General features: G+C 69.2%; 177 protein-coding genes, 4 pseudogenes and 2 riboswitches. Of the genes and pseudogenes, 52 read left to right on the top strand and 129 right to left on the bottom strand.

Annotated elements, in window-relative coordinates:
• Nucleotides 1-113: 113 nt before the first annotated feature.
• Nucleotides 114-1,172, bottom strand: coding sequence for a FecCD family ABC transporter permease (locus tag QM638_RS02375; protein WP_415140331.1), 1,059 nt, complete (start codon nt 1,170-1,172; stop codon nt 114-116).
• Complete coding sequence (locus tag QM638_RS02380; protein ID WP_415140332.1) at nt 1,169-2,179, bottom strand: ABC transporter substrate-binding protein; 1,011 nt, start codon at nt 2,177-2,179, stop codon at nt 1,169-1,171. Before QM638_RS02380 ends, QM638_RS02375 begins: the two co-directional genes overlap by 4 nt.
• Before the next feature lie 20 nt (nt 2,180-2,199).
• Nucleotides 2,200-2,393, bottom strand: a riboswitch (cobalamin riboswitch).
• 155 nt (nt 2,394-2,548) lie between these two features.
• Between QM638_RS02380 and QM638_RS02385 the strand changes: the two genes are divergently transcribed.
• Complete coding sequence (locus tag QM638_RS02385; protein WP_415140333.1) at nt 2,549-3,373, top strand: siderophore-interacting protein; 825 nt, start codon at nt 2,549-2,551, stop codon at nt 3,371-3,373.
• Nucleotides 3,374-3,398: 25 nt separating this feature from the next.
• Here QM638_RS02385 and QM638_RS02390 read toward each other — a convergent pair whose 3' ends face one another.
• Genes QM638_RS02390 through cobN form a run of 5 tightly spaced genes read right to left on the bottom strand, consistent with a single transcriptional unit; the run spans nt 3,399 to nt 10,522 of the window.
• Nucleotides 3,399-3,929 (bottom strand): bifunctional adenosylcobinamide kinase/adenosylcobinamide-phosphate guanylyltransferase, encoded by a 531-nt coding sequence (locus QM638_RS02390; protein WP_415140334.1) that lies wholly within the window; start codon nt 3,927-3,929, stop codon nt 3,399-3,401.
• Nucleotides 3,926-4,669: a cobalt-precorrin-6A reductase gene (locus tag QM638_RS02395; RefSeq protein ID WP_415140335.1), complete on the bottom strand. Its 744-nt coding sequence runs from the start codon at nt 4,667-4,669 to the stop codon at nt 3,926-3,928. Before QM638_RS02395 ends, QM638_RS02390 begins: the two co-directional genes overlap by 4 nt.
• Complete coding sequence (locus QM638_RS02400) at nt 4,666-6,132, bottom strand: cobyric acid synthase (protein ID WP_415140336.1); 1,467 nt, start codon at nt 6,130-6,132, stop codon at nt 4,666-4,668. The genes QM638_RS02395 and QM638_RS02400 overlap by 4 nt, the downstream gene beginning before the upstream one ends.
• Entirely contained in the window at nt 6,132-6,860 is a 729-nt protein-coding gene (gene cobF / locus QM638_RS02405) for a precorrin-6A synthase (deacetylating) (protein ID WP_415140337.1), read from the bottom strand. Before cobF ends, QM638_RS02400 begins: the two co-directional genes overlap by 1 nt.
• On the bottom strand, nt 6,857-10,522 hold the full coding sequence (gene cobN / locus QM638_RS02410; protein WP_415140338.1) for a cobaltochelatase subunit CobN: 3,666 nt from the start codon (nt 10,520-10,522) through the stop codon (nt 6,857-6,859). Before cobN ends, cobF begins: the two co-directional genes overlap by 4 nt.
• A gap of 25 nt (nt 10,523-10,547) precedes the next feature.
• Nucleotides 10,548-10,689: riboswitch (cobalamin riboswitch) on the bottom strand.
• Between cobN and QM638_RS02415 the strand changes: the two genes are divergently transcribed.
• Entirely contained in the window at nt 10,688-11,413 is a 726-nt protein-coding gene (locus QM638_RS02415) for a class I SAM-dependent methyltransferase (RefSeq protein WP_415140339.1), read from the top strand. (Overlaps the previous riboswitch by 2 nt.)
• A 75-nt stretch (nt 11,414-11,488) precedes the next feature.
• Here QM638_RS02415 and QM638_RS02420 read toward each other — a convergent pair whose 3' ends face one another.
• Genes QM638_RS02420 through QM638_RS02435 form a run of 4 tightly spaced genes read right to left on the bottom strand, consistent with a single transcriptional unit; the run spans nt 11,489 to nt 15,600 of the window.
• Nucleotides 11,489-12,598, bottom strand: coding sequence for a prenyltransferase (locus QM638_RS02420; RefSeq protein ID WP_415140340.1), 1,110 nt, complete (start codon nt 12,596-12,598; stop codon nt 11,489-11,491).
• On the bottom strand, nt 12,595-13,323 hold the full coding sequence (locus QM638_RS02425; RefSeq protein ID WP_415140341.1) for a class I SAM-dependent methyltransferase: 729 nt from the start codon (nt 13,321-13,323) through the stop codon (nt 12,595-12,597). The genes QM638_RS02420 and QM638_RS02425 overlap by 4 nt, the downstream gene beginning before the upstream one ends.
• A complete protein-coding gene (locus QM638_RS02430; protein WP_415140342.1) occupies nt 13,317-14,564 on the bottom strand; it encodes a glycosyltransferase family 4 protein in 1,248 nt (415 codons plus the stop codon). Before QM638_RS02430 ends, QM638_RS02425 begins: the two co-directional genes overlap by 7 nt.
• A 52-nt stretch (nt 14,565-14,616) precedes the next feature.
• Nucleotides 14,617-15,600: an NAD(P)/FAD-dependent oxidoreductase gene (locus tag QM638_RS02435; protein ID WP_415140343.1), complete on the bottom strand. Its 984-nt coding sequence runs from the start codon at nt 15,598-15,600 to the stop codon at nt 14,617-14,619.
• A 114-nt stretch (nt 15,601-15,714) separates the two neighbouring features.
• Here QM638_RS02435 and QM638_RS02440 point away from each other — a divergent pair, with 114 nt between their 5' ends.
• On the top strand, nt 15,715-16,398 hold the full coding sequence (locus QM638_RS02440) for an ion channel (RefSeq protein ID WP_415140344.1): 684 nt from the start codon (nt 15,715-15,717) through the stop codon (nt 16,396-16,398).
• Nucleotides 16,399-16,425: 27 nt separating this feature from the next.
• On the opposite strand, the gene QM638_RS02445 is transcribed toward QM638_RS02440, so the two are convergent.
• Both QM638_RS02445 and uvrB read right to left on the bottom strand, forming a co-directional pair.
• Complete coding sequence (locus QM638_RS02445) at nt 16,426-17,730, bottom strand: MFS transporter (protein WP_415140345.1); 1,305 nt, start codon at nt 17,728-17,730, stop codon at nt 16,426-16,428.
• Between the two features lie 90 nt (nt 17,731-17,820).
• Nucleotides 17,821-19,968 (bottom strand): excinuclease ABC subunit UvrB, encoded by a 2,148-nt coding sequence (uvrB, locus tag QM638_RS02450; RefSeq protein WP_415140346.1) that lies wholly within the window; start codon nt 19,966-19,968, stop codon nt 17,821-17,823.
• A gap of 89 nt (nt 19,969-20,057) precedes the next feature.
• Between uvrB and QM638_RS02455 the strand changes: the two genes are divergently transcribed.
• Nucleotides 20,058-21,305 (top strand): phospholipase D-like domain-containing protein, encoded by a 1,248-nt coding sequence (locus QM638_RS02455; protein ID WP_415140502.1) that lies wholly within the window; start codon nt 20,058-20,060, stop codon nt 21,303-21,305.
• A gap of 137 nt (nt 21,306-21,442) precedes the next feature.
• Here the strand turns inward: QM638_RS02455 and QM638_RS02460 are convergent, their stop codons facing one another.
• Nucleotides 21,443-22,414, bottom strand: a complete 972-nt coding sequence (locus tag QM638_RS02460) for a DNA-3-methyladenine glycosylase family protein (RefSeq protein ID WP_415140347.1) — start codon at nt 22,412-22,414, stop codon at nt 21,443-21,445.
• Here QM638_RS02460 and QM638_RS02465 point away from each other — a divergent pair.
• Nucleotides 22,413-23,924, top strand: coding sequence for an ATP-dependent DNA ligase (locus QM638_RS02465; RefSeq protein ID WP_415140348.1), 1,512 nt, complete (start codon nt 22,413-22,415; stop codon nt 23,922-23,924). The genes QM638_RS02460 and QM638_RS02465 overlap by 2 nt on opposite strands.
• Nucleotides 23,925-24,103: 179 nt before the next feature.
• Nucleotides 24,104-24,496, top strand: coding sequence for a YciI family protein (locus QM638_RS02470; protein WP_415140349.1), 393 nt, complete (start codon nt 24,104-24,106; stop codon nt 24,494-24,496).
• Nucleotides 24,497-24,626: 130 nt separating this feature from the next.
• Here the strand turns inward: QM638_RS02470 and QM638_RS02475 are convergent, their stop codons facing one another.
• The gene (locus tag QM638_RS02475; protein ID WP_415140350.1) at nt 24,627-26,231 is read right to left on the bottom strand and encodes a hypothetical protein; all 1,605 of its coding nucleotides are present in this window, start codon (nt 26,229-26,231) and stop codon (nt 24,627-24,629) included.
• A gap of 220 nt (nt 26,232-26,451) precedes the next feature.
• Between QM638_RS02475 and QM638_RS02480 the strand changes: the two genes are divergently transcribed.
• The gene (locus tag QM638_RS02480) at nt 26,452-27,141 is read left to right on the top strand and encodes a TetR/AcrR family transcriptional regulator (protein ID WP_415140351.1); all 690 of its coding nucleotides are present in this window, start codon (nt 26,452-26,454) and stop codon (nt 27,139-27,141) included.
• A 12-nt stretch (nt 27,142-27,153) separates the two neighbouring features.
• Here QM638_RS02480 and QM638_RS02485 read toward each other — a convergent pair whose 3' ends face one another.
• Nucleotides 27,154-28,455, bottom strand: coding sequence for an acetyl-CoA C-acetyltransferase (locus tag QM638_RS02485; RefSeq protein ID WP_415140352.1), 1,302 nt, complete (start codon nt 28,453-28,455; stop codon nt 27,154-27,156).
• A 133-nt stretch (nt 28,456-28,588) separates the two neighbouring features.
• Here QM638_RS02485 and QM638_RS02490 point away from each other — a divergent pair, with 133 nt between their 5' ends.
• On the top strand, nt 28,589-29,935 hold the full coding sequence (locus QM638_RS02490; RefSeq protein ID WP_415140353.1) for a 3-oxoacyl-ACP reductase: 1,347 nt from the start codon (nt 28,589-28,591) through the stop codon (nt 29,933-29,935).
• Nucleotides 29,935-30,828, top strand: coding sequence for a MaoC/PaaZ C-terminal domain-containing protein (locus tag QM638_RS02495; protein ID WP_415140354.1), 894 nt, complete (start codon nt 29,935-29,937; stop codon nt 30,826-30,828). The genes QM638_RS02490 and QM638_RS02495 overlap by 1 nt, the downstream gene beginning before the upstream one ends.
• A 51-nt stretch (nt 30,829-30,879) precedes the next feature.
• Here the strand turns inward: QM638_RS02495 and QM638_RS02500 are convergent, their stop codons facing one another.
• Nucleotides 30,880-31,785 carry an acyl-CoA thioesterase gene (locus QM638_RS02500; protein ID WP_415140355.1) on the bottom strand — a complete coding sequence of 302 codons (906 nt, stop codon included), beginning with the start codon at nt 31,783-31,785 and terminating at the stop codon, nt 30,880-30,882.
• Nucleotides 31,782-32,714 (bottom strand): proteasome assembly chaperone family protein, encoded by a 933-nt coding sequence (locus tag QM638_RS02505; RefSeq protein ID WP_415140356.1) that lies wholly within the window; start codon nt 32,712-32,714, stop codon nt 31,782-31,784. The genes QM638_RS02500 and QM638_RS02505 overlap by 4 nt, the downstream gene beginning before the upstream one ends.
• A gap of 258 nt (nt 32,715-32,972) precedes the next feature.
• On the opposite strand from QM638_RS02505, the gene QM638_RS02510 reads away from it, so the two are divergent.
• The 3 genes from QM638_RS02510 to QM638_RS02520 all read left to right on the top strand — a co-directional run bounded on the left by QM638_RS02510 (nt 32,973) and on the right by QM638_RS02520 (nt 37,256).
• Nucleotides 32,973-34,187, top strand: a complete 1,215-nt coding sequence (locus QM638_RS02510; RefSeq protein ID WP_415140357.1) for a thiolase family protein — start codon at nt 32,973-32,975, stop codon at nt 34,185-34,187.
• A gap of 1 nt (nt 34,188) precedes the next feature.
• Nucleotides 34,189-36,294, top strand: a complete 2,106-nt coding sequence (locus QM638_RS02515) for a 3-hydroxyacyl-CoA dehydrogenase NAD-binding domain-containing protein (protein WP_415140358.1) — start codon at nt 34,189-34,191, stop codon at nt 36,292-36,294.
• Between the two features lie 113 nt (nt 36,295-36,407).
• Entirely contained in the window at nt 36,408-37,256 is an 849-nt protein-coding gene (locus tag QM638_RS02520; RefSeq protein ID WP_415140359.1) for an endo alpha-1,4 polygalactosaminidase, read from the top strand.
• Nucleotides 37,257-37,280: 24 nt separating this feature from the next.
• Here QM638_RS02520 and QM638_RS02525 read toward each other — a convergent pair whose 3' ends face one another.
• A complete protein-coding gene (locus tag QM638_RS02525) occupies nt 37,281-38,519 on the bottom strand; it encodes an MFS transporter (protein ID WP_415140360.1) in 1,239 nt (412 codons plus the stop codon).
• Nucleotides 38,520-38,594: 75 nt separating this feature from the next.
• On the opposite strand from QM638_RS02525, the gene QM638_RS02530 reads away from it, so the two are divergent.
• Together QM638_RS02530 and tpx are read left to right on the top strand one after the other, a co-directional pair.
• Nucleotides 38,595-39,503, top strand: a complete 909-nt coding sequence (locus QM638_RS02530) for a LysR family transcriptional regulator (protein ID WP_415140361.1) — start codon at nt 38,595-38,597, stop codon at nt 39,501-39,503.
• 24 nt (nt 39,504-39,527) lie between these two features.
• Entirely contained in the window at nt 39,528-40,019 is a 492-nt protein-coding gene (gene tpx, locus QM638_RS02535) for a thiol peroxidase (RefSeq protein WP_415140362.1), read from the top strand.
• Between the two features lie 21 nt (nt 40,020-40,040).
• Here the strand turns inward: tpx and dxs are convergent, their stop codons facing one another.
• Nucleotides 40,041-41,990 (bottom strand): 1-deoxy-D-xylulose-5-phosphate synthase, encoded by a 1,950-nt coding sequence (dxs, locus tag QM638_RS02540; RefSeq protein ID WP_415140363.1) that lies wholly within the window; start codon nt 41,988-41,990, stop codon nt 40,041-40,043.
• A gap of 62 nt (nt 41,991-42,052) precedes the next feature.
• On the opposite strand from dxs, the gene QM638_RS02545 reads away from it, so the two are divergent.
• Nucleotides 42,053-42,262 (top strand): hypothetical protein, encoded by a 210-nt coding sequence (locus QM638_RS02545; protein ID WP_415140364.1) that lies wholly within the window; start codon nt 42,053-42,055, stop codon nt 42,260-42,262.
• Nucleotides 42,263-42,337: 75 nt separating this feature from the next.
• On the opposite strand, the gene acnA is transcribed toward QM638_RS02545, so the two are convergent.
• The 3 genes from acnA to QM638_RS02560 all read right to left on the bottom strand — a co-directional run bounded on the left by acnA (nt 42,338) and on the right by QM638_RS02560 (nt 47,075).
• Complete coding sequence (gene acnA / locus QM638_RS02550) at nt 42,338-45,130, bottom strand: aconitate hydratase AcnA (RefSeq protein WP_415140365.1); 2,793 nt, start codon at nt 45,128-45,130, stop codon at nt 42,338-42,340.
• A gap of 192 nt (nt 45,131-45,322) precedes the next feature.
• Complete coding sequence (locus tag QM638_RS02555) at nt 45,323-46,006, bottom strand: hypothetical protein (protein ID WP_415140366.1); 684 nt, start codon at nt 46,004-46,006, stop codon at nt 45,323-45,325.
• A gap of 112 nt (nt 46,007-46,118) precedes the next feature.
• Nucleotides 46,119-47,075, bottom strand: coding sequence for a histone-like nucleoid-structuring protein Lsr2 (locus QM638_RS02560; protein ID WP_415140367.1), 957 nt, complete (start codon nt 47,073-47,075; stop codon nt 46,119-46,121).
• A 110-nt stretch (nt 47,076-47,185) separates the two neighbouring features.
• On the opposite strand from QM638_RS02560, the gene QM638_RS02565 reads away from it, so the two are divergent.
• Both QM638_RS02565 and QM638_RS02570 read left to right on the top strand, forming a co-directional pair.
• Nucleotides 47,186-47,575: a hypothetical protein gene (locus tag QM638_RS02565; protein WP_415140368.1), complete on the top strand. Its 390-nt coding sequence runs from the start codon at nt 47,186-47,188 to the stop codon at nt 47,573-47,575.
• A gap of 15 nt (nt 47,576-47,590) precedes the next feature.
• Nucleotides 47,591-47,767: a hypothetical protein gene (locus QM638_RS02570; protein ID WP_415140369.1), complete on the top strand. Its 177-nt coding sequence runs from the start codon at nt 47,591-47,593 to the stop codon at nt 47,765-47,767.
• Between the two features lie 27 nt (nt 47,768-47,794).
• On the opposite strand, the gene QM638_RS02575 is transcribed toward QM638_RS02570, so the two are convergent.
• The 25 genes from QM638_RS02575 to QM638_RS02695 form a co-directional block, all read right to left on the bottom strand.
• Nucleotides 47,795-48,445, bottom strand: coding sequence for a helix-turn-helix domain-containing protein (locus QM638_RS02575; RefSeq protein ID WP_415140370.1), 651 nt, complete (start codon nt 48,443-48,445; stop codon nt 47,795-47,797).
• 10 nt (nt 48,446-48,455) lie between these two features.
• Nucleotides 48,456-49,697 (bottom strand): allantoate amidohydrolase, encoded by a 1,242-nt coding sequence (locus tag QM638_RS02580; protein WP_415140371.1) that lies wholly within the window; start codon nt 49,695-49,697, stop codon nt 48,456-48,458.
• Complete coding sequence (locus QM638_RS02585) at nt 49,694-50,872, bottom strand: NAD(P)/FAD-dependent oxidoreductase (RefSeq protein WP_415140372.1); 1,179 nt, start codon at nt 50,870-50,872, stop codon at nt 49,694-49,696. The genes QM638_RS02580 and QM638_RS02585 overlap by 4 nt, the downstream gene beginning before the upstream one ends.
• Nucleotides 50,869-51,318, bottom strand: a complete 450-nt coding sequence (locus QM638_RS02590) for a HutD family protein (protein ID WP_415140373.1) — start codon at nt 51,316-51,318, stop codon at nt 50,869-50,871. Before QM638_RS02590 ends, QM638_RS02585 begins: the two co-directional genes overlap by 4 nt.
• Nucleotides 51,315-52,664: an FMN-binding glutamate synthase family protein gene (locus QM638_RS02595; protein ID WP_415140374.1), complete on the bottom strand. Its 1,350-nt coding sequence runs from the start codon at nt 52,662-52,664 to the stop codon at nt 51,315-51,317. The genes QM638_RS02590 and QM638_RS02595 overlap by 4 nt, the downstream gene beginning before the upstream one ends.
• A gap of 14 nt (nt 52,665-52,678) precedes the next feature.
• Complete coding sequence (locus QM638_RS02600) at nt 52,679-53,365, bottom strand: hypothetical protein (RefSeq protein WP_415140375.1); 687 nt, start codon at nt 53,363-53,365, stop codon at nt 52,679-52,681.
• Nucleotides 53,353-54,249, bottom strand: coding sequence for a hypothetical protein (locus QM638_RS02605; protein ID WP_415140376.1), 897 nt, complete (start codon nt 54,247-54,249; stop codon nt 53,353-53,355). Before QM638_RS02605 ends, QM638_RS02600 begins: the two co-directional genes overlap by 13 nt.
• Before the next feature lie 48 nt (nt 54,250-54,297).
• Nucleotides 54,298-55,596 carry a type III glutamate--ammonia ligase gene (gene glnT, locus QM638_RS02610; RefSeq protein WP_415140377.1) on the bottom strand — a complete coding sequence of 433 codons (1,299 nt, stop codon included), beginning with the start codon at nt 55,594-55,596 and terminating at the stop codon, nt 54,298-54,300.
• A gap of 123 nt (nt 55,597-55,719) precedes the next feature.
• Complete coding sequence (locus tag QM638_RS02615) at nt 55,720-57,174, bottom strand: NAD-dependent succinate-semialdehyde dehydrogenase (protein WP_415140378.1); 1,455 nt, start codon at nt 57,172-57,174, stop codon at nt 55,720-55,722.
• A 241-nt stretch (nt 57,175-57,415) separates the two neighbouring features.
• The gene (locus tag QM638_RS02620) at nt 57,416-58,132 is read right to left on the bottom strand and encodes a type 1 glutamine amidotransferase domain-containing protein (RefSeq protein ID WP_415140379.1); all 717 of its coding nucleotides are present in this window, start codon (nt 58,130-58,132) and stop codon (nt 57,416-57,418) included.
• Nucleotides 58,133-58,278: 146 nt separating this feature from the next.
• Entirely contained in the window at nt 58,279-59,250 is a 972-nt protein-coding gene (locus QM638_RS02625; RefSeq protein ID WP_415140380.1) for an AraC family transcriptional regulator, read from the bottom strand.
• A 57-nt stretch (nt 59,251-59,307) separates the two neighbouring features.
• On the bottom strand, nt 59,308-59,694 hold the full coding sequence (locus tag QM638_RS02630) for a nuclear transport factor 2 family protein (RefSeq protein WP_415140381.1): 387 nt from the start codon (nt 59,692-59,694) through the stop codon (nt 59,308-59,310).
• Nucleotides 59,695-59,724: 30 nt separating this feature from the next.
• Complete coding sequence (locus QM638_RS02635; RefSeq protein ID WP_415140382.1) at nt 59,725-60,471, bottom strand: iron-sulfur cluster assembly protein; 747 nt, start codon at nt 60,469-60,471, stop codon at nt 59,725-59,727.
• Entirely contained in the window at nt 60,468-61,769 is a 1,302-nt protein-coding gene (locus tag QM638_RS02640; RefSeq protein ID WP_415140383.1) for an NAD(P)/FAD-dependent oxidoreductase, read from the bottom strand. Before QM638_RS02640 ends, QM638_RS02635 begins: the two co-directional genes overlap by 4 nt.
• Entirely contained in the window at nt 61,769-62,110 is a 342-nt protein-coding gene (locus tag QM638_RS02645; protein WP_415140384.1) for a Rieske 2Fe-2S domain-containing protein, read from the bottom strand. Before QM638_RS02645 ends, QM638_RS02640 begins: the two co-directional genes overlap by 1 nt.
• A 15-nt stretch (nt 62,111-62,125) precedes the next feature.
• Complete coding sequence (locus QM638_RS02650; protein ID WP_415140385.1) at nt 62,126-63,154, bottom strand: hypothetical protein; 1,029 nt, start codon at nt 63,152-63,154, stop codon at nt 62,126-62,128.
• Nucleotides 63,154-63,480 (bottom strand): MmoB/DmpM family protein, encoded by a 327-nt coding sequence (locus tag QM638_RS02655; RefSeq protein ID WP_415140386.1) that lies wholly within the window; start codon nt 63,478-63,480, stop codon nt 63,154-63,156. Before QM638_RS02655 ends, QM638_RS02650 begins: the two co-directional genes overlap by 1 nt.
• Nucleotides 63,477-63,791 (bottom strand): toluene-4-monooxygenase system B family protein, encoded by a 315-nt coding sequence (locus tag QM638_RS02660; protein ID WP_415140387.1) that lies wholly within the window; start codon nt 63,789-63,791, stop codon nt 63,477-63,479. Before QM638_RS02660 ends, QM638_RS02655 begins: the two co-directional genes overlap by 4 nt.
• Nucleotides 63,788-65,311, bottom strand: a complete 1,524-nt coding sequence (locus QM638_RS02665; protein ID WP_415140388.1) for a toluene monooxygenase — start codon at nt 65,309-65,311, stop codon at nt 63,788-63,790. Before QM638_RS02665 ends, QM638_RS02660 begins: the two co-directional genes overlap by 4 nt.
• 37 nt (nt 65,312-65,348) lie before the next feature.
• Complete coding sequence (locus tag QM638_RS02670) at nt 65,349-65,852, bottom strand: nuclear transport factor 2 family protein (protein ID WP_415140389.1); 504 nt, start codon at nt 65,850-65,852, stop codon at nt 65,349-65,351.
• 11 nt (nt 65,853-65,863) lie between these two features.
• Nucleotides 65,864-66,292: a nuclear transport factor 2 family protein gene (locus QM638_RS02675; RefSeq protein ID WP_415140390.1), complete on the bottom strand. Its 429-nt coding sequence runs from the start codon at nt 66,290-66,292 to the stop codon at nt 65,864-65,866.
• Complete coding sequence (locus QM638_RS02680) at nt 66,289-67,308, bottom strand: type 1 glutamine amidotransferase domain-containing protein (protein ID WP_415140391.1); 1,020 nt, start codon at nt 67,306-67,308, stop codon at nt 66,289-66,291. Before QM638_RS02680 ends, QM638_RS02675 begins: the two co-directional genes overlap by 4 nt.
• A gap of 183 nt (nt 67,309-67,491) precedes the next feature.
• On the bottom strand, nt 67,492-67,890 hold the full coding sequence (locus QM638_RS02685) for an SRPBCC family protein (RefSeq protein ID WP_415140392.1): 399 nt from the start codon (nt 67,888-67,890) through the stop codon (nt 67,492-67,494).
• 32 nt (nt 67,891-67,922) lie between these two features.
• Nucleotides 67,923-68,963 carry a type 1 glutamine amidotransferase domain-containing protein gene (locus tag QM638_RS02690; protein ID WP_415140393.1) on the bottom strand — a complete coding sequence of 347 codons (1,041 nt, stop codon included), beginning with the start codon at nt 68,961-68,963 and terminating at the stop codon, nt 67,923-67,925.
• Between the two features lie 144 nt (nt 68,964-69,107).
• Entirely contained in the window at nt 69,108-69,800 is a 693-nt protein-coding gene (locus QM638_RS02695; RefSeq protein ID WP_415140394.1) for a hypothetical protein, read from the bottom strand.
• A 983-nt stretch (nt 69,801-70,783) separates the two neighbouring features.
• Here QM638_RS02695 and QM638_RS02700 point away from each other — a divergent pair.
• Nucleotides 70,784-71,374, top strand: a complete 591-nt coding sequence (locus tag QM638_RS02700; protein ID WP_415140395.1) for a LysR family transcriptional regulator — start codon at nt 70,784-70,786, stop codon at nt 71,372-71,374.
• A complete protein-coding gene (locus QM638_RS02705) occupies nt 71,374-71,712 on the top strand; it encodes a LysR substrate-binding domain-containing protein (RefSeq protein ID WP_415140503.1) in 339 nt (112 codons plus the stop codon). Before QM638_RS02700 ends, QM638_RS02705 begins: the two co-directional genes overlap by 1 nt.
• A 70-nt stretch (nt 71,713-71,782) precedes the next feature.
• On the opposite strand, the gene QM638_RS02710 is transcribed toward QM638_RS02705, so the two are convergent.
• On the bottom strand, nt 71,783-71,968 hold the full coding sequence (locus tag QM638_RS02710) for a hypothetical protein (RefSeq protein WP_415140396.1): 186 nt from the start codon (nt 71,966-71,968) through the stop codon (nt 71,783-71,785).
• 144 nt (nt 71,969-72,112) lie between these two features.
• Here QM638_RS02710 and QM638_RS02715 point away from each other — a divergent pair, with 144 nt between their 5' ends.
• From QM638_RS02715 to QM638_RS02725, 3 genes are all read left to right on the top strand, one after another.
• A complete protein-coding gene (locus QM638_RS02715; protein WP_415140397.1) occupies nt 72,113-72,850 on the top strand; it encodes a type 1 glutamine amidotransferase in 738 nt (245 codons plus the stop codon).
• A 99-nt stretch (nt 72,851-72,949) separates the two neighbouring features.
• Entirely contained in the window at nt 72,950-73,894 is a 945-nt protein-coding gene (locus QM638_RS02720) for a PDR/VanB family oxidoreductase (protein ID WP_415140398.1), read from the top strand.
• A 14-nt stretch (nt 73,895-73,908) separates the two neighbouring features.
• Entirely contained in the window at nt 73,909-74,937 is a 1,029-nt protein-coding gene (locus tag QM638_RS02725) for a Rieske 2Fe-2S domain-containing protein (RefSeq protein WP_415140399.1), read from the top strand.
• 131 nt (nt 74,938-75,068) lie between these two features.
• Here QM638_RS02725 and QM638_RS02730 read toward each other — a convergent pair whose 3' ends face one another.
• From QM638_RS02730 to QM638_RS02740, 3 genes are all read right to left on the bottom strand, one after another.
• A complete protein-coding gene (locus tag QM638_RS02730; RefSeq protein ID WP_415140400.1) occupies nt 75,069-76,349 on the bottom strand; it encodes a cytochrome P450 in 1,281 nt (426 codons plus the stop codon).
• Nucleotides 76,350-76,447: 98 nt separating this feature from the next.
• Entirely contained in the window at nt 76,448-77,554 is a 1,107-nt protein-coding gene (locus QM638_RS02735) for a glutamine synthetase family protein (RefSeq protein ID WP_415140401.1), read from the bottom strand.
• Nucleotides 77,527-77,799, bottom strand: a complete 273-nt coding sequence (locus tag QM638_RS02740) for a hypothetical protein (protein ID WP_415140402.1) — start codon at nt 77,797-77,799, stop codon at nt 77,527-77,529. The genes QM638_RS02735 and QM638_RS02740 overlap by 28 nt, the downstream gene beginning before the upstream one ends.
• 121 nt (nt 77,800-77,920) lie before the next feature.
• Between QM638_RS02740 and QM638_RS02745 the strand changes: the two genes are divergently transcribed.
• Together QM638_RS02745 and QM638_RS02750 are read left to right on the top strand one after the other, a co-directional pair.
• A complete protein-coding gene (locus QM638_RS02745; RefSeq protein ID WP_415140403.1) occupies nt 77,921-78,727 on the top strand; it encodes an acetoacetate decarboxylase family protein in 807 nt (268 codons plus the stop codon).
• Nucleotides 78,728-78,796: 69 nt separating this feature from the next.
• A complete protein-coding gene (locus QM638_RS02750; RefSeq protein WP_415140404.1) occupies nt 78,797-79,294 on the top strand; it encodes a MarR family winged helix-turn-helix transcriptional regulator in 498 nt (165 codons plus the stop codon).
• A gap of 3 nt (nt 79,295-79,297) precedes the next feature.
• Here the strand turns inward: QM638_RS02750 and QM638_RS02755 are convergent, their stop codons facing one another.
• The 5 genes from QM638_RS02755 to QM638_RS02775 are packed head-to-tail and all read right to left on the bottom strand — an operon-like array spanning nt 79,298 to nt 84,934.
• Nucleotides 79,298-80,053 carry a gamma-glutamyl-gamma-aminobutyrate hydrolase family protein gene (locus QM638_RS02755; RefSeq protein WP_415140405.1) on the bottom strand — a complete coding sequence of 252 codons (756 nt, stop codon included), beginning with the start codon at nt 80,051-80,053 and terminating at the stop codon, nt 79,298-79,300.
• The gene (locus QM638_RS02760) at nt 80,046-81,548 is read right to left on the bottom strand and encodes an aldehyde dehydrogenase family protein (protein WP_415140406.1); all 1,503 of its coding nucleotides are present in this window, start codon (nt 81,546-81,548) and stop codon (nt 80,046-80,048) included. The genes QM638_RS02755 and QM638_RS02760 overlap by 8 nt, the downstream gene beginning before the upstream one ends.
• Before the next feature lie 22 nt (nt 81,549-81,570).
• On the bottom strand, nt 81,571-82,431 hold the full coding sequence (locus QM638_RS02765) for a fumarylacetoacetate hydrolase family protein (protein ID WP_415140407.1): 861 nt from the start codon (nt 82,429-82,431) through the stop codon (nt 81,571-81,573).
• A gap of 52 nt (nt 82,432-82,483) precedes the next feature.
• Nucleotides 82,484-83,443: a catechol 1,2-dioxygenase gene (locus QM638_RS02770; RefSeq protein WP_415140408.1), complete on the bottom strand. Its 960-nt coding sequence runs from the start codon at nt 83,441-83,443 to the stop codon at nt 82,484-82,486.
• A 3-nt stretch (nt 83,444-83,446) separates the two neighbouring features.
• The gene (locus QM638_RS02775) at nt 83,447-84,934 is read right to left on the bottom strand and encodes an aldehyde dehydrogenase family protein (protein ID WP_415140409.1); all 1,488 of its coding nucleotides are present in this window, start codon (nt 84,932-84,934) and stop codon (nt 83,447-83,449) included.
• 225 nt (nt 84,935-85,159) lie between these two features.
• Here QM638_RS02775 and QM638_RS02780 point away from each other — a divergent pair, with 225 nt between their 5' ends.
• Nucleotides 85,160-86,698, top strand: a complete 1,539-nt coding sequence (locus tag QM638_RS02780; protein WP_415140410.1) for an APC family permease — start codon at nt 85,160-85,162, stop codon at nt 86,696-86,698.
• A 439-nt stretch (nt 86,699-87,137) separates the two neighbouring features.
• Here the strand turns inward: QM638_RS02780 and QM638_RS02785 are convergent, their stop codons facing one another.
• From QM638_RS02785 to QM638_RS02795, 3 genes are read right to left on the bottom strand one after another with little or no spacing between them, the layout of a single operon-like run.
• Nucleotides 87,138-88,538, bottom strand: coding sequence for an amidase family protein (locus QM638_RS02785; RefSeq protein ID WP_415140411.1), 1,401 nt, complete (start codon nt 88,536-88,538; stop codon nt 87,138-87,140).
• On the bottom strand, nt 88,535-89,464 hold the full coding sequence (locus tag QM638_RS02790) for an arginase family protein (protein ID WP_415140412.1): 930 nt from the start codon (nt 89,462-89,464) through the stop codon (nt 88,535-88,537). Before QM638_RS02790 ends, QM638_RS02785 begins: the two co-directional genes overlap by 4 nt.
• A 51-nt stretch (nt 89,465-89,515) precedes the next feature.
• A complete protein-coding gene (locus QM638_RS02795; RefSeq protein ID WP_415140413.1) occupies nt 89,516-91,015 on the bottom strand; it encodes an APC family permease in 1,500 nt (499 codons plus the stop codon).
• On the opposite strand from QM638_RS02795, the gene QM638_RS02800 reads away from it, so the two are divergent.
• The gene (locus QM638_RS02800; RefSeq protein ID WP_415140414.1) at nt 91,014-91,724 is read left to right on the top strand and encodes a TetR/AcrR family transcriptional regulator; all 711 of its coding nucleotides are present in this window, start codon (nt 91,014-91,016) and stop codon (nt 91,722-91,724) included. The genes QM638_RS02795 and QM638_RS02800 overlap by 2 nt on opposite strands.
• A gap of 67 nt (nt 91,725-91,791) precedes the next feature.
• On the opposite strand, the gene QM638_RS02805 is transcribed toward QM638_RS02800, so the two are convergent.
• Entirely contained in the window at nt 91,792-92,358 is a 567-nt protein-coding gene (locus QM638_RS02805) for a transposase (RefSeq protein WP_415140415.1), read from the bottom strand.
• A 172-nt stretch (nt 92,359-92,530) separates the two neighbouring features.
• Here QM638_RS02805 and QM638_RS02810 point away from each other — a divergent pair.
• Nucleotides 92,531-92,753, top strand: a pseudogene (locus QM638_RS02810) (integrase core domain-containing protein); the annotation flags it as partial.
• Between the two features lie 77 nt (nt 92,754-92,830).
• Here QM638_RS02810 and QM638_RS02815 read toward each other — a convergent pair.
• The 3 genes from QM638_RS02815 to QM638_RS02825 form a co-directional block, all read right to left on the bottom strand.
• On the bottom strand, nt 92,831-93,895 hold the full coding sequence (locus QM638_RS02815; RefSeq protein WP_415140416.1) for a nitrilase-related carbon-nitrogen hydrolase: 1,065 nt from the start codon (nt 93,893-93,895) through the stop codon (nt 92,831-92,833).
• A gap of 11 nt (nt 93,896-93,906) precedes the next feature.
• Nucleotides 93,907-94,308, bottom strand: a complete 402-nt coding sequence (locus QM638_RS02820; protein ID WP_415140417.1) for a RidA family protein — start codon at nt 94,306-94,308, stop codon at nt 93,907-93,909.
• 224 nt (nt 94,309-94,532) lie between these two features.
• Nucleotides 94,533-95,471 carry a helix-turn-helix domain-containing protein gene (locus QM638_RS02825; protein WP_415140418.1) on the bottom strand — a complete coding sequence of 313 codons (939 nt, stop codon included), beginning with the start codon at nt 95,469-95,471 and terminating at the stop codon, nt 94,533-94,535.
• 113 nt (nt 95,472-95,584) lie between these two features.
• Here QM638_RS02825 and QM638_RS02830 point away from each other — a divergent pair, with 113 nt between their 5' ends.
• Nucleotides 95,585-96,253 (top strand): IclR family transcriptional regulator, encoded by a 669-nt coding sequence (locus tag QM638_RS02830; RefSeq protein WP_415140419.1) that lies wholly within the window; start codon nt 95,585-95,587, stop codon nt 96,251-96,253.
• Nucleotides 96,254-96,260: 7 nt separating this feature from the next.
• Here the strand turns inward: QM638_RS02830 and QM638_RS02835 are convergent, their stop codons facing one another.
• The 3 genes from QM638_RS02835 to QM638_RS02845 form a co-directional block, all read right to left on the bottom strand.
• Nucleotides 96,261-98,582, bottom strand: a complete 2,322-nt coding sequence (locus QM638_RS02835) for a cytochrome P450/oxidoreductase (RefSeq protein WP_415140420.1) — start codon at nt 98,580-98,582, stop codon at nt 96,261-96,263.
• 156 nt (nt 98,583-98,738) lie between these two features.
• Nucleotides 98,739-100,052, bottom strand: a complete 1,314-nt coding sequence (locus QM638_RS02840) for an MFS transporter (RefSeq protein ID WP_415140421.1) — start codon at nt 100,050-100,052, stop codon at nt 98,739-98,741.
• Nucleotides 100,045-101,064: a carbon-nitrogen hydrolase family protein gene (locus tag QM638_RS02845; RefSeq protein ID WP_415140422.1), complete on the bottom strand. Its 1,020-nt coding sequence runs from the start codon at nt 101,062-101,064 to the stop codon at nt 100,045-100,047. Before QM638_RS02845 ends, QM638_RS02840 begins: the two co-directional genes overlap by 8 nt.
• Nucleotides 101,065-101,277: 213 nt before the next feature.
• Here QM638_RS02845 and QM638_RS02850 point away from each other — a divergent pair, with 213 nt between their 5' ends.
• A complete protein-coding gene (locus QM638_RS02850) occupies nt 101,278-102,228 on the top strand; it encodes a helix-turn-helix domain-containing protein (protein ID WP_415140423.1) in 951 nt (316 codons plus the stop codon).
• Nucleotides 102,229-102,367: 139 nt separating this feature from the next.
• Here the strand turns inward: QM638_RS02850 and QM638_RS02855 are convergent, their stop codons facing one another.
• Nucleotides 102,368-102,928: a TetR family transcriptional regulator gene (locus QM638_RS02855; RefSeq protein WP_415140424.1), complete on the bottom strand. Its 561-nt coding sequence runs from the start codon at nt 102,926-102,928 to the stop codon at nt 102,368-102,370.
• 343 nt (nt 102,929-103,271) lie between these two features.
• On the opposite strand from QM638_RS02855, the gene QM638_RS02860 reads away from it, so the two are divergent.
• The 8 genes from QM638_RS02860 to QM638_RS02895 all read left to right on the top strand — a co-directional run bounded on the left by QM638_RS02860 (nt 103,272) and on the right by QM638_RS02895 (nt 110,404).
• Nucleotides 103,272-104,747, top strand: a complete 1,476-nt coding sequence (locus QM638_RS02860) for an APC family permease (RefSeq protein ID WP_415140425.1) — start codon at nt 103,272-103,274, stop codon at nt 104,745-104,747.
• A 17-nt stretch (nt 104,748-104,764) separates the two neighbouring features.
• Entirely contained in the window at nt 104,765-105,658 is an 894-nt protein-coding gene (locus tag QM638_RS02865; protein WP_415140426.1) for a Rid family hydrolase, read from the top strand.
• Nucleotides 105,659-105,695: 37 nt separating this feature from the next.
• Nucleotides 105,696-105,884: a hypothetical protein gene (locus tag QM638_RS02870; protein ID WP_415140427.1), complete on the top strand. Its 189-nt coding sequence runs from the start codon at nt 105,696-105,698 to the stop codon at nt 105,882-105,884.
• An 11-nt stretch (nt 105,885-105,895) separates the two neighbouring features.
• Nucleotides 105,896-107,344 carry an amidase gene (locus QM638_RS02875; protein WP_415140428.1) on the top strand — a complete coding sequence of 483 codons (1,449 nt, stop codon included), beginning with the start codon at nt 105,896-105,898 and terminating at the stop codon, nt 107,342-107,344.
• An 82-nt stretch (nt 107,345-107,426) separates the two neighbouring features.
• Nucleotides 107,427-107,621 (top strand): hypothetical protein, encoded by a 195-nt coding sequence (locus QM638_RS02880; RefSeq protein WP_415140429.1) that lies wholly within the window; start codon nt 107,427-107,429, stop codon nt 107,619-107,621.
• Nucleotides 107,618-109,009 (top strand): amidase, encoded by a 1,392-nt coding sequence (locus tag QM638_RS02885; RefSeq protein ID WP_415140430.1) that lies wholly within the window; start codon nt 107,618-107,620, stop codon nt 109,007-109,009. Before QM638_RS02880 ends, QM638_RS02885 begins: the two co-directional genes overlap by 4 nt.
• A gap of 111 nt (nt 109,010-109,120) precedes the next feature.
• Nucleotides 109,121-109,654, top strand: a complete 534-nt coding sequence (locus QM638_RS02890) for an MFS transporter (RefSeq protein ID WP_415140431.1) — start codon at nt 109,121-109,123, stop codon at nt 109,652-109,654.
• Nucleotides 109,655-109,675: 21 nt separating this feature from the next.
• Nucleotides 109,676-110,404, top strand: coding sequence for a hypothetical protein (locus QM638_RS02895; protein ID WP_415140432.1), 729 nt, complete (start codon nt 109,676-109,678; stop codon nt 110,402-110,404).
• 160 nt (nt 110,405-110,564) lie between these two features.
• Here the strand turns inward: QM638_RS02895 and QM638_RS02900 are convergent.
• Nucleotides 110,565-110,867, bottom strand: a pseudogene (locus tag QM638_RS02900) (LysR substrate-binding domain-containing protein); the annotation flags it as partial.
• Between the two features lie 443 nt (nt 110,868-111,310).
• Between QM638_RS02900 and QM638_RS02905 the strand changes: the two are divergent.
• Nucleotides 111,311-111,709: a VOC family protein gene (locus QM638_RS02905; RefSeq protein ID WP_415140433.1), complete on the top strand. Its 399-nt coding sequence runs from the start codon at nt 111,311-111,313 to the stop codon at nt 111,707-111,709.
• Between the two features lie 27 nt (nt 111,710-111,736).
• On the opposite strand, the gene QM638_RS02910 is transcribed toward QM638_RS02905, so the two are convergent.
• The 3 genes from QM638_RS02910 to QM638_RS02920 form a co-directional block, all read right to left on the bottom strand.
• Nucleotides 111,737-112,633, bottom strand: a complete 897-nt coding sequence (locus tag QM638_RS02910) for an arginase family protein (protein WP_415140434.1) — start codon at nt 112,631-112,633, stop codon at nt 111,737-111,739.
• Entirely contained in the window at nt 112,630-114,099 is a 1,470-nt protein-coding gene (locus QM638_RS02915; RefSeq protein WP_415140435.1) for a purine-cytosine permease family protein, read from the bottom strand. The genes QM638_RS02910 and QM638_RS02915 overlap by 4 nt, the downstream gene beginning before the upstream one ends.
• 179 nt (nt 114,100-114,278) lie before the next feature.
• Entirely contained in the window at nt 114,279-115,232 is a 954-nt protein-coding gene (locus tag QM638_RS02920; RefSeq protein ID WP_415140436.1) for a helix-turn-helix domain-containing protein, read from the bottom strand.
• 146 nt (nt 115,233-115,378) lie between these two features.
• Between QM638_RS02920 and QM638_RS02925 the strand changes: the two genes are divergently transcribed.
• Complete coding sequence (locus tag QM638_RS02925) at nt 115,379-116,563, top strand: hypothetical protein (protein ID WP_415140437.1); 1,185 nt, start codon at nt 115,379-115,381, stop codon at nt 116,561-116,563.
• 22 nt (nt 116,564-116,585) lie between these two features.
• Here the strand turns inward: QM638_RS02925 and QM638_RS02930 are convergent, their stop codons facing one another.
• Entirely contained in the window at nt 116,586-117,335 is a 750-nt protein-coding gene (locus QM638_RS02930; RefSeq protein WP_415140438.1) for an SDR family NAD(P)-dependent oxidoreductase, read from the bottom strand.
• Between the two features lie 161 nt (nt 117,336-117,496).
• Between QM638_RS02930 and QM638_RS02935 the strand changes: the two genes are divergently transcribed.
• Nucleotides 117,497-117,850, top strand: coding sequence for a hypothetical protein (locus tag QM638_RS02935; RefSeq protein ID WP_415140439.1), 354 nt, complete (start codon nt 117,497-117,499; stop codon nt 117,848-117,850).
• Nucleotides 117,851-117,903: 53 nt separating this feature from the next.
• On the opposite strand, the gene QM638_RS02940 is transcribed toward QM638_RS02935, so the two are convergent.
• From QM638_RS02940 to QM638_RS02985, 10 genes are all read right to left on the bottom strand, one after another.
• A complete protein-coding gene (locus QM638_RS02940; RefSeq protein WP_415140440.1) occupies nt 117,904-118,650 on the bottom strand; it encodes an SDR family NAD(P)-dependent oxidoreductase in 747 nt (248 codons plus the stop codon).
• Nucleotides 118,643-119,461, bottom strand: a complete 819-nt coding sequence (locus QM638_RS02945; protein WP_415140441.1) for an SDR family NAD(P)-dependent oxidoreductase — start codon at nt 119,459-119,461, stop codon at nt 118,643-118,645. The genes QM638_RS02940 and QM638_RS02945 overlap by 8 nt, the downstream gene beginning before the upstream one ends.
• Entirely contained in the window at nt 119,461-120,111 is a 651-nt protein-coding gene (locus tag QM638_RS02950; protein ID WP_415140442.1) for an NAD(P)-dependent oxidoreductase, read from the bottom strand. Before QM638_RS02950 ends, QM638_RS02945 begins: the two co-directional genes overlap by 1 nt.
• A 110-nt stretch (nt 120,112-120,221) precedes the next feature.
• Nucleotides 120,222-121,493, bottom strand: a complete 1,272-nt coding sequence (locus QM638_RS02955; RefSeq protein ID WP_415140443.1) for an amidase — start codon at nt 121,491-121,493, stop codon at nt 120,222-120,224.
• 47 nt (nt 121,494-121,540) lie between these two features.
• The gene (locus QM638_RS02960; protein ID WP_415140444.1) at nt 121,541-121,732 is read right to left on the bottom strand and encodes a hypothetical protein; all 192 of its coding nucleotides are present in this window, start codon (nt 121,730-121,732) and stop codon (nt 121,541-121,543) included.
• Nucleotides 121,733-121,858: 126 nt separating this feature from the next.
• Nucleotides 121,859-122,833, bottom strand: a complete 975-nt coding sequence (locus QM638_RS02965; protein ID WP_415140504.1) for a helix-turn-helix domain-containing protein — start codon at nt 122,831-122,833, stop codon at nt 121,859-121,861.
• A 52-nt stretch (nt 122,834-122,885) separates the two neighbouring features.
• Nucleotides 122,886-123,437, bottom strand: a complete 552-nt coding sequence (locus QM638_RS02970; RefSeq protein WP_415140445.1) for a hypothetical protein — start codon at nt 123,435-123,437, stop codon at nt 122,886-122,888.
• Between the two features lie 109 nt (nt 123,438-123,546).
• Nucleotides 123,547-124,770 carry an MFS transporter gene (locus tag QM638_RS02975; RefSeq protein ID WP_415140446.1) on the bottom strand — a complete coding sequence of 408 codons (1,224 nt, stop codon included), beginning with the start codon at nt 124,768-124,770 and terminating at the stop codon, nt 123,547-123,549.
• 298 nt (nt 124,771-125,068) lie between these two features.
• Nucleotides 125,069-125,911 (bottom strand): mycofactocin-coupled SDR family oxidoreductase, encoded by an 843-nt coding sequence (locus tag QM638_RS02980; protein WP_415140447.1) that lies wholly within the window; start codon nt 125,909-125,911, stop codon nt 125,069-125,071.
• Nucleotides 125,912-125,942: 31 nt separating this feature from the next.
• Complete coding sequence (locus tag QM638_RS02985) at nt 125,943-126,770, bottom strand: mycofactocin-coupled SDR family oxidoreductase (protein ID WP_415140448.1); 828 nt, start codon at nt 126,768-126,770, stop codon at nt 125,943-125,945.
• A 187-nt stretch (nt 126,771-126,957) separates the two neighbouring features.
• On the opposite strand from QM638_RS02985, the gene QM638_RS02990 reads away from it, so the two are divergent.
• Nucleotides 126,958-127,293: an EthD domain-containing protein gene (locus tag QM638_RS02990; protein WP_415140449.1), complete on the top strand. Its 336-nt coding sequence runs from the start codon at nt 126,958-126,960 to the stop codon at nt 127,291-127,293.
• On the opposite strand, the gene QM638_RS02995 is transcribed toward QM638_RS02990, so the two are convergent.
• The 5 genes from QM638_RS02995 to QM638_RS03015 all read right to left on the bottom strand — a co-directional run bounded on the left by QM638_RS02995 (nt 127,276) and on the right by QM638_RS03015 (nt 132,073).
• Nucleotides 127,276-129,081: an acyclic terpene utilization AtuA family protein gene (locus tag QM638_RS02995; protein ID WP_415140450.1), complete on the bottom strand. Its 1,806-nt coding sequence runs from the start codon at nt 129,079-129,081 to the stop codon at nt 127,276-127,278. The genes QM638_RS02990 and QM638_RS02995 overlap by 18 nt on opposite strands.
• A 186-nt stretch (nt 129,082-129,267) precedes the next feature.
• Entirely contained in the window at nt 129,268-129,900 is a 633-nt protein-coding gene (locus QM638_RS03000) for a 3-oxoacid CoA-transferase subunit B (protein WP_415140451.1), read from the bottom strand.
• Complete coding sequence (locus QM638_RS03005; protein ID WP_415140452.1) at nt 129,884-130,096, bottom strand: hypothetical protein; 213 nt, start codon at nt 130,094-130,096, stop codon at nt 129,884-129,886. Before QM638_RS03005 ends, QM638_RS03000 begins: the two co-directional genes overlap by 17 nt.
• Nucleotides 130,093-130,860: a CoA transferase subunit A gene (locus QM638_RS03010; protein WP_415140453.1), complete on the bottom strand. Its 768-nt coding sequence runs from the start codon at nt 130,858-130,860 to the stop codon at nt 130,093-130,095. The genes QM638_RS03005 and QM638_RS03010 overlap by 4 nt, the downstream gene beginning before the upstream one ends.
• A 10-nt stretch (nt 130,861-130,870) precedes the next feature.
• On the bottom strand, nt 130,871-132,073 hold the full coding sequence (locus tag QM638_RS03015; protein ID WP_415140454.1) for a homogentisate 1,2-dioxygenase: 1,203 nt from the start codon (nt 132,071-132,073) through the stop codon (nt 130,871-130,873).
• A 198-nt stretch (nt 132,074-132,271) separates the two neighbouring features.
• Here QM638_RS03015 and QM638_RS03020 point away from each other — a divergent pair, with 198 nt between their 5' ends.
• The 3 genes from QM638_RS03020 to QM638_RS03030 all read left to right on the top strand — a co-directional run bounded on the left by QM638_RS03020 (nt 132,272) and on the right by QM638_RS03030 (nt 134,983).
• The gene (locus QM638_RS03020; RefSeq protein WP_415140455.1) at nt 132,272-133,009 is read left to right on the top strand and encodes a hypothetical protein; all 738 of its coding nucleotides are present in this window, start codon (nt 132,272-132,274) and stop codon (nt 133,007-133,009) included.
• Nucleotides 133,006-134,229, top strand: coding sequence for a fumarylacetoacetase (gene fahA, locus QM638_RS03025; protein ID WP_415140456.1), 1,224 nt, complete (start codon nt 133,006-133,008; stop codon nt 134,227-134,229). Before QM638_RS03020 ends, fahA begins: the two co-directional genes overlap by 4 nt.
• Nucleotides 134,230-134,290: 61 nt before the next feature.
• Nucleotides 134,291-134,983 (top strand): IclR family transcriptional regulator, encoded by a 693-nt coding sequence (locus tag QM638_RS03030; protein ID WP_415140457.1) that lies wholly within the window; start codon nt 134,291-134,293, stop codon nt 134,981-134,983.
• A gap of 100 nt (nt 134,984-135,083) precedes the next feature.
• Here QM638_RS03030 and QM638_RS03035 read toward each other — a convergent pair whose 3' ends face one another.
• Together QM638_RS03035 and QM638_RS03040 are read right to left on the bottom strand one after the other, a co-directional pair.
• Nucleotides 135,084-136,046, bottom strand: coding sequence for an MBL fold metallo-hydrolase (locus QM638_RS03035; RefSeq protein ID WP_415140458.1), 963 nt, complete (start codon nt 136,044-136,046; stop codon nt 135,084-135,086).
• Nucleotides 136,047-136,126: 80 nt separating this feature from the next.
• On the bottom strand, nt 136,127-137,761 hold the full coding sequence (locus QM638_RS03040; RefSeq protein WP_415140459.1) for an FAD-dependent monooxygenase: 1,635 nt from the start codon (nt 137,759-137,761) through the stop codon (nt 136,127-136,129).
• Between the two features lie 224 nt (nt 137,762-137,985).
• Here QM638_RS03040 and QM638_RS03045 point away from each other — a divergent pair, with 224 nt between their 5' ends.
• Entirely contained in the window at nt 137,986-138,552 is a 567-nt protein-coding gene (locus tag QM638_RS03045) for a MarR family winged helix-turn-helix transcriptional regulator (protein ID WP_415140460.1), read from the top strand.
• A 416-nt stretch (nt 138,553-138,968) separates the two neighbouring features.
• Here QM638_RS03045 and QM638_RS03050 read toward each other — a convergent pair whose 3' ends face one another.
• Nucleotides 138,969-140,231 carry a multidrug effflux MFS transporter gene (locus QM638_RS03050; RefSeq protein WP_415140505.1) on the bottom strand — a complete coding sequence of 421 codons (1,263 nt, stop codon included), beginning with the start codon at nt 140,229-140,231 and terminating at the stop codon, nt 138,969-138,971.
• Between the two features lie 384 nt (nt 140,232-140,615).
• Nucleotides 140,616-141,434: an IclR family transcriptional regulator gene (locus tag QM638_RS03055; protein WP_415140461.1), complete on the bottom strand. Its 819-nt coding sequence runs from the start codon at nt 141,432-141,434 to the stop codon at nt 140,616-140,618.
• 163 nt (nt 141,435-141,597) lie between these two features.
• On the opposite strand from QM638_RS03055, the gene QM638_RS03060 reads away from it, so the two are divergent.
• Nucleotides 141,598-142,650, top strand: coding sequence for an aldo/keto reductase (locus QM638_RS03060; RefSeq protein WP_415140462.1), 1,053 nt, complete (start codon nt 141,598-141,600; stop codon nt 142,648-142,650).
• Nucleotides 142,651-142,791: 141 nt separating this feature from the next.
• On the opposite strand, the gene QM638_RS03065 is transcribed toward QM638_RS03060, so the two are convergent.
• The 10 genes and pseudogenes from QM638_RS03065 to QM638_RS03110 form a co-directional block, all read right to left on the bottom strand.
• Nucleotides 142,792-143,814 (bottom strand): sugar ABC transporter substrate-binding protein, encoded by a 1,023-nt coding sequence (locus tag QM638_RS03065; protein ID WP_415140463.1) that lies wholly within the window; start codon nt 143,812-143,814, stop codon nt 142,792-142,794.
• Between the two features lie 249 nt (nt 143,815-144,063).
• Nucleotides 144,064-145,056, bottom strand: a complete 993-nt coding sequence (locus tag QM638_RS03070) for a phosphotriesterase (RefSeq protein WP_415140464.1) — start codon at nt 145,054-145,056, stop codon at nt 144,064-144,066.
• 15 nt (nt 145,057-145,071) lie between these two features.
• Nucleotides 145,072-145,863 carry an SDR family NAD(P)-dependent oxidoreductase gene (locus QM638_RS03075; RefSeq protein WP_415140465.1) on the bottom strand — a complete coding sequence of 264 codons (792 nt, stop codon included), beginning with the start codon at nt 145,861-145,863 and terminating at the stop codon, nt 145,072-145,074.
• Between the two features lie 49 nt (nt 145,864-145,912).
• Nucleotides 145,913-146,656: an SDR family NAD(P)-dependent oxidoreductase gene (locus QM638_RS03080; RefSeq protein ID WP_415140466.1), complete on the bottom strand. Its 744-nt coding sequence runs from the start codon at nt 146,654-146,656 to the stop codon at nt 145,913-145,915.
• Between the two features lie 45 nt (nt 146,657-146,701).
• Nucleotides 146,702-147,133, bottom strand: coding sequence for a nuclear transport factor 2 family protein (locus tag QM638_RS03085; RefSeq protein WP_415140467.1), 432 nt, complete (start codon nt 147,131-147,133; stop codon nt 146,702-146,704).
• Nucleotides 147,130-147,669, bottom strand: coding sequence for a nuclear transport factor 2 family protein (locus tag QM638_RS03090; protein ID WP_415140468.1), 540 nt, complete (start codon nt 147,667-147,669; stop codon nt 147,130-147,132). The genes QM638_RS03085 and QM638_RS03090 overlap by 4 nt, the downstream gene beginning before the upstream one ends.
• 10 nt (nt 147,670-147,679) lie before the next feature.
• Nucleotides 147,680-149,728, bottom strand: coding sequence for an iron-containing alcohol dehydrogenase (locus tag QM638_RS03095; RefSeq protein WP_415140469.1), 2,049 nt, complete (start codon nt 149,726-149,728; stop codon nt 147,680-147,682).
• Entirely contained in the window at nt 149,725-150,720 is a 996-nt protein-coding gene (locus QM638_RS03100) for an ABC transporter permease (RefSeq protein WP_415140470.1), read from the bottom strand. The genes QM638_RS03095 and QM638_RS03100 overlap by 4 nt, the downstream gene beginning before the upstream one ends.
• The gene (locus QM638_RS03105; RefSeq protein ID WP_415140506.1) at nt 150,717-151,553 is read right to left on the bottom strand and encodes an ATP-binding cassette domain-containing protein; all 837 of its coding nucleotides are present in this window, start codon (nt 151,551-151,553) and stop codon (nt 150,717-150,719) included. Before QM638_RS03105 ends, QM638_RS03100 begins: the two co-directional genes overlap by 4 nt.
• A 258-nt stretch (nt 151,554-151,811) precedes the next feature.
• Nucleotides 151,812-152,159: pseudogene (locus QM638_RS03110) on the bottom strand (ATP-binding cassette domain-containing protein); the annotation flags it as partial.
• Nucleotides 152,160-152,511: 352 nt separating this feature from the next.
• On the opposite strand from QM638_RS03110, the gene QM638_RS03115 reads away from it, so the two are divergent.
• Nucleotides 152,512-153,420 carry a helix-turn-helix domain-containing protein gene (locus QM638_RS03115; protein WP_415140471.1) on the top strand — a complete coding sequence of 303 codons (909 nt, stop codon included), beginning with the start codon at nt 152,512-152,514 and terminating at the stop codon, nt 153,418-153,420.
• Between the two features lie 67 nt (nt 153,421-153,487).
• Here the strand turns inward: QM638_RS03115 and QM638_RS03120 are convergent, their stop codons facing one another.
• The 11 genes from QM638_RS03120 to QM638_RS03170 form a co-directional block, all read right to left on the bottom strand.
• Nucleotides 153,488-153,916 carry a Rid family hydrolase gene (locus QM638_RS03120; RefSeq protein ID WP_415140472.1) on the bottom strand — a complete coding sequence of 143 codons (429 nt, stop codon included), beginning with the start codon at nt 153,914-153,916 and terminating at the stop codon, nt 153,488-153,490.
• Nucleotides 153,909-154,550, bottom strand: a complete 642-nt coding sequence (locus QM638_RS03125; protein WP_415140473.1) for a DUF1989 domain-containing protein — start codon at nt 154,548-154,550, stop codon at nt 153,909-153,911. The genes QM638_RS03120 and QM638_RS03125 overlap by 8 nt, the downstream gene beginning before the upstream one ends.
• Nucleotides 154,550-155,983 carry an APC family permease gene (locus QM638_RS03130; protein ID WP_415140474.1) on the bottom strand — a complete coding sequence of 478 codons (1,434 nt, stop codon included), beginning with the start codon at nt 155,981-155,983 and terminating at the stop codon, nt 154,550-154,552. The genes QM638_RS03125 and QM638_RS03130 overlap by 1 nt, the downstream gene beginning before the upstream one ends.
• A gap of 173 nt (nt 155,984-156,156) precedes the next feature.
• Nucleotides 156,157-156,489 carry a hypothetical protein gene (locus QM638_RS03135; RefSeq protein ID WP_415140475.1) on the bottom strand — a complete coding sequence of 111 codons (333 nt, stop codon included), beginning with the start codon at nt 156,487-156,489 and terminating at the stop codon, nt 156,157-156,159.
• A gap of 29 nt (nt 156,490-156,518) precedes the next feature.
• A complete protein-coding gene (locus QM638_RS03140) occupies nt 156,519-157,295 on the bottom strand; it encodes an aldolase/citrate lyase family protein (RefSeq protein WP_415140476.1) in 777 nt (258 codons plus the stop codon).
• Between the two features lie 8 nt (nt 157,296-157,303).
• On the bottom strand, nt 157,304-158,089 hold the full coding sequence (gene hpaH, locus QM638_RS03145) for a 2-oxo-hept-4-ene-1,7-dioate hydratase (RefSeq protein ID WP_415140477.1): 786 nt from the start codon (nt 158,087-158,089) through the stop codon (nt 157,304-157,306).
• Nucleotides 158,090-158,131: 42 nt separating this feature from the next.
• Nucleotides 158,132-158,836 (bottom strand): hypothetical protein, encoded by a 705-nt coding sequence (locus QM638_RS03150; protein WP_415140478.1) that lies wholly within the window; start codon nt 158,834-158,836, stop codon nt 158,132-158,134.
• Complete coding sequence (locus tag QM638_RS03155) at nt 158,833-160,722, bottom strand: FAD-dependent monooxygenase (RefSeq protein WP_415140479.1); 1,890 nt, start codon at nt 160,720-160,722, stop codon at nt 158,833-158,835. Before QM638_RS03155 ends, QM638_RS03150 begins: the two co-directional genes overlap by 4 nt.
• A gap of 10 nt (nt 160,723-160,732) precedes the next feature.
• Nucleotides 160,733-161,917 carry a DUF3500 domain-containing protein gene (locus QM638_RS03160; protein ID WP_415140480.1) on the bottom strand — a complete coding sequence of 395 codons (1,185 nt, stop codon included), beginning with the start codon at nt 161,915-161,917 and terminating at the stop codon, nt 160,733-160,735.
• Nucleotides 161,918-161,928: 11 nt separating this feature from the next.
• Nucleotides 161,929-163,401, bottom strand: a complete 1,473-nt coding sequence (locus tag QM638_RS03165) for an NAD-dependent succinate-semialdehyde dehydrogenase (protein WP_415140481.1) — start codon at nt 163,399-163,401, stop codon at nt 161,929-161,931.
• 25 nt (nt 163,402-163,426) lie between these two features.
• Nucleotides 163,427-163,828, bottom strand: a complete 402-nt coding sequence (locus QM638_RS03170) for a RidA family protein (RefSeq protein ID WP_415140482.1) — start codon at nt 163,826-163,828, stop codon at nt 163,427-163,429.
• 329 nt (nt 163,829-164,157) lie between these two features.
• Between QM638_RS03170 and QM638_RS03175 the strand changes: the two genes are divergently transcribed.
• Nucleotides 164,158-164,955 carry an IclR family transcriptional regulator gene (locus QM638_RS03175; RefSeq protein ID WP_415140483.1) on the top strand — a complete coding sequence of 266 codons (798 nt, stop codon included), beginning with the start codon at nt 164,158-164,160 and terminating at the stop codon, nt 164,953-164,955.
• A gap of 64 nt (nt 164,956-165,019) precedes the next feature.
• Here QM638_RS03175 and QM638_RS03180 read toward each other — a convergent pair whose 3' ends face one another.
• The 3 genes from QM638_RS03180 to QM638_RS03190 all read right to left on the bottom strand — a co-directional run bounded on the left by QM638_RS03180 (nt 165,020) and on the right by QM638_RS03190 (nt 169,084).
• On the bottom strand, nt 165,020-165,307 hold the full coding sequence (locus QM638_RS03180) for an amidase family protein (RefSeq protein ID WP_415140484.1): 288 nt from the start codon (nt 165,305-165,307) through the stop codon (nt 165,020-165,022).
• A gap of 556 nt (nt 165,308-165,863) precedes the next feature.
• The gene (locus tag QM638_RS03185) at nt 165,864-167,066 is read right to left on the bottom strand and encodes a class I SAM-dependent RNA methyltransferase (RefSeq protein WP_415140485.1); all 1,203 of its coding nucleotides are present in this window, start codon (nt 167,064-167,066) and stop codon (nt 165,864-165,866) included.
• Entirely contained in the window at nt 167,063-169,084 is a 2,022-nt protein-coding gene (locus QM638_RS03190) for an APC family permease (protein WP_415140486.1), read from the bottom strand. The genes QM638_RS03185 and QM638_RS03190 overlap by 4 nt, the downstream gene beginning before the upstream one ends.
• 55 nt (nt 169,085-169,139) lie before the next feature.
• Between QM638_RS03190 and QM638_RS03195 the strand changes: the two genes are divergently transcribed.
• Both QM638_RS03195 and QM638_RS03200 read left to right on the top strand, forming a co-directional pair.
• Entirely contained in the window at nt 169,140-169,802 is a 663-nt protein-coding gene (locus QM638_RS03195) for a potassium channel family protein (protein ID WP_415140487.1), read from the top strand.
• On the top strand, nt 169,802-170,473 hold the full coding sequence (locus tag QM638_RS03200; RefSeq protein ID WP_415140488.1) for a potassium channel family protein: 672 nt from the start codon (nt 169,802-169,804) through the stop codon (nt 170,471-170,473). Before QM638_RS03195 ends, QM638_RS03200 begins: the two co-directional genes overlap by 1 nt.
• Nucleotides 170,474-170,534: 61 nt before the next feature.
• On the opposite strand, the gene QM638_RS03205 is transcribed toward QM638_RS03200, so the two are convergent.
• The 4 genes from QM638_RS03205 to dut form a co-directional block, all read right to left on the bottom strand.
• Entirely contained in the window at nt 170,535-171,257 is a 723-nt protein-coding gene (locus QM638_RS03205) for a DUF3159 domain-containing protein (protein WP_415140489.1), read from the bottom strand.
• Nucleotides 171,250-171,621 (bottom strand): OB-fold nucleic acid binding domain-containing protein, encoded by a 372-nt coding sequence (locus tag QM638_RS03210; protein WP_415140490.1) that lies wholly within the window; start codon nt 171,619-171,621, stop codon nt 171,250-171,252. The genes QM638_RS03205 and QM638_RS03210 overlap by 8 nt, the downstream gene beginning before the upstream one ends.
• 7 nt (nt 171,622-171,628) lie before the next feature.
• The gene (locus QM638_RS03215; RefSeq protein WP_415140491.1) at nt 171,629-172,330 is read right to left on the bottom strand and encodes a DUF3710 domain-containing protein; all 702 of its coding nucleotides are present in this window, start codon (nt 172,328-172,330) and stop codon (nt 171,629-171,631) included.
• A 66-nt stretch (nt 172,331-172,396) separates the two neighbouring features.
• Nucleotides 172,397-172,900: a dUTP diphosphatase gene (dut, locus tag QM638_RS03220; RefSeq protein WP_415140492.1), complete on the bottom strand. Its 504-nt coding sequence runs from the start codon at nt 172,898-172,900 to the stop codon at nt 172,397-172,399.
• A 52-nt stretch (nt 172,901-172,952) separates the two neighbouring features.
• Here dut and QM638_RS03225 point away from each other — a divergent pair, with 52 nt between their 5' ends.
• Together QM638_RS03225 and QM638_RS03230 are read left to right on the top strand one after the other, a co-directional pair.
• Nucleotides 172,953-173,417, top strand: a complete 465-nt coding sequence (locus tag QM638_RS03225) for a DUF3093 domain-containing protein (RefSeq protein WP_415140493.1) — start codon at nt 172,953-172,955, stop codon at nt 173,415-173,417.
• Nucleotides 173,418-173,460: 43 nt separating this feature from the next.
• Entirely contained in the window at nt 173,461-173,826 is a 366-nt protein-coding gene (locus QM638_RS03230) for a DUF4235 domain-containing protein (RefSeq protein WP_415140494.1), read from the top strand.
• A gap of 56 nt (nt 173,827-173,882) precedes the next feature.
• Here the strand turns inward: QM638_RS03230 and QM638_RS03235 are convergent, their stop codons facing one another.
• From QM638_RS03235 to QM638_RS03275, 9 genes and pseudogenes are all read right to left on the bottom strand, one after another.
• On the bottom strand, nt 173,883-174,173 hold the full coding sequence (locus QM638_RS03235) for a DUF4193 domain-containing protein (protein ID WP_415140495.1): 291 nt from the start codon (nt 174,171-174,173) through the stop codon (nt 173,883-173,885).
• Nucleotides 174,174-174,440: 267 nt separating this feature from the next.
• Nucleotides 174,441-175,307, bottom strand: coding sequence for an inositol monophosphatase family protein (locus tag QM638_RS03240; RefSeq protein ID WP_415140496.1), 867 nt, complete (start codon nt 175,305-175,307; stop codon nt 174,441-174,443).
• Nucleotides 175,304-176,452: a ferrochelatase gene (locus tag QM638_RS03245; protein WP_415140497.1), complete on the bottom strand. Its 1,149-nt coding sequence runs from the start codon at nt 176,450-176,452 to the stop codon at nt 175,304-175,306. The genes QM638_RS03240 and QM638_RS03245 overlap by 4 nt, the downstream gene beginning before the upstream one ends.
• Before the next feature lie 75 nt (nt 176,453-176,527).
• Complete coding sequence (locus QM638_RS03250) at nt 176,528-179,344, bottom strand: DEAD/DEAH box helicase (RefSeq protein ID WP_415140498.1); 2,817 nt, start codon at nt 179,342-179,344, stop codon at nt 176,528-176,530.
• A gap of 60 nt (nt 179,345-179,404) precedes the next feature.
• The gene (locus QM638_RS03255) at nt 179,405-180,286 is read right to left on the bottom strand and encodes a diacylglycerol/lipid kinase family protein (RefSeq protein WP_415140499.1); all 882 of its coding nucleotides are present in this window, start codon (nt 180,284-180,286) and stop codon (nt 179,405-179,407) included.
• 80 nt (nt 180,287-180,366) lie between these two features.
• On the bottom strand, nt 180,367-180,768 hold the full coding sequence (locus QM638_RS03260; protein ID WP_415140500.1) for a hypothetical protein: 402 nt from the start codon (nt 180,766-180,768) through the stop codon (nt 180,367-180,369).
• Nucleotides 180,765-181,601, bottom strand: coding sequence for a twin-arginine translocase subunit TatC (gene tatC, locus QM638_RS03265; RefSeq protein WP_415140501.1), 837 nt, complete (start codon nt 181,599-181,601; stop codon nt 180,765-180,767). Before tatC ends, QM638_RS03260 begins: the two co-directional genes overlap by 4 nt.
• Before the next feature lie 17 nt (nt 181,602-181,618).
• Entirely contained in the window at nt 181,619-181,918 is a 300-nt protein-coding gene (tatA, locus tag QM638_RS03270; protein ID WP_415140507.1) for a twin-arginine translocase TatA/TatE family subunit, read from the bottom strand.
• A gap of 43 nt (nt 181,919-181,961) precedes the next feature.
• Nucleotides 181,962-182,293: pseudogene (locus tag QM638_RS03275) on the bottom strand (WYL domain-containing protein); the annotation flags it as partial.

Consider the following 182,293-nt stretch of genomic DNA (forward strand, 5'->3'; position numbering starts at 1 on the left):
CTCCACATCATCTGGCACTGCTGGCAAGACGACCTCGCCTACGACCCCGCCCGACACCGCGCCCTGCAACGCTTCCTCGCCAGCCAGACCGGGGCGGCTTGACATAGGGCTTCTCATCCGGCCACCCCCGCCTGGCCGTCCCCGGTCCGGCGCAGCAACCAGGCGAAGAACGGCGTGCCGATGACCGCGGTGATCACGCCGATCGGGATCTCCTCGCCGGAGACCAGGGTGCGAGCCAGGGTGTCCGACCAGAGCAACAGGATCGCCCCGACCAGCGCCGACATCGGCAGCAGCAGCCGGTGCCCCGGGCCGGTGATCGCGCGCACGATGTGTGGCACCACCAGCCCGACGAACCCGACCGCACCGACGTAGGCGACCAGCGCGGCGGTCAACAGCGCCGTGCCCACCATCAGCGTCCAGCGAAGGCGCTCGACGGCGACGCCCAGCGAGCGCGCCGAGGTCTCGCCGAACGCGAAGGCGTCGAGCTGGGTCGCCATCGAGCCGAAGACGACGAGCGCGAGGATCGTGACGATGCCCAAGAACAGGGTCGAGTTCCACCGCAGTCCGGCCACCGAGCCGAGCGTCCAGTTCAGCACCCGCCGAGCAGCGTCGGAATCGCCGCGCAGGATCGTGATCAGCGAGGTGTAGGCGGCACCGATCTGCGCGACGGCGACGCCGGCGAGCACCGTCCGCGTGGGCGAGAGCGCGCCTCGTCGTCCCACCGCCAGCACGAGTACGGCGACCAGCGCGGCCATCGCGCCGACGAAGCCCGCGGCCGTGACGGCGGCCGATCCGGCGAGGCCGGCGAACGAGACCCCGAGGACGATCACCGTCACCGCCCCGACCGCTGCCCCCGAGGAGATCCCGAGCAGGTACGGATCGGCGAGGTCGTTGCGAGTCAGGGTCTGCAGCACCGCGCCACAGCACGCCAGCCCGGCGCCGACCACCGCCGCCCCGACCACGCGCGGCCCGCGCAGCTGCCACACGATCTGGTCGTCGACCAGCCGGACGCCGAAGTCGCCGAAGCCCGCGCGGCGCAGCACGACGGCGACCACCCTGTCCACCGGGACGTGCACCGGCCCGATGCCGAGCGCGACCGCGACGCTGAGGAGCAGGACCAGTGCGGCAGCCGGGGGCGCGACGTACGACAGCCACCTCCGGCGCTCGGTCACCGACCGAGCGCCGTGATCTGCCTGGCCACCGCGGTGGCACCGTCCACCAGCCGGACGCCGGGGGTCGACTCCGAGAACGGGACGGTGACGAAGTGCCTCTTCTTCACCGCGGTGAGCTGGCTCAGCGCCGGGTCCTTGGTCAGGTAGGCGATCTTGTCCTTGGCCGTGTCCCAACTGGCGTCGGCCAGGACGATGACATCGGGGTCGGCGGCGACGATCTTCTCCCAGTTGCCGTCACCCCAGTTCCCGTCCATGCCGGCGAAGATGTTCGTCGCGCCGATGGCGTCGAGGATGAGCTGGGGACCACCGTGCCCGGCGCCGACGTACGGCGTCTTGGTGCCGGAGTCGTACCAGAGCACCGTCAGGCCCCGGCCGGCATCCTGGCTGCCGAGCCGGTCGAGGGTGGCGCGCTGCTGCGTGCGCAGCTTCGCTGCTCGCTCGGGCACGCCGAACGCATCGGCCACCGAGTCCACCTCGTCCCAGACCGCGTCGAAGCTGGCCGCCGGACGGGCGGACTCGTTCTCGCAGCCGAACGGCGAGAGGTAGGAGGCGATCCCCTCCTGGTCCAGCTCCTTCTGGGTGCCCGCGACCTTGGCGTCGAAGGCACTGCTGTAGGAGGCGTAGAGGAAGTCGGGCTGCGTGGCGAGCAGCTTCTCCCGCGTGGGGTACTCCTTGGAGAGCACCGGCACCGAGTCATAGGCGGCCCGCCACTTCTTCGGAATCGAGTCGTCCAGGTAGGCGGTGCCGGCCAACTGGTCCGCCACACCGAGGGCGAGTGCCACCTCGGTGGCGCCCTGGTTGAGCGTGACCGCATGCTCCGGCGGCGCGGTCAGGGTGCTGGTGTGGCCACAGCTGGTGATCGTGACCGGGTACGCCGAGTCCGAGCTCGCGTCGCCGGAGGTGCTCGTGTCGGCCTCCGGTGCTCCGGTGCAGGCGGTCAGGCCGAGCGCCAGGACGGTGGCGAGCGCCGCCGAGGACAGAGCGGCAGGCAGGGGTAGTGCGCGCATCGTGGTTCTCCAAACCCTCGTGGAACGGAATGCGCCGTGGCCGGTCTCCTGGCTTCCGTGTCAACGCGCGACGGCCGGCCTTCCCGGGCTCTCGCCCAGTGGCCCGGAGCTGCCTGAGCAACTCCGCAAGGACCGCCTCGCTCGACGGCTACAGTGGCGAGGGCCGCGCCGGCCTCACACCGGCTTCCCGTGCACCGCGGCCCCGCCACTCTAACCGACCGACACCGGGATCCCCGTCGGTCGGTTCGGGTGAGAAATCCCATCCGGCCGACATGCTGCGGCGCCTCGCGCGACCGGACGGTCCCGGTCGCGGACCGGAGGCCGCCGAGCCCGATGTTAGGCTTACCTAACAAACGCGGAAGGAAGGTCATGGCGCGGCAGAACATCACCAAGCTCGGCCGACGGCCCGCGGCGACCGATCTCATGGTCGCGCGAGTCGCCGGCGCCCGGCAGGTCTCCCCCAGTTTCGTCCGGGTGACGGTCGCCGGCCCGGATCTGCGTCGGCTCGAGTGGCAGGGTGCCGACCAGTGGGGTCGCCTGTTCATCCCGGTGGACGACGGCTCGGCGCTGGCGAAGGTCCCCGGCAAGCTCACCATGGGCTCGTACCTGAGGTTCCTCACCCTGGCCAAGACCGAGCGTCCGCTGATGCGGAGCTACTCCTTCTGCGGTCTTCGTGCGAGCGCGGGCGAGGCGGACCCCGAGCTGGATCTGGAGTTCGTGCTCCACCGCGGCCCGGACGGCGAGTACGGCCCGGCCGCCCGCTGGGCCACCGAGTGCTCGCCCGGAGACCCGATCGGGCTCATCGACGAGGGCATCGGGTTCGCCCCGCCGCCCTCGGCGCGCCACTTCTGCTTCGCCGCCGACGAGACCGCGCTGCCCGCGCTGTCCGCCATCCTGGCCGGGCTGCCGGAGGAGGCGACCGGCACGGCGGTCATCGAGATCCCCACCGACGCCGACCGACGCGACCTGACCGCGCCGGCCGGGGTCGAGGTCGCCTGGGCGTCGCGCGCCGGACGACCGGTGCCGCACGGTCAGCTCGCGATCGAGGCGGTACGGCGCATCGAGACCGCGCCCGAGTTCGGCTGGGCGGCCGGCGAGGCCGGGCTGGTCGCGGCCGCCCGACGACACTGGGTCGGCCTGGGTACGCCGAAGAGCGCGGTGGCCTTCTGCGGCTACTGGCGCTCGGGCCACTGACCCGGCGGCTTCGCCGAGCCGGCGCTCACAGCACCAGCACCCTCCCGGCCACGACCAGGTGGACCTCGTCGCAGGCGGCGCCGAGGCGCTGGTTGACGGTGCCGAGCAGGTCGCGGAAGATCCGGCCCGAGCGGTGCTCGGGCACGACGCCGAGGCCGACCTCGTTGGTCACCAGGATGCCTGGATCGACCCGCTCGCGCAGTGCACGCTCCGCCCGGGCGAGCTCGGCGTCGACCGCCCCGGTGATCGTGGCGGTCGGGGCGTCCCAGAGGTCGTGGTCGTCGAGCATGGCCGCGAGCCAGGTGCCCAGACAGTCCAGCAGCACCGGCCCGGGCGTGGCGAGGGCGGCGCCGAGGTCGTGGCTCTCCAGCGTCCGCCACCGCGCGGGCCGCCGGGCCCGGTGGGCCGCGATCCGCGCCGCCCAGTCGGCGTCGTCCTCGGCCGACGGCCCGGGAGCGACGTAGGTGACCGGTCCGACCGGCGCGGACCGGAGCATCAACGACTCCGCGTGCCGGGACTTGCCGGACCTGACTCCCCCGGTCACCAGCACCTTCATCGCGACTCCGGCAGCGCACGCAGCCAGGTGACCGCGTCCTCGACCCGATGCACCACCGGCACTCCGTCCGTCGCCGCCGGGCGCCGTACGACGATCACCGGGATGCCCAGCTCGGCGGCTGCGTCCAGCTTCGGCCGGGTGTAGTCGCCGCCGGAGTCCTTGGTGACCAGCACGTCGCTCCCGTGCTCACGCATCAGGGCCAGCTCGCCGGGCAGGCGGTAGGGACCGCGGCTGGTGACCAGCCGCCATCGCGGCGGCAGGTCGAGCTCGGGCACGTCGACCACCCGGGCCAGCACGCGGTGCCCGCCGAGCCTCGGTACGAACCGTGCCAGCTCCTGCCGACCGACGGTGAGGAAGGGCCGTTCGCCCAGGCGCGCCGCGGTCTCGGCGGCCTCCTCGTGGTCGTCCACCCAGCTCCATCGCGACTGGTCGGGCCACCGCGACCAGCCCGGACGCTCCAGCCGCAGCAGCGGCCGCCGCTCGGCCGCACAGGCGGCGACGGCGTGGGCGCTCATCCCGAGCGCGAACGGATGGGTCGCGTCGACCACCACCTGGTAGTCCGCCAGCGCGCGACGCAGTCCCTCGACCCCGCCGAACCCACCGATCCGCACCGGTCCGACCGGGAGCCGCGGCCGCGCCACCCGGCCGGCCAGCGAGGAGGTCACCTCGACCCCGTCCTCGACCAGCAGCGCGGCCAGCGCCCTGGCCTCCGAGGTGCCGCCGAGCAGCAGCACCCTCATCGCCGTACTCCCTGCTCGGCCAGCTCCAGCAACGCGTCGACGTCGAGGTGCTCCTCGACCAGGTCGGCGAGCAGGTCGAGCCGACCCTGCCGCGCCGCCGGGAAACCGGCGGTCGAGGTCACCCCGAGCGTGCGCGCAAGATAGTCCGCACGCACGGAGTCGTCCTCCAGCCGACCGTGGATCATGGTGCCGGTCACCGGTCCGGCGACGACCTGGCCGTCGACCACCGCGCCCTCGATCCGGCCATGGTGGATCTCGTAGCCGGCCGGCTCGTGCAGCGCCAGCCGCTTCGCCGCGGTGAAGGTGGTCACCAGGTCCAGCAGACCCAGACCGTCGACCACCGCGCCGGCGGCGCCCTCGACGCCGTCCGGGTCGCCGATGGTGGTGCCGAGCATCTGGCAGCCGCCGCAGATCCCGAGCACCGGCCGGCCGGCACCGGCGTGCTGCCGGATGACCGCGTCCAGGCCGCGGGCACGCAGCCAGCCGAGGTCGGCGATGGTGGCACGGGTGCCCGGCAGCACGATCAGGTCGGCATCGGCGAGCCGGCGCGGGTCGGAGGCGAAGACGACGTCGAGACCCGGTTCGAGTCCGAGCGCGTCGAGGTCGGTGAAGTTGCTGATCCGCGGCAGCCGCACCACCGCCACTCGCCGGACGGTGTCGTCAGGCGCACCGGTGGCGCCGGGTGCACCGGTGGCGCCGGGTGCACCGGCCACGCCCGCCCGCCGGCCGACCAGGTCGAGGGCGTCCTCGGAGTCCAGCCAGAGGTCCGGGTGCCACGGCAGCACGCCGTACGTCGGCCTCCCGGTCCGGCGTCGCAGCTCGTCCAGCCCGGGCTGCAACAGGGCGAGCTCGCCGCGGAACTTGTTGGCGATCCACCCGGCCACCAGTCGCTGGTCCGCCGGCTCGAGCAGCGCCCAGGTGCCGTAGCTCGCGGCGAACCACCCGCCCCGGTCGATGTCGCCGACCACGACGGTCGGCAGGTCCGCGTGCCGGGCGAGCCCCAGGTTGACGTAGTCGCCGGCCCGCAGGTTGATCTCGGCCGGGCTGCCCGCCCCCTCGGCCACGATCAGGTCATAGCGGGCGGCCAGGTCGTCGTAGGCCGCGTGGGCGGCCTCGCCCAGCGCGCGGCGCCCGTCGACCCAGTCGGCCGAGGAGACCTCGCCGGCCGGCCGGCCCATCAGCACCACGTGGCTGCGCCGGTCACTGCCCGGCTTGAGCAGGACCGGGTTCATCGCGGGCTCGGGAACCGCACCGGCCGCGAGCGCCTGGATCCACTGGGCACGCCCGATCTCGGCGGGCTCCCCGGTGGTCGGATCGAGGCAGACCGCCGAGTTGTTCGACATGTTCTGCGCCTTGTACGGCGCCACCCGGATCCCGCGTCGGGCGAACGCCCGGCACAGCCCGGTGACGACCACGCTCTTGCCCGCGTCCGAGGTGGTGCCGGCGATCAGCAGCCCGGCCATCACGGCCGCCTGAGCAGGTAGAGGTCCATCACCCAGCCGGCCGCGTCCCTGGCCCGCGCGCGGGCGGCGAGGATCTCGGGCAGGACGTCGCCGACCCGGCCGGCCACCAGCTCCTCGCCGGGCGCGCCGAGGTTGCCGCCCCACCAGATCGACCAGTCCTCCAGGCCGTCGAGCTCGAGACGACGGTTGAGCATCACCACCAGATTGTCGAGCCCCGCCTCGACGGCCGCACGGAGCCGTCGGCCGGTGGTGACGTGGACGGCGCCGCCGACGTCGTTGAGCACCAGCCGGTGCCGGGCGGCGAGGAGCTGGGGCGCGCTCACGCCGGGCCAGACGCGGTACTCCTCGATCGCTCCGCGCGCGGCCAGCGCCTCGGCGATCCGGATGCTGGAGTCGTAGAGCGAGGCGTCGCCCCACACCAGCATCCCGATCGTGCCCGGCCGCGCCGCGATCAGGTCGGCGTACGCCTCCACCCGGGCGTCGTGCCAGTCCCGCACCGCGCGCGGATAGGCGGCGCCGAGCGAGTCCGACCGGTCCCGTTCGGGGTCGGGGATCGCCACCAGCTCCACCCCGTGGGAGGCGCAGACGGTCCGGCGCAGCGCCAGCAGGGTGTCCTCGGCGCCCTTCCGCGCGGCGAGCACGTAGTCGCACGCGCGCAATGCCTCCGCGACCTCGACGGTGACGTGCTGGGGGCCCATCCCGACCCCGAGGATGTGTAGCCGGCTCACCGGTCCTCGAGCTCCCCCTCCACCTCCAGGTAGGCCTGCTGCAGCGCGGCCAGCGTCTCGGCGTCCGGCTCGGCCCACAGCCCACGCTCGGCCGCCTCGTGCAGCCGCTCCACGATGCCGTGCAGCGCCCACGGGTTGGACTCGCGCAAGAACGCGTTCCGCTCGGGGTCGAGCACGTACTCCTCGGCGAGCTTCTGGTACATCCAGTCGTGCACGACTCCGGCGGTGGCATCGAACCCGAAGAGATAGTCGACGGTCGCGGCGAGCTCGAAGGCCCCCTTGTAGCCGTGCCGCATCATCGCGCCGATCCAGCGCGGGTTGACCACCCGGGCACGGAAGACCCGGTTGGTCTCCTCGGCCAGGGTCCGGGTCCGGATCTGGTCGGGCGAGGTGGAGTCGCCGACGTAGGCCGCCGGCGCCTCGCCGGTGAGCGCACGGACGGTGGCGATCATGCCGCCGTGGTACTGGAAGTAGTCGTCGGAGTCGGCGATGTCGTGCTCGCGGGTGTCGACGTTCTTGGCCGCCACCTTGATCCGCCGGTAGTTGGCGCGCATCTCCTCGGCAGCCGGCTCGCCCGCCAGGTCGCGGCCGTAGGCGTAGCCGCCCCAGGCGGTGTACACCTCGGCGAGGTCGGCGTCGTCGCGCCAGTTGCCGGACTCGACCGCCTGCAGCAGACCGGCGCCGTAGGAGCCGGGCTTGGAGCCGAAGATCCTGGTGGTCGCCCGCCGTAGGTCGCCGTGCCGATCCAGGTCCGCCCGGGCGTGCGCACGGACATAGTTCTGCTCGACCGGCTCGTCCAGCTCGGCGACCAGCCGGACCGCGTCGTCGAGCATCGCCACCACGTGCGGGAAGGCGTCGCGGAAGAAGCCGGAGATCCGGACCGTGACGTCGATGCGGGGCCGGCCGAGCTCGTCGAGCGGTACGACGGTCAGGCTGCTCACCCGGCGCGAGGCCTCGTCCCACTCCGGCCGCACCCCCAACAGCGCCAGCACCTCGGCGATGTCGTCGCCGCTGGTCCGCATGGCGCTGGTCCCCCATACCGAGAGCCCGACCGAGGCGGGATACTCGCCGGTCTCCTCGAGGTAGCGCTGGATCACCGAGTCGGCCATCGCCTGACCGGTCTGCCAGGCGAGCCTCGAGGGGACCGCCCGCGGGTCCACGGTGTAGAAGTTGCGCCCGGTGGGAAGCACGTTGACCAGCCCGCGCAGCGGCGACCCGGAGGGTCCCGGCCGGACGAACCCGCCGGCCAGCGCGCACAGCACCGCGTCGAGCTCCTCGGTGGTCCGGTTCAGGCGCGGCACCACCTCGGTGGCGGCGAAGCGCAGCACACCGCGCACGTCCGGGTCGGCGTGCAGTGCGTCGGCGGCGGCCGGGTCCCACTCCGCCTTCTCCATCGCCTCGACCAGTGCCCGGGCCTCGGCCTCGATCGCGTCGGTCGCGGCGCGGGTCTCGACACGCTCGGCCGCACCATCGTCGGTCGAGTAGCCGGCGCGAGGGACGAGTGACGGCGTATCGAGACCCAGCGCGGTGCGCAGCCCGGGGACCGCATGGTCCTGGCCGCCCCAGACCTGAGCGGCGCGCAGGATGGCGAGCACCAGGTTGACCCGCGCCTCCCCGTCGGGCGCCTGACCGAGGACGTGCAGCCCGTCCCGGATCTGGGCGTCCTTGATCTCGCACAGCCAGCCGTCGACGTGCAGCAGGAAGTCGTCGAACTCCTCGTCCTCGGGGCGTTCGGTGAGACCGAGATCGCGATGCATCTCCGCGGTGCGCATCAGCTGCCAGATCTCGCCGCGGATGGCGGGAAGCTTGCCGGGGTCCATCGCGGCGATGTTGGCGTGCTCGTCCATCAGCTGTTCCAGCCGAGCGATGTCGCCGTACGTCTCCGCGCGCGCCATCGGCGGCACCAGGTGGTCGACGATGGTGGCGTGGGCGCGCCGCTTGGCCTGGGCACCCTCGCCCGGGTCGTTGACCAGGAACGGATAGACCAGCGGCAGGTCCGCGATCGCGGCGTCGGTGGCGCACGAGGCCGACAGCGCGGCGTTCTTGCCCGGCAGCCACTCCATCGAGCCGTGCTTGCCGAGGTGCACCACGGCGTGCGCGCCGAAGCCGCCCTCGGCACGGTCGGCACGCAGCCAGCGGTACGCCGCCAGGTAGTGATGGCTCGGCGCCAGGTCGGGATCGTGGTAGATCGCGACCGGGTTCTCCCCGAACCCGCGCGGCGGCTGGATCATGATGACCACGTTGCCGGCCTGCAGGGTGGCGAGCACCAGCTCCTGGTCGTCGTTGACGAAGAGCGAGCCCGGCGCCTCGCCCCAGGCCTGCACCACCTGCTCGCGCAGGTCCGCCGGCAGGTCGGCGGTCCAGGCGTCGTACTGTCCCCGACCGATCCGCACGTGCGCGTCGGTGAGCTGCGCGGTGGTGAGCCACTCCTCGTCCTGCCCGCCGGCGGCGATCAGGGCATGGATGAGGCGGTCGCCGGCGACGGTGTCGCCCCTGTCACCCCCCTCGATCTGATCGCTCAGGTCGAGGACGCCGAAGCCGTCCCCGACGTCGTACCCCTCGGCCCGCAGCCGACGCAGCAGCCGGACCGCCGAGGCCGGGGTGTCCAGGCCGACCGCGTTGCCGACCCGGGAGTGCTTGGTCGGGTACGCCGAGAGCATCAGCGCGATCCGCTTCTCGGCGTTCGGGAGGCGACGCAGACGAGCGTGGTTGACGGCGATCCTGGCCACCCGGTCGCAGCGCTCGGGATCGGCGACGTAGCGCGGCAGCCCCTGATCGTCGATCTCCTTGAAGGAGAACGGCACGGTGATGATGCGGCCGTCGAACTCCGGGATGGCGATCTGGCTGGCCGAGTCCAGCGGAGTGACTCCCTCGTCTGACGCCGCCCAGTCGGCACGGCTCGAGGTGAGGCAGAGGCCCTGCAGGACCGGGATGCCGAGCGCCGCGATCCGTTCGACGTCCCAGGCGCCGTCGTCCTCGCCGGCGCTCGCGCTGGCCGGGGTCGCGCCGCCGGCGGCGAGCACCGTGACGACCAGGGCGTCCAGGTCGGCGAGGGCGGTGAAGAGATCGTCGGGGGCCGAGCGCAGCGAGCCGGCGAAGATCGGGAGTCCGACCGCCTCGCCCGATCGGTCCACGGCGTCCGCGAGCGCGTGCGCGAACGCGCTGTTGCCGCTGGTCTCGTGGGCACGGTAGTAGAGGATCCCGACGCGGGCCGCACCGGTCGCCGACCCCGACCGCTCGGCGAATCCCCAGGTCGGGACGGCCTGCGGCGGCTCGAAGCCCTCGCCGGTGAGCAGCACGGTGTCGCAGAGGAAGGCGTGCAGCTGCGCGAGATTGGTCGGGCCGCCCTCGGCCAGGTAGTGGTGCGCCTGCGCGGCGATGCCGATCGGGACGGTGGAGTGCTCCATCAGCTCCGCGTTCGGCGACTGCTCTCCGCCGAGGACGACGATCGGCGTGCCCCGGTCGCGCAGGCCGGCCAGCCCGGTCCACAGCTCGTGCGGCGAGCCCAGCTGGCGGACGAGCACCAGGTCGGCGCCGGCGACGAGCGTCCGCAGATCGAGATCGGCGGCACGCGCGGGGTTGGCCCACCGATAGTCGGCACCGCTGGCTCGTGCGGAGAGCAGATCGGTGTCGGAGGTGGACAGCAGGGCGATGGTCGGCACGTCTCTCCTCGGGGTTCTCGCCCCTGGTCGGCGGAGGTCCCGCGGCCAGTGTCTGGCTGGGCCCGTGCTGCATCTCGTGCGGGCCTTCACAGTGGCGGAACCGCCCCGGAGTCGCACCGGGTTCCTCGTCCGCGAGACTTGTCCGAGCCAGCATAGGGTGTCCGGGTGGACCCGCTCGTCATGCCTGCCGAACTCGAACGCCGGGCGGTGGCCGCGACCGGCTTCATGCCGGCCGACGAGGGCCTGACCCTCTTCCGGTACGCCGTCGACCGGCTGCCGCACGGGCCGGCACTCGAGGTCGGCAGCTACTGCGGCAAGTCGGCGATCTATCTCGGTGCCGCGGCACGGGTCGTCGGCGGGGACGCCGTCGTCTTCTGTGTCGATCACCACCGCGGATCGGAGGAGAACCAGGAGGGGTGGGAGCACCACGACCCGAATCTGGTCGATCCGGACAGCGGCCGGATGGACACGCTGCCCCTGTTCCGGCGGACCATCGAAGACGCCGGCCTGGAGGAGACGGTCGTCGGCGTGGTCGGGCCCAGCGCGCGGGTGAGCAGGTGGTGGCGCACGCCGCTCAGCCTGCTCTTCATCGACGGTGGCCACGGTGTCGCGCCGGCCCGTGACGACTACCGCGGCTGGACGCCGCACGTCATGCCCGGCGGCCTGCTGGTCATCCACGACGTCTTCCCCGACCCGGCCGACGGTGGCCGGCCGCCGTACGAGGAGATCTACCTGCCCGCCCTGGCCAGCGGCGACTTCGAGGAGGTCGACGCGGTCGGCTCGATGCGGGTGCTGATGCGCCACTCGCGCTCGCCCCGCAACCGGCGCGACGGCCCCGCTGGCGCTCGCCACTCGACCAGCAATCGCTCCGCTCCCTCGTCGGTCGAGTAACGGAACGCCGGCTCGCTGACGCTCGCTGCTCCACCGGCAGAAAGGGCGCCGGTCAGGACGCAGCGACGGCCGCCGTCACTCGGCCACACCCGCCCGGGACGACGTCTGGGCGCATCCGCACTCCAGCGCCAGCTCCGCGAAAACCGCACCGAGCCCGCGTCCGCGCATGATCCCCGAGCCCGTGGTGGCCGCACCGTAGTGCGCACCCAACGCGTCGGCGGCGAGCAGCACCGCCGCCGCGGTGAACGTCGAGTGCTCGGCCGGCCACACCACGTCGGGGTTGTCGTTGGGGTGGGCCGGATCCGCGTAGACCCAACCGGTCCAGTAGCCGCCGTCCGGCGCGCGCAGATGCTGCATCTGCTCGAAGACCCCCAGCGCCCGCCGATGGTCGCCGAGGTTGTCCAGGGCCAGCACCAGCTCACACGTCTCGGCACCGGTCACCCAGGGGTTGGTGTCCACGCATCGCACGCCCAGCCCCGGCACCACGAAGTCGTCCCATCTGCCGGCGAGCAGCTCGGCACCGTCCTCGCCGGTGACCGCACCACCCAGCACCGGGTAGTACCAGTCCATCGCGAACGTCGACTTGTCGGCGAACAGGTCCCGGTGAGTCCGCAGCGCGTGCCCGAGCCGGCCGCCGACCAGCTCCCACTCCGGCTGCGGGTCGTCGACCAGATCGGCGAGCGCGACGCCGGCCCGCAGCGACTGATAGATCGAGGAGCCGCCGGCCAGCAGGGCGAAGTCGTCGTCGGGAGTCCAGGCGATCCCGCCGAACCTCTGCTGCAGCGCCACCACCCAGTCCAGCCCGGCCCGCACATGCGGCCAGAGCCGGTCGACGAAGGCGCGATCGCGTCGGATCAGCCAGTGGTGCCACAGCCCGACCGCGAGGTACGCCGACATGTTGGACTCGCCCCGGGGCTCGGTCACCACGCCCTGCTCGATCCGCATCGGCCAGGACCCGTCGGGGCGCTGCATGCTCGCCGCCCATCGGTACGCCGCCTCGGCCTGCTCGACCAGGCCGCCGACCAGCAGCCCCATCGCGGCCTCGACATGGTTCCAGATGTCGGTGTGCTGGCCGGCCACCCACGGGATCGCGCCGCTCGGCTCCTGCTGGCGGGCGATCGAGAGCGCGGTCGCGCGCAGCTCGCTGGGGTCGAGGACGCCCTCGACGTAGGACTGCTTCCTCACCCGTTCGCATCCTGATGCGGCTTGCGGAAGTAGAGCACCAGCGACTTGCCGATGAGCGGGTCGAGGACCGCACCGGCCCAGCGCAGCACCCGCGGCTGCTGGACGATCTCCCAGACCAGCAGCCGATGGTAGGCCCTCGGCAGCGGATGGGTGTCGTTGTGCACCCCGACCGCGCACTTGAGCCACCAGTACGGCGAGTGGAGTCCGTGGGCATGGTCCCTGCCGGTGAGCTCCAGACCGCGCTTGGTCACCTTGTCGATCAGCTCCTCGGCGGTGTAGATCCGGATGTGACCACCCTCGACGTTGTGGTAGGCGGCGGAGAGCTTCCAGTTGACGATCTCGGGGAACCAGCGCGGCACCGAGACCGCCAGCGTGCCGCCCGGGCGGAGCACCCGGGCCAGCTCCTCGATCGCCTGGATGTCCGCCGGGATGTGCTCGAGCACCTCCGCGGCCACGATCCGGTCGAACTCGCCGTCCGCGAACGGCAGCGCCAGCGCGTCGCCCTCCTTGGTGGCCGCCTCGGCGCCCTCGGGCACCTCGCCGGCCTCCTTCATCGCCCAGAACCACTCGTTGACCCGGGCCAGCTCGTCCGCGTCCCGGTCGAAGGCGACCACGTCGGCCCCGCGGCGGTACATCTCGAAGGCGTGCCGTCCGGCCCCGGCGCCCATGTCCAGCACCCGTTCGCCGGGGCGCAGACCCAGCCGGTCGAAGTCAACGGTCAGCATCTCTTCTCCTCGAACTCGGCGACGACCTCGTCGTACACGCCCACCACCTGCTCGGCCACGGCGCGCCAGCTGAACAGCTCCTCGACCCGCGCCCGGCCGGCCACGCCGTACCGCCGACGGCGCTCCGGGTCGTCCAGCAGCGCCGCCAGCGCCTGGGCGAGCTCGCCGACGTCCCCGGGGGCGACCAGATCGGCGCAGAGCCCGTCCGGCCCGACCACCTCCGGGATGGCGCCCGTGCGCGAGGCCACCAGCGGCGTGCCGCAGGCCATCAGCTCCGCGGTCGGCAGCGAGAAGCCCTCGTAGAGCGACGGCACGCAGGCGACCTCGGCCGAGCCCATCAGCTCGACCAGCTCGGCGTCGCGCAGACCGTGCACGAACCGGACCGACCCCTTGATCGAGAGCCGCTCGATCAGCTGCTCGGTCGGCCCACCCGGCGTGGGCCGGGAGACCAGCACCAGCTCGAGGTCCCGCTCGGTCCGCAGCTTGGCGAATGCCTCCAGCAGGATCCGCACGCCCTTCAGCGGCGCGTCCGCACTGGCCATCGCCAGGATCCGGCCCGGCACCCGTGCCCGGTCGGCGGGTGGCGGGACGAACGCCTCCGGTACGCCGAGCAGGATCGGCGTGATCCGCGCCGGCTCGACGCCGAACTCGCCGGCGATGTCCCTCTTGGAGCTCTCCGAGACGGTGATGATCCGGCCGAGCCGGCGGGCCACCCGCGCCTGCATCCGGACGAAGGAGTACCAGCGCCGTACGCCGAGCCGCTTGATCCGGGTGGTGGCGCTGGCCAGCTCGATCCGGCGGTCGAACGAGATCGGGTGGTGGATGGTGGTCACCAGCGGCAGCCCGAGCGCCTCGAGGCCGAGCAGCGGCGTGGCGACGGTCTGGTTGTCGTGCACGATGTCGAAGTCGGCGCGCCGCTGGGCCAGCACCCGGCGGACCCGGCGTGCGAAGGTCAGCGGCTCCGGGAACGCGCCGGTGCGCATCCGCAGCCACTCCTCGACGTCGACCAGGTCGCGCAGCTCGCCGAGACGCGGATTGCGGAACGGGTTCGGCTCGGCGTACAGGTCCAGGCTCGGCACCGCGGTGAGGCGCACACCCTCGTCCAGCTCCGGGTAGGGCTGCCCGGAGAACACCTCGACGTCGTGACCCAGGCGCACCAGCTCGCGACTGAGGTGCCGGACGTAGACGCCCTGTCCACCGACGTGAGGCTTGCTGCGGTAGGACAGCAGCGCGATCCGCATCCGGGGTCCTCTCGACGACTGGTGACTCACCGGTAACCCTAACCTGCCCGGCTCAGCTTCCTTCGCTCGAGTGGCCCGGGAAGACATGGGCGCCGGGCCGCAGCACCGGCACGAGATTGTTCACCGCCGTCGCCGCCTCGCCGAACCCCACGGCGATCAGCCGCACCTTGCCCGGATGCTCGACCACGTCGCCGGCGGCGAAGACGCGCGGCAGCGAGGTCGCCATCTGCTCGTCCACCACCACGTGCCGGTGGTCGGTGGCGATCCCCCACTCCTGGATCGGGCCCAGGTCCGCGATGAAGCCGAGCGCCGCGACCAGCCGTTGCGCCGCCAGCGTCTCCACCTCGCCGGCCCGGACCACGTCGACCTCCGCCAGCCAGCCACCGTCGGCGGCCGCACGCAGCTCGCTGACCTGGGCCTCGGTGATGATCCGGGCGCTGCTCGCCCGCAGCCGCGCGACGCTGCGCTCGTGTCCGCGGAAGGCGTCGCGGCGGTGCACCAGCGTCACCGAGCGGGCCACCGGCTCGAGGTGGACGGCCCAGTCCAGCGCCGAGTCACCGCCGCCCACCACCACGACGTCGCTGTCGGCGTACGCCGCGAGGCTCGGCACGAAGAAGTCGACCCCGCGCCCCACCCAGCCGTCGGCGGCCGGCAGCGGGCGCGGCGCGAAGGTGCCGATGCCGGCGGTGATCAGCAGTGCCCCGGCCTCGATCCGGCCGCCGTCGTCCAGGTCGAGGCCGATGCCCGTCTCGTCGACGCTCAGCCCGGTCGCGGTCCGGGAGAGCAGGTAGGCCGGTTCGGCGCTCGCCGCCTGCTCGACCAGTCCCGCGACCAGGTCACGGCCGCTGACCGAGGGGAAGCCGGCGACGTCCAGGATCTGCTTCTCCGGGTACATGGCGGTGATCTGGCCGCCGAGCTCGGGCAGCGAGTCGACCACCACGACCGAGAGCCCGCGGAAGCCCGCGTAGTACGTCGCGAACAGCCCGGTCGGGCCCGCCCCGACGATCGCGAGATCCGCTGTCGTGATCTGGGTCACGCTCCGATGCTAAGCCTGGATCCGCCCGAGTCCGCCGACGCCATGGCCCGCCGGCGCCATCTCTCGGCGCACAGGCGGGCCGACCGGGCGAGCGATCCGTTCTAGGGTGAGGTCGTGCCGCAGCCCTCACCAGCGCCCGCGCACCGGCTCCGACGCGCGGCGTACGCCGTCCGTACCCATCCCAACGCCAACCTGCTGGCCGCGCAGCTCGCGCTGGTGCTCGGCTACCCGTTCCTGGACGGGACCACCGCCGGTCGCGCCATCCTGGGCGTGGTGCAGACGGCGGTGATCGTGACGGCCGTGCTCTCGGTACGGATGACCCCGATCGTCACCTGGGTGGTGACGGTGCTGGCGCTGCCGTGCACGGTGCTCGCCATCTGGGAGTCGCTCGCGCCGGCCACCGCCTGGGTGGCGATCGCCTCGGCTGCGGTGCATGTGCCGTTCTACCTGCTGGTCTCCTACGGCCTGATCCGCTACCTCTTCCACGACGAGGTGGTGACCCGCGACGAGCTGTTCGCCACCGCGGCGGCGTTCACCGTGGTGGCGTGGGGGTTCGCCTACGCCTATTCCGGCATCCAGGCGATCTGGCCGGGGTCGTTCGGCACGCACCAGGCCTGGTTCGAGCTGCTGTTCATGTCGTTCACCTGCCTGACCAGCGTCGGGCTCGCCGACTTCTCCCCGGTGCTGGCCCATGCCCGCTCGGTGGTGATCCTGGAACAGGTCGCCGGGGTCTTCTACGTCGCGCTGGTGGTCTCCCGGCTGGTCGGGCTGACCCTCACCCGCGCCAACCGGAGCTGACCGGAGCTGACCGGCTCGGCGCCACGCTCAGCGGTAGTCGTCGATCATCGTCGAGCCGGCGTCCACGCCGGCCCGGCCGACCCGGTGACGCACGATCTGGCGGTAGCGCCAGATCTGCACCAGGCCGAGCGCCCAGGCCAGGTACTGCACGCTCATCGCCCAACGGAACGCCGAGGTGGTGTAGCCGTTGCCGCCGCCCGGCGTACGCCAGTCGAGCACCCAACCGACCGCGACCACCACCAGCAGGGCCGCCACGAAGCCGCCCTGGTTGATGATGCCGCTCGCGCTGGCGAGCCGGGTGGACGGGTTGCTGGTGCGGCCCACGTCGAAGCCGATCATCGAGGCCGGGCTGCCGCAGCCGACGACGAGCACCAGCAGCACGAGCACCGGCACCGGTGGCCGGCCCGGCCAGGCGAGCACCACCGTCCACATCAGCACGATCGCGCCGACCACGCTGAGCGCGACCGAGGAGCGGTGCCACGGATGGGCACCGGCGAGCCACCCCATCACCGGTCCGCCGGCGATGTTGGCGACCACCAGCAGGCTCACCAGGGTCCCGGCCAGGCCGGAGGAGAGGTGCTCGGCCTTGACGAAGAACGGGTAGCCCCACAGCAGCGAGAGCATCGTCGCGCTGAACGGGGTGCTGAAGTGCACCCAGAAGCCCAGCCGGGTGCCGGGCTGGCGCCAGGAGTCGCGCAGCGTGGTCAGCACCTGGCTGGGCGAGAGCGCGCTCCCGCGACGGTGACGATGCTCCGGATCGTCGGCCAGCAGCAGCCGGACCAGTACGACGAGCACCGGGCCGATCGCGGCCGCGGTCAGATAGGCCGCCGTCCACCCGAGGTGCCCCAGCGCCCAGGTCATCGGCACCGCGGCGGCCAGCGCGCCGAGCTGTCCGATGTTGCCGGTGAGCTGGGAGACCAGTGGCACCCGGCGCAGCGGGAACCACGAGCTCACCAGCCGCAGCACGCAGATGAACGTCATCGCGTCGCCCATCCCGACGAACGTGCGGGCGAGCAGCGCGAGCGGGTAGGAGTCTGCGAACGCGAACCCGGCCTGCGCCACCGAGAGCACCAGCGCGCCGATGGTCAGGACGGTCCGCGGACCGTACCGGTCGACCAGCAGCCCCACCGGGATCTGCATCCCGGCGTAGACCAGCAGCTGCAGCATGGTGAACGTCGCCAGTTGGCCGGCCGAGATGCCGAACCGGTCGGTGGCCACCAACCCCGCCACCGCCAACGAGCTGCGGTGGAAGACGGCGAGCACGTAGACCGAGAGTCCGATCCCCCAGACCTGCCAGGCGCGAGGGCCACCGCGCAGGTCATCGCTCACCACGCCTCGCATCCTAGGAGGTGACGTCCCTGTGACGGCCATCCCCCATCCGCCGCGAGACGGCCCGAGCCGGTGCCGCGGCGGCCGGCCGCGTCACTGGGTCGCGGCGAGCATCTGACGCAGCTCCTTCTTCAGCTCCGAGATCTCGTCGCGCAGCCGCGCCGCCACCTCGAACTGCAGCTCCGCGGCGGCGCCCCTCATCTGCTCGGTCAGATCCGAGATCAACTGGGCCAGGTCGCTGCTCGGCAGGCCGACCAGGCCGTGCTCGCGGGCCTGCGCGGCCGCGTCGCCGAGCATCGGCGTCGGCGCCTTCGCACCCCGACCGGCCTTCCCGGCGCGGCCCTTCGCCTCGGTCCCCGCCCAGGTCTCCAGCAGCTGCTGGGTGCTCTCGTCCTCCCGCGCCAGCATCTCGGTGATGTCGGCGATCTTCTTGCGCAGCGGTTGCGGGTCGATGCCGTGCTCGGTGTTGTAGGCGATCTGGATCGCGCGACGACGGTTGGTCTCCTCGATCGCCTGCTCCATCGACGGCGTGATCCGGTCGGCGTACATGTGCACCTGCCCGGAGACGTTGCGGGCCGCCCGGCCGATCGTCTGGATCAGTGACTTGTCCGAACGCAGGAAGCCCTCCTTGTCGGCATCCAGGATGCTGACCAGCGACACCTCGGGCAGGTCGAGTCCCTCGCGCAGCAGGTTGATCCCGACGAGCACGTCGAACTCGCCCAACCGCAGGTCGCGGAGGAGCTCGACCCGCTTGAGGGTGTCGACCTCGGAGTGCAGGTAGCGGGTGCGGATGCCGGCGTCGAGCAGATAGTCGGTGAGGTCCTCCGACATCTTCTTGGTCAGCGTGGTGACCAGGACCCGCTCGCTCTTGTCCACCCGGGCCCGGATCTCGCCGATCAGGTCGTCGATCTGCCCCTTGGTCGGCTTGACCACCACCTCGGGGTCGACCAGGCCGGTCGGTCGGATGATCTGCTGCACCACGTCCGCCCGGCCGTCGGCACCGGTGACCTTGTCGAGCTCATAGTCGCCCGGGGTGGCGGAGAGATAGATGGTCTGCCCGATCCGGTCCAGGAACTCCTCCCAGCGCAGTGGCCGGTTGTCCATCGCGCTCGGCAGCCGGAAGCCGTGGTCGACCAGGTTGCGCTTGCGGGACATGTCCCCCTCGTACATCCCGCCGATCTGCGGCACCGCGACATGGGACTCGTCGACGACCAGGACGAAGTCCTCGGGGAAGTAGTCGAGCAGGCAGTTCGGCGCCGAGCCGCGGGTGCGTCCGTCGATGTGCATCGAGTAGTTCTCGATCCCGGAGCAGGAGCCGACCTGGCGCATCATCTCCACGTCGTACGTCGTCCGCATCCGCAGCCGCTGCGCCTCCAGCAGCTTGCCCTGCCTCTCGAAGGTCTCCAATCGCTCGGCCAGCTCGGACTCGATGCCGGCGATGGCTCGCTCCATCCGCTCCGGGCCGGCGACGTAGTGGGTGGCCGGGAAGACGTAGAGTTCCTCGTCCTCGGTCAGCACCTCGCCGGTCACGGCGTGCAGCGTCATCAGCCGCTCGATCTCGTCGCCGAAGAACTCGATCCGGACGGCATGCTCCTCGTAGACCGGGAAGATCTCCAGGGTGTCGCCACGCACCCGGAAGGTGCCGCGGGTGAAGGAGAGGTCGTTGCGGGTGTACTGGATCTCGACCAGACGGCGCAGCACCGAGTCCCGGTCGTGCTCCTCGCCGACCTTGAGCCGGATCATCCGATCGACGTACTCCTGCGGGGTGCCGAGGCCGTAGATACAGGAGACGGTGGAGACCACGATGACGTCGCGCCGGGTGAGCAGCGAGTTGGTCGCCGAGTGCCGCAGCCGCTCCACCTCGTCGTTGATCGAGGAGTCCTTCTCGATGTAGGTGTCGGTCTGCGGGACGTACGCCTCGGGCTGGTAGTAGTCGTAGTAGGAGACGAAGTACTCCACCGCGTTGTTCGGGAACAGCTGGCGCAGCTCGTTGGCGAACTGCGCGGCGAGGGTCTTGTTCGGCTGCAGCACCAGCACCGGACGCTGCAGCTGCTCGGCCACCCACGCCACGGTGGCCGTCTTGCCGGTGCCGGTCGCACCGAGCAGCACCACGTCGTTGACGCCGTCCTCGATGCGCCGGGAGATCTCCGCGATCGCGGCCGGCTGGTCGCCCGAGGGCTGGTAGTCGGAGACGACCCGGAAGGGCGCCACCCGGCGCTCGAGATCGGTCACTGGTCGCATGATGAGAGCCTACGACGGGGCACCGACAGATTCCGCTCGGCGGCGAGCGCGGGCACGACGAGGCGATCGGCCGATAGATTGGCCCGGTGATGAGGGTACGGCCGGCCGGCCTGATGAGATGGCTGCGGCGGATCCTGCTGGTCGTCTTCGGGGTGCCGGTGCTGCTGGCGATCGGGATGAGCCTGGTCGACTCCTATCGGCGCCGGGGCAAGAAGGCCAAGCCGTTCCCGGTGACCCCGCCCCATCGCTCGGCCGTCGGAGACGGCACCCTGACGACGTACACCTTCGGCCAGGACCTGTACGACGACATGCTCGCCGCCATCGGGCGCGCCCAGCACCAGATCTTCTTCGAGACCTACATCTGGAAGGGCGACGAGATCGGTCAGCGGTTCAAGAACGCGCTCAGCGAGGCGGCCGACCGCGGTGTCGAGGTCTACTGCATCTACGACAGCTTCGCGAACCTGGTGGTGCCGCCGCAGTTCAAGCGGTTCCCGCGCGAGATGTTGGTGTTGCGCTACCCGGTCTACCCGGCCGGCTGGCGGTTCTTCGACCTGTCGCGCTACGGCCGGGACCATCGCAAGATCCTGGTGGTCGACGACGACGTCGCCTTCGTCGGCGGCTACAACATCGGCTCGGCCTATGCCACCGAGTGGCGCGACACCCATGTCCGGATCACCGGCCCGGCGGTCTGGGACCTGCGGCGCGCCTTCGCCGACTTCTGGAACCTCAACCGGCGGCGTCACCTGCGCGGTCAGCGGCCGTTGCTGATCGAGACGAGCTCGGTCTGGGAGCCCACCCTGCGGGTGCATCGCAACGTGCCGCGGCAGTGGATGTTTCCGATCCGGTCGGTCTACCTGGAGGCGATCAACCGGGCCTCGCGCAACATCTGGCTGACCACCGCCTACTTCCTGCCGGACGAGGACCTCGTCGACGCACTCAAGGCGGCCGCGGGCCGCGGCGTGGACGTGCGGCTGCTGCTCCCGTTGAAGTCCAACCACGTCGTCGCCGACTGGCTCTCCCGCGGCTACTTCACCCAGTTGCTGGAGGCGGGGGTGCGGATCCTGCGCTATCGCGACGCGATGGTGCACGCCAAGACGGCCACCGTGGACGGCACCTGGAGCACCATCGGTACGGCGAACATCGACCGCCTCAGCCTGACCGGCAACTACGAGATCAACCTGGAGATCATCGACGCCTCGGTGGCCGCGCAGATGGAGGAGATCTTCCGGCGTGACGAGTCCAACTGTCTGGAGCTGACCAGCGCCGAGTGGGAGGCCCGGGACGTGCACCGCAAGTTCACCGAGCTGGTGCTCTCGCCGCTGCGGCCGTTCCTGTGAGCCATCCTCGGTCGTCAACGTCGCCCCCGACCGTTCGTCAAGGTATGCAGCCGAGTGCGCACTTCCCACGTGGAGTTCCGCGAGGGAAGTGACCGTTCGGCTGCATACCTTGCCGAACGCGCGGGTCAGCGCGCGGGTCAGCCCGGCAGATGCGTCCGGGGTGCCAGCCGCGGGCCGCGCCGCGGTCGATGGCCGGCGACGGCGTAGAGCAGCATGACCACTCGCTGCCGGTGACCGCGGTAGGCCGCCAGGTAGTCCCGCAGACGATCGTCGTCCCACGGCCGGCCGGTGAGCGCCCAGCCGATGTCCTTCGCGACGTGGTAGTCGCCGAACGAGACCGCATCCGGGTCGCCGTGCGCACGCTGACGCACCTCGGCGGCCGTCCACTCGCCGATCCCGGGGATCGAGGTCAACCGGCGTTCGACCTCCTCGCCGGGCAGACCGAGGGTCTGCTCCAACCGCGGCGCCACCCGGGCGGCGAGCACCACCGCCTTGGAGCGGGCCGGGTCGACCGGCAGCCGCAACCAGTCCCAGCTGGGGATCGCCCGCAGCGTCTCGGCCGCCGGTGGCACCCACAGGCCCACATCCGCGCCCGGGCCCGGTGCCCGCTCACCGAAGCGCCGCACCAGGCGCCGGTATCCGGCGAACGCCTCCTGGCCGGTGACGCGCTGTTCGACGATGGCCGGCACGAGCGCCTCCAGCACCAGGCCGGTCGCCCCGAGCCGGGGAACGCCGCGCCGTCTGATCGCCTCCCGAAGGACCGGATCCCTCGGTGCGAAGCCGTCCGGGTCGTCCTCGGCACCGAGCAGTCGCGGCACCCCTGCCAGCGCCCAGTCCGCGCCCGGGCCCCAGGCGTTCGCCTCGATCGCCGTCCCCCGGACACGCAGGGCGAGGCTCGCCGGGCCGGCCGGCGTACGCATCCCGCGCCAGTGCCGGGCGCCGGTCCCCCGCCCCTCGATCCGGTACGTCGGGTCGCCGCTGCCGCGGCGCAACCCGGCCAGCACGCCCGCGAGGCGGACCGGGAAGCCCGGCTGCCAGATCCGGGTGCCGCCGACCATGTCCCGACCGTAGCCCACCGATGTCGGCGCGATGGGGTTGACTGCACTCATGTTGCTCGCCGACCTCGTCGCCACCTCCGCCGCGGTGGCCGCCACCCGCTCCCGCAAGGCCAAGGTGGCGGCGCTGGCCGACCGGCTGCGAGCCGCCGATCGGGCCGAGCTCGAGACGGTGGTGAGCTACCTGGGCGGTGCCCTGCGACAGCGCCGCACCGGACTGGGCTGGCGGTCCCTGACCGAACTGCCGGAGCCGGCGACGCAGCCGAGCCTGAGCGTGCGGCAGGTGGACGCCGCCTTCACCGCGATCGCCGCCGTCGGCGGCGCCGGCTCGCAGCAGGCGCGCGCCGAGCTGACCGCCGACCTGTTCGCCGCGGCGACGGCGGCGGAGCAGACCTGGCTGCGCGGTGTCATCACCGGCGAGGTCCGCCAGGGTGCCCTCGACTCGCTGGTCCAAGAAGCGCTCGGGGCCGCCGCGGAGGTGCCGCTGCCGGTGGTACGCCGCGCGGCGATGCTCGCCGGGTCGACCGTCGCGGTCGCCGGGCTCGCCTTCGACGGCGAGGCGGCGCTCGCCGAGGTCACCCTGGTGGTCGGCCGGCCGGTGCTGCCGATGCTCGCCTCGAGCGCCGGCTCGGTCGCCGAGGCGCTCACCAGGCTGGATGGCAGCGCGGTGGTCGACACCAAGCTCGACGGCATCCGGATCCAGGTGCATCGCCGCGGTGAGGAGGTGCGGATCGCGACCCGCACCCTCGACGACATCACCGCCCGGCTGCCCGAGGTGGTCGAACTCGTCCGGGGTCTGCCCGCCGCCTCGCTGGTGCTCGACGGCGAGGCGATGACGCTCGGCGAGGACGGCCGGCCGCGGCCGTTCCAGGAGACCGCCTCGCGGACGGCGACCCGCGGCGACCCCACGGCCGCGGTGGCGCCGTACTTCTTCGACCTGCTCCACCTCGATGGCCGGGACCTGTTCGACGAGCCGCTCGCCACCCGCCTCGCCGCCCTCGACCGGCTGGTGCCGGCGGCCCACCGCGTGTCGCGAGCCGCGGTGACCGACGCGGACGCCGGCGAGGCCTTCGCCGCGGCCGCCCTGGCGTCCGGTCACGAGGGGGTGGTGCTCAAGGACCCGGATCTCCCCTGGGAGGCCGGTCGTCGCGGCGCCGGCTGGATCAAGGTCAAGCCGGTGCACACCGTCGACCTGGTCGTGCTCGCCGTCGAATGGGGCTCGGGCCGACGCAGGGGATGGCTCTCCAACATCCACCTCGGCGCACGCGACCCGGCGACCGGTGGGTTCACCATGGTGGGCAAGACCTTCAAGGGCATGACCGACGACGTGTTGCGCTGGCAGACGGAGCACTTCCTCGGCATCGAGACTCACCGTGACGCGCACACGGTCCAGGTCGAGCCCGTGACGGTCGCGGAGATCGCCCTTGACGGCGTACAGCGCTCCTCCCGCTACTCGGGAGGGGTCGCGCTCAGGTTCGCTCGCCTGGTGCGCTACCGGGATGACAAGCGCCCCCAGGACACCGACACCATCGACGCGGTGCGGGCGCTCCTCCCCTCGTCCTGACTTGCTGGTGACACGGCTACCTCTCTCGACATCAGGCTCTCTCGGCATCAGGCCGACGACGACACGATCACGGTGCTCGACCGCCGGCCACCGGGCCGGAGGTGACGGCGCGCGCTGTCGAATCCCGTAGCGTTGACCCGTCATCGCGGGTGAGGCCACCTACGACCGAGGAGCCACCGATGAAGTTCGTCGTCCTGATCCACAGCGACCCGCAGCCCTGGGGCCACCCGACGTTCGCGTTCACCGAGGAGGGCCGGGCGCGCCCGCAGGAGGAGCGCGCCGCGATGGTCAAGGAGCACGACGCCCTGCTCGCCGAGCTGAGCGCCTCGCACGAGCTGGCCGGCGGGAGGGCGCTCAGCGCGCCCGGGGACGCGTCGGTCTACCGATGGGGCGACGGCGAGCCGGTGGTCACCCAGGGTCCGTACGCCGAGACGACCGAGCATCTGGCCGGGTTCTTCCTGCTCGACGTGACGAACCGCGAGCGCGCAGAGGAGATCGCCCGCCGATTCACCTCGGCCGGCGACACGGTCGAGCTGCGAGCGGTGGACCACACGGTGAGCGTCGGGTTCTGAGCGGCGAGGACGCCGACACCATCGACACCCTGGGTGACTTCCTCGCCCGAGTCCGACCCACCAGGGAGGGGCGATGCCTGGCGCCGCCCCTCCCCAGGATCCATCCGGGTGAGCCCGGGTGAGCCACTGGCTACCTCGTGACCTTGACCCTGATCACGGCCGTCGTGCTGGCGGCGACGTACGTGATGCCGTGGACGGTGCCCGCCTTCGCGGCGACCCTGATCCTGATCCTGTAGCTGCCCGCCTTGGTGCCCTTCGCGACCGTGATCTTGCCGGTCCTCGCTCCGATGGAGAGCCGCGTCGAGCCCGAGATCTTCCGATAGGTCAGGCTCGTCTTCGCGCCCTTGACCGAGACCTTGGACGTCACGCCCTTCCTGGTCTTCGCCGTTCTCACGGTCTTGGCGGCGGTGGAGACCGTCAGCTCCTGGGCCTGGTGGGCCGGCGCGGTCTCGATCTGGTTGTCGAAGCCCGTGAAGCTGAAGCCGGCGAAGCTGGCCCCGATGTCATCGGCGCTGCCGTGCAGGTTCAGGTAGAGCAGATAGGTCTGGTAGTCCATCAGGTCGGCGTTCGCTCCTGACTCCAGGACGCCGCGAGCCCGTTTGATCGCCGCCGCAAGAGCGGCATGCGCGGCGGGGGTCGTCCACTTGGCACCCGACCGGACGTCGAGGCCGGTCTTGCTGACCGCAGCCGCTGCGAGCTTCTTCTGCGCGACGCCGATGGCCTTGTAGAGGAAGTAGAAGGCGTTGCTCCCGCTGGTCAGTCCGACCGGCGCGCCGTAGACCCCATCGGCCGAGGTGGGCACCAGCCACAGGCTGACCGGATGGCTGGCGTCGTCCATCAGGCCAAAATACTTGTGTGCGTTGGTGTATTCGCCGTTCCGATTCGAGATGATGATGTTGTCTCGTGAGAACCGCATCGCATCGACATATCGAGTGTCGTCGATCTGGTAATACTCGTGATCGGCGCCGTCGACGAAGGTGCCCTTCTTCTGCACCGCGCGCTCGGCGTGCCAACCGTCCGGCCCCTCCCAGAACAGGGCGACGTCCCCCTCGCTGATCGAGGTGTCGAAGTTCGCGGCGGGGATCACCTCGCCGGAGGTCGAGCTGAAGTGGCTTCCGTCGTACACCTTCTCGTCGGAGTACGCCGAGGACAACTCGGAGCGGACGATCGAGTAGGTGTCGTCGTCGGCGTCGTGGGTGATCGTATCGGCGATCAGGCCCTCCTTGTAGTCCGCCGAGATCTTGTCGGCATACCCGTCGCCGTCGGTGTCGAGGATCCTGATCTCGAGGCCGGCCGGGATCGCGGTGGCGGTGTCGAAGGCGGCGTCCGCGTAGTCGCTCTCGGTCGTCTCACCGCCGTTGCCGCCGTGCCAGGTCCCGTCGTCGTCGTAGAGCCAGTCGGTGCCGTCGACGGTGTAGCCGTCGGGGAAGGTCGTCTCGAAGTCGGACTCACTCCCAGGGATCGCGATGTCGTTGATGTAGTAGTCTCCCGCCGCCAGGATGCTGGCGACCCCGTCGACAGCGTTGTCGGCGTCGAAATACTGGTCGTACGCCGAACTCGTCACCGTGACGTCCGATGACGTCACCACCGCCGCGAGCAACGTGCCCGACTCGGCGTCGTCGGCCGAGGCCGCCGTCTCCGTTCCGGTCGATGCCCCGGCGGCCAGCGCACTGGCCGGCACCATGGTGAGCAACAGCGCGCCCGAGGCAATCGACGCTGACAGTCCTCTTCGCACCACAAACCTCCCGTATGGTCTCCCGACCCGAGGGCGCATCGTGCGCAGCGAGGAGACGATCGAAGATGCGCGGATTCGCGCGTGACAGAGGCTTGCACCAATTCTCTCGACCGAACACCGTGAATGTTGCAAGCAAAGGTGCACCAGATGGTGCCTCGCCTCGGCGACGCAGGGGCCGAGGCGTTGAAACTTCGAGTTGCACGCGCCGTACACTGCGGCCATGGCACACCTGAAGGTCGTTCCCGATCGACCCGCGAAGCGCTCCACCGCGGCACAGCGTCGGCGCGAGCGGGAGGCCGAGATCGTCGGCGCCACTCGCCGGCTCTTCGACGCCCGCGGCATCAGCGACGCCCAGATCGAGGACATCGCCGGCGAGGTGGGCATCAACCGGGCGATCGTCTACCGGCACTTCGCCAGCAAGGACGAGATCTTCGCGCTCACCCTGGTCGGCTATCTCGACGAGCTTCGCGACCGTCTCGCCTCCGCGACGGAGTCCGGCGGCCCGACCGAGCGGCTCACCGCCGCGGTGGCCGCGTTCGTGGACTACGGCATCGCCCATCCGGCGTTCGTGGACTGCGCCGGCACGCTGATGCGGCGCAGCGGCCCGGAGATCTTCGACGAGATCGGCGAGGGCACGCTGTTCCGGCTGGGCCGGGCGATGACCGGTTGCCTGAGCCTGCTGACCGCCGTACTCGCCGACGGGACGACGACCGGCGACTTCGACGTGGCCGACCCGAACCTGCTGGCCAACACCCTCTACGCCTCCGGACTCGGGGCGCTCCAGCTCGCCAGGATCGGCATCCTGGTCACCGAGTCCGCGCCCGGGGTCCCGACGGTGGCCAGCGTGTCGGCGGAGCAGGTCCGCGACTACCTGGTGACCTCGGCGCTCGCCGTGGCCCGGGCCGGATAGCGAACCGCGCGGCTACCGCTCCAGGATCGCCGTCACGCCCTGCCCGCCCGCGGCACAGATCGAGATCAGTCCGCGCCCGCCGCCCTTCTCGGCGAGCAGCTTCGCCAGGGTGTGCACGATCCGGCCACCGGTCGCGGCGAACGGATGCCCGGCCGCGAGCGAGGAGCCGTTCACATTGAGCCTCTCCCGCGGGATCGTCCCCAGCGGCGCGTCCAGCCCGAGCCGCTCACGGCAGAAGATCGGGTCCTCCCAGGCCTTCAGCGTGGCCAGCACCTGCGAGGCGAACGCCTCGTGGATCTCGACGAAGTCGAAGTCGGCGAACCCCAGTCCGTGCCGGGCGAGCATCCGGGGCATCGCATAGGCCGGCGCCATCAGCAGCCCCTCGCCGCCGTGCAGGTAGTCCACGGCGGCGACCTCGGCGTCCACGAAGTAGGCGAGCACGTCGAGACCGTGCGCCGCCGCCCACTCCTCGCTGCCCAGCAGCACCGCCGAGGCGCCGTCGGTCAGCGGGGTGGAGTTGCCGGCGGTCATGGTGGCCGACTCGCCCCTGCCGAAGACCGGCGTGAGCGTGGCGAGCTTCTCCCTCGTCGAGTCGGGGCGCAGGTTGTTGTCGCGCTCCAACCCGCGGAAGGGCGTCAGCATGTCGTCGAGGAACCCCGCCTCGTACGCCGCCGCGAGGTGCTGGTGCGAGGCGGCCGCCAGCTCGTCCTGCTCCGCGCGCCCGATCTGCCACTCCACCGCGGTCAGCGCGGCGTGCTCCCCCATCGAGAGCCGGGTCCGCGGCTCCACGTTCGCCGGGATGCTCGGCAGCACGTCACCGGGCCGCAGCGAGGCGAGCACCTTGAGCCGGGCCGCGGTGGAGCGCGACCGGTTGAGCTCGAGCAGGATCTTGCGCAGCCGCTCGCCCACGGCGATCGGGGCGTCCGAGGTGGTGTCGGTGCCGCCACCGATGCCGGAGTCGATCTGGCCGAGCGCGATCTTGTTGGCGAGGTAGGTGATCGCCTGCAGCCCGGTGCCACAGGCCTGCTGCAGGTCCACCGCGGGGGTCTGCGGGGCGAGCCGCGAGCCGAGCACCGACTCCCGGGTCAGGTTGAAGTCTCGGGAGTGCTTGAGCACGGCGCCGGCGGCGACCTCGCCCAGCCGCTCGCCGACCAGGCCGTAGCGCTCGGCCAGGCCGTCGAGGGTCGCGGTCAGCATCTCCTGGTTCGAGGCGGTGGCATAGGCGGTGTTCGACCGGGCGAACGGGATGCGGTTCCCGCCGAGTACGGCGACCGGGCGGGTGGCCCGGCCAGTGGAGTGGGGACTGGAGCTCATGGACGTCATCCTTGTCTACGCACGCCTGCGGGTTGAAGGCTGTGGGAGCAGCATCACGAAAAGTGGACACTGAGTTACAACTCTAGTTACATGATGCTAGCCCGGCATCGACAGGCCTCGCGAGGGAGTGCAGATGAGCGACAGGTACCAGAGCTTCACCAAGACCCCGATCGGCCGGCTGGCGGTGAAGAACCTCGGCCTCCCCGACCCGGCCACACTGCGGCGCTATCGGGCCGGCGATCCGCTCGTCACCGGGACGGTACTCCTCGGCGGCCGCGGGCGCCTCGCGGAGTCGCTGCCCGGGCTCCTGGCCCCGCTCGGGATCGACACGGCGGCGGCCGGGGCCACGGAGGACGGCGCCCGGTTCCAGGGACTCGTCTTCGACGCCACCGGGCTGCGCTCCAGCGACGAGCTGGTCGAGCTGGAGCGGTTCTTCACCCCCCGGCTGCGCAGCCTCGATCCCTGTCCTCGGCTGATCGTGCTCGGGACGCCGCCCGAGCTGGTCGCCGGCCCCGAGCGGGTCACCCAGCGGGCGTTGGAGGGCTTCACCCGCAGCCTGGGCAAGGAGATCGGCCGCGGCGGCACCGTCCAACTGGTCTATGTCGCCGACGGCTTCGAATCGTCGGTGGCCTCCACCCTGGCCTTCCTGCTCAGCCCGAAGTCGGCGTACGTCTCCGGACAGGTCGTGCGGATCGGCACCGCCCACGCCACCGCCGCCCAGACGGCGGCCCTCCCCGGCGGCGGGGCTCCACTGGCCGGCAGGGTCGCCCTGGTCACCGGCGCCAGCCGCGGGATCGGCGAGCAGATCGCTCGCGTGCTGCACCGCGACGGCGCCCGCGTCGTCGGTCTCGACGTACCCCAGGCCGCCTCGGAGCTGCAGCGCGTCACCGACGAGCTGGACGGCGACTGGCTCACCCTCGACATCACCGCGCCGGACGCGCCCCAGCGCATCGCGCGGCATCTGACCGAGAAGCACGGCGGCGTCGACATCGTGGTGCACAACGCCGGCATCACTCGCGACCGGAAGCTCGCGAACATGGACGAGGACCGATTCGGCTCGGTGATCGCGGTCAACCTGACCGCCCCGGAGCGGATCACCGCCGAGCTGCTCGCCCAGGGCACGATCAGGCCCAACGGCCGGATCATCGGGGTCTCCTCGATCGCCGGGATCGCCGGCAACCTCGGCCAGACCAACTACGGCGCGTCCAAGGCGGGCGTGATCGGCCTGGTGGACAGCCTCGCCGACGAGCTCACCGACGGCATCACCATCAACGCGGTCGCGCCCGGCTTCATCATCACCCAGATGACCGCGGCCGTCCCGTTCGCCACCCGCGAGGTGGGCCAGCGGATGAACGCGATGGCCCAGGGCGGCCTGCCGGTGGACGTCGCCGAGACCATCGCCTGGTACGCCGACCCGGCCTCCACCGCCGTCAACGGCAACGTCGTCCGGGTCTGCGGCCAGATGCTGCTGGGGGCCTGATGGAGCACGTCACCGGCGACACCGACACGGCGGCGGAGCGGGAGCTCTCCGGGCGATCCGGTCCGGCCGCGCTGCTGCGCGCCGCGTTGCCCTCGATCCCGGTGCTCGGCTCGCTGCTGCGCCGGCCGGCGGCGGACCTCTCCGGCCTGGCCGCGGTACGCCGACCGACCACTCCGACCCGCGACCACGTCGACGCCTACGCGCAGATCTGCGGCTATCCACGGCGCGACACCCTCCCGCTCACCTATCCGCACCTGCTCGGCTTCGGCCTGCAGCTCGCGCTGATGAGCGACCCCGCTTTCCCGGCGCCGGCGATCGGTCTGGTGCACATCGAGAACTCGCTGGTCCGGCACCGGCAGATCCGGCTCGGCGAGGAGCTGAGCACCCGGGTCGCCGTCGGGCAGCCCCGCCGGCACCCGGCCGGGACCGCCTACGAGTTCACCACCCAGCTGCGAGCCGACGACGAGCCGGTCTGGGAGTCGGTCTCCACCTACCTGCGGCGCGGGCCGCGTGACCCGGAGGCGACCTGGCCGACCACCCTGGCCGACGCGCCGGCGAGCGGCACCGTGGTCCCCGCCCCGGCCGACCTCGGACGGCGCTACGCTCGGGTCTCCGGCGACTACAACCCGATCCACCTGAGCCCGCTGAGCGCGAAGGCACTCGGCTTCCGGCGCCAGATCGCGCACGGCATGTGGACGCTGGCCCGGAGCGTGGCCGCGCTGGAGAACCGGCTCCCCGATCGGGTTCGCGTCGATGCCGCCTTCCGCAGGCCGGCGTACCTGCCGACCATGCTCGCGTTCGGCTCCACCGCGACCGCCGACGGCTTCGACTTCTCCCTGCACTCCGCCGACGACGACACGCTGCACCTGCTCGGTCGCGCGACGGTGCTCTGAGTCACGACGGCGTGCGGGTTCGACACCGGTCCGTCCGGCATCCGCCGGCACTCACTTGCGGCGCGGCCGGATGATGCCCTCCTGGGCCGCCGTCGCGGCCAGCACGCCGTCGGCGGTGAAGACCCGGCCGATGCCCAGCCCGCGGCCGCCGGAGGCCGACGGCGACTCCTGGTCGTAGAGCCACCAGCGGTCCGCCCGCATCGGGCGGTGGTACCAGATCGTGTGGTCCAGCGACGCCGTCTGGGCCTCGGTGTGGTCCAGCGTGTGCGCCGCCAACGAGGAGCCGAGCAGCGAGAGGTCGGAGGCCCAGGTGAAGGCGGCGGTGTGCAGCACCGGGTCGTCCGGGAGGTCGCCCGCCACCCGCAGCCACACCCGCTGCTGCGCCGGGCGGTGCGGATCGGGCTCGAGACCGAGCAGCGAGTTGCCGACCGCACGCACCTCCAGCGCCGCCCACTCCCGAGCCAGTGAGCGGGTGTCGTCGTCGGTGGCACCGGCCATCACCGCGAGGAAGTCGACGCACTTCTCCGGCGGCGGCACGTCGGGCATCTGGTCCTGGTGCTCGAAGCCCTCCTCGTGTCGCTGGAAGTTGGCGGTCAGGTAGTAGATGTCACGGCCGTTCTGCCGGGCGGCGACCCGACGGGTCTCGAAGCTGCGGCCGTCCCGGATCCGCTGCGTCTCGTAGATGATCGGCTTGGCCGGATCGCCGGGCAGCAGGAAGTAGGAGTGCATCGAATGCACCGAGAACCCCTCGCTGGCCGATCGCATCGCGGCGATGAGCGCCTGGGCGGCGACCTGTCCGCCGAAGACCCGGCCGCGCAGGTTGTGGGCCGCCATCTCGCCGCGGAACAGGTCGGTGTCGAGCTCCTCGAGATCGAGCAGCCGGACCAGCTCGGCGGTGGCCTCGGCCCGCTCGGCGCTGGTGAACGGCTCGGCCGCGGCCATGGGCTCGGTGGTCATTCGCTCTTCTCCCCGCCGTCCTCGAGGCCGGCGAGGAACCGCTCGAACTCGCGGCCGAGCTCCTCCCCGGTGGGCAGCGGCTGGTCCGGCGCGAGCAGGCCCTTGCCCTCCGCCTCGGCCTGGTGGAACGCGTCGTACTGGCGCTCCAACGCGGCGACCACCTCGCCCACCTCGGCGTTCTCCTCGAGATAGGCGGCGATCTCGTCCTGTCGCTTGACCGCCTCGTCCTTGAGCTCGGCGAGGTCGATGGTCAACCGTCCGGCGCGCTCGACCTGCTCGAGCAGCGCCACCGTCGCGGCCGGATAGTCCAGCTGCGCCAGATAGTGCGGCACGTGGGCGACGAAGCCCTGGGCGGCGTGGTCCCACTCCCCCAACCGCACCTCCACCAGGGCCTGGGCCGAGGACGGCACCCGGATCTCACCGCGCCACGGGCTCTCCTCCGCCACCCGTTCCGGCTGGTTCGCATGGTGGGTCAGGGTCAGCGGCCGGCTGTGCGGCACCGCCATCGGCACCGAGCCGAGGCTGATCACGTCGGTGACACCGAGACGCTCCACCACCTCGCGCACGGCACGCGCGAAGGCCTCCCACCGGTTGTCCGGCTCCGGGCCGTGCAGCAGCAGGTACGGCGTCCCGCCCGCGTCGCGCAGCGCGCGCACCACCAGCCGGGGCGCGTCATAGGACTCGTAGTGGTCCCGTACGAACGAGATCGCCGGGCGGCGTGCGCGGTAGTCGTGGAAGGCATCGACGTCGAAGGTCGCCACCACCGACGCGCCACCCGTCGAGCCGTCCACCAACGCCTTGGCCGCACGGACCGCGGCGTTGCCGGCATCGAGGAATCCGTCGAGCACCTGGATCATCGGCAGCCGGCCGGCTCCGTCGGCGAGGTCGGGCAGCTCGTCGACGATGTGGACCAGTCGCGACTTCGGCACCGGCGCATCACTCCTCGGGGATCGGTGACGGCCCTGGGCCGCCTGTGGCCTGTGAGATCTCATCCGCTTCGGCCATCGCACGTGGCCGCAGCGGTCTCGGGCTCCACGATATTCCCTGCCCATCCGCTCCGCTCGGCCTCGGGGCGTCGACGTGGCGCGACGGCACGTGGCGCGTACCACAGCCGGGGCGGCCACCAGGCCTTGTTACTCGAAGGTAACGTTGGCTCCGTCCACCCCTCGATCGCCACAGGAGAACCGGTGCCCCGACAGCTGCGAGAAGTCGTCTTCGTGGACGGCGTACGCACTCCGTTCGGCAAGGCCAAGGGCCAGTACGCCGAGACCCGAGCCGACGACCTGGTCGTCAAGCTCATCCGTGAACTCGTACGACGCCATCCGGAGCTGCCGCCCGAGCGCATCGACGACGTCGCCATCGCCGCCACCACCCAGATCGGCGACCAGGGCCTGACCATCGGCCGCACCGCCGGCCTGCTGGCCGGACTTCCGCAGAGCGTGCCCGGCTACGCGATCGACCGGATGTGCGCCGGCGCGATGACGGCGGTGACCACCACGGCCGGCGGCATCGCCTTCGGCGCCTACGACGTCGCGATCGCCGGTGGGGTGGAGCACATGGGCCGCCACCCGATGGGCGAGGGGGTCGACCCCAACCCGCGGATCGTCGCCGAGCGCCTGGTCGACCCGTCCGCGCTGGTGATGGGCAACACCGCCGAGAACGTGCACGACCGCTACCCGGCGATCACCAAGGAGCGCACCGACGCCTACGCCGTGCGTTCCCAGGAGCTCGCCGCCAAGGCGTACGCCGACGGCCTCATCCAGCCGGACCTGGTCCCGGTCGCCACCCGCTCGGCCGAGCTGGGCTGGGGGCTGGCCACCACCGACGAGCCGATGCGTCCCGGCACCACGCCCGCCGACCTGGCCGGACTCAAGACCCCCTTCCGCCCGCACGGCCGGGTGACCGCGGGGAATGCCGCCGGCATCAACGACGGTGCCACCGCGGCCCTGCTGGCCTCCGCGGAGACCGCGGCCGAGCTCGGTCTGCCGGTCAAGATGCGGCTGGTCTCCTACGCGTTCGCCGGCGTCGCCCCCGAGGTGATGGCCGTCGGCCCGATCCCGTCGACCGAGAAGGCGTTGCGCAAGGCCGGCCTCGCCATCGGCGACATCGACGCCTTCGAGATCAACGAGGCGTTCGCCGTCCAGGTGCTCGCCTTCCTCGATCACTTCGGCATCGCCGAGGACGATCCCCGGGTCAACCCGTACGGGGGCGCCATCGCCTTCGGCCACCCGCTGGCCTCCTCCGGGGTGCGCCTGATGATCCAGCTGGCCCGTCAGTTCGAGGCCAGACCGGAGATCCGCTACGGCCTGACCACCATGTGCATCGGCCTCGGCATGGGCGGCACGGTGATCTGGGAGAACCCGCACTGGAGCGGCACCGCGACCGACGGAGAGGACGCCTGAGATGACCGACATCGACACCCTGCTGAGCGAGGTGACCCGGCTCTTCTCCGACGACGAGGTGGTGACCGAGGCACACCTGCGCAAGGTCACTCTGCCGTCGGGGCGCGTCCTCGGCCTGGTCACGCTCGACAACGGGCTCGACCACACCCGCCCGAACACCTTCGGCCCGAAGAGCCTGGTGGAGCTGAACCGGGCCTACGACGCCGCCCTGGCCGACGACGAGATCGTCGCCGTCGCGGTGACCGGCAAGCCGTTCATCCTCGGCGCCGGCGCCGACCTCGGCGCGCTGCAGGCCGCCGGCGCCCGGCATCCGGGCGGGATCCGCACCATCGCCGAGCTCGGCCATGCGGTCTTCCGCAAGCTGCGTGACGGGAACGCCACGCACCCGGCCAAGCCGTCCTTCGGACTCATCAACGGCCTGGCGCTGGGCGGCGGCCTCGAGGTGGCGCTGCACGCCGACTACCGCACGGTGATCGACTCGGTGCCAGCGGTCGGTCTGCCCGAGGTGATGCTGGGCCTGATCCCGGGCTGGGGCGGCTCCTACCTGTTGCCGCACCTCATCGGCCCCCAGCGCGCCGCGAAGGTCTTCGTCGAGAACCCGCTCAACCAGGGCAAGGTGCTGCGTGGCGCCGAGGTGCTCGAGCTCGGCATCGCCGACGTCGGCTTCGGCGGCGCCGACTATCTCGAGCAGTCGCTGGCCTGGGCGGATCGGGTGCTCGGTGGCGAGGTCGTGGTGGCGCGGCCCGAGATCGACCGCGGTGCGGGCTGGGACGAGGCGGTCAAGAACGCCGGCTTCCTCGCCTGGGCGAAGACCGGCGACGCCTCCCCGGCCGCGAAGAAGGCCGTCGAGCTGCTCGCCGGTGCCAGGACCGCCGTCCGCGACGCCGGCTTCGCCGCCGAGGACGATGCCCTCGAGGCGATGTCGCGCACGCCGGAGCTGGTGGCCTCGCTGTACTCCTTCGACCTGGTCCAGAAGCGCGCCAAGCGGCCCGCCGGCGCCCCGGACAAGGCACTCGCCCAGCCGGTCACCAAGGTCGGCATCATCGGCGCGGGGCTGATGGCCTCCCAGCTCGCGCTGCTGTTCGTCCAGCGGCTCAAGGCGCCGGTGGTGATGGTCGACCTCGATCGGGAGCGGGCCGAGCGGGGTGTCGGGTACGTCCACGCCGAGCTGGACAAGCGCCTGGCCAAGGGCCGCTCCTCCCAGGACGCCACCAACCGGCTCAAGGCGCTCGTCGGTGCGGAGGTGGACTATGCCGCGGCGTTCTCGGATGCCGACTTCGTCATCGAGGCGGTCTTCGAGGAGCTCGGGGTGAAGAAGGAGGTCTTCGCCGCGGCCGAGAAGGTGGCTCCGGCCACCGCCGTGTTCGCCACCAACACCTCCTCGCTGTCGATCACCGAGATGGCCGCCGACCTGGCCCATCCCGAGCGGGTGGTCGGCTTCCACTTCTTCAACCCGGTGGCGGTGATGCCGCTGCTCGAGATCATCCAGGGCGAGCGGACCTCGCCCGCCGCGCTGGCGACCGCCTTCGCCACCGGGAAGGCGCTGAAGAAGACGACCGTGCTGGTCCAGGACAGCCCCTCCTTCATCGTCAACCGGCTGCTCGGCCGGTTCATGGGCGAGGTCGCCCGGATCGCCGACCAGGGCACCCCGATCTCGGTGGTCGACGCCGCGTTCGCCGGGGTCACGCCGATGCCGCCGTACCAGCTGATCGCACTGGTCGGCCCGGCGATCGCGCTGCACAACAACGAGACCCTGCACGCCGCCTTCCCGGAGCGGTTCTACCTCTCGTCGAACCTGGCGCGGGTCGTGGCGGCCAAGAAGACCTCCTTCTACGGTCCCGACGGCCGCACGCTCGATCCCGAGGTCGAGGCGCTGCTGGAGGTCGGCAGCACCGAGTTGCCCGCCGAGCAGGTGCGCGCCCAGACCCTGGAGGCGCTGGCGGACGAGGCCCGCCGGATGCTCGACGAGGGCGTGGTCTCGGCGCCCGAGGACCTCGACCTGGCGATGATCACCGGAGCCGGGTTCCCGTTCTGGAACGGCGGCCTGACCCAGCTGCTGGACCGCGAGGGCATCGCGGAGAAGGTGACCGGCGCGAGGTTCCACTGAGCCCGGATGGCTGAGCCGCTCGGTCCGAGCCGGCCGCGCGGGTGCCACCCGAGCTGTGTTGTTGGGTGGCACCCGCGCGCGTCCAGCGGCAGGCCCGAGGTGAGGGGAACCAGATGCGCACCGCGACCCGAACGCCGACCCGCGCGCTGCTGTGCGCGTTGGTCCTCGCCCTCTCACCGGTGCTCGAGTCGGCGTGGCCGGTGACCTCGGCGGCCTCGGTGGCCTCGGCGCACGCGCCGGCCGAGCAGGCCCGGGTGGCGCGCGCGAAGGTCGTCCGGCCACCGGTGAACGCCGCCTGGGACTACCAGATCGGCGGCGCCTTCAAGCCCGCCAAGCGCGTCCGGGTGGTCACCCGGGACCGCACCGCGACGCCGGCCAGGGGTCGCTACAACGTCTGCTACGTCAACGCCTTCCAGACGCAGCCGGACGAGAGGGCGCTGTGGCGCCGGCACCCGGGCCTGATCCTGCGCAAGAACGGTACGCCGGTCGTCGACGGCGCCTGGGACGAGCGGCTGCTCGACACCGGCACCGCCCGCAAGCGGCACCGGCTGCTGCGCATCGAGCGTCGCTGGGTCAAGGGCTGCGCGAAGGCAGGGTTCGACGCCGTCGAGTTCGACAACCTCGACTCCTGGCAGCGCAGCAAGAGGCAGCTCACCAAGCGCGACAACGTCCGCTTCGCCCGCCTGCTGGTCCGCGCGGCTCACCGCCACGGCCTCGCCGCCGGCCAGAAGAACACCGTCGAGGTGGCCGGTGCCCGGCTCGGCTTCGACTTCGCCGTGGCCGAGGAGTGCGCCCGGTGGCACGAGTGCGCCGCCTACAGCCGGGAGTACCACCGGCGGGTGCTCGACGTCGAGTACACCCGGAAGGGCTTCCGCCGGGCCTGCCGGAACTGGGGGCCGAGGATCTCGGTGGTGCGCCGCGACCTGGCGGTCTCCGCCCGGGGCGTCGACCGGCGCTGCTGATCCGGACCGGCCGAGCTCGGTCGGCTATCGCGGCAGCTGTCGGGCCATCCGCCCCACTGCGAGCACGACGGTGAGCGCGACCACGCCGGCGAAGACACCGATGACCGTCGTCGCCGGCCACCAGATCAGCGCCACCCCCGAGGCGATCACCGGCACGGTGATGCCGCCGTAGGCGGCCAGGAACATCCCGGCGATCGCCTCGCCGCGGTGTCCGTCCCGGCCGAGCCTGGCCGCGGCCTCGATCGCCGAGGCGAACACCAGGCCGACGCCGGCGCCGGCCAGCACGCCGCCGACGACGTAGCCGGGCAGGCTCGGGACCTGGGCGGCCACGGCGATGCCGGCCAGCCCGGCCAGCATCAGCACCAGCCCGGCGTACACCTTGCTCCGTACGGCGAGCCCGGCCAGCGCCACCTGGGAGACCGCGCTCGCCGCCATCAGCCCGAACACCGTCGCACCGGCGATCACCGGGGAGTCGTTGCCGAGAGTGCCGCGCAGGAAGCTGGCCGTCAACGAGGTGTAGAAGCCCATCACCGCGAACGCCGCGGCGGCGGCCACCCCGGCCGCGGCGAACTCCGCACGATGATGCGGCTCGACCTGGATCTGCTGCGGCCGGTAGCGATAGGGCGCGGCTCGACGGCGCTCGGGGACCGTCTCCGGGATCGTCGCGATCACCAGCATCACCGCCACCAGCAGGACGAGGTAGAGCAGGTACGGCACCCGCAGCGGCGCGTGTCCCCAGGCCACCAGCAGTCCGCCGACCAGCGGACCGAAGGCGAGCCCGCCGAGGTTGACCGCACTGGCGAGGGTGGCCGCGACGGTGCGCGGCTCGGGCGGCACCGCGATCGCCCGCAGCTCGGTGAGCGCCGCGGTGGCGGTCGAGGTCAGCGCCCCGATCCCGAACCCGCACACGAAGCGCGCCACCAGCAGCGCGGGCACGCCCTCGCCGAGGATGAAGACCGTCACGCTGACCAGCTCGGCCGCGACCGCCGCGGCCAGCACCGGTCGTCGACCGAGGTGGTCGCTCAGGTGCCCGGCCAGGAAGAGACCGGCCATCACGCCGATGCCGTACGCCGCGAAGATCACCGTGATCAGCACCGTCGGGAACCCGTCCCGGGCCTGGTAGAGCGGATACATCGGGGTGGGCACCGTGGTGAACGACATCAGCACCGCGAACGCCACCGCGAGCATCCAGAAGCCCCGACGGTGGCGCCCGGCGGCGGGTGCGCTCGACTCGACGGTGCGCCGGACGGTCTGCGTGGTCACCTCTCCATGATCCGGCGCGACCCCGTGCGAAATCCAACGAAGAATCCTGATCCGATTGATCGATAGACTCGATCCATGGAGACCCGACACGCGGAGTTCTTCGTGGCCGCCGCCGAGGAGTTGAGCTTCACCCGGGCCGCGGCCCGGGTCAACGTGGTCCAGTCGACCATCTCGGCCGGCATCGCCACCCTGGAGCGACAGGTCGGGGCGCCGCTGTTCGTGCGCTCCACCCGGCGGGTGGAGCTGACCGCGCACGGACGCGAGCTGCTGCCGGTGGCGCGGGCGCTGATCGCCGCCGAGCAGACCATGCGCGAGATCGGACACGGCGCTCGCCCGGGGCTGCGCGGCCGGGTGCGGGTCGGGCTGTTGACCAACCTGGAGATCCTCGACGTGCCCGGTCGGCTCGGGCGGTTCCACGCCGAGCATCCCCAGGTCGAGCTCAGCCTGGTCACCCGGCCGCGCGGGTCCAGCGACATCCTGCGTGACGTCCGCACCGGTCGGCTCGAGCTGGGCTTCACCGGGCTGGTCCCCGAGGACACCCCCGGCCTCCGCCTTCGGGTGCTGCTGCGCCAGCCCTATCTGGTGGTGCTGCCGCCCGGACACCGGCTGAGCTCGCTGAGCGAGGTGCCGCTCGCCGATCTGGTCACCGAGCCCTTCGTCGACCTGCCCGCCGGCTTCGGCAACCGGGTCCAGTTCGACCGGCTGCTCCGCCGGCTCCGGCTGCGCCGCAGGGTCGCGATCGAGGTGCCCGACCTCGGCACGGTGCCGGACTACGTCGCAGCCGGACTCGGGGTCGCCGTGGTACCCCGGCAGGCGGTGGCCGAGCGGCACCGGGTCCTGGTCCGAGCGGTACGGCCGGAGCTCTCCTGGGAGCTCGCCATGGCCGAGCCCGCCGACGCCGCGCGGCGTACCCCCGCCGCCCGCGCGCTGGCCGACGCGCTCAGCTCCGACCTGCCCGAGGAGTGGGCGGTGACACGGCGTTGACCCGCCACCTGTTAGATGTGGAGCATGGCTACCACTGCACTCGGCGGCAACGCCGTCAACACCGTTGGTGATCTTCCCGCTGTCGGCGCCGCGGCGCCCGCGTTCGAACTGGTCGGCTCCGACTTCGCCGCCGTCACCCTGACCCCGGGCACCCGCACCGTGCTCAACATCTTCCCGAGCGTCGACACCGGCGTCTGCGCGGCGAGCGTCCGGAAGTTCAACGAGCTCGCCGCCGGCCTGGACAACACCCGGGTCGTCAACGTCTCGGTCGACCTGCCCTTCGCCCAGGCCCGGTTCTGCGGCGCCGAGGGCATCGACAACGCGGTGGCCGCCTCGGCGTTCAGGTCGAGCTTCGGCGACGACTACGGCGTCCGTCTGGTCGACGGCAGGTTCGCTGGCCTGCTGGCGCGCTCCGTGGTGGTGGTCGACGGCGACGGCACCGTGGTCTACACCCAACTGGTCCCCGAGATCGGCACCGAGCCCGACTACGACGCCGCGGTCGCCGCGCTGGGCTGATCTCTCGGTCCACGCGCGGGGTCAGGGGCGCGCGTCGTCGAGCGGCACCTCGAGCCCGCCCACGCCGTTGAGCGACCCGGGTGCGAGCGACCCCGACGCCAGCGACCCGGCCGAGCCCAGCTGCTGCAGGGTGTCGAGCGCCACCGCCTGCGGGGTCAGACCGATCCGCTCCAGGATCGCGTCCCGGGAGGCGTGGTCCAGGAACTCCTGCGGGATCCCGTGGAGCCGGACGGGTACGTCGATGCCGGCCTGCGTCAGGGTCTGCAGCAGCACGGCGCCGGCGCCGCCCACGAGGCCGTTGTCCTCGATGCTCACCACCAGCCGGTGCTCGGCGGCGAGCTCGAGCAGCGTCGGGTTGACCGGCTTGATCCAGCGCGGGTCGATCACGGTCGCGCCGACCCCCTGGGCGGCGAGCCGCTCGGCCACCTCCAGCGCCACCGAGGCCATCGGGCCGACGCCCACCAACAGCACGTCCGGCGCGCCGCCGCGGGCCAGCACGTCGAGGCCGTCGCGGGTCTCGAGGGCCTCGATGTCGGCCGGTGGCGTCCCCTTGGGCAGCCGCAGCACTGTCGGCGCGTCCTCGATCCGGACCGCCTCCCGGAGCAGCTCCGCCACCCGGGCGCCGTCACGCGGCGCCGCCAGTCGCAGCCCGGGGACCACCTGCAGGATCGAGGAATCCCACATGCCGTTGTGGGAGGCCCCGTCACTGCCGGTCACCCCGGCGCGGTCGAGGACGAACGTGACGCCGCAGCGGTGCAGTGCGACGTCCATCAGCACCTGGTCGAAGGCCCGGTTGAGGAAGGTGGAGTAGACCGCGAACACCGGGTGCATCCCACCCATGGCGAGCCCGGCGGCGGAGGTGACCGCATGCTGCTCGGCGATCCCGACGTCGAAGGTCCGTTCCGGGTAGGCCGCGGCGAACCGGTCGAGGCCGACCGGATACAGCATGGCGGCGGTGATGGCGACCAGGTCGGGCCGGTCGGCGCCGAGCTGGACCATCTCCTCGGCGAAGTAGTCGGTCCAGATCCGGCCCTTGGGCTGCGACTTGTGGGTCGCGATGTCGAACGGGTCGGTCTGGTGCAACTGGTCGATCTCGTTGTCCTCGGCAGGGTCGTAGCCGTGGCCCTTGCGGGTGATGGCGTGCACGATCACCGGGCCGCCGAAGCGCTTCGCCTGGGTCAGCGCCTGCTCCACCGCGATCCGGTCGTGACCGTCCACCGGGCCGACGTACTTCAGCCCGAGGTCCTCGAAGAGCCCCTGCGGCGCGATCGCGTCCTTGAGCCCCTTCTTCATCGCGTGCAGGACGTCGTACGCCGGCGCGCCGACCCCGGGAACCGCGTTGAGCCGCCGCTTGACCAGATCGAGCACCTGCTCGTAGCGCGGGTTGGTGCGCAGCGAGGTCAGGTGCTCGGCGAACCCGCCCACCGTCGGCTGGTAGGAGCGTCCGTTGTCGTTGACCACGACGACCAGTTGTCGGCCGGTGCCGGTGGCGATGTTGTTCAGCGCCTCCCAGGCCATCCCGCCGGTGAGCGCGCCGTCGCCGATGACCGCCACCACGTGCCGGTCCTCACCGCGGATCTGGTAGGCCTTGGCCAGCCCGTCGGCGTAGCTGAGCGCGGTCGAGGCGTGCGAGTTCTCCACCAGGTCGTGCTCGGACTCGGCCCGGTTGGGGTATCCCGAGAGCCCCCCTTCCTGGCGCAGCTCGCCGAACCGCGCGGCGCGTCCGGTGAGCATCTTGTGCACGTAGGACTGGTGCCCGGTGTCCCACACGATCCGGTCCCACGGCGAGTCGAAGACACGATGGATGGCGAGCGTCAGCTCGACCACACCCAGGTTCGGGCCGAGGTGACCGCCGGTACGGGCGCAGGTGGTCACCAGCAGCTCCCGGATCTCTGTGGCGAGGTCGATGAGCTCGGCCTCGCTCAGCTCGCTCAGCGCGTCGGGTGACTTGATCCGATCCAGAAGACCCATAGCCGCGAGTCTACGCATCGGGCGCGCTGGCCCGGTCTCGACGGCACTGGCACGATGGCGACATGGCGCTCTCCCACGTTCAGCGGACCCGCATCGTCGTCGCCGCCGTGATCGTCCAGGCGGTCGTCGCGGCCCTCACCCTGCGTGACCTCCAGCAGCGCAGCCCGGAGCAGGTCCGCGGGCCGAAGTGGCTGTGGCGGATGATCGGCTCGGCCAACACCGGCGGGTCCGTCGCCTACTGGGTGATCGGGCGCCGCCGGCACCCGGCGTAGACCCCGCGGATGGCGATGGCGCCCCGGCCGGGTGGCCGGGGCGCCATCGGACGCGTCGTGCTGAACCGGCCGGGCTCAGCCCTTGAGCAGGTTGCGCAGCACGTACTGCATGATCCCGCCGTTGCGGTAGTAGTTCGCCTCGCCCGGGGTGTCGATGCGGACCACCGCGTCGAACTCGACCGGTGACGCGCCGCCGGTGGCGGTCACGTGCACCGTCTTGGGCGTGGTGCCGTCGTTGAGCGCGGTGATCCCGGAGATCGCGAACGTCTCCTCCCCGCTCAGGCCCAGCGAGTCGGCGCTCTGGCCGGCCGGGAACTGCAGCGGGATGACGCCCATGCCGATCAGGTTCGAGCGGTGGATGCGCTCATAGGACTCCGCGATGACCGCCTTCACCCCGAGCAGCGAGGTGCCCTTGGCCGCCCAGTCGCGCGACGACCCCGAGCCGTACTCCTTGCCGGCCAGCACCACCAGCGGGATGCCGGCGGCCTGGTAGTTCACCGAGGCGTCGTACACCGTGCTGACCGGTGCGTCGGCCGCGTCCTCGGCCGCGGTGAAGTCGCGGGTGAAGCCGCCCTCGGTGCCGGGAGCGATCTGGTTGCGCAGCCGGATGTTGGCGAACGTGCCCCGGATCATCACCTCGTGGTTGCCTCGCCGCGAGCCGTAGGAGTTGAAGTCGCGCTGCTCCACGCCGTGCTCGGTGAGGTAGAGGCCGGCCGGGCTGTCCTTCTTGATGGCGCCGGCCGGGCTGATGTGGTCGGTGGTGACCGAGTCGCCGAGCTTGAGCAGCACCCGGGCACCGTCGATGTCGGTGACCGGTGCCGGGGTCAGCGGCATGCCGTCGAAGTACGGCGCCTTGCGCACGTAGGTGGAGGTGTCCTCCCAGGCGAAGGTGTCGCCGTCCGGCGTCGGCAGCGACTGCCAGCGCTCGTCGCCGGCGAAGACGTCGGCGTAGTCCTCGGTGAACATGTCGGTGGAGATCGCCTCGGTGATCGTCGCCTCGACCTCGGCCGGACTCGGCCAGATGTCCCGGAGGTAGACCGCCTCGCCCTCGGTGTCGGTGCCGAGCGGCTCGTTGAAGATGTCGACGTCCATCGACCCGGCCAGCGCGTAGGCAACCACCAGCGGCGGCGAGGCCAGGTAGTTCATCTTCACGTCCGGGTTGATCCGACCCTCGAAGTTGCGGTTGCCGGAGAGCACCGAGACCACCGCCAGGTCGTGCGACTGCACCGCCGCGGAGACCTCCGGGATGAGCGGACCGGAGTTGCCGATGCAGGTGGTGCAGCCGTACCCGACCAGGTTGAAGCCGAGCTTGTCCAGGTACGGCGTCAGCCCGGCCTTCTCGTAGTAGCCGGAGACCACCTGCGACCCGGGGGCGAGCGTCGTCTTGACCCACGGCTTGCGCTGCAGGCCCTTCTCCACCGCGTTCTTGGCCAGCAGCGCCGCCCCGATCATCACCGAGGGGTTGGAGGTGTTGGTGCACGAGGTGATCGCGGCGATCGCGACCGCACCATGGTCGAGGGTGAAGCTGGTGCCGTCCTCGAGGGTCACCTCGACCGGGTTGCTGGGACGGCCCGGCGTGGTCGCCGGAGCGTCGGAGGCCGGGAAGGACTCCTCGCCGGCCTCGTCCGCGCCGCCGTTGGTGACGTAGTCGCGCACCGAGCTGCGCCAGGCCGACTTGGCGTCGGTGACCTCGATGCGGTCCTGCGGGCGCTTCGGCCCGGCGATCGAGGGCACCACGGTGGCCAGGTCCAGCTCGAGCCGCTCGGAGTAGCGGGGCTCGGCGTCCGGGTCGTGCCACAGGCCCTGGGCTCTGGCGTAGGCCTCGACCAGCTTGAGCTGCTCCTCGCTGCGCCCGGTCAGGCGCAGGTAGTTGACCGTCTCCTCGTCGATCGGGAAGACCGCGATGGTGGAGCCGAACTCCGGGCTCATGTTGCCGATGGTGGCGCGGTTGGCCAGCGGCAGCGCGGAGACCCCGGCGCCGTAGAACTCGACGAACTTGCCGACCACGCCGTGCTTGCGCAGCATCTCGGTGACGGTGAGCACCAGGTCGGTGGCGGTGGAGCCCTCGGGCAGGTCGCCGTACAGCTTGAAGCCGACCACCCGCGGGATGAGCATGGAGACCGGCTGGTTCAGCAGCGCCGCCTCGGCCTCGATGCCGCCCACTCCCCAGCCCACCACGCCCAGACCGTTGACCATGGTGGTGTGCGAGTCGGTGCCGACCAGGGTGTCGGGGTAGGCCTGGAGGACGCTCGCTCCGGAGTCCGACACGGTCTCGCGGGTGAACACGGTGCGCGCCAGGTGCTCGATGTTGACCTGGTGCACGATGCCGGTGCCCGGCGGGACGACCTTGAAGTCGTCGAAGGCGCCCTGCCCCCAGCGCAGGAACTGGTAGCGCTCCCGGTTGCGCTCGTACTCGATCTCGACGTTGCGCTCGAACGCCTCGGGGGTGCCGAAGACGTCGGCGATGACCGAGTGGTCGATGACCAGTTCGGCCGGCGCCAGCGGGTTCACCTTGGTGGCGTCGCCGCCGAGCTCGGCCACCGCCTCGCGCATGGTGGCCAGGTCGACGATGCACGGCACACCGGTGAAGTCCTGCATCACCACCCGGGCCGGGGTGAACTGGATCTCCTTCTCCGGCTGGGCGGTCTCGTCCCATCCGGCCAGCGCCTTGATGTCGTCGGCAGTGATGTCCGCACCGTCCTCGGTGCGGAGCAGGTTCTCGAGCAGCACCTTCAGGCTGTAGGGCAGCGACGCGACGTCGAGCCCCTCGCCGGTGACCGCATCGAGGCGGTAGATCTCATAGGACGTGCCCTCCACGTCCAAGGTGCTCTTCGCACCGAAGCTGTCCTGACTGGCCAACGCGTTCATCTCCTTGCTCGCGCCCCGACGTGCGGTCTCGGAACCATCCTGCCGCCACCGGTGAGCCCCGGAAAACCAAGGTTCACCTAACTTGAACGGCAGGATGGCCCCGCAATGTCTCTCGATATCAAGATACATGATGTCGAGGGTCATTTCGACCTGGGCGCGCCCGAACGCGTCTCCCGGCTCCTCGCCACCGGGCTACTGCTGTGCCCTCACCCGCGGGGCGATCGGGCGGGAGCTGTACGGCGCGCTGCCGCTGGGGAACCACTCGACCACGACCTGGGCGTCGCTGTAGCCGGCGTACTCGGCCGAGGTGGTCGGTCCGTACTCGTACATGCTCAGGGTGTAGGTGTGGGTGCCGGCGGTGACCGGGATGACGCCGGTGATCGACTGGCTCTGGTCGTACCAGGTGTCCACGTCGCCGGGGTCCATCCAGCTGAACCGGACCTGGGTGCCGTCCTGGGTGAGCTTGGCGCCGATGTAGGTGCTGGCCTTGTGCGCGGCGAAGTCCAGCGAGGCGCTGACCTTGATCACCCCGTCCGCGGGCGCGGTGTAGGTGAGCGTGGGACCCGCCGCGTAGCTGCCGGTCAGGCTGCCGGTCTTGACCGGTCCCTCGGCGACCTGGGCGCGCAGCGACTTCAGTGCCTTGGCGGTCAGCTCCTTGGCCGACAGCGACCCGTTGACGACCTTGGCCCCGTTGACCGAGTTGGCGCCCAGGTCGACGAGCTTGACCTGGCCGTTCTTGATCTGCGGGGAGCCCACGGAGTTGTGCGCGACGGTGGCGGCGACGGCGGCGCCACCGCCGCCGACGGCCACCACCAGCGCGGTGGCGGCGGCGACGTTGGAGAAGTTGAGATGACGTTTGAATGAGCTGACGGGCATGGCTAGCGCCTTCCAATCGGGAATCCTTCAACGGTCGAGGACGCGCCTTTGCCCAGGCAGATACCGCCGGTTCGGCGAAGTTTGTGAGCTCGCTGTGAGATCTTCGCCGGGCTCAGACCTCTCCGCGGGCACGAGCCGCGAGGTACTTGTCCATGACCGACGCGGGAATCCGCCCACGGTCCGAGACGGCGATGTCGGCCCCCGCCGCCCAGCGCCGTACCTCGGCAGGCGTCGGTGGCGCCGCCTCGAGACCACGTACGGCGAGCTCGCCGATCAGCTCCTCGGACAACGCGACCCGGGCGGCCGCCAGGAATCGGAAGGTCCACTCCTGGGCGAGCTTGCGGGTCTCGCAGAACACGATCGGCACCGTCGGGAACCGCACCTGACACTCGGCGATCCCGTCGGCGACGACGCTCGGCCGGACCCGGTCGAGCTTGAAGATCTGCGAGTAGCGATCCTCGACGACCACCGCGGCGCGCGGGATCGTGGCGAGCTCGGTGAGCTGGAACTTCAGCTTGCCCGTCGTCAGCGAACCGACCAGATCGGCCAGCGACTTGCGCTCCACGCTCGCTTGCAGCGTCCCGTCGACGACAAGTCCGTAGTCACCGACCTTGAGCGGCGCGCGCCGCGTCGTCGCCTGCCGGTCGGCAAAGGTGAAGGGATAGCGCTCGCGGATGTCGACGGCGATCTCCAGATCGGCGACTCCGCTGGGGCGGGAGCCGGGCAGCGTCACCGCTGGACGTGCCTGCTTGGAGGTGCGGGCGGTCTGCCAGAAGATCATCTGTCGGCCACGCGCGTTCGTGATGACGAACTGGGATCGGTTCTCCCGACCACGGTTGAGGACGAGGTCGATCGCGGCTCCCCGCCGTACGCAGGATCTCACCGGCACGCGTTCGGTGACATCGACGTCGTCCGGCCACTCCTCAACGCGGTGGCAGTAGACCTTCCCGGTGCGCGGCCAGGCCTCCTTGGTCTTGAGGATGATCCCGTCGCCGAGGGGGATCCGCAGGAGATAGGGCAGCGTCGTTCCAGGTTCGGCGTTGTGGGCGATGACGAAGTCCTCCGGCATGGCTCAACTCTCCCCCACCGTGATCGTCACGCACCCGGCGACCGGGACCAGCAGTGCGACGCACTCCACGTGGTGCGTCAACAGGAAGACGTACATGACGCTGAGCGTAGATGCGAACATTTGCGGGGGCCTGCGCTCATCGGGCCAATAACCGTCTCGACCTGCGGGAATACCAGCCCGTGGCTCGGCAGGCGCTGGGAGGGCGCTACGGCCCTTGCGAAGCAAAGCGTGCCGAATCCGAGCCCTCTCGCACCGCCGTTCGGACGCCCGCAAACGATCACAGGCACTACTACCCCGACTACGACGGCGCCCTGGCCGTCGCCGTCGCCCTGCTGCGAACCGAGGCCCGCCGTAATCCGCACGACCCCGTGCTCACCGAGCTGATCGGCGAGCTGGCGACCCGCAGCGAGCCCTTCCGATCCCGGTGGGGCGCCCACGATGTCCGTGCCCACAAGGGCGGCGTCAAGACGTTCAACCACCCCGTGGTGCGGCAGCTCTAGCTCGCCTACGACTCCATGGAGTTCGTGGCCGCGCCCGGTCTGGTCCTCACGGCGTACACCGCCGAGCCGGCCAGCCCCTCGGCCGACGACCTCAAGCTCCTCGCGACCTGGGCCGCCACCGAGGCGGCCCAGCACGCCCCGACCCTCCAGACCAACCAGACCGACCACCCCGCCGCGCAGCCGCGGGCCTGATCGCCGTCGCCAGCGAGCGGTCGGTGCTCAGGTGCCGTCGGGGAAGGCGATGATCGACAGGAACCGCACCGGGAGCTGCACGAGCCGGGTGGGCCCGTGCGGACCCTCTCCGTCGAGCGTGAGCGAGTCGCCGGGTTCCATGCGATAGACCGAGCGTCCGTGGCCGTAGTCCATGACGCCCGCGAGCATGTGCAGGAACTCGGTTCCGGGGTGTTGGAAGAGCGGATAGACCTCGCTGTCCTCCTCCAGGGTGACCATCAGACACTCGAGTCGCTTGTGCTCGCCGCGCAGCGCACCGAGCAGCTCATAGGCGTGGCCCTGCTTGGTGCCGGTCCGAGTGATCTCGGCACCCTGGCCGGACTTCGTGTACGACGCCTCCCGCTCGCCGTCCGCGCCGCGGATCAGCGCCGCCACGGGCACGTCGAGCCCGGCCGCGAGTCGCGCCAGCATCCCCAGGCTGCAGGAGGTCTGGGCGTTCTCGATCTTCGAGAGCATCGCCTTGGAGATGCCGATCCGCTCGGCGAGCTCGGTGACCGAGAGGTCGTAGCGCTGGCGCAGCGCGCGCACGTTCGACCCGATCGCGTTCTCCAGCGCGAACTCCTCGGCCGCCGCCGCGGGGTCGCGATTGCGAGCGATGCCCGCGGTGTTTCGGATCAGGTCGTCGTGCTCGCCACTCACGAGGCACACCCTAAATCGCGGGCTCGCGGTGGGTGATCAGGTGCTGGAGCGTCGCCGCCAGGGCGTCGGCACCCTCCTCGGCGTCGGCGTCCTCGACAACCTCGTCCGGGGCGTGCGAGACCCCCGTCGGGTTGCGCACGAAGAGCATCGCGGTGGGCACGTGCTCCTTGAGCACGCCCGCGTCGTGGCCGGCGCCGGTGGCGAGCACGGGGGCGTCCGGCAAGACCCCGCAGAGCTCGTCGCGCAGCGCGGCGTCGAAGTCGACGGTCGCGCTGAAGGACTCCTCGCGCACCGTTGCCCGGCATCCCTGCTCGGCCGCGGCCCGGTCGGCGGCCATCCGGACCTCCTCGACCAGACCGAGGGTCGTCGCGTCGTCACGATGGCGTACGTCGAGCCACAGATCGATCCGCGAGGCGATCACGTTGGTGCCGCCCGGTGTCGGCACCAGGCGGCCCACGGTGGCGCGGGCGCCAGGCACGGCCCGGGCGATCGCCTGCACCGCCACGACGAGCGCGCCGGCCGCCACCATCGGGTCGTGCCGATCCTCCATCACGGTGGTGCCCGCATGGTTTCCGGCGCCGTCGATCGTGACCCGCCAGCGGCCGTGGCCCAGGATCGAGGAGCCGACCGCCACCGGTCGACCGAGGTCGATCAGGCCGCGGCCCTGCTCCACGTGCAGCTCCACGAACGCGCCCATCCGACCCAGGGCCCACGGGTCGGGGCCGATCTGCTCGGGCGCCGCACCGGACGCCGCGAGCACCCCGGCGAAGGTGCGCCCGTCGGGGTCGGTGAGGGCCAGGGCTCGGTCGGGGGCGATCGCGCCGGTCAGCAGCCGCGAGCCCAGGCACGCCACCCCGAACCGGGAGCCCTCCTCCTCGGGGAAGACCGCGATCGCCCGCGGCCGCCCGGCCACACCGGCGGCCGCCAGCTGGTCGAAGGCGACCAGCGCCGAGGCGACACCGAGCGGCCCGTCGTACGCGCCGCCTCCCGGGACGGAGTCGAGGTGGGAGCCGGTGACCACGGCGTCCTGGTAGGAACCGTCGGGTGCGTGCCAGGCCCAGATCACGCCGTTGCGGTCGGTCTCGACGTCAAGCCCTCGCTTGGTCGCGTGCGCGACGAACCACTCGCGCAGGCCGAGCTCGGCGTCGGAGAGCACCGGCCGGGACCAGCCCCCGCGCACCGGGTCGCGCCCGAGATCGTCGATCTCGGCGAGCAGGCCGGCGACGGTGTCCCCGCCGGACGGGCGCGTCACCGCATCTCCCCCGCGCCGACGTACGGGTGCGGGCTGCGCAGCAGATCCCCCTCCGCGAAGCGCTCGAAGCGGAAGTCACGCGCCGGCACGTCGGGATCGGTGCTGTCGCCCTCGAGCACTAGGTCCGCCACCAGGTCGCCCACCGCCGGGCTGATCTTGAAGCCGTGACCGGCGAAGCCCGCACACAGCACCAGCCCCTCGGGGCCGACCGGCGCGATCACCGGGTTCCAGTCCGGCGGCACGTCGTAGACACCTGCATAGGTGTGGGTGACCGAGGGGTCGGGGAAGCCCGGGAAGCGGTGCATCACCTTCTCGGCGTACTTCTCGATGCCCGCCTCGCTGGCGATGTTGGAGTAGTTGTCGGGGTCGACGTAGCGGTGCTCGTGATCGCCGTGGTCGCTGTTGCCGACCAGGAACTGGCCCGAGCCCTCGATCCGGCAGTACTGCAGGCTCACCAGGTCCGAGACCACCGGCAGGTCGGCCAGCGGGACACCGGCGTCGACGATGAGCAGCTCCGATCGGTAGCCCTCGATGGGGAAGTCGATGCCGAGGTCGGCGAGCAGCTTGGCCGACCACCAGCCCGCCGCCACGATCACGGTGTCGGCCTCGATGACCTCGCCGGAGTCCAGCCCGACGCCGGTGACCTTCTCGCCCTCGGTCACGATCCGTGCGACCGGGGTGTTCTGGCGGACCTTCGCCCCCTTCTCGCGGGCGACCTGGCCGAACTGCAGCGCGAGCTGGGAGGCGTCGGCGTACCCGCCGCGTCGCTCGATCGCGGCCGCGGTGACGTCCTCGAGGTTCATCATCGGCCACAGCGTGGCGAGTTCGTCGAGGTCGAGCATCTCAGCCTCGATACCCAGCGCCTGGTGGGCGGCGATGTTGGCGCGCAGCGGCGCGTCGTTCTCCTCGCCGACGATGACGGTGTAGCCGACCTGGCGGAAGCCGACCGCCTCGCCGAGCTTCTCGATCAGCGACAGGCTGCGCCACGCCATCGCGGCGATCGACGGCACGCCGTAGTGGGCGCGCACGATGCCGCTGGACTTGCCGGTGCCGCCGCTGGCGAGGCTGTGGCGCTCGAGCACGAGGACGTCGCTGACGCCCCGCTCGGTAAGGGCGCGAGCGATCGAAAGCCCGATCAGCCCGCCGCCGACGATGACGACTCGGTTGCCGCTCATGGCTGGTTCTCCTTGGTGCGTTCGTGGATGTGGACCGCGACGGTGGTGCCGTCGACGACCAGGGCGCCGCGGCACTGGTCGCGGCGGGTCATCAGGTTCAGCGCGGTGGTCGGTCGGTCCAGGGATCGCAGGACCACCGCGGCCTCGCCGGGGAAGGCGATCGGCTCGAGGGCGCGGGCCGGATGCTCCACGTCGTCGATGACAAGGGTGTAGCCGCCCTCGAGCGGGAGATGGATCCGGTCCTGGCCGGGGAAGAACGAGAAGGGCGCCTGAGCCACGAGGTCGGCAAGGCTCAGCCGCCAGCCGGGGCCGGTGGCGAGCTCGCGGGTGCTCCCGGCCCCGTTCTTCCACGGGGCCGGGGGCACGTCCGCGACGTCGATCGGGGTGGTGAGGTCTCGTAAGGGTCGCCGCGCGACCTCCTCGACCACCGGGGATGGCGAGGTCACGCCGGCGTCTGGCCGGGTATCCATGACGTGCCGGCGAGCGGGATCCGGGCCATGGCGGCCGCCTCGATGCTGATCGCGACGAGGTCCTCGGGCTCGAGGTGCTGCAGGTGCGCCTTGCCGCACGCACGGGCGATGGTCTGCGCCTCCATGGTCAGCACCCGCAGGAAGTTGGCGAGTCGACGCCCACCCTCGACCGGGTCGAAGCGCGCGGCCAGCTCCGGGTCCTGGGTGGTGATCCCGGCCGGGTCGCGCCCGTCCTGGAAGTCGTCGTAGAAGCCGGCTGCCGAGCCGATCGCCTCGTAGTCCGCGGCATACCTCGGGTCGTTGTCGCCCAGGGCGATGAGCGCCGCCGAGCCGATCGCGACCGCGTCGGTACCCAGCGCCATGGCCTTGGCCACATCGGCGCCGTTGCGGATGCCGCCGGAGACGATGAGCTGGACCTTGCGATGCAGATCCAGCTCCTGCAGCGCCTGCACGGCCTGCGGGATCGCGGCCAGGGTGGGGATCCCGACGTGCTCGATGAAGACCTCCTGCGTGGCCGCGGTCCCGCCCTGCATGCCGTCGACCACGACCACGTCGGCGCCGGAGTGGCAGGCCAACTTCACGTCGTAATAGGTGCGGGTGGCGCCCACCTTGACGTAGATCGGCTTCTCGCCGTCGGTGATCTCGCGCAGCTCGTTGATCTTGATGGCGAGGTCGTCGGGCCCGGTCCAGTCGGGGTGGCGCGAGGCCGAGCGCTGGTCGATGCCCTGCGGCAGGGTACGCATGCCGGCGACCCGCTCGGAGATCTTCTGTCCCAGCAGCATCCCGCCTCCGCCGGGCTTGGCGCCCTGGCCGAGTACGACCTCAATCGCGTCGGCCTTGCGCAGGTCGTCGGGGTTCATGCCGTAGCGGCTGGGCAGGTACTGGTAGACGAGGTGCTTGGACTGGCCGCGCTCCTCGGGGGTCATGCCGCCGTCGCCGGTCGTGGTCGACGTACCGACCTCGGACGCGCCGCGCCCCAGGGCCTCCTTGGCCCGTCCGCTCAACGCTCCGAAGGACATGCCCGCGATCGTCACCGGGGTCGCCAGGTGCAGCGGGAACTTGGCGAAGCGGTCGCCCAGGACGACGTCGGTGCCGCACTTCTCGCGGTAGCCCTCGAGCGGGTAGCGCGACATGGACGCACCCAGGAAGAGCAGGTCGTCGAAGTGCGGGAGCGGGCGCTTGGCACCCCAGCCGCGGATGTCGTAGATGCCGGTCTCGGCGGCACGCTGGATCGCCGCGATGGTGGTGCGGTCGAACGTTGCCGACTCGCGCAGGCCCCACTGGGTCGATGCGGTCTGGGTGGATTCCGTCTGGCTGGTCACGATGGTGCCTCCTGTCAGTACTTGTTGGCGGCGGTGAAGTGGTAGAGCGTGCGCGCGGATCCATAGCGCGTGTACGTCGCCGGGTCGTCGTCCTCGAAGCCGGCCACCTTGAGCAGCCCGGTCAGCTCCTCGAGGTGCTCCGCGCGCATCTCCTTGGCGACGCAGTCGGCGCCAAGGGAGGCGATCTGGCCGCGCACGTAGATCCGCGTCTCGTAGATAGAGTCGCCCAGGCCCTCGCCCGCGTCACCGCGGATGACGAGCCGGCCGGCCTGCGCCATGAATGCCGAGCTGTGGCCGACGTTGCCGCCCACCACGATGTCCACGCCCTTCATGGAGATGCCGCAGCGGGCCGCGGCGTCGCCCTCGATGACGAGCAGGCCGCCGTGGGCGGTGGCACCTGCGGACTGCGAGGCGTTGCCACGTACGACGACGGTGCCGCTCATCATGTTCTCGGCGACCCCGGTGCCAGCGTTGCCGTCGATGGTCACCTCGGCCTGCTGGTTCATGCCGGCCGCGTAGTAGCCGACGTGTCCGTTGATGCTCACCCGGACGGGGGCGTCCAGGCCGACGGCCACGCTGTGCGCGCCGGCGGGGTTGTCGATGGTGATCTCGCCGGCGAGGTCGGCGGCATGCAGCGCCGTGTTCACCTCGCGCAGCGGGATCGTCGCCAGGTCGTAGCGGCGGAGGTTCAGCGGGTCCATGCGTACACCACCTCGGGCTCGGGCTCCCAGATTCGGGCGTTCTCCACACCGGGCAGGCCGGCCAGCGCGCGGTACTCGCTGGCCATCGCCACCCAGTCGTCGGTCTCGGCGATGACCGCCGGTTTGCAGGCGATCGCGTCGCGCACCACCGCGAAGGAGTCGCGGTTGGAGACCAGCAGCGTGTAGAAGCCGTCGAAGGTCGCGCACAGCTCCTTGAGCGCCACCTCGACGTCCTTGCCGTCCGCGAGGGCCTTCGCCACGAAGCGGGCTCCCACCTCGGTGTCGTTCTCGCTGTCGAACTCGACACCTGCGGCGCGCAGCTTGCGCCGGATGGTGGCGTGGTTGGAGAAGGAGCCGTTGTGGACCAGGCACTGGTCGGGGCCCACCGCGTAGGGGTGAGCGCCGGACGGGTCGACCGCAGACTCCGTCGCCATCCGGGTGTGGCCCACGCCCTGCCAGCCCTGGGCGTGCGCGAGGCCCCACGACGCGGCAAGGTCGCGCGGGGCGCCGACGCCCTTGAGCACGGCGAGATCGGTGCCGAAGCCGGCTACGAGGGCGTCCGGGTACGTCGCCCGGGCCGCAGCGAGCAGCTCCTCGGCAGACACCGGCGCGGTGACGACCAGCGTCGCATCGAGCACTCGGGCCTCGACCGGGCTCCCCAGTGTCGTGGCGAGGCCGGCGGCGACGGTGTCAGCGGGCAGGTCCAGCTCGAGCAGCGAGACGGCACCGTGACCGGGCGGGGTCCAGGTCGGGTCGCCGTAGACGGCGACGCCGGCCGAGTCCGCGCCGCGGTCCTGCATCTCGCAGAGCATGGCGGTCAGCAGCTCCCCCAGTCGGGGGTGGAGCTCGGGGTTGCGCAGGTGCAACCCGACGATTCCACACATGATGGTCGGTTCCTCTCGGTCAGGTCGGCGGGTCAGGAGGGTCGAGGCTCAGAAGGCGGTGAGGTAGCGGTCGATCTCCCACGCGCTCACCGCGGCGTGGTACTCGCGGAACTCGGCGCGCTTGAGATCGGCGAAGTAGTCGGCGACGCCCGGGCCGACGGCGTCCAGGACGCCGCACACGACCGGGTCGGCGACCATCAGGTCGATCGCTTCGAGCAGCGTGTTCGGCAGCTCGCCCTCCGGGCCGCTGCCGAGCGGGCCGGGGTGGGCGCCGCGGGCGATCCCGTCGAGCCCGGCGCCGAGGGCGCCCGCGACCGCGAGGTAGGGATTGGCGGCCGCGTCCCCGCCACGCATCTCGATGCGCTGGTTGTCGGGGACCCGGATGTAGTGGGTGCGGTCGTTGCCGCCGTACGTTGGCGTCCGCGGCGCCCACGAGGCGCCGGAGGCGGTGGCGACCGCGCCGGTGCGCTTGTAGGAGTTCACCGTCGGCGCGATCAGGCCCTGCAGCGCCTGGGCGTGGTCGAGGATGCCGGCCACGAAGGAATAGGCGGTCTCGGAGAGTCCCAGGCCCGCCTCGTCCTCGCCCGGGAAGACCGCGTTGTCCTGCGAGGTAAGCGAGAGGTGCAGGTGCAGCCCGCTGCCGGTGCGGTCGGCGAACGGCTTGGGCATGAAGGTCGCTGTCATCCCCCGTTCCGCGGCCAGGACCGAGAGGAGGTAGCGCAGTGTGACCACGCGGTCGGCGGTGGTGAGCGCGTCGGCGTACGCGAAGTTCTGCTCGAACTGCCCGTTGCCGTCCTCGTGGTCGTTGGCGTAGTTGCCCCAGCCGAGCTGGTTCATCGCCGTTGAGATGGAGGTCAGGTGGTCGTACATCCGGAAGACGCCGCGGGCGTCGTAGCACGGCTGGGCCGCGTCGTCGTCGGGATCGGCGGTGTGGATCGAGCCGTCCTCGGCGCGCGTGACCAGGAAGTATTCGACCTCGGCGCCGACCCAGGGCTGGAACCCCATCTCGGCGGCGCGGGCGATGACCGACTTGAGGATGACGCGCGGGGCGAAGGGCCAGGGCTTGCCCTCGACGTACGGGTCGCAGTGGACCAGCGCGAGGCCCTCCTTGAGGAACGGGATCGGCGTGAACGAGGAGACGTCCGGGATCGCGATCAGGTCAGGGTCCTTGGGCTCCTGGCCGATCGCGCCAACGGCGTACCCGGCGAAGCCGACGCCGTCGTCGGCGAGCTCCTCAACCGCTTCGACCGGCACCAGCTTCGCGCAGGGCTTGCCGCGCAGGTCGACGAACAGCGCGAGGATGAAACGGGTGTCTGTCTGCTCGGCCAGCTCCTTCAGCGTCTCCATCTCGACTCCGTTCCGTCTGTTTCTCAGCATGAATCAATGTATATTAATAGTGAACTCAGTCGATGTTTCCGTCGCGTTACGCGCTGGGGAGATTCGGGTTACCTTCGCGCCGCTCCCGCGGGCTCACGGCAGGGCGGGGATCGGACTGGCGGCGTACTGCGTCGCGAGGTACTCCGCGATGCCCTCCACGCCGCCCTCCCGGCCGAGCCCCGAGCTCTTCACGCCGCCGAAGGGCGCCGCCGCGTTCGAGACCAGCCCGGTGTCGACGCCGACCATGCCCGCCTCGATCTCGTGGCTGAAGGCGTGGCCGGCCTCCAGGGTCGGCCCGTAGACGTAGGACGCCAGGCCATACTCGGTGGCGTTCGCGTCGGCGATCGCCTGCTCGACCGAGCCGAACCGCGCGATCGGCGCCACCGGTCCGAAGATCTCCTCGCTCAGCGCCCGGCTCCCCCACGGTACGTCGGCGAGGACCGTCGGTTCCAAGAAGTGCCCCGGCCCCTCCACCCGGCGTCCGCCGGTGACCAGGCGCGCGCCGCGCTCGAGGGCGTCCTCGACGATCGCGAGGTTGCGCTGCACGGCGGCCTCGGAGATCAACGGGCCGAGGTCGGTGCCGGCAGCGCTCCCGGGCCCGATGCGCAGCGCTGCCGCCCGCGCGGCCAGCGCCTGCGCGAACTCCTCGGCGAGCGAGTCGTGGACGTGGAAGCGATTGGCGGCGGTACACGCCTGGCCGACGTTGCGGAACTTCGCGGCCATCGCGCCCTCGACGGCGGCGTCGACGTCGGCGCCCTCCATCACCACGAACGGGGCGTTGCCGCCAAGCTCCATCGAGCAGCGCAGAACCTGCCCGGCGGCCTCGCGCAGCAGCAGCCGGCCGACCGCGGTCGAGCCGGTGAAGCTCATCTTGCGCAGGCGCGGGTCGGCGAGGAGCGCGCCGCTCACCGCAGCCGGGTCGGTGGTCGTGAGCAGATTGACCACACCTGCCGGGACCCCGGACTCCTCGAGGATCTCGACCACGCGCAGGGCTGTCAGCGGGGTCAGGTCGGCCGGTTTGACCACCACTGTGCAGCCGGCGGCCAGGGCGGGGCCGACCTTGCGGGTGATCATCGCGAGCGGGAAGTTCCAGGGCGTCACGAGGTAGCAGGGCCCCACGGGTCGGCGGGTCACCTGCACCATCGCGGTGCCTTCCGGGGTCTGGGTGGTGCGCCCCCCGATGCGCACGGCCTCCTCGGCGAACCACCGCAGAAACTCCGCGCCATAGCCGACCTCGGACCGCGCCTCGGCCAGTGACTTGCCCATCTCCGCGGTGATGGTGGCGGCGAGCTGTTCGCCCCGCTCGAGGATCATTTCGAAGGCGCGGCGCAGGATCTCAGCGCGGCGCCGCGCCGGGGTGGCGGCCCACTCCCGTTGGGCCGCGGAAGCGGCGTCGAGCGCCGCAAGGGCGTCCTCGGCGGTCCCGTCTACCAGACGGGCCAGGCCCTCGCCCGTGGCGGGATCGCTCACGACGAACTCGTCGCGGTCCGCCGGCCAGCGCCACCGCCCGTCGATATAGATCCCGCTTGTCGCAGGTGTCAGGTCCATGGCTCCTCCAGGAGGCGTGGGGACCGCGGCGGGGCGGGGTGTGGGGTTCCCACCCCGCCGCGATGGCAGATGGATGCAAGCCGCCCGGGGATCGGATTCAGGTCATGCCGCCTGGCTCTCCGATGCCCCTATCGACTCGGTGGCGCGACCTTAGGCGCCGATATCGCAGCCGATCCAGAGCCCGGACACGACCGGGGAGATTTCCGCATGAAGAGCGAGGGAATCCGATATCGCCTCCGTGTCAGGCGACGGGCACGCGCGCGCTCTCGCGCACCAGACGCTCGGCCAGGCCGCGAGCCGAGGCCGGGTTCTGACCGGTATAGAGGTTGCCGTCGACGACCACCAGTTCCGCCCAGTCCTCCTCGGTGCACCGGTAGTCCCCGCCCTCGGCGATGAGTCGGTCCTCGAGCAGCCAGCGGGCCAGCGGCGCCGTACCTACGGCGGTCTCCTCGGCGTTGCTGAAGCCGGTGACGGCGCGCCCGGCGAAGAGCCAATCGCCGGCGTCGTCGCGGGCAGGCAGCAACGCGGCCGGCCCGTGACACACCGCGGCGACGGGCTTGCCGGCCTCGGTGAAGGCGCGCAGCAGGGCGCCGAATGGCGCCGAGACGGCGAGATCCTCCATCGGCCCCCAGCCGCCGGGGACGAAGACGATGTCGAAGTCCGCGACGTCGGCCTCCTCCAGAGCGACCGGGACGTGGTGCTCATCGATGGACTCCAGGTGGAGCCGCACGCGCTGCGCCTCCTCCTCGTCGTCTCCGTGGTAGACCGGCGCGAATCCGGCCGGGTCCGGCGTGGGGCGTACGCCGCCGGGCGTGCCGATCGTGATGTCGAAGCCGGCCTCGGTGAAGACCTCGTAGGGCGTGCTCAGCTCTTCGGGCCAATAGCCGCTGGGGTGGCGGGTCCCGTCGGCCAGGGTCCAGTAGTCGACGCCGGTCACCGCCATGAGAACGCGAGTCATGACAATTGCTCCCTCGTGATGTGGAACGCGTGAGATATCGCGCGTTCCACCCATTCAACGAGACCGATATCTCGCACCGAAAGGCGCCGATGTCGACGGCACCGGAATCCGCTACGCCACGGTCGATATCCGATAAGGGGAACTGCTCAGTTGGCCGCGTCGAGCCGCCCCACCGGTGGCAGCTGGCCACCGGCCAGCGCGTCGCCGAAGGCTCGCGGGGTGACCCCGAAACGGTCGCGGAATTCGTTGATGAAGTGCGAGGTGCTGCGGTAGCCCACAGCCTTGGAGATCTGGGTGACGTTTGACTCGTCCTCGACGAGCAGCTCACGGGCCTTGTTGAGCCGCATCTCCTTGACGAACTGGTACGGCGAGCGGCCGGTGACGTCGCGGAACAGGTGCGAGAACGCCGAGGGGCTCATGAATGCCTGCTCGGCCATCTCGTTCACGCTCAGCGGCTCGGCGATGTGGTCGCGGACGTAGGAGATGATCGCGCTGACCGGGTTGTTCGCGCTCTCCCGGGCGGCCCGCTCGACGATGCGGCCGTACTGCTCGGCCTGCAACGCGCGGTAGACGATCTCCTTCAGATACGTCGGCGCGAGCACCCGCCGGTCGGCGCCGGTCCCGAGCGCCCGCAGGAAGCGCAGGATCGCATCCATCATGTCTCGATCCAGGGCCGAGACGAACGACGCGGGCTCCGACACGCGCGGCTCAGGCGAGGAGGTGAACGCCATGGTCTCGCGCTCCATGATGATGTCGGAGGAGATCGCGCGGACCAAGTCGTTGTCCAGCTGCAGGCCGAAGGACAGGAAGGGCCGCTCCGGGCTGGCCTCGACGATCTGGGTCAGGAACGGCTCGTTCCCGCTGATCGCGAGGTAGGTGAAGGGGTCGTAGTAATGCGCCTCGCCGCCCTGGGTGACACGCTTGCGACCCTGCGCGATGACGCACAGGTGCAGTTCGCGGACCTCCTCCCACAGGGGTGCGGCCGGCTGGTCGTAGCGGTAGATCGTCAGCCCTGGCCAGACGCCGTCGTTGGTGCCCACCTGGTGGGCGTACGACTTGAGCTCGGCGACCAGATCTCCGGTGGAGATGTGGAAGTCCAGCGGGTTCAGATGGGTCATTTCGAGCCTCCCTGCCTTGGGCGGATCCTACTCCGCGACGCCATGCTCGGTGCCGATTCAGGCATCGACGATCTTCCAGTAGGAGTCCTTGCGCACGATCTTGTCGCCGCGGAACTCCCACAGGTCGCAGCCACGGGCCTCCACCGGCACCCCCGCGGTCGTGGTGCCGTGCACCAGCCATTCCGAGACGCCGAGGTCGCCGTGGACCCAATGCCGGTCGGCGTCGTAGCGCACGTCGGGGATGCCGGCGAAGCGCGCAGCGAGGCCCGCGCGGACCTCCTCCTTGCCGACCAGGCGCTGGCCCCACGGTTCGGGCCCGCGCGAGGTGTCGAAGGTGCAGTCCTCGGCGAAGAACTCCATGATCGCGTCCAGGTCGTGGTTGTTGAATGCCTCCATGATCGAGGTCAGGGTGTCGACCGAGACGGCTGTCGCAGGGATGCTCATGGGCTGGTCTCCTCGGATGGCGGGGCGGGTTCAGAAGGCGGAGAAGCCGATGGCCTGCAGTTGCGCGCGGCCGTCGGCGGTGATGTCGGAGGGCTTCCAGGCCGGTAGCCACTCCCATTCGAGGGCGAAGCGCGTACCCTGCTCGGCGAGCACGGTGGCGACGTTGCGCTCCATCACGGCGGTCAGCGGGCAGGCCGCCGAGGTGAGGGTCATGATCAGATGCGCGATGCCGTCGTGGTCGAGGCGGACCTCGCGCACGAAGCCGAGGTCGACGACGTTGACGCCGAGGTCTGGGTCGATGACGTCGTACAACGCCTCCCGTACGGCGAGCTCCGCCTCGCTCTCGCGGCGCTGCTCGCGCGCGGGGCGCTCGGGTGGCGCCGGGACGAGGTCGGCATCGACCGCGATCGCGGCCAGGCCGGCCGGGCGCAGCACCAGGGTCACCGCGCTGGTGGGGCTGCTGATCCAGTCGGCCACGCCGTGGGCCTTGCGCCGGATCCGCACGATGTCCTCGGCAGGGTCGGCCGAACCGGCGGCGAGCACCAGCACGGACGGGTCCAGGCCGCGCCGCTCGGCGACGACCACGGCCTTGTCGAGCAACCGGGCCAAGGGCTCGCAGGTGCGCCCCGGCCCGAGCCTCAGTCGGGCGCGCGCATCGATGACCGGCTGCCCGAGCACGCGGGCCAGGGCCGCGGTGGCCTCCGGCTCCGCGACCCGGACCTGCTCCTCGTGAACGGTGACGTCGACGGCCTCGACGAAGGCGGGTGCGGCACTCATGAGCAAGCCTCCGACGGACAGACGCCGGACTGTCGAGCCCCGTTCGGTCGGGTGCGCGGCCGTTGGGGCAGCAGTGCCTTGAGGTCGAAGCCCTCGTCGGCGAGCTGTTCGGCGGTGGCCTGATGCGGCACGCCGAGCAGCTTGCGGGTGGCCATCAGGTCGCGCGGCCGGTCCAGGGTCGCGACCGCCGTCACCCGACCGTCCTCGAGCGAGAACACCGAGAAGCAGCGGTCCTCGACCGAGCCGCGGATCACCGTGGTCGCGTCGGGGCCGGCGTGGCCGAGCGCTTTGAGACTGTGGTCGTATTGATCGGACCAGAAGTACGGCGCATCCGAGAACGGCTCTTCGTGGCCGAGGATGTTGGCGGCCACGTTGGCGCCGTGGCGTTGTGCGGTGTCGTGGTGCTCGACCCGAATCGCCCGCCCGAGGATCGGGTGCAGCCGGGAGGCCACGTCACCGATGGCATAGATGCGGGGGTCGCTGGTGCGGCCGAACTCGTCGGTCGCGATGCCCCCGGTGGCCTCGTCGATCCTCAGCCCGGCCGCCACGGCGAGCTCGGTGTTGGGTATTGAGCCGACACCGACGAGGAGCTCGTCGCAGGCGATGGTCTCGCCGTCGGCGGTGTGCAGCAGCAGGCCGTCATCGGTCTCGGTCATCGAGGTCACCTGGTGCCCGGACCGGATCTCGACGCCGTGATCGGCGTGGATGTCGACCATCGTGCGGCCGAAGTCCGCGCCGAGGGCGCGAGCCAGCGGGACGGGTGCGGGCTCGAACACGGTGACCCGCACGCCCTGGGCCGCCGCGATCGCGGCGACCTCACAGCCGATGAAGCCGGCTCCGAGGATGGCAAGGTGCTGGCTCTGCGTGAGGCGCGACGCGAGCCGTTCGGTGTCGGTGATCGAGCGGATCGAGTGCACCCGGTCGCCCGTGAACCCGGGCAGTGCCCGGGCGCGGACCCCGGTGGCGAGCACGAGGGCGTCGTACTCCAGGGCAGCGCCGTCGGAGAGGGTCACCCGACGAGCGACCGGATCCACCGAGGAGACGCGGGTGCCGAGAAGCACCTCGATCTCGTTCTCGGCATACCAACCCTCAGGGTGGGTCTGGAAGTCGGCGACGTCGAACTTGCCGGACAGATACTCCTTCGACAGCGGCGGGCGTTCGTAGGGCAGGTGCAGCTCGTCGGAGACGAGGACCACCCGGCCGTCGTACCCCTGTACCCGCAGGCCGGCGCCAGCCGCCGCCGAAGCGACGCCGCCACCGACCAGCACGACGCACGACGAGCTCGACAGGCCCGACATCACTTCACCCGCACCGAGATGGCGCCGTCCTCGTCGACCTTGCACTCGTAGCCGAGCAGTTGGGAGGTCGCCGGGTTGATCCCCTTGGCGGTGCACACGTCGAACTCCCACAGGTGCTGGGCGCAGGTGAGCTTGCGACCGTCGAGGTCTCCGTCGTCCAGCGGCCAGTCCTGGTGAGGGCACCGGTTCCGGTAGGCGAAGACATCGCCGTCCATGTTGACCAGCAGGACGGACGTGCCGTCCACCTCCACGGACGCCATGTCCCCCTCCCACAGATCGTCGAGGTGGGACACCTCGTGCCACTGCCGGTCGGTCGGGTTCTCGGTCACGGTCTCGCTCATCTCTCTTCTCCTAGCTCAGCTCGCGGCCGAGGCCACGTCGAGGATCCCCGCGTGCAGCTCCTCACGCGCGGCCCGGGCCGAGGCGACGACCTCGTCCTCCGGACGTCCGAGGTACGGCGCCAGCGCGGCCACCGCCTCGTCGGCGCGGGCTCCCCAGCGGTCGAACCACTTGCGCAGCGGCTTCTCGTTGGCCGCTCGCTGCTCGACGGCATAGCGCCCCAGGGTGCTGCTCCAGCGGTTGCGGCGCTGGGTGTCCTCGTTGAGAAGCTGCGCGAGCAGCCACGACTGCTCATCACCCTCGGCCCGGCTGACCTCGCCGAGCTGCTCGATGAGCAGGTGGTCCAGGGTCGGGGCGAGGACCAGATTGAGGGAGGTGAACGCCTCGCCCCAGTCGTAGGCGATCAGGGCCTGCTCGAGCGCCTTGCGGGCCGGCTGCCAGGCGGCGTCCTGCTCCCAGCGACGACGCTCCTCGGTGCCGATCCCGGAGTCGGGATGGGCCAGCTGCAGCGACCGCGTGCGGTAGGCGATCACGCTCACCCGGCGCAGGAAGTCGGCGTTGGCGTAGCCGGCCGCGCTGGTGACATACGAGCTCGGGCCGATGAACCCGACGTATGCCTCAGCCTGCTGGAAGCCGTGCACCAGGTAGCGCGCGGGGGTCAGCAGCGCACCGAGCCGCTCGACCTGTGTCGCGGTGAGCGCCGAGTCAGCGTCGTGGTAGCGCTCCAGGACGCCGTCGAGCTTGGTCTGCTCGGTGGCCTGCAGGTTGACGTAGGAGCGATAGGCGATCTGGTCCGGGTCGCGGAACCCCTCCCAGTCGTCGGCCTGCAGGGGCGAGTGCTCGCGATAGGTCAAGAACCACAGGTTGCCCGGCGACGACGGGTTCTGCTCGAACACGCTGGCCTTGCTGGCGCGGGTGTTCCAGTTCTGCGAGTGCGTGACGATCTCGTACTCGCTCGGCATCCGGCGTACGTCGCCGAACGCGCTGAACGTGCGCAGCTTGCGCTGGCGCGGCGCCCGCTTCGGCTGCTCTGCCTGCTCGGTCATCAGTTCACTCCTGCCTTCGGTGCGGCCTGGGCCTTGCGGGCGGCCGCCGCCTCGGCGGTCTCCCACCGGATGCGGTCGCTCTCGGTCGAGACCCGTCCCGAGAAGGACGACATCGCGACCTCGAGGGAACGGATGCGGTAGTCGGCGCCGAGGTAGCTCTGCAGCGTCTCCTCGGTCAACTCCAGGCTGTCCTCGGCCTGGATCCGGATGTAGGCACCGCGGTCGATGACCTCGATGTCGGCCTCCGGGTTGTCGTCCTCGAGCGCGGCGATGATCTGGTCGATCTCGTCACCGTGACGCAGGACCGGGCCCACGGGGTTGTTCATGACTGCCCCTCCGGGATGTCGTATTCGACGACGACGCCGTCCATCGGTCCGATGCCAGCCTCAGCGACCGTGATGTGGCCCGGGAGCCGGCGGCCGTTGTGGACGACGTACTTCGGGTAGGGCAGCGCACGCACGCGACGCCCCTCGGAGTGGTGGGCCACCGCGGCGGCCACCTCGTCGATCGTGTTGGCGGTGGTCACCGGCACCAGGATCGCGACGAAGTCCGTCGAGAACACCGCGTGCAACGGCACCAGCTCGGGCGCACGGTCCTCCGGACCGAGCTCCACCTTCTCCTGGGTCTGCTCACTCATGCGTTCGCTCCCGCCACGATCAGGCCGCTCGCCGTACGACCGGCGTAGTCCTTGGTCCAGGCCGCGTAGTCGGGGTCGTCGCCCATCACCTCGGGCGTGATGCCCATGTAGTCGAGCAGACCGGGGACCGTCATCGGCTGGATGTGGCCGGCGAGGAACCGGTCGACCAGCGTCAGGTGGTTGACGTTGTCGCGGTCCTTCCACCAGATCTGGCGGCAGCCGAGGCTGCAGAAGTGGTACTTCTTGCCGTTGTAGTCCAGGGAGTGGTCCCGGATGCGCCACTTGCCATCACGCGACTGCGAGGGGTTGCAGGCCGGCAGATGACACGTCGAGCACAGCCAAGGCAGCGTCTCGGGCAGCGTGGCCTCGACGTTGTTGGCGTTGATGTTGTCGATGATCGTGTCCCACTTGTCGCCGTACATGGCCTCCCAGTTGGGGTACTTCTCGTTCAGCCAGTCGCGCTCGTCGGCCGAGACGCCGGCCTTCGGCTTCCACCACAGGGTGGGGCGCCACCACCACAGGCCCATGTGAAGGCTGTGGTGCCAGCTGTCCAGCGAGCGCATGAACTCGTCCCAGAACCACGGCTTCTTCAGGCCGTAGTCCTCGATCGTGCGCACGAACTGGTCGACGATCCACTCCTCCATGAACTCCTTGTAGGACTGTTTGCGGTGCTCCAGCGGCGTGTAGTAGTCCATGCCCGGACCCGTCAGCGCGGCGAACGCTCGGGCGTTGGCCCAGAAGCCCTTGTCCACGACCCACTGGGCGCGCGCCGGGTCGTGCTCGACCAGGATCTCCAAGGTGGCGACGCCCTGCTGGGAGTGGCGGGCCTCGTCGGTCTGGATGCTGGAGATCATCGAGGCGAAGTTGACGTCCCCCGCCTCCAGGGCGTCCGCGGAGAGCGCGACGAACTGCAGGTTGGTGAAGCCGGTCTCGAAGGTGAGCGGCAGCATCAGCGCGCAGTCGACGACGTTCGAGGTCGTCATGAACCCGTCGAAGAGCGTGCGCAGCGCGATCGGCACCCAGTCGTTGGTGCTGTAGGTCTTCTGCGTCCAGTCGAACTGCACGTCCTTCTGGATCAGCTCGTGGCCGAAGAACGTGGTCAGGTTCTGGTGGCGCAACTCGTCGAGCTGGCCGTAGACGGCCATGTTGCGCCAGGCGCCGTTGAGGCCGAAGCGAGCCATCTTCAGCTCGGCCAGCATGGCGGTGTACTCGACCTGGGCGACGCCGCCGAAGTGCATCTTGGTGGAGGACTTCCACCCCTCGTCGAGGTGGTCGAAGGTCGAGGTGCGTTGGAGGGCGGCCTTGACGGCGTACGTCGCCGACTCCTTCTCGCGCTGGGTGTAGAGGTACTCGGGGTAGGAGACCTTGTAGCCCTCCTCCCACTTCGCCCACGCCTCGCGCGGGACCTTGCCGGTGCCGGTCAGCCAGTCGGGGTAGACCGCCTCGTCGTCGACGTAGGACAGGGTCCAGTCAACGTCGCGGACGAAGCCTTCCCACTCCTCACGCTTGAGCAGCGTCATGATTCGTTGAGTCCTTTCTTATGGACGTCGGGCGACGTCAGTCGACTTCGAAGTGGCCGAGCTGGCGGTTGACGCCGGCGTTGTCCCAGTAGGCCTTGATGCTGTCGATCAGGCCGTCGTCGTCGACGTGCATGATGAAGAGGTGGGGCTCGGCGAAGTACTGGCCCTGCGGGCTGATGAAGCCCCAAGCGGACTGCTGGGTCCCGGTGATGTCGCAGGCCACCACGACGTCGCCGTTGTCGTTGCCGTCGATGTGGAAGATCGTGTTGCCGAGGTCGGGGAAGGCGTTGATCAGGCCGCTCCAGATGACCCGGCCGATGGTGCGAACCTTGCCGTCGCCGCGCACGACGCGCTGCTTGGCCCACACCTCGAAGGGCGTGTAGGAGAACTCGGCGTTGTCGGTGCAGAGCTCGGTCATCTCGACGACGTCGCGCTCACGGTAGCGGTCGAAGAAGGCGGTGACGACGGCGACCGCCTTCTCCGCGGTCATCTTCCCCACTGCGTTCGACCCGGGGGCGGGGGCGGTGTCCAGCTGGGTCATGGTCTTTCTCCTTAGACGATCGTCACGCGGTCCTGCCGCTTCACGGCAAGGCGGCGGTAGAGCTGGTTCTGGCACCAGTAGATGTCGATGCCGACGATCTGGTCGGCATCGACGGTGAAGCGCCAGGCGGTATCGAGGTCCAGGTGCTTCTCCTGGTTGATGGCGTCGAGGAAGTCGGCGGCCTGCGTCCCCTCGATCTTGAACTCGGCGGCGACGACCTTGCCGACCTCGATCACGTCCTTGACCGTGATCAGCAGGTCGGGGAAGGCGGTGACGATGTCCTCCAACAGCTGGTGGATGACATCGGCGTTGCCGCCGCGGATCTGCAGCGGGTAGGCGGTGATGCTGGCCGTGCTGGACACCGTCGACATCGCGCCGTCGACGTCCTTGAGCTTGATCGCGTTGAGGAAGGCCTCAACAGCCTGGCTGGGTGTGCTCACAACAGCTCCAATGCTTTGAGTACGGCGTCGGCGGTGGCCTCGGTCGAGTACGGGTTCTGACCGGTGATCAGGTTCCGGTCGACGACCACATGGGAGGCCCACGGGTAGGGCGCGTCGTCGAAGATCGCGCCGGCGTTCTGCAGCGCGGAGGCGAGCAGCCACGGCATGCCGAGCCGGCCGATCTTGTTCTGGTCCTCCTCCTCGTTGGTGTAGGAGGTGAGCCGGAAGCCCTCGAAGAGCCACTGGCCGTCGATGCGGTCGGGTGCGGCCAGCAGCAGCGCGGGTGCGTGGCACAGGGCCGAGATGGTCTTGCCCTGCTCGTGCAGGACCGAGAGCAGGCGGGCCACGTCGGGGTTCTCCGGGAGGTCGACCATCGGCCCGTGGCCGCCGGGCGCGAACACCGCATCGAACTCGCCGAGCTGCTCGTCGGTGAGGGAGGACAGTGCGACGGGGGCGGCGAAGCCCTCGATCCGGGCCAGGCGGGCCAGCCGGTCGTCGCGGACCGCGGTGCTCGCGGCCTCGAGCTCGGCGACACCGTCGCGCAGCGCCGCCTCGGGGAGGCCCCCGTCGATCCCCTCCGACAGCATCACGTCGACGAGGCGTCGGTGCTGCAGCCAGGCGATCCGCGCGGCCGCGCTGATCAGGTCGTGCGCCTGGCTCGGCGTACGACCGGCGGCGACCATCCGCTGGGCGATGCGGCGGCCCGCGACGAGGTCGAGGTCGGTGGTGTGCTCGAGGGTGATCCGGATGTCGTCGGGGTCGTGCTGGAAGGTCCGGTACACCGAGGCGAAGTAGTCGCGGTCCTCGGCAGGGTAGTGGAAGATCGGCTCCAGGCCGTACGGATCCGGCACCGGGGCCTGGCCGTCGGGCGTCATGACGACCACCTCGACGCCCGCCTCGACGAACCGCTCGTAGGACAGCAGCGCCTCCTCCAGCCAGAAGCCGGTCGGGTGGTCGCTGCTCTCGTGCAGATCGATCGCTCGTGCACTCGACACGAGGAAGGCAATTCGGGGCATCTGGTTCCTCCAGGTAACGGCCTGTTGAAGTGAGAAGAACCCTGCCCCTACGTGTTCTGGAATGCATCGCAGAAAACGGTTGGCCAGTTGCGCATTCCTGCGCTCGACGTGTCTATGTTGCGTCCCGGTGACGCATCAGGGGCCCTCCGCATGACGGAGGGCCCCTCGTGTTTCGTCTCGATGTCAGGCGTGCTGGCCCAGGTAGGCACCCAGGGCGGCGACGGCCTCGCCGATGGCCGGGTCGAACGCGGCGGCTACCCCGTCGGGGACCACGTCGGAGCCGTACATGAGCAGCGAGCGGCCCTCGCCGAGGTCGATCACGTCGAGGGTGCCCAGGTGGACCTCGGGCACGAGGTCGCCGCCGATGATCCGGTACTGATAGCGACGCAGATCCTCATCGAGGGTGACGGTCTCCTCGACCAGGCGGGTGCCGTCGGCCAGCGTCACGTTGCGGCCGACATCGGTCGACTCGGACTCGATGATGCTGGGGAACCACTCGGAGACAGCGCCGATGTCGCGGATCGTGACCCACACGGTGGCGGCGTCGTGGTCGAGCAGGGCATGAGAGCGGATGGAGGTCATGGGGGAACGCTAGCCCCGCACCCATGTCGGATTCAGCGCGATCGATGCCGGGGTCCTGCCAGACCCAGCGCCTTGAGCAGCGCGCCGACGGTGGCCCTGGTGGAGAACGGATTCTGGCCGGTGATGAGGTTGCGGTCGACCACCACGTGCGAGGCCCACGGCTGCGCTGCGTCGTCGAGGATGCCGCCGGCATTCTGCAGCGCGGGCGCCAGGCGCCACGGCAGGCCACCGCGGCCGATCGCGTTCTGGCTCTCCTCGTCATCGGTGAAGCTGGTGAACCGGTAGCCCTCGAAGAGCCACTGCCCGTCCCACCGGTCCGGTGCCGCCAGGAGCGCGGCGGGCCCGTGGCACAGCGCCGCGATCGGCGCCCCTCTCCCGTGGAGGCTGGCGACCAGGCGACCGACGGCCGGGCTCTCGGGCAGGTCGACCATCGCCGCGTGCCCGCCGGGGACGAACATCCCGTCGAACGCGGCCAGGTCGGCGTCGTCCAGATCCTGGAGTGCCACCGGGTGGTGCAGTTCCTCGATCTCGACGAGGCTGGCCGCTCGGTCCTCCGCCATGGCTCGACACACCAGGTCGAGCTCGGCCACCGCCTCGCGCAGGCCCCCCTCCGGCACCCCGCCATCGATGCCTTCGGTCGCCATCACCTCGACCAGGCGGCGGTCCTCGCGCCAGGCGATCTTCGCCGCCGTACTCACGATCCGGTGCGCCTCCTCGGCGGTCCTGCCGGCGAGCACCATCCGGCGGGCGATGCGGCGGCCCGCGGCGAGGTCCAGCTCCGTGGTGTGGTGCAGCGTGATCCGCACATCGTCCGGATCCCGATGGAAGGTGCGGTGGACGGAGGCGAAGTAGCCCCGGTCCTCGAGCGGCTGGTGGAAGACCGGATCCAGGCTGTACGGATCAACGCTCGGTGCCGTGCCGTCGACGGTCATCACGATCGTGTCCACGCCGACGGCCATGAGGCGCTCGTAGGACGTCAGCACCTCCTCGGCCCAGTAGCCGGTGGGGTGCTGAGGGTCGTCGTCCAGGTCGATGGCGCGCGCGCTGCTGACGAGGAAGGCGACACGGGGCATTGGCGCACCTCCTGCCGATCGGGTCGCGCTCACGATGTCGTCGGCGCTTCTGCACGGATTCAACCCCAGGTCGCGATCCTCGCCCAGAGATCCAAGCGATCGGCCGAGATTCACAAAGGTGTTACAGATCCGACATGTCCATCGTCACGAAACATCGTCTCCTAAACGACCTGCGAAACGCTCAATGCCGGTGCGGGATGGCTCAGCCCGGCGAGACCGGGTGCCTCCGGCGGAGCGGTCGCGCACATCCGTGTACTCGGTCTCGAAGCCGCCATCCAGCGGGCGATCGATCACGGAGCCGTTCTCGTCGACGAAGCGCGCGAGGTGGGAGAGGGAAACCGTGTCGCTGCGATTGTCGGGCCCGACGGCATAGTGATCGGGCTCGTGCAACGCGCCTGAAAGCTGTCGGCATCCGCTGCTGTCACTGTCACGGACGCCCCGCCCGCTCCCGCCGATTGCACGGCTCCCGTCGAGCGGCCCGCGGAGAGTCAAGGTGAGTGCGGCGACGACGGCACCGACGAGCGCGACCCCGGCGCCAAGGAACGACGAGGTGTGAAAGCCGATTTCGAAAGCACCGTCGGAAGCCGCAGTGAGCGCGGCGGAGTCGGGGATCCGCGACCCGAGGTCACCGAGAACGGCTTGCGTCTCCTGAATGGAGGCGGCGGCGGTGTCGCGCAGTCCTGCGGGAAGGGCCGCGAGCTGACTGGTGATCTGCGTGCGGTAGACGCCGGAGAGCACCCCGCCGAGCACGGCTGTTCCGAGCGCACCGCCGAGCTGCCGGAAGGAGTTGCTGGTGGCGGAGGCGCAACCGGCGCGTTCCCTGGGGACGGAGGCCATGACGGCCGCGCTTGCGGAGGGCATGATGAACGCGACGCCGACGCCGATGAGGAACAGGGCGGCTTCGACCCTCCAGAGGGGCTGTCGGCGTCGAAGGTGCTGAACAGCAGCAGAGCCGCGGCGAGAGCGAGCATCCCGTACGCGCCGGTGATGCGAGCACCGAAGCGGGTGGCGAGCCTGGGGGTCTGGGCGGAGAACGCGAGTTGGGCGACCGCAAGAGGGAGCAAGAGCAGCCCGGTGGTGAGCACCTCGAGCCGTCGAAGGCCGAGCAGGTAGAACGCGATGGTGAAGATGGCGCCGAGCATGGCGAAGAAGGTGAGCGTCATGACGGTGATGGAGCTGGAGAAATCGCGTGACCGGAACCACTCGACGGGCAGCAGCGGCGCGTGAGTGCGCCGCTCCCACAGGACTAACCTGGCCAGCACGACCGCTCCGGCCAGCGCCACGGGCCACACGCGCGGCTCCGTCCAGTCTCCAGTGTCGCCGCCCTCGATGATCCCGTCGATGAGCAGCACCATGCCCAGCAGCGGCAGCAAGGATGCACCGACGGGCGTTTCCACCATCACCGCCCCTTCTGCTCACCTGCATGGTCTGTGACGAGTCGCCCTGCGCCGTCACGCGCCGTCTCCGTCCGAGGCCAGGCCCCTCCGGACGAGCACGCACTCAATCAGGTTCGATGGAGAAGGGAAGGCAGAGTTTCCGCTTATCGAACATCAACTTGCGCGGCCTGCCTGAGCGGCACGATGACAGGCAGGGTCCCCTTGTGGGGCGCACACCACTCGGACACGACTCCCAGGGATTGCGCTTGAATGACGGCTTTGCACCCGGCCTTTGCGGTGGTGGCCCGCGCCCCCAGCCCCGGTGGCTCGCCGCGCTGATGCGACCGTTTCCGTTGATCGGATCCTCCGCGGGGGTCGACCGGTCAACTAATGCGATGTTTAACTACCCAGCACCGATCAACCAACTGAACGGATCTCATCGACGTGCTCGACGTCCGCCGGCTCCGCCTCCTGGCCGAACTCTCCGCTCACGGAACGCTCGCCGCCGTGGCCGAGCTGCTCCACCAGAGTCCCTCATCGGTGTCGCAGCAACTCACCCAACTGGAGCGCGACGTCGGCGCAGAGTTGCTGCGCAAGTCCGGTCGGCGGGTCGAGCTCACCCCGGCCGCCCAGATCCTGGTCGAGCACACCCAGCTCGTCCTGGCCCACCTCGAAGAGGCCGAGGCCGCCGTGGCGTCCCTCACCGACAACGTCTCGGGTGCCGTCCATCTCGCGGCATTCCAGTCGGCCGCGCTAGCGTTCATGCCCCAACTGCTGACGCGCTTGGCACGTGACTACCCCCGGCTGAAGGTCACAATGTCCCAGCGCCTGCCCGAAGAGGCACTCTTCGGTGCCCGCACCAGCGTTCTCGACCTGGTGATCGCCCAGCAGTACCCCCCACCACCCCGCCGCCCTGCATCCGGGGCTGGACCGGGTTCCGCTGACCACCGACCGTCTGCGACTGGCCGTCCCCCACCGGCGACACATGGCGCGCGATCACGACGCTGGCAGACGCTGGAGACGTTCCCTGGGTGATGGAGCCCCGCCCCGCAGGCTCCCGCGTCTGGGCCGATCATCTGTGCCGAGGCGTCGGATTCGAGCCCGATGTTCGATTCGAGACCGACGACCTCGAGGGTCACCTCGCGCTGGTCGAAGCGGGCACCGCCGTTGCGATCGTGCCCGAGCTGATGATCGTGCGCCGTCAGCCGAACGTACGCTGGATCGACCTCCCCGGCGACCCTCGGCGGGAGGTGTTCACCTCGACCCGAACGGTGATCGCCGCCGCTCCGCAGATCCGGGTGTGTCGCGAGACATTGAGCGAGATCGTGCCCCCGCGACTCGACCTAGGGTCCGCTGGAAGCAGGCAGCTGTAGTCGACCGCCGGCGGAGAGGATCCGAGGTGCTTCCCAGAGCTGGGATTCGCCTCGGGAAGCGCTCCGAGTCTCACGCCAGCAGGTCGCTCTTCGCGACCAGCTCCGCCTCGAAGCCGAACCTCGGCCCCCCGGCCGGCGGCGGCGAGCGCCTGGAGACCTGGGCGTTGGTGCGCTCCACCATATCGCCGCCATAGGAGAGCCCGACCACGTCCACGGCCAGGTCCAGCAGGGCCCGCGGCCGGAGGTCGGCCGTCATCAGCAGGAGCGGGCGCACCACGAGGTCGCGCGCTGAGGCGACGGCAGATGACGCTACGCGAGGATCGTGGACAGGTATCGAGGGAACGGCGAACGCCCGGCCCAGTTGATTGTTTGGATGCAAACCATCTTGTACCGTTTGGCCATGCGAGCCCTGGTGATTACCCACGACCACGTGTCTCCCATCGGTGCGATCGGCGAGCGGCTCGAGCATCACGGCTACGCGCTCGAGACTCACAACGTCGTCTCGGAGGAGAACCACCACACGCCGTGGGTCGCCTCCGTCTTTCCGTCGTTCGCCGACGTCGACCTCGTCGTCACCATGGGGGCGCCGTGGTCGACGTACGACGAGGCGACCGTCGGAGCCTGGGTCCCCGCGGAGCTGGACCAACTGCGCGCAGCCGATGACGCCGGCGTCCCGGTGCTCGGCATCTGTTTCGGCGGGCAGTTGCTCGCCACCGCCCACGGCGGTTCGGTCGCGCGCGCCCCGCGACCTGAGATCGGATGGTCGGAGATCGAGAGCGACGCCGACCATCTCGTTCCCGCCGGCCCGTGGTTCCAGTGGCACTTCGATCGCTGGACCACGCCGGAGGCCGCGACCGAGGTCGCGCGCAACGAGTACGCCTCGCAGGCCTTCACCCTGCGCCGCAATCTCGCCGTGCAGTTCCATCCCGAGCTGAACGGCGCGATGCTCATCGGGTGGCTCGCAGCCGGCGGCGAGCCTGCCCTGATCGAGGCGGGTCACGACGTGGCCGAGCTCGTCAGCGCCACGCACGCCCTGGACGCGCGCAGCCGGAGCCGAGCCCACGCGCTGGTCGACGGGTTCCTCGCCCACGTCGCGACGGCGGACGCTCCGACCGACGGGGCTCGCATCTCCGCCTGATCGCCCGGGCGATGGACGTGACGCACGACACGAGTTATCGTTTGGATACAAACGACAATCCGGAAGTGAGTGACGATGCCGCAGCCCACCCCGCCGCAGATGACCGAGTTCGAGGCCGAGGTCTCGGTCGCTCATGCCGAGAGCGCGGCCGACGACGTCATCCTGCTGACCCTCACCTCGACCGACGGCAGCCCGCTTCCCGCGTGGACGCCTGGCGCCCATGTCGACCTGATCCTCGGCGAGGACCTGGTCCGCCAGTACTCGCTGTGCAGCTCGCCCGCCGATCGGAGCAGCTACCAGGTCGCCGTACTCAAGACGCCGGACAGCCGGGGCGGCTCCGTCGCGGTCCACGACCTCCATGCCGGCGCGCGGGTCCGGATCCGCGGCCCACGCAATCACTTCCCGCTGATCTCGAGTCGCCGCTACCTCTTCATCGCCGGAGGCATCGGCATCACGCCGATGCTTTCCATGATCGAGGAGGCCGACGCGGCGGGTGCGGAATGGGAGCTGCACTACGGTGGCCGCTCGCACGACTCGATGACCTTCCGGGACCTGCTCGCGAAGTACGGCGACCGCGTCAGGCTCGTGCCGCAGGACACGCACGGCATCCTCGATCTGGCCTCCCTGCTCGGGACACCCACGCCCGGCACCCTCGTCTACTGCTGCGGTCCCGAGCCGCTGCTGGCGGCGGTCGAGGAGAGCTGCGCCGCCTGGCCCTCCAACACCCTCCACGTCGAGCGGTTCTCCGCCAAGGAGCGCACAGCCGACGAGGCCGACACCTCCTTCGAGGTGGTCCTCCAGCGCTCGGGCATGACCCTCACCGTCGAGCCGGGGATCAGTGTCTTCGACACCATCCGCGCCGCCGGCGGCAGCGTCCTCGGCTCGTGCCTCGAGGGCATCTGCGGCACCTGCGAGCTCACCGTCCTCGAGGGCGAGGTCGACCACCGCGACTCGGTCCTGGACGAGGAGGAGCGCGAGTCGAACGAGTGCATGATGGTCTGCGTCTCCCGAGCCCGCAGCGAGCGGCTCGTGCTGGACGCCTGAGCGGGGAGGTCCCGATGGTCCGCCGAGCAGCACTGCCCCACCACACCTGGTACGCCGTCGCGGCGTCCGAGGACGTCGGGAGGACGCCCCTGGCCAGGCGTCTCCTCGGCATCCCCGTCGTCCTGTATCGCACCACCGAGGGACGCACGGTCGCCCTCGAGGACCGGTGCGCACACCGCCCGGTCCGCCTGAGCGACGGTCGCGTCGAGGGCGACCTGGTGCGGTCCACCTACACCGGCTTCGCGTACGACGCCACGGGGCGGTGCGTCGACGTCCCGAGCCAGAGCCAGGTGCCCTACGGCGCCGCGGTGCGCGCGTTCCCGGTGCGGGACGACGGCAGCCTGGTCTGGGTCTGGATCGGCGAGCCCGGCCTGGCCGGCCTGCGCACGCTTCCCGACACCGCCGTCCTGCGCGACCCGGCGTGGTCGACCTTCGGCGGGACGCTGGAGACCGAGGCCGGGCTCGGCCTGCTCCTCGACAACTTCTGCGACATCACCCACGTCGCCCACCTCGACCAGGAGATCGCGCCGCCCGTGCTGAGCGCCGGGCCGACGCCTCCCATGGAGGTGGAGGTCGCCGAGACGAGTGTCAGGTTCGTCCGGCACTTCCCCGCCGCTGCGCTCGCGCCCTATCACGCCCAGGTCCTCCAGCTCCCCGGGGAGGCCACCTACACGCAGGTCGAGAGCGGCGAGTTCGTCAGCCCCGGCTGGTGGGTCGATCGCTGGGTGGTCAGCCTCGGTGGCGCGCCGTCCGCCGATCCGACGTTCGTCTTCAGCCACGCACTCGCACCCGTGTCAGCGACCCGGACCCGCCACCTGTGGCGGGTGAGCCGGAACTTCGCCCCGAGCGCCGCTGCCGAAGGCGTCCTACGGCCGCTCTTCGAGGCGTACTACGAGCGCGTGGGCGTCGTCCTGGGCCAGATGCAGCAGATCCTGGACGAGGAGGGCAATCGCCCCGAGGTCAGTGTGGCCGCGGACGCCGCGGTCAGCCACGTCAGGCGGATCCTCCAGCGAATGATCAGCGACGAGGTCGGCCACGCCTGACCCCGGACTGAGACGCAGCCGGGCGGGCCCGCCAGGTGGCGCCCCGCGGCGGCCCCCCCGCCCCCCCGGCCCCCCCGCCCCCGGGGGGCCCCGGGGGGGCCCCCCCCGGCTGCGTCCGCTGAGGAGACAGGTCAGCTCGCCGGAGTGATCTTCACCGGGAACTTCTTGATCCCGTTCACGAAGTTGCTGCGGATCCGCTTGACCTCACCGGCGACCTGGATGTCGTCGATCCGCGGGAGCAGCTCCTCGAACATCAGCCGGATCTCCAGGCGGGCCAGGGCGTTGCCCAGGCACAGATGGGGGCCGCCCTTGCCGAAGGTCATGTGGTCGACGTTGGTCCGCGTGACATCGATCGCGTAGGGGTTCTCGAAGACGGTCTCGTCCCGGTTGCCCGACGCGAACCACATCACGACCTTGTCGCCCTCCTTGATCTGCTTGCCGCCGAGCTCGACGTCGCGCGTCGCCGTCCGGCGGAAGTGGTAGACCGGCGTGGCCCAGCGCAGCATCTCCTCCACGGCTCCCGTCATGAGCTCGGGCCGCTCCTTGAGCAGCCGCATCTGCTCGGGCTGCTCGATCAGGCCGAGCATCGACTGGCTGATCGCGTGCCGGGTGGTCTCGTTGCCAGCGATGACCAGCAGCGAGAAGTAGTTGTTGAAGTCCTGCTGGCTCAGGGGGACCTGGTCCTCGGGCATCCGGTTGGCGAGGATCGAGACCAGGTCGATCCCCTCACCGCCGGTCCGCTTCTCCTTCAGGTCCTGGCCGTAGTCCCAGACCTCCTGCACGGTGGGCGATCGGAAGGGCAGGTGCCGGTACTGCTCCGAGGCGGGGTCATCGAGCCGGACCTTGGCGTAGTCCGGGTCGGTGTTGGCGACCATCTCGTTGCCCCAGGCGATGAGCTGCCCGGTGTGCTCCGGGGGGACGTCGAGGAGGCGAGCCAGGACCTGGATCGGGAAGTCGGCGCTGATCAGCTTCACGAAGTCGATCTGGCCGTCGTTCTCGGCGGCCGCCGCCAAGGCCCGGTCGACCGTCGCCTTGGTGAGCTCGCGCAGGAAGGCCTCGTAGTTCTTCATCAGGTTCCGCGGCGTGAACTCGCGCTGGATGAGCCGGCGCAGGGCTTGATGCCGTACGCCGTCGGTCTCGAGCAGCGAACGCCGGAAGTCACGCAGGTCGTCCTCGACGTCCTCCAGGTTCACGAACTTCTCCGACGTGAAGGTCTCCGAGTCCCGGTCGACGGCCCAGATGTCCTGGTAGCGCGTGACCGCCCAGAACCCGGCCCCGTCGGACTCCTCGGTCCAGTGGACCGGGTCCTCTGCACGGAGGGTGTCGAGCTGGGAATACCCCCGTCCGGCATCGAAGCCGTCGATGTCGGCGAGATCGACCTCGGCGAGGGGAACGGGTGCGTGACGCGGCATGGCGGCGACTCCTTACGACGGTTGCTCTGCGGTTGCCCGCATGGCCTTCACGGCCGCATTGGGACTTCGGTCGCGTCCTCGAGCGAGAACGCGCAGGCTCAGATGTGGTACGTGTACTCGTGGAACTCCCAGTCGGTGATCCACGTGCGGAAGCGCTCGACCTCGTCGCGCTTGTACGCGAGGAACGCATCGACGAAGGTCTCCCCCATCAGCGCACCGAGCTCCTTGTCGCTCTCGAGGGCGTCGAGGGCCTGCGTGAGCTGCTGCGGCAGCTTGTCGGACTTGGCCTCGTCGTAGCCGTAGCCCTCGAGGGGCGCGGGAGCCTCGATCTGGTTCCGGATGCCGAGCAGGGCTCCGGCCAGCATGCCCGCAATGGCGAGGTAGGAGTTGGCACTGGCGTCGCCGAGCCTCAGCTCGAGCCGGCTGGCGGCGCCCCGCTCCGGGGGGATGCGGATCATGGCGCTGCGGTTGTCCAGGCCCCAGTCGATCAGCCAGGGAGCCAGGGTGTCCGGGCCGAAGCGCTTGTAGGAGTTCACGGTCGGGTTGTTCACGGCAGCGATGGCGGGAGCGTGCGCGATGATGCCGCCGATCGCATGCAGCGCCGTCGCGGAGAGGCCGTGGGACGCCTCCGGGTCGTCGAAGACGTTGCGCCCCTCAGCGTCGACCAGTGAGAAGTGCAGGTGGTAGCCGGAGCCGCCCTCGTCGTTGAAGGGCTTGGGCATGAACGTCGCCAGGTTGCCGCGACGGCGCGCGAGCTCCTTCACCGCGTCCTTGAAGCGGTGCGCGCGGTCGGCAGCGTCGAGCGCGTGGCTGTGCCACAGGTTGATCTCGAACTGGCCGGAGGAGAATTCGTGGTTCGCCGCGATCACGTCGATGTCGTAGTCGCCCAGGAGACGCAGCGACTCCAGCAGCACGTTCTCCGGATCTCCCTTGCGGCCCGAGGTGTAGACGTTGCCGGTGCCCTCGCCGTAGCGCCGCCAGCCGGACGAGGACTCGGTCGACTCCTCGAGGATGTAGAACTCCAGCTCCGGTCCGACGATGGGCGTCAGCCCGAGCTCGGCGAACTGCTGGCACACCTGCCGGAGCACATGACGCGGGCTCTCCTCCGCGGGAGTCCCGTCGGGGTTGAAGATGTCGGCGATGCAGTGGGCGACGCCCGGCTCCCACGGGACCGGCTTCAGCGTGTCGAGATCGGGGAAGGCCACGACGTCCGGGAGGCCGGCCGACAGGCCCCCTCGAAGTCGACGACCCCTCCTCGCGGAGTCGTGCCGAAGACCGAGCGGCAGAACGCGACGCCGCCGCCCATCGTGCGAGCGAGGTGGTTGACCAGCACGTCACGCCCCCGATCGACACCGATCAGGTCGGCGTACCCGAGACGGACGACGTCGATGTCGTCGGCCTCGAGCCGCTGTTGCGCCGGGGCGAGGCCGGAGGTGTCGAAGTGAGCCACGATGAAGCCTTTCCGAATCGTTTGGATCCGAACAGTAATCCCGGCCACCGGCGATGGCAAGACTTCCCTGTGATCTGGATAACGCGTAGCGTACGGACCCAAACGAATGTCAGGAGTACGCATGACGCACACGAACGGCTTCCTCTACCCCCGCACCCAGAGCGGGGCATCGTCGCTGATCCCGTCCCCGCCGTGGTTCTACTCAGGTGACCTGCTGACGGTCGAGTACCGCACGGATCCTGCGAAGGTGAAGGCACTCCTCCCGGCTCCGCTCGAGCTCGCGCCCGAGGATCCGGGCGCGGTGGCCCTCATCTGGGCCGACTGGCAGTCCTGCTCGACGGACCGGCACGAGCTCCTCGACCCCGTGCTGTCGCAGTACAAGGAGACCTTCGCCGTCGTGCGCTGCTCCTTCCAGGGCGTCACCTACTCGCGCTGCGTCTTCATCTGGGTCGACAAGGACTTCGCCATCGGCCGCGGCCTCCACCAGGGCTACCCCAAGAAGCTCGGCTCGATGTGGCAGACCCGTCCCCACCCCTTCGCCCAGGCGGCCCCGCAGATCGCTCCGGGCGGTGTGTTCGGCGCCACGCTCGCTGCGGCGGACCGGCGCCTGGCCGAAGCGGTCGTCACGCTGCGCGAGGAGTCGGACACAAACGGCTTCGTGAACGGTCATCCGATGGCCCACCACCGGGTGTTCCCGGACATCGCCGGCCGCGGCGATGCGTACGCCGAGCTCATCTCGTCCGGCGCCAAGTCCTTCTCCGGCGGGCAGGCATGGAGCGGCGACGCCGACCTGCGGCTCTTCGAATCGCCGTCCGAGGAGCTGGCCAGCCTGAGCGTGGACGAGGTCATCGGCGGCTACTTCCGCCAAGTCGGCGTGGAGTGGGACGGCGGGACGACTCTCGCCCACCTCTCCGAGGCGGGCCTCTGACGGGTGCCGGCGCCGCGCCGCCTCGGACGCGCTTCGGTCGACGTGAGAGCCACACCCTAGAGTTCGCTCATGCCTGACCGCCACACCCTCAACGAGGCCGAGAGGGCCACCCGCGAGCGGGTCCAGCACCTTCCGCTGGACTTCGCCGCGTCCCACGCGCTGCTGAGCCTCTACCGTGCGGCCAACGCCGTGCGGGCGCACCTGACGAACACCGTCCTGCGCCCGCACGACCTCACCTGGACCGGCTTCCTGGTCCTGTGGACCCTGTGGATCTGGGACTCGATGGAGACCCGGGACATCGCCGAGTCGGTCGGCATCAGCAAGGGCACCTTGACCGGCGTCGCGAAGACGTTGGCCTCCCGCGGGCTCATCGAGCGCATTCCGAGCGAGGTCGACCGGCGCCTGGTCAACCTGGCACTGACACCGGCCGGGCTGAGTCTGATGGACGAGGTGTACCCGGAGTTCAACAAGACCGAGTCAGCCGTCGTCGGCGGCGTCGAGGCAGCCGACCTCACCACGATGACCGAGGCGCTCCGTGCCCTGGTGGAGACGTCCGAGCATCTCTGAGGCTCAGTTCCGGGCGGCCTCAACGAGGGCGGCGAAGACCGCGAACTGCTGCTCGTCCCGCATCCAGGTGTCCTCCGGATGCCACTGGACACCGAGGAACCACCCGGGTCCCGCAGGGATCTCGACAGCCTCGACGTATCCCTCGTCGGACCGGGCGACCACCTGCATGCCCTCACCCAGCCGGTCCAGGCACTGATGGTGGAAGCAGGACGACTCGATCTTGTCGCCGACGATCCGCGAGAGGGCCGTGTCCGACGCGACCGCGACCGCGTGGACGTGGTGCCGGTGGTTGGTCCGCTCGCCGTAGGTCTCCTCCATGTCCTGGACGACCGTCCCGCCGCGCACGGCGTTCACGACCTGGAGCCCGCGGCAGACGGCGAGAAGCGGCGTACCCGCCGCGAGGCTGACCCGGGCCACGGCGAGATCGAAGGCGTCCTGCTCGTCGTCGACATCGTAGAGAGACGCGTGCGCGTCCTGACCCGACCAGTGCGCGCCCAGGTCGCCGCCGCCGGGCAGGAGGACACCGTCGGCGATCGCCAGCCGCTGAGCCACCTCGTCGTCGCTGACCCGGCCCGCGGGCGCGTGCGGGTGCAGGACAAGGGGTTCGCCCCCGGCGGCGAAGACCGCCGCGGCGAGGTTGCGAGCCGTCACCTCGGCGCCGTAGCGAAGAGCCGAGGCGCTCGCGGAGAAGCGCGCCGGGATGAGGATCCGCGGACGGGCCGGCGGACGCTCGTGCGCGCCGGGATCGACCTCAGCCATAGTTGATCCAGGTGGTCTTGAGATCGGAGTACTCCGCCAGCGCGTGACGGGACTTGTCCCGCCCGAAGCCGGAGAGCTTCACCCCGCCGAAGGGGACGCTGAGGTCGCCCTCCTCGTAGCAGTTCACCCACACCGTTCCGGCGCGCAGCTCGCGAGCCACGCGGTGCGCGGTGCCGAGATCCGAGGTCCACACCGCCGCCGCCAGGCCGTACGGCGTGTCGCCGGCCACTTTGACGGCCTCGGCCTCGTCGGCGACCTCGAGCACCGAGAGGACGGGTGCGAAGAGCTCCTCGCGGACGAGGAGGTTGTCGTGGCCGAACCCGGTGACGACCGTCGGCTCGAGATAGGGGCCGCCGCTGCCCTGGCGGGCACGCTGGCCGCCGGCGCGGATCTGGCCACCACCGCGAACACCCTCCTCGAGCTGGCCGAGGATGCGGCCCAGCGAGCGCTCGTCCACGATCGGGCCCATCCGGGTGGCGGGGTCGAGCGGGTCGCCGGGCGCCCACTGCTCCGAGGTGGCCACGATCCGGTCGACGACCTGCTCGGCGACGTCGCGGTGGACCACGAGGCGAGAGCCGGTGGTGCACATCTCGCCATTGTTGAAGAAGATCGCCCACGCGGCGGTGTCGGCGGCGGCATCCAGGTCGGGGGCGTCCGGGAGGATGATGTTCGGCGACTTCCCGCCGAGCTCGAGGTAGACCCGCTTGAGGTTGCTGTCGGCGCTGTAGCGCAGGAAGTGCCGGCCGACGGCGGTGGAGCCGGTGAAGGTCAAGATGTCGACGTCGGGATGCTCTCCCAGCGTCCGGCCGACCACGACGCCGTCCCCGCTGACGACATTGAGCACGCCAGGGGGCAGACCCGCCTCGACGCCGAGCTGGGCGACCCGCTGCATCGAGAGGGGCGACTGCTCGGCGGTCTTCAGGACGACGGTGCACCCCGCCGCCAGGGCCGGCCCGATCTTCCACCCCGCCAGCGTCAGCGGGAAGTTCCACGGCACGACCGCGGCCACGACCCCCGCCGGCTCGCGGGTCACGAGTGCGATCTCGCCGGCGACGGTCGGCGCGATCTCGCCGTGCTCCTTGTCGGCGAGCTCGCCGTAGTAGCGCAGCGTCCGGATCAGGGCGCGCAGCTCGATCTCGTGGGCGACGCGGATGGGCTTGCCCATCTCGAGGCTCACGAGCAGCGCCAGCTCGTCGCGGTGCTCGTCGACGAGCGCGGCGAAGGCCTGGAGGACCTCGCCTCGCTCGCGCGGGTGCAGCCGGGGCCACGGCCCGTGGTCGAAGGCTCGATGGGCCTCGGCGACCGCTCGGTCGGCGTCCTCGGCGCCCGCCCAGGCGAGCTCCCCGAGGGCCGATCCGTCGCGGGGGGTCACGATGGTCCTGGTGGCCGCGGCCTCGCGGAACTCACCACCGACGAACACACCGCCGGGAAGCTCGAGCTCGGCTGCGCGGGCCTCCCAGTCCGTCGAGGCGACCGGGTCGGTCTGGGTGGTCATCGTCGTTCGCCTTCCTTCGAGCTCAGTGGGCGGCCGGGGCCGGCTTGCGGATGCCGCGGAGCTCCCAGTCGCCACCCTTCGCGGTGGAGAGGACCTCCTCGGACTCGGTCGGCTGCGCGCCGACGTCGGTGCGGATCGGCGTCGGGCCGGTGACGATGTGGTTGCGCAGGGTGCCCAGGCCCTCGACCTCGACCTCGACGACGTCACCGGGATAGACGGTGCGGGAGGTCGCCGGCGTACCGGAGAGGAGGAGATCGCCGGGATGCAGCGTGATGGTGCGGGCGATGTCGGCGACGAGGTAGTGCATGTCCCACTCCATCTCGTCGGTGTTGCCGTCCTGCTTCACCTCGCCGTTGACCAGCGTGCGGATCTGCTTGCCGCGGAAGTCCCAGCCCTCGATCACGCCGGGACCGACCGGGCAGAGCGTGTCGGCACCCTTGACCCGCAGCATCGAGCCGGAGTCGGTGTCGCGGAAGTCGTGCAGTCCGTAGTCGTTCGCGACGGTGTAGCCGCGGATGTACTCACCCGCCTCCTCGGGGGAGATGTTGCGCGCCGTCCTCCCGATCACGATCGCGATCTCGCCCTCGTAGTTGAGCCAGTTGCAGCCCTCGGGGCGGACCACCGCGGCGTCGTGGCTGTTGAGCGCGGTGACGGGCTTGTGGAAGTACGTCGGCGCCGGCGGGAGCGAGGTGCCGAACTCCGCCACGCGGCTGGAGTAGTTGAGGTGGACGCAGATGATCTTCTGCGGCGTCACCGGTGGCAGGTGGACGGCATCGACGATCGCGACGACGCGGCCGTCGCCGGCGATCATGCTCTCACCGTCGCGGACGACGTCGACGGCGTTGCCGTCCAGCAGGATGCGGCGGGTCTCACGCAGGGTCATGATGTCTCTCTCGTCTGGGTTCTGCTGGGTTCTGCTGGGATGGTGCGCCGGGTCAGCCGGCAGCGGGGATGTCGGCACCGGCCGCGCCCGTCTGCCGGGCGAACTCCAGGTCGAGCGGGGTCGTCTTCGGCGCGGGGAAGCCGTCGGCCGGGCGGTCGAACCAGAGGTGGACCTGACCGGTGCCGACGGAGTTCTCGTACGCGCCGAACTGGCGGGCCGGAGCCGTGCAGAGCTCCTCGCCGAGCGCGCCGATCATCATCAGGTAGTGCATGAACTTCGCCTCGGGCTTGTGCGCGTAGAACTCGGGCATCGTGTCGAGGACGCGGCGGTGGTCGCCCGCCTTGAACCACTCGATGCGCTCGAGATCGGCGGCCAGGGCCTCCGGGCTGTAGATGTGCTCGTGACCCGCCGCCTCGTGGTCGCGCAGCTTCCGCAGCGGCCAGAAGGTGTGCGAGAGCGCACCGGATGCGATCACGAGCACCTTGCGATCCGACTCGGCGATCGCCTGGCCGAGGGCGCGGCCGAGGCGGAAGCAGTCCTCCGCGTCGGCGGTCTGGCACACGCCGATGGAGACCCAGCGCTTGTCGGGCAGGCCCTGACCGAGGTACTCCCACAGGTTGGTGGTGGCGTAGAAGATCGGGAGCTCGTGGTCGTCGATCGCTGTGATCCAGGTCGAGTTCTCCTCCGCCTTGCTCGCGATCGCGTGGGCGAGCTCGGGGTCGCCGGGGAAGTCGTAGGGGCGTCGCTGCATGCCACGCGGCAGCTCCTCGGAGGTGAAGAGCCCGCTGCGACGGTCCTGCGCGGTGACGACGAACTCCACCGTGGTCGCCCAGTGGGAGTCCAGGAGGACGACCGTGTCGTAGTCGAGGGTGTCGAAGACGTCGGCGCGCAGCTCGTGCAGCCCCGAGACCAGCGTGCTGTCCTCGCCGTTGTTGAGCTCGCGCCGGATCTCCTCGGAGAGCATGATCGTCGGAACGTGCGCCAGGAGACCGGCGCCCACCACTTCACCCATGGCTTACGCCTCCTTGCTGTCGGCCCAGCCCTGGGGACTGAAGACGCTGTTCTTGATGTCGGTGTAGAAGTCGAAGGACCAGATCCCGCCCTCGCGCCCGATCCCCGAGCGGCCGTTGCCCCCGAAGGGCGCCTCGAGGTCGCGCACGAAGAAGCAGTTGACCCAGACGGTGCCCGCGTCCAGCTGGGCGGAGACCCGCTCGGCGCGCTCAGGGTCGCCCGTGACGAGGGTCGCGGCGAGCCCGAAGCGGGTGTCGTTGGCGCGGCGGACGGCCTCGTCGTCGGTGTCGAAGGCCTCGATCGTGACCACCGGCCCGAAGACCTCCTCGGTCGTGATCTCCGCGTCGGGCTTGGCGTCGACCAGGATGGTCGGCCGGAAGTAGAGGCCGCCGAGCTCCTCGTTCGGGCTTCCGCCGAGCAGCGGCCGGGCGCCGCCGTCGATCGCACGCTCGACGAAGCCACTGATCTGGTCGAAGTGACGCCGCGAGATCAGGGCGGAGACGTCGGTCCCCTCCTCACGGGGGTCGCCCTGCTGGAGCTTCGACGCGCCCTCGACGACCCGCCGGGTGAACTCCTCGACCAGGGAGGAGTGCACGAGCATCCGGGCCGCCTTGAGACAGACCTGGCCGGCGTTGTCGAACTGCTCGACTGCGATCTCGACGGCGAGGTCGAGATCGGCATCCTCGAGCACGACCAGCGGCGACTTGCCGCCGAGCTCGTAGGAGAGCGGGACGATGTTCTCGGCAGCCGCCTTGGAGATGACGCCCGCGGTCGGCACCGACCCGGTGAAGGCGAGACGGTTGATCCCCGGGTGGGCGGTCAACGGGGCGCCGGCCTCGGCGCCGGTGCCCTGCACGACGTTGAACACACCGGCCGGCACGCCGGCCTCGGCCATGATGTCGGCCAACAGGCTCGCGGTGAGCGGCGCCCACTCCGGCGGCTTCACCACGACGGTGTTCCCCGCCGCCAGGGCAGGACCGATGCGCCAGGTCGCGAGCATCAGCGGCGCGTTCCACGGCGTGATGATCGCGACGACACCGGCCGGGTCGTAGCTGATCCGCTGCCGGTGCCCCCGGCCGGGGACCTCCATGTCGGGGTGACCCAGCTTCTTCTCGGCGAAGTCGGCGAAGGCACGGAAGTTCATCGCCACCCGCGGCATCACGCCGCGCCGGTGGCTGCGGATCAGGGAGCCGTTGTCACGGGTCTCGACCAGGGAGAGGTCCTCGATGCGGGCCTCGATGCCGTCGGCGACGCGGCGCAGGATCGCTGACCGCTCGGCGACCGGCAGAGCGGCCCACGCGGGGAATGCCCGGCGCGCGGCAGCCACCGCCGCGTCGACCTCGGCCTGCCCGCCGGCCGCGACCTGAGCGGTCTCGGCCTCGTCGATGGGCGAGATGTCGGCGAAGGTGGTGGCCGACGCGACCCGCTGGCCCCCGATCCAGTGCCGGGTGTCGACGGCCACGCCGTCGACGTCGGCGATGTGCTTGTCCATGAGGCTCCTTCGTCACGGCGTCCACCCTCGAGAGTGGAGAATCGTGGGATCGTTTGGCCCCAAACGTAATTTGTGGCCCACCTCTCGTCAAGGGCGGACGGCACCCACTCCTGAACAGATGCGGCAACTCGTCTGGAACCAAACGTTCACACCCAAAAGTCTCGACAAGTCGTTTGGGTCCGAATATCTTTCCGTAATCCACGTCACACGGAATGAGGGACACTCATGACTGCAGAGCAGGGGACGCCGACAGCGCCGCACAGCCTTCCCCCCGACGAGAGCCTTTCCGCCAACCGGCTCGGGATCGCGGGAGTCGTCTTCTTCGTCGTCGCCGCGGCTGCACCGCTGGTGGGCATGACCGGTGCGGTCCCCGTCGCCATCGTGCTGGGCAACGGCGCCGCCGCACCCGGCGCGTATCTGGCCGCCGGCCTGGTCCTCCTGGTCTTCAGCGTCGGCTACTCCTCGCTGAGCAGCAGGGTCAGCAACACCGGAGCCTTTTTCGCCTTCGTCGGACGCGGGCTCGGCATCGTGCCGGGGGTCGGATCGGCCTTCGTCTCGTTGCTCGCCTACCTCGCGATCCAGCTCTCCATCTTCGGATTCTTCGGCGCGACCGCCGCGAGCCTGTTCGCGAGCGACGTCGGCCTCGACCTGTCGTGGTGGGCCTGGGCGCTCATCGCGTGGGCGATCGTCCTGCTCCTGTCGATCCTCCAGGTCGACATCGGTGCCAAGGTGCTCGGCGTCCTGATGCTGGTCGAGGTGTGCTCGCTCGGTCTCGTCGCGGTCGTCGTCCTCTTCCAGGGCGGCGGGCCGGACGGACTTGGCTTCTGGGACTCCTTCTCACCGTCGAAGATCTTCGCCGGCGGCTTCGGGGGCTCCGCAGGCATCGCGCTCGCCTTCGCGTTCGCGTCCTACATCGGCTTCGAGGCGACCGCGATCTACGCCGAGGAGACGAAGAACCCCAAGCGCAGCGTCCCTATCGCGACGTACACGGCCGTGTGCGTCATCGCGCTCCTCTTCGCCACCACGTCCTGGGCGGTGGTCAGCGGCATCGGCAGCGACCACGTCGTCGATCGGGTCGCCGAGGTCTCCAGCCTCGACGGCACCCCGCTGGCCGACCCCGCCGCCGTACTCTTCTCCGTCGCCGACGAGTACGTCGGTCACTGGCTCTCGGTGCTGATGAGCTGGCTGGTCCTCTCCAGCCTGTTCGCCGGCCTGCTGGCCTTCCAGAACAGCGCGTCGCGCTACTTCTTCTCCATGGGACGCGCCCGCGTCCTCCCGCGTGCCCTCGACCGCGTGAACCACCGGGCCGCGCCGATCATCGGAGCGGTGACGACCTCGGTGATCACGTTCCTCGTCATCGTGTACTTCGCCGCCACCGGCAAGGACCCCGTCCTCAACCTGTTCTACTGGTTCAGCGGTACGGCGGTGCTCTCGATCGTGCTGGTCGAGGTGCTGGTCTCCCTGGCGGTGATCGTCTACTTCCGGCGTACGCACGAGGACACCCGGGTGTGGAACACGCTCATCGCTCCGATCGTCGCCATCCTCGGTCTCGCCTCGGCGGCCTACCTGATCGTCGCGCGCTTCGGGCTCCTGGCAGGCACGGTGGCGAGCGCCGAGGAGTCGATGAACGCGTTCGCGCTTTCGGCGACCGGCTGGGTCCTCGTGCTGCTGCCCTTCATCGTCTTCATCGTAGGAGTGGCGGTCGGCGCCGCCCGCCAGAACCGAGGTGACAGTGCCGAGGCCATGGCTGACCTGGTTAGCTAATCGATCGCAGCAGTCGTGGCCCTACTTCAATGCCGTCGGAGCCTCGCTTCTATCGCAGGCAGTCGGACGGCACCACGATGCCCTCGAAACTCCATCCGCCGAGCGGGCGGCCACCGTCGTCAAGGCCATCGCCTTGCATCGCCGGCGAAGACCACGGCGCCGATCGCGATCCGCAAGGCAACGACCAACCTGCAGGCGGCATTCAACAAAGCGACTCAGCGCACCTGGGCGTCGAGCTGACCTGTTGTCGCGGCCCCCAGCGGCGGCGTGGGCGGTCAAGCTCAGATTGGGTGCACCTGTTCTAGACTTGTACACCGGACCGACATCTTCAGAAGTCCACTTGTTGCTGAACCGGTCGAGGTGAACTCAGTGGAGTCCGGCAGAGGCCGCCTTCACCGAGCGAACCGCCCGAACCGCCGAACCCGATGCAGAGTCCGCGTCACTGCTCCCGGAAGACTTCCTCGACACGGGCTGCGACACGGAGTACTGAAAGATCGTCGCCGGACCACCCCTCGACGCAAAGGCCTATCGGAAGCGACCCCTCCGAGGGCACTGGCACAGAAACGGAGGGCATGCCTGCAGTGGAACCGGGGCCTGTGTTGCGCATTGACGTCGTGAAGACAGGAACGTCGCGCCCGTTGTGTGGCGTCGTGTCATCGTCACCTAGTAGTGGCGCCAGCAACGGCGTGGTGGGAAAGACCAACGCATCGAGCTGGTGCCGCGTGTCTACTCCCAAAGCGCTCGCGTAGGACTGTCGCAGAATGTCGCGTGTCGCACAGGCCTCGACGTACAGCGACTCCGGCACCGGGTCCGCAACGGCATGCTGCATCGCAGCATGTACGTCGGGCGACGCCACATGCCTGAGGACCTCGTTGAACGACAGGTTGCATTCGGGTCCAGGGAGCGACGCGAGGTAGGCACTGAGGTCCCGGACGAGTTCGTAGAACACGATCGGGAACCCGCACCGCTCGTCCAATTCGTGGGCCCCGCGCACCTCGACCTCCAGCAGTTCGCAGCCAGCGGCATCAAGGAGATCCAGGGCCTGTCCGATGCCTCGTTTAACAGCAGGATCAAGGTCGTCGAAAAACCCCTGCCTCGGTACGCCCAGGCGGATCATGGTCCGAGCCTCTGGGCCGTCGAACCCTCGGCGAGTAACGAGGCGGTCGACGACGTCTACGTCGTGCACACTCGTGGCGAAGACACCAACAGTGTCGCGCGTGTGCGAGATCGGGACGACGCCGCCCAAGCCCCAACGCCCGGTCGTGGGTCGGAAGCCCACCACACCGCAGTGTGCGGCAGGAATACGCATAGAGCCGCCGGTGTCGGTGCCGAGAGCAATGGGGACGATGCCTGCGGCGACGGCCGCAGCAGATCCTCCTGAGGAGCCACCCGCGGAGCGACTGAGATCATGTGGATTGCGAACTGGCCCGTACGCCGCGTTGTTGCTTGTGATTCCCAGGGCGAGTTCGTGCAGGTTCGTCTTGCCGATGACGCCAGCCCCTACCGACCGCAGACGTGCGACGGCCGGGTGATCGCGGTGTGGGCGTGAGAACTCCAGTGCTCGCGTGCCTCCCGTGGTGGCGAAGTCGCGGGTGTCGATGTTGTCCTTCACCGCCACAGGTACACCCTGTAGCGGCCCTCCGCTCCGCTCGTATCGCACCGATGCGGGCGATTCGGCGATCGCGATGAACGCTCCGAGCTCGGATTCGGTATGCGCAGCGCCAAGCGCCGCAGCGATAGCGCCCCCCTCTTGGTGGCGCTCGGCTCGGCGAGCGCCACCGATCCCGGGCGTGGATGCGAAACCGCCCGGAACATCGTCAGCCGTTACTCCTCCCGTCATGCGCGCTTGCTGCCCATCGCGACGCGAGCAACCTCGCTCACAAGAGGCGGAAGAACCGTGCGTGCCCGCTCATCCACGGTCGGGTCGTAGCACGTGAAGTTGACTGCCGCGATTCTCATATCGGCAGCGATGCGCTCCACAGCCCAGATGATCTGGTCCGGCGTCGGGCCGCCCGGGGCCGTGTGATGGTGACCGCGCATGTGCTCTGGGTCGATAACATCGGTGTCGATGTGAACGTAGGTGACGCTCGTCTGACGGCTCAGAGCCTCGACGGCCACCGACATCGCGCCTTCGAAGCCAAGCTCCGCGATCGCTTGTGGATCCACCAGGGTCCCCAGGCCCTGTCGCTGCTTGTCCCATGGCTGAATGAAACGGGTGTCGTGCATGCCCACCGACGCGATCCGCGACTCCGGGATGACACGGAAGCCTTCGACCTGCTCGCGATAGTGCGGCCAGCATTGACCTGCGATAGTCGAGACTGGCATGCCCTCGAACAGTCCCTCAGTGGTGGTATCGGGCGTCTGCGCGTCAGCGTGGGCGTCGAACCAGAACATGCTCATCAGCGGATCCGACAGACCAGCGACAACCCCCAGCGAGCTGTTGCATCCGCCTGCCGAAATCACCGGCAGGCGCCCACGAGAGGTCGCCTCTCGCACGGCCCGGGCAAGCCCGTTGTTCTGTGCCAGCTGGCGCGTCATCTGATCGCCCGCGGGCCAGGTCGGCCGACCCTGCTGCGGCGGGTCCTCCGGCTCGTCTAGGTCGTCGAGCCACACTCGCTCAACGTCCTCGCACCAGTCTCCGACCCGCGAGGGCACAGCATCGGAAGCCATCAGGACCTCCGGGCCACAGGCCATCTGATATCCAGTGCCTCCCCCGCGCCGTCCGAACTGATAGGGCAGGCCGATCAGCGTCACGCCGTCGTACATAGGAACATCCCATCTTCATGTTGGGCACGGATCTCGTGTCACGTGTGCAGGTCAGGTCAGATCAGCCGTGAAGTCAGGCCTGATCGACGTCTTGTTCGCCACCCAGACACCTGCGAGCGCGGCGACGGGCAGCAGGATGAGAAGCAATCGCGCTGCCCCCCCTTGGCCACCAAGGAGGGTTCCGTAGTTGTCGATGCTCAAAAGGACGACGGTGAGGAAACCAACGCAGGCGAGGGATGGAAAGACTCGCGTAGCAATCGCGTTCTCGCCGCACGGGGATCGCCAGAAGAAGACCACGATGGCGATCGACACTGTCGCGAGCATCAGAAGCAGTCCGACGGTGGCGAGGGCGAGAAGCCAGGTGAAGGTCACCAGGATCGGGTCGGCTCCGGCCACGGTGAAGGCAACGAAGAGCGAGCCGACGACGACCGCCAGCGTCACGGCAGCACGGCGCGGAACGCCCTGACTCCCGGAGATCACGCCGAGGTAGCGCGGCAGGACACCCGCCCGGCCCAGCGAGAAGAGCAGGCGTGCGAACATGTTGTGGAAGCTCAGCAGCGATGCGAGATAGCTCGACACGATGAGAATCTCGACGACATCCCCGAACCAGCCGCCGACTTGCCCGGACATCGCTTGGATCATGAATCCAGCAGGATCGGTCGCCGCCGCTGCTTGCACAGTATCGGTACCGACAGCGACCGAGACCGCGAAGGCCGAGACCGCATACAACGTGGCGATCACACAGATCGCTATCACGATCGCGCGCGGGACGCTCCGCCGAGGGTCTCGCGCCTCTTCGGAGAAAACGACCGTCGCTTCGAAGCCGAAGAACACGTTGACAGAGAACAAGAAGGCAACGCCGAGGCCGGGACCGAAGACAGCCGCTGGGGCGAAGGTCGGCGACAGCGCGTGGACGGCACCACCGTGCGCTCCCACTAGGACGTCGAAGAGCAGTAGACAACCGACCTCAAGGGCAAGCAGTGTGCCTGCGACACGGATGCTCAAGTCCACACCGCGGGCGACGATCAGCGTTGCCAGCGACAAAGACGCCAGTGTCCACAGCGCGCTCGGTAGATCGAGATGCAATCGCGTGAGCGCGAGGTTCTGCATGAAGACGCCGAACTGGGCCCACATCCCGATCTGGATCGCGAAGTACGCCACTATCGTGACGTAGGCCATCGCTGTGGCCACTCTCGCGCCTAGGCCTCGAGCAATGTAGGCAACGAAGCCGCCAGCGTTGGTGGTATGACGGCTCATCGCCACGTAACCGACGCTGAAGACAGCAAACAGGGCAGCCGCCAGCAGGAAGGTGGCCGGGGCAGCGGCACCGTTGCTTGCGAAGACGACCGGACCTGCGCCGGCGAGGCCTGCTAGCGGTGCGACAGCGGCGATGACGAAGAAGGCAATGTGCCCGGCGTGGAGGTGCCCACGCCTGAGTCCGTCTCGCGACTGTAGCGATGCATCTTGTGTTCTTTCGGTCGTCATTCGGCACCACTGTTCTGAGTCAGACTCAGATCGCACCGCGATCTCTTGGGCGATGACACTAGTCATGGCACCATCGGAGAGCAAGCAGTTCTTTGAGTATAATTCAGAATTTACGCTGGCTCAGCGCGCCAGCACCGCCAGCAGTAGGGTCGGGGCAACCGAAAGGATCGATGTGGCGCGGACACGTGATCAGGGTGAGCGCCGGCAGCGGATCATCGAGGCAGCTACCCGCTCAGCTCTTCGTCGGGGCTTGTTCCAGCTCCGGATCAAGGATGTCGCAGCAGATCTGGGCATCACTGACGGAGCGGTCCTGTACTACTACGAGTCTCTCGCCGAGCTGCGTCTCGCCGTTTACTCCAGGGCGACCCAGATCTGGTTCGACCACCGGAAGCTGGACGATTCGAGGTCGGCGTCATCGTCAGTGCAACTCATGGAACACGCGCGAGCCGGATTCACCACTGCAGTTCCGGAGGCGCGCCTGCTCAACGAGCCGGTCTCAGGGGTGAGCATCGTTCCAGCGTTCCGGGCCGTCGCAGAGTCGCTGTTTCATAAGGAGGTCTCGCGCTACCAGGTGCTTCTCGAGCGCGGTATCAGCTCCGGCGAGTTCGATATGCGGAGCGAGGTTGTGACAGCTGCGAGGAACCTCTACTCCCTCGAGGAGACGTACCGGATGCATATGCTCGCGAACACCTCCATCACCGCGGACGTCGGCTTTGGCCTCTTAATGTCCTATGCGGAGCTCGTCACAGGCGCCGAACTCGTCACTCCGGCCTAGTCCGAGAATGGACCCAGCCGCCCGCGCGGCAGCACCCGGCGGAGCCGGGTAGGGGTTGAGCGGTGGTTCAGGCGACGGGTTGCAGGGTGACGTTGTAGCCGAGTGCTTCGAGGCCCCGGACGTGGCTGCGGCGTTTGGCGGTGGTTGAGACTCGTTTGTCGTAGTGGTCGGGGCCGAGGTCGTGGAAGCGGGTGTCGGGGTCGGCGAGGAGGTGCCAGGTGATGGTCAGGATCGAGCGGCCGACCGCGACCATCGCCTTCTTCTTTCCGCGTCTTCGGGCGATGCGTCGGTAGCGGGCCCCGAGGAAGGTCTCGGTCCTCCCGGCCGACACGGCGGCTTCGCCGGTCGCGCGGGCGAGGTACCGGTTGCCGTGCCCGGTCGATCCGTTTCCCTTCGACTTGCCCGCGCTGGCCTTGATCCCGGGCGCGAACTTGGTCCAGGAGGCCAGGTGCCCCGGGCTGGGGAACCGGGTCATGTCGATCCCGATCTCGGCGATGACCGCGGCCGCTTTCGGGTCGATCCCGGGGATCTCCTCGAGCCGGGCGACCGCGTCACCGAAAGGGTCGAGTAGTACCTCGATCTGTGCGTCCACTGCGGTGATGTCGGTGTTGTCGCGGTCGATCCGGTCCAGCATCATCTCGAGCCTGAACCGGTGAGAGGCGGAAAGTGCCGACCTTGAGTCCGGCGAAGGCGTCCTCGAGGAGGCTGATCTTGGACCGCATCCGCGACCGAGCCATGTCCGTGAGCCGCTTGGGGTCGCGTTCCCCGTCGATCATCGCCTCCATCATCGTCCGACGTGAGACGCCGGCACGAGCGCGGACAACGCGCTCGCGGAGTCGTTTAACGCGACAATGAAACGAGAGGTCCTCCAAGACGCCGCCAACTGGGCCGACGAGCAGACGTGTCGCCGACAACTCGTCGGCTGGCTCACCCGGTACAACACCCGCCGGCGACACTCCTGGTGTCGCTACCACTCCCCATCCACCTACGAGGCCCGCTAGGTGTGATGCGCTGCCAACCGCTGCGTAATCAACCCCTGTGTCCAAGATCCGGGGGTAGGGCCCGTGCTTCCCAGAGCTGCGATCGCTCCTGAAAGCACCCCAGCCTCACGCCAGCAGTTCGCTCTTCGAGGCCAATTCGGCCTCGAAGCCGAATCTCTCGCTCTGATTCTGGGCCTTCGCAAGCCACAGGTTTGACGGGTACTCGGGCCACCGCTCGTAGATCTGCTTCCAGAGTCCCGAGCGCATCTTGGTTGCCTGCAGGGCGAACAGACCACCCCGACGGTGGCGACGCAGGGCGGCGATGTCGATCTCAGCGGCGACGAAGCCCTGGCTGGCGTGCTTGAGGTGGTCGAGGACCTCGCCGCGGTAGTTGACGACCATCGAGTTGCCTCCCGACATGCCGCTGGTCGGCGGAGCGTCCTGATCCGCGTAGTACGGCCCGAAGTTCGGGCAGACCATGTAGAGCGCGTTGTACATCGCCTGATAGCGGTTGCGGACCTCCCAGTAGCCGAAGGAGGTCAGCGGCTCCGGGTAGGCCATGGTGATCACGACCTCGGCACCCATCAGGGCCAGGGCACGATAGGTCTCGGGGAAGACGGTCTCGGCACAGATCGCGATGCCGATCCGACCGATCGGGGTGTCGACCACCGGGTAGCAGGCCTCGAGCATGTCGCCCTTCTTCGCCCGCCACTCGTCCCAGATGTCGTAGGGGGTCGTGGATCCCTCGATGGCGCTGGTCCAGTTCTTGGTGTGCCGGAGAACGACCTCACCCTCCGGGGAGAGGAGCACCCCGACATTGAAATAGCGGTCGGGCCCGAAGTCGGGATCGATCGCCTTGGCCTGGAACGCGAGGTAGACGCCGTACTGCCGGGCCTTCTCGGCCAGGCGCTCAGTCTCCGGTCCGGGAACGGTGATCGCCATCTCGTGCGCGTATCGAACGTGGTCCCACGGATCGGTCGGGTCCTGGAACTCGTCGCCACCGAAGCCTTGCAGAGCCCCTTCGGTGAGCGTGATGAGGCCGGGGCGACCAGCCATCGGGCCGAAGAACATGGTCTCGTCGATGGCGCGGCAGACGTTGTCCACGTTTCGCATGATGTCGTCGCGGGTCTTGCACGCGTAGACGGTCGACTGGATGGCCAGGGCGACGTACGGGTCGGTGAGCTCGGTCATGGCGCTCTCCCTCACTTCTCGATGTCGAGGCGCACGACGGCGCCGATCTCGACGAGCTGCTGAGGGAACGCGAGATCGGAGACGCCCATGACGTACGTCGCCGGGCGGACGGCGCCGACGTACTCGGAGTGGAGCGCGCAGATCGCCTGGAAGTGCTCGGGGAGGTGCTTGACCAGAACAGTGGTCTCCACGATCTGGGAGCGGGTCGCCCCGAAGTGGTCGAGGACCTTGTCGAGATTGGCGAGCGTGGTGCGGACCTGCGTCTCGAAATCGCCCTCCCCCACGAAATTCGCCTCCTCGTCATGGGAGAGCTGGCCGGAGATCCGGACCTCATCGCCCACGCGCACGGCCTGGTTGAAGCCGTATCCGTGCTCCCATGGCATGTCGAAGGTGTATCGCTCTGCTGTGGCCATTGCCACCCACTCCTCTCTGTCTTCGACCCACGGCGGCGGTCCGAACCGGTTGCGAGAATCGCGCCGGTCCATCGATTGAAGACGCGGCGACCGGCACGCGGAAGAGCAGCTGCACACGGAGAGAACCCACGGAGCGCGAAGTTAACCTGCGGTGCGCGCTGGGCGAAGTCCGAGCGCGCTGTGCACAATCGAACGCCGGCGCGGAGCGGTCTTCGCCGGCGAGGTCAGCCGGCCCGCCGCACCTGGCGGGGCGAGAGCCCGTACTGCTGCCGGAAGGCCCGGCTGAACGTCGACGGGCGAGTGAATCCCCACTTGGCGGCGATGGCAGCCGTGCTGAGCGCAGCAAGGTCCGGGTTCTCGAGGTCGGCGCGGGCTCGACGCAGCCGCTCGGCTCGCATGAAGGCCGCCAGCCCGGCGTCGTGCTGGAACAGGTTCGCGAGATGGCGCCGGGAGGCACCAGTGTGCGACGCGATCCGGGCAGGCGTGAGCGCGGGATCGCCGAGGCGGGACAGCACGTAGTTCTCGACATCCCGACGAGCGACGGCACGGGCGGCCTGGCAGACGGAGCCACGGCCGAGGACGGCGTTCATCGCCACGCTGCGCATCAGCTCGACGGTAGCTCCGGCCAGTCCGGCGCCGTCACCAGGTGCGGCCGCCACCGGCCCGCTGCGCAGTACGTCAGTGATCATCGTGCACAGGACCCGCATCGCCATACTGTCCATCCCGACGGGCTGCCACACGAACGATGCGTCGTCGCCGTAGGACGTCAGCGCCTCCCGCGGGACCATCGCGACGATCTGGTGCTGGGGCCCGTGGGAGTGACCGGCATGCGGCGTCAGCGGATCGCAGAACACGGCGTGACCCGGCCTCAGGTCGACGTAGGTGTCGCCACCTCGAAGCCGCGCCTCGCCGGCCAACTGGAGGATGAGCATCAGGCCGTCATCCGGCGCGTTCGAGATCTGGTGAGCAGTGCTCTCGAACGCCCAGGCGCTGGAGCGCACTTCTGAGAACCGGACTCCCTGCGTCAAGGTCGCGAAGCGGGCGCATACGGCGAACTCGCGGGCCGCAGACGTGACCTCGAGGTTGTAGAAGTGCGTGTTGACGAACGTCTCCCACGCACCACCACCATGCATCGTGATCACCGACACTTCGACTCCTGGCATCGAGCGGAGGGTGCGAACGAACTCCCACAGTACGACCCGCACATGCGGACATTCCGAGCCGGGCGCGGCCCGTAGGATGCGGCGCAGTGCGCGGCCTGAGGAGGAGGATCGGCGTGAGTACGCTCCAAACGCTCGATCGCGGCATCCGGGCTCTGGTGATCGTCTCTGGTCGACCCGGTGGGATGTCGGTCGCAGACCTCGCCGGAGAACTCGGCGTCGCCCGGTCGATCTGCTACCGCATCGTCAGCACCTTCATCAGCCACGGACTCCTGACTCGAAGCGCCGACGGGCGGGTCTTCCTCGGCGCGGCCGTTCCGGCTCTCGCGGCGTCGTACTGGCCCAGCTTCCTGTCGTTGGTCACCCCGACCCTGCACGAGCTCGCCGACCGGACCGGCGCCACCGCGTTCCTCTCCGTGGCCGAGGGCGAGGACGCGGTCGCGGTGCTCTCCATCGACCCGGCGGCCGCCCCGATGATCCGCATCGGCTACCGCGTCGGGAGCCGCCACCCGCTCACCCAGGGTGCCGCGGGAATCGCCATCCTGGCCGGCCGGCCGGCAGCGCCCGATGAGCCGGAGGACGTCGCCGTCGCCCGAGCCCGCCGCTACAGCATCACCCGCGGACAGCTCCAGCCAGGCGCCGTGGGAGTGGCGGCCCCCATCCCGCGCACCGGCACCGGACCCAACGCACCCGAGGCAGCGCTCGGCGTCGTCGCTCTGGACGGCTTCGACGCCGAAGCTGCGGCGGTCGTGGTGCTGCAGGCGGCACATTCGCTCGGTGAGTGATTCCGGCTCAGAGTCCGAGCGACATACGTGCGCCCACGGCGCGCGAGCAGCAGGTCATCATCCGGTCCTGTGCTGCGCGCTCTTGAGGTGAGAGCACCCGGTCACGATGGTCGATCCCACCGGCGATCACCGGGACCTCACAGGCCCCGCAGATCCCTTCCTCGCAGTCGCTCTCGACGTCGAACCCAGCCGAACGGAGAGCCTGCAGCACCGTGCGGTCCGACGGTACGACGACCGTTGCCTGCGACTCGACGAGCTCGATCTCGAACTCGTGCTCGTGTGCCGGATCGAGCTGGTTGCCGAGTGCGGAGAAGTGCTCGACCTCGACGTGTCCGGGCGGCCAGGTCTCACCAGCATCCTCGATCGCCTCGATCAGTCGGTCGGGGCCGCACGCGAGGAACGCGCGCCCATCGATCGGACCGGCCATCAGACCGGCGACGTCCAGGCGCTGGCCTTCGTCGCCGACGTAGAGCCACACCCGCCCGGCGTGCTCGGCGTCCAGGCGATCTCGGAAGGCCATGCTGGCCCGGCTCCGGCCGGCATAGTGGATCTCGTAGTCCTGGCCCGCGGCTTTCAGCTCGTCGGCCATCGCGATGATCGGCGTGATCCCGATGCCGCCGGCCACCAGCACGTAGCGGGAGAAGCCGCGCTGCAGCCGGAAGTGGTTACGTGGCCCCTTGATCATCACCTCGTCGCCCACCTGGAGCTCGGTGTGGATGAATCGCGAGCCTCCTCGGCCGGCTTCCTCCAGCCGTACGGCGATCTGATATCGATCTCCGCCGCGCGGTCCGCAGAGTGAGTACTGACGCGAGACGTCGCCGCACATCACGTCGAGGTGGGACCCCGCCGACCAGCCCGGGAGGCGGCCGCCCCGAGATGGCGCGTCGGCGGGTGCCAGCGTCACCTCCATGACGTCGGAGGCGACGAGCCTGCGGGACTCGACCACGACGGTACGTCGCGTCTGCGGCTTCGAGCCGACCTGGATCTCGCGGCGACGACCGCTCGCGACCGGGCCCATGCGTTCGGGGTTCAGCGCCGGATCCCACTCGACCCAGAGATGCTCCGGGCCCCGGAAGGACGTGTTGGGCAGGAACGTGAACTCTTGAGTGGCGTCGATCCGCATGTGCGGCAGCCGGGTGGTGAGCTCGTGCAGGATGACCTGCAATTCGAGCCGGGCAAGGTGCTTGCCGAGGCAGCGATGGGCACCGTAGCCGAAGGTCAGGTGATCGTCGGCGTTGTCCCGGAAGATGTCGAGCGCGTCCGGGTCTTCGAAGTGACGCTCGTCGTGGTTGGCCGAGGAGTTCACGATCAACAGCTTGGCGCCGGCCGGGATCGCCACGCCTGCGATCTCGGTGTCGGTGAGCGCCAGACGGCGCCACGCCGCGACCGAGCCGGTGTGGCGCAGACACTCGTCGACGGCCCCGGGGATCAGGCTGGGGTCGGCACAGATCGCGTCCCAGGCGTCGCGGTTCTCCAGCAGCAGCCGCACCGCGTTGGATGCCGCGTGTGCGGTGGTCTCGTGCGCGGCAACGAGGCCGGCCATCATCATCGAGTGCAGATAGGAGTCGGTGACGACATCGGGAAGTTCCTGCTGGAGCCTGATGCTGTACGGCATCCACCCGTGACCCGATGGGTCCAGCCGCAGCTTCTCGATCACGCCGCCGGCGTACTCCCAGAATTTGCCGACCGACTCGGCCACCTCGACCTGCTGCTCGGGGTTGGGCCTCCCCCACGTGTTGAGCGTATGGGAGACCGAATACTCCCTCAGCTTCGCCATGTCCTCCTCCGGGACCCCGAGGAAGTGCAGCGCGACGGTCAGCGGGAGCTCGTAGAGCATGGAGTCGACGAGGTCGGTGCGTCCGGAATCGATGAAGCCATCGACGAAGGAGCGGGCAAGATCGCGCACGAGCTCTTCATGCCGCGTCACCTCAGCCGGCTGGAATGGACCCTGCAGCGCTCGTCGCCGAGGCAAGTGCGCCGGCTCGTCCTCGTTCACCAACGTGCGGTTCATGGCGTAGTCGTACGACTCGAGGACGGCCAGCGCCTCCGGCGTGACCGGGGTGATCTTCTCCAAGGCAATCGAGGGCGAGAACGTCTCGTTGTCTCGGAAGACCTCCTTGACGTCCTCGTACCGAGAGATCACCCAGTAGCCCAGATCCGCGTCGAAGAAGACCGGGGCGCTCTCGCGGGCCCACGTCAGTGAGCCCGGCGGGTCAGCCAGATAGACCGGTCCGAACGGGTCGAACGACTCCGCACCGGAGACCGGGCATCCGCCCGGACGACGCGCGGTCCCTCCTGCCGGGCATCCAGCGCCCGTTGCTGCCTTCACCGTCTCCACTCGCGGGCCTCCGTCGTGTCTCTATTATCGAACGTTCCGTTCGATATATATAACTCGACGGTACGGCCCCCGGACGGAGTCGTCAAACAGGACGCCAGCGCGGCGGCCCGGGCGCAGGAGGATCGCAGCCCCGGGCCGCCAGCCGCCTCATCTCGGTGTGGAGCTGACGACAGCCGCGGTTGAGGTGGTGGCGCTGTGAGGACGGTCGAACAGTCGGGGTGCGGTCTCGCGCAGGAAGAGGCCGGCCACTGCCGCCAGGACCATGCAGGCGACCCCGATGACCGGGATGGCGTCGATGCCGAAGTGCTGCGCGGCCACCCCGCTGATCACGGTGCCGCTCGCCGCGCCGAAGATCTCGCCGCCGCCGATGACCAGCCCACTGGCGGCGCCCAGCAGTCCGGCGGGAGCCGCCTCGGTCGTGACCGGGCCGGCGATGAGACTCATCAACGCGAAGACGCACATCGACGCAAGGAAGAGCACCGCGAACAGCAGTCCCGGCGTCGGACCGATCTGGGTGAAGACCGCGATCATCGCCGCCCCAGTGAGCGAGGTCCCGACGAGCATCGCCCGCCGGCCGATCACGTCGGACAGGCCGGAGAGCAGGATCTGGCCGGCGAACCCGCCGAATCCGACAGCCGCGGTGACGTTGCCCGCCGTGTGCAGACTCAGCCCCAGATAGTCGGTCAGGTAGCTGGGCATCATGCCGCCGAGGACGAACATCGACCCGAGACCGAGGCAGGTGGCCAGAAGCGCGACGACGATGTTGCGCTCACGCAGAAGGAGGCCGACCGACGCGACGGTGACGCGGTGGTCAGCCGGCCGCTCCCCCGCCGGGAGCGGGTAGTTCGGCCGGTCCTTCATCACCCGGGCGATCAGCAGCGCAAGGATGATCCCGGGGACAGCCGAGACGACGAAGACCCACCGCCACCCCGGCACGACATCCAGCAGCCGGGTCGCGAGAATCGGACCGAGTCCGAGTCCGAACAACGGGAAGCAGCTGATCAGCAGGCCCATGGTGAGACCTCGACGGCTCGGCTTCGAGCCCTCCATCGCCGATGCGTACATCGTCGGGAGGAACGACCCCTCCGACACACCGAGCGCCATCCGCATGAGGAGCAAGCCGACGAGCGACCCGACCATGCCGGAGAAAGCGCTGAAGAGCGAGAACGCGATCATCGCCGGAATGACGATCCGGCGCCGGCCCAGGGTGTCGGACAGCGTGCCCGCCGCGATGGCACAGACGCCGAAGACCACGCCCATGGCTGCGGTGATATTGCCGAGGTCCTGGTAGTTGAGGCCCAGATCGGGACCGATGACCGGGAAGAGAGAGGTGAGAAGCCAGCGGTCGAAGCCCATCATCCCGATGCTGAGCGCGAGGATCGCGATGATCTTCCACTCGTAGTCAGGACCATGAGCGGGCCGGACGTCGGTCATGGGCGCGGGCGCGGAAACGTCAGTCATCGTTCTCTACTTTCAGTGCGGCGGGGTCGGCGTCGATCTGTGTGCTTGCGGGTGAGGTGATGGTCGTGGCGTCGAGGACGACGCTGCGTGGCGTCGCGTCGACGAGGAGGCGGAGAACGTCGGGGCGTGCGTAGTGGCCGACGGGGTCGACGATGTTCTTCGCGAGCCCGATGTCGCTGAGGTCGATGTCGGCCACGACCAGCCCGTCGGCGTACGGGTCGAGTGGCTTGGTGAGGAGTCCGCCGTCGGGGCCGTAGACACGCGCGAGGCCCCCACCACCGGTGTAGAGCGGGAAGGGGCTGCCATTGGAGGCCGCGAACCGCTGGGCGCCCGCGTCCGTCATGATCTGCGTGGCCACCAGCACGAAGGTGCTGCCCTCGAGGGCGTACTGGCGTGAGGCCATCAGGGTCGTCTCGGCACCCAGCGTGTTGTGCTCGCCCATGATCCCGATGCACGGCCAGCCGGCGATGTGGATCTCCTCATGCTGCGCGAACAGGGCGAACTTCGTCAGCGGCTGTAGGTGCTCGAAGCAGTTCAGCGCCCCCAGTCGCCCCAGCGGCGTCTCGATCACGCGCAGCGAGGTTCCATCCCCCTCGCCGAACAACGATCGCTCGGCATGGGTGGGCTTCAGCTTCCGGCGGTGCATGAGGATGTCGCCGTCCTCACCGATCACCAGCTGGGACATGTAGAGGGACCCATGGTCGCGCTCGCTGATGCCGAGAGCGACGATGATGCCCTGCTCGCGGGCCGCGGCGCGGATCCGCCCGATCTGGGGGCCATCGACCGTCGGCGAATTCGCGATGTACGTCCGGACCAGCTCGGTCTGCTCGTAGACCGGCATCCCGAACAGGAATACCGGGAAACCCGGCAGCCACGTCTCCGGGAACGCGACCAGCTCGGCGCCATCAGCCGCCGCGTCGGCGATGATCGCGATCGTCTTGTCGGTGGTGGCCTCCAGATCGAGCCAGACCGGCTCGGCCTGGACGGCCGCCACACGGATGCACGTACTCACGTCTGCTCCTCGCTTCTCCGTGACCCACGCCACGGTTTCGCCCAACCTAGGAACGCCTCGACGGCGCGGTCTCGGCGCTTTCTGAAGGAGCTATGACGATTTCTGCAGCATCGGCGCTAGCGTTGATGCACCGCCGATCCCGCCTCATGTCGCCGCCATTTCGGGCACATTTCACCTCGATCACCCGGCTCACACCGAAGGGAGAACCGCGCTATGTCGATCGCCTCGGTGACGAGCCTCAGCGAGTGGCGGTCCGTTGCCAGCAGCGCCTTCGTCCCCCTCGACTGTTTCGCGCACGATGAGGGCTTCAGGGCGACCATGAGGTTCATGCCGCTCCTCGCAGGTTTGTCGGTTGCAGAAGTTCAAACAGGACCAGTCACGGTTCAAAGGTCCGCGCGCCGTGTCAGTCAGGGTGGGGACGGCAGTCTGCTCCTGATCATCCAGCTCGATGCCGGGGCCGCGCTCGAGCAGGGCGGCCGCGGATGCGTCCTGCACGCTGGGGAGGCCGCCATTCTCGACACCGGGCGGCCCTACCGGATCGCGTCAGACTCACCGCTCCACCGCCAGCTCGTGGTGCGCGCGGAGACGGCGGAGGTGGCGGTGCCGCGCAGGGCGTGGGAGGACGTGTGCGCTCAGATGATTCCGGCAGGCTCTCCGCTACTGGCGATGCTGCGAGGCATCGAGACCAGCCTGGCGGTCTCCGATCAACTGTCGACCACCGGACGACTCTCCCTCGGTCGGGTCACCGGCGACCTGATGTCGGCCGTCGCCCACGAGGTAGTCGCCGGCACCGATCCCGGCATGCGGCGATCGGCCGACGATCTGGTCGTCCGCTGTGCCGAGTACATCGCCCGGCATGCCTCTGACCCTGACCTGTCGGTGGACACCCTCGCCCTGGCCCACCACGTCTCGCAGCGAACCCTGTACACCGCGTTCGCGACCATCGACCGGACTCCGGCCGCGTTCATCCGCCGCGAGCGACTCCGCCTGGCCAGCGAACTCCTCGCCACCTCCCACGTCAGCGGTGCGACGGTCACCTCGATCGCCCTGAGGTGCGGCTTCGGCGACCCGACGACCTTCACTCGGGCATTCCGGCGCGAGTACGGGATCGCACCCTCACTCTGGCGCGGTAGTGATGGCGTGGACTCGATCGGGCATGGGTAGGGTCTCTGAGCAGTCTCGTCGTGAATGGGGCGGAGCAGCTCGGCAGGTGGTGCGGTCCGCCGGGGTCTTGAGCCCTCGACCATCCCGGGTCGGCTTGGAACGGCGCCAGAAGCGGAGACAGCTTCCGCGTGTGAGGGTCTCAGTCCACTTCGGTTCCACCGCTGCGGTCGGCAAGCACGCGGCTGAATCCCTCGGACCATATGGATAGAGCCTCATCGAGCAGGTCGAGCAGTGAAAGCTCTGGAGAGCGCTCCCACTGCTCGGCCGCGGCACGGCAGACCGCGACCGCACTGAGGCCGACCGCACGCGGCAGGAACGAATCTGCGGGGCTTCCAAGGCGGCTCCCTGCGAACTCCGACACCGCATTCACCCACAGCTCTTCGAAGTGCCAACGCGTGCGCGCTTGCGATGCGGCGTGCACGATCCGGAATCGCGTCCGCATGTTGACGCCGTTCGCGGCGTTGGCGTGATTGCTCTCGAGGATGGCCACCCGCACGGCGTCGGCGATCGAGCGCGAGGCAGGTTGCTTCGTCAGTGCCGTCCGCAGCGTCTCGATTTCCCGCTCGACCTCCGTCCACAGGACGGTGGTCTTCGACCCGAAGTAGCGGAAGAAGGTGCGGACGCTGACTCCGGCGCGCTCACAGATCTGTTCGACGGTCGTCTCATCGAAGCCTGAGCGGTCGAACATCTCCAGCGCCACCGATTCAATCGCCGCACGCGAACTCACCCGCGGACGACCCACCCCACGCGCGGCTTCCCTCGTGGGGCGTGTGTCGTCTTCACCACGCCCGCCGGCGGGCTCCGTCGTGGAACGCACAGTCACAAGCGGTCCTCCCGTTCGGCCGTCCGCAGCGGTGTCGCGCGGCCTCCGACCCTAACCCATGAGGTGGTCGCGGCCGACCCACGTAAACATTGAGTTACTGCCTCGTTTAATTATGGCATGGCTGCCAAAACACTGCTTTGCTTACGCCGGTGCCGACGAGCGGCACTGGGCTGGCAGCGTCGCCGGGCCTCGTACAGACGAGAGTCAGGCTGGTGACCCTATGAGCACATCGCACACCCCCGGCGAACTCCCCGCCGCTTCCGCCGATCACGACGAGCCGGCCCTGGCCGCTGGGACTTTGTCGCTAGCGCAGGCCCTGATGTTCGGCACCGCGGCGCTCGGCGTTCCCGCCACTCTCGGCACCTTCGGTGCCTACCTGCTCGGCGGCGGCAATTCCGCTTGGTTCGCGATCGTGCTGGCCACGATCGTCGCGGGGACGGTTGCTGCGGCCGTCGTTACGTTCGCCCGCAAGCACGTCGTGTCGGGATCATTGATGTCCTACCTGCGCCTGGAGTTCGGGGAGCGGGCGGGCATGTTCGGGCACTCGGCACTCTTCGTCGGCTACTCCGGCGGGATCACGGTCTATCTGTGCAACGCGCTGTACTTCGGCTTCGGCGGCCTTGAGGAGGCGGGCATGCCGCACGTCTCCCTCGAGCTGCAGTTGGTCGCCGCGGCCGTCATCTTCATCGCGTGCTGCGCGCTGCAACGCTTGGGCGTGTCAGTGTCAGTCAACAGCGCGATCGCGCTTGGAGCTCTCTGCGCCCCGTTCATCCTCATCATCTTCGTCGCCGCGATCGCGACGTCGGGGCTTCACCTCAGCTCACAGTTCCGCCTGCAGGGCTTCGATCTCGGCAGCTTCGTGCCGACGGTGACGATCGCCTTCGCCGTCTTCGTGGGCTTCGAGGGGATGACCGCCCTCGCCAAGGAGACCCGCAATCCCCGCCGCACGGTGCCCACCGTCGTCGGCTCCATGGTGGCGCTGCTCGGCCTCGCCTCGCTGGTATCGGCCGTGCTGACCGTGCCGATCCTGTCCGGCCACTTCGACGAGCTTGTCGCGGGTCGCTCGCCCTTGCGCATCCTCGCCGACATTGGCGGTGTCGGCTGGGCCGGCGCGCCGGCCGACCTTCTCGTCGCCGTTGCCTCCATCGGCTCGATGCTGGCCTACCTCAACGACTCCTCGCGGGTCGTGGCCACCGCCAGCCAGGACGGCTATCTGCCCGCCGTGATCGGCGCCATCGATCCTCGGCATCACACGCCTGCCCGCGCCGCTCAGGTCATGGCCGGCCTGTCGTTCGTGATGATCGCGGCGTTCGTCCTCTTCAGCGACCAGGGCCTGTATGGGGCCACGATCAACTTCGTGCAGTTCATTGTCTACTCCTGGGTGCTGGTGTACATCGCGATCACCCTCGCGGCCTGCATCGCGGCGGTGCGCGGCGGCGCTTGGACGGCGGTGGCGCTCTACGCGGTAGCGATTGCGTTTCTCGTCGCGCTTCTCATCTACTCCCTCGCCAATAACGTCGGCCTCGGTGCCGTCTTCGCCTGGCTTTCCCTCGGTCTGGTGGGCCTGTTGTTCGTTGTGAGCGAGCTGACCCACCGCCGCCGGGCCGCAACATCGGGGGCGACCCACCCCGGCCTGGCACGCCGCTCCCCCAACACGTCTGACCACGACACCGCGGCCGAGCCGCGTTCAGCCTGATCACCCGAGAGGACCACGTGAACATCACCTTCGTCGTACCTGAAGACCACGCCGAGATCTGCGCTAGGTGGCACATGTCCGCGGCCGTGCGCACCGGCAACCGCGTCGACGTCTCAGGCCAGGGCGGATGGGCCGGCGACTCGGCTCGCTACCCCGAGAGCCTGGCTGAGGAGATCGCCAACGCCTTCGAGAACCTCGGGCGGGTGCTCGCTCTCGCGGGCGCCACCTGGTCCGATGTCGTCAAGGTGACCTCGTATCACCGGCCTGTCGGCGGGTCTGGCATCGGAGCCGAGCACCTCGATGCGATGAACGAGCAGATGGCCCGCCACATGCCCGACCGCCAGCCGATCTGGACGTGTGTCGGGGTTCCCGTGCTCGGCGAGCCCGAAATGCGCGTCGAGATCCGGGTCACCGCCGTCATCGCCAGCGAACCTGCCTTCCACGAGCCCAGCAAAAGGAGCATTCACATGACCACCACTCCGTCGACGACCTTCACCGCGTCGGAGGAATATAAGGAAGCCTGCAACGCGAACCACATGTCGCAAGCGTTTCGCGTCGGCAACTGGGTCGAGACGTCCGGACACGGCGGCGAGGCACGGGTGCAGGGCGGCGACCCGAACGACTGGACCTACCCGAGCGCCGTCGAGGACCAGATCGCCAACGCCTTCGGCACGCTCACGACGGTGTTGGCCGACGCAGGAGCATCGTGGGACGACGTCACCGAGATCATCTCCTACCACGTACCGACCGCCGCGGACATGATCGGCCGCGACCACCTCGGGGCAATGGTCGAGCAGATGCAGAAGCACATGCCCGGCCGTCATCCCGCGTGGACCTGCGTGGGGGTGGCGGCCCTGGGCGAACCCCAGATGAAGGTTGAGATCCGAATCCTGGCGCACGTCGATGGCTGACCTACACGCGGGACCCACGGACGATCGGCCGGACGCGGTGACCGACTACGTCGACTTCGCGCTCACCCAAGCGGGGTTCGCCGCAACGGCCTCAGAACTTGAGCAGTTCACTGTCGACTACCTCCTCAGCCGTCGCACGATGACTCAGCTCTCGCAGGGCACGTTCGCTGATCGGCGCCTTGACCCCTACCTCGAGGACAGCGTGGAGACGGTGACTCCATCGTGAGCGTCGAATACATGCGCACGATCGAGCAGTCGGGGCGCGATCTGCGCGAAGGCCGCACGACCTCGGTGGAACTTGTGAACGAGTCCATCGCTCGGGCTGACCGCCTGGACCCCATTGTCGGCGCCTTCACGCAACGCTTCGACGACGAGGCGCGCGCCGCAGCACACGCCCTCGACGCCGAGCTCGCTCGCGGCGTCGACCGCGGCCCGCTCCATGGCGTTCCTATCGGGGTCAAAGACATCATCGCAACGCGGGAGGCGGGTTCGACAGCTCAGAGCCGGGTGCCGGTTCCCGAGTGGGATGCGGGCCGGGACGCCCTGGTCGTGCACCGACTACGCGCTGTCGGTGCCGTGGTGCTCGGCAAGATGAGCACCATGGAGTTCGCCGGCGGAGTGCTGGCGCCGGACAACCCGTTCCCGACGCCCCGGAACCCGTGGGACCATTCTCGGTGGCCGGGCGGCTCGAGCTCAGGCTCGGGTTCGGGAGTGGCCGCGGGCATGGTGCTGGGTGCCCTCGGCACCGACACCGGTGGCAGCGTACGCTCCCCCGCCGCCATGTGCGGCGTGACTGGGTTCAAACCCAGCGCGGAAGCGGTCCCGCGCGACGGCGTGATGCCGACCGCGTGGTCCTATGACACGGTAGGGCCAGTCGCGCGTAGCGCGTGGGACTGCGCGGCGCTGTTCGAGGCGATGGCGGACCGTCGGGTGCTCGACGCACTCGGCGACAGCCACCCATCCCAGGTCCAGATCGCCGGCCTGCGCGTCGGTGTCGAGCGGACGCTCGTGGCGAGTTTTCCGAGCGCAGACCTGCTGCTCGCTTGCTCCCTCGATGCTGCAGTGGCCGAGCTCGCAGCGCTCGGGGCCGACGTACGCGAGATCGAGGTCCCTCACCTGCGCGACCTGGCCCAGGTCACGATGCTGCAGAGCGCCGCTCAGGCCTACGCGTGGCATCGCGACTCGCTGCGGGAGCACTGGGGTCTCTACGGACTCTCCCTCAAGCGCAACCTCATCACGGGACTCATGCTCAGCGCGGGCGACATGGTCCAATTGGACAGGGCTCGTGCGGTGGCCCGTCGCGACGTGGCCGCGTTGTTCGCAGATCTCGACGTGATGGTGATGCCGACCGCACCCTGGGGCGCGCCGGAGTTGTCCCAGGTGGGACACCTCGACGAACTCGCCGACGCGGTCGCGTTCACCGCGGTCTGGAACGCTGTCGGCTACCCGGCGATCAGCGTTCCGATCGGGCTCGGCGGAGGAGGTCTTCCACTGGGCATGCAGGTGATCGCACCACCGTCGCACGACGCACGAGTGCTTGCGGTCGCCCATGCCTACCAGCGCCGGACCGATTGGCACCTAGCCGTGCCTCGGGGGTCGGTGTCAGCACGAGGCATGGCCGCTCCCGCAGCACTGGCCGGAACCGGACCTTGGCACGAAGGATGCTCGGGAGAGGGGTCGGGATGATCTTCGCTCTGCTCGTCTTGACCGATCACCACAGCCTTCTGTCAGGACGTCCCGTCGCCCGATCCACCGAGCGGGGGACGTAGTGCCATCTCACCCTCGAGACGTCCACTTCATCGAGATAGTCCTGGCCGACGCAGGCATCCAAGCCACGCGTCAGGAGATCGACGAATACGCCCAGGATCGCCGCGCGCTTCTGCTGATGCTGGAGCGGATGTACCAGTCTCCGTTCGACGACCCGTACGCCGGTCCGTTCCTCACTCCGAGTCTCGACTCGTGAGCACTCCGTCGTGGAGCCTGCGGTCGCTGAGTGCGGCACTGCAGGCCGGTGAGATCCTCTCGACAGACATCGTTGCTGAGTGCGTGGCCCGGATCGAACAGCTCGACCCGCAACTCGGGGCCTTCGTCACCGTGTTCGCCGACCGTGCGATGGACGCGGCCCGGCACCGCGACCGCGAACGGGCCGACGGGATTGTTCACGGACCCCTCCACGGCATACCCCTCGGGATCAAGGATCTGATCGCGACCGACGAGGGCGTGACCACTGCGCAGAGCCAAGCCCTCGAACCCGAGTGGGGCGACATCGGCGACGGCGAGGCCGTCGGCCGACTCCGAGCGGCGGGGGCGATCGTGCTCGGCAAACTCTCCACCTTGGAATTCGCCGGGGGCGCCCTCGCCGCGGACAACCCGTTTCCTCGACCGCGCAACCCATGGGACCTCGACCGATGGGCGGGAGGATCGAGCTCGGGCTCAGGGGTGGCCGTCGCCGCGCAACTCGTGCCTGCTGCGCTGGGCACCGACACCGGTGGAAGTATCCGCTGCCCCGCTGCCCTGACGGGTGTAACGGGCCTGAAGCCCACCTACGGCCTGATATCGATGACCGGCATCTGCCCTGCCGGATGGTCTTTCGACACGGTCGGCCCGATGGCACGTTCGGTGTGGGACTGCGCTGCCCTCTTCGAGGTGATGGCGGGCATCCCCGTGCTCGAGGGGCTTCGCGATGACATCGATGGCCTTCGGATCGGCGTGGATCGCTCGCTGATCTCTGGTTGTGAGGACGCTGATGCGATGCTCGAGGCCCGCTTCGAGGCGGCTCTGGATGTGCTGCGGGGCCGCGGGGCGCGGCTGGTCGATATCACCGTGCCGTTCCTTCAGGAGCTTGGCGACGTCACCCAACTGGAATGCCTCGCCGAGGCTTACGCGTGGCATAGAACTCGGTTGCGTGACCGGTGGGACGACTACGGCCCGTCGATCCGGAGAAGCTTGCTCACCGGACTGCTGCTCAGCTCGGGCGACAAGGTTCAGCTCGACCGCGTGCGCACCGTCGCTGGGCGTTCCGTGCGGGCCGCATTCGCGGATCTCGACGCGGTGGTGATGGTCTCGGCTCACGCGGGGGCACCGCTCGAGTCAGAGGTGGGCCGCAACGGCGGCCGCTTCACCTCGTTCTGGGCGCCCTGGAACGCGGTCGGCTATCCGGCGCTGTCGGTGCCGATGGGCGTCGGCGCCAGCGGGATGCCGCTCGGTCTGCAGATCATCGCCCGACCATCCCGCGACGCCATGACACTCCGCGTCGGGCATGCGTTCCAATCCGACACCCCCTGGCACCTCGAGACTCCCCCTGCGCTCTCGGCCCGCGGGCGAGCGTCAGGCGGCGGTGACGCTGCATGACCGCGGCTGACACGACAAACGGTCGCGCTCGCGCTGCGGGGCGCATGCGGCCCGCGGGCTGCGGGCTGCGGGCGGGGAGCGTCGCACCTGCCCCCGGCGGCCCTCCTCTTCGTGCTCGCCACCGCCACCGCCTGTTACACACTGTCGCAATCGATCAACCTACCGGTGATGGACGTGCTTCCCTCGCGGTTCGACACGACGCCTGCCGTCGTGACGTGGGTCGTGACTGCGAACCTCCTCACCGCAACGGTGGCCACGCCGATGGTCGGCAGGCTGGGCGATGCGTGGGGGCACCGGCGCCTGCTGTGCCTTTCACTGGCAGCGCTCGCTCTCGGTTCGCTGATCGCAGCTTTCGCCCCAAATATCGGCGTACTGATGGCAGCCCGAGTCGTTCAAGGCAGCGGTGGTGGTGTCGTGCCGCTCGCCTTCGCGATCGTTCGAGACGCCTTGCCGGAGGATCGCGCGTCCGCTGGAGTCGGATTGGTGTCCGCGAGTCTCGCGGTCGGGATGGCGCTCGGGATGGTTCTCGCCGGACCGGCCCTTGCTTCGATGGGCTACGTCGCGCTTTTCGTCCTGCCCTCCGTCGCGGCAGCGTCGGCCGCCGTTGCCGTGCTGAAGGTGGTCCCCAACCCAAGCGTCACCTAGCGCGCTCGTGACGGAGGCGTGGTGGACATCGGCTCGGCACTCCTCTTGTCGACCTGGCTGGTCGCGGCGCTGCTGGCCGTCAGTCGGGGCGCAGAATGGGGCTGGCTCTCGTCGAGAGTGCTCACGCTCGCGCTGCTCGCTGTTGGGTGCGGCGTGTGGTGGTGGCGGCACGGGTCTGTGTCCAGGAGCCCCCTGATCGACACAGCGCTGCTGCGCATGCCTGCGGTCGCCGCAGCCAACGTCGTCGCGTTGTTGATCGGCGCGGCCATGTACGCCCTGCTAGCGGTTCTGCCCCCGTACGTTCAGACGGCCGCCGCATCGGGCTACGGGCTCGGCGCTTCGGTAACCCGGTGTGGCCTGCTGCTACTCCCCATGGCGGTGACCACGTTCGGAGCTGGGCTGGTCATGGCGCCGCTGGCGTCCCGGTTCGGCGATCGAGCCGCAGTAGCGTTCGGCGGCCTGGTGAGTGCCCTCGGTCTGCTGGTTCTCTCGCTGTGGATCGGATCGGTCGAAGCCATCGTTGTCGCCAGTTTTCTCACCGGCTTCGGCTCCGGGCTGGCCTACGCGGCACTCGCCTCGATGGTGGTCCAGGCCGTCCCAGCCGCCCAGACGGCGGTGGTCGCCGCCGTGAACGCCAATCCAGAGTGCTCGGCGGAGCCATCGGCACGGCTGTGGCTGCGAGCGTCGTTTCCGCGGGGTCGGCGCTTGCGCCGTGGCCGACCGAGTCGGCATATCGGCTCACGTTCCTGATCCTCACCGGTGTAGCCACTCTCGGCGCGGCCGCACCACTCACCTCGCTCGGTGCTCCCAACCGCATCAACGGACGGACGAGCTAGCCGACTGTCGGTGCCATCTCACCGGTGTCGCTCAAGCGGCGACGGCTCACTTGCAGGAGACATCATCCGGTCGGCTATCGATCCCGAGAGCGGGCAGCCTCCTCGCTCGCCCAGTCTCGCTCGATCAAGTCCCGAAACCGCTCGGCAGGGGGTGAGCGCAAGGTGTCACGGGATGCCAGGCCGATCGTCCGATGCACTCGCTTGCTGCGGATGGCAATTCCGACGGTCCCGGAGGAACCTGCGAACGGCTCGGGCAGCAACGCCACTCCGAGGCCGGGAGCGACGAGACCCTCAAGCGTAGACAGGTCTTGGCTATCGAACGACATCGACAGGTGGAGGTCTGCTTCGCGGAGCAGGTCGTCGATCAGCACGCGGTAGCTGAATGCCGGCGGTCAGGTCGCCCCAGCCGGCGAGGAGGCAACCGGCGAGCACGCCGCGGGCGTGGGCTGCTGATCACCCTCGAGTCCGAGCTTCCGCTCATCATCGTCGGGACCGCACTACTCACCCTCGGCTACTTCTCGGTGCATGTCATCGCGAGCGATTAGGTCCCCGCACGAGCCCACCACGGCGGAGTGCCGACTGCGCATGCCGCGTCGCTCTGCCTGTTCTTCTTCTCCCTGGCTCGTCGTTCTTCGGCAGTGCCGCCGGCACTGTCTGGAGCGCCCACGCATGGACAGGGGTTGTCGCCCTCACGGCCGCTCTTCTTGCCGTGGTGACGGCGCTGGTCGTGGGGCTGCGCGGCATACCCTCGCTTCTGGATGGCGTGGCATCGCCCACGCCCTGACGTCGGCACGAGCGACATCAGCGAAAGGATACGAACGTGACGATCGCACGCCTGGACCACCTCGTACTCACGGTGGCCGACGTCGACATGACAGTCGGCTTCTACGTCACAGTCCTCGGCATGGAGGAGGTGACCTTCGGTGAGGGACGCAGAGCTCTGGCCTTCGGCCAGCAGAAGATCAATCTCCACCAGCAGGGACACGAGTTCGAGCCGAAAGCCGCCCGCCCCGTCCCGGGAAGCGCGGACCTCTGCTTCGTCAGTAACGAACCGCTCGACACCGTCCTCTCGGCACTGGACACGAATGGCGTCCCGTTGGTCGAGGGGCCGGTGACACGGACCGGCGCCCTCGGACCCATCGAGAGCGTCTACTTCCGCGACCCGGACGGAAACCTCATCGAGGTGTCGGTCTACCCCTCCCGGGAAAGCCTCCCCTGAGCTCCGCGTCGACGTCGGGAGCCGTCCTCATATCAGTGGGAATCCGTCGACGAGCGCCTGCATGCGCATCACCTGCCGGGGGATGTACTCCGCGATGGTGACGCCGACGACGTCCGCGGCGGCCGCGATGTCGGCGATCACCCTCCGCACCTGCGTGGTGGTGAGTCCGTCGGGCTCGATACCCAACCCGAGGATCACCTCGTTGCTGTCAACCGCGTCGACGTCGACGTGGATCGCCACTCGCGAGCAGCCTGTGCCGGTGAGCCACTCCAGAAGCTCGTCGCTGCGGGTGCGCAGAGCGTCGGGGGAGAAACTCGCGATGCCCCACTCTGTAGCATTGCCGATGTCGTCGTCGGTCCACGAATGCAGACCCGCGAGAGCGACCCGTGCGCCGTCGATGGTCTCGGGCAATTCGGCGACGATCTCGGGGTCTCCGTGTCCGGTCAGGACGGCGACGGCCATCGCGTGATAACCCGGGTATTCGCTGTGCGGGGTGCCGACATCCGGGTGGGAATCGATCCACACGACAGCGAGGTCCTCGCCGTACAGGTTCGCGAGCACGGAAAACGGTGCAACGCTGACCGAGCACTCGCCGCCCAGCGTGAGGATTCGATCGATTCGCGGGCCCACTCCCGCGATCGTGACCAGTGCCTGACGCAGTCCGGTGAGCACGGCTTGCCGAGCCTCCACACCATCTTCCAGAGCGATGCCTTCGTCGCTCATGGAGACAGGCACCCGCGCGACAGGGCCGTGATGTGGGGGCAGGACGCTCTCGAGGACGGTGGTGCCGACGGCATAGCCGCGCCGTGCCTGGTCGCGTGGAAGCTCGCCGAAGAAGGTGTCGAACGAGCTGCTGCCGCCGCCTTGCCATTGAGGCCAGACCAGTCGCAGGGTGGATCCAGTGGTGGGGTTGAGATCGTTCATACGAGGTTCCTGTCAGTGGTGGTGACGCCTCGGGTGGCGTCAGCGGCGTGCAGTAAGGACGTGCTGAGGGGCGCGGCAAGGACCAACGCTCGCTCCGCAGCGAGGTCGACGCCGCGCATCAGGAGGATGTAGCTGATGCTGGATACCGCCAGGCCGATGGCAAAGGCGATGTCCGCGCCGCCGAGGCCGGAGGCGATCGGCCCGGTGTAGAGCGCGTTGCTGACGAAAGGCACCATGCAGACCACGCCCAAGGCGTAACTGGTCAGTCCGCGTATCCCCCAGCGACCGTAGATGCCGCCGTCGGTGCGCAAGATGTCGGTGACCGAGTAGGCGCCCCGTCGTACGAGGTAGTAGTCCGTGAGGTTCACCGCCGTCCAGGGGATCAGCAGGTAGCCGAGGAGCGCCAGGAAGGTCGAGAAGGACGTGAGAACGTCAGCGGGGAGCGCGAGCCCAGCGACGATCACCACGACGGTCGCGGTGCCGATGGTCCAGGCCCGCAGCAGAGGCGTGGAGGCGAAGGGCCTGAACGCCTCAGCACCGCTGAGAAGTGACACCGTGCCGCTGTAGAGCGAGACGGCAGCGGTCACCAGGCAGACCACGACCGCGACGAGCATGGTGACCGATCCCAGGTGGAAGCCCCATGCGTCGCCCATGGTTCTGATGGCCGCCACTACGTCGAGGTCGGGGTAGGTCAACGAGACGGCGGCTCCCATGAACTCGATCCAGAGCGCGGAGGCGACCGTGCCGAGGAAGACAGCTGTCGACACCGCCGCGCCGGGCGTGCGGGTGGGCAGGTAGCGGGTGTAGTCCGACACGATCGGCGCGATCGCGATCTGATAGCCGGCCGCCGCGCCGAACTGGGCGAGCACACCCGTCCATCCCCACCCCCAGTCGCCAAGCAACTGGGTGATCGGCAGCGTTGCGAAACCGGCGACAGTCAGTGCTAAGAGATTCGCCACCATGACGTAGGCGATGAATCCCTCCGACCTGAGGATCCACCGGTAGCCCACGATGGCAAGGAGACCGGCCAGGAGGCCGATGACCACCTCGAAGGGGTCGACGTCGCCGGGGAGGACGCCGGACGCCGCGTCGGCGCCGGTCTGCAGGTAGAAGATGGCGAACCCGATCGGGACGATCGCAGCGACCAGGATCGGCACGATCGCGCCGCGCGAGCCGAACTGGACCCTGCTCTGGATCATCTGAGGCAGCCCCATATGCGGCCCTTGGGCACCGTGGAACGCCTGGAAGAGCGTGCCGAACAGCGTCCCGGCCACGATCGTCAGCAAGGTGACGGGCAGGCCGAGGCCGAAGAGAGGCCCGACCGCTCCGGTGTAAGCGGTGATCAGGGTGGCGTTCACCATGAACCAGAACTTCGACTGGGCCGTGACCGACCCGGTTCGCTCCTCCTCGGGCACGAAGTCGAAGGAACGAGCTTCGACGGCGCCGTGCGTGGGGTTAGTGGACATCGGGACCTCTCTGCTGACGAGCGGCGGGCCGGTAAGGGCCGGCAGGACGGCGCCGACTCAACCGCGTCGAGCCCGATGTCGAAAGGAAAAGTGGGCCCGAGCGACGACTTGGAACCCAGCGTTTACGGGCTATGCCGGAACGGGCGCGCGCGTGCCGAATATGCACACACGTGCAACCGTCACCGCGTGCGGGGGTCTGGCAGGTCCCCGGCTCCGCCGATGGAGCGCCCCTCCTGCGGGGAATGTCCGAACGCGCGGCGATACGCACGGGCGAAGGAGGAGGCGTCGCCGAAGCCCCAGCGGACGCCGATCGCCGCGACGGGCACAGCGGCCAGTCGGGGATCGACCAGATCCAGGTGCGCGCGTCGAAGGCGTTCGCGACGCAGGAACGCGGCGGGAGAGTCGTCCGGCGCGAAGATCGCCGAGAGCTGCCGCACCGACATCTGGTTGTCGGCCGCGACCTGCTCCATGCGAAGCCCCGGAGTTGCGAGGTGCGCGAGCAGGTACTCCTTGGCCGCGCGCAGCTGGGTCTCGCGCGACCAGGAGCGCACCTGAACGTCTGACGTGGCGGCGGCGACCGCTGCACTGCGGAGCAGTTCGATAGCAGCATGGGCGACTGACAGGCTGTCCGCAGCGCCGTCGTCAGCAGGGTGAGACACCATCTCCTCCGCGAGAAGGCGGAAGACCCGAAGCGGGCTCAGAGTCAAGCTCAACGGGCGAAGGCGGACGTCGGAGGCCCTGATCCGGGGCGGCAGCACCGCCGCGCGGTCCACCATCGTGACGGACTGATCCCCGTTGGACTCGATGGAATACGGGACGCTGGGATCACAGAAGGTCGCCTCGCCGCTCCTGAGGGTGGTGCGCTGGCCGGCCTGCTCGATCTGCGATTCGCCCCGGCCCTGGGTGAGGAACAAGAGCTCATCTGAGGGGTTGGAGCGCACGAGCGAGGCGCTCCGACGCAACGCGGTCGGCGCATTCTCCCGCAGCTCGGAGAGGCGGATGGCTGGGCTCAGCGCCGCCGATCGCACGGCAGCGATGAACTTCGAGGGTGCCGAATCGACCGACATCGCGTAGAAGCTCTGACTGACGAAGTTCTCCCATTCGTCGGCGCCGGAGATGCGAGCGGAGTCCATAGCACATTATGAAGCTCGACCGGCGAGCTGCCGGGTCCGCAGGCCTCCTTTTCCGCTCTGGCTCGCGGGATATTCTCGTTGAGGCCTCAGGTCGACCTCACCGGGCAGGCACGGTCGGCAGCTACACCGGCGCCACGGCGCCGATCGTGATGCCGGTCAACGCGCCGGGCTACGCGGCGCAGAAGCCGCCGAGCGAGTACAGCTACGACGAGGTCTCTTCGTTCCTGACCGAGGGCCTGGTCTACGTCGCGGCGGGTATCCGTAGCAAGGACAGCAACACCGACGACTACACCGGCAACGCGCCGTGGGGCGTCGTCGACCTCAAGGCCGCGATCCGCTACGTCCGGTTCAACCCCGACCTCGTGCCCGGCGCCAAGGACAAGGTCTTCGTCTTCGGCCACAACGGCGGTGGCGCGCAGAGCTCCGTCGCGGGCGCGTCCGGCGACAGCAGTCTCTACGCGCCCTACCTCAACGCGCTCGGCGCGGCCATGACGTCCACCGACGGCACCGCGCTCTCGCTCGGCACCTCCGACTCCGGCACCTACTACGACCACATCGTCTCCGTCGTGGAGGAATCGCTGAACAACTTCATCGCCGACACCACCTTTCCCTACACCCCGTCGAACTCGTTCTCCGCCGGCATGGTGATGCCCAGCAGCAGCTCCGGCAGCGCCGGCGGAGCAGCCGGCAGCTCGAGTGAGTCGTCCACGACGTACGACACCCTGGACGACTACATCGCCAGCCTCAACGCCGACACGACCTGGGTGACCTACGACGCGAGCACCAAGAAGGCCACCATCACCGGTCTCGCAGGCTTCGTGGCCAGCCAGAAGAGCCCCTCCAAGAGCGTCGGCGTCTTCGACGGCCCCGACCGGAGCGCCACCGAGAACGTCGTCTTCGGCCTCAACACCGACGGCCTGCACTTCTCCCCCGTCTCCCGCAACGTGATCAAGGCCAACCAGTCGAGCTACGAGAAGTACGACGATTGGAAGGACGACTACGCGGCCTCGGAGTACGCCTCGGACTTCAAGAAGACCGACGGCACCGGCGAGACCGTGAGCTACCGCGGGGCGATGTACAACCCGCTCTACTTCCTCACCAGCTACTACAAGGGACACAAGAGCGCGACCGTCGCGCCGCACTGGCGGATCCGGACCGGCATCATGCAGGGCGACACGGCCAACACGACCGAGGTCAACCTGGCGCTGGAAAGCTACGGCGTGGACGACCTCGACTTCGCGACCGTCTGGGGCCAGGGCCACACCCAGGCCGAGCGCACCGGCGACGCCACGACCAACCTCATCTCGTGGGTGAAGAACGTCGCCGCCTGACCCTCGGTCGGGTGGGCGCGAGTCAGCGCGCTAGGTATCCACCGTCGATGACCAGGTCGATTCCGGTCACGAAGCTGGCTTCGTCGCTCGCGAGGTAGAGGACTCCGGACGCGACCTCGTCGGGTGTGCCGTGGCGGTGCATCGGGGTGAGGTCGAGGAACTCCTGCGTCGTTGCGTCGTCCTCCTCCCCCGCCATCTCCGTCAGGATCATGCCGGGGCAGACCGTGTTGCAGCGGATTCCGTGGGCGACGTGGGAGATCGCGATGTTCTTCGACATCGTCCGGATCGCGCCCTTGGTCGCCTGGTAGGCGAAGTGGCCGTCATCGCCGGCGATGCCCATCGTCGAGCAGATGTTGACGATCGACCCGCCGCCATGAGATCGCATGACCGGGATCGCGTACTTCATCCCGAGCCACACGCCGGTCTGGTTCACCTGCAGCACACAGTTCCAGCCGTCGACCGTCTCGCTCTCAGCACCCTCGAAGCTGCCGACTCCGGCGTTGTTGACCAAGATGTCGAGGCGGCCGTACTCCCCGGTCGTTGCAGCGACGACGCTCTTCCAGCCGGCAGGATCGGCGACGTCCAGCGCCCATGAGATGGCATGCCCGCCGTGGCACCGAATTGATGCCGCCGTCGCTTCCGCTGCCGATTCGACGATGTCGGTGACGATAACAACGGCGCCTTCGGCTGCCAGCCGGGTAGCGATGGCAGCACCGATGCCTTGGCCGGCACCGCTGACCACGGCGATCTTGTCTCGCACTCGATCTGCCATGACGGCTCCTTCCGTGGGGCGACCAAGGTGTCGCCGTGGATGGCGACCGTATCCGGCGATCTGACGACGCCGAGTCCGGATCCATGCAGGGCGCTGTCACCCGCGCGCAGACTCCCGCGAGTGACCCTGCTGCGGGCTAGCGAGCACCTAGCCTGCTCGTCATGATCAAGACCGTCGGACTCTTCGAGCTTCCCACCGACCTCGACCCTGACCTCTTCTGGCGGCAGCACGTCATCTCGCATGCCGACGAGATCGCACGGCAAGGTGGGGACCTGCTGAAGGGATACGTGATCAGCCGGGTCGCTTCCCCCTTGGTCGGCGATCCACGGTTCTGGGGGATGGTGGAGCTCTGGTTCGAGGACGAGGCAGCTCGCGCGGAATTCGACCGCGTCACCGATGAATCCCGATTCGGGGAAGCCGAGACTCATTTCGAGCAGTACGTGCGGAACTTCAGCGCCGTCGAGGTGCAGAGCCACGTCGTGATCACACCTGAGGACCTCGCAGCCAACGGCTGACACCGCAAGCGCGAAAGTCCGCCGGCGGACACCGCGGAGGCGGGGCTTCTTCATCAGACGATGCTGTAGCCACCATCTACGACGATGTCGGCGCCCGTGATGAAGCTGGAACGGTCGCTCGCCAAGAACAGAACGACCTCCGCGATCTCCTCGGGTCGTCCCATCCGCCCTATCGGGGTCCTGTCGACGTACTCGTCGTCATCGACGTCGGCCTCGGCCGCCATGCTCGTGTCCACGATGCCGGGCGAGACGCTGTTGACGCGAATCCCGTCCCGGGCGTGGTTCACCGCAGCGTTACGAGTCATCATGCGAACCGCTCCCTTCGTCGCCTGATAGGCGGCGTGCCCCTCGGAGGCGACGATTCCGAACACGGAGGCGATGTTGATGATCGACCCACCGCCATGGCGACGCATCGCCGGGATAGCCGTACGCATACCAAGCCACACGCCGCGCTGGTTGACCGCTGTCACCATGTCCCAACTGACCTCGGTCTCGGCGAGCGGCGCAGCTGCGGTGCCGAGCACGGCAGCGTTGTTGACCAGGACGTCCAGACGACCCCAACGCTCGAGGATCGCGTCGACGACCCGCTCCCACTCCGTCGCATCGCGGACGTCGAGATGTTCGAAGACCGCCTCGTGACCCGTGGCCACAAGCTCCCTCGCCACCTGCTCTCCCGCTTCGACCTGCACATCGGCCACGACAATGGCCGCCCCGGCCTCGGCGAGGCGGCGGGCATGAGCCGCACCGATGCCCTGCGCTGCTCCCGTGACCAGGGCGACTCGTGCATGCAACTCAGTCATCGTGCCCCCCGCCCGATGCGCGCCTATGCTGCCCGCCAACGGTCGGGAACTGCGTGAGAGTGCCGCCGTCGATGACGAGGTCGGTGCCGGTGATGTTCGCCGCGGCGTCGCTCGCTAGGAAGGCGACCACCGCTCCGACCTCCTCCGGCGTGCCCAGACGGCCGAGCGCGGTGTGGCTCGCGAACTGGTCGATCTCCTCGGCACTGAGGTGATCCCGCAGGGCTGCCGTTGCGATCACTCCCGGCGAGATCGAGACACACCGAATCCCGTCGCGACCGTGCTGGATGGCGATGTTCCGGGTCAGCCCATGGATGGCCGCCTTGCTCGTGCCGTACATCATCCGGTCCAGCTCCGCTGCGTGCCCCGCGATGGACGCCGTGTTCACGACGACTCCCCCGCCACCCGCGATCATCTGAGGGATCGCGTGCTTCGCGGTCAGTGCGTAACCGACGACGTTCACCGAGAGCACCCGGTGGAACACGGCAGGATCGAACTCGAGCACGGTGAGGTCTGCCAGATCCGGGTCCATCAGCGCGGCATTGTTATGCAGCACGTCGATCCGGCCGAACTCCTCGGCTGTCCGCGCCACGAGGCTCTCGACGGTCGCCTCGTCGCTGATGTCGCCGCTGAGGGCGATGGCTCGCCCGCCGAGGTCGGAGATCTCCTCGGCGACGCGGTCAGCGGACTCCGGACGGAGATCGACGACCGCGACAGCCGCCCCCGCGTGGACGAGGGCGAGGGCGGAAGCCCGACCCAGCCCTCCCCCGCCACCGGTGACGATCGCCGCCCGGCCTGCGAGCCCTCCTGCCATCAGTAGGCGCCGATGACCGAGAACCGCTGGTTGTGGTGCTTCGGCTCCTCCACCTCGTCGACGAAGGCAAGCGCGTAGTCGGGAGCCGAGATCGCGGCCTGGCCGCGGGAGTCCTTCAGCATCACATCGCCGCCGACGAGGTAGGAGCCGATCGCCTCCTGAGGCGCGTGGGCACCGAAGACGGCGGCCGGGCTCAGGTAGAACCAGTCACCCTCGGGTGCGCCACGAAGCTCTTCGAGCAGCTCCGCGTGGCTCTGCGCTTCGGGGAGAGCGATCGGCGGGAATCCCTCGGTGTCGAGCAGCCGCGTCCCGGACTCGTCGACCTCGAGCGAGCCGGAGCCGCCGACGACGCCGACCCGGACATCTGCCTTCGCCGCCTCGGCGAGGATGGCGACGACGTGGTCCTTGAGCTTCTCGCCGTCGAGCTCACGCGCGGGGAACGCAATCACCAGGATGTCAGCCTTCTCCAGCGCCTCGGCACGCACAGCTGGGTCGAGGAGGCTGCCGGCGATGCCGAACCCGGGCTGCGCACCGTCACGCAGCTCACCGGACCGGCTGTAGGCAAGGACGTCGTGGCCACGACGAAGCGCCTCGGTGCGAATGGCGTCACCGGTGTAGCCGTTGGCGCCGAAAACCGCGAAAGTGGTCATCTCGGTGTTCCCTCGTCTCTTGAGATTCGAATGGCGCCAGACGTGTGTGACGCTCTCAGTCGACCCTAAGGCGGGAGACGCAGGACGCATTTCGTCCTGGCGCGTCCCCCTTACGTCTGCGTGCAATCAGCTAGGTGCCACCGCGTCAGACCCTGGTAGGCGTGCGCCGCGCCGAGCACGAATCTGTCCGATCCAGGCGGACCGATGATCTGCATTCCGAGTGGGAGGCCGCGAGCGCTCAGACCCATGGGAATCGATACAGCCGGCCAGCCGAGCGCATTCACGGGACTGGTCAGCGGGATGAAGCGGCGCAGCTCGTGCATCTCGGTGTGCAGCGGCGCATCGCGTGGTGTGGTGGGAGTGATCAGTACGTCGACGTCGTCGAACACCCGAGCGGCACGCATACACAGGGCGCGCCGGGCCGCCTGGACCAGGAGGTAGTCACTCGCGCCGAGTAGCGCGCCGGTCCCGATGATGCGGCGAGCTGAAGGACCGAAGTCCGACCACCGCTCAGCGAACTGATCAGACATGGTCGCGAAGTGCTCGGCGACGGTTCCGAGGCCCGCGACAGCGGCGAGATCCGTCCACCCGTCGACGCGGGCCGTGCTGACCGCCGAGCCTGCATGCGCGAACACGTCCTCCGCGGCCCCGAGCGTCTGCCACACCTCATCGTCGACGTCGGACAGGTCACGGACGACCCCGACTCGCAACCCGGCCGGCGTCATCTCCTCCACCGGCCTGACAGTCGTCCCGACCAGCACCTGATGCAGCAGGTCGCAGTCCTCTGCGGTCCGCGCCAGGGGACCGATCACCTCGTAGCTCTCACCGCCACGGATCATGCCGTCAGCGGGGACCGCTCCGTGGGTGGGCTTGAAACCGGTGACGCCGCACAACGCAGCGGGGCACCGGATGCTGCCACCAGTGTCGGTTCCCAACGCCGCCAACGCCATGCCACTCGCCACTGCGATCGCAGAGCCGGATGACGAGCCGCCCGGCCAGCGCGCCCGGTCCCATGGGTTCCGCGGGAACACCGAGGTCGAGCCCTCCTCCAACACCCCCGCGCCAAGCTCCATCGTGGTGGTCTTTCCCACCACGTTCGCCCCTGCCAGGCGCAGTCGTCGGACGGCGGTCCCCTCGAGCTGAGGTCTTGTCGACCCGAAGCCGCGACTCTGTCCCGTCGTGGGGGCCTCCGTGGTGTAGATCAGGTCCTTGACCGCGACCGGGATCCCACGCAGTGGCATCGTGAGCGTGTCGTGCCGTGAGCCGGCCGCCCCCAGCCGGCCCGCCAGATCGGAGGACTCGGTCTCGAAGCGGGACAGGAACGCGCCGAGGTCGTCGTCGCGAGCGGTCGTCGTGGCTCTGCTCTCGGCGAGCAACTCCAACGGAGTGATGCTGCGGTCGGCTTGGGATCGGACCGTCTCACGAAGGCTCAGCATGCCGACACGATCTGGGCGGGCACGAATGCCAGAGCGGAGAGCGACTCCTCCTCGAGAGCGATTTCTCGTAGGCGCTCGAGCATCAGTGCCTGCGCCGTGGCGATCTCTACCATCACCTCGAGGTCGAGGTGGTCTGGCCGGATCCCGTGCCGACCGAGGATCACTGCGATCTCACCGGGGTTCATGGGGCCTCCTTCGTGCACTCCCAGTCAAACGAGCCGCCCGTCTCACGACCAGCGCGTCGCGTGCACCCAGCGCTGATGCGACAGTCGGCCGCACCCACGATGAAGGTGCACTGCGAGGAGGCTGACTCAGCCGGTCTGTTCGGCCATGGCCGTTCGGTAGTCGGATGCCGTCGTACCGTAGGCCTTACGGAAGAGCAGGCTGAAGTGCGGCTGGCTGGTGAAACCCCACCTGGCAGCGATCCGGGAGATAGGGACGTCGACAAGATCTCGCCGGGCGAGGTCGTCTCGACACCGCTCGAGCCGACGCTCCCGAATCCACGCCGAGACACTGATCTCTTCGCGCGCGAAGAGGCCGTGGAGCTTACGGACGGACATGTAGTTCGCCGTGGCGATGGATGCCGGAGACAGCTCCGGGTCGGGCAGGTTCAGCTCGATGTACCGCATCACCGCGGACGGGATCGAGGTCGGAAAATCAGTCTCCTGCTCCAACCGACGCAGCTGATCCGCCCAGAGCGTCTCGATCAGATCCACCGCGTTCCCGATCAGGCGTTGCTGGACACTTTCGTCCAGCAGTTGGCACCTGGATTCCAGGTTGTCCACGAACGCCGCGACCAGGGCGGCGAGAGGCTCGTCCCGCTGGACGCGGGTGGCCGCGAGCCGTCGCAGACTCAAAGCGGGCAGAGCGATCGCTCTCTCGGGGATCAAGATGCCGAGACACTCGACACCGGGATCGAAGTGCAGATCGTAGGGGCGGTCGCTCTCGATCATGGAGACGTCGCCAGGCCCTAGCTGTGCGGTGCGGCCACCTTGAGTGCAACGGCTGGTCCCGACGAGTTGGATGCAGAGCATGTAGCCCTTCGACTCCCCGGCCTCGATCATCGCGGCTGTCCGCTCGGCGCGATGGGCTCCCGCCCTGATCCGGGAGATGACGACCCCTTGGAAGGCCCGGGACCGGATCGACCCTTCGAACGACTCCTCCCCCGGGCTGACGCGGACCTTGACCGAGGTCGAGGAAAGGAGCGAGCGCCACATCGCGGCCTCGTAGGCGCGCCCCTCCGAGGACGTCAGTCGTTGCATCGGGAGATGGGTCTCGCTTCTCATGAGCTCCTCACATGGGTGCGCTCTGGCAATGATCCACGATGCGGGCGAAATTTCAGCGACGCAGGTCCCACAACTGCTTGTTGGCGGGCGGAGCGGTGTCACCGAAGTCGATGCCGTGCAGAGCGGCGAGATGTTGGTTCATCCAGACGTTGAAGTCACCCTCCCCCGGGGCGACCCGATGCTCGTCGTCCCACGGCCGGATCCCGATCACGATGGGGATGACGTAATCCACGTCGCCGTGTTGCTGGAAGACCACTTCGCCGTGCTCGAAGCGACGCATCTCGGCCAGGAGGTCCGAGATGCGTCGCCCCTGCAGCTCGCGGCCGAACTCAAGCGACGCCGCGCGCATCCCGGGAAGCAGGGGAACCGCCGACACGTAGAGATCGTCACCGGGTACGTCTTCTGGCATTGCCGCGAAGAGCGGCACGATGTCGTCGGGCATGCGGTCTGCGGCAATCGTCGAGGCACGTCCCGCCTCCGGTCCAGACTGTGCGACGACGAGGAGGTCGATGCCCGTGAACGACTGGACGTAGGCGACCTCGCGATCGATTCCTTCAGGCAGGGTGCGCTGCACCGGCTTGAAGTCCTCGGTGAGGGCAGGCATCGCAAAAGCGTGGAACATGGGAGTCCTTTCGTCGCCGGACCGTGCCGCGCGGCGGCACGATCCGGTAGACGTCAGAGGGGTGACTGGGTCGGGTGCGGGCGAGTACGGATCAGATCGCGAGATCGACGACAGCCTTTTCTTCGAGCACCGGCCCGCCATGCGCGAGGTCGCTGTGACCGCGCAGCGCCACCAGAATCATCGCGCCCGACACGAACGTGAGACCGACAGCGGTGCCGAGCAGGAGGCCGTAGTCGTCGCCACTGACGGTGAAACCGAGCAGCGGGCCGAGCGCTGCGCCGCCGTTGATCGTGACAGGCAGGAACCCCGCGGTCACGCCGCGACCGTCCATGGTGACGACAGCGCCGATGTGCGGCCCCGCGAGGTAGTTCCAGGCGAGGTTGATCGCGAGCATGGCGAACAGGTAGTAGCCCACGCCCTCTCCGGCGAACAAGAAAGCTGTTCCCAGGATCGTGACGCCCATCCCGCTGAGGATGCCGGCGCGCCGCGAGATCCGGTTGGCACTCGCCATCGCCAGGACGCAGCCGATCATCCCGACGAACTGCGACAGCGAGAGGATGGTGCCGGGGATGGTGTCCGAGCCCGTCATCTTCACGCCCATGTTGAACGCGAAGGCATAGATGGCGCAGACCCCGACGTAGTAGAGCGCGATGCTGCCGAGCGAGATCAGGCCGCGGACAGGCGGCAGGGCGTGGGTGATGGAGGGACGGACCGCGTCGGACCGGTCGTGAGCCAGCTGTCCGATCCAGAAGGATGCGACGAGGCCGACGAGGTCGGTGACGCACAGGACGATGAACGACGCGTGCCAGCCGACGGCGTGCTCGAATCGCGGAACGAACCAGAAGAACACCGTGCCGTAGATGAGCGGGAAGATCGCCAGCAGCGCGAAGCGCCGATCGGGACGATCGGCGCTTCGCGCGATGATCGAATAGCAGATCACCTGAGCGGCACCGGCCATGACTCCGTCCACCAACCTCACGGCTGCGAGCACCGCGATCTGGTTGACCAGCATCGTCGCCAAGCCGCACGCGAGCAGCACGCTCATGGTCGTGATCGCGAAGGGGCGGGTGGGGAGACGGTGGACGAGCACACCCGCGGTCAGCGCTCCGCTGGTCACCCCGATGAGCTCCAGAGTGCTGACAAGACCAACCGCTCCATTGGAGAGGTCGAAGGCGTCTTGAAGAGCTGGAAGGGTCACCGGAAGCAGCGTGAAGCCTCCAGCGCCCACCGATCCGAGAACGAAAGCTGCGATCAGCGCGGCGCGCGAGCTGGCGCGGCTCCCGATCGAGGTTGTCGGCACGTTGGTTCTGATCATCTCTGAGTCCCTTCGTCCTTGCGGCAGTCTGCGCGAAACAGCGCTCCGTTTCACGAGTTGCGGCACAGTAACTCCGGGCGAGGGACCGTCTCTTTCGTTCCCGCGCAGCAGCATTGGCATTGGGTGCACAACGAGACCTCCGTCACATTCTCGAAACATGGGCGCCGAGTTGGTGGCCCCGATATGCCTTGATCGCCACGTGCGTGTAACAGGCCGGCCGGGAACTCGAGGGTCGGCAAACGAAAGCAAGGCCCGAGCCCGCATGGGCTCAGACCTCGCAACGGGTGGAGTCGGTCCGCTATTTGATGGTGTAGCCGGCGTCGATCTTCAGCTCGGTGCCGGTGATGTAACGCGCCTCCTCCGATGCGAGGAAGACCACCGCGTTGGAGACGTCCTCCACCTCGATCCACGGGACGGGAAGCATGTTCTCGGCCACGAAGTCTGCCGTCGTCTGCTCCAGTGTCGGGGCGTCCAGGTCGGGCCTGTAGCCCTGGTAGATGCGGTCGTTCTGAACCATCGGCGTAGCGACGGCACACGGATGAACTGTGTTGACCCGCACCGAGTACGGCGCCAGTTCCTTGGCAAGGGTCCGCATGATCCCGACGACTGCATGCTTGCTCGCGACGTAGGCGAGCCCACCGACCTCTGCTCGGTGGGCGGCCGTGGAGCTGTTGAGGATGATCGATCCGCCGGTTCCCTGGGCGATGAGATGCGGGATGGCGACCTTGGCGGTGTGCCACACGCCCTTCGCGTTGATGTCGAGCACCGTGTCCCACTGCTCGCCGGTGAGCTCGTGGGCGGGCACCCCGAACACGAGCACGCCCGCGGTCGCGGAGACGATGTCGATCTTGCCGAACCGATCCAGGCCGACATCGAGCGCCGCCGACATCGCATCGAGATCGCGGACGTCGGCGCGCGTCGCCGCTATTCGACCTCCAGCTGCCTCGACCAGCCGGACCGTCTCGTCGAGATCGTCACCGGAGGTGCCCGGGTAGAACTCGTCCAACCCCTCGACGCTCCGGGCGATGTCCACAGCGATGATGTCGGCACCCTCGCGAGCCAGCGCGAGCGCCTGATCGCGGCCTTGCCCCCGTGCGGCGCCCGTGATGAGCGCCACCTTTCCTTCGACCCGACCAGTCATGTCGTCGCGTCCCTTTCTGAGGTTTCTTCTGTCAGACGATGAGTCCACCGGCGTCGACCGGAAGGGCTGCGCCGGTGATGTAGCGAGCCTCGTCGGAGACGAGGAAGAGGGTGGCGTTCGCGATGTCGACCGGGTCGACCCACGGCACGGGGAGCGCGTTGCCGGCGGCGAAGGCCTGCCTGACGTTCTCTTCGGTGCGCTCGTGCGCCGGGAGGTCCGCGGCGAACTCGGCGAACGTCTCCTCGTTGAGCAGCATCGGCGTGGCGACACCGCCGGGACTGACGGCGTTGACCCGGATGGAGTGCGGACCCAGTTCGAGTGCGAGCGTCTTGGCGAGTCCGATCAGGCCGTGCTTGGAGGCGACATAGTGGCCTTGCAACGGGTAGGCGCGCAGTCCCGAGACCGACGAGGTCACGACGACTGCTCCGCCCGTTCCGCCGGCGACGATGTGGGGTACGGCGGTTCTGATGGTGTTCCACGCCCCGGTGAGGTTGACGTCCAGGACCGCGTTCCACTGCTCGGGCGGGAGCTCGAGCGTCGGGCCACTGGTGAAGATGCCCGCAGTGGCGACGACGATGTCGAGGTGCCCCCAGGTCCGAGCACCCTCGGTCGCGATCTCTGCAAGCCTCTGCGCGTCACGGACGTCCGCCGTCCGAGCCAGAGCGCGCCGGCCGTTCGCCCGGACGAGTTCGGCCGTTGCCTGGAGGTCTGCGGAGATGTCGTCGTCGGTCGCCCACGACTCGGCGAGGTCGACGACGATGACATCGGCTCCTTCCTCCGCCAGACGTACGGCCTGGCTCCGACCGATGCCACCTGCGGCACCGGTGACCAGCGCGACCTTGCCCTCGACTCGTCTCATCCGATCCTGCCTTCCGTCATTCGTCGGTCGATTCCTGCACGTTACGGCCGGCAGAACACGATCCTCTTTCGCCCTGGTGCGGCCCGGTTGCCTCTGCGTGCAGATGGCGTGTCACCTCGGCTGGCCCCGGGTATCACCCTGTGTAGCGTCGACGGCATCATCTGCCCGCGCACCACCGAGGATCGCGATGCTCAAGACGCTCTGCCAGTTCAACCTCCAGTCCGGCGTCGACCCCGACGAGTTCTGGCACACCTTGGTCGAGGACCACGCTCCAGCGACGCTGGCGGTCGCGGGTGACGCGCTGGCGGGCTATCTCCTGAACCGGAGCGACGCCAACGGGGCTCCTGCCCAGGCGCCGTACCAGTTCACCGTCGAGCTGTACTTCGACTCCGTCGAGGAGCGGACCAGGTTCCTGACCCAGGTCGAGACGATCGACGACGACTTCGACGCCCAGGTGCAGGGCTTCGTCGCCTACGCCGTCGACGAGCTCGTCATGCGCACACCGTCACACCACCGCGGCTGAACGGGACGGCGCATCGGAGGACGGCAGGTCGGCGGCGAGCGCGGCCGGAACCAGGACGGGGAAATCGACCAACTGCTGGCCGAGCGACTTCCCCATATCGTCGAAGCGTCGCGACGAGATCGCTCCCCCGTCGAGCGCGTCGTGGAGGACGAAGTTGAGCGCGCCGATGCCCGGCAGCGCGAAACGATCCACCCGCGGGCCGGAGGGGCCCGCGACCAGATGCTCGAACCACTGGGCCACCGCCTCAGCGCTCAACGCGGCGGCGACGTAGGGCAGCACCGCCGCCGAACGCGCGATCACACCCACGTTCGCATCGATGCCCTTGTCCCCCGAGCGAAGGAAGGCAAGCCGACCGAGAGGCACACTGACCGCGGTTCCGGTCGCGTCGGCAACGCCCCGCGGCAGCGGCTCGATGCTCGCCACCTCGCCTGAGAACCAGTCGTGCCGGACCTCGGCGATCTCGTGCGTCACGCCCTTGATCGTGTAGCGGGAGCGGACCAGGCTCTTGTCGAGCAACGACGACCACAGCCGCATGCGAGGGCGCACCTCGGCAGCGAGGAAGCAGGTGCCGGGAGCCATCGAGACGAAGCTGGCGGTGTTGGCCCGCAGCAGCGCCTCGGCGGCGTCGGCGCGGGCGTGGTCGACCACCAGGCGGTAGGTCACCTCCTGGAGAGCCACCGGAGCGGCGTGGCGACCCAGGCTCTGGCCTGACCCGATCACGTCCAGGCCGATCTCCTCGAACGGCTCCCACCCGTGTCGCGCGGCCTGGGCATTGGCGCGCGAGAGCACGGCAGCGGCGTTCTTGTGGGCCTTCTCGATGGCGTCGTTCCCGGCGATGGCGTTGAGCGCGATCGTGCGCCACCCGACCCGCTCGATGGAGCAGACCTTGTACGTCGCCGTGGGGGCGTATCCACGGGCGCCGCGGACCTCGATCCGACCGGGGCCGAGCTCGGTGAGCTGAACCTGGCTGCTGTCCACAGTGATGTCGGGAAGGAGGTAGCGCTGGGGGTCGCCGATCTCGTAGACCAGCTGCTCGGCGACGGTGCCGATGCTGAGCGCTCCGGTCCCCGGCGCGGTGGTGAGGGTGAAGACGCCGTCAGCACCGATCTCGGCGATCGGGAACCCGGTGTTGCTGAAGTCGACCTCGCGCCAGTCGGTGTGGATCCCGCCCGCCGGCTGCGCGCCGCACTCGAGGAGGTGTCCCGCAAGGGATCCGGCTGCGATCAGGTCGTAGTCATCGAGCGCCCAATCGAACTCGTGCAGGAGCGGCCCCAGTGCGAGGGCGGAGTCCACCACGCGCCCGGTGATCACAATGTCGGCGCCGCCCTCGAGCGCTGCGGCGATCGGCCGGGCGCCGAGATAGGCATTGCTGCTCGCCAGCTCGGGCGGGAAGGGATCTCCTCGGAACATCTCTGTCCAGCCGGTGCGATCCAGGGAGAGCACGTCGTCGCCGTGGACCACCGCGACCGTCGGGGACAGTCCGAGCTCGTCGGCCATCTGCTCGAAGAGTTCACCGCAGCGGAGCGGGTCCAGCCCGCCGGCGCTGCTGATCACGCGGACGCCGCGGGCGAGCAGTCCCGGGAGTGCCTCGCGAACCTCTGGGCCGAGGAATCCGGCCGCGAAGCCGGTGTCCGGCTCAGGCCGTCGAGCCGCCATCTTCGCGATGCCGTGCTCCATCAGGTAGTCGACGATCAGGTAGTCGATACTCGCGTGGTCGGCCAACTGCGTGAACGCCATGCCCGCGTCGACCGAGCAGGCGCCGCCGATCCTCACCGTGCGTTCGACCATCTGACCCAACTCCTTGCCTCGTCCTCACATGAGCGTCGATCCCGACCGCCGTTGCGATCCAACCTCGGGGATCGGTGGCGTCACAACGACTCGAGATCAGCGATGCGCGGGCCGGGAAGAGGGCTGCGCCGCGGCAACAGGCCGCGGCAGCAGTTCGAGATGCAGCCCGCGGGGGCCGTCAGCGGATCAGAGAGTGAGCACGTCGGGCTCGGTCGCGGCCCGGACCTGCTCGACGGTCACGCCCGGAGCGAGCTCGACCAGGCGCAGACCGGCATGGTTGACGTCGAGGACGCACAGGTCGGTGATGATGCGCTCGACGACCCTCTTGCCCGTGAGCGGCAGCGAGCACTCCTCGACGATCTTGTGGGAGCCGTCCTTCGCGACATGCTCCATCAGCACGATCACGGTAGCCGCGCCGTGGACCAGGTCCATGGCGCCACCCATCCCTTTGACCATCTTGCCCGGGATCATCCAGTTGGCGATGTCTCCGCGGGCGCTGACCTGCATGGCACCGAGGATGGCGGCGTCGATCTTGCCGCCGCGGATCATGCCGAAGGACATCGCCGAGTCGAAGAACGCTGCGCCAGGGCGGACCGTGACGGTCTCCTTGCCGGCGTTGATCAGATCGGCGTCGACCTCGCCGGCGGTCGGGTAGGCGCCGGTGCCGAGGATGCCGTTCTCGGACTGCAGCACGAGCTCGACGTCGTCGGGCACGTAGTTCGGCACCAGCGTCGGGAGTCCGATGCCGAGGTTCACGTAGTTCCCGTCTTCGAGTTCCGCTGCGGCGCGCGCGGCCATCTCCTCACGGCTCCAGGACACGATCGGTTCCCTCCTCCAGAGCGCCGAGTACTGCCTCGCGCCATTCTTGCGGCGAGAGCGGCTCGATCGGACGATCGGAGCCGTCGCGAGGGAGGACCACGCCGACAGCGGCGATCTCTCGCCACTCCGCGGGGGTGAGTCCCAGGGCCTCGGCCCGGTCGACGACGTCGTACGCGTTCAGTCGCGTCGCGGTCATGAGGTGCCCTCCGGCCGGGTGATGACCTTCTCGATCCGCTTCTCCGCGACCTGCTCGGGCGTCAACGCGAGCACACGGTGTACGTAGACGCCCGGAAGATGGACCTCGTTCGGGTCGAGTGCGCCCGGCTCGACGAGATGCTCGACCTCGGCGATCGTGATCCGTCCGCACATCGCCGCCAGCGGGTTGAAGTTGCGGGCGGCCTGCCGGAAGACGAGGTTGCCGTGCCGGTCGCCCTTCCACGCCCTGACCAGGCCGAAGTCGGCGATCACGGCGCGCTCGCGTACATATTCCTGCCCGTCGAAGACCTCGACCGGCTTGGCCGGGGAGGCGAGGGCAACGGATCCGTCGGCGGCGTACCGCCAGGGCATCCCACCCTCGGCAACCTGGGTGCCGACCCCAGTGCGGGTATAGAACGCAGCGATGCCGGACCCGCCGGCGCGCATTCGCTCGGCGAGCGTGCCTTGCGGAGTCAGTTCGACCTCGAGCTCGCCGGAGAGGTACTGCCGAGCGAACTCCTTGTTCTCTCCGACATATGACGCAACGACACGTCGAAGCCGGCCGGCACCCAGCAGCTGCCCGAGGCCCCAGTCGTCGACGCCCGCGTTGTTGGAGATCACCTCCAGCTCGGTAGGACCACTGTCGAGCAGCGCCTTGATCAGGACGGCGGGGATCCCGCATAGTCCGAACCCTCCGACGGCGAGCGTGGCACCGGAGCCGATGTCGTCGACGGCCTGCCCAGCAGTCGCCATGACCTTGTCCACGACGAGCTCCTCAGAGCTTGCGCCCGGCCCACGACCAGGCGTACGAGCCGTCGTCTGTGGCCGTTCCGCCCTCGCCGATCTCGAGCGGACGGAAGGTGTCGACCATCACGGCGGTTTCGTCGAACCGCTCAGCGCCGAGCGAAGCCTCGATCGCCGACGGCTGCGGGCCGTGGGCGTGGCCCCCCGGATGCAGCGAGATCGAGCCGATACCGATGCCCGTGCCCTTGCGAGCCTCGTAGTCGCCACCGACGTAGAACATGACCTCGTCGGAGTCGACGTTCGAGTGGTAGTAGGGCACGGCCACGGCGAGCGGGTGGTAGTCCACCTTCCGCGGAACGAAGTTGCAGATCACGAAATTGTGCCCTTCGAAGACCTGGTGCGCGGGCGGCGGCTGATGGACCTTGCCGGTGATCGGCATGTAGTCCTCGATGTTGAAGGTGTACGGGTAGAGGCATCCGTCCCATCCGACCACGTCGAAGGGGTGGGTTGCGTAGACGAATCGGGTGCCGACCACGCCGCCCGGGGCGTTCCCGCGGTGCTTGACGAGCACCTCGATGTCCTCACCCTCGACGATCAGGGGCGTCGAGGGGCCGTGAAGGTCTCGCTCGCAGAAGGGGGCGTGCTCGAGAAACTGGCCGTACTTCGACAGGTACCGCTTCGGCGGGACGATGTGGCTGTTGGCCTCGATCGGGTAGAGCCGGCTCGGCCCCTCCGAGGTGTCGGGGACCCAACGGTGGGTCGTTGCCCGCGGAATGATCACGTAGTCGCCAGCGCGGTAGGGCAGGACGCCGAAGACGGTCTCGACAACGCCGCTGCCGGACTCGACGTAGACGCACTCGTCGCCGATCGCGTTGCGGTAGTAGGGCGAGACCGTGGCAGTGACGACGTAGGAGATGCGGACATCACCGTTGCCCAGCACGAGTCGGCGACCGGTGACCGCGTCAACTTCGGCGGCCCGGTCGGTGTCGAAGAGGTCATGCAGGCGCAGGTGGATCGGGCGAAGCGGGTGGTTGGCAACGGTGGCCTGGCTCGCAAGTTCCCAGATCTCACTTGCCACGATCGCCGAGGGCACGCCGCGGTGATAGAGGAGCGAGGAGCCAGAGGAGAACCCCTCCTCGCCCATCAGCTCCTCGTAGTAGAGCTGACCATTCTCATCCCTGAACTGAGTGTGCCGGGTCTTCGGGATAGCCCCGATCTCACGGTAGTGCGCCACAGCCGTTTCCTTCCGTGACCGATAATAGGTCATACACTGTTCTACTTTCGATGATCTTCGGCTAACGTGTGAGCCGTGTCAATCCCTGATCCGTTCAGCAGGCTCGTCGATGACGCAGCCGTGTTCCCGCCCGGCCTCATGTCCCTACGCGATGCGGTCCCAGCCCACGCACTCCACATGGCGTCCACACACCGAGACTTGGTCGGACCGTTCATCCTGACGAGCGCCGCGCTCGCCGAAGCGGCGGCACTGGTCGAGGCGAGCGACTACCCAGATGGCCTGCCGGTTAGTGTCGTGGTGTCCTCCCCCGCAGCGATCACACCGACCCTGGAGGCCGTCGCTGATCCGCGACTTCACCTGGAGGCACTCGAGGTGAAACTGAGCAGCGAGAGCACGATCGTCGAGCAGATCGAACAGATCGCGACGACGACGCCTTCGGGAGTGCCGACCTACGTTGAGATGCCACGCCCTGGCCACCCGGAGTGGCTGCACGGGCTGCGCGCCGTAGCCGAAGGAGGGCTACACCTCAAGTTCCGTACCGGTGGCACGGAGGCTGAGGCATTCCCGACTGAGGACGAGCTCTCCACGTGGATCAAGGACGCCGTTTCGCGCGACATCGCGTTCAAATGCACCGCGGGACTACACAACGCCGTGCGTCACACCGCAGCCAGCACGGGCTTCGAGCACCACGGCTACCTCAACATCCTCCTCGCAGCGCTCGAGGCGCGTCAGGGCGCCGATCTTGAGCGCCTCTCTACGACCCTCGCGGAACGAGATGGGGCCCGTCTTGCCGACGCCTTGCGCGCCGCTGGACACAGGGACGTCATCGCAGCCCGGGCCACGTTCCTTTCTTACGGCTCCTGCAGCATCCATGAGCCCCTCGACGACCTCGCAGCACTCAACCTGCTCGACAACCGCATCTGGGAGAACGCATGACCACGACCAACCCCTTCGCCACGGCCACCTCCTGGGTCGAGGGCGCCACCGGCAGCCTCTACGACCTCGACAACCTGCCCTACGGCATCTTCAGCGATCGCGACACCACCCGAAAGATCGGAGTCCGGATCGGCGACTTCGTTCTCGACGTCACTGCCGCAGCGCAGGCCACCAACCAGCCATTCGCCGATGTGCTCGACAGCGATCGGCTCAACGACTTCATGGCCTCGGGCAAGGACGTGTGGCACCAGGTACGCACCTGGCTCACCACGCTGCTGAGCGACGAAAGCCGCGCCGCTGTCGTCGTTCTGAGGCCGCTGACCGACGTCACCTTGCACCTGCCGTTTGAGGTCGCCGATTACGTCGATTACTACGCATCAATGGACCACGCCACGAACGTCGGCAAGATGTTCCGCCCCGACGGAGATGCCCTGATGCCGAACTGGCGCCATCTCCCCGTGGGCTACCACGGGCGGGCGGGGTCGATCGTGGTGTCCGGCACCGACATCCACCGCCCGGCCGGTCAGCGTAAGGCCCCCGACCAGCCCGCCCCGACCTTCGGGCCCTGTCAGCGGCTCGACATCGAGGCGGAGCTCGGCTTCGTCGTCGGCCGGGCCGTCCCCTTCGGTGAGCGGGTCGGGACCGACGAGTTCGCCGACACCGTGTTCGGGGTCTGCGGCGTCAACGACTGGTCGGCCCGCGACATTCAGTCCTGGGAGTACGTGCCGCTCGGCCCGAACCTGGCCAAGTCGTTCGCGACCTCGATCTCGGCGTGGATCACCCCGCTCGATGCACTCGCGACCGCGAAGGTGCCGACGCCCGAGCAAGAGCCCGAAGTTGTCTCCTACTTGGTCGAGAACCCGCCGATGGGCTATGACATCGCGGTCGAGGTCGAGCTGAACGGCGAGGTTGTCTCACAGCCTCCGTATGCAGCCATGTATTGGTCGCCTGCCCAGATGCTCGCCCACATGACAGTCAACGGAGCTTCGCTTCGCGTCGGTGACTTCTTCGCCTCCGGCACGATTTCTGGTCCCGAGAAGCAACAGTGCGGCTCCTTCCTGGAGCTCTCCTGGGGCGGCAGCGAGCCGTTCACCGCATCCGGCCAGACTCGGACCTTCCTCGAAGACGGGGACGAAGTGGTACTCCGCTACACCGCGCCCGGCGCCCGGCGCCGAATCGCCCTGGGCGAAGTACGTGGCAAGATCCTGCACACAATCTGATGGGCGTTGTGGCGTGATCGAGGCATCCCAGCGACCACGCCACATTGGCAAGGGAGGCTGCATGGAGTCGGCGCCGCCGACCGGTGACGGGTCGCAGACACTCGAGCGGGGGCTCGCGGTCCTGGTGGAGTTGAGTCGTCACGCAGACGGTTTGACTACTGCGCAGTTGGCGCAGGCGTGCAGCCTCCACCGTTCGATCACAAACCGCCTACTGGTCTCGCTGCAGCGGACTGGCTTCGCAGAACGCGACAGCGCCGGTATTTACACGGTTGGCCCGACCGCCGCCACCATCCTACGTAACTCGCGCCCCCAACTACGAGAGATCGCATTCCCGGTCCTTCGGCGTTTGGCTCGACGGGTTGATGCAACGGCGTCTTTGGTGGAGGTGATCGAGGCTCACGCTGTCACCACCCTCATCGCAGAGCCCCAGACTCAGGGGCCCCGGTTCACCTACCGGTTGGGCAACCGGGACCCACTCGACCAGGGGGCTGGCGGTATCGCGGCGCTCGCCTCGGGGCCCGCGCAAGCCGGCGAGCCCGCGCGCGTTGCCGATGCACGGGCCAGCGGCCTTGTCATCACCCACGGGGAGCTGAACCCCGGCGCCTACGGAGTCGCGGCGCCTCTTCCGGGCTGGGGCACGAGGGCCGCCATCAACATCGTGACGAATCGCCCGGAGGTGGCGGCGCTCGCTGAGTCTGTCATTGGGGCGGCCGCGGCAGAGATCGTCGCGCTTGCCCCCGACCTGTCGCCGTAATCCAGCTGATGCCGGGATCACGGTCCAATCACGCACCGACATGACAAGTGCCGGTTGGCTTCCCGAGGGAAGCCAACCGGCGCTTGCCTTGCCGTGGATCTCAGTCCTGAAGCCGGTCCCAGATCTCTCGGTCGCGCTCAGCGGTCCAGATGACCGGCCAGTCGATGCCCGCGAGCTCGTCCCAGGCGCGCGAGACGTCGAAGGGCAGGCAGTGCTCGAAGATCGGCCAGTGACCGAACTTCGGGGACAGCGCCGCGTGGACGGCCTCGAAGGCCTCCTTGAGGGTGCCACCTCGGGTCTGGACCGCGCGGACCTCCTCGATCATGGTCGTCAGGAACCCTCGGGTCTGCTCGATCGCCGCCTTGACGGCCTCCGGACCACGCGCGACGGCGCCGCGACCGCCGACGAGCTGCTCGGCGCCGAGCGAGGCAAGGTTGTCGAGGGTGCCGGTCGACCACTCCTGATGGAAGGCGTCGCCGGTGTAGAGCGCAGCCTGAGCCTCGACGAGGTCGCCGGCGAACAGGATCTTCTGGCGCGGAAGCCAGGCGACGATGTCACCGGCTGTGTGGCCGCGGCCCACATGCTGGAGCACGAGGTCGCCGCGGTCACCGCCGAGGTCGATCGTGAAGCGGTCGCTGAAGGTGGCCGTCGGCCAGGTCAGGCCCGGGATCGACTCCGGCTCCTTGAACAGGCGCGGCATACGACCGTACTCAGAGGCCCAGTCCTCCTTGCCGCGCTCTGCGATCAGCTCGCGAGTCTTCTCGTGAGCGATGATGACCTCCGCGTCGAAGGCGCTGGCGCCCAGGACACGGACAGCGTGGTAGTGCGAGAGAACGAGGTAGCGCACCGGCTTGTCGGTGTACTCGCGCAGCTTGGCGAGCCAGTCTCGAGCAGCGACCGGCGTGGCCAGCGCTTCGAAGCAGACGATGAAGTCCTCACCCTCGATGGCGCCGAGGTTCGGGTCGCCCTCGGCGGTCAATGCGTAGACCCCGTCGGCAAGAACCTCGAGTGTCTGCTCTTTGGCGGCCGTGTCGGCCGAGGACGCGAACGGCTTGGTAGCCATGGAACCCTCCTTGATCCCGGAATGCGAGTCCGGGTTGATGGACTTGATGGAAACTGTGTGCTGACGACTTCGAACGAAGCTCAGAAACCGAGGACGCGGCGGAGCGCCGCGGTGATGGCGCCCTGATCAGAGCCACTGACCACGGCGGCGACGTAGGCGTCGGGCCGGATGATCCACGCCTCGCCGGCGCGCATCCCGAGTACCTCGCGTACGTCGGCCTCGACATCGAGCTCGTCGACGACGATCGCCCGGACCGGTGCGTCGGTGGCCTCCTTGGCGGCACGCTCGATGGTGGCGAGGACGTCAGCGCCGGCGGCCAGGATGCTCAACCCGCCACGCACAAGTTCGCGAAGCCGAGTGACCTGGGGCAGCTCGGGAATGTGCAAACCCAGATCGGGCAGGAGCACACCCGGCGCCGGCGTCGGCGTGTGACCCCGCTCGGGCCGGCCCGCGAAGGGGCGTGCGAGGTCGGGCGTGGTCAGCGGAGAGTCGACATACCAGAAGGGCTCAGCGAACCGTCCCGAGTCAACACTCGCAGCAACAACGGGATCTGCTGCGGCCTCCTCCAGGATCCGCGCCCGCTCGCGGTGCTCCGCCTCGTCTTGCGGGACCAGGAATCGCATCGTGGCACCCGTGACCGCGATGTTCTCCCGCGTCGCAGCCATGCGCTCTGCGTCGTAGCTCTCCAAGAGCCCGGGGCCACCCCAGCCACGCAGCATGAAGTCGAGCTTCCACGCGGCGTTCTCCGCGTCGAAGACACCGGTGTTCAAGCCGCGCGCGCCGAAGGGTGAGACGAGGTGCGCGATGTCGCCGGCCAGCAGGACGCGTCCGAGCCTCATGCGGTCGGTGTGTCGGCTGTGAAAGCGATAGAGCGACTTCCACACGATCGTATAGGGACGGTCCCCTACAATCTGGCGGATGCGCCGGTCCAGGCCACCGCTCTCCTCATCGATGTCGAGGTTGTAGTCGGCAGGGACCTGCCAGTCGATACGGAAGGTCGAGTCGGGGCAGGCGTGGATGAGCACCTGACGACCCGGGTTCCACGGCGGATCGAAGTAGAAGCGGCGCTCAGTCTCCCAGCCCGGGATCTCTGCGCGAATGTCGCAGATCAAGAACTTGTCCGAGAACGATTCCCCGTCGAAGGAAAGACCGAGGTCAGCCCGGATGACGTCGCTTCGAGCCCCGGTCGCCAAGACAACATAGGCACCTGGAACCTCGATCGGGCCGCTGCTGGTGGCGAAGGTTGCAACCACGCCGTCCTCGTCTTGGGTGACCCTGTCCAGCGAGTGACCCCAGATAGTCGTCACCCCGAGATCGGCCAGCGCCTCGTCGAGACGTTCCTCCGTCCGTTCCTGGCCGATGTTCACAAACGCGGGGAAGCTGGAACGACCGCGGTCCTGGAAGCGCCACGAGGCGATCTCCCGGTCGCGATAAAATGTCCGCGCTGTTTCCCACGTGACGCCTTCACACGCCAGTGCCGCACCGACGCCCACGGTCTCCCAGACGTCGAGTACGTCGCGCGCTTGGCAGATCGCCTTGGACCCAACCGGGTCCCGCTCCGCTCGCGCATCGAAGAGCAGCACCTGATGCCCCGCGCGCCGCAGCAACGCCGCAGCGGTCTGACCGACCGGTCCCGCACCGACCACAACGACGGGAGTCTGCCCCGAAGCGGACTCACCCCATCCACTCGCACCGTGCGAGAGCACCGAACCCACTGCGCCTCCTCAATTGTGACGCTCGGCCACTCAGTGGCCTTCGGCGGCCACCGCGCAACATCAGTTAATGCTTTAATTGTCTCCTACGATAGACGTGCCCCCGATCACTCGTCAACCGATCAGCAGGCCCGTAGCGAGCCGACGCCGGCGAACAAATGAGCCGCGTCGGCGGCGCGTCATGGCTTAATCAGTGAGCGGACCGACGGCCGTCGTAAAGTGTCGCCATGGAGATTGCGACCGCCGCAGCCGCCGATGCGAACGCGGTGCCGGCAGACGACGGTGCCGACCCGTTCCTCTCGTTCGTCGACGTCGCCGTCGCCGACATCACCGCGCGGGAGCCGAGTCTCGACGAGGAGTCGATGCGCTTGGTACTTCTCCTGCACCGAGTGACCAATTCGATCGTCTACGACCTCGAGTCGACGGTGCATCGCCCCGCCGGATGGACATGGGCAGCATTTCGGCTGCTCTTCACGCTATGGGTGACTGGACCCGTCGATTCGAAGACCGCGGCGTCCACCTCCGGGATGAGTCGCCCTGCTGTGACCGCGCTCGTACGGACCCTGGAGCGCGATGGCCTCATCCAGAGACTCCGTGATCCGAACGACGGTCGGAGCGTGGTCATCACCCTTACAGCCAAGGGTCATCGCCAGATGAGCGAGACCTTCCGTCAGCACAACGAGCGCGAGCGCAACTGGATGAGCGCCCTGTCCGGCGACGAGCGCCAGGCACTCATGTCTGCCCTCACGAAGCTGTCGGCAGCCGCACACTCGGACTGGGTCAGCCGACGGTAGGCACCGTTAACCCCGTGAGAGCGACTCTGGAAGCACTCGGGGATGACCAGAGCCTCCATCAGACCCGGGGCGACTCCGATGCATGGGCAGCCGCCTCTTCGAGGCTGTAGTCGCAGAACTCTGCCCCGGCACAGGCATAGCCCCCGATAGTCGGGGAAGGCATAGTGGAACGCGTCGCCGTCCAAGTGAGGCGTCACTGACCGCCAGGCTCCACTTGAGCCGAACCAGCCATGCAGAGCCGTGACCGGATAGTCGCCGATCCCAACGCTAAGTACGGAGCTGTGGCCGGTCGTCATCTGAACCTCCGTTGCACAGCACGTTGACCTGACATACTTTATAGAGATAGACGATTATCGAACAGAATGTTCACTCAGTGAGTTGTCGTGTGAGCGCGATCGTACGAGCCATGCATCACCTCAGCTGGCGTTGACCGGCTCGACGCCACCACTCGAGTCTCCGTCGCTGTGCGAGATGCTCGCCAAGAGCAGCCCGATGGCGCAGCAGGCCAACACCACGGCCGCGACAGCGACGGCCTGGTTGGCAACCGCCCCGACGAGGACGCCGACCACTGCCCCTGAGCCGTACTGGCCGAAGCCAAACCACGCGCTGACAGCGCCGGCCCGCGTCTTGTTAGGCCCCAGGGCGACGGCCATGCCGTGCGGTCCGGCCCACCCGTGACCTGTGGTGATGAGGAAGAAGCCGGCCAAAAGCACGGGAAGAGTGCTGGTGGCCGCCGCGGCCGCCACGAGCAGCCCTCCGACCAGTGCGATGAAGACGCCGATTCGCAGGCACCACGTGCCGGACAACCACCTGCCGAGCAGGCGCCCGACCCAGGCGCCCGACGCAAGACCAGCAGCGTTGATGCCGAAGTCGATGCTGAAGTGCAGGGAGCTGAGTCCATACTCCTCTTGGAGCAGGAAACTCGAGGTTCCGAGGTAGGCGAACAATGAGCCCGAGGTACAGATGACCGGGCCTGCGCCGGCCCAGAATGCACGATCAACCAAGACGTCATGCCCCACGATCGATGCTCGCCCAGTGAGTCGCGCGCTGGCGGGATGGCTTTCTGGGAGGTCTCGAACGACTGCGGTCAGCAGAATGAGTCCGATCGCGCTCAAGACGACGAAGATGGTGCGCCAGTCCCATACGCGGGCGACGCCAGCGCCGATGATGGGAGCGAAGACGGGCGCCGCTGCCATCGTCGTGGTGATCCAGCCCAGAGCACGTAGCAGTTTCGAGCCGCTGAAGATGTCTCGGGCGACCGCCCTGGTGACGGCGGCCGCCGCACCGGCACCGAAGCCCTGGATGACTCGGACGACGATCATGGAGGTCACATCGCCGGTCAGAGCGCAGATCAATGACGCGACCGAGAACACGGACAGGGCGCCCAGCAGCACGGGGCGGCGGCCGAGCCGGTCGCTCAATGCACCAAGGAGCAATTGCCCGGCAGCGAGGCCAATCATGCAGGCGGTGATCGTCGCCTGGGTAGCGCTGCGACTTGTGTCGAGCGCCTCCTGGACATCGGGAATGGCCGGCAAGTACATGTCAAGCGAACATGCGCCGAGCCCAGTCATCGCCCCGAGCACGAGGATGACCCTCGAAGCCGACCGGGGCGCAGGCGCTTGCGGCGGCGCTTCGGACGGAGCGAGCGTTTCGCGAGACGACTCATGCATCGTTGCCATCAACCAGCTTTCAGCCACGCACCGCGTTCGGCTTGAGCCAGGCCGAACGCGATTCAGTTAAATATTTAATCGATTCGAGAGTAGGCGCGACACTCCCCGACCGTTAACGACCACTCACCTGCGCCCAGCCACACCCTGTCGTGACCGCCAAGCTCGCCAGCCGCCCAGGGGGCAGAAAGGAGAGCCGGCAGGTCGCCCGCTCCCCCACCCTCCGCCCCAGCTCGAAGCCGCGACGGCGCGGCCAGCACCAACCCACGTAGAACCACGCAGTCGGGTCACGCGGCCGGCACGCCAAGAGCCGGACCCGTGAACGCGCTGATCCCGACAGATCGCGCTTCAGTCACTCGTGGCGCGAGGGGATGCGTCGACAGCAGACCTTGTCAGTCAGGTTCGAAGCTGCCCCGTCGGCTTGAGGCCGAACCCTGCCTCTTGCCGCAGTGTGGCCTCAATCCGGCCCGCGACCTCGATGAGCGCATCAGCGACACGCTTCTCAGTCAGCGAGTCACCGAGCCACACCGCGCTGACACTCGCGCTTGCGTACGACTCGGACTCGTAGACAGGGACTGCCACGCCAGACACCCCCGCAAACAGCTCGTTCTGACTGAAGGCGTAGCCGCGCTTTCTCGCGCGAGCGATCTCGGCGCGTTCGTTCTCGCGGGGCGGGTTGGCGGCAAGTATGGCCAACCCGGCAGCCGAGGTGTTGAGGTCGTGGCGAAGTCCGCGGCTATAGGCAAGATGCATGTGCGAACGAGTCGGCTGCTGCACGATTGCGGCGAACGCCTCCTCGCCATTGCGGATTGTCAGGGCGCACGTGGCCTCGAGCTCGTCCGCAAGCAGCTGGAGCTCTTCGCTGGCGACAGCCTGAAGCTGCGAGCGGACATTCGACGCGAGTGCGACCAGGCCGAGCCCGAGAGCGTACGTGCCATCCGCACGCCTCTCGATGAGCTGCGCCGCCTCCAGCGGGCGAAGCATCCGGTAGACGCCGGCACGGTGGGTGTCCATTGCTGCCGAGATCGCAGAGACCGTCAGCCCGTCAGCGTGATCGGCGAGCAGAGCAAGGACCCGCAGCCCTCGCTCGAGTGTCTGCGAGCCGCCACTGCCGGATCCCGCCGGGCTTTCGGCCGCAGTGCTGGCCGTGGCCCGCGGTTCAGCTTGGCGATCGTCGTGGAACCGCTCGACTCCGCGCACACTCCTAGATGCCATTTCCTCACTCTATCTATGTTCAGGTGCCACTTGACCACGACGCGGATCGCCTGGAATCGCGCCGTTCTGCGGCTTCGACGGTCGACGTTGGCGTGGACAGGTAGTACAGTGCTGTTGATTAAAGGTTTATCGATCTGGTAGCGTGCGTCAGATAGGGTCAGCGATGGACTACATCCTCCTCGGACGGAGCGGGCTCAAAGTCTCCGAAGTCGCCTTAGGCGGCATGACATTCGGACTCGCCTGGGGAAATCAGGGCGTCGATGCCGCCGAAGCCACCGAGGTGATCCGCGCCTTTGCAGAAGCCGGCGGCAACTTCCTTGACACCGCGAACACCTATACCGAGGGCGAGAGCGAAGAGATCATCGGCGATGCCATCGCGCATGAGCGCGACCGGTGGGTCGTGGCATCCAAGTTCAGCGGCAGCCGAGGCGTGCTCGCGGATCGAGGTTTTCGGGCTCACGTGAACTCTGGCGGCAATAGCCGCAAAGCAATGCTCACTGAGGTGGAGTCTTCGCTGCGCCGACTCAAGACCGACCGGATCGATGTCTTCTACGTGCACTTCTGGGACTTCACCACCTCGCCCGAAGAGGTGATGCGTGGACTCGACGACCTCGTCCGGGCGGGGAAGATCCTCTATCCAGCATTCTCGGATACGCCTGCATGGGTGGTCTCTCAAGCCAACACCCTGGCCGATCTGCGCGGGTGGGCGCCCGCGGTTGCACTCCAAGTGGAGTACTCGCTCTTGGAGCGATCTCCTGAGCGCGAGCTGTTCCCCATGGCAGCAGCACACGACCTTGCGATCGTTCCGTGGCGCATCCTTGCAGGCGGACGCCTCGCAGGACCCGGTACCGCGAATCTGTCGAGCGACGTAGCAGCACCCGATGAGCGCGAACTAGCCATCATCCGAGAACTCCAGACAGTAGCAGCCGAAAGAGGGCTCACGCCGGCAGAGGTAGCTAACGCGTGGGTGCGCTCGCGTCGGCACTGGGCACCGGTGATTCCGGTGGTCGGCGCCCGCACTGCTGCGCAGCTGCGCACCAACCTGGGAGCTCTCTCGATCGGTCTCGACCAGGCACACCTGGACCGGCTGACACGGGTCAGCGACATTCCGCTCGGCTTTCCGATGCAGATGATCACCAGCCCCGACATCCGGGCGCTGACCACTGGCGGCATGGCCGCGAGAGTTCGCAGTCATCGCCCCGGGTCCCCTTTCTGATAGGCGTGTGTGGGCCGCCGAGCTGAAGCGCTCTGCGGCCCACACGATTGACGCATTCCCCTGTCCCGGACCAGGCCGCCTTGAATCCCTCTCGGTGGGTTCAACCGGTACACGGCCCAGGACACGAGTCGTAGATCGGCCTTACTCGTACTGGCCGCGGAAGTCGCCGAGGGTGGCCTTCGTGCTGAAGAACGGCAGGCCCGGTGCGGCTGCCGGCGGGTTGTTAGCGGGAAGCTTGGGGTCCTTGATGTGCGCGATGATCGACTTCGCGGCAACCTCGCCCTCGTAGACCGGGAAGAACGCGATCTCGCCGTAGTAGGTGCCATTGGCCACCTGCTCGTATGCGTACTTCGTGCCGGCATAGCTAACGAGCTGGATGCCCTTGCCCTTGACGGCCTGCTGGATGCCCTTCATGAGCGGATCGGCCGACAGGATGACGTTGACGTCCGGGTTCGCAGCCATGACGTCCTGCGCGGCCTTGTAGCCGCTGTTCGAGTCATAGCCGCCGGCGTAGACGGTCTTGAGCAGGTGGTTGTCGGTACCAGCGGCCGCGAGCGCGTCCTTCGAACCGTTCTCGAACTCGGTTTCCACCGCGAACTGCGGGAGCCCACCGACGCGTGCGACATTGCACGGCGAGATGTTCTTGGCCTTGCACGCCTCGACGGCAAGCTCGCCGGCCTTCTTGCCGACCGCCGCGTCATCGGCCACGACCGCGCCCGCCTGGCCCTTGATCTGCGGCTTCGTGGAATAGGGATCCGAGCCGATCGGCGAATCCACGTTGAAGACCTGGATGCCCGCCTTGATTGCCTGGTTCACCGCCGCGACGAGACCGGTGGCGCTGTTCGGGAAGATCACCAGGCCCTGGTAGCGGCCGGAGGCGACGGCGTTCTGGATCGCCTGGACCTCCTTGGTAACGTCAAAGCCGACCTCGATGAACGAGGCGGTCACACCATCGACCGACTTGATGCCTGAGTAGATCGCGGTCTGGAAGCTCGTTCCCTTGGAGCCGATGTAGGCGATGTTGTACTTGCCGTCCGACGAAGAGCCGTCCGCACCGGTCGAGCCGTTCGATCCGCAGGCGCCGAGCATCGCCACTGCCATACCGCCGGCCGCGACCAACGATGCCGTCCTCAAGACGCGGCCCATCCGCTTGCCATCGTTCACTGGTTCTCCTCAGTTCGTGCCGCACCACCCAGCGTGGCGCGTGTCACACTGTACGATAATTGTGCAGTGGTGAACAGATGTTGCGACAGAATATGCAGGGATGTGCTGGCGTCGATAACTGTGGCTTGGCCGGAGCGCGGCGAAGCGACACGGTTGCCGCAAGCCCAGGGATCCGAAATAGCCAGCCGCGCCCTCGCTCGGAGATGAGCGCGGGCGCCGACATCGCGGTACGAGGGAGCCCGGCCGGGGTCAGGATTCCTCGCACTGGCGGGATCTCAGGAGCCGTTGTGGATTCTCGCGCAGGATCGTCTGCGTCACGACCTCGGCAAGACCGCGCTCCGCGAACTGCGGCAGGGCGTAGTCGAAGATCCAAGTCGGGCACCAGTTGGGCCATAGCCTTGTCCGCTCAGTCGGACTGTACTTCGTCACCATCACGTGCGAGTCGTGGGAGATCACCACACTATCGGCGTACCCCTGATCGATGAGTGAGCAGACGAGGTCGATACGTTCCGCGTCCGACGCCGTCCGGTCGAAGCCGAACTGGTCGATGCCGATCGAGGCACCCGCATCCATCAGCTCGCGCAGGTAACCCTCATCGCCGGCGTTGTCGCAATGCCCGATCAGCACCCTGCTCGCCGGCACGCCCAGATCCGTGAGCAGTGTCAGCTGGTCGAGTCCTGTCCGTGCCGGAGCGTCGGAATGGGTGAAGATCGGTACGCCGGTGCGGCCGTGGGCCTCTGCTGCCGCCTCGATGACACGACGCACCGCCGGACCGATCCCGCGCGCGTCCGAGCTGACCTTGATCACCCCGGCCTTCACCGCGGTGTTAGCGATACCGCTCTCGATCTCGGCGACGAAGAGCCCTGGAAGCGGATCCGAGTGACCGGCCATGCCGAGTGCCCCATCGGCGCCCCGGGACTCGAAGTAGGAGGCCAGCTGATCCATCGTGTAGTAGCCCGTCGCCGCCACGATGTGGACAGGCGTCCTGGCAGCCACGTCGATGACGCGGCTGATCGAGCGCCCCAGTCCCATCACGGTGAGGTCGACCATGGTGCCCACACCCGCGCGTTCGACCGCGCGGAACTGGTCTGCGGCCCGTCGCTGGCCATCGGCCTCGTCCCATGCCAGTCCGGGGAAGTTCTCCTCGAGCTGCGGATCCGTCACGAAGAGGTGCTCGTGGGCCAGGACCGTGCCCAGCTCCGTGCACGGAACCGGACCCCGAACGGTGTTGATCTGACACATCGCGGCGCCTCGCTATCAGTAGCCCGAGTACGCGGCGAAGCCGCCGTCGATCGTGAACTCACCGCCCGTGGTGAAGGACGAGTCGGGTCCCGCGAGGAAGATCGCCAGTGCTCCGACGTGTCCCGGCGTGCCGGTCGTGCCCAGCGGGATGCTGGCGAGGAGCTGATCGATCGGGTTCGTACCGTCGGCACCCCGCATCATGCCCGAGTCGATCCCCCACGGGTGGATCGAGTTGCAGCGGATCCCCTCGGGAGCGAGGTCCACGGCCGCCGTCTTCGTCAGACCCCGGACCGCCCACTTGCTCGAGGTGTAGGCGCCGAAGCCGGGGGTGGCAGCGAAGGCCTCGCCGGAGGACAGGTTGATGATCGAGGCACGCTCCGAGGCCCGCAGCAGCGGCACCATCGACCGGATGCCGAGGAAGGTCCCGGTCAGGTTCACGTCGATCACACGGCGGAAGGTCGCCGGTTCCAGCTCGTCGAGCCGCGCCGTGACGTGCAGGATCCCAGCGTTGTTGACGAGCACGTCGAGACGATCGGTACCATCGCGAAGCATGGCGACCAGGTCGTTCCAGCCGTCCTCGGAGGTCACGTCCTGCTCGACCAGGCCGACATCGCCACGGTCGGCGAAGGACGCGGCCAGCCGCTCGATGCTGATGTCGGTCACGACGACGGCGTACCCGGCGTCGTGAAGCGCGAGCGCGATGCCGAGGCCGATGCCGCCGGCACCGCCCGTGACCAGCGCCAGCGGGTTGCGGGCGGCGGCCGAGGCGAACGCCTGGTCGAGGTTGCGGGTGTTGCTGAGAGTCATGTGTTGCTCATGTTCCTTAGGGATGGGCGGATGAATCAGCTCGATCTCGTCAGTCGACCTTGTAGGCCGAGAACCCACCGTCGACGTAGAAGATCTCGCCGCACACGAAGGAGGCCTCCTCGCTCAGCAGGAACCCGACGGCCGCAGCGACCTCCTCCGGGGTGGCGAGGCGCTTCATCGCGTGCGCGTCGGCGATCCGCTGCTGGTCGATCGCGCCGATCCGGCTCAGCTCCGCCACGAGCGGCGTCGCGATGTAGCCGGGGGCGACGGCATTGACCCGGACGCCGATCGGCGTCCACTCCACCGCGAGGGTCTGGGTGAGCGAGTGGATCGCGGCCTTCGCCGCAGCGTAGGCCGCCCGGCGAGGCACGGCGAAGCGGCCCGCGATCGAGCCGATGTTGACGATCGCACCTGGAGCACCGTCGAGACTGCGCACCAGGGCCTGACTCCACATCAGGGTGCCGTCGACGTGGACGGCCATCATGGTGCGGAAGTCCTTGATGTCGAGGTCGACCGAATCGCCCTTGGCGACGATGCCGGCGGCGTTGACCAGCGCGTTCATCGGCGGAAGAGCCGCCGAGATGGCAGCGGCCGCGTCGGCGACGCTCTCGGCGCTGGTCACGTCGCAGGCGAAGACGCCGACCCGGTCGCCGTACTCGGCGAACTCATCCGGGACACCCGGGGGCTTCAGATCGACCAGCGCGACGTGCGTCGCGGCGTCACGGTCAAGCAGCTTGCGAGCGAGGGCCAGGCCCAGACCGCCGGTGCCACCGGTGATGACGGTTGTCTTCACGCTTTCACTCGTTCCTTCTCTCGAGGACGCTCCGGGCCAGCGGCCTCAGGAACCGTCCAGATCCAATACCTTGTCGAGGTGGTTCACCATCCGGCAGATCCGCCAGCCCACGGGCGTTGGGCGCACGGTGAACCGGTAGGTCCCACTCGACGCCGGCGCCCACCGAGCGCCCCGGAGCACAAGCAGGAAGTACACGTCGACCTCGTACTCCCCCGCAGCGTTCACCGACGAGAGCTCGTTGGTGAACAGGTGCCGCGTGCGGACCTCGCTGCGCATCGAGCCCTCCAGCATCGAGAGGACCGCGGGCAGTCCCTGGCTGCTGAACCACTCGCCCCCCTCCGCAACGAACTCCAAGCGGACATCGTCGGTGAAGAGCTCGCCGAGCGCAGCCGAGTCCTGGGCATCGAACGCCCATGCATAACGGCGTACGACGAGCAGCGCGGACTCCCGGGAGGTGCCCTCGGACGACGAACTCACGACAGCACGCCTGCAGGAGCGTCGAAACCGCTGTCAATGTGGGTGATCAGCCATCCGCCGTCTCGTCGCACTAGGTCGACGCGGTAGAAGCCCGCCGCGGCGAGTGACTGCGTCGCCCCGCCCGTCGTGAACAACAGCATGGTGAAGAGCACCTGCGCGTTCTCCGGCCCAGGGCGCAGGACGCGCTCGTTGACGACGGCGTGCCGTCGCTGTTCGAGCTGGGCCTCCAGCGCCTCGGACATCCAGGCGAGCACCGCCGGCCGGCCGGAGTGGGTGAGGCCGGCGTCGTCCGGGCCCACCACCACCGTCCAGGTGACCTCCTCGGCGAAGATCTCCGTGACCGCCGGCAGGTTCCGATCGTCGTAGGCCCAGACATAGCGGTGGATGGCATCCATCACCGCCGCGGCATCGCGCGACTCCTCGACTCCCCACTCGCCGGCCGCTACGCCGTCGACTGTGGTGAGGCCGCGCCGGTACGCCCAACCCGGGGCCGCGAGCGCGTCCGAAGGACCCGTGTTACTCAGTGCTTCGGTCACGGCAGGCTCCTCAGAAGATGCACAGCGGATTGACGGGCGATCCGGTGGCACCGGGCACCTTGAGTGGGCTCATGGTGAAGAAGAATCGCCAACTCTTCTCCTGCGCGCAGGCGTCGGCCAGCTCCTCGACGCCGATGTTGTCCACCAGGACGAGGCCCATCCGGGCGATGCCGATCTGGTGGAGGGGGGAATCGAGTTCCGGATGGGTGGACGGCAGTCGCTCGAAGCAGTCACCGCCGTACAGGGATATCTCCTTCTCGTGCAGCCAGGAGATGCAATCCACGCCCAGTCCCGTGCGCAGGTCCGGAGCCTCGGTCCCCAGCACTGCTTCGCGCGCCGCCAGACCGGTACGGACCACAAGCGCGTCACCGGACTCGATCTCGACGCCCGCCCACGCGGCGGCACGGTCGAGATCGGCACGTGTCACGGTCTCTCCGCGCTCCAACCAGGGACGACTCTGACTCGCCGCGACGTCGAGCAGCACACCTCGGGTCGCGGCCCCGCGACCAAGCGGCAGGACGGATCCGAAGGTGAGTCCGTCGCGGGCCATCACCTCGCTCCAGGGCCGGTCGTTGTAGGTGAGCCCGTTGTAGCTCACGTGCGCCAGCGCGTCGACGTGGGTGATCTCGTACCCGTGGGGCTCGACGACGAACAGATCGGTCGACGTCGTGCCGCTCTCCCGCCAGAGCATCCGGTGGACGCTCGGCCGCGGCTTGTGCGCCGTCGATCCGAACGAGAAGTCGTGCCCGGTCGCGACGACGCGGCCGCTGCGGATCAGCGCCGCGGCGGCGATCGTCTTCTGCGGCGTGATGTAGTTCAGCGTCCCGAGCTCGTCGTCCGCGCCCCACCGCCCTGCGTTCGAGACGGACTCAGCAAGCGTCGCCGCGTCCATCGGTGCGGCGACATCGGTCTCGGCGCGCTCCTCGACCGGCCGGCAGCGCCGCAGGATCTCCACCATCAGGCTGTGGTCCAGGCCGGTGGCACCGGCACCCCGTCGCGCCGCCTCCTCGAGTGCCTCGTCGGGGAGCTCGTCGACGGTGAAGCGCTGCGGAAGGCCGAGAGCCTTCACGAGCTCCTCGAGTGCCTTGGCCAGGACCGGGCTGTCGGCGTCGGGATCCAGGCCCAGCGCCGTACGCAGAGGAGCGAGTCGCCGCCGGGTTGCGGGGGATGCCTCGTAGTAGCGCACGACCTGCGGGAGGATGACACAGGAGGTCACGCCGTGGGCGATCCCGTTGGCGGCACCCACCGCGCGACCGAGCTGGTGGCTCAGCCCCGAGGCGGCGCGCCCTGGTGCTGTGTAGGACTTCCACGCGGCGACCTGGGTCGCTCCGCGCCTCGCGAGATCGGCGGGCTCTGCGATGCCTGCCGGAAGCAGGGTGAAGAGCTCGGCGGCACCGACCACCGCGAGGGACCGCGTGAGCGGGTCGGTGTCCGGGTGGGCCAGCCCCTCAATCGCGTGGTCCAGGGCACGCACACCGGTCGAGGTCCACAGGCGCCGCGGGGTCTCCGAGGTGAGCTCGGGATCGTAGATGACGGCCCAGGGCAGCATCGAGGGGTGGTATGCCCCCTCCTTCTGCCCCGAATCGTCATCGGTGAAGCCGCCGCCGCCGCCCAGCTCGGCACCGCCGAGCGTCGTCGGCAGGCAGATGGCAGGCACGGCCGGCCCGGTCGGCGTGGCGCGAAGCATCGCCCACGCCTCGGCGACGTCGGCGGTCTCGATGGCCGGGTCGGTCGCAAGCCGTGCGGCGAGCTTGGAACCGTCGATCACGCTTCCGCCCCCGAGGGCGATCACCACATCGGCAGCCTCCGACCGGACGTCGCGAGCGACCCGGATGACATCCGAGAGCGGTACGTGCGCAGTGATGGTGGCGATCGGACCGGTGGCACCGCTGACCTCGACCACCCGCGCGAGCGCGCGCGAGTCGAGCAGGGACCGCGTCGTGACGATCTTGGGTCTGACCCATCCCTCCTCTCGGAGGATGTCGGCCAGCTGATGCGCGCAGCCGGGCCCGTAGAGGATGGGGTCGGGCAGGCCGACCTCGGCCCTCTTCGCGATCATCCGTTGGACTTTCCGCTCCAGGCGTCGATTGCGACGGCCACGAGGATCACACCGCCCTGGACAATCTGGGAGTAGAGCGGGTTGAACCCGAGCAGGTTGAAGCCGTTGTTGATCAGGACCAGCAACAACACACCCGCGGCCGCACGCCAGATCTCACCGTTACCGCCGTAGATGCTGACCCCACCCACGACCACGGCCGCGATCGGCATCAACAACAGGTTCGAACCCGCGTTGGGATCGGCCGAGGAGACCTGCCCGGCCGCGACGATACCCGCCAGCCCCGCAGCACCACCCGAGATCGCAAACGCCGCGACCTTCACGAACACCACATTGACACCCGAGAGCCGAGCCGCCTCCGCGCTTCCACCCGTGGCATACAGACGCCGCCCGAACTTGGTGTAGCGCAACGTCAGCGTCAACGCGACCGCCAGCACCAACAAGATGTAGACCGGGAAGTCCAGACCGAACAACTGATTCTGCCCCAGTTGGGTCAAGAAGGTGCTCTCGATCAACACCGGGGTGCCGTCGGTGAGGATGACCGCAAGACCCGCCAGCAGGAACGAAGTCGCCAACGTCGCCATGAACGCATTGATCCGACCCAACGTGACCAACAGGCCGTTACACACACCGATCGCGATCGCGGCCACTGCACCCACCACCAGACCCGTGAGCCCATCGACGTGCTTGGCGGTCATCGCAGCCACCAACCCGGCCACCGAATAGGTCGACCCGACCGAGAGGTCGAACTCACCGGAGATGAACACCATCGTCACACCACACGCGATGATGCCGACCAGCGCACACTGACTCAACACGTTGGTCAGGTTTGTCGTCGTCCGGAAGCTGTCGTTACTCACCGCGAGCGCGACGATCAATACCGCGAGCACGACGAGCACTGCATAGTCGCGCAGGGGCGCCAAGGAGAGTCTGCGCTTCCCCGGGATCGGCGTCATCGCGGAAGGCTCAGCCGTGGCGGCTACGGGGTGGGTCATGATGGGTCCTCTGCATTTGCAAACGAAGTTGTCGCCTCAAGTTGGGCAGGACTGCCGAACGCGGCCTGGAGAATCTCTTGACGGCGAGTCAGGTCGGCGTCGAACTCGCCGGAGACCTGTCCTCCACGGATAACCAGCACCCGGTGGGAAAGACTCAGCAACTCCTCGAGTTCGGAGGAGATCAAGATGATCGAAGCGCCACGACCGGCCAAGTCGTTGAGGATCTGCGCGATCGCGTGCTTCGCACCGATGTCCACGCCACGGGTCGGCTCATCGGCGATCAACACCCGCGGGGTCTCCAAGAACCACCTCGCGAACAACGCCTTCTGCTGATTCCCACCAGAAAGCGCACCCACCGCGATCCTCGGAGTCGCAGCCCGCACATCGAACTGCCTCATCAACCCGGACACCGTCGCACGTTCTTTGCGCCGGCTCACCACCACGCCGGTGGAGACCTTGTCCAGATGCGCCAAGGTGATGTTCTGCCCCACCGGCCGCGTCAACGCCAGACCATCGATCTGACGCGACTCCGGAATCATCGCGATGCCATGCTTGATCGCGTCCGCGGGCCGCTTGATCCGCAGCTGCTCACCATCGAGCGTCACCACCCCGGCGTCAGCACGATCAGCCCCGAAGATCGCCCGCGCGATCTCGGTCCGCCCGCTGCCGACCAGGCCCGCAAGGCCGACGATCTCACCCGCGCGGACCTCGAGGTCCACACCACTCAACACCCCACGCCGCGACAGATCCCGCACCTGCAACGTCACCGGAGCATCGGGCGCGGGCGCCGCGACCTTGGGCGGGAACACCGACTCCAACTCACGCCCCAACATGCCCTGCACCAACGTGGCCGGCGTCTCCTCGGTCGCGTCACTGGTCCGCACCAGACGACCCTCCCGCAAGATCGTCACCCGATCAGCGAATCGGACCACCTCAGCCAGGAAGTGGGTCACGTACACGATCGTGCGATGCCGATCACGCAATTGCGTCAACAACCCGAAGAATGCCTCCGCCTCCTCGGGAGCAAGAGCAGCAGTGACCTCGTCGAGCACCAACAACTCGACATCCCGAGCCAACGCACGCAAGATCTCCACCCGCAACTGCTGAGCCGGCCGCAGATCACCAGCCCGAGCCCGCGGATCGATCTCGAAACCAGCCAGCTCACAGATCTCGGCATACCGCATGAACGCGGCCGACCTGCTCCGCAGCACCGCAGCACCCGGCTCACGATTGAGAAGAACATTGTCCAGGACCGACATTTCCGGAACCACCGTCCGCTCCTGGACCACCATCGTGATGCCATGCCGCAACGCGTCACGCGGCCCGCGAAACCGAACCTCCGACCCCGCCACCTGCATCGACCCGCGCGTCGGACGATGCAGACCAGCAATCACCCGACCCAACGTGGACTTCCCCGCCCCGTTCTCCCCCACCAACGCATGGAACGAATCACGCTCCACCGTCAGATCAACCCCGCTCAGGGCGCGAGAGCCACTGAACTCTTTATCGATGCCTCTCAGCTCAACGTGCGCAACCACTGACGCGTTCCCTTCTTGAAGACCAGCCGCCATGCCGGAAGGACGAGCCTTATCCAGGCGTAACGTGGCTCACAGCGTAGCGCGCGCCGTGCGGTATGTGAAGATGATAGTACAAATAACGTCACATAGGCGTAGCATGGTAGACGAGACCACGTGGCAGGGGCGGGGCCGGAGGCCACCGCTCCAGTCGGCGGACACGGTCGACTCCCGGGGCATGCAAGCGGTTTGCGGCGATCCTCGAGGAGGTAGCGGGTTGGAGAAGGTCAAGATCGCAACGCCCGCGGAGTGGGAGCACTTCGTGAGCGCGCACTACTACCCCGTGAGCCTCGACCGGATCGCACCGGACTTCGTCGCCCTCGGGCGGTTCGCCGATCTCGGGCACGGAGTCAGGCTGGTCCAGTTGCAGACCGGAGAGTCCGGCTTCAAGCGCACGCGCCGCCAGATCGACGACTCCCCCTCGGGTGATCTGCTGTTCCTCATGCAGCTCGGCGGACACGCATGCTTGGAGCAAGACGGCACGCAGGTCGTCGTCGGCCCGGGTGAGGCCACGTTCTTCGACCCTACGGTGCCTTACGAGGGTTTCGCTCGCGGCCCCCAGACGCAGGTGGTGACCATCGTGCCCCGGCGCGAGATCCTCCGGTCGAGCCGCGTTGCGGTCCCCCTGCAGGTGCACAGCATGCAGTCCACGCTGGTGCGGATCTTCCACCACCTCACCCGCGAGGTGGCCCCTGACTTCGAGCCGCACGCTGCTCAGAACCAGGGCCTGGCACGGGCAGCGATCGAACTCATCGCCGGAGTGCACCAGGGTGGCGAGGCGCTCGACTCGCCGGGCTACCACGCCTCCGAGCGCAGCCGGGTCGAGGAGTACATCCGCCAGCATCTGGGCGACAGCACTCTGACCACGGCGAGCATCGCAGCCGCCAATGCCATGTCGGTGCGGCATCTCTACGACCTCTTCGCACCGCACGACTCTCCCGGCACCTTCGTGCGCCGCGAACGGATGCGGCATGCCGAGCGGGAGCTGTGCGACTCCGCGACGGCCACCAGCATCGCCGAGATCGCCGTCCGCTGGGGCTATCGTGACGCCTCGAGTTTCTCGCGGGCCTTCGTCCGAGTCACGGGCAGAAGTCCCACGGCCGTCAGGACGACCAAGCGGTCGTGACCCGTCGGCGGTGCCTCGACGCGATCTTGCGAGGCGACGACCGCCGACGGTGCTCACGGCTCGGAGCTCAGTCTTCGACGTGCGCGACGACGACGATCTCGACCCGCATCGCGGGAATGCCGAGGTTCTTGACGCCGATACAGGTCCACAACGGCTTGCGGTCGGGCATGTGCAGACGCATCTGTTCGACCATCAAGGTGTTGCTGTAGAGCAGTCCCCCACCGTCGCGCTCGTCGGGCACGTGGTAGCTCGTGATCGAGTACACCTCGGACCAGGACGCCCCGACGGAGGCGAGGGTGTGGCCGATGTTGACGAACGTGGTCGCGATCTCCTCGTCCACGTCGGCCGGGAAGGTGCCGTCGCCCCGGCGCCCCGTCTGCCCGGAGACCTCCACCCTCTGACCGATCCGCACGGCCTGGACCATGTGGTAGTTCGCGAAGCCCTCCTCGCCGTAGCCTGGCGTGACCGCGAAGGCCGGCACGATGGACTCAGACATACTCTGCAACGCCTTCCTCGGATCCCGCATCCTTCTCCGCCCAGATGTCGACCCGGTGGGGCGTCGACTTCCCGCCGTTGACGTCCTCCGAGGGGTAGGGGCAGCAGACCAGGATCCAGTACAGCTCCTGCTCCGCGCGAAAGGTGATGCTGTCGCCGGCCTTACTCACCGGTGGGCCGCCGGTGATCGAACCGTCGGTGTGGTAGGCACGAGCCGCGAACAGGTTGGCAGCAGTCGTCTGCTGGAACGTCGTCGGGTCGAGGCCGAGCTCGAGCATCCCCTCCGACACGATCTCGACACAGCCGAGCTGATCGACACCGGCCTTGATGTTCACCGCACGGGTGCAGCACCCGCCGCCGAACAGGTGCTTACCCGCGGTGTCCTCGACGATGGTCCAGATCGGCTCGACAGCGCTGTCGACCAGCTGGTCACCCACGCTGAGGGCCCAGCGAGCGTTCACCATCGCGGTCAGACCCATCTCCTGCGGACACTGATCCTGCACACTCCAGGCGAAGAAGTCGGCGATCTGAGCGCCCTCGACATCGGTGACACGCAGGGTCTGGCCGACACGGAGCCGACCGGCGGCGTACGAGCCGGGCTGGATGGTGTGGCTGGCGATCGGGTCGTTGCTCATCAGACCTCCTCGGCGGTCATCACGGTGGCATCCACAGCGCGGTCGGCGTCCGTCGCCACCTGGCCACGACGAGGAAGTGTGGTGGCGATGAAGACGAGCGCGATCGCGCCGAAGACGATGCCGGCAAAGATCTCACCGGTGTGCGTGCTGTGCGTGATCGAGTAACCGGCGACGGCCACCAGGAAGGCGATGACGACGATAGCCGGGACGATGATCGCCGGTCGCTTGAAGCGGACCGCGGCCACGATGCCGGCGACCGCGATGGCGACGTAGGCGACGCTCCAGGAGTACACCATGAACGAGGTGAAGTTGAGCGTCACACCGTACATGCCCTGATTGCTGAGCAGGAGGTAGGTCGCCATCAGGACGAATGCGACGCAGCTCATCACACTACCGGCGAGGGCCGGAGTGCGGTGGTGGGGGTGGATGCGACCGAGGACCCGGGGAAGGTAACCGTCGCGGCTGGCGGTCGCCACGACCCGCGAGGAGTCGTTGATATAGGCGATCAACGCCCCGCCCAGCGAGACCGCCATGAGCAGGTCGGCCGGGAAGCCGGCCCACGGAACGCCTCCGACCTTCGCCAGGATGTGGAGCGGTGATTCGCCCGCCATCAGCTGGTCCGAGTGCTGGGCGAGGACCGGGACGGTGATCACAATGGAGATCAGCGAGGCGACCGCCAGGGCGGCGACTAGCGCGTTCACGACAACCGGAAGGGTCCGCTGGGAGTTCTTGGTCTCGCGGGCCAGCGCGGTGAGACCCTCGAAGGCGACGAATGTGCCGAAGCCGATCACGACCGTGGGGACGAACGTGGTCATCGAGAAGCCCTTGAGCTGGAGCTGGGGAACGATGTCGACGCCGCGGTTGATGACCACGGCTCCGAGGATCAGCAAGACGAACGGCGCAACCAGGAAGCTCAGGACGATCGAGGCGTTCACGGACACGGAGACGCCCTGGCGCTGCAGGAGGCTGCACGCGGCCAGGATGACCGCGGCCAGGATGATCTGGACCGAGAGCGGGATCTCCGGCATGCCGATTCCCTGGAGCGCACCCATGCCGAAGTAGAGCACCGTGGACAGGTAGCTGGTGATGGCGCCGGCGTACCCGACGGTGAGGGCGGCGCCACCGAGCCGGCCGGCGTGGTTACCGAGCTCGAGGCGCAGGTACGACATCAGCGAGCCGGAGACCAGGTACTTGCGGGCGAATCCGACGATGATGATCGACAGGACACCGATCGCGGCGGCGGCCAGGGTCAGACCGAGCCAGGCCGCGTTGCCGGCGCCCATGGTGTAAGCACCGGCCGTTCCCAGGCACGCGGGCAGTCCGAGCGCTGCGAAGCCATACCAGAGAGCCTGGCCGAGAGAGATCTTCGCGGCGGCCAGCGCCGGCCCGTCGCCCGGCGCGTCCGACGCGGGCAACTCCTTAACAGTGGACATCTGCAAACCCTTACTTCTGAGCAGTTCATCAGGTCCGAGCTGCTCCCTTGCAGCCGCGGTTAGCTGCCAAGTCAAAGGCTGGCCCTCACGTGAGGCAAGACACATCGGACTGACTTCACGTCAGGGAAACAAAGGCTGCCGAATCTGCACGGCCCCTGCAGAATCTGCCGCTCTCAGGCCGGCAGATCGCGCTCGGTCTCGGCCGCGTCGATCACCACATCCACGAAGGAGAGGTGCTGGACGAGCACGCCCGGAGCCATGTCCCGGAACGCCTCCGTGCGAGCGTCCGACACCATGTAGGCGGCCTCGAGGGCCTTGAAGTCCTCACGATCTCCGGGCGCGCTCACCGCCCACACGAACTGGTGCCTGTCGCGGTCGAGATAGGCGAACTCGACCTTGAAGCCGCCGAGAGTACGGATCCGCGGCAGGCTTCGCGACCACCAGGCGACGTAGCCGTCCTCGGTGCCGGGCTCCAATTCGTAGCGGCGCAACTGGATCGTCTTCATCCGGATCTCCTCGTTCGATGTGTGCGCGATCAGTAGCTGCTCGCCGGGCCGTCCACGGCGCCGATGAATCTGGTTGCGAGCGCCTCCGAACCCCTCGCGAGCATCGCGACGTCGGCGCCGACCAGGACAAAGCGCGCGCCGGCGGCAAAATAGCCGTCAGCGGCGATCGGGTCGAACGCGTTGACCCCGACCGGCGTCCCGGTGTCGAGCACTCCGGCGAACGCCCGCTCCACGGCGGCCTTCACCTCCGGATGGGTCTGCTGCCCCAGGAGGCCCATCGAGGCCGCCAGGTCGGAGGGACCTACGAAAACGCCGTCGATCCCGTCTACCGCCGCGATCTCAGCCGCTGCATCGACCGCGGCCGCGGTCTCGACCTGAACCAGGACAGAGACGTGGTCCGCAGCGTTGGCCAGGTAGCCCTCGACGCGATTCCAGCGGGCCGAGCGGGCAAGTGCCGACCCGACTCCACGACGGCCGCGTGGTGGATAATGCGCGGCCTCGACGACGGCGTGGGCCTCGGCCACCGAGGAGACCATCGGGACGAGGATCGTTTGGGCACCGAGGTCGAGGACCTGCTTGATCGTCACCGGATCGGCGACCGGGATGCGGACCACCGGTGTCACGTCGTACGCCGAGACGGCGTGCAGTTGGGCGAGCACGGACTCCAGGCCGTTCGGAGCGTGCTCCATGTCGATCAGGAGCCAGTCCAGCCCACTGCCGGCAGCGATCTCCGCCACGATCGGGCTACCGCTGCACACCCACATGCCGGCCAACGGACGTTCTGTCGCCGCGAGCAGGTCGCGCATGGTTGGTCTCAGGCGAAGCGGCATGAGATCGTCCCCAGCGGTCCGTAGTCGCAGACGACACTGTCACCCCGCGAGACCCACGTCGGGCGGGTGAAGGAGCCCGCGAGGACGAGCTCACCTGCCTCGAGCCGGGTCTCGTGCTGGTGCAGCTTGTTCGCCAGCCAGGCCACGCCGCTCGCCGGATGATTGAGCACGCCCGCCGCGACGCCGGTCTCCTCGATCGTCTCGTTGCGGTAGAGCAACGCCGAGACCCACCGCAGGTCGACCGCGTCCGGGCGGGTGGGCACTCCCCCGACCACCATGCCGCCGTACGCCGCGTTGTCCGCGATCGTGTCGACGATCGTGCGACCCTCGAGTTCGATGTGGGAGTTGAGGATCTCCAGCGCGGGCGTGACGTACTCCGTCGCACGCATCACGTCGAAGAGGGTCACGTGCGGGCCCTCGAGCGGCTCGGCGAGCAAGAACGCCAGCTCGACCTCGATGCGCACGTTGGAAAAGTCGTCGAACGGGATGGTCGAGCCGTTCTCCCAGACGGTGTCGTCGAGCATGACGCCGTAGTCGGGCTCCGTGATACCGGTCGCGGCCTGCATGGCCCGCGAGGTGAGCCCGATCTTGCGTCCGACCAGTCTCCGGCCCGCCGCCAGGTTCTGGTCACGCCACACGCCCTGGATGGCGTAGGAGTCCTCGACGGTGGCCTCCGGATGACGGGCGGTAATCCGAGGCATCACCGTGTGCCGGCGATCCGCCTCGGCGAGCTCGCTCGCGAGGGCGGTGATGGTCTCAGCGGGCAGCATGGGGCCTGCTCCTCTCCGTCGGGTTCGAGGTGAGACCGGCGCTCATCGACCGGCCCGCCATTTGTCGTACCTGGATCGCCACTCGGCGTTCATCGGGAAGAGCCCCTCGATCGGATGACCGGCCCGGACCTGCTCGGCGATCCAGCCGTCCTCGTCCTCCTGGGCGAGCGCAGCGTCGGCGACCTCGTCGGCGAGCGCGGGCGGGATCACGATTGCCCCGTCGGCGTCGCCGACGACGATGTCACCGGGCTGTACTGTCGCGCCCCCGCAGGCGATCGTGAGATCGGCGTCCCACGGCACGTGCTTGCGTCCGAGTACGGCCGGGTGGGCTCCGTTGCTGAACACGGGGATCCCGATCGCCGCGACCGCCGCGGCGTCCCGCACCCCACCGTCGGTCACGATGGCAGCGGCTCCTCGGGCGAAGGCCCGCCAGGCGAGCACATCGCCCAGTGTCGCCGAGGCGGCTTCACCACGCGCCTCGATCACCAGCACCTCCCCTTCGCCGATGGAGTCGAAGGTGCGCTTCTGCGCGTTGTAGCCGGCTCCGTGGGAGGCGAACAGATCCTCGCGCAACGGTACGAACCGCAGCGTGCGGGCCGTACCCACGAACGACTGACCGGGAGTCAACGGCTTCGGGCCGTCGATGAAGACGTGTTCCAGGCCGCGCTTCTTCAGCTGTGCCGACAACGCCGCCACAGGCGTACGCGCCAGCTTTTCGCGCAGTTCCGCCGTCAGCTGATGGCTCATCGGGCCTCTCCCGTCTGCATGCAGCGGCTGAAGAACTCCGTGAGCTCGACGCGAGCATCCAGCGGCAGGACGTGAGCTACGTACTGATCCGGACGGACGACGACGATGCAGCCCTCCCGTGCGACGCCGCGACGCTCGAAGAAGTCGTCCTCGGGGTCGACGGCGTGGGTCTTCTCGTAGTCGATGAGCTCCCACGGTCCCTTGCGCGGCTTGAAGATCTCGGGCACGTTCCCGATCTCGACCTGCTCGTAGGGGCCCTGGAAGACGACCTTCACGTCGAAGAGAGCATCCAGCTCGGCGTCAGCCCGGGTGTAGCGGACGACGGGCGAGTCCGCAGACTCGCGCAGCCACTCGGCGAACTCGCGAAGCTGGACGGAGTCGGCCTCGGTCGCACCGTCGGCGAAGGCGTAGATCCGCCAGCGGCCATCGGCGCGGGCGTGGTGGCCGAGTTCGAGCGGGTTCGCGTCGGCGACCCGGACGACAGGAGCGGAGTGGAAGCGCTTGCCGATCGGGAATCCGGTCGCGAGCCCCTGGTGGGTGCCCTCGCCGGTAATCATCGAGGGCCGGTAGTGGGTGCGGAATCCGGCGGGGAACTCGGACGTCTTGACGTAGAAGGCAGCCAGTTCGTCCGACGGGATGTCCTCCGGGTCGCGGGTCAGCATCTCCGACCATTCGCGGTCGAAGTCGATCAGGTTCTGAGCGACCTCGGCCCGCTCCACGTGGTAGGTGTCGAGCAGGCTTTCGGGACTGAGACCACCGATGACCTGGGCAAGCTTCCAGCCGAGGTTGAACGTGTCCTGCATGGAGACGTTCATGCCTTGGCCGGCCTTGGCGCTGTGGGTGTGGCAGGCGTCGCCGGCGACGAAGACGCGCGGGCTCCTCGTGCCGGCGTCGGCGGCGAGGTCGTCGAACTTCGGAGTCAGCCGGTGGCCAACCTCGTAGACACTGAACCAGGGCACTTCGCGAACGTCGAGCGTGTAGGGCGCCATGATCTGGTTCGCCTTCGCGATCGCGGCCTCGACCGTCGTCGTGCGGACGGCGCCCTTATCGTTCGGGTCGACCTCGCCGAGGTCGACGTACATTCGGTAAAGGTAGCCGCCCTCGCGAGGGATGAGCTGCACGCCTCCGTGCGGAGTCTGAATCTGCGACTTCATCCGGATGTCGGGGAAGTCGGTCACGGTGAGGGCGTCCATCACAGCCCAGGCGTGCAGCGCTTGCGTGCCCTCGAGCCGCATGCCGAGGGACTCCCGCACACCGCTGCGCGCGCCATCGGCGCCGACGACGTACTTGGCGCGGACCGTCCTCTCCTTGCCCTCATGCTCACCCGCGGTGCGGCGCAGTCGGACCTGGACCGGGTACTCCTCGCCGTCAGTGATGTCGAGGTCGACGAACTCGTGCCCGAAGTCCGGCGTGATCCGGCCGGGACCGTACGCGGCTGCTTGTGCGAGGTAGTCGATGACGCGGGCCTGGTTGATGATCAGGTGCGGGAACTCGCTGAACCCGTGCGGGTCGTCGGGGACGCGCTGGGTCCGCACGATCCGGGTGGGGTCCTCGGGCTCGGAGGCCCAGAAGTTCATCGCCGTCTGGTTGAAGGCCTCGGCGATGATCGGCTCGGCGACTCCGAAGGCCTGGAAGGTCTCGACGCTGCGTGCCTGGATCCCGTCGGCCTGCCCGAACTCGAGTCGGCCAGGGCGCCGTTCGATGAGCCGCGCGTTGATCGAGGGGTATTGCGAGAGCTGCGCGGACAGGAGCGTCCCGGCGGGGCCGGCACCGACGATGAGCACGTCCATGACATCAGGGAGGTCGTCGGGGCGGTCGATACCGTATCCTGCGGCCGGCTGGATGCGCGGGTCGCTGGTCACGTACCCGTGGTGGTGGAACTGCATGGGTCTTCCTTCAGTGCTTGACGTAGACCTGGGGCACGTACCAGGCCTCGGTGGACAGGGGGGCGTCTTCGGTCGGTCGGTGGGAGACCAGGCGTCGCTGCAGGTGGGCGCCGTGGTGTCCGTGGTTCTCGTAGTGGTCGAGCAGCAGGTCGTGGCCGAGGTCGTTGTCGAGGTCGCGCCAGATGGTGTGGACGTGTTGCCCGGCCGCAACGGCGTTGTCGGCCTCCACCAGGAGGTCCTCGGTCGAGATCCGGTAGTAGTGCGCGGTGTCCACCGCTGTACCGCCTGCCCAGGCGAAGCGGAGCCGAGCTGGGTCGCCGGCCAGGATTCGGCGTCGGTACTGCTCGGTGATCTCCTCCGGGCCAGCCTCGACGAAGAGGAGGGCGAGGTCGCGTACAGCGGCGAGCTGGTCACCCGACAGCTCGGATCCCTTCACCCCGGACGGGTCGGCCTTGATGAAGGCGAGTGCCTCGCGATCGGCGTCCGTGATCTCGTAGCCGACGATGCCGAGGTCGACGTGGTCCGACCACTCTTCGGCTCCGACCCGCGGAACCTGCCGGGTGACGAAGTCGGCCGGGGCGACGTCGTGGATGTGCGCCTCGTCGCGCAGGTCCGCCGTCAGGGAGTGGAAGATCTCCAACGCTCGTCGGCCATTCTCACCGAGCGGGTCCAGCACCCCGGCCGGGATAGGCATCGCCCCCATCGCGAACGGCGTGATGGTGAGGTATCGCTGGGCCACGATGGTGAAGCTGAGCGAGAGGTGGTGGCCGATGACCCGCCAGCCCCACGTGTCCTCGAAGCCAGGGCGGCCGAAGAACGTCAGCCAGTAGCCCTCAGGGCTGCGGAACTCGCCCGCGATGACTCCGAAGCCACGCTCGATCACCTCGAGCTCGCGCAGCATGTTCTCGGTGGCCATCACGGACAGCACCTGGCTATAGCCGCGCATCGACAGGCCGGACTTGATGACCGCGTGGGCGAGGGTGCGCTGGTGGTGGTCGAGCTTGAACATCGGCACACCGGTCCGGTCGGGCTTCGGGATGAAGTCCCAATCGAGGCGCCGGGTGTCGTCCATGTCGGGGATCAGCGCCTGTGCGCGCAGGTCAGGTGCGAGGGTGTCGAGCAGCGCCCAGGTGGTGAAGAGCATCCGTTTGATGGTCTGCGGAGCCTCGTAGGTCACGGCGGGAAGGTCAGTCATCAGATCCTCGCTCAGGCAAACGGGTTCGGGGTGAGGGTGTACTTGGTCTGGAGGTACTCGTGGATGCCCTCGTCCCCGCCCTCCCGGCCGAGCCCCGATTGCCTCCAGCCACCGAACGGCGCGGCAGCATTCGAGACGACGCCCACGTTGAGGCCGCTCATCCCCGTCTCGAGCCGCTCGATCATCCGCTGGCCCCGGGCGAGGCTCTCGGTAAAGACGTACGACACCAGGCCATATTCGGTCTCGTTCGCGATCGCCACCGCCTCGTCCTCGGTCTCGAAGGTCGTGACCGCCAGGACCGGTCCGAAGATCTCCTCCCGGAACAGGCTGCTGTCGCGAGGTACGTCCGCGAGGACCGTGGCCGGGTAGAAGCTGCCCGGCCCGTCCACCCTGCTTCCACCGATCCGGATCGCGGCACCGCGGCCGACGGCGTCCTGCACCAGGGAGTCGGTCTTTGCCACGGCCGTGTCGTCGATCAGCGGGCCGACGGTGACCCCATCCTCAGTGCCACGTCCCATCTTCATGACGGAGACCCGGTCGGTGATCCGGCGGGTGAACTCCTCCGCCACGGAGGCGTGCACGATGAAGCGGTTGGCCGCGGTGCAGGCCTGACCGATGTTGCGGAACTTGGCAGCCATCGCTCCCTCGACCGCCTTGTCCAGGTCAGCGTCGTCGAAGACGACGAAAGGGGCGTTCCCGCCGAGCTCCATCGACGTCCTCAGCACACCATCGGCCGCCCGCTTCAGCAGGCTCACCCCGACCGGCGTGGAGCCGGTGAAGGAGAGCTTGCGCAACCGCGGATCGGAGATGATCGCCTCCGAGACTGGCCCGGTTTCGATGGTGGTCAGCACGTTGACCACACCGGCCGGGACCCCCGCCTCCTCGAGGAGCTGCGCGAAGTAGAGCGTGGTCAGCGGAGTCAATGCAGCCGGCTTGATCACGACCGTGCACCCGGCGGCGAGCGCGGGGGCGATCTTGCGCGTCGCCATCGCGAGCGGGAAGTTCCAGGGCGTGATCAGATAGCACGGGCCGACCGGGTGATGGGTCACGATCATCCGACCGGAGCCCTCCGGGTTGGCTCCGTACCGACCCTGCACGTGGGCGGCTACCTCGCTGAACCACCGGACGAACTCTCCTCCGTAGGCGACCTCACCGCGGGCCTCGGCCAGCGGCTTGCCCATCTCGAGGGTCATCAGGAGCGCGAACTGCTCCTTGCGCTCCTGGAGGAGGTCGAAGGCACGGCGCAGGATCTCGGCCCGCGTCCGGGCGGGAGTCGCTGCCCAACCGGGGAACGCCGACGCGGCAGCGTCCATCGCGGACCGGGCGTCCTCCACGCTCGCACTGGCGATCGTCTTGAGAACCTGGCCGGTGGCAGGGTCGCGGACCTCCAGCGTGCCGCCGCCGGTCGCCGGTCGCCAGCTGCCGTCGATGAACAGGTCGTCCTGGACGGAGGCAAGCAGCGCAGCCTCGTCGATAGTGCTCAACTGAGTGTCTCCTTGATGGTAGGTCTCACGCGCCCGAGGAGGGCAGCACGGCGAGAAGGTCGCAATGGATCAGGGCGCCGCCCTCAAGCCGGGCGGCGAGGACCTGCCGGGCAGGCCGGCCGGCCGGGTCGGGGAACATCGCCAGCCACTCCCGATTGAGCGCCTCTCGCTCGCGCGGCTCGGCGAGGTGAACGGTCAGCTTGAGGATGTCGTCGCAGGAGCCGCCGACCGCGGCGAGCAGTGCGCGAACGTGACCGAAAACGTTCGCGCACTGCTCCTCAAGCGACGCCGGCATCTCGCGGGTCTCGGGATCGCGGCCGGTCAAGGCCCCGGAGGCGAGGAATGGGCCGATCCGGCTGCCCGTCGGGATGGGGTTAGCGTGCGCGAACCCCGGCAGGTTGATGCTGCGTCGAGCGAGATCGGACACGACTCAGCGCTCCGCGACGGACTGCACGTGATGCTGCACAAGTGGGCCAACTCCGAGAAACACAATGACCTCCATGGGGTGATCCACTCCATCCGTCCTGTTGCCTGGCGCCGAAGAGAGGTAAGCGAGGGATCATTGAAGAGCGTGAGGCCGGCCACGTCTGCGCCAGTTTCCGATAAACGGACATCTTCCGGAATCGCGCGGAGCAAGCACAGAGGCAGCCGGAGGAGTGAACATCGGCCTCCGGCCTCTTAGCTTCAGCCCAGCCGTTCCGGCGGCACCCGCCCGTTCGTTGACGCTCGCCCGTAAGGCAGTCCAATATTTGGACTATGGAAACCTATAGCCCCGCCGGTTCACTGAATCGAGCGGTCATCGTACTCAAGACCCTCGCCAGCGCCGGCGAGAACGGCATGGCCTTAACCCACCTGAGCAAGCGATGCGGGCTCCCCCACTCCTCCACCCACCGCGTGCTGCGGCAACTATGCGCGGCTCAGCTCGTCTACCAGACCGCGCCCGACGGGCCCTATGCGTTGGGATCGCTCGCGTTCGAGCTGGGCGTCGCAGCCGCGCAGCAGTTTGATATCCGTGGACGCAGTCGGGAAGCGGTCACGAGTCTGGCCAACGAAGTTGGGGACACCGCATACCTGTTCTTGCGGAGCGGCTCGGAGGCAGTCTGCTTGGACCGGGTTTTTGGTACGGCGCCAGTTCGCGTAGTCACGCTGCGCATCGGCAGCAGGCGCCCGCTCGGTCTCGGGGCGGGAGGGCTGGCGATCCTCGCATCTCTCGAGGAGGTCGAACGCGAGGCGGCCATCCGCGACGTGGCCCCGGTTCTTGCTAGCGAGCGCGCGATCGAGGAGACCGATTTGCGGCAGATGGTCGCAACCTCACGCGAGCGGGGATACGCTTACATCGAAGGTGATCTGACACCGGGGGTCTGCGCCGTCGGGAAGTGGATCCTGAACTCCTTCAGGCGACCGATCGGCGCGGTCAGTATCGCGGCCCCGGCCAACCGGCTGCCGCCATCGAAGGTCCCGGACGTGACCCATGCTCTCGACCGTGCGGTCAATCGCATCGAGTTGTCCCTGTTCACCGCCGAAGCTGCCTCCCCCGTCGTGCGAGCGACCTAGGCAAGGAAGCGCCAAGGCTCCATGCCGACCTTCGCGAGTCGATCGTCCATCGACGCCAAGCTCATCACAGGACGGATGAGACCAGGGGTGCCTGCATCAGGTGCCAGTCGGTCAACGTCTGGAAGGGATGGGCGACGCCGAGGACTAGCCGATCGGCCCCGGGCTTCCCGATCAACCGGAGGCCCGGCGGGAGACCCTGGGAGCTTGGTCCCATCGGCACGGAGATCGCCGGCCACCCCAGCGCATTGACGGTCGCGGTGAGTGGAAAGAACCGCTGGATCCTTTGGACATTCGCAGGCGGTAGCGCATCGCGAGGAGTCGTCGGCGTCAGCAGCACGTCGACCTGTGCCATGGCACGGGCGGCTCCTTGAGGGCTCGGCGCGCCATCTACACCGCCAGATAGTCGCGCGCCGTCAGAAGCGCACTGGTATCGATGAGACGACGAGCTGACCTGCCGAGCTGGTCGCACTGTTGCGCGAGCTGATCGGACATCGTCGCGAAGCGCTCGGCGACGGTGCCCAGCGCGGCTACCGCGCCAAGGTCAGCCCAGAGCCTCCACGAACCCGGGATTCACTACGACGCCGAGGCGGCCAAGAACCAGCTCGGCCACACGTCCAAGACCGTCACCGAACGGCACTACATCGACCGACGGCTCGTGGTGCCGGACTACCGGGCCGCTACCGAGCGGCTGGCTCCCCGGAGCGATCCCCCGGACGATTCGACTATGGGGCTCTGAGAGCCCATCGATCCCTCCGAACGGCCCATGAGTCCTCTCCGCTCTCCGCGGTGGCCTACGGGCCGTTTTCGCGTTCTCAGGGGTCGCCACGCCCACTGTCGAGGGCGGTATCAAACTCAAAGCGCGCCCCGAGGCCGGGTCTCCGGGGTTGGCGTCAACGGTGCGGCTTGTATCACCGCAGGTCCGAGCCGGTCTTCGTGAGCAGGGCCACGCACTCGACGTGGTGCGTCATCGGGAACAGGTCGAAGGCACGCAGCGAGGTCGGCCGGTAGCCGAGCTCGGCGAAGGTGGCCAGGTCCCGGGCCAAGGCGGCCGGATCGCAGGCGACGTAGGCCACCGCTCGCGGAGCACGGGCGGCCACCGCCCGCACCACCGCGCCACCGGCGCCCTCGCGCGGCGGGTCGAGCACCACCAGGTCGACCGGGTCCGCCGGTGTGCTGGCCGGGGCGGCCGCCAGCACCCCCGCCACCTCGCCGCCGTACACCCGGGCGGCCGGGACGTTGCGAGCCGCGTACGACGAGGCGGTCCGATCGCCCTCGACGGCCGTCACGGTGCCGTCCGGGCCGACCCGGTCGGCGAGGAAGGCGGAGAAGAGCCCCACCCCGGCGTACAGATCGAGCACCCGGTCGCCGGGGCGCGGGTCGAGCCCCTCGAGCACGGCGCCGACCAGGGCCGCCGGCGCCCCCGGATGGACCTGCCAGAAGCCGTCCGCGGCGACCTCGAAGTCGTGGCCGGCAGCGGTCGATGGCTCCACCCGCTCCCGGACCGTCCCCGGCCGAGGCTCGCGGGCATGCGGCGCGGCGAGCAGGCACTCCTCGATCTCGATCACCTCGTGCGAGCGGTGCTTGCGCATCCCCCGTCGCGGAGTGCCGTCCGCGGAGCCGAGCGGCACATAGCGCTGGCGGGTGCGCCAGCGCAGCCCGCCGACATCGCCGGGGACCTGCTCGACCACCAGCCCGGTCAGCAGCGGGTCCCCGGCCGCGAGGCCGGCCAGCCGGACCAGCTGCTCACGGATCACGCTCGCCTTGAGCTCACGCTGGGCCGGCAGCGCGACGTGCTGGAAGTCGCAGCCGCCGCACCCGTCGGGACCGGCGTAGCGACACGGCGGGCTGACCCGGTCGGGCGAGGGGTCGAGGACCTCGACCGCGTCACCGCGCCAGAACGAGTCCCGCTCACCGCCCTCGGTGATCACCAGCACCACCCGCTCGCCGGGGAGCGCGTGCCGGGTGAAGACCACCCGGGGACGGTCCTGCCCGGGCACCTCGACCCGGGTCACGCAGTGTCCGCCGTGGGCGATCGGCCCGACCACGGCGGTGAACCTGGTGCCGACCATCGACCGGCCACGGGTCCGTCGCGGCCGGGTGGGGCGTCTCATCGCTGGCCGCGGTAGTTGGTCCGGCCGCGCACGCCCGGCGCCACCCAGTACTGGTCGTTCAGCTCGCGAGCGCGCAGCTCCGAGGAGCGCAGTTGGTAGGGCACCGAGGTGACCATCACCCCAGGGGTGAACAGCAGCCGGCCCTTGAGCCGCAGGGCGGTCTGGTTGTGCAGGAACTGCTCCCACCACCGGCCCACCACGTACTCCGGGATGTAGACCGCCACCACGCCGCGGGGATAGGCCTTGCGGATCGCGCTGGCGTAGTCGACCACCGGCCGCACCAGCTCACGGTACGGCGAGTGCAGGACCTTCAACGGCATCGGGAAATGCCGCTCGTCCCACTCCTCCAGCAGCCGGGCGGTCGCCTTGTCGTCCACCGAGACGGTCACCGCCTCCAGCGTGTTGGGGCGGGTCGCCTGGGCGAAGGCGAGGGCACGCAGGGTCGGCTTGTGCAGCTTGGAGACCAGCACGATCGCGTGCACGCGGGTCGGCATCACCGCGTCGTCCGCGTCCGCGGCGAGCTCGGCGGCCACCCGGTCGTAGTGCCGGCGCACCCGCCGCATCATGTAGTAGAAGAAGATCATCGCCAGGATCGTGATCCAGGCGCCGGCCAGGAACTTGGTGACCAGCACGACCACCAGCACCACCGCGGTCAGGGTGAGCCCGATCGTGTTGATCACCCGCGACCGGGCCATCCGACGGCGGACCACCGGGTCCCGTTCGGTCTTCAACACCCGGGTCCAGTGCCGGATCATGCCGAGCTGGCTGAGGTTGAAGGAGACGAACACGCCGACGATGTAGAGCTGGATGAGCCGGGTGGTCTGGGCGTCGAAGGCGACGATCAGCACGATCGCCATCACCGCCAGGAACAGGATGCCGTTGCTGTAGGCCAGCCGGTCCCCCCGGGAGCCGAGCGCGCGCGGGGCATAGCCGTCGCGGGCCAGGATCGAGCCGAGCACCGGGAAGCCGTTGAAGGCGGTGTTCGCGGCCAGCACCAGGATGATCCCGGTCACCGTGACGACGATGTAGAAGCCCGGCGAGAAGCCGTCGAAGACCGACTTCGCGATCTGGGCGATGGTGGCGTTCTGGGTGTGCGCGTCGCTGAGCGGATGACCGTTGAGCAGCAGCCGGTGCTGCTGGCTGGGGTCGACCATCCGCAGACCCATCTCGTTGGCCAGCACGATGACGCCGATCATCATGGTGATGGCGATCATCGCCAGCAGCGCGAGCGTGGTGGCGGCGTTCTTCGACTTCGGTCGCCGGAAGGCCGGCACCCCGTTGCTGATCGCCTCGACCCCGGTCAGCGCCGCCGACCCCGACGAGAAGGCCCGGGCGAGCAGGAAGACCAGCGCGATCCCGCCGAGGCTGCCGGACATCCCGGAGGTCGGCTCGATGGTGTACTTCGCGCTCTCCACGTCCGGCAGGTCGCCGGCGACCATCCGGATGAACCCGACCACGATCATGATCAGGATCGCGGTCATGAACGCGTACGTCGGGATGGCGAACGCGGTCCCGGCCTCCCTGATGCCACGCAGGTTCATCGCGGTCAGCACCAGCACCAGCGCGACCGCGAACAGCGCCTCGTGGCCGCGCAGGGCCGGGATCGCGGCCGAGGCGTAGTTGGCGCCGGAGGAGATGGAGACCGCCACCGTGAGCATGTAGTCGACCAGCAGCGCGCTGGCGACCGTCGTACCGGCCCGGGCGCCGAGGTTGACCGTGGCGACCTCGTAGTCACCGCCGCCCGAGGGGTAGGCGTGCACCGTCTGGCGATAGGAGGCGATCACCGCGGCCATCACCACCGCGACGGCGATGGCGATCTTCCACGACCACACGTACGCCGACGCGCCGGCGACCGAGAGCATGATGAAGACCTCGTCGGGCGCGTAGGCGACCGAGGAGAGCGCGTCGCTGGCGAAGACCGGTAGCGCGATGCGCTTGGGAAGCAGGGTCTCCCCGAGTTGAGAGCTCCGTAGCTTGCGACCCAACAGGATCCGCTTGGAGACGTCGCCGACACCCACGACGGAGAAGGCTACGGCACTCCCGGACCAAACGCTTCCTCGATACGGTACGTGGGTGCACGTAGTGATCATGGGGTGCGGCCGGGTCGGTTCGACCCTGGCGCGCGGCCTCGAGGACCGCAACCATACGGTGTCCGTCATCGACCAGGACCCCGACGCCTTCCGCCGCCTCGGACCGGCCTTCAACGGCGACAAGATCGCCGGGATGGGGTTCGACCAGGCGGTGCTGGACAAGGCCGGGATCCGCCGGGCGGATGCCTTCGCGGCCGTCTCCAGCGGCGACAACTCCAACATCATCGCCGCCCGGGTGGCCCGCGAGACCTTCGGCATCCGGCAGGTGGTGGCCCGGATCTACGACCCCGGCCGGGCCGAGGTCTACCAGCGGCTGGGCATCACCACCGTCGCCACCGTGAAGTGGACCGCCGACCAGGTGCTGCGCCGGCTGCTGCCGGCCGGCGCCGAACCCGACTTCCGTGACATGTCAGGCACCATCCGGGTCGACCAGACGCCGGTGCCGGAGGTGTGGATCGGGGAGCGCACCATCGTCTTCCAGGAGCAGGCTCGGTGCCGGATCGCCTGGATCGACCGGCTCGGCGAGGGCGTCCTGCCCACCAGGGAGAGCGTCATCCAGGAGGGTGACGTGCTGCACCTGGTGATGCGCGAGGAGAATGCCACCCACGCCTATCAGACGATCAAGCACGGGCCGGAGGAGCACTGATGCGAGTCGCGATCGCCGGAGCCGGCGCGGTGGGACGCTCCATCGCCAGCGAGCTGATCGGCAACGGGCACGACGTGCTGCTGATCGACAAGAACCCCGAGTCGATCAAGCCCGAGCTGGTGCCGGACGCGGAATGGCTGCTGGCCGATGCCTGCGAGCTGTCCTCGCTGGAGGAGGCCCGCCTCGATGCCTGCGACGTCGTCATCGCCGCCACCGGCGACGACAAGGCCAACCTGGTCTGCGCCCTGCTGGCCAAGACCGAGTTCGGCGTGCCGCGCACGGTCGGCCGGGTCAACCACCCCAACAACGAGTGGCTGTTCACCGAGGCCTGGGGTGTGGACGTGAACGTGTCCACACCACGGATCATGTCGGCCCTGGTCGAGGAGGCGGTCACCGTCGGCGACCTGGTGCGGCTGTTCACCTTCCGCCGGGGCAACGCGAACCTGGTCGAGCTGACCCTGCCGACCGACTCCCCCTATGTCGGCAAGCCCGCCGGGCTGATCCCGTTCCCGGAGAACTGCGCGCTGGTCTCGGTGCTGCGCGACGGGCAGGTCTACGTGCCCGAGCCGGAGCGCCCGGTCGAGGAGGGCGACGAGCTGCTGTTCGTCATACCGAGCGAGAAGGAGGCGGAGCTGCAGCAGCTGCTCGCGCCCACCCATCACGCCGGCTGAGCCGTCGCACTCTCCGCGCACTTCCCGGGCCGGCTCGGGCCGGCTCGGGCCGGGGAAGCTCTCAGGCCGGCCGGACCGGATCGGGCTCCGTGGCGCCCTCCAGCGGCGTGTGATTGCGAGCCAGCAGCCAGACCATCGCCCCCCAGGAGCCGATCCGCAGCACCCAGCCCAGGCCGGTGCGCAGGATGCCCAGCAGCAGCACCGCGGTGTCCTTGTCCAGCGGCCCGTAGTAGGCCAGCAGCAGCACCGGTCCCTGCAGCAGGACGCCGATCGCGCCGGGCAGCAGGAACAGCCAGGTGAGCCTGGTGCAGAGTCTGACCACCTGCCGGTCGGCATGCCAGCCGGTCGGATCGCCGCTGACGCTGCCGACCATGAAGCCGATCAACGGCCAGCCGGACAGACAGCTGGCCACCATCGCGATCGTGTAGACGCCGCTGAACAGCACCCCCGGGACGAAGTAGGCGAGCGCCTGGTCCTGCTCGGTGCCGCCGAGGCTGCCGGCCAGCCGGACCACCAGCCAGCCGATCAGGATGCCGAAGATGGCGTTCCCGACGTACTGCAGGGTGGAGCGCTGCACCAGCCGCAGCACCAGCGCGATCCCGGCCACCAGCGCACCGGCGATCAGCGAGCTCCGCAGATCCTTGCTGATCAGCCACACCACGGTGAAGGCGACACCGGGCAGGCCCGCCTCGAGCATGCCCCGCCGGCCGCCGAGCGAGGCCGACATCCGGCGTCGTACCACCGCCTCGACGGTCTCCACCGTCGCCGCGTGCGGCTCACTCATGGGGACCCGGGATCAGGGTGTAGCGCGGGTTGTAGAGGGTGCGGACGCCGTCGTGGGAGCCGATCCGGCCGATCACGTCCAGCGACCGACCGGGGTTGATCCCGGCGATCCGGCGGCGGCCGAGCCACACCAGGGTGATCACCCCGGAGCCGTCGAAGAGCTCTGCCTCCAGCGCCGGCACTCCGCCGCGGGGCCGCAGCGTGACGGTGCGCAGCGTGCCGCGCAGCCGCACCTGGGCGCGGTCCGGGGCGTCCACGATCCGGGCCACGTCCTTGTTCGCATAGGCGTCCTGCAGGTCCCGCGCCTCCTGGGAGGCGTTGTTCGCCCAGGCCGAGAGGCTGCGCCGCAGCCGGCCCTTGCTCACTCCTACCTCACTCCTCCGGCGCGTCGACCCGGTGGGCGTTGGCCGGCAGCACGACCGGCAGCGCCTCACCCTTCGGCTTGGCCTCCTTGCCGCGCCGTACCACCACCTGACCGAGCAGTTGCTCCCACTCCCGGCCGGCCTCCTCGTCGACCGCCGGCCGGCCCAGCAGGGTGGCGCGCAGCATCCACCGCGAGCCGTTGACACCGATGATCCGGGAGGCCTGGACCCCCGTCTGACCGTCCGGCGTCTGCACGGTCAGCTGGCACAGCAGCTCCGCTCCCCACGGTCCCTCCCGGTCGGAGGTGGCGCCGCCGCGCTGGGCGACGTCGGCGCGCAGCAGCGGGAGTGCCTCGGACCACAGATCGCCGTCCCGCGGCGCCGCGAAGGCACGCAGCTCCAGCGCCCCGTCCTCGGCGGCGAGGAGCACCGAGGCGATGGCCCCGCTGGCCTCATCGACCTGCAGCCGCAGCTCCTTGCCCGGCGCCGGCGCCACCAGCAGCGAGCCCAGGTCGACCCACGAGTCGTCCACCAGGTCCTCGGGTGTCTCGTCCGCGTCGTAGGGGCCCGCCGGAGCGGTCTCCTCGGCGCCGGTCTCGTCACTCTCCTCGGCCCCGTCCGCCTCGGCGACCCCGTCCTCGCGGCTGTCCTGGTCGACGGCAGTCTCACCGTCGGTGGCGGTCCTCGTCTTCGCCCTGCGAAGGAACTTCACGGCTCTCGTCTCTCTAGCCCGGCTGGGTGTCGCTGTCAGTGCTGTCAGTCTGGTCGGTCCGTGCGGTCAGTGCTGGTTGTCGACGCCGTCGGTCTCGCCACGGCGTCGCCCGGCGCTGCCCAGCACGGTGGTGTATCCGGTAGAACCGTATCCCCCCGCTCCACGCACCGACTCGGGCAGCGCGTCCACCTCGACGAACCGCGCCTGCTCGACCCGCTGGATGACCAGCTGAGCGATGCGGTCGCCGCGATGCAGCACCACCTCCTGGGCCGCGTCGGTGTTGATCAGCAGCACCTTGATCTCGCCCCGATAGCCGGCGTCCACGGTCCCCGGGGTGTTGACGATGCTCAGCCCGTGCCGCGCGGCCAGGCCGGACCGGGGGTGCACCAGGGCGACATAGCCCTGCGGCAGCGCGATGGCGATCCCGGTCGGCACCAGCGCCCGCTCGCCCGGCGCCAACCGGACGTCGACAGCGGTGCTCAGGTCGGCGCCGGCGTCGCCGGGGTGGGCATAGCCGGGGACCGGCAGGCCCGGGTCCAGCCGGTGCAGGGCTACCTCGATCTCACTCACGCCCACGGACCCTATCGGTCGGCGGTTGGCCGCTGATGGGAAACTACGCGATGTGAGCAGACCGGCGTACGAGGAGAGGCTGAGCGTCCCGTTGCGCTGGTGGGTCCAGGGGACGATGTTCATCGCCACGGTGTGGATCGCCGTCATCCTGTGGGTGCCCGAGGCGCTGGCCTGGACCATCACCGGCGCCATCGTCGCCCTGTTCGCCGCGATGATGCTCGCCTACGGCTCCCCCCGGATCGTGGTCGCCGACGGCATGCTCCGGGCCGGGACGGCGCAGGTGGAGGCCGAGTATCTCGGTACGGCGGAGGCACTGAGCCCCGAGGCCGCCAGGCTCACCGCGGGCCGCGACGCGGACGCGCGGGCCTACCTGCTGCTGCGGCCCTATCTGACCCACGCGGTCAAGGTGCAGATCACCGATCCGGCCGACCCGGCGCCGTACTGGCTGCTCTCCACCCGCCACCCCCGGGGGCTGGCGCAGGCGATCGAGCAGCTGACCGCCGCCGTCTCGGACTGAGCCCCGCCCGGCCGACGGGGGACCAGCCTCTAAGGTGGGTCCCATGGCGAAGTCGAAGGCTGACCAGACCGACAGTGCTGACCAGACCGACAGTGCTGACCGGACCGACGGTGCTGACGGGGCCGAGAAGAACTCGAAGATCTGGGCCGCGATGGCGCTGATCGCCGGGCTCGGTGCGGCCCGGGTGACGAGCAAGGTGCTCAGCACCGGCTGGCGGGCCTCGACCGGCCGCAAGCCTCCGGCCAACCCGGCCGATCCCGACGTCGAGGTGTGGGAGGCGGTGGTGTGGTCCGCCGCCACCGGCGCGGCGGTGGCGATGGCCAAGATGTTCGCCCAGCGCCGGGCGGCGAACTACTACGTGAGGTCGACCGGTCACCTGCCCAAGCAATTGGAAAAGGACGGCCGCTGAGCGCAGCCGTCCTTCCCTGATCGTGGTGGCACCAGTCCTGGCGACACCCGCCCTGGTCAGGCGCAGTCGAAGCAGATCATCTTCTCCGCGTCCGCCAGTTGGCTGCGGTGGTGGACCAGGAAGCAGCTCATGCAGGTGAACTCGTCCTGCTGCTTGGGCTTGACCTCGACCGCCAGCTCCTCGTGCGAGAGGTCCGCGCCCGGCAGCTCGAAGGACTCGGCGGCCTCCGCCTCGTCCTCGTCGACCTTGCCGGAGTTCTTGTCGTGACGGCGCGCCTTGAGCTCTTCGATGCTCTCTTCGGACTGGTCCTCTTCATTCTTGCGTGGTGCGTCATAGTCCGTCGCCATGCGCCACTCCCCTCTCTCTCCTCAACCCGAGTTCGCTGGTCCTCGGCTCACCCTGCGGGCCGCGATTGTGCACCATCGGTGCCCGATATGCCTATCCGTATACCTACTCGGGCGGGCCAGCGACGCGTGAACGTCTGATGACAGCCTGCTATTCCCGGCGGGAAGGCTAGAGCATCGACGGCCCACACCGCCGCCGATCTCACGGCGTGTCAGCGCGTGCGGGCCCGTGTCTGCCCGTGTCTGTCCGTGTCCGGCCCCAGTCGGGTCTCAGTCGGGGGCGACGCCGGCCACCGCGTCGGGTGCCAACAGACCCGCCTCGGCCACCAGCGTCCACAGCTCGTCGTAGCCGTGCCCCGGCGCCACCTGGATGAACCGCGTCCCGCCGACGCCGGTGGCGACCTCCCAGCGTGCCCCGGCACCCTCGGCGACCAGGCAGGCCGCCGCGTGGTCCCACACGTGCACGCCCTCCTCGACATAGGCGTCGAGGGTGCCCTCGGCGACACCGCAGATGTCCAGTGCGGCCGACCCCATCCGTCGGAGGTCGCGGACCCGCGGCAGCAGTGTCACCATCGCGGCGGCCTGCAGTTGCCGGATCCGGGCATCGTAGGAGAACCCGGTGGCCACCAGGCGCTGGTCGAGCGGCACCGGCGGGCGCACGGCGAGGGGCCGACCGTCGCGACGAGCCTCCACCATGGTGGCGGTTCGGTGGGCGGTGAACCAGACGTCGCGATCGACGTCGACCACGACGCCTGCCACCACCCGGCCGTCGTGCTCGGCGGCGATGGAGACCGCGTAACGACCGATGCCGTAGAGATAGTTCACCGTGCCGTCGATGGGGTCCACGATCCAGCGCACGCCGGTGCTGCCGACGGTGTCGTCCCCCTCCTCACCGTGGAAGGCATCCCCCGGGCGTCGTCTGGCCACCACCTCGCGGATCAACGACTCGCTGGCCCGATCGGCCTCGGTGACCACGTCGGTCGGGGTGGACTTGGTGGCCGCCACCGCGACCGCGCCGCGGCGTCGCTCGCGGACCAGTGCGGCCGCCGCGGCCGCGGCCTCGGTGGCCACCTCGAGCAGTTCCACCGGGTCGGCGGGGCCGACCGGGTCAGCGGCGCCTGGGCCGATCTCGCTCATCGCCGTGCCTCGGCGGCGTACTGGGGCGAGTCCACCCCGCACAGCGTGGGCCGGTCGGGTTCACGAGCGTTGGCGCAGCAGCCGACCGGGCAGCGGTCCCAGCACGCTCCCAGGGCACCGACGCTGACCGGGGCGACCGGCTCGCCCCGCTCGGCCGCGGCTCGCTCGAGCACCAGGTCGCGCACCGCCGCCACGAACCTGCGGTCGGTGCCGGCGGTCGCGCTGCGACGGGCCTGGATGCCGAGCTCGGCCGCGGTGGCGAGCGCCTCGGTGTCGAGGTCGTAGACCACCTCCATGTGGTCGGAGACGAACCCGACCGGACAGATCACCACGGCGCCGACGCCCTCATCGGACAGCTCCCGCAGGTGGTCGTTGACGTCCGGCTCCAGCCACGGCATCTGCGGAGGACCGGAACGGCTGCAGTACGCCAGGGACCAAGCGTGGCCGGTCCCGGTCTCGGCCGCCACCCGGTCGGCGATCGCCGCCGAGACGTCCAGGTGCTGGCGGCGGTAGGCATCGCCCGCACCGGGCGCGCCGCTGGCGGCGGCCATTGTGTCCGGGATCGAGTGGGTGACGAACACGAGCCGAGCGTCCTCGCGCACCTCGGCCGGCAGGTCGGCCAGTGCGACCAGGACGCCGTCCACCACCGGTTCGGTGAAGCCCGGGTGGTTGAAGTAGGGACGCAGCTTGTCGAGCACCGGGCCGTCCCGTCCGGCTTCGCCCGGGTCCGCCGGGCCCGCCTGCCCGGCCAGGGCGTCGTACAGGTTCTCCCGGTACTGCCGGCAGGAGGAGTACGACGAGTAGGCGCTGGTGACGAAGACCGCCGCTCGGCGGATGCCGTCCGCGCGCATCTGAGTCAGGGTGTCGGCCAGGTAGGGCTCCCAGTTGCGGTTGCCCCAGTAGACCGGCAGGTCGATGCCGGCCGCCGCCAGATCGGCGCGCAGCGCGGCCAGGAACGCGCGGTTCTGGTCGTTGATCGGCGACCTCCCGCCGAAGCCGAAGTAGTGCTCGCCGACCTCGACCAGTCGCTCCCGCGGGATGCCCCGGCCGCGGGTGACGTTCTCCAGGAAGGGCACCACGTCCTCGGGTGCCTCCGGTCCGCCGAAGGAGAGCAGCACCAGCGCGTCGTACGGCGAGACATCCATGCCACTCATCGTATTTCAGCGCCGCCGCCGGTCGACCGCCGGATCATGCGACCGCCCCGGTCGGCGAGGTGCGGCTCACTCCGTCAGCGCGGTGTAGGCGACCACGCCCCGCTTGAGCGCGTCGATCGCGCGCCGGGCGGTGACGCGCAACGGACCGCCTCCGGCCGCGTCCGCGACCTGGCCGGCGAGGTCGATGAGCTGCTTGACCCAGCGGACGAAGTCGCCGGCGGCCAGGTCGACCGCGCCCAGGACGTCGTCGAGGTCGTCGCCCTCGGCCCACCGGTAGGCGGCCCAGGCGAACCCGAGGTCCGGCTGGCGCAGGAAGTCCAGCCGGTGGTCGCGCTCGAGGGCGTCGAGCTGCCCCCAGATCCGCACCATCTCGGCCACCACCTCCTTGACCCGACCGCCGGGCAGTCGCGGGGGTGCCGCGTCGTCGGCGCGGCGGGCCTCGAAGACCAGCGTGGACAGCACCGCGGCCAGCTCGGCCGGGGTGAGCTGGGTCCACAGCCCGGCCCGCAGCGACTCGGCCGCGACCAGGTCGAGCTCGGAGTAGAGCCGCATCAGCCGCGCACCCTCCTCGGTGACCTGCTCCCGGCCCGCCTCGCCGGCCAGGTAGCCGAGCGCGACCAGCACGTCGCAGACCCGATCGAAGGTGCGCGCCACGGTGTTGGTGCGCGCCTCCACCCGGCGGCGCAGGGTGTCGGTGTCGCGCTCGAGCTTGAGGTAGCGCTCGGCCCAGCGGGCGTGGTCCTCACGGTCCGGGCAGTCGTGGCAGGGGTGGGCCCGCAGCCTCGCCCGCAGGTCGGCGATGCGACGCTCCACGTCACCGGACCGGGCCGCTCCGCGACCACGCCGCCCGGTGCCCGAGCCGGCGTACGGCACCGGACGCAGGTCCCTGGTGCGTTCGCGCAGCTGGGCGGCGAGGTCACGACGCTGCTGCGGGTTGCGCGGGTTGAACGACTTCGGCACTCGGAGCCGGGTCTGCGCCGCGACCGGGGTGTTGAAGTCGATCAGCGCCAGCCGCCGCGCCTGCCGGTCCATGGTGACGACCTGCGGACGCGGGTTGACCGGGTCCCGGCCGGGGTCGAGCACCACCGCGTACCCGGCGAACTTGCCGGTGGGCACCTCGATCACGTCCCCGGGCCGCAGTCGCTCCAGCGAGGCGATGATCTCGTCGCGGCTCTCACTGCGCCGCTCGCGAGCGGCGCCCTTCTCGATCTCGGAGACCTGCCGACGCAGGTCGGCGTAGGCCATGAAGTCGCCGCGGTCGCACTCGGCCGCCTGGCGATATCCGGCCATCGCCTCCTCCGCCTTGCGCACCTGCCGGGCCAGGCCCACCACCGCCCGGTCGGCCTGGAACTGGGCGAAGGACTGCTCCAGCAGCTCGCGGGAGCGGGCCCGGCCGAACTGGTGGACCAGGTTGACCGCCATGTTGTACGACGGCCGGAAGCTGCTGCGCAGCGGATAGGTGCGGGTGGAGGCGAGCCCGGCCAGCTCGCGAGGGTTCATGCCCTGCTGCCACAGCACGACGCCGTGCCCCTCGACGTCCAGACCGCGGCGCCCGGCCCGCCCCACCAGCTGGGTGTACTCCCCCGGCGACAGGTCGGCATGGGTCTCGCCGTTCCACTTGGTGAGCTTCTCGATCATCACCGTGCGGGCGGGCATGTTGATGCCCAGGGCGAGGGTCTCGGTGGCGAAGACCGCCTTGACCAGCCCCCGGGTGAACAACTCCTCCACCACCTGCTTGAAGGCCGGCAGCATGCCGGCGTGGTGGGCCGCGACGCCGCGGGTCAGGCCGTCGAGGAAGTCGTGGTAGCCGAGCACGTGCCGGTCCTCGGCTGCGAGGTCGGCGCAGGCCTCCTCCACACAGGAGAAGATCAGGTCGCGCTCGGCCGGCGTGGTCAGCTGCAGGTTCGCCGCCAGGCATTGGCTGACCGCGGCGTCGCAGCCGACCCGACTGAAGACGAAGACGATGGCCGGCAGCAGCCGCGCGCGCTCCAGCGCGATCAGCGCCTCGGGACGGCTCGGGATCCAGATCCGGCGACCGTTGCCCACCTGGCGCCGGCCGCCCCGGTTGCGGTCACGAGGAGAGCGACGGTCCTTGATCCGAGAGGCGGCCCAGTCGTCGCGCGCCAGCTTCATCAGCTCGCCGTTGACCGGCGCGCCCTCGGTGACGAACCCGGCCGCGGCGTCCACGTCGGAGGAGGCGAACAGATCCACCAGCCGCCGGCCGACCATCACGTGCTGATAGAGCGGCACCGGCCGCCGCTCGGAGATGATGGTGGCCGTCTCGCCGCGCACCGTGGTCAGCCACTCGCCGAACTCCTCGGCGTTGGAGACCGTCGCGGAGAGCGAGACCACCGAGACCGACTCGGGCAGATGGATGATCACCTCCTCCCAGACCGCGCCCCGGGAGCGGTCGGCGAGGTAGTGCACCTCGTCCATCACCACGAACCCGAGACCACGCAGGGTGTGCGAGCCGGCGTACAGCATGTTGCGCAGCACCTCGGTGGTCATCACCACCACCGGGGCCTCGCCGTTGACCACGTTGTCCCCGGTCAGCAACCCGACCTGGTCGGGGCCGTACCGGGCCACCAGGTCGTGGTACTTCTGGTTCGACAGCGCCTTGATCGGGGTGGTGTAGAACGCCTTGCGACCGGTGGCCAACGCGAGATGGATGGCGAACTCGCCGACGATCGTCTTACCGGACCCGGTCGGCGCGGCGACGAGGACGCCGCGGCCCTGCTCGATCTCGTGGCAGGCCTGTACCTGGAAGTCGTCGAGAGCGAAGTCGTAGAGCGCGGCGAAGTCGGTGAACACCGGATGTGCCTGCCCCCGCCGGAACTCGGCGTACTTCTCGGCTGGACTCTGCGGGGCCGGGGAGGCGTCCATGGCTGCGAGCCTACGGCAGCGGCGCAACGGGCGAGGCGCCCGGAGCAGGCTCCGAGCCCGCTACCGAGGCCCGTCGACCAGCACGTCGACCGCCCCGGCCACGCACTCCACCGTGAGCGGGAGCGGGCCGAACCGCTCGCCGTCGGCGTACGCGGTCACCTGGGCCGCGGCCAGCGTCAGGGAGCGGACCCGGATCCGTTCGAAGGCCGGGTGGTGGACGTGTGCTCCGGTGCGCACCTGCGGAAAGACCTTGAGGAACTCCAGCTTGGAGACCGGCTTGATGATGATGACGTCCAACAGGCCGTCGTCGGGCCGGGCGTCGGCGGGCAGCCGCAGCCCACCCCCGTAGGAGTCGGTGTTGGCGATGGCCAGCAGCATCGCCTGCTGGCGCCGCTCCACCCCGTCCAGACAGAGGGTGTAGTCGACCGGACGCCAGTGCCGCAGCACCGCGAAGGTGGCGAGCGTGTAGCGCAGGTCGCCGTGCGGCCAGCGCATCGCGTTGGCGCGCGCGTTGACCGCGGCGTCGAAGCCCGCCGCCATCACCGTCGCGAACCATCGATCGCCGGACCGGCCGAGGTCGAGCGTGCGGGTCCGTCCGCGTACGACGACGTCCGCCGCCGCCAGCGGATCGCCGGTCGGGAGGCCCACCGACCGGGCGAAGTCGTTGCCGGTGCCGATCGGGATCACCCCGAGCCGGGTCGGGCTGCCGGCCACCGCCTGGATCGCCAGGTGCAGCATCCCGTCCCCGCCGAGCGAGACCAGCGTGTCGACGCCGTCGGCGACCGCCTTGCGAGCCAGCTCGACCGCGTCGTCGACGTCGCTGCCGACCAGGAGCTCGACCTCGCCGGCCGTCGCCAGCCGCGCCAGCACGTCGTCCTGGATCCGATGGGCGTCGCCCCGGCCGGCGGCGGGGTTGGCGAGCAGCGCGATACGGCGGGTCACGGGCGGAACACTATCGGCCGCGGCGCGCGGAGTTCGCGGTCATGGCCGTCCGGCGCGGCCGCCGGATGGGAGGCCGGCCCTCACCCACCGCAGCGGAGCTCGACGAGGTACGACGACGGTGGTGCGCCGAGTGCCTTGGCGAAGCGCCCCAGTGCGTCCAGCGCCGCGTCCGCGTCGACGCCGGTGCCGGGCAGCGCCAGGGTCAGCCGGCCCAGCCGGGCCAGCACGAAGAGGTCGCCGCGCCGCCAGGCCTCGTGGGTGGCCCAGCGCAGCCGGTCGTCGGCCACCGGGGCCGGGAACGCCTGGTCGACCGCGAGCAGGTCGCACTCGATCTGCTCCGCCCCGTCGGTGAGCGACCCGGCGACCAGGTTGGTGCCACGCAGCGCGACCGCGCAGCGCCAGGTGACCTGGTGGACGCCGAGCCACTCCGGCAGCTCGAACGGGTCGATCGGGTCCCAGGCCGGCGGCTGGACCGCGCTCACAGCACCGACGGCTTGTCGGGATCGATGGCGTTCTTGGCGCGGCGCGCGGCGCGGCGGTTGTCGGTGATCCGGGCGATGATCTCGGAGATGAAGAACAGGATCACCATCGGGACCGCCATCAGACTCATGGTGAACGGATCGGTCGACGGGGTCGCGGCCGCGGCGAAGACGAAGGTGCCCACGATGATCCACGGCCGGAAGCGAGCCAGGGTCTTGCCCGGCAGCACGCCCGCCCGGTTGAGCAGGACCACGAAGACGGGGATCTCGAAGGCGATCCCGAAGACCAACAGCGTCCGGCTGAAGAAGGAGAGGTACTCGTTGAACTCGACCAGGTTGGTCAGGCCCTTCGGCGTGAAGCCGATCAGGATCTCCAGGCCCTTGGGCAGGGTCACGTACCCGAGCACCACGCCGCCGAGGAAGAGTGGCCCGGCGATGATCAGGAAGATGCGCGTCCAGCGCTTCTCCTGCGGGTGCAGCCCGGGCAGGATGAAGGCCCAGATCTGGTAGAGCCACAGCGGGCTGGTGCCGATCAGCGCGGCCAGCCCGCACAGCTTGAGGTAGAGCAGGAACGAGCCACCGGCGCCGGTGGTGGTCGCCTCCGTGGTGCCGGAGTCCAGGGACTTCTTGGCCAGCTGGTACGGGTGGTAGACGAGGTCGAAGAGCTGGTCGAAGAAGAACAGTGCGACGATGAAGCCGACCACCAGCACCAGGGCGGCCTTGAGCACCCGCGCGCGTAGTTCACGAAGATGGTCGGAGAGCGCCATCCGCCCGTCGGGACCGACGGGATGGACGGGCGTACCGCGAAAGAGGCCGACGACGCCCGCGATCGACAAGCCAGTGACCTATCGGTTCAGTTGGAGCCGCCGGCGAGGCGCTGCCGCTCCGCGTCCAGCTCCGCCTGCCGACGGTCGAGCTCGGCGAGACGCTCGGCCTCGGCCGAGTTCTCCAGCTCCGCGGGAGTGGTCTCGGTCTCGGTCTTGTCCTTCTCCTCGTCGTCCCGCAGGCCGCGGGTCTCCGCCTTGAAGATGCGCAGCGCCTGACCCGAGCCGCGGGCCAGGTCGGGGAGCTTGGCCGCACCGAAGACCAGTACGACGATCGCCAGGATCACGAGCCATTCGGCGCCCTGCGGCATGCCGATCAGTGGGTTCAACATCGAGAGGACCTCATCTACCTCTGGGGGACAACATCACAGTCTACGCATCTTCGCCGTACAAGCTCAGTGCGTCCTGTGCCGTGGTCATGAATCGTAGGGTGAACGGTTCCGGGTCCAACGACCCGGGGTGCGCCACCACGCTAGCCCACGGTGCGAGCCGGAGCAGGAGCCGGTTGAGCCAGCGGTCATCGAAGAACTGCAGGTCGACCTCCAGCTCGCCCTCGGGCAGCTCGCGGGTCGCCAGCACCGAGTAGTACTCCGCCACCCATCGGGCCGCCGGGCGCAACCGGAGCGTGACCACCCGGGCGTCCTCGGCGGCGCGGGTGAGGGCGGGCTCGGCCGGGGCGTCCCGGGTCGGGCCGTCGGCCGGCC

It is taken from the genome of Nocardioides sp., assembly GCF_047606145.1.
Classification (GTDB): domain Bacteria; phylum Actinomycetota; class Actinomycetes; order Propionibacteriales; family Nocardioidaceae; genus Nocardioides.

Bases quoted from the DNA above. Each gene is read 5' to 3' on its own strand.
- QM638_RS02380 (WP_415140332.1), bottom strand. From the start codon at position 2,179: ATGCGCGCACTACCCCTGCCTGCCGCTCTGTCCTCGGCGGCGCTCGCC.
- QM638_RS02385 (WP_415140333.1), top strand. From the start codon at position 2,549: ATGGCGCGGCAGAACATCACCAAGCTCGGCCGACGGCCCGCGGCGACC.
- QM638_RS02390 (WP_415140334.1), bottom strand. From the start codon at position 3,929: ATGAAGGTGCTGGTGACCGGGGGAGTCAGGTCCGGCAAGTCCCGGCAC.
- QM638_RS02395 (WP_415140335.1), bottom strand. From the start codon at position 4,669: ATGAGGGTGCTGCTGCTCGGCGGCACCTCGGAGGCCAGGGCGCTGGCC.
- QM638_RS02400 (WP_415140336.1), bottom strand. From the start codon at position 6,132: ATGGCCGGGCTGCTGATCGCCGGCACCACCTCGGACGCGGGCAAGAGC.
- QM638_RS02425 (WP_415140341.1), bottom strand. From the start codon at position 13,323: ATGCTGACCGTTGACTTCGACCGGCTGGGTCTGCGCCCCGGCGAACGG.
- QM638_RS02430 (WP_415140342.1), bottom strand. From the start codon at position 14,564: ATGCGGATCGCGCTGCTGTCCTACCGCAGCAAGCCTCACGTCGGTGGA.
- uvrB (WP_415140346.1), bottom strand. From the start codon at position 19,968: ATGCGACCAGTGACCGATCTCGAGCGCCGGGTGGCGCCCTTCCGGGTC.
- QM638_RS02455 (WP_415140502.1), top strand. From the start codon at position 20,058: ATGAGGGTACGGCCGGCCGGCCTGATGAGATGGCTGCGGCGGATCCTG.
- QM638_RS02465 (WP_415140348.1), top strand. From the start codon at position 22,413: ATGTTGCTCGCCGACCTCGTCGCCACCTCCGCCGCGGTGGCCGCCACC.
- QM638_RS02460 (WP_415140347.1), bottom strand. From the start codon at position 22,414: ATGAGTGCAGTCAACCCCATCGCGCCGACATCGGTGGGCTACGGTCGG.
- QM638_RS02470 (WP_415140349.1), top strand. From the start codon at position 24,104: ATGAAGTTCGTCGTCCTGATCCACAGCGACCCGCAGCCCTGGGGCCAC.
- QM638_RS02480 (WP_415140351.1), top strand. From the start codon at position 26,452: ATGGCACACCTGAAGGTCGTTCCCGATCGACCCGCGAAGCGCTCCACC.
- QM638_RS02485 (WP_415140352.1), bottom strand. From the start codon at position 28,455: ATGAGCTCCAGTCCCCACTCCACTGGCCGGGCCACCCGCCCGGTCGCC.
- QM638_RS02490 (WP_415140353.1), top strand. From the start codon at position 28,589: ATGAGCGACAGGTACCAGAGCTTCACCAAGACCCCGATCGGCCGGCTG.
- QM638_RS02495 (WP_415140354.1), top strand. From the start codon at position 29,935: ATGGAGCACGTCACCGGCGACACCGACACGGCGGCGGAGCGGGAGCTC.
- QM638_RS02500 (WP_415140355.1), bottom strand. From the start codon at position 31,785: ATGACCACCGAGCCCATGGCCGCGGCCGAGCCGTTCACCAGCGCCGAG.
- QM638_RS02515 (WP_415140358.1), top strand. From the start codon at position 34,189: ATGACCGACATCGACACCCTGCTGAGCGAGGTGACCCGGCTCTTCTCC.
- QM638_RS02520 (WP_415140359.1), top strand. From the start codon at position 36,408: ATGCGCACCGCGACCCGAACGCCGACCCGCGCGCTGCTGTGCGCGTTG.
- QM638_RS02530 (WP_415140361.1), top strand. From the start codon at position 38,595: ATGGAGACCCGACACGCGGAGTTCTTCGTGGCCGCCGCCGAGGAGTTG.
- tpx (WP_415140362.1), top strand. From the start codon at position 39,528: ATGGCTACCACTGCACTCGGCGGCAACGCCGTCAACACCGTTGGTGAT.
- dxs (WP_415140363.1), bottom strand. From the start codon at position 41,990: ATGGGTCTTCTGGATCGGATCAAGTCACCCGACGCGCTGAGCGAGCTG.
- QM638_RS02545 (WP_415140364.1), top strand. From the start codon at position 42,053: ATGGCGCTCTCCCACGTTCAGCGGACCCGCATCGTCGTCGCCGCCGTG.
- acnA (WP_415140365.1), bottom strand. From the start codon at position 45,130: ATGAACGCGTTGGCCAGTCAGGACAGCTTCGGTGCGAAGAGCACCTTG.
- QM638_RS02555 (WP_415140366.1), bottom strand. From the start codon at position 46,006: ATGCCCGTCAGCTCATTCAAACGTCATCTCAACTTCTCCAACGTCGCC.
- QM638_RS02560 (WP_415140367.1), bottom strand. From the start codon at position 47,075: ATGCCGGAGGACTTCGTCATCGCCCACAACGCCGAACCTGGAACGACG.
- QM638_RS02565 (WP_415140368.1), top strand. From the start codon at position 47,186: ATGCGAACATTTGCGGGGGCCTGCGCTCATCGGGCCAATAACCGTCTC.
- QM638_RS02570 (WP_415140369.1), top strand. From the start codon at position 47,591: ATGGAGTTCGTGGCCGCGCCCGGTCTGGTCCTCACGGCGTACACCGCC.
- QM638_RS02585 (WP_415140372.1), bottom strand. From the start codon at position 50,872: ATGAGCGGCAACCGAGTCGTCATCGTCGGCGGCGGGCTGATCGGGCTT.
- QM638_RS02600 (WP_415140375.1), bottom strand. From the start codon at position 53,365: ATGGACCCGCTGAACCTCCGCCGCTACGACCTGGCGACGATCCCGCTG.
- QM638_RS02605 (WP_415140376.1), bottom strand. From the start codon at position 54,249: ATGTGTGGAATCGTCGGGTTGCACCTGCGCAACCCCGAGCTCCACCCC.
- glnT (WP_415140377.1), bottom strand. From the start codon at position 55,596: ATGGAGACGCTGAAGGAGCTGGCCGAGCAGACAGACACCCGTTTCATC.
- QM638_RS02615 (WP_415140378.1), bottom strand. From the start codon at position 57,174: ATGGACCTGACACCTGCGACAAGCGGGATCTATATCGACGGGCGGTGG.
- QM638_RS02620 (WP_415140379.1), bottom strand. From the start codon at position 58,132: ATGACTCGCGTTCTCATGGCGGTGACCGGCGTCGACTACTGGACCCTG.
- QM638_RS02625 (WP_415140380.1), bottom strand. From the start codon at position 59,250: ATGACCCATCTGAACCCGCTGGACTTCCACATCTCCACCGGAGATCTG.
- QM638_RS02630 (WP_415140381.1), bottom strand. From the start codon at position 59,694: ATGAGCATCCCTGCGACAGCCGTCTCGGTCGACACCCTGACCTCGATC.
- QM638_RS02635 (WP_415140382.1), bottom strand. From the start codon at position 60,471: ATGAGTGCCGCACCCGCCTTCGTCGAGGCCGTCGACGTCACCGTTCAC.
- QM638_RS02640 (WP_415140383.1), bottom strand. From the start codon at position 61,769: ATGTCGGGCCTGTCGAGCTCGTCGTGCGTCGTGCTGGTCGGTGGCGGC.
- QM638_RS02645 (WP_415140384.1), bottom strand. From the start codon at position 62,110: ATGAGCGAGACCGTGACCGAGAACCCGACCGACCGGCAGTGGCACGAG.
- QM638_RS02650 (WP_415140385.1), bottom strand. From the start codon at position 63,154: ATGACCGAGCAGGCAGAGCAGCCGAAGCGGGCGCCGCGCCAGCGCAAG.
- QM638_RS02655 (WP_415140386.1), bottom strand. From the start codon at position 63,480: ATGAACAACCCCGTGGGCCCGGTCCTGCGTCACGGTGACGAGATCGAC.
- QM638_RS02660 (WP_415140387.1), bottom strand. From the start codon at position 63,791: ATGAGTGAGCAGACCCAGGAGAAGGTGGAGCTCGGTCCGGAGGACCGT.
- QM638_RS02665 (WP_415140388.1), bottom strand. From the start codon at position 65,311: ATGACGCTGCTCAAGCGTGAGGAGTGGGAAGGCTTCGTCCGCGACGTT.
- QM638_RS02670 (WP_415140389.1), bottom strand. From the start codon at position 65,852: ATGACCCAGCTGGACACCGCCCCCGCCCCCGGGTCGAACGCAGTGGGG.
- QM638_RS02680 (WP_415140391.1), bottom strand. From the start codon at position 67,308: ATGCCCCGAATTGCCTTCCTCGTGTCGAGTGCACGAGCGATCGATCTG.
- QM638_RS02685 (WP_415140392.1), bottom strand. From the start codon at position 67,890: ATGACCTCCATCCGCTCTCATGCCCTGCTCGACCACGACGCCGCCACC.
- QM638_RS02690 (WP_415140393.1), bottom strand. From the start codon at position 68,963: ATGCCCCGTGTCGCCTTCCTCGTCAGCAGCGCGCGCGCCATCGACCTG.
- QM638_RS02695 (WP_415140394.1), bottom strand. From the start codon at position 69,800: ATGGCCTCCGTCCCCAGGGAACGCGCCGGTTGCGCCTCCGCCACCAGC.
- QM638_RS02705 (WP_415140503.1), top strand. From the start codon at position 71,374: ATGGAGCCCCGCCCCGCAGGCTCCCGCGTCTGGGCCGATCATCTGTGC.
- QM638_RS02710 (WP_415140396.1), bottom strand. From the start codon at position 71,968: ATGACGGCCGACCTCCGGCCGCGGGCCCTGCTGGACCTGGCCGTGGAC.
- QM638_RS02715 (WP_415140397.1), top strand. From the start codon at position 72,113: ATGCGAGCCCTGGTGATTACCCACGACCACGTGTCTCCCATCGGTGCG.
- QM638_RS02720 (WP_415140398.1), top strand. From the start codon at position 72,950: ATGACCGAGTTCGAGGCCGAGGTCTCGGTCGCTCATGCCGAGAGCGCG.
- QM638_RS02725 (WP_415140399.1), top strand. From the start codon at position 73,909: ATGGTCCGCCGAGCAGCACTGCCCCACCACACCTGGTACGCCGTCGCG.
- QM638_RS02730 (WP_415140400.1), bottom strand. From the start codon at position 76,349: ATGCCGCGTCACGCACCCGTTCCCCTCGCCGAGGTCGATCTCGCCGAC.
- QM638_RS02745 (WP_415140403.1), top strand. From the start codon at position 77,921: ATGACGCACACGAACGGCTTCCTCTACCCCCGCACCCAGAGCGGGGCA.
- QM638_RS02750 (WP_415140404.1), top strand. From the start codon at position 78,797: ATGCCTGACCGCCACACCCTCAACGAGGCCGAGAGGGCCACCCGCGAG.
- QM638_RS02755 (WP_415140405.1), bottom strand. From the start codon at position 80,053: ATGGCTGAGGTCGATCCCGGCGCGCACGAGCGTCCGCCGGCCCGTCCG.
- QM638_RS02760 (WP_415140406.1), bottom strand. From the start codon at position 81,548: ATGACCACCCAGACCGACCCGGTCGCCTCGACGGACTGGGAGGCCCGC.
- QM638_RS02765 (WP_415140407.1), bottom strand. From the start codon at position 82,431: ATGACCCTGCGTGAGACCCGCCGCATCCTGCTGGACGGCAACGCCGTC.
- QM638_RS02770 (WP_415140408.1), bottom strand. From the start codon at position 83,443: ATGGGTGAAGTGGTGGGCGCCGGTCTCCTGGCGCACGTTCCGACGATC.
- QM638_RS02775 (WP_415140409.1), bottom strand. From the start codon at position 84,934: ATGGACAAGCACATCGCCGACGTCGACGGCGTGGCCGTCGACACCCGG.
- QM638_RS02780 (WP_415140410.1), top strand. From the start codon at position 85,160: ATGACTGCAGAGCAGGGGACGCCGACAGCGCCGCACAGCCTTCCCCCC.
- QM638_RS02785 (WP_415140411.1), bottom strand. From the start codon at position 88,538: ATGACGGGAGGAGTAACGGCTGACGATGTTCCGGGCGGTTTCGCATCC.
- QM638_RS02790 (WP_415140412.1), bottom strand. From the start codon at position 89,464: ATGTACGACGGCGTGACGCTGATCGGCCTGCCCTATCAGTTCGGACGG.
- QM638_RS02800 (WP_415140414.1), top strand. From the start codon at position 91,014: ATGGCACCATCGGAGAGCAAGCAGTTCTTTGAGTATAATTCAGAATTT.
- QM638_RS02795 (WP_415140413.1), bottom strand. From the start codon at position 91,015: ATGACTAGTGTCATCGCCCAAGAGATCGCGGTGCGATCTGAGTCTGAC.
- QM638_RS02805 (WP_415140415.1), bottom strand. From the start codon at position 92,358: ATGCTGGACCGGATCGACCGCGACAACACCGACATCACCGCAGTGGAC.
- QM638_RS02815 (WP_415140416.1), bottom strand. From the start codon at position 93,895: ATGACCGAGCTCACCGACCCGTACGTCGCCCTGGCCATCCAGTCGACC.
- QM638_RS02820 (WP_415140417.1), bottom strand. From the start codon at position 94,308: ATGGCCACAGCAGAGCGATACACCTTCGACATGCCATGGGAGCACGGA.
- QM638_RS02825 (WP_415140418.1), bottom strand. From the start codon at position 95,471: ATGCCAGGAGTCGAAGTGTCGGTGATCACGATGCATGGTGGTGGTGCG.
- QM638_RS02840 (WP_415140421.1), bottom strand. From the start codon at position 100,052: ATGACTGACGTTTCCGCGCCCGCGCCCATGACCGACGTCCGGCCCGCT.
- QM638_RS02850 (WP_415140423.1), top strand. From the start codon at position 101,278: ATGTCGATCGCCTCGGTGACGAGCCTCAGCGAGTGGCGGTCCGTTGCC.
- QM638_RS02860 (WP_415140425.1), top strand. From the start codon at position 103,272: ATGAGCACATCGCACACCCCCGGCGAACTCCCCGCCGCTTCCGCCGAT.
- QM638_RS02875 (WP_415140428.1), top strand. From the start codon at position 105,896: ATGCGCACGATCGAGCAGTCGGGGCGCGATCTGCGCGAAGGCCGCACG.
- QM638_RS02910 (WP_415140434.1), bottom strand. From the start codon at position 112,633: ATGAACGATCTCAACCCCACCACTGGATCCACCCTGCGACTGGTCTGG.
- QM638_RS02915 (WP_415140435.1), bottom strand. From the start codon at position 114,099: ATGTCCACTAACCCCACGCACGGCGCCGTCGAAGCTCGTTCCTTCGAC.
- QM638_RS02920 (WP_415140436.1), bottom strand. From the start codon at position 115,232: ATGGACTCCGCTCGCATCTCCGGCGCCGACGAATGGGAGAACTTCGTC.
- QM638_RS02930 (WP_415140438.1), bottom strand. From the start codon at position 117,335: ATGGCAGATCGAGTGCGAGACAAGATCGCCGTGGTCAGCGGTGCCGGC.
- QM638_RS02935 (WP_415140439.1), top strand. From the start codon at position 117,497: ATGATCAAGACCGTCGGACTCTTCGAGCTTCCCACCGACCTCGACCCT.
- QM638_RS02940 (WP_415140440.1), bottom strand. From the start codon at position 118,650: ATGACTGAGTTGCATGCACGAGTCGCCCTGGTCACGGGAGCAGCGCAG.
- QM638_RS02945 (WP_415140441.1), bottom strand. From the start codon at position 119,461: ATGGCAGGAGGGCTCGCAGGCCGGGCGGCGATCGTCACCGGTGGCGGG.
- QM638_RS02950 (WP_415140442.1), bottom strand. From the start codon at position 120,111: ATGACCACTTTCGCGGTTTTCGGCGCCAACGGCTACACCGGTGACGCC.
- QM638_RS02960 (WP_415140444.1), bottom strand. From the start codon at position 121,732: ATGAACCCCGGTGAGATCGCAGTGATCCTCGGTCGGCACGGGATCCGG.
- QM638_RS02965 (WP_415140504.1), bottom strand. From the start codon at position 122,833: ATGAGAAGCGAGACCCATCTCCCGATGCAACGACTGACGTCCTCGGAG.
- QM638_RS02970 (WP_415140445.1), bottom strand. From the start codon at position 123,437: ATGCCTGCCCTCACCGAGGACTTCAAGCCGGTGCAGCGCACCCTGCCT.
- QM638_RS02975 (WP_415140446.1), bottom strand. From the start codon at position 124,770: ATGATCAGAACCAACGTGCCGACAACCTCGATCGGGAGCCGCGCCAGC.
- QM638_RS02980 (WP_415140447.1), bottom strand. From the start codon at position 125,911: ATGACTGGTCGGGTCGAAGGAAAGGTGGCGCTCATCACGGGCGCCGCA.
- QM638_RS02985 (WP_415140448.1), bottom strand. From the start codon at position 126,770: ATGAGACGAGTCGAGGGCAAGGTCGCGCTGGTCACCGGTGCCGCAGGT.
- QM638_RS02990 (WP_415140449.1), top strand. From the start codon at position 126,958: ATGCTCAAGACGCTCTGCCAGTTCAACCTCCAGTCCGGCGTCGACCCC.
- QM638_RS02995 (WP_415140450.1), bottom strand. From the start codon at position 129,081: ATGGTCGAACGCACGGTGAGGATCGGCGGCGCCTGCTCGGTCGACGCG.
- QM638_RS03005 (WP_415140452.1), bottom strand. From the start codon at position 130,096: ATGACCGCGACGCGACTGAACGCGTACGACGTCGTCGACCGGGCCGAG.
- fahA (WP_415140456.1), top strand. From the start codon at position 133,006: ATGACCACGACCAACCCCTTCGCCACGGCCACCTCCTGGGTCGAGGGC.
- QM638_RS03030 (WP_415140457.1), top strand. From the start codon at position 134,291: ATGGAGTCGGCGCCGCCGACCGGTGACGGGTCGCAGACACTCGAGCGG.
- QM638_RS03035 (WP_415140458.1), bottom strand. From the start codon at position 136,046: ATGGCTACCAAGCCGTTCGCGTCCTCGGCCGACACGGCCGCCAAAGAG.
- QM638_RS03045 (WP_415140460.1), top strand. From the start codon at position 137,986: ATGGAGATTGCGACCGCCGCAGCCGCCGATGCGAACGCGGTGCCGGCA.
- QM638_RS03050 (WP_415140505.1), bottom strand. From the start codon at position 140,231: ATGGCAACGATGCATGAGTCGTCTCGCGAAACGCTCGCTCCGTCCGAA.
- QM638_RS03055 (WP_415140461.1), bottom strand. From the start codon at position 141,434: ATGGCATCTAGGAGTGTGCGCGGAGTCGAGCGGTTCCACGACGATCGC.
- QM638_RS03060 (WP_415140462.1), top strand. From the start codon at position 141,598: ATGGACTACATCCTCCTCGGACGGAGCGGGCTCAAAGTCTCCGAAGTC.
- QM638_RS03070 (WP_415140464.1), bottom strand. From the start codon at position 145,056: ATGTGTCAGATCAACACCGTTCGGGGTCCGGTTCCGTGCACGGAGCTG.
- QM638_RS03075 (WP_415140465.1), bottom strand. From the start codon at position 145,863: ATGACTCTCAGCAACACCCGCAACCTCGACCAGGCGTTCGCCTCGGCC.
- QM638_RS03095 (WP_415140469.1), bottom strand. From the start codon at position 149,728: ATGATCGCGAAGAGGGCCGAGGTCGGCCTGCCCGACCCCATCCTCTAC.
- QM638_RS03100 (WP_415140470.1), bottom strand. From the start codon at position 150,720: ATGACCCACCCCGTAGCCGCCACGGCTGAGCCTTCCGCGATGACGCCG.
- QM638_RS03105 (WP_415140506.1), bottom strand. From the start codon at position 151,553: ATGTTGGGGCGTGAGTTGGAGTCGGTGTTCCCGCCCAAGGTCGCGGCG.
- QM638_RS03120 (WP_415140472.1), bottom strand. From the start codon at position 153,916: ATGTCTGAGTCCATCGTGCCGGCCTTCGCGGTCACGCCAGGCTACGGC.
- QM638_RS03125 (WP_415140473.1), bottom strand. From the start codon at position 154,550: ATGAGCAACGACCCGATCGCCAGCCACACCATCCAGCCCGGCTCGTAC.
- QM638_RS03130 (WP_415140474.1), bottom strand. From the start codon at position 155,983: ATGTCCACTGTTAAGGAGTTGCCCGCGTCGGACGCGCCGGGCGACGGG.
- QM638_RS03135 (WP_415140475.1), bottom strand. From the start codon at position 156,489: ATGAAGACGATCCAGTTGCGCCGCTACGAATTGGAGCCCGGCACCGAG.
- QM638_RS03140 (WP_415140476.1), bottom strand. From the start codon at position 157,295: ATGCGCGACCTGCTCGCGGCGACAGAACGTCCGTTGGCCGGCATGTGG.
- hpaH (WP_415140477.1), bottom strand. From the start codon at position 158,089: ATGCTGCCCGCTGAGACCATCACCGCCCTCGCGAGCGAGCTCGCCGAG.
- QM638_RS03150 (WP_415140478.1), bottom strand. From the start codon at position 158,836: ATGAGCCATCAGCTGACGGCGGAACTGCGCGAAAAGCTGGCGCGTACG.
- QM638_RS03155 (WP_415140479.1), bottom strand. From the start codon at position 160,722: ATGCAGTTCCACCACCACGGGTACGTGACCAGCGACCCGCGCATCCAG.
- QM638_RS03160 (WP_415140480.1), bottom strand. From the start codon at position 161,917: ATGACTGACCTTCCCGCCGTGACCTACGAGGCTCCGCAGACCATCAAA.
- QM638_RS03175 (WP_415140483.1), top strand. From the start codon at position 164,158: ATGGAAACCTATAGCCCCGCCGGTTCACTGAATCGAGCGGTCATCGTA.
- QM638_RS03180 (WP_415140484.1), bottom strand. From the start codon at position 165,307: ATGGCACAGGTCGACGTGCTGCTGACGCCGACGACTCCTCGCGATGCG.
- QM638_RS03185 (WP_415140485.1), bottom strand. From the start codon at position 167,066: ATGAGACGCCCCACCCGGCCGCGACGGACCCGTGGCCGGTCGATGGTC.
- QM638_RS03200 (WP_415140488.1), top strand. From the start codon at position 169,802: ATGCGAGTCGCGATCGCCGGAGCCGGCGCGGTGGGACGCTCCATCGCC.
- QM638_RS03205 (WP_415140489.1), bottom strand. From the start codon at position 171,257: ATGAGTGAGCCGCACGCGGCGACGGTGGAGACCGTCGAGGCGGTGGTA.
- QM638_RS03230 (WP_415140494.1), top strand. From the start codon at position 173,461: ATGGCGAAGTCGAAGGCTGACCAGACCGACAGTGCTGACCAGACCGAC.
- QM638_RS03235 (WP_415140495.1), bottom strand. From the start codon at position 174,173: ATGGCGACGGACTATGACGCACCACGCAAGAATGAAGAGGACCAGTCC.
- QM638_RS03240 (WP_415140496.1), bottom strand. From the start codon at position 175,307: ATGAGCGAGATCGGCCCAGGCGCCGCTGACCCGGTCGGCCCCGCCGAC.
- QM638_RS03245 (WP_415140497.1), bottom strand. From the start codon at position 176,452: ATGGATGTCTCGCCGTACGACGCGCTGGTGCTGCTCTCCTTCGGCGGA.
- QM638_RS03250 (WP_415140498.1), bottom strand. From the start codon at position 179,344: ATGGACGCCTCCCCGGCCCCGCAGAGTCCAGCCGAGAAGTACGCCGAG.